The sequence below is a fragment of the Nesterenkonia sandarakina genome, from assembly GCF_003003175.1.
Classification (GTDB): domain Bacteria; phylum Actinomycetota; class Actinomycetes; order Actinomycetales; family Micrococcaceae; genus Nesterenkonia; species Nesterenkonia sandarakina_A.
Map to the genome: position 1 here is coordinate 1 of NZ_PVTY01000005.1, position 221,232 is coordinate 221,232.

At 68.6% G+C, this 221,232-nt stretch carries 199 protein-coding genes and 5 riboswitches; of the genes, 78 read left to right on the forward strand and 121 right to left on the reverse strand.

The genetic code is table 11. The annotated features are described in order from the left end of the window. From BCL67_RS04980 to BCL67_RS04985, 3 genes are all read left to right on the forward strand, one after another. Window positions 1-344 (forward strand): transposase (locus BCL67_RS04980; protein ID WP_146131083.1); only part of this gene is annotated, 344 nt, incomplete at its 5' end. 101 nt (window positions 345-445) lie between these two features. After that, window positions 446-679 (forward strand): hypothetical protein, encoded by a 234-nt coding sequence (locus tag BCL67_RS15190; protein WP_146131085.1) that lies wholly within the window; start codon window positions 446-448, stop codon window positions 677-679. Then, entirely contained in the window at window positions 676-1,248 is a 573-nt protein-coding gene (locus BCL67_RS04985; protein WP_106122365.1) for an RNA polymerase sigma factor, read from the forward strand. Before BCL67_RS15190 ends, BCL67_RS04985 begins: the two co-directional genes overlap by 4 nt. Window positions 1,249-1,290: 42 nt before the next feature. Here the strand turns inward: BCL67_RS04985 and BCL67_RS04990 are convergent, their stop codons facing one another. The 5 genes from BCL67_RS04990 to BCL67_RS05010 all read right to left on the reverse strand — a co-directional run bounded on the left by BCL67_RS04990 (window position 1,291) and on the right by BCL67_RS05010 (window position 8,235). Continuing rightward, window positions 1,291-2,604 carry a carboxylesterase family protein gene (locus tag BCL67_RS04990; protein ID WP_106122366.1) on the reverse strand — a complete coding sequence of 438 codons (1,314 nt, stop codon included), beginning with the start codon at window positions 2,602-2,604 and terminating at the stop codon, window positions 1,291-1,293. Between the two features lie 102 nt (window positions 2,605-2,706). Then, complete coding sequence (locus BCL67_RS04995; RefSeq protein WP_106122367.1) at window positions 2,707-4,293, reverse strand: LTA synthase family protein; 1,587 nt, start codon at window positions 4,291-4,293, stop codon at window positions 2,707-2,709. Between the two features lie 201 nt (window positions 4,294-4,494). Further along, window positions 4,495-6,603, reverse strand: coding sequence for a phenylacetic acid degradation bifunctional protein PaaZ (gene paaZ / locus BCL67_RS05000; RefSeq protein WP_106122368.1), 2,109 nt, complete (start codon window positions 6,601-6,603; stop codon window positions 4,495-4,497). Between the two features lie 121 nt (window positions 6,604-6,724). Beyond that, complete coding sequence (locus BCL67_RS05005; RefSeq protein WP_106122369.1) at window positions 6,725-7,741, reverse strand: MDR family oxidoreductase; 1,017 nt, start codon at window positions 7,739-7,741, stop codon at window positions 6,725-6,727. Beyond that, the gene (locus BCL67_RS05010) at window positions 7,738-8,235 is read right to left on the reverse strand and encodes an Lrp/AsnC family transcriptional regulator (RefSeq protein WP_106122370.1); all 498 of its coding nucleotides are present in this window, start codon (window positions 8,233-8,235) and stop codon (window positions 7,738-7,740) included. Before BCL67_RS05010 ends, BCL67_RS05005 begins: the two co-directional genes overlap by 4 nt. A gap of 184 nt (window positions 8,236-8,419) precedes the next feature. On the opposite strand from BCL67_RS05010, the gene pdhA reads away from it, so the two are divergent. From pdhA to BCL67_RS05030, 4 genes are all read left to right on the forward strand, one after another. Further along, a complete protein-coding gene (pdhA, locus tag BCL67_RS05015; protein WP_106122371.1) occupies window positions 8,420-9,604 on the forward strand; it encodes a pyruvate dehydrogenase (acetyl-transferring) E1 component subunit alpha in 1,185 nt (394 codons plus the stop codon). 3 nt (window positions 9,605-9,607) lie between these two features. After that, complete coding sequence (locus BCL67_RS05020; RefSeq protein WP_106122372.1) at window positions 9,608-10,681, forward strand: alpha-ketoacid dehydrogenase subunit beta; 1,074 nt, start codon at window positions 9,608-9,610, stop codon at window positions 10,679-10,681. Window position 10,682: 1 nt separating this feature from the next. After that, window positions 10,683-12,272, forward strand: a complete 1,590-nt coding sequence (locus BCL67_RS05025; protein ID WP_106122373.1) for a dihydrolipoamide acetyltransferase family protein — start codon at window positions 10,683-10,685, stop codon at window positions 12,270-12,272. Between the two features lie 128 nt (window positions 12,273-12,400). Then, entirely contained in the window at window positions 12,401-13,411 is a 1,011-nt protein-coding gene (locus BCL67_RS05030) for an urea carboxylase-associated family protein (RefSeq protein WP_258174771.1), read from the forward strand. A gap of 128 nt (window positions 13,412-13,539) precedes the next feature. On the opposite strand, the gene glpK is transcribed toward BCL67_RS05030, so the two are convergent. From glpK to BCL67_RS05045, 3 genes are all read right to left on the reverse strand, one after another. Next, window positions 13,540-15,054 carry a glycerol kinase GlpK gene (gene glpK, locus BCL67_RS05035; protein ID WP_058888302.1) on the reverse strand — a complete coding sequence of 505 codons (1,515 nt, stop codon included), beginning with the start codon at window positions 15,052-15,054 and terminating at the stop codon, window positions 13,540-13,542. Window positions 15,055-15,137: 83 nt separating this feature from the next. Next, window positions 15,138-15,881: an MIP/aquaporin family protein gene (locus BCL67_RS05040; RefSeq protein WP_058888301.1), complete on the reverse strand. Its 744-nt coding sequence runs from the start codon at window positions 15,879-15,881 to the stop codon at window positions 15,138-15,140. A gap of 127 nt (window positions 15,882-16,008) precedes the next feature. After that, entirely contained in the window at window positions 16,009-17,757 is a 1,749-nt protein-coding gene (locus tag BCL67_RS05045; RefSeq protein ID WP_106122374.1) for a glycerol-3-phosphate dehydrogenase/oxidase, read from the reverse strand. Between the two features lie 229 nt (window positions 17,758-17,986). Here BCL67_RS05045 and BCL67_RS05050 point away from each other — a divergent pair, with 229 nt between their 5' ends. Then, the gene (locus BCL67_RS05050; RefSeq protein ID WP_106122533.1) at window positions 17,987-18,904 is read left to right on the forward strand and encodes a sugar-binding transcriptional regulator; all 918 of its coding nucleotides are present in this window, start codon (window positions 17,987-17,989) and stop codon (window positions 18,902-18,904) included. Window positions 18,905-18,944: 40 nt separating this feature from the next. On the opposite strand, the gene BCL67_RS05055 is transcribed toward BCL67_RS05050, so the two are convergent. Genes BCL67_RS05055 through BCL67_RS05065 form a run of 3 tightly spaced genes read right to left on the reverse strand, consistent with a single transcriptional unit; the run spans window position 18,945 to window position 21,845 of the window. Continuing rightward, on the reverse strand, window positions 18,945-19,817 hold the full coding sequence (locus tag BCL67_RS05055; protein WP_106122375.1) for a 3-hydroxyacyl-CoA dehydrogenase family protein: 873 nt from the start codon (window positions 19,815-19,817) through the stop codon (window positions 18,945-18,947). Beyond that, window positions 19,814-20,620, reverse strand: a complete 807-nt coding sequence (locus tag BCL67_RS05060; RefSeq protein WP_106122376.1) for an enoyl-CoA hydratase/isomerase family protein — start codon at window positions 20,618-20,620, stop codon at window positions 19,814-19,816. The genes BCL67_RS05055 and BCL67_RS05060 overlap by 4 nt, the downstream gene beginning before the upstream one ends. 25 nt (window positions 20,621-20,645) lie before the next feature. Further along, window positions 20,646-21,845 (reverse strand): thiolase family protein, encoded by a 1,200-nt coding sequence (locus BCL67_RS05065; protein WP_219886421.1) that lies wholly within the window; start codon window positions 21,843-21,845, stop codon window positions 20,646-20,648. Window positions 21,846-21,962: 117 nt separating this feature from the next. On the opposite strand from BCL67_RS05065, the gene BCL67_RS05070 reads away from it, so the two are divergent. Continuing rightward, on the forward strand, window positions 21,963-22,601 hold the full coding sequence (locus tag BCL67_RS05070) for an HD domain-containing protein (protein WP_106122534.1): 639 nt from the start codon (window positions 21,963-21,965) through the stop codon (window positions 22,599-22,601). Window positions 22,602-22,632: 31 nt separating this feature from the next. Here BCL67_RS05070 and BCL67_RS05075 read toward each other — a convergent pair whose 3' ends face one another. Further along, entirely contained in the window at window positions 22,633-23,466 is an 834-nt protein-coding gene (locus BCL67_RS05075; protein ID WP_106122378.1) for a helix-turn-helix transcriptional regulator, read from the reverse strand. 95 nt (window positions 23,467-23,561) lie between these two features. Here BCL67_RS05075 and hxlB point away from each other — a divergent pair, with 95 nt between their 5' ends. Both hxlB and hxlA read left to right on the forward strand, forming a co-directional pair. Beyond that, complete coding sequence (gene hxlB, locus BCL67_RS05080; RefSeq protein ID WP_106122379.1) at window positions 23,562-24,146, forward strand: 6-phospho-3-hexuloisomerase; 585 nt, start codon at window positions 23,562-23,564, stop codon at window positions 24,144-24,146. 51 nt (window positions 24,147-24,197) lie between these two features. Then, complete coding sequence (gene hxlA, locus BCL67_RS05085; protein ID WP_106122380.1) at window positions 24,198-24,821, forward strand: 3-hexulose-6-phosphate synthase; 624 nt, start codon at window positions 24,198-24,200, stop codon at window positions 24,819-24,821. Between the two features lie 103 nt (window positions 24,822-24,924). Here the strand turns inward: hxlA and BCL67_RS05090 are convergent, their stop codons facing one another. From BCL67_RS05090 to BCL67_RS05105, 4 genes are all read right to left on the reverse strand, one after another. Then, entirely contained in the window at window positions 24,925-25,716 is a 792-nt protein-coding gene (locus tag BCL67_RS05090; protein WP_106122381.1) for an ABC transporter ATP-binding protein, read from the reverse strand. Window position 25,717: 1 nt separating this feature from the next. Next, window positions 25,718-26,668 (reverse strand): ABC transporter permease, encoded by a 951-nt coding sequence (locus BCL67_RS05095; protein WP_106122382.1) that lies wholly within the window; start codon window positions 26,666-26,668, stop codon window positions 25,718-25,720. Window positions 26,669-26,868: 200 nt separating this feature from the next. Continuing rightward, window positions 26,869-27,927, reverse strand: coding sequence for an ABC transporter substrate-binding protein (locus BCL67_RS05100; protein WP_106122383.1), 1,059 nt, complete (start codon window positions 27,925-27,927; stop codon window positions 26,869-26,871). Between the two features lie 234 nt (window positions 27,928-28,161). Beyond that, window positions 28,162-29,526 carry an MFS transporter gene (locus tag BCL67_RS05105; protein WP_106122384.1) on the reverse strand — a complete coding sequence of 455 codons (1,365 nt, stop codon included), beginning with the start codon at window positions 29,524-29,526 and terminating at the stop codon, window positions 28,162-28,164. A gap of 271 nt (window positions 29,527-29,797) precedes the next feature. On the opposite strand from BCL67_RS05105, the gene BCL67_RS05110 reads away from it, so the two are divergent. The 10 genes from BCL67_RS05110 (at window position 29,798) to BCL67_RS05155 (ending at window position 40,862) form a co-directional block, all read left to right on the forward strand. Next, window positions 29,798-30,796, forward strand: coding sequence for an acyltransferase family protein (locus tag BCL67_RS05110; protein ID WP_181255892.1), 999 nt, complete (start codon window positions 29,798-29,800; stop codon window positions 30,794-30,796). A gap of 22 nt (window positions 30,797-30,818) precedes the next feature. Then, window positions 30,819-33,725, forward strand: coding sequence for a DNA polymerase III subunit gamma and tau (locus tag BCL67_RS05115; protein ID WP_106122386.1), 2,907 nt, complete (start codon window positions 30,819-30,821; stop codon window positions 33,723-33,725). 48 nt (window positions 33,726-33,773) lie between these two features. Then, window positions 33,774-34,370, forward strand: a complete 597-nt coding sequence (recR, locus tag BCL67_RS05120; RefSeq protein ID WP_106122387.1) for a recombination mediator RecR — start codon at window positions 33,774-33,776, stop codon at window positions 34,368-34,370. Between the two features lie 330 nt (window positions 34,371-34,700). Continuing rightward, window positions 34,701-35,597, forward strand: a complete 897-nt coding sequence (locus tag BCL67_RS05125) for a transporter substrate-binding domain-containing protein (RefSeq protein ID WP_258174773.1) — start codon at window positions 34,701-34,703, stop codon at window positions 35,595-35,597. Window positions 35,598-35,695: 98 nt separating this feature from the next. Further along, the gene (locus BCL67_RS05130) at window positions 35,696-36,451 is read left to right on the forward strand and encodes an amino acid ABC transporter permease (RefSeq protein WP_106122388.1); all 756 of its coding nucleotides are present in this window, start codon (window positions 35,696-35,698) and stop codon (window positions 36,449-36,451) included. Then, a complete protein-coding gene (ehuD, locus tag BCL67_RS05135; RefSeq protein ID WP_106122389.1) occupies window positions 36,448-37,146 on the forward strand; it encodes an ectoine/hydroxyectoine ABC transporter permease subunit EhuD in 699 nt (232 codons plus the stop codon). Before BCL67_RS05130 ends, ehuD begins: the two co-directional genes overlap by 4 nt. After that, complete coding sequence (gene ehuA, locus BCL67_RS05140) at window positions 37,130-37,924, forward strand: ectoine/hydroxyectoine ABC transporter ATP-binding protein EhuA (protein ID WP_106122390.1); 795 nt, start codon at window positions 37,130-37,132, stop codon at window positions 37,922-37,924. The genes ehuD and ehuA overlap by 17 nt, the downstream gene beginning before the upstream one ends. Before the next feature lie 60 nt (window positions 37,925-37,984). Next, window positions 37,985-39,268 carry an aspartate kinase gene (locus BCL67_RS05145; RefSeq protein WP_106122391.1) on the forward strand — a complete coding sequence of 428 codons (1,284 nt, stop codon included), beginning with the start codon at window positions 37,985-37,987 and terminating at the stop codon, window positions 39,266-39,268. 8 nt (window positions 39,269-39,276) lie between these two features. Further along, complete coding sequence (locus BCL67_RS05150; protein ID WP_106122392.1) at window positions 39,277-39,873, forward strand: GNAT family N-acetyltransferase; 597 nt, start codon at window positions 39,277-39,279, stop codon at window positions 39,871-39,873. A 128-nt stretch (window positions 39,874-40,001) separates the two neighbouring features. After that, window positions 40,002-40,862: a 3-methyladenine DNA glycosylase gene (locus BCL67_RS05155; protein ID WP_106122536.1), complete on the forward strand. Its 861-nt coding sequence runs from the start codon at window positions 40,002-40,004 to the stop codon at window positions 40,860-40,862. Window positions 40,863-40,880: 18 nt separating this feature from the next. Here the strand turns inward: BCL67_RS05155 and BCL67_RS05160 are convergent, their stop codons facing one another. From BCL67_RS05160 to BCL67_RS05170, 3 genes are all read right to left on the reverse strand, one after another. After that, entirely contained in the window at window positions 40,881-41,537 is a 657-nt protein-coding gene (locus BCL67_RS05160; protein ID WP_106122393.1) for an NADPH-dependent F420 reductase, read from the reverse strand. 111 nt (window positions 41,538-41,648) lie between these two features. Next, entirely contained in the window at window positions 41,649-42,428 is a 780-nt protein-coding gene (locus tag BCL67_RS05165) for an SDR family oxidoreductase (protein ID WP_106122394.1), read from the reverse strand. 75 nt (window positions 42,429-42,503) lie between these two features. Further along, entirely contained in the window at window positions 42,504-42,992 is a 489-nt protein-coding gene (locus tag BCL67_RS05170; protein ID WP_106122395.1) for a YchJ family protein, read from the reverse strand. Between the two features lie 361 nt (window positions 42,993-43,353). Between BCL67_RS05170 and purS the strand changes: the two genes are divergently transcribed. The 4 genes from purS to BCL67_RS05190 all read left to right on the forward strand — a co-directional run bounded on the left by purS (window position 43,354) and on the right by BCL67_RS05190 (window position 47,241). Next, window positions 43,354-43,614, forward strand: coding sequence for a phosphoribosylformylglycinamidine synthase subunit PurS (gene purS, locus BCL67_RS05175; protein ID WP_106122396.1), 261 nt, complete (start codon window positions 43,354-43,356; stop codon window positions 43,612-43,614). After that, window positions 43,611-44,390: a phosphoribosylformylglycinamidine synthase subunit PurQ gene (gene purQ, locus BCL67_RS05180; RefSeq protein ID WP_106122397.1), complete on the forward strand. Its 780-nt coding sequence runs from the start codon at window positions 43,611-43,613 to the stop codon at window positions 44,388-44,390. The genes purS and purQ overlap by 4 nt, the downstream gene beginning before the upstream one ends. Before the next feature lie 11 nt (window positions 44,391-44,401). After that, entirely contained in the window at window positions 44,402-46,762 is a 2,361-nt protein-coding gene (purL, locus tag BCL67_RS05185; protein ID WP_106122537.1) for a phosphoribosylformylglycinamidine synthase subunit PurL, read from the forward strand. 104 nt (window positions 46,763-46,866) lie between these two features. After that, window positions 46,867-47,241, forward strand: a complete 375-nt coding sequence (locus BCL67_RS05190; RefSeq protein WP_181255893.1) for a response regulator transcription factor — start codon at window positions 46,867-46,869, stop codon at window positions 47,239-47,241. An 86-nt stretch (window positions 47,242-47,327) separates the two neighbouring features. Here BCL67_RS05190 and BCL67_RS05195 read toward each other — a convergent pair whose 3' ends face one another. From BCL67_RS05195 to BCL67_RS05225, 7 genes are all read right to left on the reverse strand, one after another. Next, window positions 47,328-49,181 (reverse strand): glycosyltransferase family 2 protein, encoded by a 1,854-nt coding sequence (locus BCL67_RS05195; protein ID WP_106122398.1) that lies wholly within the window; start codon window positions 49,179-49,181, stop codon window positions 47,328-47,330. Window positions 49,182-49,190: 9 nt separating this feature from the next. Further along, a complete protein-coding gene (locus BCL67_RS05200) occupies window positions 49,191-50,894 on the reverse strand; it encodes a sensor histidine kinase (RefSeq protein WP_106122399.1) in 1,704 nt (567 codons plus the stop codon). A 149-nt stretch (window positions 50,895-51,043) separates the two neighbouring features. Continuing rightward, window positions 51,044-51,997: an L-lactate dehydrogenase gene (locus BCL67_RS05205; RefSeq protein ID WP_106122400.1), complete on the reverse strand. Its 954-nt coding sequence runs from the start codon at window positions 51,995-51,997 to the stop codon at window positions 51,044-51,046. Between the two features lie 71 nt (window positions 51,998-52,068). Next, window positions 52,069-52,422 carry a VOC family protein gene (locus BCL67_RS05210; protein WP_106122401.1) on the reverse strand — a complete coding sequence of 118 codons (354 nt, stop codon included), beginning with the start codon at window positions 52,420-52,422 and terminating at the stop codon, window positions 52,069-52,071. 54 nt (window positions 52,423-52,476) lie between these two features. Beyond that, window positions 52,477-53,271 (reverse strand): amino acid ABC transporter ATP-binding protein, encoded by a 795-nt coding sequence (locus BCL67_RS05215; protein ID WP_106122402.1) that lies wholly within the window; start codon window positions 53,269-53,271, stop codon window positions 52,477-52,479. Then, a complete protein-coding gene (locus BCL67_RS05220; RefSeq protein WP_374955626.1) occupies window positions 53,258-53,932 on the reverse strand; it encodes an amino acid ABC transporter permease in 675 nt (224 codons plus the stop codon). Before BCL67_RS05220 ends, BCL67_RS05215 begins: the two co-directional genes overlap by 14 nt. An 82-nt stretch (window positions 53,933-54,014) precedes the next feature. Continuing rightward, on the reverse strand, window positions 54,015-54,842 hold the full coding sequence (locus tag BCL67_RS05225; RefSeq protein WP_106122403.1) for an amino acid ABC transporter substrate-binding protein: 828 nt from the start codon (window positions 54,840-54,842) through the stop codon (window positions 54,015-54,017). A 145-nt stretch (window positions 54,843-54,987) separates the two neighbouring features. On the opposite strand from BCL67_RS05225, the gene BCL67_RS05230 reads away from it, so the two are divergent. Beyond that, on the forward strand, window positions 54,988-55,452 hold the full coding sequence (locus tag BCL67_RS05230) for a pyrimidine dimer DNA glycosylase/endonuclease V (protein ID WP_106122404.1): 465 nt from the start codon (window positions 54,988-54,990) through the stop codon (window positions 55,450-55,452). A gap of 56 nt (window positions 55,453-55,508) precedes the next feature. Here the strand turns inward: BCL67_RS05230 and BCL67_RS05235 are convergent, their stop codons facing one another. From BCL67_RS05235 to rpmB, 12 genes are all read right to left on the reverse strand, one after another. Further along, window positions 55,509-56,348 carry a MetQ/NlpA family ABC transporter substrate-binding protein gene (locus tag BCL67_RS05235; RefSeq protein ID WP_258174775.1) on the reverse strand — a complete coding sequence of 280 codons (840 nt, stop codon included), beginning with the start codon at window positions 56,346-56,348 and terminating at the stop codon, window positions 55,509-55,511. 88 nt (window positions 56,349-56,436) lie between these two features. Continuing rightward, complete coding sequence (locus BCL67_RS05240) at window positions 56,437-57,114, reverse strand: methionine ABC transporter permease (protein ID WP_258174776.1); 678 nt, start codon at window positions 57,112-57,114, stop codon at window positions 56,437-56,439. After that, the gene (locus BCL67_RS05245; protein ID WP_106122405.1) at window positions 57,111-57,914 is read right to left on the reverse strand and encodes an ATP-binding cassette domain-containing protein; all 804 of its coding nucleotides are present in this window, start codon (window positions 57,912-57,914) and stop codon (window positions 57,111-57,113) included. Before BCL67_RS05245 ends, BCL67_RS05240 begins: the two co-directional genes overlap by 4 nt. Before the next feature lie 26 nt (window positions 57,915-57,940). After that, the gene (locus BCL67_RS05250) at window positions 57,941-58,417 is read right to left on the reverse strand and encodes a flavodoxin domain-containing protein (protein WP_106122406.1); all 477 of its coding nucleotides are present in this window, start codon (window positions 58,415-58,417) and stop codon (window positions 57,941-57,943) included. Between the two features lie 110 nt (window positions 58,418-58,527). Next, window positions 58,528-60,528 carry an NHL domain-containing thioredoxin family protein gene (locus tag BCL67_RS05255; protein WP_106122407.1) on the reverse strand — a complete coding sequence of 667 codons (2,001 nt, stop codon included), beginning with the start codon at window positions 60,526-60,528 and terminating at the stop codon, window positions 58,528-58,530. A 27-nt stretch (window positions 60,529-60,555) separates the two neighbouring features. Continuing rightward, window positions 60,556-61,449 carry a hypothetical protein gene (locus BCL67_RS05260; RefSeq protein WP_146131086.1) on the reverse strand — a complete coding sequence of 298 codons (894 nt, stop codon included), beginning with the start codon at window positions 61,447-61,449 and terminating at the stop codon, window positions 60,556-60,558. Next, window positions 61,446-63,602 carry a cytochrome c oxidase assembly protein gene (locus BCL67_RS05265; RefSeq protein WP_106122409.1) on the reverse strand — a complete coding sequence of 719 codons (2,157 nt, stop codon included), beginning with the start codon at window positions 63,600-63,602 and terminating at the stop codon, window positions 61,446-61,448. The genes BCL67_RS05260 and BCL67_RS05265 overlap by 4 nt, the downstream gene beginning before the upstream one ends. Then, complete coding sequence (locus BCL67_RS05270) at window positions 63,599-63,844, reverse strand: hypothetical protein (protein ID WP_106122410.1); 246 nt, start codon at window positions 63,842-63,844, stop codon at window positions 63,599-63,601. Before BCL67_RS05270 ends, BCL67_RS05265 begins: the two co-directional genes overlap by 4 nt. Before the next feature lie 271 nt (window positions 63,845-64,115). Continuing rightward, complete coding sequence (locus tag BCL67_RS05275; protein ID WP_036474622.1) at window positions 64,116-64,400, reverse strand: HU family DNA-binding protein; 285 nt, start codon at window positions 64,398-64,400, stop codon at window positions 64,116-64,118. A gap of 478 nt (window positions 64,401-64,878) precedes the next feature. Further along, the gene (gene rpsN / locus BCL67_RS05280) at window positions 64,879-65,184 is read right to left on the reverse strand and encodes a 30S ribosomal protein S14 (RefSeq protein ID WP_036474463.1); all 306 of its coding nucleotides are present in this window, start codon (window positions 65,182-65,184) and stop codon (window positions 64,879-64,881) included. Window positions 65,185-65,186: 2 nt separating this feature from the next. Further along, the gene (gene rpmG, locus BCL67_RS05285) at window positions 65,187-65,354 is read right to left on the reverse strand and encodes a 50S ribosomal protein L33 (RefSeq protein ID WP_022872124.1); all 168 of its coding nucleotides are present in this window, start codon (window positions 65,352-65,354) and stop codon (window positions 65,187-65,189) included. Beyond that, window positions 65,354-65,590, reverse strand: coding sequence for a 50S ribosomal protein L28 (gene rpmB / locus BCL67_RS05290; protein WP_106122411.1), 237 nt, complete (start codon window positions 65,588-65,590; stop codon window positions 65,354-65,356). The genes rpmG and rpmB overlap by 1 nt, the downstream gene beginning before the upstream one ends. 387 nt (window positions 65,591-65,977) lie before the next feature. On the opposite strand from rpmB, the gene BCL67_RS05295 reads away from it, so the two are divergent. Then, on the forward strand, window positions 65,978-66,946 hold the full coding sequence (locus BCL67_RS05295) for a DMT family transporter (protein WP_181255894.1): 969 nt from the start codon (window positions 65,978-65,980) through the stop codon (window positions 66,944-66,946). Here BCL67_RS05295 and BCL67_RS05300 read toward each other — a convergent pair. Together BCL67_RS05300 and BCL67_RS05305 are read right to left on the reverse strand one after the other, a co-directional pair. Then, on the reverse strand, window positions 66,891-68,354 hold the full coding sequence (locus BCL67_RS05300) for an amidase (RefSeq protein WP_106122413.1): 1,464 nt from the start codon (window positions 68,352-68,354) through the stop codon (window positions 66,891-66,893). The two genes, BCL67_RS05295 and BCL67_RS05300, sit on opposite strands and share 56 nt — an antisense overlap. Window positions 68,355-68,464: 110 nt before the next feature. After that, window positions 68,465-69,511: a D-2-hydroxyacid dehydrogenase gene (locus tag BCL67_RS05305; RefSeq protein WP_106122414.1), complete on the reverse strand. Its 1,047-nt coding sequence runs from the start codon at window positions 69,509-69,511 to the stop codon at window positions 68,465-68,467. 127 nt (window positions 69,512-69,638) lie between these two features. Here BCL67_RS05305 and BCL67_RS05310 point away from each other — a divergent pair, with 127 nt between their 5' ends. From BCL67_RS05310 to BCL67_RS15905, 3 genes are all read left to right on the forward strand, one after another. Beyond that, on the forward strand, window positions 69,639-70,307 hold the full coding sequence (locus BCL67_RS05310) for a GntR family transcriptional regulator (RefSeq protein WP_106122415.1): 669 nt from the start codon (window positions 69,639-69,641) through the stop codon (window positions 70,305-70,307). A gap of 52 nt (window positions 70,308-70,359) precedes the next feature. Continuing rightward, complete coding sequence (locus BCL67_RS05315; protein ID WP_106122416.1) at window positions 70,360-71,361, forward strand: aldo/keto reductase family protein; 1,002 nt, start codon at window positions 70,360-70,362, stop codon at window positions 71,359-71,361. 206 nt (window positions 71,362-71,567) lie between these two features. Beyond that, window positions 71,568-72,737 (forward strand): hypothetical protein, encoded by a 1,170-nt coding sequence (locus BCL67_RS15905; RefSeq protein ID WP_106122417.1) that lies wholly within the window; start codon window positions 71,568-71,570, stop codon window positions 72,735-72,737. Window positions 72,738-72,765: 28 nt separating this feature from the next. Here the strand turns inward: BCL67_RS15905 and BCL67_RS05325 are convergent, their stop codons facing one another. Both BCL67_RS05325 and BCL67_RS05330 read right to left on the reverse strand, forming a co-directional pair. Further along, window positions 72,766-73,320: an acyl-CoA thioesterase gene (locus BCL67_RS05325; RefSeq protein WP_106122418.1), complete on the reverse strand. Its 555-nt coding sequence runs from the start codon at window positions 73,318-73,320 to the stop codon at window positions 72,766-72,768. Between the two features lie 57 nt (window positions 73,321-73,377). Further along, on the reverse strand, window positions 73,378-74,190 hold the full coding sequence (locus tag BCL67_RS05330) for a winged helix-turn-helix transcriptional regulator (protein WP_106122419.1): 813 nt from the start codon (window positions 74,188-74,190) through the stop codon (window positions 73,378-73,380). Window positions 74,191-74,438: 248 nt separating this feature from the next. Between BCL67_RS05330 and ald the strand changes: the two genes are divergently transcribed. Next, window positions 74,439-75,551, forward strand: a complete 1,113-nt coding sequence (gene ald / locus BCL67_RS05335) for an alanine dehydrogenase (RefSeq protein ID WP_106122420.1) — start codon at window positions 74,439-74,441, stop codon at window positions 75,549-75,551. Window positions 75,552-75,603: 52 nt separating this feature from the next. On the opposite strand, the gene BCL67_RS05340 is transcribed toward ald, so the two are convergent. After that, window positions 75,604-76,719, reverse strand: a complete 1,116-nt coding sequence (locus tag BCL67_RS05340) for a 3-hydroxyisobutyryl-CoA hydrolase (protein ID WP_106122421.1) — start codon at window positions 76,717-76,719, stop codon at window positions 75,604-75,606. Between the two features lie 68 nt (window positions 76,720-76,787). Continuing rightward, window positions 76,788-77,633: an HpcH/HpaI aldolase/citrate lyase family protein gene (locus BCL67_RS05345; RefSeq protein WP_106122422.1), complete on the reverse strand. Its 846-nt coding sequence runs from the start codon at window positions 77,631-77,633 to the stop codon at window positions 76,788-76,790. 422 nt (window positions 77,634-78,055) lie between these two features. Between BCL67_RS05345 and BCL67_RS05350 the strand changes: the two genes are divergently transcribed. Next, window positions 78,056-78,766 carry a GerMN domain-containing protein gene (locus BCL67_RS05350; protein WP_106122423.1) on the forward strand — a complete coding sequence of 237 codons (711 nt, stop codon included), beginning with the start codon at window positions 78,056-78,058 and terminating at the stop codon, window positions 78,764-78,766. A 49-nt stretch (window positions 78,767-78,815) separates the two neighbouring features. Here the strand turns inward: BCL67_RS05350 and BCL67_RS05355 are convergent, their stop codons facing one another. The 4 genes from BCL67_RS05355 to hisC form a co-directional block, all read right to left on the reverse strand. Next, on the reverse strand, window positions 78,816-80,324 hold the full coding sequence (locus BCL67_RS05355) for a dihydrolipoamide acetyltransferase family protein (RefSeq protein WP_106122424.1): 1,509 nt from the start codon (window positions 80,322-80,324) through the stop codon (window positions 78,816-78,818). Between the two features lie 2 nt (window positions 80,325-80,326). Next, window positions 80,327-81,322 (reverse strand): alpha-ketoacid dehydrogenase subunit beta, encoded by a 996-nt coding sequence (locus BCL67_RS05360; RefSeq protein ID WP_181255896.1) that lies wholly within the window; start codon window positions 81,320-81,322, stop codon window positions 80,327-80,329. Further along, complete coding sequence (locus tag BCL67_RS05365; protein ID WP_258174778.1) at window positions 81,319-82,455, reverse strand: thiamine pyrophosphate-dependent dehydrogenase E1 component subunit alpha; 1,137 nt, start codon at window positions 82,453-82,455, stop codon at window positions 81,319-81,321. The genes BCL67_RS05360 and BCL67_RS05365 overlap by 4 nt, the downstream gene beginning before the upstream one ends. Before the next feature lie 78 nt (window positions 82,456-82,533). Further along, on the reverse strand, window positions 82,534-83,640 hold the full coding sequence (gene hisC, locus BCL67_RS05370; RefSeq protein WP_106122425.1) for a histidinol-phosphate transaminase: 1,107 nt from the start codon (window positions 83,638-83,640) through the stop codon (window positions 82,534-82,536). A gap of 1 nt (window position 83,641) precedes the next feature. Here hisC and BCL67_RS05375 point away from each other — a divergent pair, with 1 nt between their 5' ends. Further along, a complete protein-coding gene (locus BCL67_RS05375) occupies window positions 83,642-84,031 on the forward strand; it encodes a phage holin family protein (RefSeq protein WP_106122426.1) in 390 nt (129 codons plus the stop codon). Here BCL67_RS05375 and BCL67_RS05380 read toward each other — a convergent pair. Then, window positions 83,987-85,492, reverse strand: coding sequence for a hypothetical protein (locus BCL67_RS05380; protein ID WP_106122427.1), 1,506 nt, complete (start codon window positions 85,490-85,492; stop codon window positions 83,987-83,989). The two genes, BCL67_RS05375 and BCL67_RS05380, sit on opposite strands and share 45 nt — an antisense overlap. A gap of 6 nt (window positions 85,493-85,498) precedes the next feature. Next, window positions 85,499-86,005 (reverse strand): hypothetical protein, encoded by a 507-nt coding sequence (locus tag BCL67_RS05385; protein ID WP_106122428.1) that lies wholly within the window; start codon window positions 86,003-86,005, stop codon window positions 85,499-85,501. A 151-nt stretch (window positions 86,006-86,156) separates the two neighbouring features. On the opposite strand from BCL67_RS05385, the gene purB reads away from it, so the two are divergent. The 3 genes from purB (at window position 86,157) to BCL67_RS05400 (ending at window position 88,729) form a co-directional block, all read left to right on the forward strand. Next, window positions 86,157-87,599 (forward strand): adenylosuccinate lyase, encoded by a 1,443-nt coding sequence (gene purB, locus BCL67_RS05390; RefSeq protein WP_106122429.1) that lies wholly within the window; start codon window positions 86,157-86,159, stop codon window positions 87,597-87,599. Between the two features lie 10 nt (window positions 87,600-87,609). Beyond that, entirely contained in the window at window positions 87,610-88,212 is a 603-nt protein-coding gene (locus BCL67_RS05395; protein WP_106122430.1) for a sugar O-acetyltransferase, read from the forward strand. A 106-nt stretch (window positions 88,213-88,318) separates the two neighbouring features. Beyond that, window positions 88,319-88,729 carry a VOC family protein gene (locus tag BCL67_RS05400; RefSeq protein WP_106122431.1) on the forward strand — a complete coding sequence of 137 codons (411 nt, stop codon included), beginning with the start codon at window positions 88,319-88,321 and terminating at the stop codon, window positions 88,727-88,729. A gap of 21 nt (window positions 88,730-88,750) precedes the next feature. Here BCL67_RS05400 and BCL67_RS15740 read toward each other — a convergent pair whose 3' ends face one another. From BCL67_RS15740 to idi, 6 genes are read right to left on the reverse strand one after another with little or no spacing between them, the layout of a single operon-like run. Then, window positions 88,751-89,617, reverse strand: a complete 867-nt coding sequence (locus BCL67_RS15740; RefSeq protein ID WP_106122432.1) for a prenyltransferase — start codon at window positions 89,615-89,617, stop codon at window positions 88,751-88,753. Beyond that, complete coding sequence (locus BCL67_RS05410) at window positions 89,614-89,931, reverse strand: lycopene cyclase domain-containing protein (RefSeq protein WP_106122433.1); 318 nt, start codon at window positions 89,929-89,931, stop codon at window positions 89,614-89,616. The genes BCL67_RS15740 and BCL67_RS05410 overlap by 4 nt, the downstream gene beginning before the upstream one ends. Further along, window positions 89,932-90,288, reverse strand: coding sequence for a lycopene cyclase domain-containing protein (locus BCL67_RS05415; RefSeq protein ID WP_106122434.1), 357 nt, complete (start codon window positions 90,286-90,288; stop codon window positions 89,932-89,934). A 6-nt stretch (window positions 90,289-90,294) separates the two neighbouring features. Beyond that, window positions 90,295-91,935: a phytoene desaturase family protein gene (gene crtI / locus BCL67_RS05420; RefSeq protein ID WP_106122435.1), complete on the reverse strand. Its 1,641-nt coding sequence runs from the start codon at window positions 91,933-91,935 to the stop codon at window positions 90,295-90,297. Then, window positions 91,935-92,810, reverse strand: coding sequence for a phytoene/squalene synthase family protein (locus BCL67_RS05425; RefSeq protein ID WP_106122436.1), 876 nt, complete (start codon window positions 92,808-92,810; stop codon window positions 91,935-91,937). Before BCL67_RS05425 ends, crtI begins: the two co-directional genes overlap by 1 nt. After that, on the reverse strand, window positions 92,807-93,379 hold the full coding sequence (gene idi, locus BCL67_RS05430) for an isopentenyl-diphosphate Delta-isomerase (RefSeq protein WP_106122437.1): 573 nt from the start codon (window positions 93,377-93,379) through the stop codon (window positions 92,807-92,809). Before idi ends, BCL67_RS05425 begins: the two co-directional genes overlap by 4 nt. A gap of 208 nt (window positions 93,380-93,587) precedes the next feature. Here idi and BCL67_RS05435 point away from each other — a divergent pair, with 208 nt between their 5' ends. From BCL67_RS05435 to BCL67_RS05455, 5 genes are all read left to right on the forward strand, one after another. Continuing rightward, window positions 93,588-95,063 carry an SDR family oxidoreductase gene (locus BCL67_RS05435; RefSeq protein ID WP_106122544.1) on the forward strand — a complete coding sequence of 492 codons (1,476 nt, stop codon included), beginning with the start codon at window positions 93,588-93,590 and terminating at the stop codon, window positions 95,061-95,063. Between the two features lie 154 nt (window positions 95,064-95,217). Next, complete coding sequence (locus BCL67_RS05440) at window positions 95,218-95,937, forward strand: fasciclin domain-containing protein (RefSeq protein ID WP_106122438.1); 720 nt, start codon at window positions 95,218-95,220, stop codon at window positions 95,935-95,937. A 203-nt stretch (window positions 95,938-96,140) separates the two neighbouring features. Beyond that, window positions 96,141-96,749, forward strand: a complete 609-nt coding sequence (locus BCL67_RS05445) for a sigma-70 family RNA polymerase sigma factor (protein WP_106122439.1) — start codon at window positions 96,141-96,143, stop codon at window positions 96,747-96,749. Beyond that, on the forward strand, window positions 96,746-97,534 hold the full coding sequence (locus BCL67_RS05450; RefSeq protein ID WP_106122440.1) for an anti-sigma factor: 789 nt from the start codon (window positions 96,746-96,748) through the stop codon (window positions 97,532-97,534). Before BCL67_RS05445 ends, BCL67_RS05450 begins: the two co-directional genes overlap by 4 nt. A gap of 54 nt (window positions 97,535-97,588) precedes the next feature. After that, the gene (locus tag BCL67_RS05455) at window positions 97,589-99,268 is read left to right on the forward strand and encodes a molybdopterin-dependent oxidoreductase (protein ID WP_106122441.1); all 1,680 of its coding nucleotides are present in this window, start codon (window positions 97,589-97,591) and stop codon (window positions 99,266-99,268) included. A gap of 6 nt (window positions 99,269-99,274) precedes the next feature. Here BCL67_RS05455 and BCL67_RS05460 read toward each other — a convergent pair whose 3' ends face one another. From BCL67_RS05460 to BCL67_RS05485, 5 genes are all read right to left on the reverse strand, one after another. Beyond that, window positions 99,275-100,453, reverse strand: coding sequence for a pyridoxal phosphate-dependent aminotransferase (locus BCL67_RS05460; protein WP_106122442.1), 1,179 nt, complete (start codon window positions 100,451-100,453; stop codon window positions 99,275-99,277). A gap of 50 nt (window positions 100,454-100,503) precedes the next feature. Next, a complete protein-coding gene (locus BCL67_RS05465; RefSeq protein WP_106122443.1) occupies window positions 100,504-102,894 on the reverse strand; it encodes an ATP-binding cassette domain-containing protein in 2,391 nt (796 codons plus the stop codon). 44 nt (window positions 102,895-102,938) lie between these two features. After that, window positions 102,939-104,366 (reverse strand): 23S rRNA (adenine(2503)-C(2))-methyltransferase RlmN, encoded by a 1,428-nt coding sequence (rlmN, locus tag BCL67_RS05470; RefSeq protein ID WP_219886410.1) that lies wholly within the window; start codon window positions 104,364-104,366, stop codon window positions 102,939-102,941. A gap of 71 nt (window positions 104,367-104,437) precedes the next feature. Further along, window positions 104,438-105,436, reverse strand: a complete 999-nt coding sequence (locus BCL67_RS05480; protein ID WP_106122446.1) for a siderophore-interacting protein — start codon at window positions 105,434-105,436, stop codon at window positions 104,438-104,440. Continuing rightward, window positions 105,433-106,455, reverse strand: coding sequence for an iron-siderophore ABC transporter substrate-binding protein (locus BCL67_RS05485; RefSeq protein WP_106122447.1), 1,023 nt, complete (start codon window positions 106,453-106,455; stop codon window positions 105,433-105,435). Before BCL67_RS05485 ends, BCL67_RS05480 begins: the two co-directional genes overlap by 4 nt. A 118-nt stretch (window positions 106,456-106,573) precedes the next feature. On the opposite strand from BCL67_RS05485, the gene BCL67_RS05490 reads away from it, so the two are divergent. Continuing rightward, complete coding sequence (locus BCL67_RS05490; protein WP_106122448.1) at window positions 106,574-107,644, forward strand: FecCD family ABC transporter permease; 1,071 nt, start codon at window positions 106,574-106,576, stop codon at window positions 107,642-107,644. Next, the gene (locus BCL67_RS05495) at window positions 107,641-108,714 is read left to right on the forward strand and encodes a FecCD family ABC transporter permease (protein ID WP_181255897.1); all 1,074 of its coding nucleotides are present in this window, start codon (window positions 107,641-107,643) and stop codon (window positions 108,712-108,714) included. The genes BCL67_RS05490 and BCL67_RS05495 overlap by 4 nt, the downstream gene beginning before the upstream one ends. Window positions 108,715-108,764: 50 nt before the next feature. On the opposite strand, the gene BCL67_RS05500 is transcribed toward BCL67_RS05495, so the two are convergent. Together BCL67_RS05500 and BCL67_RS05505 are read right to left on the reverse strand one after the other, a co-directional pair. Beyond that, window positions 108,765-110,360 (reverse strand): amidohydrolase, encoded by a 1,596-nt coding sequence (locus BCL67_RS05500; RefSeq protein WP_106122449.1) that lies wholly within the window; start codon window positions 110,358-110,360, stop codon window positions 108,765-108,767. Beyond that, on the reverse strand, window positions 110,357-111,073 hold the full coding sequence (locus BCL67_RS05505) for an FMN-binding negative transcriptional regulator (RefSeq protein ID WP_106122450.1): 717 nt from the start codon (window positions 111,071-111,073) through the stop codon (window positions 110,357-110,359). The genes BCL67_RS05500 and BCL67_RS05505 overlap by 4 nt, the downstream gene beginning before the upstream one ends. Before the next feature lie 49 nt (window positions 111,074-111,122). Here BCL67_RS05505 and BCL67_RS05510 point away from each other — a divergent pair, with 49 nt between their 5' ends. Next, complete coding sequence (locus tag BCL67_RS05510) at window positions 111,123-112,565, forward strand: M14 family zinc carboxypeptidase (RefSeq protein WP_106122451.1); 1,443 nt, start codon at window positions 111,123-111,125, stop codon at window positions 112,563-112,565. Between the two features lie 25 nt (window positions 112,566-112,590). Here the strand turns inward: BCL67_RS05510 and BCL67_RS05515 are convergent, their stop codons facing one another. Then, window positions 112,591-116,220, reverse strand: coding sequence for a bifunctional proline dehydrogenase/L-glutamate gamma-semialdehyde dehydrogenase (locus BCL67_RS05515; RefSeq protein WP_106122452.1), 3,630 nt, complete (start codon window positions 116,218-116,220; stop codon window positions 112,591-112,593). A 207-nt stretch (window positions 116,221-116,427) separates the two neighbouring features. On the opposite strand from BCL67_RS05515, the gene BCL67_RS05520 reads away from it, so the two are divergent. Continuing rightward, a complete protein-coding gene (locus BCL67_RS05520; protein WP_106122453.1) occupies window positions 116,428-117,849 on the forward strand; it encodes a GntR family transcriptional regulator in 1,422 nt (473 codons plus the stop codon). Window positions 117,850-117,870: 21 nt separating this feature from the next. Here the strand turns inward: BCL67_RS05520 and BCL67_RS05525 are convergent, their stop codons facing one another. From BCL67_RS05525 to BCL67_RS05560, 8 genes are all read right to left on the reverse strand, one after another. Continuing rightward, the gene (locus BCL67_RS05525) at window positions 117,871-118,428 is read right to left on the reverse strand and encodes a dihydrofolate reductase family protein (RefSeq protein WP_106122454.1); all 558 of its coding nucleotides are present in this window, start codon (window positions 118,426-118,428) and stop codon (window positions 117,871-117,873) included. Between the two features lie 81 nt (window positions 118,429-118,509). Next, window positions 118,510-119,301: an ABC transporter ATP-binding protein gene (locus tag BCL67_RS05530; protein WP_106122455.1), complete on the reverse strand. Its 792-nt coding sequence runs from the start codon at window positions 119,299-119,301 to the stop codon at window positions 118,510-118,512. Window positions 119,302-119,365: 64 nt separating this feature from the next. After that, the gene (locus BCL67_RS05535; protein WP_106122456.1) at window positions 119,366-120,823 is read right to left on the reverse strand and encodes an HNH endonuclease signature motif containing protein; all 1,458 of its coding nucleotides are present in this window, start codon (window positions 120,821-120,823) and stop codon (window positions 119,366-119,368) included. Between the two features lie 97 nt (window positions 120,824-120,920). Continuing rightward, complete coding sequence (locus BCL67_RS05540; RefSeq protein ID WP_106122457.1) at window positions 120,921-121,517, reverse strand: GNAT family N-acetyltransferase; 597 nt, start codon at window positions 121,515-121,517, stop codon at window positions 120,921-120,923. Beyond that, window positions 121,510-122,046 (reverse strand): DUF1648 domain-containing protein, encoded by a 537-nt coding sequence (locus BCL67_RS05545; protein WP_106122458.1) that lies wholly within the window; start codon window positions 122,044-122,046, stop codon window positions 121,510-121,512. Before BCL67_RS05545 ends, BCL67_RS05540 begins: the two co-directional genes overlap by 8 nt. After that, window positions 122,043-122,912, reverse strand: coding sequence for a PhzF family phenazine biosynthesis protein (locus tag BCL67_RS05550; protein ID WP_106122459.1), 870 nt, complete (start codon window positions 122,910-122,912; stop codon window positions 122,043-122,045). Before BCL67_RS05550 ends, BCL67_RS05545 begins: the two co-directional genes overlap by 4 nt. Window positions 122,913-122,971: 59 nt before the next feature. Continuing rightward, on the reverse strand, window positions 122,972-125,269 hold the full coding sequence (locus BCL67_RS05555) for a heavy metal translocating P-type ATPase (protein WP_106122546.1): 2,298 nt from the start codon (window positions 125,267-125,269) through the stop codon (window positions 122,972-122,974). A gap of 38 nt (window positions 125,270-125,307) precedes the next feature. Further along, entirely contained in the window at window positions 125,308-125,529 is a 222-nt protein-coding gene (locus BCL67_RS05560) for a heavy-metal-associated domain-containing protein (protein ID WP_106122460.1), read from the reverse strand. Window positions 125,530-125,647: 118 nt separating this feature from the next. Here BCL67_RS05560 and BCL67_RS05565 point away from each other — a divergent pair, with 118 nt between their 5' ends. Continuing rightward, window positions 125,648-125,980 carry a metal-sensitive transcriptional regulator gene (locus BCL67_RS05565; RefSeq protein WP_106122461.1) on the forward strand — a complete coding sequence of 111 codons (333 nt, stop codon included), beginning with the start codon at window positions 125,648-125,650 and terminating at the stop codon, window positions 125,978-125,980. A gap of 11 nt (window positions 125,981-125,991) precedes the next feature. Next, on the forward strand, window positions 125,992-126,951 hold the full coding sequence (locus BCL67_RS05570) for a DMT family transporter (protein WP_106122462.1): 960 nt from the start codon (window positions 125,992-125,994) through the stop codon (window positions 126,949-126,951). A gap of 33 nt (window positions 126,952-126,984) precedes the next feature. Here the strand turns inward: BCL67_RS05570 and BCL67_RS05575 are convergent, their stop codons facing one another. After that, a complete protein-coding gene (locus BCL67_RS05575; protein WP_106122463.1) occupies window positions 126,985-128,409 on the reverse strand; it encodes a hypothetical protein in 1,425 nt (474 codons plus the stop codon). A 172-nt stretch (window positions 128,410-128,581) separates the two neighbouring features. Here BCL67_RS05575 and BCL67_RS05580 point away from each other — a divergent pair, with 172 nt between their 5' ends. The 3 genes from BCL67_RS05580 to BCL67_RS05590 all read left to right on the forward strand — a co-directional run bounded on the left by BCL67_RS05580 (window position 128,582) and on the right by BCL67_RS05590 (window position 130,901). Beyond that, window positions 128,582-129,370 (forward strand): methyltransferase domain-containing protein, encoded by a 789-nt coding sequence (locus tag BCL67_RS05580; RefSeq protein ID WP_106122464.1) that lies wholly within the window; start codon window positions 128,582-128,584, stop codon window positions 129,368-129,370. 31 nt (window positions 129,371-129,401) lie between these two features. Then, on the forward strand, window positions 129,402-130,451 hold the full coding sequence (locus tag BCL67_RS05585; RefSeq protein ID WP_106122465.1) for a CPBP family intramembrane glutamic endopeptidase: 1,050 nt from the start codon (window positions 129,402-129,404) through the stop codon (window positions 130,449-130,451). A 120-nt stretch (window positions 130,452-130,571) separates the two neighbouring features. Continuing rightward, a complete protein-coding gene (locus BCL67_RS05590; RefSeq protein ID WP_106122466.1) occupies window positions 130,572-130,901 on the forward strand; it encodes a winged helix-turn-helix domain-containing protein in 330 nt (109 codons plus the stop codon). Here BCL67_RS05590 and BCL67_RS05595 read toward each other — a convergent pair. The 8 genes from BCL67_RS05595 to BCL67_RS05630 form a co-directional block, all read right to left on the reverse strand. After that, the gene (locus tag BCL67_RS05595; RefSeq protein WP_106122467.1) at window positions 130,883-132,877 is read right to left on the reverse strand and encodes a BCCT family transporter; all 1,995 of its coding nucleotides are present in this window, start codon (window positions 132,875-132,877) and stop codon (window positions 130,883-130,885) included. The genes BCL67_RS05590 and BCL67_RS05595 overlap by 19 nt on opposite strands. 114 nt (window positions 132,878-132,991) lie before the next feature. Continuing rightward, window positions 132,992-133,891: a tRNA (guanosine(46)-N7)-methyltransferase TrmB gene (gene trmB / locus BCL67_RS05600; RefSeq protein WP_258174779.1), complete on the reverse strand. Its 900-nt coding sequence runs from the start codon at window positions 133,889-133,891 to the stop codon at window positions 132,992-132,994. Between the two features lie 2 nt (window positions 133,892-133,893). Further along, window positions 133,894-135,837 (reverse strand): penicillin-binding transpeptidase domain-containing protein, encoded by a 1,944-nt coding sequence (locus BCL67_RS05605; RefSeq protein WP_106122468.1) that lies wholly within the window; start codon window positions 135,835-135,837, stop codon window positions 133,894-133,896. 81 nt (window positions 135,838-135,918) lie between these two features. Next, the gene (locus BCL67_RS05610; RefSeq protein WP_106122548.1) at window positions 135,919-136,353 is read right to left on the reverse strand and encodes a heat shock protein transcriptional repressor HspR; all 435 of its coding nucleotides are present in this window, start codon (window positions 136,351-136,353) and stop codon (window positions 135,919-135,921) included. A gap of 14 nt (window positions 136,354-136,367) precedes the next feature. Then, window positions 136,368-137,363, reverse strand: a complete 996-nt coding sequence (locus BCL67_RS05615; protein WP_106122469.1) for a DnaJ C-terminal domain-containing protein — start codon at window positions 137,361-137,363, stop codon at window positions 136,368-136,370. 30 nt (window positions 137,364-137,393) lie between these two features. Next, the gene (locus BCL67_RS15745) at window positions 137,394-138,260 is read right to left on the reverse strand and encodes a nucleotide exchange factor GrpE (RefSeq protein WP_258174781.1); all 867 of its coding nucleotides are present in this window, start codon (window positions 138,258-138,260) and stop codon (window positions 137,394-137,396) included. Between the two features lie 12 nt (window positions 138,261-138,272). Beyond that, window positions 138,273-140,132 carry a molecular chaperone DnaK gene (dnaK, locus tag BCL67_RS05625; protein ID WP_106122470.1) on the reverse strand — a complete coding sequence of 620 codons (1,860 nt, stop codon included), beginning with the start codon at window positions 140,130-140,132 and terminating at the stop codon, window positions 138,273-138,275. 178 nt (window positions 140,133-140,310) lie between these two features. Beyond that, window positions 140,311-141,789, reverse strand: a complete 1,479-nt coding sequence (locus tag BCL67_RS05630; RefSeq protein ID WP_106122471.1) for an NAD-dependent succinate-semialdehyde dehydrogenase — start codon at window positions 141,787-141,789, stop codon at window positions 140,311-140,313. A 180-nt stretch (window positions 141,790-141,969) separates the two neighbouring features. Here BCL67_RS05630 and BCL67_RS05635 point away from each other — a divergent pair, with 180 nt between their 5' ends. Next, the gene (locus BCL67_RS05635) at window positions 141,970-143,265 is read left to right on the forward strand and encodes an aspartate aminotransferase family protein (protein ID WP_106122472.1); all 1,296 of its coding nucleotides are present in this window, start codon (window positions 141,970-141,972) and stop codon (window positions 143,263-143,265) included. A gap of 55 nt (window positions 143,266-143,320) precedes the next feature. Here BCL67_RS05635 and BCL67_RS05640 read toward each other — a convergent pair whose 3' ends face one another. From BCL67_RS05640 to otnK, 7 genes are all read right to left on the reverse strand, one after another. After that, window positions 143,321-144,112, reverse strand: coding sequence for an SGNH/GDSL hydrolase family protein (locus tag BCL67_RS05640; RefSeq protein WP_106122473.1), 792 nt, complete (start codon window positions 144,110-144,112; stop codon window positions 143,321-143,323). Window positions 144,113-144,208: 96 nt separating this feature from the next. Beyond that, entirely contained in the window at window positions 144,209-144,838 is a 630-nt protein-coding gene (gene otnC, locus BCL67_RS05645) for a 3-oxo-tetronate 4-phosphate decarboxylase (RefSeq protein ID WP_106122474.1), read from the reverse strand. A 99-nt stretch (window positions 144,839-144,937) separates the two neighbouring features. Beyond that, window positions 144,938-146,338, reverse strand: coding sequence for a GntP family permease (locus tag BCL67_RS05650; RefSeq protein ID WP_258174782.1), 1,401 nt, complete (start codon window positions 146,336-146,338; stop codon window positions 144,938-144,940). 43 nt (window positions 146,339-146,381) lie between these two features. Continuing rightward, on the reverse strand, window positions 146,382-147,341 hold the full coding sequence (gene denD, locus BCL67_RS05655) for a D-erythronate dehydrogenase (RefSeq protein ID WP_106122476.1): 960 nt from the start codon (window positions 147,339-147,341) through the stop codon (window positions 146,382-146,384). Further along, complete coding sequence (locus BCL67_RS05660; protein ID WP_106122477.1) at window positions 147,338-148,138, reverse strand: DeoR/GlpR family DNA-binding transcription regulator; 801 nt, start codon at window positions 148,136-148,138, stop codon at window positions 147,338-147,340. Before BCL67_RS05660 ends, denD begins: the two co-directional genes overlap by 4 nt. Beyond that, the gene (gene otnI, locus BCL67_RS05665; protein WP_106122478.1) at window positions 148,135-148,980 is read right to left on the reverse strand and encodes a 2-oxo-tetronate isomerase; all 846 of its coding nucleotides are present in this window, start codon (window positions 148,978-148,980) and stop codon (window positions 148,135-148,137) included. The genes BCL67_RS05660 and otnI overlap by 4 nt, the downstream gene beginning before the upstream one ends. Further along, window positions 148,980-150,305 carry a 3-oxo-tetronate kinase gene (gene otnK / locus BCL67_RS05670; RefSeq protein ID WP_106122479.1) on the reverse strand — a complete coding sequence of 442 codons (1,326 nt, stop codon included), beginning with the start codon at window positions 150,303-150,305 and terminating at the stop codon, window positions 148,980-148,982. Before otnK ends, otnI begins: the two co-directional genes overlap by 1 nt. 134 nt (window positions 150,306-150,439) lie before the next feature. On the opposite strand from otnK, the gene BCL67_RS05675 reads away from it, so the two are divergent. Then, on the forward strand, window positions 150,440-151,369 hold the full coding sequence (locus BCL67_RS05675; RefSeq protein WP_106122480.1) for an NAD(P)-dependent oxidoreductase: 930 nt from the start codon (window positions 150,440-150,442) through the stop codon (window positions 151,367-151,369). On the opposite strand, the gene BCL67_RS05680 is transcribed toward BCL67_RS05675, so the two are convergent. Beyond that, window positions 151,360-152,493 (reverse strand): glutathione S-transferase family protein, encoded by a 1,134-nt coding sequence (locus BCL67_RS05680; RefSeq protein WP_106122481.1) that lies wholly within the window; start codon window positions 152,491-152,493, stop codon window positions 151,360-151,362. The two genes, BCL67_RS05675 and BCL67_RS05680, sit on opposite strands and share 10 nt — an antisense overlap. 38 nt (window positions 152,494-152,531) lie before the next feature. On the opposite strand from BCL67_RS05680, the gene BCL67_RS05685 reads away from it, so the two are divergent. After that, window positions 152,532-153,416, forward strand: coding sequence for an MBL fold metallo-hydrolase (locus BCL67_RS05685; protein WP_106122482.1), 885 nt, complete (start codon window positions 152,532-152,534; stop codon window positions 153,414-153,416). Window positions 153,417-153,418: 2 nt separating this feature from the next. Here BCL67_RS05685 and BCL67_RS05690 read toward each other — a convergent pair whose 3' ends face one another. Further along, window positions 153,419-153,826, reverse strand: a complete 408-nt coding sequence (locus BCL67_RS05690; RefSeq protein WP_181255898.1) for a hypothetical protein — start codon at window positions 153,824-153,826, stop codon at window positions 153,419-153,421. A 93-nt stretch (window positions 153,827-153,919) separates the two neighbouring features. On the opposite strand from BCL67_RS05690, the gene BCL67_RS05695 reads away from it, so the two are divergent. Then, window positions 153,920-154,870, forward strand: coding sequence for an SDR family NAD(P)-dependent oxidoreductase (locus BCL67_RS05695; RefSeq protein ID WP_258174783.1), 951 nt, complete (start codon window positions 153,920-153,922; stop codon window positions 154,868-154,870). Window positions 154,871-154,910: 40 nt separating this feature from the next. Here BCL67_RS05695 and BCL67_RS05700 read toward each other — a convergent pair whose 3' ends face one another. After that, a complete protein-coding gene (locus BCL67_RS05700) occupies window positions 154,911-156,584 on the reverse strand; it encodes a mechanosensitive ion channel family protein (protein WP_181255899.1) in 1,674 nt (557 codons plus the stop codon). 185 nt (window positions 156,585-156,769) lie between these two features. Between BCL67_RS05700 and hisD the strand changes: the two genes are divergently transcribed. Next, a complete protein-coding gene (gene hisD, locus BCL67_RS05705) occupies window positions 156,770-158,077 on the forward strand; it encodes a histidinol dehydrogenase (RefSeq protein WP_106122485.1) in 1,308 nt (435 codons plus the stop codon). 304 nt (window positions 158,078-158,381) lie between these two features. Here the strand turns inward: hisD and BCL67_RS15755 are convergent, their stop codons facing one another. Next, window positions 158,382-163,217, reverse strand: a complete 4,836-nt coding sequence (locus tag BCL67_RS15755) for an SH3 domain-containing protein (protein WP_106122486.1) — start codon at window positions 163,215-163,217, stop codon at window positions 158,382-158,384. A gap of 661 nt (window positions 163,218-163,878) precedes the next feature. Here BCL67_RS15755 and BCL67_RS05715 point away from each other — a divergent pair. The 3 genes from BCL67_RS05715 to BCL67_RS05725 all read left to right on the forward strand — a co-directional run bounded on the left by BCL67_RS05715 (window position 163,879) and on the right by BCL67_RS05725 (window position 165,569). Further along, entirely contained in the window at window positions 163,879-164,541 is a 663-nt protein-coding gene (locus BCL67_RS05715; RefSeq protein WP_106122487.1) for a hypothetical protein, read from the forward strand. Window positions 164,542-164,747: 206 nt separating this feature from the next. Continuing rightward, window positions 164,748-165,143 carry an RNA-binding S4 domain-containing protein gene (locus BCL67_RS05720; RefSeq protein ID WP_106122488.1) on the forward strand — a complete coding sequence of 132 codons (396 nt, stop codon included), beginning with the start codon at window positions 164,748-164,750 and terminating at the stop codon, window positions 165,141-165,143. Between the two features lie 54 nt (window positions 165,144-165,197). Next, window positions 165,198-165,569, forward strand: a complete 372-nt coding sequence (locus BCL67_RS05725) for a non-heme iron oxygenase ferredoxin subunit (RefSeq protein ID WP_106122489.1) — start codon at window positions 165,198-165,200, stop codon at window positions 165,567-165,569. A gap of 371 nt (window positions 165,570-165,940) precedes the next feature. On the opposite strand, the gene BCL67_RS05730 is transcribed toward BCL67_RS05725, so the two are convergent. The 3 genes from BCL67_RS05730 to BCL67_RS05740 are packed head-to-tail and all read right to left on the reverse strand — an operon-like array spanning window position 165,941 to window position 168,017. Continuing rightward, complete coding sequence (locus BCL67_RS05730) at window positions 165,941-166,717, reverse strand: hypothetical protein (protein ID WP_106122490.1); 777 nt, start codon at window positions 166,715-166,717, stop codon at window positions 165,941-165,943. Continuing rightward, the gene (locus BCL67_RS05735; protein ID WP_106122491.1) at window positions 166,714-167,631 is read right to left on the reverse strand and encodes an ATP-binding cassette domain-containing protein; all 918 of its coding nucleotides are present in this window, start codon (window positions 167,629-167,631) and stop codon (window positions 166,714-166,716) included. The genes BCL67_RS05730 and BCL67_RS05735 overlap by 4 nt, the downstream gene beginning before the upstream one ends. A gap of 35 nt (window positions 167,632-167,666) precedes the next feature. After that, complete coding sequence (locus BCL67_RS05740; RefSeq protein ID WP_106122492.1) at window positions 167,667-168,017, reverse strand: GntR family transcriptional regulator; 351 nt, start codon at window positions 168,015-168,017, stop codon at window positions 167,667-167,669. Between the two features lie 260 nt (window positions 168,018-168,277). On the opposite strand from BCL67_RS05740, the gene BCL67_RS05745 reads away from it, so the two are divergent. Then, window positions 168,278-169,093: an HAD-IIA family hydrolase gene (locus BCL67_RS05745; protein ID WP_106122493.1), complete on the forward strand. Its 816-nt coding sequence runs from the start codon at window positions 168,278-168,280 to the stop codon at window positions 169,091-169,093. Between the two features lie 114 nt (window positions 169,094-169,207). On the opposite strand, the gene BCL67_RS05750 is transcribed toward BCL67_RS05745, so the two are convergent. Then, window positions 169,208-171,811 carry an MMPL family transporter gene (locus tag BCL67_RS05750; protein ID WP_106122494.1) on the reverse strand — a complete coding sequence of 868 codons (2,604 nt, stop codon included), beginning with the start codon at window positions 171,809-171,811 and terminating at the stop codon, window positions 169,208-169,210. Between the two features lie 81 nt (window positions 171,812-171,892). Then, window positions 171,893-172,528 (reverse strand): TetR/AcrR family transcriptional regulator, encoded by a 636-nt coding sequence (locus tag BCL67_RS05755; RefSeq protein ID WP_181255900.1) that lies wholly within the window; start codon window positions 172,526-172,528, stop codon window positions 171,893-171,895. Between the two features lie 76 nt (window positions 172,529-172,604). On the opposite strand from BCL67_RS05755, the gene BCL67_RS05760 reads away from it, so the two are divergent. Continuing rightward, window positions 172,605-174,245 (forward strand): anthranilate synthase component I family protein, encoded by a 1,641-nt coding sequence (locus BCL67_RS05760; protein ID WP_106122496.1) that lies wholly within the window; start codon window positions 172,605-172,607, stop codon window positions 174,243-174,245. Here BCL67_RS05760 and BCL67_RS05765 read toward each other — a convergent pair. Together BCL67_RS05765 and cls are read right to left on the reverse strand one after the other, a co-directional pair. Further along, window positions 174,235-174,981, reverse strand: coding sequence for a hypothetical protein (locus tag BCL67_RS05765; protein ID WP_146131087.1), 747 nt, complete (start codon window positions 174,979-174,981; stop codon window positions 174,235-174,237). The genes BCL67_RS05760 and BCL67_RS05765 overlap by 11 nt on opposite strands. Window positions 174,982-175,223: 242 nt before the next feature. Beyond that, the gene (cls, locus tag BCL67_RS05770; RefSeq protein ID WP_106122498.1) at window positions 175,224-176,714 is read right to left on the reverse strand and encodes a cardiolipin synthase; all 1,491 of its coding nucleotides are present in this window, start codon (window positions 176,712-176,714) and stop codon (window positions 175,224-175,226) included. A 90-nt stretch (window positions 176,715-176,804) separates the two neighbouring features. Between cls and BCL67_RS05775 the strand changes: the two genes are divergently transcribed. Continuing rightward, window positions 176,805-177,761, forward strand: coding sequence for an aminodeoxychorismate lyase (locus tag BCL67_RS05775; protein WP_106122499.1), 957 nt, complete (start codon window positions 176,805-176,807; stop codon window positions 177,759-177,761). A 49-nt stretch (window positions 177,762-177,810) separates the two neighbouring features. Here the strand turns inward: BCL67_RS05775 and BCL67_RS05780 are convergent, their stop codons facing one another. After that, window positions 177,811-178,635, reverse strand: coding sequence for a carbon-nitrogen hydrolase family protein (locus BCL67_RS05780; protein WP_106122500.1), 825 nt, complete (start codon window positions 178,633-178,635; stop codon window positions 177,811-177,813). A gap of 3 nt (window positions 178,636-178,638) precedes the next feature. Beyond that, window positions 178,639-178,908: a DUF4235 domain-containing protein gene (locus BCL67_RS05785; protein WP_106122501.1), complete on the reverse strand. Its 270-nt coding sequence runs from the start codon at window positions 178,906-178,908 to the stop codon at window positions 178,639-178,641. 57 nt (window positions 178,909-178,965) lie between these two features. Then, window positions 178,966-179,112, forward strand: a riboswitch (TPP riboswitch). A 71-nt stretch (window positions 179,113-179,183) separates the two neighbouring features. Here BCL67_RS05785 and BCL67_RS05790 point away from each other — a divergent pair. After that, entirely contained in the window at window positions 179,184-179,849 is a 666-nt protein-coding gene (locus tag BCL67_RS05790) for an ECF transporter S component (RefSeq protein WP_106122502.1), read from the forward strand. Next, window positions 179,842-182,328 (forward strand): ATP-binding cassette domain-containing protein, encoded by a 2,487-nt coding sequence (locus BCL67_RS05795; RefSeq protein WP_258174784.1) that lies wholly within the window; start codon window positions 179,842-179,844, stop codon window positions 182,326-182,328. The genes BCL67_RS05790 and BCL67_RS05795 overlap by 8 nt, the downstream gene beginning before the upstream one ends. 51 nt (window positions 182,329-182,379) lie before the next feature. Here BCL67_RS05795 and mnhG read toward each other — a convergent pair whose 3' ends face one another. Genes mnhG through BCL67_RS05825 form a run of 6 tightly spaced genes read right to left on the reverse strand, consistent with a single transcriptional unit; the run spans window position 182,380 to window position 189,711 of the window. Next, window positions 182,380-182,766: a monovalent cation/H(+) antiporter subunit G gene (gene mnhG / locus BCL67_RS05800; RefSeq protein ID WP_106122503.1), complete on the reverse strand. Its 387-nt coding sequence runs from the start codon at window positions 182,764-182,766 to the stop codon at window positions 182,380-182,382. Further along, on the reverse strand, window positions 182,759-183,433 hold the full coding sequence (locus BCL67_RS05805; protein WP_106122504.1) for a monovalent cation/H+ antiporter complex subunit F: 675 nt from the start codon (window positions 183,431-183,433) through the stop codon (window positions 182,759-182,761). Before BCL67_RS05805 ends, mnhG begins: the two co-directional genes overlap by 8 nt. After that, window positions 183,433-184,155, reverse strand: coding sequence for a Na+/H+ antiporter subunit E (locus BCL67_RS05810; RefSeq protein ID WP_106122505.1), 723 nt, complete (start codon window positions 184,153-184,155; stop codon window positions 183,433-183,435). Before BCL67_RS05810 ends, BCL67_RS05805 begins: the two co-directional genes overlap by 1 nt. Continuing rightward, window positions 184,155-185,885 carry a Na+/H+ antiporter subunit D gene (locus tag BCL67_RS05815; RefSeq protein WP_106122506.1) on the reverse strand — a complete coding sequence of 577 codons (1,731 nt, stop codon included), beginning with the start codon at window positions 185,883-185,885 and terminating at the stop codon, window positions 184,155-184,157. The genes BCL67_RS05810 and BCL67_RS05815 overlap by 1 nt, the downstream gene beginning before the upstream one ends. Then, window positions 185,885-186,640 carry a Na(+)/H(+) antiporter subunit C gene (locus BCL67_RS05820; RefSeq protein ID WP_106122507.1) on the reverse strand — a complete coding sequence of 252 codons (756 nt, stop codon included), beginning with the start codon at window positions 186,638-186,640 and terminating at the stop codon, window positions 185,885-185,887. Before BCL67_RS05820 ends, BCL67_RS05815 begins: the two co-directional genes overlap by 1 nt. After that, window positions 186,637-189,711, reverse strand: coding sequence for a Na+/H+ antiporter subunit A (locus tag BCL67_RS05825; RefSeq protein WP_258174786.1), 3,075 nt, complete (start codon window positions 189,709-189,711; stop codon window positions 186,637-186,639). Before BCL67_RS05825 ends, BCL67_RS05820 begins: the two co-directional genes overlap by 4 nt. Window positions 189,712-189,827: 116 nt before the next feature. Here BCL67_RS05825 and BCL67_RS05830 point away from each other — a divergent pair, with 116 nt between their 5' ends. Beyond that, on the forward strand, window positions 189,828-191,201 hold the full coding sequence (locus BCL67_RS05830; protein WP_219886414.1) for an MFS transporter: 1,374 nt from the start codon (window positions 189,828-189,830) through the stop codon (window positions 191,199-191,201). Between the two features lie 37 nt (window positions 191,202-191,238). Here BCL67_RS05830 and dcd read toward each other — a convergent pair whose 3' ends face one another. Beyond that, window positions 191,239-191,817, reverse strand: a complete 579-nt coding sequence (gene dcd, locus BCL67_RS05835) for a dCTP deaminase (protein ID WP_106122509.1) — start codon at window positions 191,815-191,817, stop codon at window positions 191,239-191,241. Between the two features lie 89 nt (window positions 191,818-191,906). On the opposite strand from dcd, the gene BCL67_RS05840 reads away from it, so the two are divergent. The 7 genes from BCL67_RS05840 to BCL67_RS05870 all read left to right on the forward strand — a co-directional run bounded on the left by BCL67_RS05840 (window position 191,907) and on the right by BCL67_RS05870 (window position 199,465). After that, the gene (locus BCL67_RS05840; protein ID WP_106122510.1) at window positions 191,907-192,374 is read left to right on the forward strand and encodes an SseB family protein; all 468 of its coding nucleotides are present in this window, start codon (window positions 191,907-191,909) and stop codon (window positions 192,372-192,374) included. A gap of 89 nt (window positions 192,375-192,463) precedes the next feature. Continuing rightward, window positions 192,464-193,426 carry an AEC family transporter gene (locus BCL67_RS05845; protein ID WP_106122511.1) on the forward strand — a complete coding sequence of 321 codons (963 nt, stop codon included), beginning with the start codon at window positions 192,464-192,466 and terminating at the stop codon, window positions 193,424-193,426. 98 nt (window positions 193,427-193,524) lie between these two features. After that, on the forward strand, window positions 193,525-194,595 hold the full coding sequence (locus tag BCL67_RS05850; protein WP_106122512.1) for a hypothetical protein: 1,071 nt from the start codon (window positions 193,525-193,527) through the stop codon (window positions 194,593-194,595). Between the two features lie 23 nt (window positions 194,596-194,618). Next, window positions 194,619-197,156: an HAD-IC family P-type ATPase gene (locus tag BCL67_RS05855; RefSeq protein ID WP_106122513.1), complete on the forward strand. Its 2,538-nt coding sequence runs from the start codon at window positions 194,619-194,621 to the stop codon at window positions 197,154-197,156. A gap of 136 nt (window positions 197,157-197,292) precedes the next feature. Further along, window positions 197,293-197,715, forward strand: a complete 423-nt coding sequence (gene panD / locus BCL67_RS05860) for an aspartate 1-decarboxylase (RefSeq protein ID WP_106122514.1) — start codon at window positions 197,293-197,295, stop codon at window positions 197,713-197,715. Between the two features lie 163 nt (window positions 197,716-197,878). Next, complete coding sequence (locus BCL67_RS05865; protein WP_106122515.1) at window positions 197,879-198,367, forward strand: hypothetical protein; 489 nt, start codon at window positions 197,879-197,881, stop codon at window positions 198,365-198,367. Window positions 198,368-198,496: 129 nt separating this feature from the next. Further along, on the forward strand, window positions 198,497-199,465 hold the full coding sequence (locus tag BCL67_RS05870) for a hypothetical protein (protein WP_106122516.1): 969 nt from the start codon (window positions 198,497-198,499) through the stop codon (window positions 199,463-199,465). On the opposite strand, the gene BCL67_RS05875 is transcribed toward BCL67_RS05870, so the two are convergent. From BCL67_RS05875 to BCL67_RS05900, 6 genes are all read right to left on the reverse strand, one after another. Continuing rightward, window positions 199,399-200,814, reverse strand: a complete 1,416-nt coding sequence (locus BCL67_RS05875; RefSeq protein ID WP_258174787.1) for an LLM class flavin-dependent oxidoreductase — start codon at window positions 200,812-200,814, stop codon at window positions 199,399-199,401. The two genes, BCL67_RS05870 and BCL67_RS05875, sit on opposite strands and share 67 nt — an antisense overlap. Then, complete coding sequence (locus tag BCL67_RS05880; RefSeq protein WP_258174788.1) at window positions 200,811-202,031, reverse strand: acyl-CoA dehydrogenase family protein; 1,221 nt, start codon at window positions 202,029-202,031, stop codon at window positions 200,811-200,813. The genes BCL67_RS05875 and BCL67_RS05880 overlap by 4 nt, the downstream gene beginning before the upstream one ends. Then, window positions 202,028-202,930, reverse strand: a complete 903-nt coding sequence (locus BCL67_RS05885) for a MetQ/NlpA family ABC transporter substrate-binding protein (RefSeq protein WP_106122518.1) — start codon at window positions 202,928-202,930, stop codon at window positions 202,028-202,030. Before BCL67_RS05885 ends, BCL67_RS05880 begins: the two co-directional genes overlap by 4 nt. After that, entirely contained in the window at window positions 202,927-203,799 is an 873-nt protein-coding gene (locus BCL67_RS05890; RefSeq protein WP_106122519.1) for a MetQ/NlpA family ABC transporter substrate-binding protein, read from the reverse strand. The genes BCL67_RS05885 and BCL67_RS05890 overlap by 4 nt, the downstream gene beginning before the upstream one ends. Before the next feature lie 149 nt (window positions 203,800-203,948). Continuing rightward, a complete protein-coding gene (locus BCL67_RS05895) occupies window positions 203,949-204,617 on the reverse strand; it encodes a methionine ABC transporter permease (protein ID WP_106122520.1) in 669 nt (222 codons plus the stop codon). Then, window positions 204,617-205,498, reverse strand: a complete 882-nt coding sequence (locus tag BCL67_RS05900) for a methionine ABC transporter ATP-binding protein (RefSeq protein WP_106122521.1) — start codon at window positions 205,496-205,498, stop codon at window positions 204,617-204,619. Before BCL67_RS05900 ends, BCL67_RS05895 begins: the two co-directional genes overlap by 1 nt. A gap of 7 nt (window positions 205,499-205,505) precedes the next feature. Next, window positions 205,506-205,605, reverse strand: a riboswitch (SAM riboswitch). A 121-nt stretch (window positions 205,606-205,726) separates the two neighbouring features. Then, window positions 205,727-205,839, forward strand: a riboswitch (SAM riboswitch). A 9-nt stretch (window positions 205,840-205,848) separates the two neighbouring features. Here BCL67_RS05900 and BCL67_RS05905 point away from each other — a divergent pair. The 3 genes from BCL67_RS05905 to BCL67_RS05915 all read left to right on the forward strand — a co-directional run bounded on the left by BCL67_RS05905 (window position 205,849) and on the right by BCL67_RS05915 (window position 208,879). Continuing rightward, window positions 205,849-206,736, forward strand: coding sequence for an ABC transporter ATP-binding protein (locus BCL67_RS05905; RefSeq protein WP_106122522.1), 888 nt, complete (start codon window positions 205,849-205,851; stop codon window positions 206,734-206,736). Window positions 206,737-206,966: 230 nt separating this feature from the next. Beyond that, on the forward strand, window positions 206,967-208,046 hold the full coding sequence (locus BCL67_RS05910; RefSeq protein WP_106122523.1) for an aliphatic sulfonate ABC transporter substrate-binding protein: 1,080 nt from the start codon (window positions 206,967-206,969) through the stop codon (window positions 208,044-208,046). After that, window positions 208,043-208,879, forward strand: coding sequence for an ABC transporter permease (locus tag BCL67_RS05915; protein WP_106122524.1), 837 nt, complete (start codon window positions 208,043-208,045; stop codon window positions 208,877-208,879). The genes BCL67_RS05910 and BCL67_RS05915 overlap by 4 nt, the downstream gene beginning before the upstream one ends. Before the next feature lie 105 nt (window positions 208,880-208,984). Here the strand turns inward: BCL67_RS05915 and BCL67_RS05920 are convergent, their stop codons facing one another. Further along, window positions 208,985-210,388 carry an LLM class flavin-dependent oxidoreductase gene (locus BCL67_RS05920; RefSeq protein WP_106122525.1) on the reverse strand — a complete coding sequence of 468 codons (1,404 nt, stop codon included), beginning with the start codon at window positions 210,386-210,388 and terminating at the stop codon, window positions 208,985-208,987. A 128-nt stretch (window positions 210,389-210,516) separates the two neighbouring features. Beyond that, window positions 210,517-211,806 (reverse strand): acyl-CoA dehydrogenase family protein, encoded by a 1,290-nt coding sequence (locus tag BCL67_RS05925; protein ID WP_106122526.1) that lies wholly within the window; start codon window positions 211,804-211,806, stop codon window positions 210,517-210,519. A gap of 5 nt (window positions 211,807-211,811) precedes the next feature. After that, window positions 211,812-211,898: riboswitch (SAM riboswitch) on the reverse strand. A gap of 260 nt (window positions 211,899-212,158) precedes the next feature. Continuing rightward, window positions 212,159-212,245: riboswitch (SAM riboswitch) on the forward strand. Window positions 212,246-212,253: 8 nt separating this feature from the next. Between BCL67_RS05925 and BCL67_RS05930 the strand changes: the two genes are divergently transcribed. From BCL67_RS05930 to BCL67_RS05945, 4 genes are read left to right on the forward strand one after another with little or no spacing between them, the layout of a single operon-like run. Next, window positions 212,254-212,784 carry a flavin reductase family protein gene (locus BCL67_RS05930; RefSeq protein WP_106122553.1) on the forward strand — a complete coding sequence of 177 codons (531 nt, stop codon included), beginning with the start codon at window positions 212,254-212,256 and terminating at the stop codon, window positions 212,782-212,784. A 39-nt stretch (window positions 212,785-212,823) separates the two neighbouring features. After that, window positions 212,824-214,863 carry an acetate--CoA ligase gene (acs, locus tag BCL67_RS05935; RefSeq protein WP_258174792.1) on the forward strand — a complete coding sequence of 680 codons (2,040 nt, stop codon included), beginning with the start codon at window positions 212,824-212,826 and terminating at the stop codon, window positions 214,861-214,863. After that, window positions 214,860-216,158: an O-acetylhomoserine aminocarboxypropyltransferase/cysteine synthase family protein gene (locus BCL67_RS05940; protein ID WP_106122527.1), complete on the forward strand. Its 1,299-nt coding sequence runs from the start codon at window positions 214,860-214,862 to the stop codon at window positions 216,156-216,158. The genes acs and BCL67_RS05940 overlap by 4 nt, the downstream gene beginning before the upstream one ends. After that, entirely contained in the window at window positions 216,155-216,691 is a 537-nt protein-coding gene (locus BCL67_RS05945; RefSeq protein ID WP_106122528.1) for a CoA-binding protein, read from the forward strand. The genes BCL67_RS05940 and BCL67_RS05945 overlap by 4 nt, the downstream gene beginning before the upstream one ends. On the opposite strand, the gene BCL67_RS05950 is transcribed toward BCL67_RS05945, so the two are convergent. The 5 genes from BCL67_RS05950 to BCL67_RS05970 all read right to left on the reverse strand — a co-directional run. Next, a complete protein-coding gene (locus BCL67_RS05950; protein WP_106122529.1) occupies window positions 216,657-217,952 on the reverse strand; it encodes an O-antigen ligase family protein in 1,296 nt (431 codons plus the stop codon). The two genes, BCL67_RS05945 and BCL67_RS05950, sit on opposite strands and share 35 nt — an antisense overlap. After that, window positions 217,949-218,602 (reverse strand): arsenate reductase/protein-tyrosine-phosphatase family protein, encoded by a 654-nt coding sequence (locus BCL67_RS05955; protein ID WP_106122530.1) that lies wholly within the window; start codon window positions 218,600-218,602, stop codon window positions 217,949-217,951. The genes BCL67_RS05950 and BCL67_RS05955 overlap by 4 nt, the downstream gene beginning before the upstream one ends. Then, window positions 218,599-219,957 carry a polysaccharide biosynthesis tyrosine autokinase gene (locus tag BCL67_RS05960; RefSeq protein WP_106122531.1) on the reverse strand — a complete coding sequence of 453 codons (1,359 nt, stop codon included), beginning with the start codon at window positions 219,955-219,957 and terminating at the stop codon, window positions 218,599-218,601. Before BCL67_RS05960 ends, BCL67_RS05955 begins: the two co-directional genes overlap by 4 nt. Window positions 219,958-220,075: 118 nt before the next feature. After that, on the reverse strand, window positions 220,076-220,876 hold the full coding sequence (locus BCL67_RS05965) for a class C sortase (RefSeq protein WP_308737969.1): 801 nt from the start codon (window positions 220,874-220,876) through the stop codon (window positions 220,076-220,078). Between the two features lie 101 nt (window positions 220,877-220,977). Beyond that, window positions 220,978-221,232: transposase (locus BCL67_RS05970; RefSeq protein WP_146131089.1), on the reverse strand; the 255-nt coding region annotated here is incomplete at its 5' end.

A 221,232-nucleotide genomic window follows, 5' to 3' on the forward strand; every position in this document is an offset into this window, starting at 1 on the left:
CAGTCACCGCCGCCGTCGCGCTGACCGCGTGGTCACACCTGGGCCGCATTCGATCCGAGTCCGCGTTCGCCAGCCTCGCTGGAACCAGCCCCATCCCCGCGTCATCGGGCAACACCGTCCGGCACCGGATCAACCGGGGTGGCGACCGGCGCCTCAACCGAGCACTCCACATGGCCGTCGTCACCCGCATGCGAATGGACCCGCGAACCCGCGCCTACGTCGAGCGCCGTACCGCCGAAGGGCGCACCCTCCGGGAGATCCGTCGCTGCCTCAAGCGCTACCTCGCCCGCGACATCTACCGCCGCCTCAACACCGCCGCTCAGAATGAGCTCACCGGGGCTTGACAGACATAGGAGATTCAATGGCCGGTTGGAGCACCTCCGCGGATCGGCTTTGGGATTCCGGAACCTGACCAACTACATCGCCCGGTCACTGCTGGAATCCGGTGGATTCAGACCCCGTCTACACCCTGGATTGTGAAGAGCCGTACTTCTCTGCCGTAGATTCCGCGCTTTCCCTCCAGCTCCAGGACGAGTACGGCGCGGACATGATGCAGGTCGGCGTGGGTGGCTATTCCTTTGGACATTCCTGCCCCGGCGCTGATTTCGAGGGCAGCTGGATGGCCGAACTCGAGGACATGGACACGGACGAGACCCAGGGAGAGGGGTCAGAAGGATGACCAACTCCTACAGCTCCCCTCTCGAATCAGCGCTCACGGCCAATTCGGCGGATCTGCTGCACTACTTCCAACGACGCACCGACTCCGCGACGGCCGCAGATCTCCTGGAGGAGACGATGCTCACCGCCTGGCAGCGGGAGAAGGATCATCCCGCCGAGGCCGAGGATGGACGCCGGTGGCTCTTCGGCATCGCCAACAACGTGCTGAAGAATGCAGATCGGAGCCAGCGCCGGCGGTATCGACTGGCCAGCAGACTCAAGGTCATGCTCGGCGCCTCCGCTCACGCCCAGTCCGCTGATGACGGTGTGGAGGTCCGCGACGCAGTCCAACGGCTCGATCCTGAGCTGCGTGAACTGATCCGGCTCGTGCACTGGGACGGCTTCAGCATCACCGATGCTGGCCAGATCCTCGGGATCCCGGCCTCGACGGCCTGTGGCAGATACCAGCGAGCGAAGGAACAGCTGCGCCAGGCTCTGGAGGACCAGGATTCCCCCACTCAACAACGCTGCTCCGCGACGCTTCCTGAGGTGGATCCTCGATTTCTGCCCGTGGACGGAGACCTCCGTTGAGGCGATATGAGCCCCAGCGGGCCCAGGACGGTGGCGGCGTGATCAGGAAGCGGTCACACCCGGGATCCGGCCCTTGGCGGGCAGCTCCGCGCCACGGGCGAACCCGGCCCAGAGCGACCGAACGGACCTCCCGGCCTGATTCAGCTCCTCCCAGGACGCCCCCTTCAGCAGCTCCAGCCCCGCCGTGTTCGATCGGGTGCCGAAGAGCAGCGCTACGTCGATCCCGTGGGCTGAGCGGAAGAAGTTTCCCGGGGCGGCCCAGTCGACGATGAAATAGTGTCCCCGGCCGCCGGCTCGGCGGTGCCGCCGGAGGAAGGTGCGGATGCCGGTGACGTAGATGAGCCGGGTCCCCAGCCGGCTCAGCACCGTCATCGCCGGCGGTCCGATCACGGGCAGCTCGCGGAGTCGCTTCACCGGGTGCGCCACCGGAATGAACAGCCGCGCCTCCTCTGCGGTGTGGGTGATCATGATATTGATCCGCGGCGCGACGGCCGTCCAGGCCTCGTCGACCTGAGATTCCTCTGGCAGGGGCGAGGCCCCGTACTGGGTCCCGAAGGGCATGAGCCCCGGCATCCCGAACGGAGCAGCGGCAGCGCGGGCAGCCTCCTGGAGACGCAGCACCTGCTTGACCGAGGCATCTGCGGGAAGCTCTGGGCCCGCGGCGGCCATGGCTGCCGTCATCTTCGCTCGACCCCGGGAGATGCCCAAGGGTGGACTCTGCATGATGGCCCGGCGGAACAGCCGCGGAGCATCCGAGGTGGCCATCAGATGGGCGATGGCGTCACCTCCGGCGGACTGCCCAAAGAGGGTGACCGTGTCCGGATCGCCACCGAAGGCCGCGATGTTGCGCTGCACCCATTCCAGGGCGCAGAGCTGATCCATCAGGCCGAGGTTGGCAGAGCGTCCTCGACCACCGAGAAACCCGAAGGCGCCGAGGCGGTAGGTGACCGAGACCACGACGACGCGCTGTTCCTCCACCAGGGCGGTGGGATCGTAGATCGGTGCGTCCCCGGCACCGGAGATGTAGGACCCGCCGTGGATCCACACCATCACCGGCAGGAGCTCTCCCTCCCGCCCGCTCTCCGGCATGGTGACGGTGAGATTCTGACAGTCCTCGCTCTGCGGAAGCCCTCCGGTGTGACTCCCGACCACCGCCTCCAGCTCTCGGATGCGCCACTGCGGGCATGCAGGTGCCGGTTCAAAGGCGCGGTACGGCTCAGAGAAGTCATCCACGGGGCGCGGCGGGTGGAATCGCGGCGCCCGCGCGTAGGGGATGCCGGAGGCCCTGACCACGGACCCGAGCGCGCGGCCGATGATGGGTCCGCACGGAGGGGTGAATCGGTGCTCAGCGCTCATGCTCTGCCCATCTGCTCGAGGATGTGTCTTCTCGGTGAACCGCAATTGGCCGACCCGTGGGGCGGTCCGGATCTCGACCGCCCGCGAGGTCGACGCGGAGCTTTAGCCAGTCGAGGGCTGTGAGCTCCACGCCTCGGAGTAGAACTCCGGGGAACGGGATCTCAGCAGCTCGGAGTAGGCCTCCGGGGACAGCGACTGCGCCGAGTCAACGGGCACCGCCGGAGAGAACCCGGACACGCCAAGCCCTGCCTCACGATCCGCCAGCGTCAGCCCGGCGGCCTCCACCAGCGTCGGGTACATGCTCAGCTGGTCCATGTCGGCGCGCAGCGTGCGGTCCTGGTCCTCGCCCGGGACCCAGATCCGGTTGAAGATGGTGCGGTTCGGGTGCTCTTCGAGCTGCTCCTGGAAGGCGTCACCGGCATTGACCGGCTTGAGATGGTCGCCCATGATCACGACGGCGGTGTCCTCGAGGTATCCCTGGTCCTCCAGGTGTTCCACGAACCCTGCCACCTGGACCATCGAGCAGGCGAACACCGATGTCGCCTCCTCCTGGGTGTCCACGTCGCAGTAGTCGAAGACGTGGACCGGTTCATGAGTATCCAGGGTCAGCAGGGAGAGGTTGAACGGCTCGCCGGTCCGCTGAGACTCGGCGTGCAGCTTGTCGACCTCATCCTTGGCCTGGGACATCAGCCTCTGGTCGCTCAACCCCCAGTCGCTGCGGAAGCTGCTTTCGGGTTCTCCGGCGGCGCGCCAGTCGTCGAGGCCCTTCACAGAGGAGTAGCCGTGGCTGCCCAGGAAGATGTCTTTCTCCGCGAAGGTGGAGCTGGCTCCACCGAGGAACACGTTCGTGTAGCCGTGGTCCTCCAGGAGATCACCCAGGCACGTCGTCCCGTCCAGGTAGGTGTCGTCCCCCTCCCGGAGTTCCTCGAGGACGCCGCTGCTGGCCGCCGAGGTGACCCCGGCGAGCGGTATCCCGCACTGGGTCGCGGTGAGTCCCGACATGGTCCAGCCCCCGCCCTCATACTGCTGGAGGTTCTCCACGCTCTCCCACCCCTGGGCAGGTTCGGTGACCGCTTTGAGCGGGGCGAACGCGTCCTTCTCGAATCGTGTCTCATCCTCGAAGGCGGCCTCGCCGGACTCCAGGTAGATCAGGACCAGGTTGCGCTTCTGCTCCTCGTCGGTGATGCGCGGCTGCACGTAGTAGTCCGCGAGGTCGTACTCGGAGTTGCCGGCGTCGATATAGTCGGCGAGGCCCACCGCCGTGGCGAAGGAGGCGGTGCCGAGCACCACCACCGAGGCGGCCAGCGCGGACGAGACGGCCCGCATCAGCCACGGTGAGCGCCAGCCCTGGTCCCGAGGCTGGTTCGGGCGTGGTCTGCGCCTGCGCAGCCGCATGAACAAGGTGACTCCGGCGGTCATCAACAGCGGCAGCACGCCGATGCCTAGGATGCAGATCCAGACGAGCGCACCGCCGCCGCCGTCGGTCTCCACCGAGACCAGGTTCAGCAGCATCTGCCCCACCGTGATCTCGCCCCAGAAGAAGCGGATCAGGCCTGCGGCGATGAGCAGCGCCAGCCCCACCCAGACCAGGAGAAAGACCAGGAGGCCGCCGATGGCGGCTCCCGAACGGCGGGCCAGCCGAGGGATCCGGACACCGGGGGCGCCGGTGCGCAGGCCGACTGGCACCATGTTTCCTCCCCGATGTTGAGCCCGAACACAGGCGATCAAAAACTTAGCCCCTTACATTACTCCCTGCTCCCCGCCAGCTCATGGAGGCCGCTCACAGCAAAGGGGCGGGACCGGGCAGCTCGCCCGGTCCCGCCCCTTTGCTCGCCTCCGCACCTGGATACCTAGATACCTGCGCTCAGCCTGCCGCGTCCGACGACGGCGTCACACCCACTCGGGCTTGTTCTCCTTCGCCACGCGGGTCAGGACATCGTAGGTCGCGACGATCTCATCGTGCTGGTTGTGCAGCACGGTGTCCCAGCGGACCTCGCCGTAGTCATCGGTCTCGCGCGGGATGATCTGCTTCGCGGTCAGGGTCACTCGGATCGAGTCGTCGTAGGTCACCGGGGTCTGGAAGGAGAGGTTCTCCAGACCGGTGTTCGCCAGCACGGGCCCCGGAGCAGGCTCCACGAAGAGACCGGCCGCCCAGGCCACGAGCAGGTACCCGTGGGCGACCCGCCGCGGGAAGAACGGGTTCGCCGTCGCCGCCTCCTCGTTGGTGTGGGCGTAGAAGGTGTCACCGGTGGACTCCGCGAAGGAGGTGATGTCCTCCAGCGCCACGGTGCGAAGCCCTGAGGCGAACTGGTCGCCGATGCGCAGCTCCGCCAGGGATTTGCGGAACGGGTGCACGGCGGTGCCGTCGGCCACGGTTTCCGGGGTTGCCGTGACGGCCTTGGCGCCGCGGTGCCAGACGCCGGTGACCCCGGTGAGCAGGTCCGGGGAGCCCTGGACGGCGGTGCGCTGCATGTAGTGCTTCACCGCGCGGATGCCGCCGAGCTCCTCGCCGCCGCCGGCCCGTCCCGGGCCGCCGTGGACCAGGTGGGGCAGCGGAGAGCCGTGCCCGGTGGAGGTCTTGGCGTCGTCGCGGTCCAGGAAGAGCACCCGGCCGTGATGCGAGGCGATGCCGCGGGCGAACTCGGCGGCGATCTCAGGATCATGGGTGCAGACGGTGGCGACCAGGGAGCCGCCGCCGAGAGCGGCGAGGTCCACGGCGTCGTCGATGTCCGCGTAGCCGAGCACCGAGGTGACCGGCCCGAAGGCCTCCACCGAGTGCACCGCGGGGGTGCGGGCTTCGGCGAAGGAGAGCACGGTGGCCGGGAAGAACGCACCCAGCCCGGCATCTGCGGCACCGGTGCCGGACTCGGGTCCGCCCACCCGGACGGCCCCGCCGGCGCTGACCAGGGTGTCCACCGCGCGGGCGACCTCGTCGCGCTGATCCGTCGAGGCCAGCGGGCCCATGGTGGTCGCAGCATCACGCGGATCACCGAGCACCACACGGGCGTCCAGCCGGGTGCGCAGCGCCTCCACCACCGGGTCCACCTGGGCCGAGGGCACGATGACGCGGCGGATCGCGGTGCACTTCTGTCCGGTCTTCGCGGTCATCTCCAGGGTCACCGACTTGATGAATGCATCGAACTCCACGGTGTCCGGGCCGGCGTCGGGGCCGAGGATCGCGGCGTTGAGCGAGTCGGTCTCCGCGGTGAAGCGCACGCCCTGGTTCGCGACGTTGTCATGGGAGCGCAGCAGCTGCGCGGTGTTGGCCGAGCCGGTGAAGGCGACGTGGTCGCGGTGGTCCAGGTGGTCCAGCAGGTCCCGGGCGGAGCCGGAGATCAGCTGCAGCGCACCGGCGGGGATCAGTCCGGAGTCGATCATCAGCCGCACGCAGGCCTGGGTGACGTAGGCGGTCTGCGAGGCGGGCTTCACGATGGTCGGCACGCCGGCGATGAAGCTGGGCGCGAACTTCTCCAGCATTCCCCAGACCGGGAAGTTGAAGGCGTTGATCTGGACCGCGACTCCGGTGAGCCGGGTGTAGATGTGCTCGCCGAGGAAGGACCCGTCGCGGGAGAGCTGCTCCACCGCTCCGTCGACGATGACGTTGGCGTTGGGCAGCTCCTTGCGTCCCTTGGAGGAGAAGGTCCGGATGGTGCCGATGCCGCCGTCGACGTCGATCAGGTGGTCGCGGCGGGTGGAACCGGTGCGGTCGGAGAGCTCGTAGAGCTCCTCACGGTGCTCATGGAGATAGGCGGCCAGGTGCTTGAGCCGCAGCGCGCGCTGGTGGATGGTCAGCTGCCCCAGGCTCTGCTGGCCCACAGAGCGGGCGTGCGCGACGGCGGCACCGGTGTCCAGCCCCTCGGTGGAGACCAGGCAGACCGGCTCGGAGGTGGAGGCGTCAAGGATCTCGCTGACCTTGCCCGGGGACTCCGGGGTCCACCAGGAGTCCTGGATGTAGCTGGGCAGGAGACGGGGAGCCGCAGATGTGTCAGTGGCAGCCATGGGGTCCTCTCAACGACAGGTAGAACTGACCGAACGGTCGGTAATTAACCCCATCCTAGCCCGGGAGGCGAGAATGTGACACCCGGCACAGCGATCGGCGGGCAGCCTCGCGCCGAAAGCGTCACCGCGTCACGTTCACGACCGTCCGACCGCGGACCTGGCCGGCCAGGATCTGTTCGGCCTGGTCGAACACCCCGTCCAGAGGAATCTCCTGGGTCATCTCATCGAGCAGCTCCAGGGGCAGGTCGCTGGCCAGCCGGGCCCAGGCCTGCGCACGCAGCTCAGGCGTCGCGGTGACCGAGTTGATCCCGGCGAGGGTGACCCCGCGCAGGATGAAGGGCATCACCGTGGTGGGCAGGTCGTGGCCCTGGGCGAGCCCGCAGCTGGCGACGGTGCCGCCGTCGTCGGTCTGGGACAGGATGTTCGCCAGGGTCGCCGAGCCGGCGGAGTCGATCCCGCCCGCCCAGCGCCGCTTCTGCAGCGCCGGACCGACCTCGGCGAAGTCCTTCCGGTCCAGCAGCTCAGCGGCACCGAGATGGCGCAGGTACTCGCCCTGCTCCTGAACCCGGCCGGTCACCGCGGTGACCTGGTATCCGAGCTGGTTCAGCACCGCGATCGCCACCGAGCCGACGCCGCCGGCCGCCCCGCTGACGACGACGTCGCCAGCCTCGGGCCGCACTCCGCCATGTTCCAGCGCGAGCACCGCGAGCATCGCGGTGAACCCGGCGGTGCCGATCGCGGCGGCCCGCCGAGGACTGAGCTCCTCAGGGAGCTTGACCAGGTATTTCGCGGAGACCCGGGCGCGCTCGGCCAGCCCGCCGTGGGCAGCCTCGCCGATTCCGCCGCCGGTGAGCACCACGACATCACCTGGGGCGAAGCTCGGATCAGCCGAGGCGGTGACCTCGCCCACCAGGTCGATGCCGGGGATCAGCGGCGAGGTGCGCGCCACCCCGGGCTTCCCGGCCAGGGCGAGCCCATCCTTGTAGTTGATCCCCGAGTAGTGCACGGCGATGTCCACCGGGGCGTCTCCCCCGGCGCCGTCGAGGAAGTCCTGGGTCAGGTCCTTCAGCGTCGCCTCATGGTCCTGGACGCGTCCGCGCTCGAGGGTCTGTTCGATCAGGGCTGCTCGGAAAGTCATGAAGGTCTCCTTGGCATCGGGTGCTCGTATTGGGTGTGGTCGTCGAAGATCAGGGCGGTCTGGGAGGACTGCACGCAGGACAACGATTGGATCCGCTCGAAGACCACGCGGCGCAGCTCCTCCACGGTACGGGTGCGCACCAGCAGCACCGCGTCGTACTGTCCGCCGACCAGCGCGAGGTGTCGCACCGCGGGCTCATCGGCGAGCGCCCCGCGCAGCACCTCCCAGTCATCCTGCTTCAACGTCAGGAAGACGTAGGCGGCGGTGGACATGCCGGCGGCCCGCGGGTCGATCACCGCGGTGTAGCCCTGCAGCACTCCGGCGGCGCGCAGCCGGGAGATCCGCTCGTAGGCGTTGGCACGGGACAGGTGCAGCCCGGAGGCCAGTGCGCTCACCGACTGACGGGCGTCCTGGCTCAGCGCGTGCAGTATCCGGTGGTCCACTGAGTCCAGCGAGATCTCACCTCGCGCCGCCTCGTCTCGCTCATCGCCCATAGTTCTGGACGATACCAGCCGTGGCGCACCTCACACGAGCAGTTCGTCCAGCCCGCGGCGACCCCCGGCGGACCCCGTCTTGGATGTGCCGGCGCAGTGGTCGATAGGTGGTGAGCTGAGCCACACTCATAACACGAGTGTGATGCACGACACCTGCAGCAGAGACTTTCAAGGAGGACTCGCGATGACCAGCGAGACGCGGGACGGGACCCCGATTCAGGGTTCCCACATCAAGGAGACGAGCAGCAGCTTCGGGATCACCCCCGAGCAGTACATGCTCCCGGCAGCCCAGCAGATCCGGATGCTCGACCCCGAGGGCAAGCTGATCCCCGAAGCTGCCCAGGGCACCAGCCCGGGGCACGAGTACCCGATCCCCGAAGACGACGCGCTGCTGGCCGCCTACGAGGCGCTGGTGGTAGGCCGTCGGGTCAACGACCAGAACTATGCGCTGGTCCGCCAGGGCCGGCTCGCCGTCTACCCCTCCTCCCACGGTCAGGAGGCCTGCCAGGTCGGTGCCGCCCTTGCACTGGGCACCGGAGACTGGATGTTCCCGACCTACCGCGACACCGTCGCCACGATCACCCGCGGAGTGGACCCGCTGGAGGTCATGGTCTCCTTCCGCGGGGACTGGCACTGCGGCTACGACCCGCTGCAGTACAAGATCGCCGCACTCTCCACCCCGCTGACCACCCAGCTGCTCCACGCGGTGGGCGTCGCCCACGCGGCGAAGCTGCGCGGCGAGGACACCGTGGTGCTGGCGATGTGCGGCGACGGAGCGACCAGTGAGGGCGACTTCCACGAGGCGCTGAACTTCGCCGCGGTCTTCGAGGTCCCGGTGGTCTTCTTCGTGCAGAACAACGGATACGCCATCTCGGTGCCGCTCTCGGCGCAGACCGCCGCGCCGTCGCTGGCGCACAAGGCCATCGGCTACGGCATGGCTGGCGAGCAGGTGGACGGCAACGACATGGTGGCCGTCCTGGCCACGCTGCGCCGCGCCGTCGACCTGGCCCGGAAGAACTCCATGCCGCTGCTGCTCGAGGCCATCACCTACCGGATGCAGGCGCACACCAACGCCGACGACGACTCCCGCTACCGCGAGTCCGCCGAGGTCGAGCAGTGGAAGCAGCGCGACCCGCTGCTGCGCATGCGCACCTTCCTCACCGAGCGCGGGGTCCTGGACGCCGAGGCCGAGACCCGGATCAGCGGCAAGGCCGAGGACGTCGCGGCCGCGCTGCGTCTGGCGATGACCACCGAGCCCGAGATGAACCCGCTGGAGATCTTCGACCACGTCTATGCCGCCCCCACCGCCCAGCTGCGCGAACAGCGCGCCAAGCTGGCCGATGAGCTCGAGCGAAGCCAGGAGGGCTGACCCATGGCCAACACCACCACTGCCACGACCACGGCACCTGCCGTCACCACCAAGCCCACCACCTTCGCGGCGGCGCTGAACACCGCGATGTCCGACGCCATGGAGGGTGACCGCTCGGTCTGCGTCTTCGGCGAGGATGTCGGCACCCTGGGCGGCGTCTTCCGGATCACCGACGGGCTGACCCAGCGCTTCGGCGCCGACCGCTGCTTCGACACCCCGCTGGCCGAGTCCGGCATCGCCGGCATGGCCACCGGCATGGCGATCAACGGCATGCGCCCGGTGATCGAGATGCAGTTCGATGCCTTCGCCTACCCGGCGCTGGAACAGATCTTCAGCCACATCGCCAAGACCGCCAACCGTTCCCGCGGACGGGTCCGCCTGCCGCTGGTCATCCGGATCCCCTACGGCGGCGGAGTCGGCGGCGTGGAGCACCACTGCGACTCCTCCGAGGCCTACTACGCGCACACCCCGGGCCTGAAGATCTACACCCCGGCCACGGTCAGCGACGCCTATCTGATGCTGCGCGAGGCCATCGACTCCCCGGACCCGGTGATCTTCTTCGAGCCGAAGAAGCTCTACTGGACCAAGGAGGCTGTGGACCTGAGTGCGCTGCGCACCCAGTACGAGGACGCGGCGCAGGACGAGTCCGCACCCTCGGCCGGCGTCGGGGCTGAAGGCCGCGCCGTCGTCGTCCGAGAGGGCACCGACGTCTCGCTGATCAGCTACGGCCCCAGCGTCTCGACCGCGCTGAAGGCCGCCGAGGCCGCCGCGGAGGACGGGATCTCCGCAGAGGTCCTGGACCTGCGCAGCATCGTGCCCTTCGACGACGCCGCTCTGGAGGCCACCGTGACCAAGACCGGCCGCGCCGTGGTGATCGCCGAGGCGCAGGGCTTCGTCTCGGTGGCCGCGGAGATCGTGGCGCGGATCCAGGAGCGCAGCTTCCACTCGCTGTCCTCCCCGGTCAAGCGGGTCACCGGCTTCGACATTCCCTATCCGTCGCCGAAGCTCGAGGAGCACCACCTGCCCAGCGTGGACCGCATCCTGGACGCGCTCGACGAGCTGCAGTGGGAGGACTGAGATGACCACCTTCAACCTGCCCGACCTGGGTGAGGGCCTCACCGAGGCCACCCTGCTGAGCTGGCTCGTGGCCGAGGGCGACGTGATCGTGGTGGATCAGCCGATCGCCGAGGTCGAGACCGCCAAGTCAGCCATCGAGGTGCCCACCCCCTACGCCGGGGTGGTCACCAAGCTCCACGGCGCCGTGGGCGAGACCCTTATCGTGGACGAGCCGCTGATCACCGTGGGCGCCGAGGGCGACGCCGGATCCCCCGACTCGGGAGCCTCCGACGCCGGCAGCTCCACTGGTGCCAACGGCGTCTCCGCCGCGGGTGCGCTGAGCTACCGCGAGGAGGAGCGCGCCGGCACGGTGCCCGCCACCGGATCGGTCACCGACCCCGACGCCGGGGCTGACTCGGCTGAGGAGGAGGGCTCGGGCAACGTCCTGATCGGCTACGGCACCTCCACCTCCAAGAGCGGCGGACGACGACGACGCCGCAACGGCGCCTCCCGCGCGGTCGCTACCGGCGCCACCGGCGGTGCAGCCGCCGGTGCAGCTGCCGGCGCAGGTGCATCCTCGGCTCCGGCCGGGATCTCCTCCGCGGATTCCCCCGCCGCCGGCTCAGCCCGGATGGCCCCTCGGGTGTCCTCCCCGCTGGTGCGCCGGCTGGCTCGCGAGCACGCGCTCACCCTGACAGAGCTCACCGGCTCCGGTCAGGACGGGATGATCCTGCGCGCTGATGTGCTCGCCGCGATCGACTCCTCCACCCGACCGGCTGTCGCTCCGGGCGCCACCACCTCGGCGGCAGGCGCTGCACAGAGCTCCGCGCAGTCCTCCGTGCAGACCTCCGCGGGCTCGACCGCGACCGGTGCGAAGGCACCCGCCCCGGGCGGCCTCGAGGTCCGCGAGCGCGTCCCGATGTCCGGGATGCGCAAGGCGGTGGCCACCACGCTGACCCGGTCGCGCCGGGAGATCCCGGAGGCCACGGTCTGGCAGGACGTCGACATGACCGAGGTCCTGGCGCTGCGCGCCCGGCTCAAGGTCCAGGCCGAGAAGGACGGGACCTCCGCACCGTCGCTGCTGGCGCTGCTCAGCCGGTTCGTGCTGGCCGGACTCTCCCGCTATCCGGATCTTGCCACCCGGCTCGAGGACACGGCGGCCGGCACCCAGGAGATCGTCCACTACGACGGCGTGAACCTCGGCTTCGCGGCCCAGACGCCGGCAGGTCTGGTGGTTCCGGTGATCCGGCACGCCGAGCGGCTCTCCGCACGGGCGCTGCACGGGGAGATCTCTCGACTTCTCGGCGAGGCCCGCGAGGGCAAGATCTCGGGGAAGGAGCTCACCGGCGGCACCTTCACGGTGAACAACTACGGGGTCTTCGGCTCTGACGGGGCCACGCCGATCATCAACCACCCGGAGGTGGGGATCCTCGGCATCGGCCGGATCCTCGACCGTGCCTGGGCGGTGAACGGTGAGCTGGCAGTGCGCAAGATCGCCACGCTGACCATCGCCTTCGACCACCGGGTGTGCGACGGCGGGATCGCCGGCGGGTTCCTGAACTTCGTGGCCACCTGCCTGGAGGATCCGTCCTCTGCGCTGGCGGACCTCTGAGGGCGGGGCTCAGAGCATCAACAGGCTGCACCATTGAGGGATGAGCAGAACCGGCCGGGGCCGACAGTGATCTGTCGGCCCCGGCCTCTTGCCTAGACTGGGCACTTTCCCGTGCGAAGGAGACTTCCATGACCTCAGATCACACCGGTGGAGATCCCACCGACACAGACCCGGCCGACACAGATCCCACCGACACAGACCCGGCGGGCGCAGACCCCCTTGGCACAGGCCCGGCCGCTCCGACGGCCGAGCGCACACCGCCCGCGGTCCGACGCAGCTACGATCAGCCCGCGGCCTATCAGTCGATGCCCGGGGGTCCGCTGGAGGTGGATCGCAGCTTCTACGACGCTGTGGCAGCGGCAGAGCGGACCCTGATCCGGGAGTTCGAGATCCCGGTCCGCTCCGGCCACGCCTGGGAGGTCCGGGCCGGGTCGATCGTGCGGATCAATGCCGTGGAGGGACCCCAGGTCGGTGACCTGAACCTGTGGAACCTGCACAACCCGCGGGAACGGTTCTGGGCCGCGCGCACCCGGCAGCTGCAGCGAGCCTCGATGACCACCTACGACAGGTTCTGGTCCGCGCTCCCCTACCTGCGACCCATGGCCACCGTGATCGGGGACTCCCTCGCAGACCACCCCGACGCCGACGTCATCCACGACCTGCTGGGCACACGCTGCGACCCGTACGTGAATCGGATGCTCAGCGAAGAAGACTTCGACTACCACTGCCATTCCAACCTCACCCGAGCGGTCCAGGGGCACGGGCTCACCGAGTCCGACATCCACGATGTGCTCAACGTCTTCCAGTTCGCCGGGCTGAATGAGAACCGGGAGTACTTCATGGACGCCTGCCCTACCCAGCCCGGGGACTATTTCGAGTTCTTCGCGGAGACGGATCTGCTCTGCGCACTCTCCACCTGCCCCGGCGGGGACCTCTCGGTGCACATGTGGGGACCCCATGCGGCGAGCACCGAGGAACAGCTCGAACACTGCCACCCACTCGGCGTCGAGGTGTTCTCCCTGCCGGAGCGGACGCTTCAGGACTGGCAGCCGCCGCAGATCGCGAAGTATCGCGGCAGGCGGGGTCTTCATGGCCTGATGGCGGCTCCGCACCCCAGCCTCGGGCCACGTCGCCCCTGAGACACGCAGCCCTGAGCCGCACCGCAACCTAGACACACAGCGGGCCCGCACCGGTGATCGTTCACCGATGCGGGCCCGCTTGTCTGAGGAAGGGCTGCCGCTGCGCGACATCCCCGCTCAGGAGTGCTCTACTTGACGTCCTCGTCCACCCAGTCGAAGGTCCGAGTCACGGCCTTCTTCCAGAGGCGCATCTGACGGTCACGCTCCGCCGCATCCATCGACGGCAGCCAGCGCTTGTCCTCGGACCAGTTCGCCGCCAGCTCGTCGGTGTCGCTCCAGAAGCCGACGGCGAGCCCGGCCGCGTAGGCCGCGCCGAGCGCCGTGGTCTCGGTGACCTTGGGACGCACCACGGGAATCCCGAGGATGTCGGCCTGGAACTGCATCAGGGCGTCGTTGGCGACCATGCCGCCGTCGACCCGCAGGTCCTCCATGTCGACTCCCGCGTCTGCGTTGGCCGCGTCGAGCACCTCGCGGGTCTGGAAGGCGGTGGCCTCCAGGGCGGCGCGCGCGATGTGACCCTTGTTCACGAAGCGGGTCAGACCGACGATGGCTCCACGCGCCTCGCCCCGCCAGTAAGGGGCGAAGAGCCCGGAGAACGCCGGCACCACGTAGACCCCGCCGTTGTCCTCCACGGACTTGGCCAGCTGCTCCACCTCGGGAGCGGTCTTGATGAAGCCCAGGTTGTCCCGCAGCCACTGGATCAGCGATCCGGTCACAGCGATGGAGCCTTCCAGGGCGTAGACCGGCTTGGCGTCTCCCAGCTTGTAGCAGACCGTGGTGAGCAGCCCGTTCTCGGAGCGCACGATCTCCTCACCGGTGTTCACGATCAGGAAGTTGCCGGTGCCGTAGGTGTTCTTGGCCCCGCCCTTCTCGAACGCGGCCTGGCCGAAGGTCGCGGCCTGCTGGTCGCCCAGGATTCCGGCCACCGGCGTCTCGCGCAGCAGCTGTGCTCCGTGGACCTTGCCGTAGACCTCGGAGGAGGACTTGATCTCGGGAAGCATCGAGCGGGGCACCCCGAAGGCCTTCAGGATCTCGTCGTCCCAGCTGAGAGTCTCGAGGTCCATGAACATGGTCCGAGAGGCGTTGGTGACATCGGTGATGTGCACGCCGCCCTCGGTGCCTCCGGTGAGGTGCCAGGTGATCCAGGAATCGGTGTTGCCGAAGAGCAGGTCACCGGCCTCCGCCTTGGCGCGGGCGCCCTCGACGTTGTCCAGGATCCATTTCACCTTGGTGCCGGAGAAATAGGTGGCCAGCGGCAGTCCGACCTTGGACTTGAAGCGTTCCACCCCGCCGTCGGCGGCGAGCTCGTCGACGATCGGCTGGGTGCGAGTGTCCTGCCAGACGATCGCGTTGTAGACGGGCTCTCCGGTGTTCTTGTCCCAGACCACAGTGGTCTCGCGCTGGTTGGTGATGCCCACTGCGGCGATGTCGTGCCGGGTGAGGTTCACCTTGGAGAGCGCGTTGCCGATGACCTCACGGGTGTTGTTCCAGATCTCCATGGGGTCGTGCTCGACCCATCCCGCCTTCGGGAAGATCTGCTCGTGCTCCTTCTGACCCGAGGACACGATGTTCCCGCTGTGGTCAAAGATGATCGCGCGACTTGACGTGGTGCCCTGGTCGATCGCAATGACGTATTTCGACATGTTGTTCTCCTCGTTGAGTGTTCTCTGCCTTGATGCTGCTGCCGTGGGCGGCTGCGAGAAGCCGCCGGGACGTGCTGCGGTGATCAGGCGACGGCGGGGAAGCTGACCACCATGGCCAGCAGACCTCCCAGAGCGCCACCGATCAGGGGACCGACCACCGGCACCCATGCGTAGGACCAGTCGCTGCTGCCCTTGCCCTTGATCGGCAGCAGTGCATGCACCAGTCGGGGGCCCAGGTCACGTGCCGGGTTGATGGCGTAGCCGGTGGGTCCACCCAGGGAGGCGCCGATGCCGACGACCAGCAGCGCCACGGCCAGCGGACCGAGGCCCGATGGTGTGCTGCCCTGCGCGATGATCACGAACACCAGGACGAAGGTGCCCACGATCTCGGTCACCAGGTTCCATCCGTTGGAGCGGATGGAAGGTCCGGTGGAGAAGACCCCGAGCTTGGTGGCGGCATCGGGTTCGGCGTCGAAGTGCTGCTTATAGGCCAGGTAGCACAGCACGGCACCGATCATCGCGCCGAGCATCTGCGCTGCGAAGTAGAGCAGCACGTTGAGCAGCGACTTCTCGATGTCCGGGCCCAGCGTCGCGGTCTCGGAATTGACCAGCAGGCCGATGGTGACCGCGGGGTTCAGGTGCGCCCCGGAGAGGGCGGCCACATAGACGCCGGCGAAGACGCCGAGCCCCCAGCCGAAGTTGACCATGAGGAATCCGCCATTGTTGCCCTTCGTGCCTCGCAGCGCGACGTTGGCGACAACGCCACCGCCGAGCAGCAAGAGCAACATGGTGCCGAAGGTCTCGGCGACGAATGCTTCTAGAGACATCTTTGGCTCCTTTCTGTATTCATTTCTGTGGGGGCCCCAGCCGGATGCTGTGACTCCTCCGACCCCAGCGGTGACGGTGGGGAGTTCTGAGGCCGCACGGGGCAGGAGCCCCGTGCGGCGCGAGAGCCTAGGCCACCCGGGCCTTGAGCTCGACGTTGTGCCAGTCGCGCAGCACCCGCTCGGCATGCTCGATCTCGTTCTGGGTCTGCGCACCGTCCCAGTCCAGCAGCGGGGCCAGGATCTCACCGAGTTCGCGCAGCAGCTCCGCAGTGACCAGGCCGCGGAAGGCCAGGGAGGTGCGTCGGATCAGGACGTCGATCAGGTGACCGATCTGTTCGTGCTCGACCATGTAGGCGAGCTCGCGGTGGCTCAGCTCCGAGGTGGAGTCGAGGTCCTGGTCGGAGCCTGCGCGCAGGTGAGCGATGACCTCCTCTGCGCGGGTCCCGTAGCGGGTCAGCAGACCTTCCACCCGCTCCGCGGAGAGGCCGTCGCCGGTGTGCGCCATGACCCAGGCCTTCTGGCCGGAGACCGTCTTGGGGAAGTCCGCGCCGCCGCCGATGGCAAGTCCTGCGGTGCTCACCGTGCGGCGCTTGCCCAGGATCTCGAGCACATCGTTGGTCATGTGCTCGGAGAGCGCCCGGAAGGTGGTCCACTTTCCGCCGACCAGGCTGAGCATGGTCACCGGCTGGTCTGCGGTGTGCACAGCGCGGTGTTCGATCCGGTAGTCCCGGGAGACGAATCCGGGCTGGGTGGCGTCGTGTCGGGGCAGCGGGCGCACCCCGGAGAAGCTGTAGACCACATGTCCCGGCTCCACCTCGATCTTGGGGAACACCTGGCCGATCAGGTCGATGAAGTAGTCGACCTCCTCGGGGGTGCAGACTGCCGGTTCATTGACATCGACGTCGATGTCGGTGGTGCCGACCAGGACGCGGTCCTCGATGGGGTAGATCAGCACGATCCGGCCGTCGGTGTTCTCGAAGAACATCTCACGGCCTGCGCAGGCGGCAAGCAGCTCGGGGTGGTCGAGCACGATGTGGGAGCCCTTGGTGCCGCCCATGAAGGCGCTGGGTTCGCCGAGGGACTCGTTGGTCCCATCGACCCAGGCTCCGGTGGCGTTGACGACGACGTCGGCGGTGAACGGGAACTCTTCTCCGGTGAGCTCGTCGCGCAGCGTCACGGTCTCACCGCTGCGGCCCACCGCGCTGACATAGTTCGTGGCGCGGACCTCTGGGTTGGCGTGGAGCCCGTCGCGCAGCACATCCAGGGTCATCCGCTCCGGGTTGTGCACCGAGGCGTCGAAGTAGGTGGCGGTGTAGCGGACGTCGGGACGCAGATCGGGCAGCTGCGCGAGGGAGGCGCGGCGTCCGGCGAAGCGGTGGCGCGGGACGGCGCCGCCGTCGCGGGAGAACCAGTCGTACATGGTGAGTCCGGCCTTGATCAGGAAGGCTCCGCGCTCCTTCGGCTGACCCTGCTGGCGGTGCGTGATGAACCGCAGCGGCGCGGCGAGGATCCCGGAGAAGGTGCTGAAGATCGGGATGGTGGTCTGCAGCGGCTTCACGTAGTGCGGGGCGGTCTTGAGCAGACCGTTGCGCTCGACCACGGATTCGCGGACCAGTCGGAACTCGCCGTTCTCCAGGTAGCGGATGCCGCCGTGGATCATGTGCGAGGAGGCCCCGGAGGCGCCCTGGCAGTAGTCGCCGCGCTCCACGAGCGCCACGTCCACCCCTTGGAGCGCGAGGTCGCGGAAGGTCCCCACGCCGTTGATGCCGCCGCCGATGATCAACACCGAAGCCCGGGGGTTCTCGCGAAGCTGCCGCACCTCTCGTCGTTCCCCAGCGGTGCGGGTGTTTCCATGGGTCCCAGTTGTGTCGGCCATCACATTCTCCTCAAGGTGTCAGGGGGTGCATCGGCGTCTGCGGTGCGTATGAGACCACTCTTGAAAGAATGCAAAGATTAGTCAATGCTGATGCACAGACGTGCACGAATGAGGGAGTGAGTAACCGGTGAACCTGTCATCTGTGGGCGAAGGAGAGGACTCCGGTGCACGTTATTCCACCGAGGGCGGGCAGCGATCGCGGAGCTCAGATGCGCTGCGCGCCGCACAGATGTACTACCTGCAGGACCTGACCATGAACGCCATCGCGCGCGAGCTTCGCACGTCTCGCTCCACGGTGTCCCGACTGCTCTCGATGGCGCGAGACACGGGTCTGGTCGAGATCCAGGTCAACAACCCTCGACACCGGGCACCGTCGCTGGAGAATGAGATCCGACGCCGGTTCGGCGTGGAGGCCCACGTGGTGCCGGTCTCCGAGATGGTCTCCGATTCAGAGGTCCTGGACCGGGTGGCGATCCAGGCCGCGCGGACCATCGGGCCGCTCGTGGACTCCGACGCCATCGTCGGCGTCGCCTGGGGCTCCACGCTGAGCGCGGTCAGCCAGCACCTGTCCAAGAAGGTCACCCATGACAGCACGATCGTGCAGCTCAACGGCGCCGGCAACACCCAGACCACCGGCATCGCCTATGCCAGTGAGATCCTGCGTCGCTTCGGTCAGGCCTACGGCGCCAGGGTGGAGCAGTTTCCGGTGCCGGCCTTCTTCGACCACGCCGAGACCAAGACCGCGATGTGGGCCGAACGCAGCGTGATCCGGATCCTCGAGCTGCAGCAGCGCATGACGATGGCGATCTTCGGCGTCGGGTCCACCAATTCCGGGATCCCCAGCCATGTGTATTCCGGCGGGTATCTCGACGACGCGGACCTGCGCGCGCTCACGGCGGAACGGGTGGTCGGGGACGTGGCCACGATGTTCTTCCGGGCCGACGGAAGCCATCGTGATCTGCGGATCAATCAGCGCAGCACGGGTCCCGATCTCGATCTGCTGAGACAGGTGCCGCGGCGCATCTGTGTGGTCTCGGGCGAGTCGAAGATCAGCGGGCTGTGCGGGGCCCTGGCTGCCGGTCTGCCCACCGACCTCATCCTCGATGAGGCCTCGGCCCGCTGGCTGGTCCAGAGCGAGGGCCTCTGACCGGGGCCGGCCCGATGCCGGATCGGGCCCACCCCGGGGCTCACCGCTCCGGGTAGTCGTAGAAGCCCTTGCCGGACTTCTTCCCCAGCTCGCCGCGGGCGACCATGTCGCGCATCAGCTGCGGCGGGGCGAAGCGCTCCCCCAGCTGGGACTGAAGGTACTCCGCGATCCCCAGCCGCACATCCAGGCCGACGATGTCGGTCAGCGCCAGCGGACCTATCGGGAACTTGTAGCCGAGCACCATCGCGTTGTCGATGTCGGCCGGGGCGGCCACGCCCTCCTCGACCATCCGGATCGCCTCCAGCCCGATCGCCACGCCCAGCCGGGAGGAGGCGAAGCCGGGCGCATCCTTGACCACGACCGGGGTCTTGCCCAGGGCCTCGACCCAGCGCGGGCTCAGCGCGGCGAGCTCCTCGCCGGTGCGCTCGGCCAGGACGACCTCCACCAGCTTCGAGGCCGGCACCGGGTTGAAGAAGTGCAGTCCGCAGAACCGCTCCGGTCGCTCGAGATGCTCGGCGAGCGAGGTGATCGACAGCGAGGAAGTGTTCGTGGCCAGCCAGGCCTCCGGGCCGAGCTGGGCCTCGGCCCGGCGCAGCGAATCCACCTTGAGCGTCATGTCCTCGGGCACCGCCTCCACAACCAGGCCGCAGCGGCAGAACGCCGTGACATCGGAGGTGACGGTGAGCCGGTCGCTCCAGCTCGCCAGCTCGCCGGTGATCTTTCCGCGGGTCAGCGAGGCTTCGAGGTCCTTGGTGATCCGGGCGGCGGCGGTCTGCGCCGCTTCCTCCGAGACGTCGACGACGACGACCTCTGCGGCCCCGGCGACGAGGAAGGCGTGGGCGATCCCGGCGCCCATCCGGCCGCCGCCGAGCACTCCGACGGTCGCGGGGAAGGGCTGCGTCGTGTGGCTCATCGGTCGTCTCCTGAGGTCGGTTCTGGCGCGGCGGCGGCCTTGGCGTCGCGGCGGTCCAGGAAGGCCTGCATCCGATCGAACTTCGCCTCGGATTCGAACAGGATCGCCTGGGCGAGGTTGTCGATCTGCGGGTGGGCCTCGCGCGGCATGGAGAAGACCTGCTTGCTGATCCGCACGGCGAGCGGGTCCTGCTTGGCGATCCGGTCCGCGAGCGCGTGGGCGGCGTCGAGCAGCTCGTGCGCGGGGTGCACCGCATTGAGCAGTCCGTGCTGCAGGGACTCCTGGGCGTCGAGGATCCGACCGGTCAGCAGGATCTCCTTGGCGATCCCCTCCCCGGCAAGTTCGCGCAGCCGCCAGAGGGCTCCGGCGGCGGGGATGATGCCCAGACCCGTCTCAGGCTGGCCGATCTTGACCTCGGGGGTGCCGAGGCGGAAGTCGGCGGCCCAGGCCAGTTCGGCGCCGCCGCCCAGGGCGTAGCCGTCCAGCGCGGCGATCACCGGCATGGGCAGCTTGGCCAGGCGGTCGAAGGCGGTGGAGTTGACCCCGCGCAGGGCGTCGGCGCGACGTCGTTCCCGGAGCTGCCCGATATCTGCACCGGAGGCGAAGATCCCCTTCCCGCCGGACTCGGTGCCGGAGAGGATCAACACCTTCGGGTGCTGCTCCAGGTACGCACAGACCGCGTGCAGCTCGGTGATCATGGTCGCGTCGATGGCGTTGCGGACCTCGGGGCGGTCCAGCTGGGCGTGCAGCCGATCGACGGACTCGGTGATCCTCAGCGTCGTGAAGTGCCCGGCGTCGAGCATCGTGGGCTCTGATGCGCTCATGGCCTCAGACCTTCTCCAGCAGCAGGGCAGAGCCTTGGCCGACGCCCACGCACATGGTCGCGAGGCCGCGGGCCACGCCTTCGTCCTCCATGCGGCGTGCCAGGGTCAGCACGATCCGGCAGCCGGAGGAGCCCAGCGGGTGGCCCAGGGCGATCGCGCCGCCGTCGGCGTTGACGATGGCCGGGTCCAGGCCGAGCCGGCGCATGCTGGCCAGTGACTGGGTCGCGAAAGCCTCATTGAGCTCCACGGCGCCGAGGTCCTCGATGCTCCAGCCCGCGCGGTCGAGCGCCTTGCCCGTGGCCGGGACCGGGCCCATGCCCATGATCTCCGGGGCGAGGCCGGCGCTGGCTCCGCCGGCGATGCGCGCCCGCGGGGTCAAGCCATACTTCTCCACCGCCGCCTCAGAGGCGACGATCACCGCGGAGGCGCCGTCGTTGAGCGAGGATGCGTTGCCGGCGGTGACCACGGAGCCGCCGGCGACGACGGGGCGCAGCCCGGCGAGGGACTCGACGGTCACCCCGCGACGCGGACCCTCGTCGGTGTCCACCACGGTGATCGCGCCCTTGCGGCCGTGGACCTGGACCGGGGTGATCTCGCGGGCCAGCCGGCCGGCGTCGATGGCGGCGAGCGCGCGGCGCTGGGACTCCGCGGCGAAGGCGTCGGCGTCTTCCCGGGTGACTCCTTCGACCCGGGCGACCTCCTCGGCGGTCTCGGGCATGGAGAAGGTGCGCTTCTCGATGGCCTGGAACTTCGGGTTGGTGAACCGCCAGCCGATCGAGGTGTCGACCACCTCTCCGGGCTTGCCGAAGGCAGTCGTGGGCTTCGCCATCACCCAGGGAGCCCGGGACATGGACTCGACTCCCCCGGCGACGACGATGTCTGCGGCGCCGGCGGCGATCATGTGCTGCGCCTGGGAGATCGCGCTCATCCCGGAGGCGCAGAGCCGGTTCACGGTGATGCCGGGGACGCTGTCCGGGAAGCCGGCGAGCAGCCAGGCCATCCGGGCGACGTTGCGGTTCTCCTCCCCGGCGCCGTTGGCGTTGCCGAGGATGACCTCGTCCACGACGGCCGGGTCGAGGCCGGACTCCTGCACCACCTGGCGCACCACGAGGGCGGCGAGATCGTCGGGACGGACCATCGAGAGCGCGCCGCCGTAGCGGCCGACGGGGGTACGGGTGCCGGAGACAAGATATACAGGGCTGATCGCCACGTCATGCGCCTTTCACAGGAATAACTGACCGATCGTTCACCTGCACTCTTCCACGAGTGCACTGTGGGGTCAATCACAGCATGGTCAGCCAGGTGGTCCACAATGGGGAGCATGAGCGAAATCATTGCAGGCGTCACGATCCCCGACTCCCCGATGGCGCGCGAGGCCACGGAGCTGGTCCGCGACGTGGCCCCGCCGCTGGTCTTCCATCACTCCAGACGGGTCTACCTCTTCGGTGCGCTGCGCGGCGAGGCGCTGGGCGCCAGCGCGGATCCTGAGCTGCTCTATATCGGCGCCATGTTCCATGACCTCGGGCTCACCGAGACCTACCGGCGCACCGATCAGCGCTTCGAGATCGACGGCGCCGACGAGGCCCGTCGCTTTCTGCTGCGCCACGGGATCCCTGCTGCAGACGCCCAGACGGTGTGGAACGGCATCGCGCTGCACACCACCTCGGAGATCCCGCTGCACATGGAGCCGGAGGTCGCGCTGGTGACCCGCGGGGTCGAGCTCGACGTGCTGGGTCTGGGCTACGAGGCGATCACCGATGAGCAGCGCGCCGCCGTCGTCGAGGCCCACCCCCGGCCGGACTTCAAGACTCAGATCCTCACGGCGTTCACCGAGGGACTCAAGGACCGCCCGGAGACCACCTTCGGCAACGTGAAGGCGGACGTGCTCGCGCACTTCCTGCCCGGCTTCGAGCGCGAGGACTTCGTCGAGGTCATCCGCCGCTCACCCTGGCCCGAATAGCCCCCGCGGCTCGGCGCCGCACCCCCGCGGCTCAGCGAGGCAGCGCGAGCGCCGCCAGCTCTCCCCTGTTGCGCGAGCTGGTCTTGCGCAGCAGGTTCGAGACGTGGAACTTGACCGTGTTCTCACTGATGCCCAGCTGATCGGCGATATGGCGATTGCGCGACCCGGCCACCACGAACTGGAGCACCTCCTGCTCGCGCGCTGAGAGCAGGACCGAGTCGACGGTCAGGTCCGGGCCTGCCGGCGGGTCGAGCGGGAGACGAATGTCGATCGCGGATCCCCAGCCGGGGGTGGAGGACACGAAGAAGCTCCCGTCCAGGGCGGTGACCGTCTCGACCAGGGGCCTGAGCGCGTCGTCGTGCGCGTTGAGCTCACCCGATCCGTCGTCGCGCACGTTGATGAGCAGGTTCAGGCCGTCGCAGTCCCACTGCACGCGGACACGCCGGGTCGAGCCCTTGTCCACCGACGCCAGGACCGCGCTGCGGACGATCGCGCGGGCCGCGTGCGCGACCTCCCCGGGAAGAGCCCGTCCCGAGGCAGGCGGCTCGACGAACTGCAGGTCGAGCTCCCCGAAGCGCACCAGCGGACGCAGATCGCTGCGCAGTCGGGCGAAGGCCCCCACCACCGGTTCCAGTGCGCTGCTGCGTCGCTGGTCGGTGAGGGTGCGAAGCCCGACGAGCGCCTCGGCGGCGGTGTCGGTCGCCGTCAGCCGGGCTGCGCGATCATCCAGACGGGTGGAGCGCAGGCTCGCCAGGATCGACTCCAGCGTGACGGCGTGGCGATCCGCCTGTTCGACCATCGCCCGCGCGTGCTCGGCTGCGAGTCGACGCAGATTGGCGGACGGCAGCTGCTGGTCATCGGTCATGCCGCTGAGCCTACCCGGAACACCTCACCTATCCCTTCGAGTAGTCCCCCTGCACGCTCAGGGCGGAGACAGCCCGGCCGCGTCGGCGCAGACTGATGAGTGTGAATGCCACAGACACCGAAGCTGACCACCCGCTGCGCACCATTGCAGATGAACTGGACTCGCTCACCTCGAGACTCGTCCACGACGAGGCGCCGACCTTCGACCGCCTGGCCGATGCCCTCGCGGAGGCCCCACGTGTCTTCGTGCTGGCCTCCGGACGGTCCGGACTTGCGCTGCAGATGACCGCCATGCGCCTGATGCACCTCGGTCTGGACGTACACGTCGTCGGCGACGCGACGACGCCTGCCATCACCTCCGGAGACCTGCTGCTGACCGCCAGCGGATCCGGCACGACGAGCAGCGTCGTCAGTGCCGCCGAGAAGGCGCTCTCCGTCGGCGCCCAGGTGGCGACCATCACCACGGCAGCAGACTCCCGGCTCGCCGAACTCGCCTCGGTATCGATCACAGTGCCCGCCGCAGGCAAGCAGGATCGTTCCGGCGACGCGTCGGCGCAATACGCGGGGGGCTTGTTCGAGCAGTCCGTGGTCCTGCTCGGCGACGCGCTCTTCCATGCGCTCTGGCACCGCTCAGGGGTCAGCGCCGACGAGCTCTGGCCCCGCCACGCAAACCTTGAATAGACCCGCGCTGCATTCCCGACAGCACGTCACACACAACCCCGAAGGATCACGATGAAACTGCAATTCGCTATGGATACCCTCACCACTGAAGCGGCACTCGAGCTGGCGGCCGCCGCGGCCCCGCATGTCGACATCCTCGAGCTCGGCACTCCCTTGATCAAGAGCGCGGGCCTCTCGGCGGTCACCGCGATCAAGGACGCCCACCCGGACAAGATCGTGTTCGCGGACATGAAGACCATGGATGCCGGCGAGCTGGAGGCAGACATCGCCTTCGCCGCGGGCGCCGACCTCGTGACGGTTCTCGGATCCGCCGGCGACAGCACCATCGCGGGTGCGGTCGCTGCCGCGAAGAAGCATGGCAAGGGTGTCGTGGTGGACCTGATCGGCGTCTCGGACAAGCCTGCGCGTGCCCGTGAGGTCGTCGCCCTCGGCGCCGAGTTCGTCGAGATGCACGCAGGCCTCGACGAGCAGGCGGAGGAAGGCTTCACCTTCTCCACGCTGCTGCGCGACGGCGAGGCCTCCGGCGTCCCGTTCTCGGTGGCCGGCGGAATCAACACCTCCACGATCGAATCGGTGCAGAGCTCCGGCGCCGAAGTCGCTGTCGCCGGCGGCGCCATCTATGGCGCCCCTGATGTGGGGACCGCCGCGCAGCAGCTGCGCGCAGCCATCGTCTGATCCAGACAGCGGGAGAGCGACCTGGGGCTCCCAGGTCGCTCTCCCGCTCTGGTCGCTCCCCCGCTCTGGTCGCTCCCCCGCCCCGGCGGGGCTCCGAGCGGTGCTACTGCAGCAGCGTCTTGTCGTCGACCACGGCGCCCTTGAGCTTGCCGAACTCGGCGAGCAGGTCCTGCGGGGTCATCTGCGCCTTCTGCTCGGCGCCGACGTCGAGGATGATCCGACCCTCGTGCATCATGATCAATCGGTTGCCGACCTCCAGGGCCTGGACCATGTTGTGCGTGACCATCAGCGTGGTCAGGCCCTTGTCCTCGACCACGCTGCGGGTCAGCCGGGTGACCAGCTCGGCGCGCTGCGGATCCAGGGCCGCGGTGTGCTCATCGAGCAGCAGCACCCGAGGGTCCGAGTAGGTGGCCATGAGCAGGCTCAGCGCCTGCCGCTGACCACCGGATAGCAGCCCGACCTTGGTCTTCAGCCGCCCCTCCAGGCCCAGCTCGAGCTGCTTCAGCGCCTCGGCGAACCGCTCGCGCTTGGCCTTCGTCACCCCGCGGGAAAGCCCGCGCGGACGCCCGCGGCGGTCGGCCAGGGAGAGGTTCTCCTCGATGCTCAGGTTCGGAGCGGTGCCTGCCATCGGGTCCTGGAACACCCGACCGACCTGCGCCGCCCGCTGGTGCTCCTTGAGCCTGCTGACGTCGCTGCCGTCGAGGGAGACCACGCCGGTGTCCTGGTGGATCCGACCCGCCACGGTGTTGAGCAGGGTGGACTTGCCCGCCCCGTTGGAGCCGATGACGGTGACGAAGTCACCCTCCGTCAGCTCCAGGTTCACGTCCACCAGCGCGCGGCGCTCGTTGACGGTGTGTGGGAAGAACGTCTTGGAGACTGAGTCGATGGTCAACATGTCAGGCTCCCTTCTCGGCCGAGGCTTTGGGCAGGTGGGCGTCGGGGGTGGTCAGCGGTGCGGCGGCGTCCGCCAGCGGCGAGGAGCTCCTGCGTCGCAGGCTCAGCTTCGAGAAGCCCTTCCACTGAGGCAGCAGCAGCGCCGCGACGACCAGGATCGCTGACATCAGCTTCATGTCGTTGGGGTTGAGCCCGACGTTGAGCGCGAGCTGGATCGCCAGGCGGTAGACCACCGCGCCGAGGATCACGGCGAGCGTGGCCTGCATGACGCTGCGGCTGCCGAAGATGGCCTGGCCCACGATCACCGAGGCCAGTCCGACCAGGATCAGGCCGATCCCCATCCCGATGTCGGCGAATCCCTGGTGCTGGGCGACGACGGCGCCGGCGATGCCGACGAGTCCGTTGGAGAGCATCAGGCCGATGATCTTCTGCCGGTCGGTGCTGACCGCGAAGGAGCTGATCATCTGCTCGTTGTCACCGGTGGCGCGCAGCGCCAGTCCGTTGTCCGTCTGCAGGTACCAGTCCATGATCAGCTTGAAGATCAGCGCGACGGCGGCCAGCACGGCCACCGAGGTCCAGCCCACGCCGGTGAAGCCGCGCATCATTGAGATGACGGTGTCCTGGCCGAGCAGGGGCACGTTGGCCCCGTCCATGATGCGCAGGTTGATGGAGTAGAGCCCGATCATCGTCAGGATGCCGGCCAGCAGCCCGTTGATGTTGCCCTTGGTGTGCAGCAGGCCGGTGATCATCCCGGCGAGGCTGCCGACCACGAAGGCCGCGGCGGTGGCCAGGAACGGGTCCACCTCGTTGGTGATCAGGATGGCCGCCGTCGCCGCACCGGAGGTGAAGGACCCGTCGACGGTCAGGTCGGGGAAGTTCAGGATCCTGAAGGTCAGGTACACGCCCAGGGCCATGATCGCGTAGATCAGCCCGAGCTCGAATGCTGTGATCATGTGTCCTCATTTGTCGTCGCGGCCGGATCATCGGCCGTCGCCGGGTCCACGTCCACTCAGGCGGCGGGCGCCGGTGCAGCCTGGTGCGGCTGTCCCGGCGCCCGGCCTGGTGGTCATCTGTCAGTCATAGCCGCGTTCAGCGGCCGTGTGCCAGCCGCGTGAAGCGGCCGGAGGGGTCGAGTCGAGTCACCCGCGGTGGGTCACTCTTCCTCTTCAGCGGCCTCGTCAGCCTCGGCGGGGTCCTCGGCCTCGACGTCCTCACCGACGACCGTGTCGGCGCGGTCCAGCAGCTCCTGGTCCAGCTCGACGCCCATGGCCTCGGCGGCCTCCGGGTTGACGATGAGCTCCAGGGTCTCCTGGGTCTCGACCGGCATGGTCGCCGGGTCCTCACCGTCCTCGAGGATCCGCAGCGCCATCTCGCCGGCCTGGCGGCCGAGGTCGCCGTAGTTGATGCCGTAGGTGGCCACCGAGCCGCGGATGACCGAGTCACCCTCGGAGGCGATCACCGGGATGGAGTTCTGCTGGCCGTACTGCAGCACGGACTCCAGGGCCGAGACGACAGCGTTGTCGGTCGGGACCCAGATCGCATCGACGTCGAGGGACTCCACGCCCTGCTGGACCTCGGAGGAGTTCGAGATGGTCGCCTCCTGGATCTCCAGGCCGAGCTCGTCGGCGGCCTCCTGGGCGAGCTCCACCTGGACGGCGGAGTTCGTCTCGCCGGAGGAGTAGACGATGCCCACCGTCTCGGCGTCGGGAGCGATCTCCTGGAGCAGCTCGAACTGCTCCATCACCGGGTTCAGGTCGGAGGCACCGGTGATGTTGGCGCCGGGCTCCTCCCAGGAGTCCACCAGGCCGGCTTCCTCAGGGTCGGTGACCGCGGAGAACACGATCGGCTTGTCGGTGACGGCCTGTGCCGCGGCCTGGGCGGTGGGGGTGGCGATGGCATGGACCAGGTCCATGTCAGAGGTGGCGAAGGTCCCGGCGATGTTGCTCGCCGTGGCCTGCTCGCCCTGGGCGTTCTGCTCGTCCCATTCCACCTCGACGCCGGCGTCCTCGAAGGCCGCCTTGAAGCCGTCGCGCGCCTCGTCCAGCGACGGGTGGGAGACGATCTGGGTGATGCCGATCGAGTAGCTGCCGCCTTCTTCGCCGGCCGCGCCCTCGGTGTCTTCGCCTTCGGTGTCGCCGCCGCAGGCGGTGAGCATCATGGCGGTGGCGGCCAGCGCCGCCGAGAGCCTCATGGTTGTGCTGCGTGATCGCATAGGTGCTCCTCATCTAGGTGCATCATCCGTCGGTGGGTCTCGCCGGCGTGATGCTGTGCGTGATTCTTCTGGTGCGGGTGATTCAGCTGCGGTGTTGCTGGTGCTGCAGCGTCTGTGGTCCTGCGGTGCCGCTGGTCCTGCTGGTCCTGCGGTGCTTCTGCTGCTGCGAGTGGTCCCTGCATTTCCGCGATGTTGAACAGAGGTTATCCTGCTCCACGTCCGTTGGTCAGCAGGTCAGCGCGCGCCCGGGGTCACCGAGAGTTCTTCGCGCTCGCTGTCGTCGTTGAGATTGATGCCCTGAAGCTTCTTCGGCACCATCGAGACGGCGATGAAGGAGATGATCGCCAGGATCGCGATGTAGAGCCCGATCAGCCAGGACTGTCCGGTGGTGTTCAGGATGGTCTGGGCGATGGTGGCCGCGAAGGCGCCGCCGATGATCGAGCCCAGCGCGTAGCCGATCGAGACGCCGGAGAAGCGGATGTTGACCGGGAACATCTCGGCGTAGAGCGCCGACTGCGGGCCGTAGGACGGGCCCAGACCGATGGTGAGGATGAAGATCGCCAGCGCGAAGAGCGGCAGCGAGGCGGTGTCGAGCAGGAACCACATCGGGATCGCCCAGACGATGATGATGCCGTAGCCGATCTGGAAGGTCTTCACCCGTCCGATCCGGTCGGAGATGTATCCGCCGAAGAGCGTGAAGATGAACCAGCCGACGCCGCCGATCAGCGAGGCGATCAGGGTGTCATTGCGATCCATGCCCAGCGTGTTCACGCCGTAGGCGGCGAAGAAGGCGATCACCAGATAGCCCGCGGCATTGTTCGCGGCGAAGATCAGCGCCGCCAGGAAGGTGTACTTCTTGTGCGTGGTCACCAGCTCCTTGAGCGGAGCCGAGGACTCCTTCTTGCGCTCCTTCATCTCCAGGAAGACCGGGGACTCGTCGACCTTGAGTCGGATCAGGAAGCCCACGATGATCAGCACGAAGGAGAAGAGGAACGGCACCCGCCAGCCCCAGGAGAGGAACTGCTCCTCGGTGGTCATGGCGTTGAGCGCGAACATGAATCCGGTGGCGAGCAGCATGCCCAGCGGCACACCGATCTGCGGGTAGGCCCCGAAGAGTCCGCGCTTGTGGCGGGGAGCGTGTTCGACGGCGAGCAGCGCCGCCCCGCCCCATTCGCCGCCGGCCGAGAGACCCTGCAGCACGCGGAGCACGATGAGCAGGATCGGCGCCAGGACTCCCCAGGTCGCATAGGTGGGAAGCAGGCCGATGAGCACCGTGGCTCCACCCATGCCCATCAGCGTGATCACCAGGACCACCTTGCGGCCGTAGCGGTCACCGATCATGCCGGCGAGGATCGCGCCCAGCGGGCGGAAGAGGAAGGAGATGCCGACCGAGGCCCAGGCGACGATCTGCGCCAGCGCGGCGTTGTCCTCGCCGAGCGGCTCGAAGTACAGCACCGCCAGCACGAAGCCGGCTGCCTGCGCGTAGATGAAGAAGTCGTACCACTCGATGGTGGTGCCGACGAGGGTTCCCGCGAGGACCTTCGTCTCCTCGCGAGTCAGGTCATGCCCCTCGCTGCTGAGATAGGTGGTCTGGCTCATATCTGCTCCAAAGGCTGGACACGTCACGGTGACGTACGAGTGTTTCTTGGGTTGTGCCTGTGACTCAGGTCACTGACATGAGCGCCAATGTACCAGAATTAATGACCGAACGGTTGGTCAGTCCGATGATCAGTGGGAACACCGTCGGCTACAGTGAATTCACCGTCCCTTCGCGCCGCTGCGCGGAATTCTGCGCCCCATCCCCCACGAGAGAACCGCTGCAAGGACCATGCCCCAGCCATCGACTGACTCCGCCCCCCGCATGCGGTGGATGGATCTGCTCCGCGGCGTCGCGGTGCTGCTGGTGGTGGTGCTCCACGGCTCCGACATCCCGCGGGCCAACGGGCTCGGCGTGGAGCGGTGGACCGAGCTGAACCTCTATCTCGAGCCGTTCCGGATGCCGCTGCTGATGTTCCTCTCCGGAACCCTGCTGCCCCGCTCGCTCACGAAATCCGCGGGAGCCTACCTGTGGGGGAAGTTCGCCAGCATCGTCTGGCCGCTGATGATCTGGCTCGTCGGGTTCGGGGTGCTGATCTATCACAGCGGACCGGGCCAGCTGGAGTACTGGCTGAGCGGGGACTACCTGTGGTTCCTGATGGCGCTGACGCTCTGCTACCTCGGCGGGATGCTGCTCAAGCCGCTGGTCTCGCGGCCGCAGCTGCTGAGCGGGCTCGCCGTCGTCGTGTTCGTGGTCATGATCCTCGCCCGGCACTACACCGAGGTCGAGAACTCACTCGTCACCCGCACCCTCTACTACGGGGCCTTCTTCTTCCTCGGCGCCGCCTGCGCGAGGATCCTGCAGCGCTGGGCGACGGCGCCCTGGCTGCTGATCGCGGCGCTGGGAGTGGTCGTGGCGTGGCTGGCACATCACGGCTTGGAAGGCAGCGAGTTCCGCGCCGGGACCATCTATGCCGCACCCACCGCAGTGGCCGGCATCGCCCTGATCCTCTGGGTGGCGCCGCGGATCCCCGCGGGTCGGGTCAACAGCTTCCTGCAGTGGGCCGGACGCAGTTCGATCGTGGTCTATGTCAGCCACTTCCCGATCATCATCCTGATCCACCGCGGGCTGAGCGAGATCGGCGTGGACCCGGTGCTCCACGTGGCGGCCTGCACCCTCGGCGGACTGCTGCTGAGCCTGCTCGTGGTGTGGCTGCGACCGTGGACCCGCTGGCTCTACGTCGTGCCCGGCAATCGGCGCGTGGCGGCCCGCCTTGCCGCCCGGGTCGGTGCGGATTCCACTCAGGGCTCTGACCGCATGCGCATGTCCTAGCAAGCAGATAAGGTTTCACACTGTGAGCACCGCCCTGTACCGCCGCTATCGACCCGACTCTTTCGCCGACGTGATCGGGCAGGAGCACGTCACCGCGCCCTTGATGACGGCCCTGGGCAAGGACGCGGTCTCCCACGCCTACCTCTTCTCCGGCCCGCGCGGCTGCGGCAAGACCACCTCCGCCCGGATCCTGGCCCGCTGCCTCAACTGTGCCCAAGGTCCCACCGGCACCCCCTGCGGGACCTGCGACTCCTGCGTGGACCTTGCCACCGGCGGGTCCGGCTCGCTCGACGTGATCGAGATCGACGCCGCCAGCCACGGCGGCGTCGATGATGCCCGCGACCTGCGCGAGCGTGCGACCTTCGCCCCGGTGCGCGACCGCTACAAGATCTTCATCATCGATGAGGCTCATATGGTCACCGCCGCGGGCTTCAACGCGCTGCTGAAGATCGTCGAGGAGCCGCCGGAGCACATCAAGTTCATCTTCGCGACCACCGAGCCGGACAAGGTCATCGGGACCATCCGCTCACGCACCCACCACTACCCGTTCCGGCTGGTCCCACCCGAGCCGCTGATGGACTACCTGCACCGGCTCTGCGAGCAGGAGGGCGTCACCGTGGCTCCGGGCGTGCTGCCCCTGGTGATCCGCGCCGGCGGCGGCTCGGTGCGTGACACGCTCTCGGTACTCGACCAGCTGATCGCCGGATCCTCCGACAGCACCTTGGACTATGACCGGGCGACGGCGCTGCTCGGCTTCACCCACGCCACCATGCTCGACGAGGTCGTGTCCTCCGTGGCGGCGCTCGACGGCGCCACCGCCTTCTCCGTGGTCGATCGCGTGGTCCAGTCCGGGCAGGACCCCCGACGGTTCGTCGAGGACCTGCTGGAGCGGCTGCGCGACCTGATCGTGGTGAAGTCCGTCCCGGAGATCCCGGGGGCGATTCTGCGCGGGGTCCCCGAGGACCAGATCCGCTCGATGCAGACCCAGGCCGGGCAGCTCGGCTCCGCGGAGCTCTCCCGTGCGGCCGACATCTCCGCCCAGGCGCTCACCGACATGGTCGGCGCCACCTCGCCGCGGCTGCACCTGGAGCTGCTGATGGCCCGGCTGCTGCTGCCCCATGCCGAGCAGGGGCATGCCTCCGTGGCGGCCCGGCTCGAGCGGGTGGAACGCCGCCTGGACTTCGCCGCCGGAGCCGGCGTGACCCCCAGCGCCGAGAGCGACTCCGCAGCACGGACCGCAGACTCGACCGCGGCCGGCTCAGCACCTGACCCAGGCTCAGCACCCGAGGCCCGCGCCGAGCAGCACACCTCAGAGGCGCAGGTTTCAGCGACACAGGGCCCAGCCACGCAGGCTCCAGAGGAACAGACCGCGGCGGACCCCAAGTGGGCAGCCCCGAGCTCGCGGCCGGCCGCGGCACCCGAGTCGCAGAGCGGCTCGCCCTCCTCCGACTCTTCCGGGCGCGAGACCACGACGGCGGACGCAGGCCGACCGGAGTCAGCTCCGCCGCAGGAGCACCAGCCTGCCGCGGCGGCGAGCCGCTCCTCCCCCGGGGCCCAGAACCCGGCGGCCCCGGCGGCACCGACCGCGGCCGCCCAGCCCGCATCCCCCGCCGCGACCCCGGCCGCACCTGCCGCCGGAGGGTCCACAGACGAGATGATGCGCCGGGCCTGGCCCGACATCGTGGACTCGCTGAAGTCCCAGTCGCGGATGCTCTGGATGCTGGTCAAGGGCAATGTGAGCGTGGACAGCTTCGACGGGCAGTCACTGAGCCTCGACTTCACCAATGAGGGAGCGCGGACCACGTTCGCCAACCGCAACGGTGAGCAGGCGATGAACGCCGCGATCGAGGACGTCCTGGGCATGAAGGTCCGCTTCAAGCTCGTCACCGGAGGCTCGTCCTCGGCAGGCGGTGGTGGCGGCCCAAAAGCTGACCGCCGGCTGAGCCCGGCGGCCGCTCCAGCAGAGGCCCAGTCCGGGGACGACACCCCAGCCTGGGTCCTGCAGGAACCGCCCGAGCCCTACGATCCGGGATTCGCCGAGGCTCCGCCGGAACAGCCGACGGATCAGCCCTCCGAGCACCCCGCTGAGACCCGCCCGGGGGCCGACCTCGACACCAGGGCCGGGTCCAGCGAGCCGGATGCCACCGACCTCGATCCCGCCGACCCGGATTCCACCGACCCGGAGGAGTCTGCCGCTGCGGACACCCGAGCCGCGGCACCCTCCGCGGTCTCCCCCGAGGCCGCGGCACACCTGAGCCGTGACGCGCCGGCGCTGAACCCCGACCACGACGCCACCACCGGCAATCACATCGATGCCGGCACAGGCACAGGCACTGGCACTGGCACTGGCACTGGCACTGGCACTGGCACTGGCACAGTGACTCACACCAGCACGGACACCCAGGACGCATACAAGCCGCTGGCCGAGAAGTCTCCAGTGCCGGCCTTCGCCCGTCGTGCCGGCACCGCCCCGCGGTGGAGCAGCCCCAACGATCCCCAGACAACCGGTGGAGGCTCTCCCGCCGCGGCCCCGGCGCAGGGCGTCGCTCCGAACGGCGGTGCGCCGCAGACCACCGCCGGGGGCACCGGCACCCCGGCAGGCCCGCCCGGAGGGGGTGCTCCGAGTCGTGCGGCAGAGATTCGCCGTCGTCTTGCCCAGCGCAACGGGGGCGGATCCTCCTCGGCTCCCCCTGCAGAGCCGCCCGCCGACCACCCCTCGCATCCGGCTCCACCGCCGGACCCGGCCTGGGACTCGGGGCCGCCGAGCGACTATGACCAGAGCGAGCCGCCGGCATGGGCCCAGAGCGAGCCCGAGGACGTCGCCAGCGAGGACGATGTCCCGCTCGAGCACTCCGGGGTGTTCGGCCGCAAGGCCTTCGAGAAGCACCTCGGAGCCACCCTGCTGGAGGAACGCCGGCTCAACGAGTGAGCCCGGTTAGACTGAATCTCCACCCCGGAAGGAAGGCTCGTCCACACCGTGTATGAAGGCGCAGTCCAAGACCTGATCGACGAGCTCGGGCGACTCCCGGGCATCGGTCCCAAGTCGGCACAGCGCGTGGCCTTCCACATCCTCGAAGCCGACGGTGAGGACATGAAACGCCTTGCCGACGCGATCACCACGGTCAAGGAGAAGGTCAAGTTCTGCGCGATCTGCTTCAACGTCTCCGAGGAGAACACCTGCCGGATCTGCCAGGACAGTCGGCGCGATCCCAGCCTGCTCTGCGTGGTCGAAGAGTCCAAGGACGTCATGGCGATCGAACGCACCCGCTCCTTCCGCGGGAAGTATCACGTGCTCGGCGGCTCGATCAATCCGATCGCCGGGATCGGCCCCGATCAGCTGCACATCCGAGAGCTGCTCAGCCGACTCTCCGACGACACCATCACCGAGGTCATCGTGGCCACCGACCCGAACCTCGAAGGTGAGGCCACGGCCACCTACCTCTACCGGATGCTCGGCTCCATCGGCATCAAGCTGACCCGCCTGGCCTCCGGGCTCCCCGTCGGCGGAGACCTCGAATACGCCGATGACGTCACCCTCGGGCGGGCCTTCGAAGGCCGCACCGTGATGTCCTGACCTGGCCGGCGGCACGTCGCATCCAGATAGTTATGCAAGCGTGATCAGGTAATACTCAGGTTTCTTCGCTGTCGTATTTCCGTTGGTTTTCGTCCACCCTGTTGCACTAGTCACGTCTGGGAAGCGCGGACGCCAGGCCGTTCACGGTCGGAATTCTTTCTCCCTTTCCCAGATCTCCCGGATGTCGCCGAACCTTGTCGTTCGACGAGAAAACAGTTTCCAAATCCTTTTTATCGGTCTAGCGTGATGAGTCAGGCAGTCCTGCGCCGTTTTCCGGCGCAGCTCCGCTGACTCGCACCAGACGCACACCAGAGGATGAGGTAAGCACTGATGATGAAGAAGACTTCCATGGCAGTCCGCGCAGGCGCCGTGAGCGCCGCCGCACTGCTCGCACTGACCGCCTGCGGCGGCGACGAGGGCGAGAACGGTGAAGCCGAGGGTGGCGGCGAAGACGTCATCACGGTGGCCATCGCAGGAGAGGTTCCCTACTCCTACCTGAACGACGACGGGGAACCCGAGGGTGCCACGATAGCCCTGGCCGAGGAGATCTTCGGCCAGATGGGTTACTCGATCGAAGCTGAGGTCACCGACTGGGACAGTCTGATCCCCGGTCTCAATGCAGATCGTTACGAGGCCGTCTCGGCAGGCATGTCAATTCTTCCCGAACGCTGTGAAGAAGCTGCCTTCGCTGAGCCCGAGATCATGTACACCACCGCACTCCTGGTGGAAGAGGGCAACCCCTACGGCGTGGAGGACCTCAACGACGTCGCAGAGGCCGTCGAGTCCGGCGAGGACCTCACCCTCGCCACCCTGTCCTCAGGCGTCGAAGCCACCTACGTGGACGAACTGGGCATCGACGCCGAGGGCGTCGCCACGGCCGATGATGGAGTGGACATGGTCACCGGTGGCCGTGCCGATGTGTTCGCCCTGACCGCGATCTCGCTGTCCGAGATGGCAGGCGATATGGACGGCTTCGAGGTCACCGAAGGGTTCGTCCACGACATGGATGGCGTCATGCAGTACGGCGCAGGTTCGACGGTCTTCCCACAGGGCTCGGAGATGCTCGAGGAGTACAACGAGCACCTTGCCGAGCTCAAGGAGAGCGGCGAGCTGCTGGACATCATCAGCGAATACGGCTTCACCGAGGCCGAGGTGCCACCGGCGGACCTGACCGCCGAGGCGCTCTGTGCAGGCGACCTGGAATCGCTCCAGGACATCGAAGACTGAGCTGAGAACATTCAGCACCTCCCGGTGGCCGGCCCGACAATAGGGTCGGCCACCGCTTCGGTGACACGACCTCCAGCAGAGAGGAACCACCTCCTACCGTGGACTGGCTAGATCAACAGCAGCAGAACTTCGAGTCACTGCAGAACTTCGGACCCAGACTCTGGGACGGGTTCCTGCTCACCGTGCAGCTCACCCTGGTCGGCGCGGCACTTGCGTTCGTCATCGCCGTGATTTTGGGGCTCATGGGTGGCAGTCCGAAGTGGTGGCTGCGCACCCCGGCCCGCATCATCATTGAATTCTTCCGCGGCACCTCGCTGCTGGTGCAGCTGTTCTGGGTGTACTACGTCCTTCCGCTCTTCGGGCTGACCCTGGAGAGCGCCTTCACCGTCGGAGTGATCGCGCTGGGTCTCAACTACGGCGCATACGGCGCCGAGGCGGTCCGCGCCTCGCTGACCTCCGTCGCAAGCGGACAGTGGGAGGCCACTGTGGCGCTGTCCATGTCCTGGCAGCACAAGATCCGCCGGGTCATCTTCCCGCAGGCCTGGGCGTTGATGATCCCCTCCCTGGCGAACCTGCTGGTGCACCTGATGAAGGGCTCGGCCATCGTCTACATCGTCGGCCTCAACGACTTCAACTTCGAGCTTGACCAGTTGCGCCGTGTCACCGACGCCTGGTTCGCCTACGCCTTCGTCGGACTCATCGGCTACTTCACCTTCGCCCTGGTGCTCACCCAGATCATGCGGCTGCTGGAAGTCCGGGCCAGGCACCGACTCGGCCAGGGCCTCAGCATGCGAGAGATCCTCTCCCCTGCGCCCAAGCTTCCCACCGGAATCCAGCCTGGAGGTGCCTCATGATTCCCGTCGCGCCATTCACCGCTGATCCGGTCCCCGAACCCACGGGCAACATCTGGAACTGGGATTTCGCCATCGAGATCTTCCCGGAGATCCTGCGCGCATTCCTGGAGGTCACCCTGCTGGTGACCGTCGTGGGCACGGTGATCGCCGCCCTGCTGGGCCTTGTCATCGCCATTATGATCCGCGTGCTCCCCCGCCCGCTCGCCTTCGTGCTGCGCTGGGCGGCGAACTTCATCCGGATGACCCCGCTGGTGGTCCAGCTGCTGGTCCTCTACTACGGCTTCACCTGGATGGATCCGTTGACCATCGGCTTCATCGTGTTCGGCGTCCACTACGCGACCTACATGTCCGAGGTCTACCGCGCGGGCATCGATTCCGTGCCGAAGGGCCAGTGGGAGGCCACCAAGGCGCTCTCGATGAGCGCGGGACGGACCTGGCGGCGCGTGGTCATTCCGCAGGCCCTGCGCTCGACCATCCCCTCGCTGGGCAACTACGCGATCTCGATGTTCAAGGACACTCCGTTCCTCTTCGTCATCTCGGTGGCCGAGATGGTCAGGGTCGCGCAGACCATCGGCGCCCAGACCTTCCGCTACACCGAGGCGATCACCATCGCCGGCCTGATCTTCCTCGCCGCCAGCTATCCCACTGCACTGCTGATCAACCGTCTGGAGAAGCGACTTGCCTACGCCAACTGAGCCCGAAGCCCCGGTCATCGAGTTCGTCGATGTCGAGAAGCGCTTCGGGGACAACATCGTGCTCAAAGACCTGAACTTCTCGGTGCGCCGGGGCGAGCGGGTGACCCTGATCGGGCCCTCCGGCTCCGGCAAGACCACCATCCTGCGCCTGGTGATGACTCTGGAGGAGCTCACCGGCGGGTACATCTTCGTCGACGGCGAGCCGCTGACCCACCGCGAGAAGGACGGCAAGCGCGTCGCCGTCTCTCCCAAGGAGCAGAAGCGGCTGCGCACCCGGATCGGGATGGTCTTTCAGCAGTTCAACCTGTTCCCCAACATGACCGTGCTGGAGAACATCATCGAGGCCCCGATCCATGTGCTCGGCCAGTCCAAGGCCGAGGCCACCGCGAAGGCGCATTCGCTGCTGGAACAGGTGGGCCTGCCGGACAAGGCTGACCAGCACCCGCTGAGCCTCTCCGGCGGCCAGCAGCAGCGCGTGGCGATCGCCCGCGCGCTGGCCATGGATCCGGAGATCCTGCTGCTCGACGAGGTCACCTCGGCGCTGGACCCCGAGGTCGTCGGGGACGTGCTCAACATCCTGCGCAACGTCGCCGACACCACGAACGTGACCATGCTGATCGTCACCCATGAGATGAGCTTCGCCCGCGACGTCTCGCACAAGGTGATGATGTTCGACGGCGGCCGCGTGGTCGAGGAGGGCGCCCCGGAGAAGATCTTCTCCGACCCCAGCCACGCGCGCACCAAGCAGTTCCTCAGCGCCGTGCTGCGCGACGCCTGACCCGCTTTAGACTTGACCTGAGTTCCCCCGTTCAAAACCCCAGGAGTGAGACAACCTGTCATGAGCCTGATCGTTCAGAAGTACGGCGGATCATCCGTTGCAGACGCCGAGAGCATCAAACGAGTGGCGAAGCGGATCGTCGAGACCAAGCGTGCCGGTCACCAGGTCGTGGTGGTCGTGTCCGCCATGGGTGACACCACCGATGACCTGCTCGACCTCGCAGGCCAGATCACCTCCGCACCACCGTCCCGCGAGATGGACATCCTGCTCTCCTCCGGGGAGCGCATGTCCATGGCGCTGCTGGCGATGGCGATCCATGAGCTGGGCGAGTCCGCCCAGTCCTTCACCGGCTCCCAGGCCGGCATGATCACCGACGCCATCCACGGCAAGGCCCGCATCATCGAGGTCTCCCCGCTGCGCGTGCAGGAATCCCTCGACGCCGGCCACGTCGGCATCGTCGCAGGGTTCCAGGGCATGAGCCGGCAATCCCGCGACATCACCACGATGGGCCGCGGCGGCTCCGACACCACCGCCGTCGCCCTCGCCGCCGCGCTGCACGCCGACGCCTGCGAGATCTACACCGACGTCGACGGCGTCTTCACCGCCGATCCGCGCGTGGTCAAGACCGCCCGCAAGATCGACGAGATCTCCAGCGACGAGATGCTCGAGATGGCGGCCGCCGGCACGAAGGTGCTGCACCTGCGCTCGGTGGAGTACGCGCGCCGATTCGGCGTGAAGCTCCACGTCCGCTCCTCGTTCAGCCAGCTCGAAGGCACCTGGGTCATCCCCGACCCCAAAGACACCGTCAAGATTCAGGAAGGCGAACCCTTGGAACAGCCGATCATCTCCGGCGTCTCCCACGACGCATCCGAAGGAAAACTCACCATCACCGGCGTCCCCGACGTCCCGGGCAAGGCGGCGGAGATCTTCAACCTCATCGCCGAGGGCGCGGTCAACATCGACATGATCGTCCAGGACGTCTCGATGGCGACCAAGACCACCAACATCTCCTTCACCCTCCCCGGCGAGGACGGCGAACGCGCCCAGGAGATGCTCAATGCGCACAAGGACACCATCGGCTTCGAGTCCCTGGACTTCGTGCCCCAGGTCGGCAAGGTCTCACTGATCGGCGGCGGGATGCGCAACCACCCCGGCGTCTCGGCCCGGTTCTTCACCGCCCTGCGCGACGCCGGCATCAACATCGGCCTGATCTCAACCTCTGAGATCCGCGTCTCGGTGATCACCGACGTCGAGCTGCTGGACCGCGCGGTCGCCGCGATCCACACGGCCTTCGGCCTGGACTCCGACGAAGAGGCCACGGTCTACGCCGGCACCGGCCGCTAGCATCCGCCATGGGCACCACCATCCGCCCCGCCGTCGGGCGCTTCGATGACTTCTACGAGGTCATCGGGGTGAAGAAGCCCGGCGGTCTGGGGTGCTGGTGCATGTCCTACCGCGATTCCCGGGTCTCCGGCCCGGATCGGCCGGCCTTCATGGAGGAGCTCTGCCGCACCGAGCCAGGCCCGGGTGTGATCGCGTTCGTCGATGACACTCCGGCGGGCTGGTGCTCGGTGGCTCCGCGCAGCACCTACCGGCGGCTGATGAACTCCCGGACCATCCCGTTCCTCGATGACCGAGACCCCTGGTCGGTGGTCTGCTTCGTGGTCCGTGCGGGATTCCGACGGCGCGGACTGATGCATGATCTGCTCGACGGTGCCGTCGCGCATGCCGCCGCGCACGGCGCGGCGGTCCTCGAGGGATATCCGATGGAGCTCGAGGACGGCAAGCGGGTCGACGTGATCAGCGGCTACGTCGGCACCACCGAGCTCTTCGCGGGCCACGGGTTCGAGGTCGCCGGACCCACCACCGCGCACAGCGGACATCGGCCGCGCTGGATCATGCGCCGGGAGCTGACAGAGCCTCAGGAACCGGACGCCAGCGCGGAATAGGCCGCTCAAGCACACAGGCGGCAGGTGTACCCTTTACGGGTTCCCTACCGCCTGCGCACTTGGTACGAGTGATATACCCGATGGTAACCCAGACACCAGCTCCTCTTGAGGCAATACATGGTTTGACGGTGATTCCTGAACAGGAGCATCGCGAGCGGGCCGCCGCGCATCAGTCCGCGGTGGACCTGCTCACCGAAGACTTCCTGGCGCGCCGTCATGCCGGCGCCAAGCACCCGGTGGAGGACTTCCTCTTCACCTACTACTCCCACTCCCCCGGCAAGCTCTCGCGCTGGCACCCCGGGGTGGGGTTCCTGCTCGAAGGCGCACAGCGCACCGAGCGGGCCCAGTGGAAGCACTACCGCAGCACCGACTCCGGGGTGACCCTCGACGTCGAGGGCTTCCGCGAGGACCGGGCCTCCATGATCGGATTCGCCCGGCGACTCTTGAGCACGACGGCGGCGGCTCCGGCTCAGCTGGGCTGCTTCGGGCTGCACGAGTGGGCCATGGTCTACAAGTCGGTGGAGCACGGCCAGCGCCACGACCAGGTGCCGCTGCGCCTGGGCGCCGCGGGCACCGATGAGGTGGTGGAGGCGGCGAACATCCGGTGCACCCATTTCGACGCCTACCGCTTCTACACGCCCTCGGCCCGGCCGCTCAACGCGCTGGAGCCGACCCGCGAGGCGCAGACCCAGATGGAGCAGCCGGGCTGCCTGCACGCCAATATGGACCTCTATAAGTGGGCCTATAAGCTCACCCCCGCGGTCAGCAGCGACCTGCTGCTCGAGTGCTTCGACCTCGCCTCACGGATCCGCCGGCTCGACATGCGTGCCTCGCCGTATGACTTGAGCGACTGGGGCTACGAACCGGTCGCGATCGAGACCCCTGCCGGACGGGCGGCCTACGCCCGGGCGCAGAAGGGCTTCGCCGAGGAGTCCCAGGTGCTGCGCGGGAAGCTGCTCGCGGTGCTCGACCGGCTCGAGGCTTCGTGATCGCCGCGCTGTGCCTGCTCAGGCGTTGGCGAGCACCCGGCTGCATTCGCTGAGCAGCTCCTGCATCCGCGTGGCGTCATGTCGGCCGTTGAAGATCTCGGTGCCGTTCTCGAACGCCCGCCCGGCCGCGAGCGGCCCAGCGTCCACGGCGTCGTAGCCGAGGGAGTCCACGAAGTCCTGGACCAGCGCCTTCGCGGCGGCGTCATCTCCAGCGACCGCGAGCGCCCGGCGCTGTGGGTCTCCGGCGGGGTAGGAATCGATCTCCAGATCCCCGTAGCCGATGTGGTTCAGGGTCTTCACGACCCGGGCGCCGCCGAGGAACTCCGCGATGACCTCGCTGGTGCTGGTGCCGGTCTCGAACTCGTCCATGAATCCGTCCACCGGCGCCCAGTAGTTCATGGTGTCGATGACCACCCGGTCGCGCAGCACTGCGGTGTCGATGCTGCGGTACTTGTGCAGCGGCACGGCCAGCACGATGAGGTCGGCGCCGCGCAGATCTTCGCGGTCCACCGCGGTCGCGCCGGGGACGATCACCTCGGTGAGCAGGGCGATGTCCGCTGCCGGTTTGGCGGTCGCGATCTTCACGGTATGACCGGCCCGCACGGCCTGACGGGCGACGGCGGTGCCGACCCGGCCAGCACCGAGCACTCCGATGGTCAGTGGCGTCTGCGTCATGGTGATCCCGTCCCTCGGCCAACGATCGACCGATTCTTCAAAAACTGAAAGATTTCGCCTGGCATAACGTGAGGGCCCGGAGATTTGTTCCACCTTCGGGTGCCTGCTCCGTCACAGCGGAGCCGACGACGGCGGCCGCGGCGTCCTCCGCGCGAGCCACTGCTGCGGCGTCGTCGTGGTGATCACGGTCGGTGACCGTGGGATCAGGGCGCCGCTGCCTAGCGCGGTCATTCCCAGCGGGATCCGCACCACTCGAGGAACCAGGTGATCCTGGGCGTTGACCTGCTGTGCCAGCCGCGCGAGATCGACCTGTTCGGGACCGCAGATCTCGGTGACCTCGGCGGCCTCCGGCGCCAGGGCCTGCTCCACCAGATGTTCCGCCGCCTCCGCCACAGCAAGGGGACGCGAGAGGATGCCGGGGACGAAGGCCGTGCCACCCACTCGGGTCTGGCGCAGCAGCGCTTCGGGGAGCTCGAACCACTGGGTGGTGCGCACCATGCTCAGTGGCAGCCCGCTCCTCCGGTAGACATCTTCCTGGGCCGCCTTTCCACGGTAGTAGCCGAGCCAGCGGTGCACCCGGGGATTGGCGGCGTTGATGATGCTGAGGCAGACCACGCGCGGCTGCGAGCCCTCGACCGCGGCCACCACCTGGGAGGCGGCGGACTCGAAGAACCTGACCGCGGCCCGCGCGGACAGCGTCTGGTGATTCAGAGCGTCCACGACGACGTCGGCGCCGGCGAGCGCGCGAGACAGCGCCTCGAGGTCACCGACATCGACGCCGAGACTCCGGCTGATGGCCACGGCCTCCACATCACGGCCCCTCAGTCCCTCAAGGACCAGCGACTCGGCCAGTCCGGAGGCTCCCAGCACTGCCACGCGCGTCGCTGCCATGCCACGGTCCTTCGCCCGAGAGATCTGTTGAAGCTGCGCCCACTGTAGACCCGGCGAGGCGTGGTCGTCAGGAGTTCAGCTCACGTCCCCGTCGACGTAGAGCCACTGACCGGACTCCCGGCGGAAACGGCTGAGCTCGTGCAGTCGACCCCTCGTGCGGGGCTGATCCGACGACGTGCCACCGTCGGGAGCGTCCTGATAGGCGGCCACGAACTCGACGGTCCCGGTGTCGTGGAACGGGCCGCCCGCCGTCGTGCCCAGGATGTTCAGGCGCCTCCAGTGCGGGCCGGGTGCGGTGAGATCGCTCAGCGCGGGGCGGGTCTCGGCGGCCCAGGTGCGGTGGAGGTAGCCCGCGAAGAATGCCGGATCCCGGCTGAGCAGGGCATTCGCGCTGTATCGGGACCGCATCAGCGCCTCCGCGGTGGGCGCCGGGGCACCGAGGAGGAAGCGCGCGCAGCAGGCGGCATAGGTGTCACCCGATCCGCAGGGGCAGCGCTGTTCGGCGTCAGGGTGCTTGTGGCCGGGACGAGCGGCGGCAGGCTGGGATCGCGGGTTCTGCGTCATCGCACCAGCATCTCATCGGTCCCGAGACGCTCCACGGCGTGGCAGCCCGCGCCGAAGCCGTTCGCAACGAAGCAGCTCACATCGTTTGGGCACTTTGCGTCGCTTTGACGCACCTCGGGACGGGTTATTCCGCCGCAAAGTGCCCAATCGACGCGACCGGACCCGCGGATGATGCGGGCGAACGCTCGAATCGCACCGCGCGCGCCGCTCCCGCGGGCACCCGGTAGACTGGTCCGGCAAGCTCGCGGAGCGTGCCGCCGTCGTTCTCAGCCGTGCTGATCTGGACTCGCGCGGTGCGTGAGACGGCACCTCGTAGCGGTCCCGCGGGCTCATCCACCCGCACCATCGCACAGGAGACCCTATGCCGCGCATCATCGTCGAGGTCATGCCCAAGCCAGAGATTCTCGACCCCCAGGGCAAGGCCATCGCCTCCGCGCTGCCCCACCTGGGCTTCACCGATTTCTCCGCAGTCCGCCAGGGCAAGCGCTTCGAGCTCACCGTCGAGGGTGAGGTCACCGAGCAGGTCCTGGCCAGCGCCCGCACCGCGGCGGCCGAGATGCTCTCGAATCCGGTGATCGAAGACGTCATCAGCGTGCGCGTCGATGATGAGGGCGCTGCATGAGCACTGAGACTCCCCTGATCGGGGACTTCCGCGCGGCTCCCGCCGCGAACCCGCTCGGCGGCGCCCGCATCGGCGTCGTCACCTTCCCGGGCACCCTGGATGACCGCGACGCCGCGCGCGCCGTCCGCCTCGGCGGCGGCACCGCCGTGCCGCTCTGGCACGCCGATGAGTCGCTGCAGAACGTCGACGCCATCGTGCTCCCCGGCGGCTTCTCCTATGGGGACTACCTGCGCGCCGGAGCGATCGCCCGCTTCGCCCCGATGATGAACAAGATCATCGACGCCGCCACCGCCAGCTCCGGCACCCGGCTCCCGGTGCTGGGCATCTGCAACGGATTCCAGATGCTCACCGAATCCCACCTGCTGCCCGGCTCGATGGTGAAGAACGATCACCTGAAGTTCCTCTGCCGCGACCAGGTGCTGCGCGTGGAGAACACCTCCACCGCATGGACCTCCCAGTTCACCGCGGACGAGCTCATCGCCGTCCCGCTGAAGAACCAGGACGGCCAGTACCTGGCTGACCCGGCGACTCTCGAGGCCCTGGAGGCCGAGGGCCGCGTGGTGTTCCGCTACGTGGGCGAGAACCCGAACGGCTCACGCAACGGCATCGCCGGCGTGACCAACGAGACGGGCAACGTGGTGGGCCTGATGCCGCACCCCGAGCACGCCGTGGAAGCCGGCTACGGTCCCGATGACGCCACCGGGATGCGCAGCGGCACCGACGGACTGACCATCTTCACCTCCGTGATCGCATCTCTTGCCGGAGGTGCCCAGTGAGCGAGCCGACTGTGACTGACAAAGAATTCAACATCGACACCGTGGAGCACGCCTCCACCACCCCGGACACCGACCTTCCCTGGGCGGCGCTCGGGCTGAAGTCCGATGAATATGACCGGATCGTCACGATCCTGGGTCGACGGCCCACCGCTGCCGAGCTGGCCATGTACTCCGTGATGTGGTCCGAGCACTGCTCGTACAAGTCCTCCAAGGTCCACCTGCGCCAGTTCGGCGAGAAGGTCACCGAGGAGATGAAGAAGGACCTGATGGTCGGCATCGGCGAGAACGCCGGCGTCACCAACCTCGGCGACGGCTGGGCCGTCACGTTCAAGATCGAGTCCCACAACCACCCCAGCTTCGTGGAGCCCTACCAGGGCGCCGCCACCGGCGTCGGCGGGATCGTGCGCGACATCATCTCCATGGGCGCCCGCCCGGTGGCGGTGATGGACCCGCTGCGCTTCGGCGACATCGACCACCCTGACACGTTGCGGGTGCTGCCCGGCGTGGTCTCCGGCATCGGCGGCTACGGCAACTCCCTGGGCCTGCCGAACATCGGCGGCGAGGTCGTCTTCGACTCCGTCTACCAGGACAACCCGCTGGTCAACGCGCTGGCAGTCGGCGTGATGCGCCACGAGGACATCCGCCTGGCCAACGCCTCCGGCGTGGGCAACAAGGTGGTGCTCTTCGGCGCGCGCACCGGCGGCGACGGGATCGGCGGCGCCTCGGTGCTGGCCTCGGAGTCCTTCGACGACTCCAAGCCCTCCAAGCGTCCCGCCGTGCAGGTCGGTGACCCCTTCGCCGAGAAGGTGCTCATCGAGTGCTGCCTCGAGCTCTTCCATGCCGAGCTCGTCGAGGGCATCCAGGACCTCGGTGCCGCCGGCATCTCCTGCGCCACCTCGGAGCTGGCCTCCAACGGCGAGGGCGGCATGCACGTGGAGCTGACCAACGTGCTGCTGCGCGACCCCTCGCTGACCCCGGGCGAGATCCTGATGTCGGAGTCCCAGGAACGCATGATGGCCGTGGTCACCCCCGCCAACGCCGCGGAGTTCGAACGGGTCATGGCCAAGTGGGAGGTCGAATACTCCTGGCTCGGCGAGGTCACCGACACCGGCCGGCTGATCATCGAGTGGGACGGCGAGACCATCGTCGACGTCGACCCGCGCACCGTCGCCCATGACGGCCCGGTCTACGAGCGCCCCTACCACCGTCCCTCCTGGCAGGACTCGCTGCAGGCCGACACCTTCCGCTCCTCGAGCGCGGGGCAGGACCTGCCGCAGACCGCGCAGGAGCTCGGCGGCGCCGTGGTGGACCTGATGACCAGCCCGAACATGGCCGACGTCTCCTGGATCACCGACCAGTTCGACCGTTTCGTCGGCGGCAACACCGCCCTGTCCCAGCCCGACGACGCCGGCGTGATCCGGGTCGATGAGGAGACCGGGCTCGGCGTCGCGCTCTCCACCGACGCCAACGCCCGCTACGCCTATCTGGACCCCTACACCGGGGCGCAGCTGGCACTGGCCGAGTCCTACCGCAACGTGGCCACCTCCGGCGCGATCCCGATGGCAGTCTCGGACTGCCTGAACTTCGGCTCCCCGGAGGACCCGGAGGTCATGTGGCAGTTCGCCGAGGCCGTCCGCGGTCTCGCCGACGGCTGCCAGGAGCTTGGCGTCCCGGTCACCGGCGGCAACGTCTCGCTGTACAACCAGACCGCAGGCCGGGCCATCCACCCCACCCCGGTGGTGGGCGTGCTCGGCAAGTTCGACGACGTCGGACGCCGCACCCCCTCGGGCTTCGAGCGCTGGGCCGACGGCCAGGCGATCTACCTGCTGGGCACCACAGCTGATGAGCTCGACGGCTCCGAGTTCGCCCGCGGCCGGGACCACCTGGGCGGACTGCCGCCGAAGGTGGACCTGCAGGCTGAGAAGATGCTCGGTGAGATCCTGATCAACGCCTCCCGCGACGGCATGATCGACGCCGCCCACGACCTCTCCGAGGGCGGGCTCGCCGCCGGACTGGCCGAGATGGGGCTGCGCTTCGGCGTGGGTGCCCGAGTCGCCGTGGACGGGATCTGCGAGCGCGACGGCGTGGATCCGTTCACCGCGCTGTTCAGCGAATCCCAGGCCCGCGCCCTGGTCGCGCTGCCCCGGTCCGAGGAGCTGCGCTTCACCGACATGACCTCGGCGCGAGGCTTCGCGGCGCTGCGCATCGGCGTCGTCGATGCCAGCTCCGGCGATCTCGAGGTGGCCGGCCCCTACGAGGGCGGCAGCTTCACGCTGGGCCTCGATGAGCTGCGCGAGGCCTGGAGCGCGGTCATCCCCTCGCGCTTCGGAACCCTGGGCGAGGCCACCGAAGCGGTCCGGCAGGAGAAGTAGCTCCAGCTCCGCGCTGCTCAGCCCCGGGGTGACTTTCGGCACCCCGGGGCTGACCTGGAGCGACCTCGCCTAGGATGGCTTGCAGATCCAAGGAGAGGAACACCATGCAGGACATCCCGCGCGCACTGATCATCGAGGACGACGACGACATCCGTCGGCTCCTGGAGATGGTGCTGACCCAGGCCGGATTCGCCGTGGACGCCGTGCCCAACGGCGAGGAGGGCGTCGCCCGGGCCGCCGCGTCGCCCTACGCGCTGCTCAGCGTGGACGTCGGCCTGCCCGACATCGACGGGCTCGAGGTCGTCCGCCGCGTGCGTCCAAGCTTCACCGGGCGCATCGTGATGGTCAGTGCCCGCTCAGCCGAGTCGGATCAGTCCTCCGGGCATGCGGCCGGGGCCGATCTGTACATCACCAAGCCGTTCCGGCCTCGCGAGCTGAAGCAGAAGTTCCTCGACCTGGTCGCCGCCGACGCCTCCTGACCGGGCTCGAGACCGACGGCGCTGGCCTGCACCGGCCTTCACCGACCTGCACTGGCCTCCAGACACTTACACCGGCCCACCCAGACCTACACAGTGACGAACCGGCCCCGGATCTCTTCCACGGTCTGCTCCCCCACCGCGGAGATCATCGGCAGATCCCGACGCAGCGCCGAGTAGTCCACGGCGTCCAGGTGCACCCCGAGGTCGCGTGCCGTCTGGGCCAGCCGTTCGGCACCGAGCATCTCGGAGGCGACCCGGATGCTGGCCAGCGCGTCGACGGTGGCCGTGTGATCCTCGGCGGCCGCGGCCAGCCGCAGGTTCGCCCAGCGTCGGGGCCAGATGAGACCGAAGGTGTTGACCAGCTCCCGGGCGAAGTCCTCCGCCCCGTCGAGCTCCTCGGCGAGACTGGTGATGATCTCGGCGTCGAGCAGCGGCAGGGCCAGCAGCTCCTCGCGCAGAGCCGACAGAGGAAGCAGCCTCGTGCCGTCGGCGTTTCGCGCCGTCTTGGCCCAGGCGGTCCGTCCTGAGACGATTCGTGCCATCGCTCGCGGGTAGTAGATGTAGGTCAGGTAGACGTAGAAGAGGTAGCTCAGCCCGTAGAAGATGCTGCTGAGCAGACTGATGTCCTCCCGGCACAGGTACTTATAGAGGATCCCCCAGAGGAAGTACGGGAGGATGAGGAACACCGCGGCCAGCAGGGCGATCCACTGCACCGAGCTCCCGGACGCGAATCCCACACGGCCCTCGGTGAGCGCCAGGACGAACAGAATCGGTCCGAGCAGCAGATTCGCCATGAGCAGCCAGGGCTGGCCCATGAAGTAATGGATCTCCGCCCAGCCGGATCCGCGCAGATGGCCGCTGCGCCGCAAGGACGGAAGCAGCTCGGCGCATTCCATGTTCCCCTGCGCCCACCGGGTGCGCTGGGTGAGCAGACGCCGGGTGAAGGGCAGGGCCTCCTGGGAGACATGCGCCTCGGGGATGTAGTGCGTGCGGTGCCCGCGCGTCATGATGTTCAGTCCAAGCTCATAGTCCTCGCTGAGCTTCTTGCCCCAGGGCTGGCCATAGTCGGCGTCCAGGTCGTCGAGCACCGAGAGCCTGGTGAACTGACCGTTCCCACCCATGCCCACCGTGCCGGTCTTCACCCGGAGCATCTGCATCGCAGAATTCGAGGTCCGAAACTCGATGTCTTGCATGCGGATCAGCGTCCGCCCCAGGAGGTTCTTGAATCCGCCCGACAGCGGCCGGGGAAGCCGGTCCCCCCGGTTCTTCATCCACACCTCGAGCTGCACGGCACCGACGGTGTCCTCGCCGAAGGCGTCGGGGCCGGCCAGGAGATCGAGTGCGTTTCCGGACAGGAAGCCATCTGCATCGAGGACTCCGATCACGGTCCGGTGACGCTGCCTCGGGTCCTCACTCGTCGCCTCTGCGATGACCCGGTAGGCGGCGTTGAGCGCGTGGCCCTTTCCAGTCCTGGCGTTTGGGCGCCGTCGGGAGATGAGGTGGACCTTGTCGTCGAAGTCCTGCAGGTTCCGCACGATCGAGGCGGTGGCGTCCTCACTGTCGTCGTCGATGACCCACACATGCAGTCCGGGAAACGTGGTGCGTGCGGCCGAGACGGTCTCCGCGATCACACTCTCCTCATCGCGGCAGGGGATCATCACATGCCAGCTCAGCGTTTCGGAGTTGCCCGAGCGATTCGCGCGGCGGGCCAGATAGGTGTGCACGAGCAGACTGATGTAGGTCAGCGCCAGAGAGGAGATCAGGGTCACGACGACGAGACCGGCGTCGCGCAGCGGATGCTCCCCGAAGTCACCGAACGCCCCCGAGAAGCAGAAGACGAGGGCGGCCAACGCTCCGTAGAGCGCACTGAAGACGAAGATCAGCGGTGAGACTCGAAGGCGGCGCGGTCGGGTAGAGACGTTTCTGGGCCCGGTGTTCATGGTCTTCCTTCAGATCCGAGCCTGCAGCGCACGCCTGGTGGACTCGTCATGCAGGGTGAAGGTGAAGCGAGTGCCCTTCCCCGGGACTGAGCGTACGGTGATGGTTCCGCCATGGGCCTCGATGATCGACTGCGACAGCGCGAGGCCCAGCCCGGCTCCGGCGGTGGCGGAGACCCGCGCAGAGGGTGCGCGGTAGAAGGGGGTGAACACCTGGCTCGCCTCGTACTGCGTCATTCCTGGACCGTCGTCGGTGACATGCACCGTGAGACCCTGGCCGCAGGCGGGCGCGGCCGCGCTGACGGTGACGCTGCCGCCGGGCTGGGTGTACTTCAAGGCGTTGCCGACCAGGTTGTCCAGCACCTGGGAGATCCGCAGATGATCCGTGAGGATTTCAGCGCCGGGCTCCAGCTGCAGCGCCAGGGTGATCTCTCGGCGCTCCGCCATCGGCTGGAACCCGGTGACGCAGTGGGTGATGAGCTCTTGGACGCTGACCGGCTCGAGGGTGAGCGTCAGTCTCCCGACGGCGGCCTGCTGCTCGAGCAGCAGGTCCTCCACGAGTTTGCTCAGCTTGTCAGCGTTGCGCCGGATCACTCCGAGGTGCTCCAGGGCATCCTCGCGAGCGTCCATGGCGGGCAGCTCCTGGAGGGAATCCTCGGCGAAGTCGGTGAAGCCTACGATCGAGGTCAGCGGCGTGCGCATCTCATGGGAGACGGTGGCGATGATCTCGTGCTGGGCGCGCAGCAGGTTGTACTCCTCGGTGACGTCCCGGAAGATCAGGAAGGCGGCGTCCCGGCTGCCGTCCTCCGCCATCACCGATCGCGCGGTCACCGAGATGACGCGCTGTTCCGGTCCGGGATGTCCCACCAGGACCTGGACGTTGTCGAACTCCTCCCCCCGGTTCGCGCGCGCCGCCGGACGGTTCTGCGCCGGGATGGAGGTGCCGTCGGTGTGGAAGGCGAGGTGACCGGCCTCGGTGCGGTCCGTGTTGGTCTCCGGGGAAGCCAGGGCATGGATCTCACGCTGGGCCCGATTCGTCATCAGATCATTGCCGTGGGCATCCATCACCAGCACCCCGACGTTGAGGTTCTCCAAGACCCCGCGCAGCAGCCGATCGGTGCGTTCGAGCTGGGTCCGTGCGCTGCGCTCGCTCTCCAGGGCACGCTCGGCCTGGGTGGTGCTGGCCTCGAGATGCTGCAGGATGCCGATCACGGCGAAGGACATCAGCGCCAGGGCCACCGGCAGCACGGTGTAGCGGGAGAAGGAGGCCACGCTCATCGACTCCGGCAGCAGGACCAACGACGGAATCGTGATGGTCAGGATCACCATGAGCACCGCGACGCCGGCACCCTTGTTGCGAAAGCGCACCACCAGCCACAGTGAGGGCACCAGGCTCAGCGTGGAGATGACCGCGCCGTCGGGGTAGGTGGCGAGCCGGCAGATGCCGCACGCCACCAGGCTGGTGACCGGCACCAGCCACTCGAGGCCTCGGGACAGGCCCTGCCGTGGGGAGAGGACTACCGCCGTCGTCGTGGCGAGCATCAGACCGAGCCCCAGCGCGACTCCTGGAATCGACGCATTCTCCGGGTCGTCGATGGTCAGCGCCACCACCGGAGCGGCCAGGACCGCCAAGAAGGTGAGCTGCTGGACGAGGGCAAAAGACTTGCCGCTGGAGTGGTAGAGCAGCGCCCCCACAAAGGTCCCGATACGCGTCATAATCTCACCACCTTAGCGGTGGTCAGGTCGTCGATGACGCGTGGACCTGGAGCGACACGAATAAACTCGGCACTTCGCCGGACAGTTCGCGTCGAGAGCTCCCTCGCACAGCACGAGGGGAGGTTCCGCACCCAGCGGTGCGCCGCGGCTCAGATCCCCAGCGAGGACTGCACCTTGGCCAGCGCTCGTGCGGAGTCGCGCAGCGCCTGGGCCTCGTTCTCCGCGAACGGCGTGGTCGTCACCGGCTGCACGCCGCCGGCGGAGACGACCGTCGGGATGGACAGCGCCACCCCGTGGATGTCGAGGAATCCGTCGAGCACGCTGCTCACCGGGAGGATGGCATGTTCGTCACCCAGCACCGCCTCCACGATCCTCGCCGCCGAGAGACCGATCGCGTAGTTCGTCGCTCCCTTGCCGGCGATGACCTTGTACGCCGCGTTGCGCACGTCCTCGGAGAGGGTCTCCAGCTCCTCGGCGTCGAAGACGCGCAGTCCGTTGCGCTGCCACTCCAGCAGCGGGGTCACCCCGATGCTGGCGGCGGACCAGAGCGGGAACTCGGTGTCCCCGTGCTCCCCCACGATGTGGGCGTGCACACTCGACTGCGCCACCCCGGCCCGCTGAGCCAGCTTCCAACGCAGCCGCGCGGTGTCCAGCACGGTGCCGGAGGAGAACACCCGGCTGCTGGGCAGCCCGGTGATCTGCTGCGCGGCCACGGTCAGCACGTCGCAGGGATTGGTCACCAGCACGAAGACCGCATCCGGGGCGCGTTCGAGCAGCTTGGGGAGCATGCTGCGCAGGATGTCCACGTTGGTGCCGGCCAGGTCGAGTCGGGTCTGTCCGGGGTGCTGCTTGGCACCGGCGGTGATGACGACGACGTCGGCGCCCTCCACGTGTTTCAGGTCCGCGCCGCCGTCGATGTCGGAGGCGCCGGTGAACTGGCTGCCGTGGGCGAGGTCCAGGACCTCGGCCTCAACCCTGGCGGCATCGATGTCGTAGAGGCGCACATGCCGGGCGGAGCCGCGGATCATCGCCGCGTACGCGGTGGCCGTGCCGACGCTGCCGGCTCCGACGATGGCCAGGGTGGAGTTCTCGATGGCGCTCATGCGTTCAGCCTGTCACAGCTCGCCGAACTGGAACAGGGGTTCTTCGAAGAACCCCGGGCGACCTTCGGGGGTCAGTGCCAGCAGAGGCAGAACGGGTGTCCTGCGGGGTCGGCGTAGACGTTGAACCGCTGCTCGCCGGTGGCCATCTGCAGCACCTCAGCGCCCAGCTCCACGGCCTCGGTGTGCGCGGACGCGATGTCCTCGACGTCGAGGTCGAGGTGGGTCTGCTGCGGGCGGCCCTCCGGCCACTGCGGCGGCTGGTGCTCCGGGGCCAGCTGCACGGCGATCGGCGCCGAGCCGTCGACGACGACCGTGTGCCAGTCCTCCCGGGCGCTCACCTCCCCGCCCAGCATCTTGGCCCAGAAGCCGCTCTCAGCATCGATGTCTGCGGCGTCAAAGACGACGGTCTGCGCTGTGATCTTCATGCGCCCAAGTCTGCGCCGGGCCGGATGCCCGGTCAAGGGCGGGTCCGGACCGGGTCAGAACGGGTTGAGCAGCCGGTGCACGAAGGCTCGGGTGCGCTCCTGCTTCGGTGCGCGCAGCACCTCCTGCGCGGGGCCCTGCTCCACGACCACTCCGCCGTCCATGAAGACGACCGTGTCGGCGACCTCTCGGGCGAAGGCGAGCTCGTGGGTCACCAGGACCATGGTCCAGCCTTCCTCGGCGAGCTCCTTGATCACGGTGAGCACGTCACCGACCAGCTCCGGATCCAGGGCGGAGGTGGGCTCGTCGAAGAGCAGCAGCGAGGGCTGCTGCGCCAGCGCACGGACGATCCCCACCCGCTGCTGCTGGCCGCCGGAGAGCTGGTGCGGGTAGTCGTCGCGCTTCTCGGCGAGACCGACCCGCTCGAGCAGCCGTTCGGCCTCGGCGATGGCCTCGGCCTTGGGGCGCTTCTGGACCTGGATCGGGCCCTCGGTGACGTTCTGCAGCACGGTCTTGTGCGGAAAGAGGTTGTAGCCCTGGAAGACCATCGCCGAGCGGGTGCGCAGCGACTCCTTCTGCCGGCGCGTGGTCTTCTCGGAGAAGGTCACGGCCGGGCCGGCGGAGAAGTCCACGGTGCCGGCGTCGGGGCGTTCCAGTCCGTTGAGGCAGCGCAGCACGGTGGTCTTGCCGGAGCCGGAGGGTCCCACCAGTGCGAGCACCTGACCGGCCTGCACGTTCAGGTCGATGGAGCGCAGCACCTCGTTGTCTCCGAAGGACTTGTTCAGTCCGGAGACGCGCAGCAGCGGGTCATTCTGGGCGGGGTCGGTGCGTGTGGGGTCAGTGGGCGACATAGCGATCCAATCTGCGCTCCAGCCGGTCCTGCACGGTGGAGAGCACGAGGCAGAAGACCCAGTAGATCACGGCGGCCTCCACATAGATCAGCATGAACTCCTGGCTGAAGGCGGCGATCTGCTGGGCCTCGCGGAACATCTCGGTGACCAGGATGGTCGAGGCCAGCGAGGTGTCCTTGACCAGAGAGATGAAGGTGTTCGACAGCGGCGGCACCGAGACCCGGGCGGCCTGCGGCAGGATCAGCCGGCGCAGCGCCTGGTTCCGGGACATCCCGATGGTGTAGCCGGCCTCCCACTGGCCCTTGGGCACGGAGAGGATGGCGGCGCGGATGACCTCGGCGGCGTAGCCGCCGACGTTCATCGAGAAGGCGATGATCGCGCTGGGCCAGGGGTCGATGGTGAGACCCATGGAGGGCAGTCCGTAGAAGATCACGAAGAGCTGCACCAGCAGCGGCGTGCCGCGGATCGCGGAGATATACGCCCGCGCGATGCCGGAGAGCACCCGGCTGCCGCCGATCCGCATCAGCGCCAGCACCAGGGCGAGCGCGAGCCCGAGCGTGAAGCTGGCCAGGGTCAGCGGGATGGTCCCGGTCAGGCCGCCGCGGAGCAGCGGCCAGAACGAGTCGATCGCCAGCTGCCAGTCGATGTCCGGCATCTCCATCAGAACCGACCCGCTCCCGCGCCCACCGAGTCAGACGTCATCACGCCGGGCATCATCTCGTCGGGCATCATCGCGTCGCTGCTCATCCGGTGACGTCGGCGCCGAAGTACTTCTCGGAGATCTCGGTGAGCGTGCCGTCCTCGGCCAGGGTGGCCAGCGCCTCATCCACGGCCTCGACCAGGGACTCGCTGCCCTGCCGGAAGGTCAGCGCCGACTGGGACTGCTCCTCGGTCTCGGCGGCGATCTTGATGTTCTCGTTGCCCACGGTCTCCTGGTAGTCCAGGTAGGTGAGCTTGTCGTTGATGGTGGCGTCCACCCGGCCCTGCTCGAGCAGGGCGACCGCCTGGGCCCAGCCCTCCACGGCTTCGACCTCGGCACCGGACTCCCGGGCCAGCTCGTTCCAGTTCGAGGTCAGCGACTGTGCGGTGGTGGCGCCCTCGAGGTCTTCGAAGCTGGAGATCTCGTCGTTCTCGGCCAGAGTCACGATCACGCCGTTGGACACGGTGTAGGGCGCCGAGAACAGGTAGCTCTGCTCACGTTCCTCGGTGATGGAGACCTGGTTGGCGATCACGTCGAAGCGCGCTGAGTCGAGACCGGCGAACATCGCGTCCCACTGGGTCTCCTCGAACTCCGGCTCCACGCCGAGCTCCTCGGCCACCGCGGTGACGATCTCCACGTCGTAGCCGGTCAGCTCGCCGGCGCCGCCCTCGTGGAAGCTGAACGGACGGTAGGTGCCCTCGGTGCCGATGGTGAGCACCCCGGCCTCCTGGACCTCTTCCAGGGTCAGGCCCGAGGTCGACTCCTCTGCGGGGGCGTCCTCGCCCTGCGTCTCGTCGCCTCCGCCGCAGGAGGCCAGCGTCAGGGCCGCGACGGTGGAGATGGCGAGAGTGGAGAGCAGGCGAGCGGTCATAGGTGATGCCCCTAGGGTGGAGCGCCGGGAGATGCCGGCGCGTAATGGTCAAGTCATGGACAGGCACAGAACGGTACCATTCGCCCAGCGCGAGTCAGAGCGCTCTGTTACGCCGGACGTCGCGAGTCCCGGTTAGCCTGGAAAGATGCGTATCTGGAGCCTGGACCCTGTCTATCTTGACCGGCAAGGGCTCCTCGCCTGCTGGCGGGAGACCCTTCTGGCCCAGGCGGTGCTGCTGGGGCGGACCAAGGGCTATACCAACCACCCGCAGCTGGTGCGATTCCGCGCCGAGCCCGACCCGCTCATGGCCCTCGGCGCCTACCTTCAGGGCGTGCTGGCCGAGGCGACCGAGCGCGGCTACCGCTTCGATGCGAGCAAGATCTCCCGCACCGGGGAGCCGGACCTGATGCCGGTGACCACGTCTCAGCTGCTCCTGGAATGGGAACATCTGACCGCCAAGCTGATCCTGCGCTCCCCCGAGCAGGCGCAGCAGAACCAGCAGACCCTGCGGGAGTCGGCCGAGATCCCCGCCGCGCACACGATGATGCGGGTGGTGCCGGGCGATGTCGAACCCTGGGAGCGCGCTGAACCGGTCCGACCCCGAGCCTGAGCCCGGTGCTGGACCGGCCCAGCGGTTCAGCTGTCCAGCGGTTCTGCCGCTGAGCCTCAGAACGCCGGCATCAGCGTCTCGTCGTGCTCCTCGATGAGGAACTCGCGGACCTCGTCGCTGGTCATCGCGCGTTCCAGGGCCTCGATCTTCTCGGAGTCGAGGTCGCCCTCGCGAGCCACCAGCGAGATCGCGAAGCGCTCATCGATGTTCTCCTCCACGGCGATCGCGTCCTCCGGCGTCAGTCCCAGGCTGGAGATGTAGGTGGGGTAGTTGAAGACCGCCGCGATGCCGTCCTCCTCGTAGGCCGAGGTCAGGTTCAGCAGGTCGACCTGGACCCACTCGAGGTCCTTCGGGTTCTCCTCGACGTCATCGAGGGTGCCTTCGAAGCCGACGCCCTCGGCGAGGGTGATCAGACCCTGATCAGCCAGGATCGCCAGCGCGCGGCCCTCATTGGACTCGTCGTTGGGCAGCGCGATCGCAGCGCCGTCGGGGATCTCCTCCAGCGAGTCGTAGTCCCGGGAGTAGAAGCCGACCCGGGCGTTGTAGATCGGATGCACGACGGCGAGCTCGGCGTCGTGCTCAGCGTTGTAGGCCTGCATATAGGGCTCGTGCTGGGCGAAGTTCGCGTCCACCTCCTCGTCGGCGAGCAGGCGGTTGTACTGGACGTTGTCGCTGACTTCGACGAGCTCGATGGTGTAGCCATCCTCCTCGGCGACCTCGGCGGCGGCTTCGACCACGTCGGTCATCGGCGTGGTGTGCGAGGCGACCTGGATCAGCGTGTCGTCACCTTCGGCGCCTCCCTGCTCCGAGGAGCAGGCGGCGGTGGCGAAGAGGGCGAGGACGACGGCGGCCCCGCTGAGTGCGCGGACGGGACGGTTCTGCAGTTCGGCAGTCAAGATGCTCCTCGTTCAGGGTGGACGGACCCGTCTCGGGCCCGTATATGTCAACGGCGTCGGCGCACAGGTTATGCCTGGGCGTGACCCCTCAGCGGGACCGGTGGTCGATCGCCATCGAGAGGCGGGTCCCGAAGGTCTGGATCAGCATCACCAGCACCACGATCACCGCAATGGTCACGTACATGATGTCGTACTCATAGCGCTGGTAGCCGTAGCGGATGGCGAAGTCACCGACTCCGCCGCCGCCCACGACGCCCATGATGGTGGAGTAGGAGATCATCGAGATCGTCACCGTGGTCATGGAGAGCACGAGCCCGGAGCGAGCCTCCGGATAGAGGAACCGGGTGACCAGCTGGAACGTGTTGGCGCCCAGGGAGTCGGCGAGCTCCACGGTGTCCCGGGGGACGTCGACCAGGGTCTGCTCCACCCAGCGGGCGTAGAGCGCGACGGCCACGAAGGACAGCGGCACCGCGGCCGCGGTGGTCCCGAAGGAGGTGCCCACCGCCCAGCGGGTGAAGGGGATCAGCGCCACCACGAAGAGCAGGAACGGCACCGAGCGGACCACGTTGACGAAGCCGTTGAGCCCGGCGTAGAGCCAGCCCCGCTCCTGCGGCCCGCCGCGGCGGGCCAGGTACATCCCGGTGCCCATGGGCAGCCCGACCAGCACCGCCGCGAGCAGGGACCAGCCGAGCATCGCCCCGGTCTCCACGATCGAGGTGATGATCTCACCGCGGTATTCGCCCAGGCGCTGGGCCAGCTCGTTCACTCCTGGCCCCCCTCGAGGTACTTGCGGGCCCGCTCGGAGTAGCTGTCGAACTTCTCGCGCGCCTGAAGCTGCGCGATCTCAGCGATCCCGGTGAGCCGGCCGGACTCCAGGATCGCGGCGCGGTCGCAGGCGCCGCGGATGACCTCGAGCTCGTGGCTGACCAGCAGGATGGAGGTCCCCATCTCTTCGCGCACGCGCAGCAGGGTGGCCATCACCTCGTCGGTGTGCTGGCTGTCCAGCGAGGAGGTGGGCTCGTCGCAGAGCAGGATGTCGGGTTCGTTGACCAGCGCACGGGCGATCGCCACCCGCTGCTTCTCCCCGCCGCTGAGCTGGGCGGGGTGCTTGGAGGCGTGGGCGCCCATGTTCACGAAGTCGAGCATCTCGCGGGCTCGGTCCGCGGTGCCCGAGGCCGGCGCGTCGGAGCCCCCGACCCGGGTGCAGAAGCCGCCGCGGCGCTGGTGCAGGCTCAGCGGCAGTCCGACGTTCGCCACGACCGTCTTGTTCGCGAGCAGGTTGAACTGCTGGAAGACCATCCCGATGCGGCGCCGCTGGGCCCGCCGGGCAGCCGGGCGCAGCGACGCCAGGTTGACCCCGTTGACCGTGACGGCGCCGTAGCTGGGCATCTCCAGGGCGTTGACCATCCGCAGCAGGGTGGACTTGCCCGACCCGGACTCCCCCACCACGCCGAAGATCTCAGACTCCCCGATGCTGAGGCTGACCTCCTGCAGGGCGTCCACGGAGCCGGCGCGACCCGCGCCGCGCCGGGTGTAGCTCTTGGTGACCCGATCGAACTCGATCATCGGTGACGCAGGACCAATGGCACCGATCAGCTCAGGCCGTAGGCGATGAGCGACTGGGACCAGTCCTCGATGCCGGGCCAGTCACGGTAGTCGGCGTTCTCGGGCGCCTTGGCCACCTTGAGCTGCAGCTTCTCGAAGAAGCTGAGCTTCTCGGCGTCGATGGCGCCGCGGAAATAGGCGACCTCGCGGTGCGGGTAGCTGCGCAGCGTCTCTGCCAGCTCAGGCGCCAGGCTGGGGCCGCCTCCGGAGGCGAAGAGGAACAGCGGCTTGCCGCCGAGCTCGGTGCGGTGCGCATCGAGGAACATCATGGCCGGTCCCCACAGCTTCTGCCGGTAGACCGGGATGCCGAGCACCACGTTGTCGGTCTCGTAGAGCCACTTGCCGGCCTCGGAGACCTCTTTGACATGCGCGGAGACGCCGCGGCTCTTCAGCGTGGCGGCGATATGCTCACCGATCTCCGCGGTGGACCCGTGCTTGCTCGCAACAACGACCATCGTGGTCATGGTTCATCCGCCCTCTCGCAGAAACTGTGATTCTCCCCTGAGCCTATCAACGCAGGTCGCGGCGCGGGAGCGCCCCTGTCATCGGACTGCAGGATCATCGGACTGCGGGATCAGCGGACTCCGCGCAGGTCCAGGGTCAGTTCGCTCTGCGCCCCGGCCTCCAGGGTGATCGGGATGCCCCAGTCCTGCTGGTAGAGATGGCAGGCGGCATGCATCGGGATCTCTTCTCCCGGGGCGCCGTCGCAGGCCGCGGCCCGGGCCGTGATGTGCAGGACCCCCTCGGTGACCTCTGGGTTGAGCTGCAGCGTCCGGGAGAGTCCCTCGGAGTTCCCGGAGCCCTCGAGCAGCAGGTTCTCCGGGGAGGAGGAGACCTTCAGCTGGGTCGGGTCGCCCCAGCGGTCATCCAGCTTCTGCCCGGAGGGGGCGGAGAAGCCGATGGCCAGCGAGAACTCTCCCGGAGCCACGGCGGTGGCCGGGCGCTGGCTCTGCGTGGCGCCCTCATCGACGGTGAGGTACTCCTTGGGCACCGCGATGCGCACCAGCTCGTGGGCGTTGGTCTCCACCACCAGCAGGTTCGTGCCGTCGGCGTCGAGGAGCACGTCGGAGGGCTCCTTGAGCCCGCGCGCCACGGTTGAGACGCTGGCCGCCACCGTGGTGCCGTCTGCGGCGAGGTGCTCGCCGCGGTAGCGGCGGATCGCGCCGTTGTAGGTGTCGGCCATCAGCACGGAGCCGTCGGGCAGCGCGGTCACGCCCAGAGGGTGCTGCAGCCGGGCCTGCTCGGGAGCGCCGTCGCGGAAGCCGAAGTCGAAGAGACCCTCACCGATCAGGGTCTCCACGGCGGGGGCTGCGGCGGCGCCACCTGTCTCGGCGCCCTCGGCTCCGTTGGCGGTGCCGGTGCGGATCACGCGCAGCGAGGAGGTCTCGGAGTCGGCGATCCAGATGTCTCCCGCCGCGTCCTCGGTGAGCCCCGAGGTCTGCGCGAACCAGGCGGTCTCGGCGGAGCCGTCGAGCAGCCCCTCGAGTCCGGTGCCGGCGAAGATCGAGAGCTCACCGGTGACCGGGTCGAAGGTGAAGATCTGGTGGGTGCCGGCCATCGCGATGACCACCAGGCCCAGCGCCTTGGACCACAGCACGTCCCAGGGAGAGGACAGGGAGACGTTGAGCGGGTCGGTGCCGAGGCTGCCGGACTCCACCGCGCCGGTGCGGGCCCGCTCGGCGTCGAGCAGCCGCTGGACGCCGTTGCCGGCCAGGGTGGTGACCACTCCGGTCTCGGCGTTGATGCCGCGGAGCCGGTGGTTGACGGTATCGGCGACGACGATGTCATAGCCGACCTGCTGGGCCAGCTCGGCGGGGAGCACGGTCAGGCCCTGGGGCTCGTTGAACCGGGCGGAGTCGGGGTCGCCGTCGTGATGACCCTTCTGCTGCTCCTCTCCCCCGCCCCAGGAGCGGACCACGGTCTGCAGATCGGCGTCGAGCTCCACGATCCGGTGGTGGCCGGTGTCCGAGACCAGGAAATGTCCGTGGGAGGCGTCGGATCCACCGAGTGCGCGGGTGACGGGCACGGCCTTGCCCGGGAACCGCAGGGTGCGCGAGACCGGCTCGGGCGGGACGTAGGGTCCGTCTCCGCGGTGCAGCGTGCCCTTGGCCTCGTGCTCGGCGACCAGCTCCTCGACCAGCGAGGTCAGTCCGGCCACATGGCCTTCTCCGGCGAGGTTCGCGGCGATGTAGCCCTGCGGGTCGATGACCACCAGGGTCGGCCAGGCGCGGGCCGAGTAGGCCTGCCAGGTGATCAGGTTCGGGTCGTCCAGGACCGGGTGGGCGATCTCGTAGCGCTCGACGGCGGCGGCGAGCGCGTCGGGGTCGGCCTCGTGTTCGAACTTCGGCGAGTGCACGCCGACGGTGACCAGGACGTCGCTGAAGCGCTGCTCCAGCGGGCGCAGCTCGTCGAGCACGTGCAGGCAGTTGATGCAGCAGAAGGTCCAGAAGTCCAGGATGACGATCTTCCCGCGCAGGTCCTCCAGCGAGACGTCCTTGCCGCCGGTGTTCAGCCACCCTCGTCCGAGCAGCTCGGATGCGCGCACTCGCTCGGCGCGGCGAATCGTCTCAGTCATGCTGGGTCTCCCTTAGATCGTGCCTGCTCAGTCTGCGGTCTCCAGCGCGGCGGTCGCTTCGGCGGCGATGGCCTCGGCGATGGAGGTGAACTCCACCGAGCCTGCCGCCTCACCACCGGTGAAGGAGACCATGATGATGTCATCATCCACCTGCGTGAACAGGATCTGGGCGTAAGTTGTTCCATCCGTGCCGGAGCGCTCCCAGGAATAGGCCGCGGTGTTCTCGGCCTGCTCGGCCGAGACCCCGTCCTGGTCCTGCAGCGTGGGCTCCTCGATGCGCAGCTCGTAGTCGATCCCGTCCAGGGTGAACTCGGTGTCCTGGCAGGAGGCCAGCAGCTCCGCGACGTTGTCCAGGTGCTCGCTGACCCGCTGCTGGTCGGCCTCGCTGTCCACGGTGGCCAGCTCGATGGACCCGGCCCCGGAGAAGCTCTCGGCGAAGTAGTCGGCCCGCACGGCCTCCTCGCCGAGCAGCAGCGGAGAGAAGTCGACGGCGGCCAGCGGCTGCGCACACGCCTCCGGACTCACCTGCGCCTCGGGGTCCTCCCCGGCGAGGGAGTTCTCCTCGAGCAGCTCGCGGTAGGAGGCGGCGACCTCGTCGGAGACGAAGCCCATCTCGTTGAAGCCGAAGCTCGCCGCGCGTCCGGCGCCCTCCTGGGCGGCGATGATCAGCCGCTCGGGGGCGCTCAGGCCCGCGGCCTCCGCCCCGTCGTCCGCCTGGGCCTCACCCTCGGCTTCACCGGCTGCCGTGCCGGCACCCCCGCTCTCGCCGTCGCCCTGACCCTCGGGAACAGCCGCGCCCTGGTCCACCCCGGCGTGGTCGGCGTCATCGGGGGCTGCCTCCTCCTGGTCTGCCCCGCAGGCGCTGAGCAGCAGCAGTCCGGCGAGCGCGGAGGCGCACACCGGAATGGATCTAGGCGTCATCGTGGTCCATCCCGTTCGGCCATCTCGGCGAACATGTCGTTGTAGTCGTTGAGCTCGGCGTCCCCGGTGCGGTCGGCCTCCCGGTCGAGCCGCTTGGTCTCGCGCTTGTCGTCGCGGGACCAGATGACTCCGGCCACGAAGGACATCAGGATCGCCGGGATCTCGCCCAGGGCCCACATCAGCTCGCCTCCGCTGCGCTGATCCTCCAGCGCGGTGAAGCCCCAGTCATAGCCCATGTTGCCGAACCAGGATGCCTGGATGAGCTGCTCCGAGCTGGTCATCGCCACGGCCAGGAAGGCGTGGAAGACCATGGTGGCCAGCAGGATGATCAGCCGCATCGGGTGTGCGGGACGTTGGGGCAGCGGGTCCGCTCCGATCAGCACCAGCGCGAAGATGTAGCCGGTGGCCAGGAAGTGGAAGATCATCAGCTCGTGGCCCACGTGATACTCCAGCACCAGCCCGAAGATCGGGGTGTAGTAGAAGATCAGCAGCGAGCCGGCGAAGTTCACCGCCGCGACGATCGGGTGGGTGATGACTTTCGAGAAGCGCGAGTGGACCAGCCAGAGGATCCATTCGCGCGGGCCGCGGGTGCCGTCGCTGCGCACCGGCAGCGCGCGCAGCGCCAGGGTCACCGGGGAGCCCATCACCATGAAGATCGGGGCGACCATGGTCAGCGTCATGTGCTGGATCATGTGTCCGGAGAACAGCACCATCCCGTAGACCGCGGGTCCGCCGGAGGTGACCCAGAGCAGCACCAGCAGGCCGAAGAGCCAGCTGGCGGCGCGCAGCAGCGGCCAGGAGTCCCCGCGCCGGCGCACCCGCACCATCGCCAGGACGTACCAGGCGGCGAGGAAGACCACGATGGCGACCCACAGCCAGTCCGGGCGCCACAGGGTCAGCCAGAGGCTCCCGCTGGGCTCGGGGGGCAGGTCGTAGCCGGTGAGCGTCCGGGCCGGGCTGGCATCCGGCGGCAGGTCCTCGGGCACCGGAGGGGCGGTGCGTCCCAGGATCGTGCTGACCCCGATCACCGCGGCCATGATCGCGACCTCGACGAGGATCAGCTGGAAGAGCAGGCCGGCCGGGCCGGCCCCGGTGCCCAGCCGCGGGATGATCCACGACCGGTGCATCCACCCGATGACGGCCAGGGCCAGGGTGGCGATCAGCTTCGCCGAGAGCATCAGGCCATAGCTGGTGGCGGTGAGCTGCTCGAGCCTCTCGATGCGCAGGCTGGCGTTGATGATCCCGGAGGCCGCCACGGTCAGCAGCGCCAGCCCGGCCAGGGTCGAGTAGCGCCGGAGCAGCGTCTCGGTCATCCCGGGCGCCGGCGTCTCGGCGGCCGGCTGGGCGCCGGAGCCCGCGGAGGAGCCGGAGCCTGCGGCGGAGCGCTCGCGGGCCTGTGCGGCCTCGCGGCCCAGCGCGGGGCCCAGCAGCGCCAGAACCACCAGTCCCCCGACCCAGATCACGACGCCGAGCAGGTGCAGTCCCAGCGAGTTCACCGCGGCGTAGTGGTCATCGCCGGAGGCCGAGTGGCCGACCAGCGCCATCGGGACGATGGCGGTGAGGCCGAGCACCGCGATGAAGAACAGTCCGGCCGGGGCGCGTACGGCGGTGACCAGGGTGGCGAAGACCGCAGCGATCAGCACGACGGCGGTCCAGGCCTGCCCGGTCGGGATCGACTGCACGTAGCCGAAGAAGCCGGAGGCGAAGGAGTCTGAGGCGGAGAGCGCAAGCCCGGAGAGCGAGGAGAAGGTCAGCACCAGCACCGCCACCGCGGCCACGGTCCAGACCACCCCGGCGAGGCCGGCGATCTGCATGGTCCGGGTGAAGAGCGGGTGCTCGGCGGCGGGGCTGCCGCTGCGCAGCTTCTTGCGCTGACGCGGACCCGCCTGAGGAGGCACCGCCACCGCTGCCAGGATCACCGCGGCGATCGCCGTGGCCATGGCGAGATGATGGATGAACCGAGCGACCGGCAGGCCCCACCGGGTCAGCGCGCCGGGATCAGAGAGCTCGCTGGGGTCATCGACGCCGCTGAGCAGACCGGTGATGATCAGTGCCACCAGCCCGGCGCACAGCGCGGCGGCGGTCAGCGGCAGCGGTGCGGTCCAGAGCCGGGTGGGAGCCTCGCGGCTCGCCGTCCTCACGGGATTGCTCACGCGTCGTCGTTCCGCGGCGGGTTCTCCTGCGGGCCCTTCCGGGGACCCCGCTGGGGATCATCCGGGTCGACGTCCTCCTGGGAGCGCTGCCGCCACTGCGCGGACTCGTTCATCTTGCGCCGGGCGAGGACGATCACCAGGACCAGCACGAGCAGGCTGGCGATCCCGAAGACCAGCGGCGCCCAGTCGGGCGTGTCGGGCGCGGCAGGTGCTGCGGCGGTGAATGCGAGCGGGGCTGTCATGGCGGGGCTGCGCCTTCCTGCGAAGTCTTCCTGCGTCGGTCGGCAGGGGTTGAGCGTCACACGATTCTACGCCGCGTAGAAGTTCCGGGGTTGAGAAGTCCCGGTGTTGAGAAGTCGCGGAGTCGAGAAGTCGGTGCGGTGATGCCGGTGCCGTGATGCCGGTGAACCTGGGGAGACGACGTCGGCCCCTCACCCGTTCTCAGGGCGAGGGGCCGACGTCATCAGCTGGGCCGCGGCGCCTCCGTCTCAGGAGTGCCGTGGCTCATCAGGCTCATTTGCCGGTGGCAGCGGCCTTCAGCTTGGAACCGGCGGAGAGCTTCACGGAGTAGCCCTCCGGGATCTGGATGGTCTCGCCGGTCTGCGGGTTGCGTCCGGTGCGGGCGGCGCGCTTGGTGCGCTCCACTGCCAGCCAACCGGGAATGGTGACCTTCTCGCCCTTGGAAACCTGCTCGGTGAAGACCTCGAAGACTGAGTCCAGAACGCCGTTGACGGCGGCCTGGGAGTTTCCGGACTTCTCTGCGACTGCTGCGACGAGCTCGCTGCGGTTCAGTGCCATGTGTTTGTCCTCCTGGACGTATTCGGTGGCAGTCCCCGGCATGACCTGCGAGATGCGTGCCGCTGACGCGTATTTCCGCGTCGGCGGTCGGGTCATGCCGCGTGGGGCTTTCAGAACGGCAACTTACCACGCAGGCCCGGACGAACCAGCATGGAACCGCATGATCCTGGGCCAGAACGACGCATTTTCCGCTCCGCGAACACCCCCGAACGAACCCGCCGAAGGTGATATGAACAAAAAATTTGGACACAAAAAACCACCCGCGGGAGGTCTGATGCTGTTCCTCCAGGGGGTGAGGAACAGCAGCCTCCGCGCGGGTGGCGGTCTTTGGGAGCTCGTTCATCGTGCGAACAGGCTCTGCGTCCAATCTACAGCAGAATGCACATCAGACAACCACTGGCGGCACAACCACTGAAGGGGCGGGCCGCCCGGAGGCGACCCACCCCTTCAGAGATGGTCTTGCGTCAGCGGCGGCTGATCACCAGGAGGACTTGGTGATGCCGGGCAGCTCACCCTTGTGAGCCATGTCGCGGAAGCGGATGCGCGAGATGCCGAACTTCTGGAAGGTGCCGCGGGGGCGACCATCGATGGAGTCGCGGTTGCGCACGCGGATCGGGGAAGCATCGCGGGGAAGCTTCTGCAGACCCACGCGAGCTGCCTCGCGGTCCTCGTCCGAGGCGTTGGGATCAACGAGGGTCTTCTTGAGCTGCAGACGCTTCTCGGCGTAGCGCTCAACGATGACCTTGCGCTGTTCGTTCTTTGCGATCTTGGATTTCTTAGCCATGATCAGCGCTCCTCTCGGAAGTCGACGTGCTTGCGAACGACCGGATCGTACTTCTTGAGCACGATGCGGTCGGGGTTGTTGCGGCGGTTCTTACGGGTCACGTAGGTGAACCCGGTGCCTGCCGTCGACTTCAGCTTGATGATGGGACGTACGTCCTTGTCCTTGGCCATTAGAGCTTCTCACCCTTCTTGATCAGCTCGGCAACGACAACGTCGATGCCGCGGACGTCGATGGTCTTGATGCCCTTGACGGACAAGGTCAGCGTCACATTGCGTCCCAATGAAGGAACCCAGTAGCGCTTCTTCTGGATGTTCGGGTCGAACCGGCGCTTGGTGCGCCGATGCGAGTGGGAGATTGAGTTGCCGAACTGCGGCCCCACTCCGGTCACCTGGCAACGTGCTGCCATGATCACTCCTCTTGCGTAAGTACGTGAATGTATACGGGCGGTACCCGGTTCTGGGTCCCGCCACCAGCTATGACACCGTTACTTGCGAGGACGGACCAGGCTGGGTGAGATCCAACCGAAGTGTCTTCTCATTCGCCCGGCGTTTCGCCGGACGGACGGTGGTGCTTGATGTGGTGCTCTGGAATCCAGGCTTCACAATCGACCGCGCTGCTTTCCGGCGCTGATACCCAGGAATGCCCCCGCTCCAAGAGGACACGCATGTGCACAGCGCAGCACGGCTTGCGACTGTCTATGGTAGCCCGGGCGCGTCCATTCGGCAAAGCGGGTGGGTGGCGGCTGGAAGCGCCGCGGCTGAAGACTTCCGCGCTGCCCCGGTACAGTCATGCCGTGACTCAGAACGACGGCATCACCCAGGACCACGGCGTCTCCCCCGACGTCACCCAGCACGCGCCGCGCGCCCGCACGGCACTGCCGGTGGCGGCGATCATCGCCACCGTGCTGATGTGGGCGTCCTCCTTCGTGCTCATCCGCTGGTCGGCCGGCGAGCTCTCCCCCGGACCACTGGCCCTGCTGCGGCTGCTCGCCGGAGCGGTGACGCTGAGCGCGCTGCTGCTCCGGGTGCGCCGCGGGAAGCTGCAGCTGCCCACCCGGTCCGCGCTCGTGCTCACGGCGCTCTACGGCGTCCTCTGGTTCGCCCTCTATACCGTGGTCTTCAACCTCGCCGGGCACTACATCGACGCCGGGACGATCGCAATGGTGGTCAACCTCGCCCCGCTGTTGGTCGGAGTCGGTGCGGTGGTCTTCTTCAAGGAGTCCTTCTCCACCCGACTGTTCGTGGGCATGGTGGTCTCGCTGTGCGGGATCGGACTGATCACCGTGGCCGGGTCCAGCGGCCAGCTCGCCCTGGCCGGCCTGGGCATCGCGCTGGTCGCGGCGTTCCTCTACGCCGGCGGCATGCTCATCCAGAAGCTGGCGCTGCGGCACACCGACCCGCTGACCGCGACCTGGCTGGCCTGCGCCGCCGGCACGATCGCGCTGCTGCCGTTCCTGAGCGCCACATTCCAGGAGCTGCAGACCACCTCGACCGCGGTGATCATCGGCGCGGTCTATATGGGGATCGGGCCCACCGCGCTGGGCTTCTGGTTCTGGGGCTACGCGATGAACCACTTCCCCACCGGCAAGGTGGCTGCCAGCACGCTGGCGGTGCCCGCCGTCGTCGTGGTGATGTCCTGGCTCACGCTCGGCGAGATTCCGCCGCTGCTGGGGATCATCGGCGGCGTCGTGACCCTGACCGGGGTGGCTATCGCGCAGCTTCGTCGGCCGGCACGGTCCGCGCGGCCCGTGCAACAGGCGTGACCGGCGCACTGAACTTCTCTCCGCTGGCCAGCTCGTAGGCCCGGGCTGCGCGCAGCACCGAGCGGTCACGGGTCCGGGCGGCGACGATCTGCAGCCCCACCGGCAGCCCTGCACCGGTCAGTCCGCAGGGCACCGAGACGGCGGGCTGCTGGGTCATGTTGAACGGAATCGTGTACGGGGTCCAGCTGGTCCACAGCTCTGAGGGCCAGCCCGCCGGCGCCTGCCGACTCGCATCGAAGGCCGGGATCGGCATGGTCGGGGTGACCAGCAGGTCGTACTTCCCATGGAATGCTCCCATCCGGACACCCATGTCCATCCGCACGCCGGTGGCGCTGAGATAGTCCAGCGCCGAGGCGTCGGCGTACTGCTCGATCCCGGCACGCAGCCCCGGATCCACCTGCTCCAGCGCCCCGGGGCCATAGGCCTCCAGCACCTTGGCGGCACCGGTGAACCAGAGCACGTGGAAGGCCTCCACCGGATCTGCGATATCGGGATCCACCCGCTCCACCTGGGCGCCGAGGGAGGCCAGCACCTCGACCGCCTCGTCCACCCGCGCCTCGACCTCCGGGTCGTTGCTCCCGAAGCCGAGCGTGGGCGAATAGCCGATCCGCACACCGGCCAGCGAACCGCCGTCGACCTCGAGCTCGGCGAGGTCTGCCGAGAACGGACGCGACTGGGAGGGCAGCGCGGACCAGTCGCGGGCGTCGAAGCCGGCGATGACATCGAGCAGCAGCGCGGTGTCGGTGACGGTGCGCGCCATCGGTCCGGCATGGGCGAGCGTCCCGAAGGGGCTCGCCGGATACATCGGCACGGTGCCATAGGTGGCCTTGATGGCCACCGTCCCGGTGAACGCCGCCGGGATCCTGACCGAGCCGCCGCCGTCGGTGCCCACCGCCCAGGGGCCCATCCCGGCCCCGACCGCTGAGGCCGCACCGCCGGAGGAGCCGCCGCTGGTCAGCGCCGGGTCCCAGGGGTTGGTGGTGACGCCGAAGCGTCCCGAGTCGGTGGTGCCCTTCCAGGCGAACTCGGGCGTGGTGGTCTTGCCCAGCAGCACCGCGCCGGTCTCGCGCAGCCGCGCCACGCAGGGGGCGTCGAAGTCCCAGGGCCCGGCCGCATCGATCAGCTTGCTGCCGCGCAGGGTCGGCCAGCCCACGGTGGGGAAGATGTCCTTGATCGAGGTCGGCACCCCGTCTCCGGGCCCGAGCGTCTCCCCGGCGGCCCAGCGCTGCGCCGAGCCCCGAGCGGATTCCAGGGCAGACTCCCGGTCCACCAGCACGAAGGCGTTCAGTGCGCCGTCGTGCTGCTCGATCCGTTCCAGGGCGGCCTCGGTGGCGTCCACCGGGGTGAAGTCGCCCGCGCGGTATCCGGCGAGAAGTTCGACGGCGGTCAGTTCAGCAAGGTGCGACATGCGCCCCTCCTCAAGCTCTGGAGTCCGAAGACTCGTCGGGTGCAGCGGATCGGGTGGGTGGTGGATCGAATGGATGCCGAGTAGTCGGGCGAGGGCTGGTCAGTGCTGTTTCAGTGCCGCGGGACGTATCCCTTGGCGGTGTCCACGATGTTCTCCCGCTCCTGGCCGTCGAGCCAGCGCTGGGCGTTGTCCACGAACTGCTCCGCCAGTGCGGTGCGCCAGCCGAGCACGTCTCCGGACATGTGGGCGGAGATCGTCACCGAGTCCATCGTCCAGAGCGGGGAGTCGGGCGGAAGCGGCTCCTGGGCGAAGACGTCAAGGGTCGCGCGGGCCAGGGTGCCGGCTTTCAGAGCCTGGATGAGCGCCTGTTCGTCCACAGATTCACCGCGGCCGATGTTGATCAGGTGCGCGCCCGGCCGGACCGCCGCCAGGGACTCGGCGCCGATGAGCCCGGTGGTCTGCGCGGTGAGCGGAGCGGCGTTGATGATGTGGTCGAACTCGCCGATGTGCTGGGGCAGATCCGCGCTGTCCACCACGGTGCCGAAGTCGGGGTCATGTTCCCGGGCGGTGCGTCCGGCTCCGGTGACCTCGATGCCGACCGCGTGCAGCAGCCGGGCCGTCTCGCGCCCGATCGCCCCGGTGCCGATGATCAGCGCGGAGGTCCCCTGGACCCTGAGCGTCTCGCGGTGGACCCACTGCCGGGCCTGCTGGTGACGCTGGCTGGCCGCGAAGTCCTTGGCATGGGCGAAGATCGCGGCCAGGACGTACTCCGCGATCGGCCGATCGAAGATCCCCTGCGCGTTGGTCACCACGACCTCGGAGCTGCGCAGCTCATCGAACATCAGCGCGTCCACTCCGGCGGCCGCGACGTGGATCCATTCGAGTGCGCCGGCCTGCGGCCATGCCTGTCGCACCGCCGGGGAGAAGAAGTCCCACAGGAACAAGGCCTGTGCACCCTCCAATGCCTCGCCGAGGCCGGCGGCATCGGTGTACCTGACCTCGGCCTGGCGCTCGATCGGCTCCAGCCCCTCGGGGCGCTCGATCGCGGTCTGCCAGTCCTCGAGCGACTGGTCCTCGCCCGCTCGCGCTGCCGCCGGCTCGGATGCTGCCTGCGTCGTGGGACACAGCACCGTGATGATCGGTCTCGCTGACGTCATGCTCACCTGCCCATATCTTGCCCGTCATGGCGGCCCGTCCGGGCCTGTTCTGGTCTGCTGACCTTTCATCCTCAGGTGCGGCTATGCTATGAATACCCGTGAAGATTGTCAACAATCCGGAGATGCCATGAGTGCCGCGTCAGGCTTCCAGCCCGTCCCCCGCGAGTCCACGTCCTCGCTGATCACCCGCCAGCTGCGCGAAGGGATCATGTACGGCACCCTGCCCGCGGGCGCCCAGCTCTCCGAGGCAGCGCTGGCGGCGGAGTTCGGCGTGAGTCGGGGCCCGCTGCGCGAGGCCATGCAGCGCCTGGTCCAGGAGGGGCTGGTGCGCAGCGAGCTCAACCGCGGGCTCTTCGTCAAGGAGCTGGACGAGGCCGAGATCCGCGACATCTACCTCACCCGCACCGCGATCGAGACCGCCGCGGCCCGCGCCGTGGCCCACGGCGACTCAGCGGCGCAGGGCGCCGAGCGTCTGCGGACACGTGCGGCGGTGATGGCCGAGGCCGCGGCGGCCGGGGACCTGCACCGGCTCGCGGACGCGGATTTCGCCTTCCACGAGGAGCTGGTGAACCTGGCCGGAAGCCCGCGCCTGCATCGGGTCCACGAGACCCTGATGGTGGAGACCAGGATGTGCATGACGGCGCTGCAGGGGACCTACTTCGACCCGGACGATCAGGTCGCGGAGCATTCCCGCATCGTGGAGGCCATCGCCTCCGGCGATGACGCCGAGCTGGTCGCTCAGATCGAGGAGCATATGCAGGAGGCGCTGGATCGCCTGGTCAGGGCCTCTCGATGAACTCTTGAGCAACCCTATGGTCCGGCGCGACAGACAGCGCTAAGGTCGAAGAATGGAATTCAGATATCTCGGACATTCAGGCCTGAAAATCTCAGAGATCACCTATGGAAACTGGTTGACCCACGGTTCTCAGATCGAGAACGACGTCGCGACCGATTGCGTCCATGCCGCGCTCGACGCCGGCATCACGACCTTCGACACGGCGGACGTCTACGCCAACACCGTGGCGGAGCAGGTGCTGGGCGACGCCCTGGCCGGACAGCGCCGTGAGTCCCTGGAGATCTTCACCAAGGTCTACTTCCCCACCGGCCCCAAGGGCCACAATGACACCGGGCTCTCCCGCAAGCACATCATGGAGTCGATCAACGGCTCGCTGACCCGGCTGGGCACGGACTACGTCGATCTCTACCAGGCGCACCGCTATGACTACGAGACTCCGCTCGAGGAGACCATGCAGGCCTTCGCCGACGTGGTCCGTTCCGGCAAGGCGCTCTATATCGGCGTCTCCGAGTGGACCGCTCCCCAGCTGCGCGCAGGTCACGCGCTGGCCAAGGATCTCGGCGTGCAGCTGATCAGCAACCAGCCGCAGTACAACATGCTGTGGCGGGTCATCGAACCCGAGGTCGTGCCGGCCTCCGAAGATCTCGGGATCTCCCAGATCGTCTGGTCACCCATCGCCCAGGGCGTGCTGACCGGAAAATACCTGCCGGGCCAGCCTGCGCCGGAGGGCTCCCGCGCCTCCGACAAGGAGGCCGGAAAGTTCATCGAGCGGTACATGAACGAGGACATCCTCACTGCGGTGCAGAACCTCAAGCCGATCGCTGCCGACCATGGGCTGGATCTCGCGCAGCTCGCCGTGGCCTGGGTGCTGCAGAACCCGAACGTCGCCTCGGCCCTGGTCGGCGCGTCCCGCCCGGAGCAGATCGCAGGAAACGTCGCCGCCGCCGGGGTCACCCTCGATGACGCCGCGATGCACGCCATCGACGCCGTGATCGGCGATCTGGCCGAGCAGGATGCGAGCCTGACGAAGTCGCCCGAGACTCGGGTGAGCTGACGCTCAGCCCCTGCTGACCCATCTCCCGAGGCAGAACGCACCCGGCGCCGCGGAGCACCGGGTGCGTTCTGTCTCCGTCTCAGAATCCGGGCACCTTTACCGTTTCGTTATGAAAATGTTGACCCGGACCGTACACTGGCGGCTGGACTGAAGACATGGACAGCCGCCTGAACAAGGGCACGGCCAGATGCAGAGGGCGGGACCGGATGAAGCGAGCAGCGCAGCGCGTCGCCCCACTCGGCGGCGCAGCCCTGGTGAGCATCGCGCTCCTCGTGGGCACGGCTCCGACCGCCGCCGTCGCGGCCCCCGTCCAGGTTGCCGCACAGGCCTCCGAGCCGGCCGAGACAGTGGACCCCCAGGGCGACGCCGTCGACGTCGACTCCTCCCAGGATGCGACTCCCACACCGTCGGCCGAGTCCGTTCCGGAATCCACAGCGCCCGCCGAGGACCCCAGCGACCCGGCCGAGACCCCGACGGATCCCGCCGAGCCTGCGGAGACCCCCGACCCCGAGCCGACCCCGCCGGGCCCCATCGACCCGGGCCCCACCGAGCCGGCGCCCACGGACCCCGAACCCACAGGCCCGCAACCCACAGACCCTGGGACCACTGATCCGGGGACCCCCGCGCCTGAGCCCTCGGAGGGCGAGTCCCCGCCGAGCGTGCCCACCGATCCAGGCGACGAGTCCTCGGCGCCGGCGCAGGGCGAGCACTACCTCCGCTGCGGCTCTGCCTTCGCGGCCCCCGGACAGACGCAGACGCTGCGCCTGCAGATGAGCAGCAACCTCAGCGAGCTCACCGTCGGTTCAAGCCTCACCGGCGCGACCATCTGGATCGAAGCCGGGGTCGTCTACTACCAGGCGCCCACCCCGCTGCCGCCAGGTGCCGCGCAGGATGACTTCGCCGTCCGCGGCGTCGCCCCGAACGGGGACCCCGTGTCCGACCGCTGCAACATCGGACTGCAGGCGACGTCAGAGAACCTCGACGACGCCGCCCAGCCGTCCCCGCCTGAGGACATCGGCGCTCCCGGCGGCATCGCCGCCCCGGGAACACCCGAGCTGCCAGGCACGCCCGAGGCGAGCCCGAGCAGCGCGAGCACCTCCACAGACACCGACGCGCCGCCACTCTCCGGCCCGCCGATTCCAGGGATGCCCGGGTATTCCCTGCCCGAGCAGGGCGCGTCGAGCGTCAGCCCCACGGCCTCAGCCTCTGCGCCGGATCAGCCGGCAGAGGATCCGGGATCAGGCGACGCGGAGCTGGCGGTGACCGGGCCGAGCGGTCTGCAGACCTTCACCGCCGTCGTGCTGGCCCTGCTGGCGCTCCTCGCGGGCGGCGCCGCGATCGTGCTGGCCGCTCGCCGGTCGGACTCGCTGCGCTGAGCAGCCGCTCCTGATCTCCTGAGCCGGCTCACCAGGTGTTCGGTGCCGGCTTCCGCGCCGCCGGAAGCGCCGAATCCCGCCGCCAGGCCTGAAGCTCTTCGCTGACCGTGAGGTCTTCGGGGACCTCATGACCGAGGTCGCGGATCGCACCGAGGATCTCGGCGTTGGGCACAGGGCCGGCGCTGGAGAGGAGCCGTCCGGCGATGTGGGCCCGGACATAGATCTCGCCGTCGACCACCGCACGCTGCTCGAAGTAGAAGCACTTCTCGTCGAAGCCGATCATCCGGGTGTGGATCTGGAACCGGGTCATGAAGGTGACCGAGCGCCGGAAGGTGATCTGCTCGGACTGCACCACCGGAGACCAGCCGCGCTTGCGCATCTGGGCCCAGAGCCCGGAGCGGGCCATCAGGTCGAAGCGGCCGAGGTCGAAGAGTGAGAAGTACTGGCCGTTGTTGATGTGCCGGGCGATGTCGACGTCGGTGGGCAGCGCTCGCAGCGTGACCACCGAGGACTCCCAGGGAGTCATGGTGGGTCGACGACGGGCGCGGAGCAGCACCAGCAGGGTGCGGAAGATCACATGCATGGGCTCAGTGTGCCACAAGCTACCGGTCAGTAATGAGTTGGCGTGCTGGTCAGCCGCTCAGGCGGACCCGGCCGAGGCGGCGGACGTCGGGCTGGAAGACCCGCGCTCGGCGGGGCGCAGCACGTAGCCGGCGCCCCGGACGGTATGGATCATCCGGGGCATGTCGGCTTCGATCTTCTTGCGCACATAGGAGATGTAGAGCTCCACGATGTTGGCCTGTCCGGCGAACTCGTACTCCCAGACCTGCTGCAGGATCTCGGACTTCGGCAGCACCGTCCTGGCGTGGCGCATGAGCAGCCGGAGGAGTCGGAACTCGGTGTCGGACAGGTCGATGTCCCGCCCGCCCCGACGCACCGTGCGAGCGGCCGTGTCCAGCTCCAGATCACCGACGAGCAGCCGCTCGCCCTCGGTCCGCGCGGGGAGCCGTGCTGTGATGAAGTGCAGCCGGCGCAGCGCCTCCTCGACGCTGACGCTGCCGGTGATGTGGTCATCCTGCGGATGCACGGTCTCGAGCAGCCGCGCCAGCTCGACGTCGGCATCGAACCAGTGCAGCACCGCGGAGGGGTCGATGCTCGAGCGGAGATCCTCCAGCACCGCCTCCATGTCTGAGACCCGCCGACTGGCGCGCGCGTCGACGACGAAGAGCTCGGGGGCATCCACCTGCAGCGCCTGCCGCGCCGTCTCCGCGCTGGAGGCCAGCAGCACCTTCACATCGATCCCGCGCAGCCGCTGGCTCAGCTCAGAGGCCGCCGGGGAGGGGCCGCCGAGGATCAGCACCGGCGAGGAGATCGTCAACGCGGCGGGACGGACGGAGCGCAGAGAGGCCGTCAGCAGCTCAGACCGGGGCCCGTCGGCATCATCACCCGTCATCGCACCTCCCCCGCATATCTCCTGAACTGCCTCCTCAGGACGTGGCAGATGTCCCAGAACTCTACAGACTCCCAAGGCCTGAGCCTAGGGTGAAGGCCCAGGCTCAACAACAGCCTGACCCCTTCTGCGCGCCTCGAAGCCGACTGCCGTTTCGTGACAGACTGGTCGCAGTGACCGACATCACCCGTTGTCGGTCACCGGTTCACCCCTGCTGACCCGCCCTACCTGGCACCTACTGAGGAGAACATATGATCATCGGAGTCCCCGCCGAAGTGAAGAACAACGAGTACCGCGTGGCCCTGACCCCGGCCGGAGCGGTGGACCTCACCGCCCGCGGACACCGGGTGCTGCTCCAGAGCGGCGCCGGCACCGGTTCGGGCTTCGCCGACCACGACTACGTCGCGGCCGGTGCCGAGATCCTCGGTGGCGCCGATGAGGTCTGGGCGCAGGCCGAGATGATCCTGAAGGTCAAGGAGCCCCAGGCCGAGGAGTTTCCCCGGATGCGCGACGGTCAGATCCTCTTCACCTATCTTCACCTCGCCGCCGAGCCCGACTGCGCCCGTGCGCTGCAGGAGCGCGGCGTCACCGCGATCGCCTATGAGACCGTCACGGGCACCCATGGCCTGCCGCTGCTGGCCCCGATGAGTGAGGTCGCCGGACGGTTGGCGCCCCAGGTGGGCGCGTATCACCTGATGCATTCCCAGGGCGGACCGGGCATCCTCATCGGCGGCGTCCCCGGGGCCCGCCCCGCGAAGGTCGTGGTCATCGGCGGCGGCAAGGCCGGCGAGCAGGCGGCCCTCACCGCTCTGGGCATGGGTGCCGACGTCACCGTGCTGGACCTGAACATCGAGCGCCTCCGGGAGCTCTCCGCGCTCTCCGGGCGCGGCCTGACCACTTTGGCCTCGAACACGCTGACCCTCAGCGAAGAGGTCGCCGCCGCGGACCTGGTCATCGGGTCGGTGCTGGTCCCCGGAGCGACCGCACCGAAGCTGGTGACGCGTGAGATGGCTGCCGCGATGCGTCCTGGGTCGGTGCTGGTGGACATCGCCATCGACCAGGGCGGCTGCTTCGAAGGTTCACGTCCGACCACCCACGCCGATCCGACCTTCACCATCGGGGAACAGATCTACTACTGCGTGGCGAACATGCCGGGCGCCGTTCCGCACACCTCCACCGCCGCGCTGACGAACTCCACGCTGCGCTACATCTTTGCCCTGGCGGACAAGGGGTGGAAGCAGGCGATGCGCGAGGACCCGCATCTGGCCAACGGACTCAACGTCCACGCCGGCGACCTCACCAACGCCCCGGTGGCCCAGGCGCTGGGGGCGCAGTACCGCGCCACGGCTGACGTGCTGGCCTGAGAAGCAGCCGGATGGGCCGCACGCCTGCGGCTCCTCGCCGGCCGTCCTGAGCTCACAGGCTCTGGCGGTCGGCGAGCCGGCGCCCCGGCACCGGGGTGAAGTAGGTCTGCACCAGCGCAGAGTCGACGGCTTCGAGCGTTCCGGGGTTCCAGCGCGGGGATCGGTCCTTGTCGATGATCTGCGCCCTGATGCCTTCGCGGAAGTCCGCTGAGCGCAGCATGTGCACCGCGATGGTGAACTCCGCCTCCAGCGCCGCAGCCAGCGTGAGCTCCCCGGCGGCGAGGATCGCCCGGTGCGCGACCTTCAGCGACGCCGGGGACTTGCCGCGCAGCGACTCCGCCGTCGCTGCCGCCGCCTCCTCGCTGGGCGCCAGCTCGTCCAGTCGCTGGAGCAGCTCCTCCACCGAGGCCGCGGCATAGGCCCGGTCGATCCAGCTCCGCGATTCGGCAAGCGCGGAGGCCCCCGGGGTCCGGGTGAATCGGGGCAGCACCTCGGCCACGGGCTGGATGCTCAGGGCCTGGGTCAGCTCGCCCAGGACCTCGGCGGGGACTTCGACGTCGGCCAGGCCGAGCGCGATGGTGTCGGCCGCGTCGAGGTGGGCACCGGTGAGTCCGGCATGGAGACCCATCCGTCCCGGCGACTGACCGAGCAGCCAGGTGCCTCCGACGTCGGGAGAGAAGCCGATGGTGGTCTCCGGCATGCCCGCCCGGGTGCGCTCGGTGACGATCCGATGGGAGCCATGGGCCGAGACCCCGATGCCGCCGCCGAGCACCAGGCCGTCCATCAGGGCGATGTACGGCTTGGGGTATTCAGCGATCGTGCGGTTCAACGCGTACTCGTTCGCCAGAAACGCCTCGCTGGTGAAGTCCGCCGCGTATCCGGGCACACCGTCGGGGAGGATCCCGCCGCCGTCGTGCTCCTGGAGCGCGGCCATCTCCTGGAAGAGGCTGGAGACGTCACCGCCGGCACAGAGCCCGCGGTCTCCGGCGCCGCGGATGAGCACCTGGCTCACCCGGTCGTCCTCGGCCCAGTCCTGCAGCTGGACCAGGATGCACTCACACATCAGCTGGGTCAGCGCATTGACCGCGTGGGGTCGATTCAGCGTGATGATGCCGAGGTGTCCGCGCAGCTCGAAGGCCACATCGCCGGTGTACGTCTCCCTGCCCATGTGACAGAGGTTACACGCGGGTCTGCACGTGACTCAAACGTTTCGGTGAGGAAGTCCTCCGCGCGGAGTCAGGCGTTCCAGAGCCCGTAGGAGTCCGCCAGCGAGGCGATCTTCTGGGCGCGGGCCAGGCGCGGGAGGTACGAGCCGTCACCGATGGAGCCGCCGGCCTCATGGGCCTCGATCAGCTCCCGGGCCCAGTTCAGCTCATCGGCCGAGGGGGCCAGCCCGGTGTTGATGTGCTCGACCTGTGCCCGGTTCAGCGAGAGCTTGCCGGTCATGCCCATGCTGGCGGTGACCTGGCACGCTTCAGCCGTCTCCTGCGGATCGGCGTCGGCCGCCGTCGGGCCGTCGATGGCGCCGGGGAGCCCACCGACGCGGGACGCGATGACCAGCCGGGCCCGGGCGTAGGCCAGCGCCATCGGGTCGGCGGAGACGCCCACGTCCTTGCGGAAGTCATTGGTGCCGAAGGCCAGCCGGAAGGTTCCCGGGGCCGAGGCGATCTGGGTGGCGTTCTCCACGCCGAGGGCGGACTCGATCAGGGCGATGACCGGGGTTCCGGCGCGCAGCCGCATCGCGGTGTAGGTGACCTGTTCCGGATGCTCGGTCTCGGCCAGCATCACCCCGCGCAGACCCTCTGCGCGAGAGAGTGCCGCGAGATCCTTCTCCCAGTGCTCGGAGGTCGAGGGGCTGACCCGGACCCAGGCGGTCATGCCGCCGTTGAGCGCGCGCAGCACCGCCTCGCGGGCAGCCACCTTGCCGTCATCGGGGACCGACGCTTCCAGATCGAAGATCACAGAATCGGCCTCGCTGGCCAGTCCGGGAGCGAAGTCCTGCTCCTTGGCAGCGTTGATCAGCAGCCAGGAGCGGGAGAGTTTGGCGGGAAGCGCGGCCGCGCGACGGTTCCGGATGGGCATGGCGCAAGCCTACCGGAGAAGCCCGCCCCGACCTGCGGCTGGTGTGCTGAGTCACCGCTGACCCAGTGGCGCCAGGTGTTGACATCCCCCGGCCCCGGCTTCAAAATTGATCATGATTGAACTTCAAGTTTGAAATACATCGCTTGGAGTTCCATCCCGGACGCGGTTTCAGGATCCCCCGATCGCCTGGCCGACGTCGCCCTGTGGGGAGGAACTGCTGGCTGGGTGCATGACTACCGCCCCCGAGTGCACCCGGTTTCCTCATCCCATTCCGCGGGCGGAGGGCCGCCCCCGTCATAGCGCCCTCCGCCCGCCAGGGCCCCGGGCACCTCGACCGTGTCCACGAGAGCCGCACAGCGTCGAAGGGCCCCGAGCGGTGCCGAGGATTCGGTGTGCGCGGGCGCAGCTCCTATTCTGGACCCATGACTCTGACCCCCCGCCCCCGCGCTCGCATGCTTGTCAGCGCGGGCGGCCTCGGGCTCGCACTGCTGCTCGCCGGCTGCGGCCCCTCGGATCCGGAGCCGACGGAGCAGGAGGAGCCCAGCAACACGATGCCTCAGCCGGAGGTCGAGGACGACGACTCGGTGCGGCTCCCGCTGGCGATGGTCACCCCCGATGGCCAGTCCGAGGCGGCACCTCTGGATGGCGAGGGCACCCTGGAGGGTGAGCAGGCTCCGGGCAGTCCAGTGGAGGAGACCGGTGCGGGTCAGCAGACCCAGCAGATCGAGATCGCCCGCACCGCCCCCTTCGGCTGCGGCGACACGGTCTCGGTCGTCCGGTCCGTGCCGATGGTGACCGAGGACCCCGCGGTGGCAGCGCTGGAGTTCCTCATCGATGACCGGCTGTCCTCCCATGGCTCGCCGGCGTTCTACAACGCGCTGGCCGCCTCCGAGGAGCTCAGCGTGGACTCGGTCGAGGTCGAGGACGACACGGTGCTCGTCGCCCTGAGCGGCGAGCCGGTGACCACCGGGGAATGTGAGTCCTGGCAGATCCTGGCCCAGATCGAGACCACCGCCCGCGTCGCGACCGGCGCCGGCGAGAGCGAGGTGACCGTGGACGGTCAGCCGCTGGCCGAGGTCCTGGGACTCCCCGCAGACCGCGAGGGGCTGCAGATCAGCCAGATCCAGCACTGAGCCGGGCCTGGTCCTCGGGCTCCGGCGCGGCCGACCCCGGCCCGCCTCGCTAGTCGATCAGCAGGCCCGGCTGCTCCATCACGGCCGCGATGTCGGAGATGAACCGTCCGGCGAGATCGCCGTCGATCAGGCGGTGGTCGAAGGATCCGCCGATGACCATGACGTCGCGCGGGACGATCTGTCCCTCCACGACCCAGGGCTTCTTGCGCACCGCGCCCAGCGCCACGATCGAGGCCTGACCCGGGGGCAGGATCGGGGTTCCGCTGTCCAGCCCGAGCGAGCCGATGTTGGTGATCGAGACCGTGCCGCCCTGCATCTCCCCCGGAGTGGTCCGACCCTCCCGCGCGTCGACGGTCAGCTGGGTCAGCGCCGCGGCCAGGCCGCGGGTGTTGAACGCATGAGCCTCGTGGATCACCGGCACCACCAGGCCGCGCGGGGTCGCCGCCGCGACGCCGAGGTTCAGGTAGTTCTTCAACGTGTAGTGCGTGTCATGCCAGGTGGCGTTGACCTGCGGATTGCGCCGCACCGCCCAGATGATCGCCTTGGCGGCGAAGAGCATCGGTGAGACGCTCAGCCCCTCGTAGCTGGGATCCTGCTTCAGCACCTGGCGCAGCTCCATGGTGCGCGTGACGTCGACCTCTTTGAACACCGAGACATGCGGCACGGTGGTCGCCGAGGCGGTCACGTTGCGTGCGGTGGCCTTGCGCACGCCGCGGACCTGGATGTTCTCCTCGCGCGGTCCTTCGTAGAGCAGGCCCTCCTCGGCAGGGGTGCTCTTGCGGCGACCCGGGGACGGGGCCCCGGGGGCGGGCATCTGACCGGAGGCGCGCTGCTCACGCTTCTGCCTGGCCTGCCGTTCGACGTCGTCCCGGGTGATCTGCCCGTTGCGGCCGGAGCCGACGAGCTCCCAGACGGCCACACCGAGGCGCTTGGCCAGGGCCCGCACCGGAGGGCTGGCCCGCGCGACGATGTCGGCGATGTCGGTGTAGGCACCGGCGGCAGGTGCGGGGGCGGCGATCTCGAGTCCCTCGAGGTCGACCAGGTCCGGCGCGGTGGAACGGGTCCGTGACCGTCGCGAGGCGGAGTCCGCCTTCGGGCCGGAGCCGACCAGCGCCTCGTTCTGCGCCGAATCCTGCTGTGCGGCGCCCTTCTGCTCGGACTCTGCCCGCTCGGCGTCCTCGCGCTTCTGCGCCGCCGCCTTCTTCCCGCGGCTCGAGCGTGAGCGGCCCGGCTTGTCCTCGCCGGCGGGCGGCTCGGCGGCCTCCTGGACATCCGTCGCCGCAGCGGCGTCGGCCCCTGGAGCCGCGGACGGGTCTTCGCCCTCGGCGGCGATGCGGATCAGCGGGGCGCCGACCTCGATGGTCTCGCCCTCGGCGGCGAGCAGCTCGGTGACGACTCCGGCGAAGGGCACCGGCAGCTCGACGAGGGATTTGGCGGTCTCGATCTCGACCACGATGTCGTTGACCTCGACGGTCGCGCCCACCGTGGTGCGCCAGGTGACGACCTCGGCTTCGGTCAGGCCTTCGCCGACGTCGGGAAGGTTGAAGGTCTCAGCCATGCTCACGCACTCCTCTGGTAGCTGAAGCTGCGGTCCACGGCTTCCAGCATCCGATCGATGTCCGGAAGGTACCGGTGCTCCTGGGACGACGGCGGGTAGGGCATATGGAATCCGCCCACGCGCAGCACCGGGGCCAGCAGCCGGTGGTGGGCGCGTTCTGCCACGCGCGCGGCGATCTCTCCGCCGATGCCGCCGAAGGTCGGCGCCTCGTGCGCGACGATCAGCCGCTGGGTCTTGGCGGCGGAGCGGGCGATGGTCTCGTCGTCGAGCGGGCTGATCGAGCGGATGTCGACGACTTCGATGCTGCGCCCCTCGGCCCGGGCGGCCTCGGCGGCGGCCAGCGCCACCGGCACCAAGGGCCCGTAGGTGGCGATGGTCGCGTCGGTGCCCGTGCGGAGCACCTGGGCGCGGAACGCATCCGGCGCCGGGTTCTCCATGTCGACCTTGCCCTTGAGCCAGTAGCGGCGCTTGGGCTCGAGGATGATCACCGGGTCGTCGCTGACGATGGCCTGGCGGGTCATCCAGTACGCGTCCTGCGGGCTCGACGGCGCGACGATGCGCAGGCCGGCGGTGTGCGCGAAGAGCGCCTCGGGAGATTCGGAGTGGTGCTCGATGGAGCCGATGTGTCCGCCGTAGGGCAGCCGGATGGTGACCGGGACCTTGACGTTGCCGTCGGTGCGGCTGTGCATCTTGGCCAGCTGCGTGGTGATCTGGTTGAACGCCGGGAAGACGAAGCCGTCGAACTGGATCTCGACGACCGGGCGGTAGCCGCGCATGGCCATGCCGATGCTGGTGCCGACGATGCCGGACTCGGCCAGCGGGGAATCGATCACCCGGTGGGTGCCGAACTCCGCCTGCAGCCCCTCGGTGACCCGGAAGACCCCGCCGAGCGCGCCGATGTCCTCGCCGATCAGCAGCGTCTTCGGGTCTGCGGCGAGCTCGTCGCGCAGGGCCGCGGTGATCGCCTTGGCCATGACCATCTCTTTGATCCCGCTCATCGTGCGGTGCCCGCCTCCGTCTGCTCTTCCGCGAATCCTGCTTCGTAGTCCTTCAGCCAGGCCTTCTCGGTCTCCACCTGGCGGTGCGGCTCCGAGTACACGGTGTCGAAGACGCGTTCCAGGTCGATGGACTCCAGGGCCAGCACGGACTTGCGCATGTCCGCGGCGAGGTCCTTGAACTCGGCGTCCACATCGGTGAAGAAGCTCTCGTCGGCGTGGCCCTCGGAGCTCAGCCAGGTGCGGAAGCGCCGGATCGGATCACGGCCCTCCCAGAGCTGCTCCTCCGCGGAGCTGCGGTACTTGGTGGGGTCGTCGGCGGTGGTGTGGGCGCCCATCCGGTAGGTGACCGACTCGATGAGCTTCGGCCCCCTGCCGGCGCGGATGTCCCCGGAGAGCCGGCTCGCGACCGCGTAGCTGGCCAGGACGTCGTTGCCGTCGACCCGGACGCCCTCGATCCCGTAGCCCTTGGCGCGGTTGACCAGCGGTCCGCGGGACTGGGTCCGGGTGGGCACCGAGATCGCCCAGTGGTTGTTCTGGATGAAGTAGAGCAGCGGCAGCTCATAGGAGGCGGCGAAGACCATCGATTCGTGCATGTCGCCCTGGCTGGTGGCCCCGTCACCGATGCAGGCCACGACGATCTCGTCCTCGGCGCGGTCCCGCGGAATGCTGCCCGTGCGCCGGTCCTGGTTGATCCCCATCGCCCAGCCGGCGGCGTGCAGGGTCTGCGCGGCGAGCACCAGGGTGTAGACGTGGAAGTTGTGCTCGCTGGGGTCCCATCCGGTGTGCCGGGTGGCCCGGAACAGGGTCAGCAGCTGCTCGGGGGAGATCCCGCGGTAGAGCGCCATGGCGTGCTCGCGATAGGTGGGGAAGACCATGTCGGAGGACTTGATCGCCGCGATGGTGCCCACCTGGGCGGCCTCCTGGCCCAGTGCCGGCGCCCAGAGTGCGAGCTGTCCCTGGCGCTGCAGCGAGGTGGCCTCGGCGTCGAGCCGCCGCTCCATCGCCATATAGCGGTAGAGCTCACGGAGCTGCTCGGCGCTCAGCCCGGCGATGAACGGGCTGTAGACCTCGTTCTCAGTGAGCTTCCCCTCGGGGGTGAGCAGCTGGACGGGCTGCACCTCTTCTGGCTGCACAGTGTGATCCTCTCCGATGGCACCGCTGATGGACGCCCCGCAGGTGAGGACGACCACCGTTCATTGTGTCAGCTCGACTCAGGCTTCGAATCTGTAGGTCCGGCACAACTCGATGAATCGATCATTGGCTTCGACCTCACCGATGGTGACCCGCACACCCTCACCGGGGAAGCCGCGCACCGCCAGGGCCTGGAGCCCGGCCGCCTCGGCGAAGTCTGCGGTCTGCTCGCCCAGCGGGAGCCAGACGAAGTTGCCCTGCGCCTCGGGGATCGTCCAGCCGGCCTCGGCCAGGGCCGCGCTGACCCGGTCACGCTCGGCGACCAGCGAGTCGACCCGCTCGTGAACCTCGGAGAGGTGTTCCAGCGAGGCCAGCGCCGCGACCTCGGCCAGGGTGGAGACGCTGAAGGGGGCTGCGACCACGCGCAGGTGGCGGGTGATCTCCTGCCCGGCGATGGAGTAGCCCACGCGCAGCGCTGCCAGGCCGTGTGCCTTGGAGAAGGTCCGCAGCACCGCGACGTTGGGGTGCTTCCGGTAGAGCGCCAGCGCGTCCAGCGGATCCTCGGTGCGGACGAACTCCTGATACGCCTCATCGATGACGACGACGACGTCGCTGGGCACCTTGGCCAGGAAGGTTTCGACCTCGCTGTGCCGCAGCGCCGGGCCGGTGGGATTGTTCGGGGTGCACAGCAGCAGCACCTTGGTCTGTTCGGTGATCGCGGCGAGCATCGCCTCGAGGTCGTGGCGTCCGTCCTGGAGCACCGGGACCGTGACGTCCTTGGCTCCGGCGGTGCGGACCACGATCGGGTAGGCCTCGAAGGACCGCCAGGCGTAGATGACCTCGTCCTGGCTGCCGTCGCTGTTGGATCCGGCGAAGGCGTTGATGATCTGGGTCAGCGCGCCGAGGCTGCCGGTGCCGGCGACGATGTCTTCGACCGAGACGTCGAGGACCTGGGCGAGCCCGGCGCGCAGGTTCTCGGCGTTGGGGTGGGGGTAGCGGTGCAGCGTGTCCACTGCGGCCATCGCCTGGACCACCGCGGGGACCGGGCCCAGCGGGTTCTCGTTCGAGGAGAGCTTGTAGGGCGTGAGTCCCTCGGCCGCCTTCGGCGGCTTGCCTGCGGCATAGGCGGGCAGAAGGCTGACGCTTTCCCGTGGGGTGATCGACCCGGCGCGTGAGAACATAGTCATCGTGAGAATCCTACTGGCAATTATTTTGAATGCCCTGGCCCTCGCCGCAGCGGCCTTCCTCGTACCGGGCATCTACGTGGACGGCGCCGAACAGGGCACCGGGGCGACGATCCTCGCCTTCCTCTTCGTGGGGGCCGTCTTCGGTCTGGTCAATGTGGTCATCAAGCCGATCATCTCGCTGCTGTCGCTGCCGATCACCTGCCTGACGCTGGGGCTGTTCGCCGTGGTCATCAACGCGGGCATGCTGGTGCTCACCGCCTGGCTGACCTCCTGGACCCCGGTGCACTTCGTGGTGGAGGACTTCTTCTGGAGCGCGGTCTTCGGCTCCATCGTGGTGGCCCTGGTCTCAGCGCTGCTCAACCGCTTCATCCTGCGCCCGCTCGACGCCTGAGCCGCCCACGGCGGGCAGATCCTCCAGGCGCCCGGCCAGTTCTGCAATGGTCTGCTGCAGCCGCTCCACCCCGGCGGAGTCCCAGTCGGTGGAGTAGACCGTGGTCTCGTGATCGCCGCGCAGGGACTCGGTGAGCTCCGCGAGCTGGGCCCGCTGGCCCTGGTCCAGGTGCTCCGGCGCCTGCGCCTCGAGCAGCCGGATGGCCTCGATGTTGTGTGCGAGGCTGTGGCTGGCCCCGAAGACTCCCCCGGGCCGGGCCCGCGGGTCCTGGCGCTCGTAGGTCACCTGGACCCGCTCCGCCGAGAGCTCGCCGGGCCCGCCGAGCAGGCGCGGCACCGGGTCGTTGGCGTCCTGGAAGCTCGTGGTCCTGACCCCGCGCGGCGCGGGACCCTCCCGGCCCGGAGCAGCGACCGTGGCCACCTGAGAGATCCGGTACTTGCTCGCCAGGGTTCCCCCGGCGGCGATGTTGAGCGCATGCAGCCCGCCCAGCGAGTACCCGGTGACCACCAGCTCATCCCCGGGCAGCGCGCCTGAGTCCTGCAGCGCCTGGTCGATCACGCCCTGCAGATGCGCGGAGTCATTCGTCCCGGCGTCCAGGAGACTGTTGAGTCCGCGCCCCGCGCTGAGATCGAGCTCTCCGGCGGCGAGTCCGTCCAGGTCGAGCTCCTCCAGTCCTTCGGGCAGCTCCAGCCCCGGGATGTGGATGACGTGCCGGGCACGCTCTCCCGGCCGGGGTCTTGAGGAGATGCTGAAGTCACCGAGCTCCGCGACCTCTGAGTGGGCCTGGAGGTGCTCGCTGAGCCGTTCCACCGGTGTGGCGGGCAGCCGATGGGTCTGCGGCGCGAGCGTCTGGGTGCTCTCGCGGGAGATCCGGCGGGCCTTCTCCAGCAGCGACTGGGTCACCAGCCCGGCACCGTCCTCGGTGGCACGCAGCACCGGGTGCTTCCTGGCGAGCAGGCTCAGCAGCAGCTGGGACCCCTGACCAAGGCTGACCAGGGCGGTGCGCCCCCAGGCGTCGGCGAGCGCCTTGTCTCCCTGCGGGTCCACCAGGTGCGGATAGATCTGCGGGAACTGCGCGAGGTGCCGCACGGTGCCGAACGAGGACATCAGCAGCGACTCGGTGTCCCGGTAGCGCTCCTGTGCGATGCGCACGGCGCGCGCGGTCTCCCCCATGGTCCAGGCTCCCACGGAGGCCTCCGCGAGGCTGATCCCCAGCTGGGCCGCGAGCAGCGGGATCCTCGGATGCAGCGCGAGTCCGGCCGCCGAACCGAAGAGCTCGACGCTGAGGCCGCCCAGCGTGCTGCGCTGCTCCTCGACGATGGCCTCGGCCGCAGTCAGCCCCTGCGCCGCGAGCAGCAGGCTCTCCAGGACCAGGTTCAGCTCGGTGGGTCCCCCGTGGGCCTGCACGGAGAATCCGCGCGGCGCCGGATCGCCGTAGTGGTCCTCGGTGATGACGTACATCGTCGCTCACCGGGGCCCGTCGGCGAGGCGCCCCAGCGGCAGACCGCCCTGGGACTGGATGAACCGCAGGAAGCCCTCGGCGCTGTCTGTGGCCTCTCGGGCACGCTGCACCAGCGCCTGCCCGCTGGCAGCGGCCGATCCCTCGATCACGCCGTCCACCGCGGCGCCCACTCCCCCGGCTCCACCTGCTCCCGCGGCCAGCGCCACCTCGAGCGCGGCGGCGAGCACCTGCGCGAGGTGCGCCTGTTCGCGCAGGTCATCAGCGATCGACCGGGCGCTCGCGGACATCTCGGAGACCCGCGACTGGCGTCTGCGGGCTTCCTGCACCTGGTGGAAGGTCACCGCGGTGAACGCCTGCCCGGCAGGAGACTGCCACGCCACCTGCTCCCGGGCCGCGAAGACCGCCCGCACGCAGTCCTCGCCGCGTTCGGCCACGGCGTCGAGCCGGATCGCCGCCTGGTCATAGTGCTGCGCAGCCTCCTCGAGCTGGTGGGCGGCCCGCGAGAAGATCACGAGTGATCCCTCCTTGGTATCGGTGTGCTGGTGATCGCCAATCTAGGCCCCCTCCCGGGTCGGCGCTCCACCGCAGCGGCGCCCGTGGATCACCCGGTCAGGCGGCGTCGTCCTCGCCGGTGCTGGGGAAAACTCATGAAAGAATCGGGCCATGGCCAACTCCACTGATTCCGCTGCGCCCACCGTCTCTCCGACCCGCGTCCGGCTCGCCGATGCCCAGCCGCAGATCGCCCTGGGCGCGCTGGACGGCCGCTACCGCAGCGCGGTGGCCCCGCTGGTGGATCACCTCTCCGAGGCGGCGCTGAATCGGCACCGCCTGCACGTGGAGGTCGAGTGGTTCATCCACCTCTGCGCCGAGCAGGTGCTCTCCGGGCTGCCCACGCTCAGCGAAGAGCAGGTCAGCGGGCTGCGCAGCATCGTCACCGAGTTCGGCACGGCACAGCTGGAGGAGCTCGGCGCCATCGAGGCGCAGACCCACCATGATGTGAAGGCCGTGGAGTACTTCATCGCGCGCCGGCTCGAGGGGCTGGGGCTGAGCGAGCTCACCCCGCTGGTGCACTTCGCCTGTACCAGCGAGGACATCAACAACCTCTCCTACGCGCTGGGGATCCGCGATGCCGTGGCCGAGGTCTGGCTGCCCGCCGCGCGCACCGCCCTGGACGGACTGGCGGAGCTGGCCCAGGACGCCGCCGAGGTGCCGATGCTCTCGCGCACCCACGGACAGCCGGCCACCCCGACCACGCTGGGCAAGGAGATCGCGGTCTTCGTCCACCGGCTGCGTCGCCAGCTGCGCCGGATCGAGGCCCAGGAGTTCCTGGGCAAGATCAACGGCGCCACCGGCACCTACGCGGCGCACCTCGCCGCCGCCCCGGAGGCCGACTGGCCTTCCCTGGCGCAGCGGTTCGTGGAGAAGCTGGGCCTGACCTTCAACCCGCTCACCACCCAGATCGAATCCCACGACTACCAGGCCGAGCTCTACGCCGACATGGCCCGGTTCAACCGGATCCTGCACGGGCTCTGCGTGGACGTGTGGAGCTACATCTCCATCGGGTTCTTCCGGCAGATCCCGGTCGCCGGCGCCACCGGCTCCTCGACCATGCCGCACAAGGTCAACCCGATCCGCTTCGAGAACGCCGAGGCCAACCTCGAGATCTCCAACGCCCTGCTCGACGCGCTGGGCTCCACCCTGGTGGAGTCCCGCTGGCAGCGCGACCTCACCGACTCCTCGGGCCAGCGCAACATCGGCACCGCGATGGGACACTCGGTGCTCGCGCTGACCAACATGAGCAAGGGGCTCAAGCAGCTCGACGTCGCCGAAGAGGTGATCGCGGCGGATCTCGATGCGAACTGGGAGGTGCTCGGCGAGGCGATCCAGACCGTGATGCGCGCCGAGGCCATCGCCGGCGTGGAATCCATGGAGAACCCCTACGAACGGCTCAAGGAGCTCACCCGCGGCCGCCGGGTGGACGCCGAGAAGCTCAAGGAGTTCGTCACCGGACTCGGACTCAGCAAGGACGCCGAGTCCCGACTGGCCCAGCTGACCCCCGGCACGTACACCGGTCTGGCCGCCCAGCTGGCCAGGCAGTTCGGCTGAGCGGCACCCTGTGGACCACGGAGCACATGACCACGGGGCCTTCGCCGACGACCACCGGACCCAGTACCAGCGTCTGCGCGACGGGCACTGGTACCGGGCCGATGAGGAGATCCTTCAGCGGGCCTTCGCCGCGCACCAGCTGGCCCACCGCTACAGCCAGGCCGCAGCCGAAGGCGACGACGCCGCCGCTGCCGCGCTCCTGCCGCAGCTGATCGGCGAGCTCGGCGACGACGTGGCGATCCGTCCCCCGCTCTCGGTGGACTACGGGGTGCACATGGCCATCGGTGACCGCGTCTTCATCAACACCGGGCTGGTGGCGCTGGACGTCGCCCCCATCCGGATCGGAGCCGACTGCCTGCTCGGCCCCAACGTGCAGCTGCTGACCCCGATCCACCCGTTGGATCCGGAGCCGCGGCGGCAGAAGTGGGAATCCGCGGAGCCGATCACGCTGGAGGAGAACGTATGGCTCGGCGGCGGCGTCATCGTCTGCCCCGGAGTCACCATCGGTCGCAACTCTGTGATCGGAGCAGGCTCTGTGGTCACCCGCGACATCCCGGCGAACTGCGTGGCCGTGGGCAACCCGTCGCGGGTCATCCGGCAGCTGGAGGGCTGACGCCGGCGAGCCGCAGCGGCACCGCCGGGTCTGCAGGTCTTCCCCCGCGCTCGATCCCAGGTCAGAATGGCGAGGTCCCCCTGAGATCGACCACGGAAGGCTCGTCATGACCATCGGACTGACCCCCTACCTGCAGTTTCCCGGAACAGCCCGCCAGGCTCTGGAGTTCTACCACTCGGCGCTCGGCGGAGAGCTGGAGATGATGACCTTCGCCCAGGGCATGGGCGCCGAGGATGAGACCAAGGACCTGATCATGCATGGGTCGCTGTTCATCGACCGCGGGGTCCACCTGATGGCCGCCGATGCGCCTCCCGGGATGACCAGCGTGCTGGGCACGGTGTCGCTGAGCAACAGCGCCCCCGACGACGCCGAGCACTCCACGCTCGAGCAGTGGTGGGCCAAGCTCTCCGAGGGGGCAGAGATCACCGAGCCGCTGGCCAAGTCGCCCTGGGGCGACACCTTCGGGATGCTCACCGACAAGTTCGGGGTCCCCTGGATGGTCAACGCCTCGCGCTGAACACCCTCACCAGATCGCGCCTCACCAGATCCAGATCAGCATCATCGTGGCGAGGAATCCGCAGCCGTAGTTGAGCCAGATGAACTTTCGCCAGCCGGAGTTCACCCCAGCGCTGGTCTCGTCCGTCACGTTCCACCAGGGCAGCGAGATCGCCACGTAGGGGATCACCAGCAGCGCGGCCAGCGGGGTGGGCCAGGGTGCCAGCAGCAGCAGCACCCCGGCTCCGGCCCAGAGCAGCACCGCCACCCGCACGGTGGACCGTGCGCCGATCGCGGTGGCGACCGAGGAGATGCCGCCTTCACGGTCGGGCACCACGTCCTGGACCGCGCCGAACGCGTGGGCGGCCATCCCCCAGAGGAAGAACGCGCCCAGAATGATCAGCACCGTGGGCCCCGGGGTGAAGCCGACCCGGTCATGGGCGAGCGCGAACCCGACCACTGCGGGGCTCACGAAATGGGTGCTGGAGGTCACCGAGTCGAGGAACGGCCGCTCCTTGAACCGCAGACCCTTGACCGAATAGGCGGCGACCGCGAACAGGCTCACCAGCATCGCGGCCCAGCTGGCGGGGCCGCCGCCGAGCATCAGCAGCAGCGCCGGCGGCACGGTGCTCAGCGCGGAGATCCACAGCACGGTCGCGTGCAGGTCCGGGTGCAGCAGCGCACCCTCGATGCCGCCCTTGCGGGGATTGCGCAGGTCGGACTCGTAGTCGAAGACGTCATTGATCCCGTACATCGCCACGTTATAAGGGACCAGGAAGAACAGCGCCCCGAGCACCAGCACCCAGTCGATCTCCCGCGCCGCGAAGAGATACGCGGCCGCGAACGGAAAAGCAGTGTTGATCCAGCTGAACGGACGTGAAGAGAGCAGCAGCTGGCGGATCAGGCTCATTGCGCCGCCCGCTCAGCGCCGCGTTCGACGCTTCGCCGGCGCAGCAGGTGCCAGGCGGCCGGAAGCAGCAGCACCGCGGCCAGCGAGTAGCTGAAGTCCTCGAGCGGGGCGATCCCCAGGTAGAGACCCATCAGGTGCTCGTGGCCGTAGCGCACGATGTCGAGCGCGATGATCACGTTGTCGAAGACCGCGGTGAGGCTCAGCAGCACCGCAGTGGTCAGTGCCACCGCACCCCAGTGGATGCTGCGGCGCATCAGCACCGCGGCGAGAACCGCAGGGACCATGAAGGCCAGGCTCAGCCAGAGATACGCCATCTAGGAACCTCCCGGGATGCGCGCGCTCGATCGGCTCTGCTCGGTCCTATGCCGCAGGAGCTTCGCGGCACCGGTGTAGATGATCATGGTGCACAGGCTCAGGAACATCAGGAACACCGGCTCCTCCAGCGGCATCTCGGGCCCGAGCACGACGCCGGTGAGGTACTGGCTCTGACCCATCAGGAAGATCCCCAGCCCGATGCCGGCGAAGTCCCAGACCAGGAAGAAGACGACGCCGAGCAGGGTCACCACCGCGGCCACCCGTGGGTCGGCGAAGAAGAACAGCCGGAAGCGCCGATCGATGAGCAGCATGCAGAGGGTCGCGGCCAGCAGCCCGGCGAGGTACAGGAACGACACGCTGGTTCAGCCCGCCTTCCTGACGGTGCCTGCGCCCAGGGACTCCGGGCGCAGCGGTCCGGCGCTGTAGTCCCGGCGCATGTGTTTGAGCACCAGCTCCGCGCTGATCAGGCACATCGGCACACCGATCCCCGGGGCCACGGTCCCTCCGGCGTAGTAGAGCCCGCCCACAGTGGGCGAGACGTTCTGCGGTCGGAACATCGCTGACTGGCGCAGCGTGTGCGCCTGGCCCAGCACCGAGCCGCGCCAGGAGTTGTAGTCTGCGGCGAAGTCGGCAGGACCGATGGTCTCGCGCAGCACGATCCGCTCTTCGAAGTCCTCGATTCCGGCCCAGCCGCCGATCTGCTCGATCGCCGCCTGCGCGATCTGCTCCACGGCGGGGTCGCCGGCGCCGTCGCGGCCGCCCGCGCCCAGGGTCACGTCGGCCGGGACCGGGATCAGCACGAAGAGGTTCTCGTGATCATCCGGGGCCAGACCTGGCTCGCTCGCGCTGGCCCGGCAGACGTAGGAGGAGGCCGGAGTCGGGATGGAGGGGTCGGCACCGAAGATGGACTCGAAGTTCGCCGTCCAGTCCCGGGTGAAGAACAGCGAGTGGTGGGCGAGCTCCGGGAGCTTCCCGCGCACCCCGAGCATCACCAGCACCGCGCCGGGGCCGGACGTGACCTTGTCCCACCAGTCCTCGGGGTAGCTGCGGTCCTGCTCGGAGAGCAGCCTGGTCTCGGTGTGGTGCAGATCCGCGGCCGAGACCACATGATCTGCATGTTCGGCATGCACGGTGCCGTGCTCGTCGCGCCAGCGCACTCCCGTGGCCACCCGCCGCCGGCCGGGCGTGAGTCGGGAACGCACCCGGGAGCGGCGCGGACCTGCCTCGGTGAGGATCTCGATGACCTCCGCGCCGGTGGTGATCGTGGCTCCCGCACCTTCTGCCAGACGCCGGAAGCTCGCGGTCACCTCCCAGAAGCCGCCCACCGGGTAGCGCACGCCGTCGTCGAGGTCCAGGGCGCTCATCAGGTGGTACATGGCCGGCGCGTCCTGCGGACGGGTGCCCAGGAAGACGGCCGGGTAGCCGAGGATCTGGCGCAGCACGGGGTGCTTGAAGCGGCGCTGCACGAAGCGTTCCAGCGAGGTCAGCAGCAGCTGCGCGAGCTCCGGGGCGGACTTGAGCACCTCGGGCACCGCAAGGTTGTTCAGCCGTTTGAACGGGTTGTAGAGGAAGCGTCGCTCGGCGATCTCGGTGGTGCGCTTGGCCGAGGCGATGTACTTGTCCAGGGCCGGCCCGCTGCCGGGCTCGAGCTCCTCGAAGAGCGCCCGCACCCGGTCCGCGCCCTTGGGCAGATCCACCGGGGCCGGCGGGGCCTGGCCTGGTTCGGGCTCGGAGTAGACCCGGTAGGCCGGGTCCAGGTCCACCAGCGTGAGCTGCTCGGCCGCCGTCGTGCCCATCAGGTTGTAGAAGTGCTCGAACACTGAGGGCATCAGATACCAGGAGGGGCCGGTGTCGAACTGGAAGCCGTCGGTGGCCAGCATCCCGGCGCGCCCGCCGGTGCGATCACCCTTCTCCAGGACCAGCACGTCATGGCCCTCGCGGGCCAGCAGCGCGGCGCTGGCCAGTCCGGCGACTCCGGCGCCGATCACAATGGTGCGTGGCATCAGTGGGTCTCCAGTCGTGTGGTCAGGGCGGCCCGGGCGGCCAGTCCCGCTTTGCAGGCGTTGGAGACCCGGACTCGTGAGTGGTAGAGCTCCTCCACCGGGGTCGCTGCGATCTTCTCGAGCAGCGCCTCGAAGAGCGCGCAGGCGCTGCGCACCGCGGTGCGGGCGTCGCGCGGGAGCAGCGGCATCGCGGCACGGGCCTCGGCGAGCTGTCCACGGACCGTGTCCACCCACTCCTGACGCTGTTCCTCGGTGAGGCCCTCGCCGCCGCCCAGGTAGTCGCGTCCAAGCTCGTCGGTATCCTCGGCGAGATCGCGCAGGAAGTTGATGTTCTGGAAGGCGGCTCCCAGTGCACGTGCCCCGCTGACCAGGGTCTCGCGTTCGGCCTCGGTGCGGTGCTCTTCACGCAGGAACACCTGCAGGCACATCAGCCCGATCACCTCGGCGGAGCCGTAGACGTAGCTCGCGTGCTCGGCGACGCCGAATGCGGCGGGCTCCAGGTCCGCGCGCATCGAGTCGAAGAAGGGATCGATCAGCTCCAGCCCGATCTGCGCCTCGATGGCGGTGCGGGCGAAGGCGTGGACCACCAGGTCGGTGCTGTACCCGCGGGTCAGCGCCCGGCGGGTCTCCTCGGCGTAGTGCGCGAGCGCCTCGGCCTTCTCCGCAGGATCCAGTCCGGCGGCGCTGGCCGCGCCGTCGACGACCTCGTCGGCGACCCGGACCAGGGCATAGATGCTGCGCACATGGCTGCGGTGCCGCGGTCCCAGCAGCCGGGTGGCCAGGCCGAAGGAGGTGGAGTAGGAGGAGATCACCCGATCGGCCGCGGCGCGGGCGGCCCATGTGAAGTGTTCTGCGGGATCAGCGGGTGCGCTCACGCGGGGGCACCTGCACCGGACTGGCGCGGACTCTCGAGCCGGTCCATCTCGGCAAGCTGCTCGACCATCCAGGGGCTGAACGCGAAGGGGACATCGGTGACGGCGCGCTGCAGCGCCGGCGCATCCGCCCACATGAATTCACTGACCTCGGCATGCACCGGGTCCAGCTCAGAGGTCAGGACCGCGGTGAAGACCGGGCAGATCTCGTTCTCCACGACGCCGCTGGCGTCGACCGCGCGGTATCTGAAGTCCGGCAGCACCGCCCGGATCTCGGTCAGCTCCGCTCCGAGCTCCTCGCGGGCCCGCCGGCGCACGGCGTCGGGGAGCTCCTCGTCCAGACCGGGATGTCCGCAGAAGCTGTTGGTCCAGACCCCCGGCCAGGTCTGCTTCGTCAGCGCCCGGCGGGTGAGCAGCAGCTGCCCCGCGGGGTCGAAGAGATAGCAGGAGAACCCGAGGTGCAGCGGGGTGTCTGCGGTGTGCACCGTCGCCTTCGGGGCGGAGCCCACGGGCACTCCGGCCTCCGAAAGGAGAACTACGTGTTCCTCTGTCGAGGACGAGCCTGAGGTCATGGATCGAGCATAGCTACAGAAGGCGCCTGCGTGCGGGACTCGTCACACTCGCAGCGTGGATAAGACGTGACCGAGACGGGGAGCTGACTCGCGGCTGACTTACTCAGAGCCCGCGCAGACGACGGTGTTAGATTGACGGCTACGTGCCGCGGCACGGCCTCAGACGCCGATGAAGCCGCGGTGATCCCCGAGCGAGGATGTGGGCAAGATGGCAACAGCAGCGGTGACCGGAGCGACTGGATATATCGGAGGACGGCTGGTGCCCCAGCTGCTCCGCGCAGGACACGAGGTGCGGGTGCTCACCCGCCGCGCCGAGGCGCTGCGCGACGTGCCCTGGGTCAACGAGGTCACCGTCGTCGAAGGCGATCTGACCGACCCCGAAGCCGCCCGGGAGCTCTGCGAAGGCGCCGACACCGCCTACTTCCTGGTCCACTCGATGACCTCGGACCGCAGCTTCGAAGAGCTCGACGAGCGGTGCGCCGAGGTCCTGGGCGCCGCGGCGAAGGCGGCCGGCGTCGACCACATCGTCTACCTGGCCGGCCTCCACCCGGACACGGCCGAGGGCGAGCTCAGCGCCCACCTGCGCTCCCGGGTCCATGTCGGAGAGGTCCTGGAGTCCAGCGGCGTGCCCACGCTGACCCTGCAGGCCGGACTGGTGATCGGTTCGGGCTCCGCCAGCTTCGAGATGATCCGCCACCTCACCGACGTGCTCCCGGTCATGCCGGCCCCGAAGTGGGTGCTCAACCAGATCCAGCCCATCGCGGTGCGCGATGCGCTGCACTACCTGACCCGCGCGATGGACATCACGCTGGAGTCCAGCGTCCGGGCCGACATCGGCGGACCCGATGTGCACACCTATGCCCAGCTGATGAAGATCTACGCCCGGACCGCCGGGCTCAACGAGCCCCGGGTGATCGCGCTGCCGGTGCTCACCCCCTGGCTCGCGGCCCAATGGGTCAACCTGGTCACCCCGATCCCGCGCACGCTGGCGATCCCGCTGGTGGAGTCGCTGCAGCACGACTGTGTGGTCAAGGACCAGATCATCGACGACATCATCCCCGCCCCCGAAGAGGGGCTCACCGACTACGAGACCTCGGTGCGGCTCGCCCTGGACAAGATCTCCGCAGACCGGGTGGAGACCACCTGGGCCGCGGCCCACCCGCTGGACGTGCCCTCGGAATCGCTGCCCTCGGACCCGGACTGGACCGGACGCTCGGTGCTGGTCGATGAGCGTGAACGGCTCTCCACCGCATCCCCCGAGGCGGTCTTCGCCGTGATCGAAGGCATCGGCGGCGAGACCGGCTACTTCTCGCTCTCCCGGGCCTGGGCGCTGCGCGGACTGGCCGACAAGCTGGTCGGCGGGGTCGGCATGGGACGTGGACGGCGCAGTCGCGGTCAGCTGGCGCTGGGCGACACCCTGGACTGGTGGCGGGTCGAGGACCTCGACCGCGGCCGGCTGCTGCGCCTCCGGGCCGAGATGAAGGTCCCCGGGCAGGCATGGCTGGAGTTCATGGTGGAGCCCGAGGGCACCGGCTCCCGCTACCGTCAGCGCGCGATCTTCTTCCCGCGCGGTCTGGCCGGGCGCGCCTACTGGCTGGGAGTGACCCCCTTCCACGCCATCATCTTCAAGAAGATGGCGGCCCGGATCCTCGCCGACGCGGAACAGGCGAGCGCCAAGGCCTGACCTGTCGGCGCAGCGGCGCAGCGGCGCAGAAAAGTTTTTCAGATCTCCACCATCCGATCCTGCTCTGGCTCCGAACTCTGCGTACATGGCCTGGTCGACACCACGATCAGTGGCTGTGAATCAGACCAACGTGCGACCAACAGGAGATTCAGTCATGAAGACCGAGATGCGCAAAACCACTTCCCTGCTCGGAATCGGCATGGTGGCCCTGCTGGGCCTCAGCGCCTGCGGCGGCGACGCGGAGGAGCCGGCTGCAGAGTCCGACCAGGAGATGGCCGAGACCACTGAGTCAGAGGCCCCCATGGACGAAGAGTCGATGGAGGAAGAGGAGCCCATGGACGAGGAGTCCATGGACGAATCCGATCCCGCGGCGAACCTGGTCGGCGCCTCCTGTGAGGCATACGCCGAAGAGGTCCCCGAGGGTGACGGCTCCGTCGGCGGCATGGCCGAGGATCCGGTGGCCACCGCCGCCTCGAACAACCCGATGCTGACCACGCTGACCGCGGCAGTCTCCGGCGAGCTGAACCCCGATGTCGACCTGGTCGACACGCTCAACGGTGACGAGTTCACCGTGATCGCTCCCACCGATGACGCCTTCGAAGCCATCCCCGAGGAAGACCTCAACGCAGTGGTCGAGGATGCCGACATGCTGACCGACGTGCTGACCTACCACGTCATCCCCGGCCAGCTGTCTCCTGACGAGATCGCCGGCGAGCACGAGACCGTCAACGGCGCGACCGTGACCATCGAGGGCGAGGGCGATGACCTCACCTTCGACGACGCCGGCCTCGTCTGCGGCGGCGTGATGACCGCCAACGCCACCGTCTACATGGTGGACGCCGTCCTGATGCCGGCAGCAGCCGAAGAGGAGTGATCCTCGGCGGGCTCGGTCGCTGACGACCGTTCCCGCGGCAGTTGGACCATGACGACGGCGGCGCTCGGCACCCACCCACCTGTTGGGACGCGGAGCGCCGCCGTCGTCGGTTCCGGCCGACTGGTCCAGCGACAAAGACGCTGGGGGTCGCCAGGACCCGACTCGTGCAGAGATCACCCCCTCGGGTGTGGCATCCTGTTGGGATGCACGAGACGGGAAGTCCAGGGTCAGCCGCCGACGGCGCGCAGCTCCCCCTGCGTGCCCCCGCCGATCCATGCGGGGCCCTGCTGCTGAAGATCCAGCAGGGCGACGAGCAGGCCTTCGAGCAGCTCTACCGCGACCAGAGCTCGATCCTGCTGGCCACCGCGCTGCGGGTGCTGCGGAATAGATCGCTCGCCGAGGAAGTTCTTCAGGAGATCTTCACCGAAGTCTGGGTCAACTGCCACAGCTACCGGGCTCAGGCCGGAAGCGGACGCGCATGGCTGACCACCATGTGTCGACGCCGAGCGATCGACCGGGTCCGAGCGGTACAGGCCCAGCAGAACCGAGACTTCACCCAAGGGGTGAAAGAGGCTCATGTTCTTGAGCCCGACGTCCAGGACACAGTCCTCACTCAGGTGGAGGCGGCTCGCGCGCAGACCGCGCTGCAGACGCTTCCCGAAGAGCAGGCCACCGCCATCGCGATGGCCTACTACCAAGAACTTTCCCATTCCGAGATCGCACGACGACTTGATGTGCCGCTCGGAACCGTGAAATCTAGAATACGAGACGGCATGCGACGACTCAGGGCCCAGCTAGGAGGTGCCGGATGAACGCCGATCGCGAATACCTGGCAGCCGGCCTTGCCCTGGGGACCCTCGCCGACGCCGAGATGCTCGAGGCGCTCGACCTCGAGGCCTCCGACCCCGACTTCGCCGAAGAGGTCGCCTCCTTCAGCGAGACGCTGGGACTGCTGGCCGAGACCGACGACGCCATCGCTCCCAGCGCCGAGACCGAAGCGGCGATCCTCAGCATCCCCCGCCTGCACCAGCAGGCTGAAGCCGACACGGCGGCACCTGCCGCCACAACGGAGTCTGTGACCCCGCAGGCCACCACCCCGCCGGCCACCACCCCCGCACGCACCCGGCGCCCGAGCACCGCGCTCTTCGCCCTGGCCGCCTCCACGCTGCTGCTGCTCTCCGCTGTGCTGGCGGGCGCGCTGATCAACCAGCAGCAGGACACCAGCCAGATCGAAGAGTCGCTCACCGTCGCCGAGGCAGAGCGTGAGCGCACCCAGCGGCTGCTCAGCGCCTCTGATCTTGCCTTCACCGAGGCCGAGGCCACCGTGGGCGGGCGCCTCACCCTGGCCTACTCGGTCTCCGAGCAGATGCTGCACCTGACCCCGCACGACATGCCGGAGCTTCCCGAGGATCAGACCATGCAGCTGTGGCTGATCGATGAGGAGGGCGCGCACAGCGCCGGCCTGATGACCGGCACCAGCACCGAGCTGCTCACCGACCTCGCGATGGACGAGGACATGACCTTCGGAGTCACGGTGGAGCCGGCGGGCGGATCCGAGGCGCCCACCACCGACCCGGTGGTCCTCGCGGATCTCTGATCCGTGATCGCAGCCTGACCCATCCGATGACCCCCTCCGCTCCGAACCCCAGACATGACTCAGACAGCGCATGAGACCCCCGGGACCACAGGTCCGGACGCCGGCCGGAACGGGCGACGTCGGCGCCACCTGATTCCGCATCTGCTCGCCGGCATCCTCGCCGCCGCGATCTTCCTGGGTGTGGCCGATCTCATCGCGCAGCTCTTCGGCCCCGCCTCCTCGCCGCTGGTCTCGCTGGGCTCCACGATCATCACGCTCTCGCCCAGCTGGCTGCAGGACTTCGCGATCTCCTTCTTCGGCAGCAACAACAAGCTGGTGCTCTACCTGAGCATGGGCATCGTCGGCATGATCCTGGCGGCCCTGATCGGCGCCGTGGCCCGACGCAGCCTGCGCCTCGGCGTGGCACTGGTCGCGGTGGTCGCCGCAATCCTGCTCATGGTGGTGCTGCTGCGCCCCGAGAGCTCCCCGCTGGACGCGCTGCCGACCATCATCGGCGCCGGACTGGGCATCTTCAGCCTGCTGCTGCTCAGCGGAGCCGCCACCGGCCTCACCCGCGCGGCCGAGGCCGATCGCTCAGGCTCGCCGCTCACTGATTCCCGGCCAGCGGAGACCCGCCGCTCCGCCGCGACCCGCCCCAGCACCGAGGATGAGCACGCGCACTCGCGGCGTCGCTTCCTCGGGCTGGCCGCCGCCGGCACCGCCATCGCCGCCGGCTCGATCACCTTCGGACGCTCGGTCAACGCCTTCGGCGTCGGAGCTGGCGAGGCCGCCGCACGGCTGGTCCTGCCCACCCCCGCGGTGCCCGCCGCAGCGATCCCGGCCGGCGCCAGCGTCGGCGTGGACGGGGTGGCCCCGTTCATCACGCCGAACAACGACTTCTACCGCATCGACACGGCCCTGGTGGTCCCAGAGCTCGCCCCGGACGACTGGACGCTGCGGATCCACGGCCTGGTCGAGGAGGAGATCACCATCGACATGGCGGAGCTGCTCGACCTGCCGCTGGAGGAGCACCACATCACCCTGGCCTGCGTCTCCAACCCGGTGGGCGGAGACCTGCTCGGCAACGCCACCTGGCTCGGCTACCCGATCCGCGAGCTGCTCGCGCGGGCCCGCCCGCTGGGCGAGGCCGACATGGTGCTCTCCCGGTCCGTGGACGGCTGGACGGCGTCGACTCCGCTGGAGGTGCTCACCGACGAGGACCGCGCCTGCCTGCTCGCCGTGGGCATGAACGGCGAGCCCCTGCCGGCACAGCACGGCTATCCGGCCCGGCTCGTGGTGCCCGGCCTCTACGGCTATGTCTCGGCCACCAAATGGGTCACCGAGCTGGAGGTCACCCGCTTCGACGCGGAGACCGCCTACTGGACCGACCGCGGCTGGGACGCCGAGGGCCCGATCCTGGTCGCCTCCCGCATCGATGTCCCCCGGCCGCTGGCTCGGGTCTCCAGCGGCGAGGAGGTCGTCGTCGCCGGCAGCGCCTGGGCCCAGCACGAGGGCGTCTCCGAGGTCGAGGTCCGCCTGGACGACGGCGACTGGGAGTCCGTGGAGCTGGCCGACGAGGTCAACATCGACACCTGGCGCCAGTGGAGGCACACCTTCGCAGACGTCGACTCGGGTCGCCACTCGGTGACCGTGCGCGCGATCAACGCAGCCGGGGAGACCCAGACCGACGAGCGCCGAGATCCGATCCCGAACGCGGCCACCGGTCAGCACCGGATCGAGTTCAGCGTGGAGTGATGGCGTTCAGCCTGAGCGCTGCTGGAACTCCAGGATCCGGCGCAGCCCCTCCGCGACCGCCTGCTCCCCCGGAGCCAGGCTGAGCCGGATCCAGTGATGCCCCGCCACCGGGTCGAAGTCGGTGCCCGGGACGACGGCGACGCCCGCGCCCTCCAGCAGTGCGGCACAGTAGCTCGGTGAGTCACCGAAGCGCTCGAGCTGCTCGCCGAGATGGGCGTAGACGTAGAAGGCGCCGTCGGCCGGAGCGACCTCGCCCCAGCCGAGCTGCGGGATGAGTCCCAGCACCCGCTCCCGGGCCGCGGCGTACCCGCTGACCTGGGAGGCGGCGAAGTCCAGCGACTCAGGGCTGAACGCCTGCACCGCCGCGAGCTGAGTGGCGTGCGGCGGACACAGCGCCACGTTCCCCGCGAGTCGCGAGACCGGGTCCACCAGGTGATCGGGCAGCACCATCCAGCCGAGCCTCCAGCCGGGCATCCCCCAGTACTTGGAGAAGGACGAGATGACCACGGCCTCCTCCCCCATCTCGGTGGCGCTCACGTTCTCGGCCCCGTAGCTGATCCCGTGGTAGATCTCATCGCTGATCAGCTGGACGCCGTGGTCGGCGCACCATTCGGCCAGCTCGCTCAGCTGGGCTCGTTCGATCATGGTGCCGGTCGGGTTCGCCGGGGAGGCCAGGATCAGTCCGGCGAGGCTGTGGCCGGCGTCGAGCTGTTCCTTCAGCTGGGCGATCGTGGGCTGGAACCGTTCCTTCGGTCCGCAGTCCAGGTCCACCACCTCGATCCCGAGCGCGGTGAGGATGTTGCGGTAGGCGGGGTACCCGGGGCGGGCCAGCGCGACCCGGTCACCGGGATCGAACGCCGCCAGGAAGCTCAGCATGAAGGCGCCGGATGATCCGGTGGTGATCGCGATCCGCTCTGCCGGCACCGTGACCCCGTACCAGCTTCGGTAGTGCTCGGCGATCGCCTCGCGCAGCGGAGCGATCCCCATCGCGGCGGTGTAGTTGAGCACCGTGTTGCTGGCGTGGATCTCCGCCGCGGCCTGATTGACCGCCGCCGGGGCGCCGGAGCCCGGCTCCCCCGCGGTCAGCGAGACGACATCCCGTCCAGCTGCGCGCATCGCATCGATGCGCGCCAGGATGCTCATCACCTCGAATCCGGGCACCTGAGATCTCTGTGAAGGCATCATCGCTCCAGCCTATCGAGTCGCGCCCGGCCAGGATTCTCACCCGCCAGGTCTCACCCGGCGACGTAGCGCGCGAGATGCTCGGCGGTGAGCGTCCTCGCCTCGGCGACCAGCTGCGCGGGTGTGCCGGTGAAGACCACCTGGCCGCCGTCGGTGCCGGCTCCCGGGCCCAGGTCGATGATCCAGTCCGCGTGGGCCATCACCGCCTGGTGGTGCTCGATCACCACCACGGAGGTTCCGGAGTCCACCAGCCGGTCGAGCAGGCCCAGCAGGTTCTCCACGTCGGCAAGATGCAGCCCGGTGGTGGGCTCGTCCAGCACGTAGACCCCGCCGGGATCGGCCATCTTGGTGGCCAGCTTGATCCGCTGCCGCTCGCCCCCGGAGAGGGTGTTCAGCGGCTGCCCCAGTCGCAGGTAGCCCAGCCCGACGTCGGAGAGTCGAGTGAGGATCTTGGTCGCGGCGGGCAGCCGGGCAGCCCCGGCAGAGAAGAACTCCTGCGCCTGGTCCACCGAGAGGTCGAGCACCTCGCTGATGTTCAGCGCCCCGCGGCCCCCGTCACCACCCCCGTCGCCGGGATTCCCGAGCGTGTATTCCAGCACCTCGCGGCGGAAGCGGCGACCCTCGCAGTCCTCGCAGGGGCTCGCCACGGTCTCCATGACGCCCAGCTCGGTGTAGATGACCCCGGCGCCGCCGCAGGTGGGGCAGGCGCCTTCGGAGTTCGCGCTGAACAGCGCCGGCTTGACCCCGTTGGCCTTTGCGAAGGCCTTGCGGATCGGCTCCAGCAGGCCCGTGTAGGTGGCAGGGTTCGAGCGGGAGGATCCCTTGATCCCGGTCTGGTCGATGAAGGCCACACCGTCTCGGCCGGCGAGGCTGCCTTCGATCAACGTGGACTTGCCTGATCCGGCCACTCCGGTGATCACGGTGAGGACTCCGGTGGGGATGTCCACGTCGACGTCGCGCAGATTGTTCGTCCGGGCGCCGCGGATCTCGAGCGCACCGCTCGGCTCCCGCACCGCGTCCTTGACCTGCGCCCGGTAGTCCAGGTGCCGCCCGGTCAGCGTCTGAGCGCTGCGCAGGTCCGCGACGGTGCCCTCGAAGCACAGCTCGCCTCCGGCCTCCCCGGCGCGGGGGCCCAGGTCCACCACGTGGTCGGCGATCTCGATGGTCTCGGGCTTGTGCTCGACCACCAGGACGGTGTTGCCCTTGTCGCGCAGCCGCAGCAGCATCGTGTTCATCCGGGCGATGTCATGCGGGTGCAGGCCGATGGTGGGCTCGTCGAAGACGTAGGTGATGTCGGTCAGCGCGGAACCCAGGTGGCGGATCATCTTCACCCGCTGAGCCTCGCCGCCGGAGAGCGTGCCGGCCGGCCGATCCAGGCTGAGATAGCCCAGCCCGATCTCGATGAAGTGCTCCACGGTCTCGAGCAGCGAGGCGCGCAGCGGGGCGATGGCCGGCACCTCGAGCTCGCGCAGCCACTCGGCGAGGTCGCTGAGCTGCATGGCGCAGACCTCGGCGATGTTGCGGCCCTGGACCGTCACCGAACGGGTGAGCTCGCTCAGCCGGGTCCCGTCGCACTCCGGGCAGGTCACGAAGGTGACGGCGCGGTCCACGAAGCTGCGGATATGGGACTGCATGGCGTCGCGGTCCTTGCCCAGCATGGACTTGCGCACCTGCGGCACCAGCCCCTGATAGGTCATGTTGATCCCGCTCATCTTGACCTTCTCCGGCTCGCGGTACAGCAGGTCGTGGCGCTCCTGCTCGGTGTAGTCGCGCACCGGCTTGTCCGGGTCGAAGAAGCCGGATTCCGAGTAGTACCGCACCGACCAGCCGCCGGCCTTGTAGCCGGGCACCGTGATGGCGCCCGCGTTGAGCGAGAGCGACTCGTCGAGGAGCTGGCCGACGTCGATGTCGTTGATCTGTCCGCGGCCGTCGCAGCGCGGACACATCCCGCCGGTGACGCTGAACTCGCGACGCTCCTTGGTCTTCTCTCCCCCGCGCTCGAAGCTCACCGCGCCGGCCCCGCTGGCGCTGGCCACGTTGAAGGAGAAGGCCTGCGGGCCGCCGATGTGCGGCTCCCCGATCCGGCTGAACAGGATCCGCAGCAGCGTGTTGACGTCGGTCACGGTGCCCACGGTGGAGCGGATGTTCGCGCCGAGGCGCTCCTGGTTGACCACGATCGCCGCGGTCAGGCCCTGGAGATCCTCGACGTCCGGGCGGTTCAGGCTGGGCATGAACCCCTGCAGGAACGCGCTGTAGGTCTCGTTGATCATCCGCTGGGACTCTGCGGCGATCGTGCCGAAGACCAGCGAGGACTTTCCCGACCCGGAGACCCCGGTGAAGACCGTGAGCGCCCGCTTCGGGATCTGCAGGCTGAACCCCTTGAGGTTGTTCTCCCGCGCTCCGGTGACCTCGATGACGTCATGGCGGCGTGCGAGATCAGTCATCGGGGCAGTCCTTAGCTAGCAGTGTTCCGGGATGTTCGTGCGGGTCACTCTTCCGCCGCGGCGAGCTGGCCGCAGGCGCCGTCGATCTCTTTGCCGCGGGTGTCGCGCAGCGTGGTGGGCACCCCGAGGGACTCGAGCCGGTTCACGAAGGCGCGCATCACCTCGGGCTCCGAGGAGGTCCAGATCGAGCCCGGGGTGGGGTTCAGCGGGATCGGGTTCACGTGCACCCAGCCACGGCCGCGGGCGTTGAGCTTCTCGGCCAGCAGCTCGGCGCGCCACTGGTGATCGTTCATGTCCTTGATCAGCGCATATTCGATCGAGACGCGACGCCCGGTGGTCTTGTAGTAGTGGTACGCGGCGTCGATGGCCTCATCGGCCTTCCAGCGCGAGTTCACCGGGATCAGCTCGTCGCGCAGCTCGTCGTCGGGGGCGTGCAGGCTCAGCGCGAAGGTGATCGGCAGGTTCTCGTCGGCGAGCTTGCGGATGGCCGGGACCAGTCCCACGGTGGAGATGGTGATGCCGCGGGCGCTCATCCCGAGGCCCTCCGGCGCGGGGTCCACCATCCGGCGCACGGCGTTCATCACGCGCTTATAGTTCGCCAGCGGCTCGCCCATCCCCATGAAGACGATGTTGGAGACCCGCTGCGGGCCCACTCCCGAGGACGACGACGCGCCCTTGCCCGCCGCTGCCGATTCCTCGGATTCGGCGAAGTCGGTCTCCTCACCGAGGGCCGCATGGTCGGCCTCCTCGGCGATCTCGGCGGCGTTCGGGGCGTCGAGCTCACCGGCGGCGATCGCCCGATTGACCTGGACGATCTGGTCCACGATCTCGGCGCTGGACATGTTGCGGGTCAGCCCGTTCTGGCCGGTGGCGCAGAAGGGGCAGTTCATCCCGCAGCCGCACTGCGAGGAGATGCACAGGGTGATCCGGCTGCGATAGCGCATCAGCACCGACTCGACCATGGCGCCGTCGAAGAGCCGCCAGAGGAACTTGATCGTGGCGCCGTCGTAGGTCTTGAGCCGGCGGACCTCGGTGAGCAGCGGCGGCAGGAACTCCTCGACCAGCTGCTCGCGGGTCTCGGCCGGCAGATCGGTCATCTGATCCGGGTCCGAGGTGTAGTGCCGGAAGTAGTGCACGGAGAGCTGCTTGGCGCGGAAGCCGGAGATGCCCAGCTCTTTGGCGCGAGTGATCCGCTCGTCCAGGGTCATGTCCGCCAGATGCTTCGGCGGCTGCTTGACCTTGGGCTGCGCGAACTGCAGCTTCGGGCGGCCCTCGGCGTCCATGGGCTGCTGCCAGCCCTCGGCCTTGGGCCGGATCTGCGGACGCGACGCGTCCACCGGCGGGGCGGCGGCCCCGGCGTTCTTGGGAGCGGAAGCGGCTGTGGTTCTGGGCGCCCCGGCGGCGCTGCGGGCCGAGCCCTGCTTGGGCACGGAGCTGGACGGTGCGGGGCGCGAGTTCTTCGAAGATGACATCGCATTGATTGTCCCACGGGCGCCGGTGTTCTGGTATGCCCATTGCTGAGCCTGCCCTGCGCAGGCCGGACTCAGCTGGCGCGGCCCTGTCTCCAGTAGCCCATGAAGGAGACCTGCTTGCGGCTGAGTCCGACATCTTTGACCAGGTGGCGGCGCAGCCCGGTGATCACTCCGGCCTCACCGGCCAGCCAGGCGTACTCACGGAAGCCGTCGGCGTCGCCGACCTCCCAGAGCAGATCGCCTTCGCCTAGCTCGGCGAGGTCCTCGGCACCCGAGGGCGCACCCACCGGCTCTCCGCGGGCAGGCTGCCAGGAGGATCGCCGCTGCGCGAAGATCTCGCCGCGGCGTCGACCCCAGTTCTGCACCGCGCTGGTCAGCGGCGCGCCGCGGGGCGCACCCTCGCGGGGCAGCCAGTAGATCTCGACGCCGGAGCGGTTGACCACGTCCAGGGCGTCGGCGCGGGTGGGGATCTCCAGATAAGCCTCACCGTGGATCCGTTCGGGCAGCATCTCCAGGATCGCGCAGATGGCGGGCACCGCGGTCTCATCCCCGGCGAGCAGGATGTCGCGGGCGGTGTGCGGGTTGAACTCGATCCCGCCGCCGGCGCGGGCCGAGCGGCCGTCGGGACCGATGATGACCAGCTCGTCGCCGATCTCCGCGCGCATCGCCCAGGCCGACGCCGGGCCTTCGGTGCCGTGGACCACGAAGTCGACGTCGATCTGGTGCTCCCAGGGCCGGATGGAGCGCACCGTGTAGGTCCGGATCGGGTTCTGCTCCGCCTCCGGGAGCTGGCGCCAGGCGTTGTACCAGTGCGCCATCTCCGGCTGGGGCTCCTGGAAGAGCCCCAGCTCGGGAAGCGTGCCGTCGGCCCGGGGCAGCAGCAGCTTGATCCGCTGGTCCAGTCCGCCGGTGTGGAAGTGCTGCAGCTCCTCGGCCTGGAGCGTGAAGCGCAGGTAGTTCGGGCTCAGCCGCTGCACCCGGGAGACCACGGTGGAGTAGGCGCGCTGCGGGTTCAGCGTGGCGGGGTCGTTGACCACGGGAGCCGCAGCGAGGCTTGAGCGCAGGCTCATTGACCCAGCGTCTCCTCGAGCTCGGCGCTGAGCTCATCGAGCGCGTAGATCTGCGCCTCCGGGGTGCCCAGCGAGAAGGCGTTGGCGAGGTCTCCGGTGACCACCAGCTCGCGGCCGTCCTCAACCGCGGGAATGCTCATCCAGCCGGCGTCCTCGGTGATCTCGGTCTCCTCGATGAAGATCGGGAACCCGACGAGCAGGTCGGCGTCGAGCAGCTCGAGCTGCTCATCGGAGATGCTCACGCTGAAGTCGTCCTCACCGCCGAGCTCGGCGATCTCGGGGTTCTGCACGAAGCCGAGGTCCTCCATGAAGGCGACCCGGCCGTCGGCCGCGGTGTAGGCGCCCCATCCCTCGGCCGTGCGGGAGGCCACCGTGGCGGTCTGGCCCTCCCATTCGGGATTCTCCTCGACCGCGGCCGCGAAGGCCTCCTCCTGCTCGGCGAGCATCTCCTCGCCCGCCTCCGGCTGGCCCAGTGCCGCGGCGATCATGCGCACCTGGTCCTCGGACTCGGTCAGGTAGTTCGCTGCGCCGGGGGCCACGCCGACCGTCGGCGCGATCGAGCTCAGCCGGTCATACCGTTCCTGGTCCCCGGAGCTGCGCACATCCAGGATCAGGTCCGGCTCGAGGGCCGCCACCGCCTCATAGGAGAGCTCCAGCGTGCCCAGCATCTCGGGGGATTCGGTGTAGGTGTTCTCCACCCAGGGTCCGATCCCGTCGGGGGCCTCGAAACCGAGCCAGTCCGACGCTCCGACCGGCTCGACACCCAGGTCCAGCGCGACCTCCGCGTCCCCCCAGCCCAGAGCGACGACGCGCTCGGGAGCCTCCTCGATGGTGACCTCGCCGAACTCGGTCTCCACGCTCGCCGGGTAGGTGCCGGATGAGTCCTGGGTCGCTTCCTCGGCTCCGGCGCTGTCCTCCGTGCTGCCGGTGTCCTCCTCGGAGGAGTCGGCACAGCTCGAGAGGAGAAGGACGGCGGCGGTGCCGAGGGCGAGGCCGGCGAGACGGCGAGATCCGTGCAAGAGGATGCTCCTAGTGATGAAAGGATGTGAGGGTGGCCTGTTGACCACCCATCAAGAATAGATCAAATTAGAGCACGAGACAGTATCCATTTCCCACTAAGGCGAGACTCATCCCTGTATGACGGCAGAATCAGGCACGCTCAGACGCCCAGGGCGCCCGGGGATCCACCCGCATGCCCTGGGGCGCAGCTCCACGCCGCGCACCACCCTGGCCCTGGTGCTCGGCCTGGTCGTCCTGGGCCTCCTGTGCCTGGCAAGCATCAGCATCGGCAGCCGCGGCATCGGGCTGGACACGATCTTCTCCGCCATCAGCGGCGGGGAGGTCAGCGCCGCTGATCGGCACGCCGTGCTCGGGCTGCGCGTGCCGCGCACGCTGGCCGCCGTCGTCGTGGGAGCCGCCCTGGCGGTGGCCGGGGCGCTGATGCAGTCGCTGACCCGGAACCCGCTGGCCGAACCGGGTCTGCTCGGAGTCTCCGCGGGTTCTGCCTTCGCAGTGGCGATCGCGATCGTCGGCTTCGGCATCACCTCCCCGCTGGGCTATATCTGGTTCGCCCTGGCCGGTGCGTTCTTCGCCACGGTCGCGGTGGCGCTGATCGGCGGCATGTCCTCGGGCAAGGTGGACCCGATGCGGATGGTGCTCGCCGGCGTCGCACTCTCCGCGGTGCTCTCCGGGATCATCGGGGCGCTGCGCATCGCGGACCCCCGCACCTTCGGCGCGCTGCAGGTCTGGGAAGCTGGAATCCTCGCCGGCCGCGGACTCGACGTCACGCTCACCGTGGCGCCGCTGGTGCTCCTCGCGCTGATCGTGGCGCTGCCGCTGGGCAAAGGCCTGAACACCCTGGCGCTGGGCGATGAGCTGGCCGCCGCACTCGGGGTCTCGCTCTGGAAGACCCGGGTGCTCAGCATCCTGGCCATCACGATCCTGGCCGGCGGCGCGGCAGCGATCGCCGGACCGATCGCGTTCATCGGGCTGATGGTCCCTCATGCGGCGCGATTCTTCGCCGGGGCCGATCAGCGCTGGGTGCTGCTGATCTCGATGATCTTCGGCCCGATCCTGATGCTCACCGCCGACATCCTCGCCCGACTCATCGTCTGGCCGGGAGAGATGCCGGTCGGGCTGGTCAGCGCGCTGATCGGCGCCCCGGTGCTGGTGCTGCTGATCCGCCGACGCAAGGCTCTGAAGCTGTGACCGCGACGCTGAGACCTGAGCCTCGGAGCTCCGCCGCCCCAGCACCCCGCGCCCGCCGGCGCTTCCGGCGCACCCGCCGTCCGGTCAGGTCCTGGCTGGTCGGACTCGGGCTGTGCCTGGGGATCGCGGTGCTGGGCATCATCGCGCTCGGCCTGGGCGACTATCCGCTGAACCCGGCCGAGGTGCTCACCGCGCTGGCCGGGGGCGGCGGCTTCGACTCCACCGTGGTGCTCGAATGGCGGCTGCCCCGGATCACCGCCGCGCTGGTCTTCGGCACCGCACTCGCGCTCTCCGGCGCGCTGTTCCAGACCCTGACCCGCAACCCGCTGGGCTCCCCCGACATCATCGGCTTCTCCACCGGCGCCTACACCGGGGTGCTGCTCGCCACGGTCGGGATCGGCGGGGTCACCGTGGCCGACGGGCTGATCGGAACCTCGGTGGGCGCGCTGATCGGCGGGCTGGGCACCGCCCTGCTGGTCTATTTCCTGGCCTACCGTGACGGCGTGCAGGGGTTCCGGCTGATCGTGGTCGGCATCGGCGTCACCGCGGCGCTGCACGCTGTGAACTCCTGGATCCTGCTGCGCGCACAGACCGAGACGGCGATGGGGGCGGCGATCTGGGGCGCCGGCTCGCTGGGGCTGACCAGCTGGTCCGCCGTGCTTCCGGCCATCGCGATCGTGATCGCGGTGCTGCCGCTGCTGCTGATCTCGGTGCGGCCGCTGCGCCAGCTGGAGCTCGGCGACGACGTCGCGGCCTCGCACGGCGTGCGCGTGGAGCCGACCCGGCTGGCGATCCTCGGAATCGGGGTGCTGCTCACGGCGCTGGTCACCGCCGCCACCGGGCCCATCGCCTTCGTCGCGCTGGCCGCCCCGCAGATCGCCCGGCTGCTGGCCCGTTCACCGGGGATCCCGCTGGTGAACTCGGCGCTGATGGGCGCACTGGTGCTGCTCGGCTCGGACATCATCGCGCAGCAGGCGCTCGCCCAGCCGATACCGGTCGGGATGGTCACCGTGGTGCTCGGCGGCGGCTACCTGGCGGCGCTGCTGGCCTACCAGGCGCGCAAGGGCTGACCTGCTGCAGTGCTGACCCGTTGCAGTGCTGAACCGCTGCAGGCAGCCGCTCAGCTGATCCCGTCATGGGTCAGCCGGCCGCCGAGCAGCGTCGCGGAGACGCCCATCTCCCGCAGGCCTGAGCCGGAGGGGTCAGCGCCGGCGAGCGGATCGCTCTCCACCAGCGCCAGATCCGCCACGGCGCCCTCGCTGACCTGGTGACTCACCCCGCCGGTCCCCCCGCGGGTGGCTGCCGCGAGCGCGGTCGCCGGGTCCAGGCGCTGCTCCGGATGCCACGGCTCGCGGCCGTCGCGGCTTCGGCTGACCGCCGCGGCGATGGCGACCCAGGGGTCCAGTGCGGAGACCGGTGCATCGGATCCCAGCCGCAGCGGCACCCCGGCGCGGGTGAGCGCGTCCAGCGGGAAGGCCCGGTCGGTGCGACCGGCCCAGTAGGCGTCTGCCACGTCGCGGTCATCCATGGCGTGTTCGGGCTGCACGCTGGCGGTGAGTCCGAGCCGAGCGAACCGCGGGATGTCCGCCCAGCTCAGCAGCTGGGCGTGTTCGATCACCCCCGGCATGGCCAGGGCTTCGAAGGCGTCGAGCACGGCGCTGTTGGCCCGGTCCCCGATCGCGTGGATGGCAGCGGAGATCCCGCCGTCGCGGGCCTGGCGCATGACCTCGCGCAGCTCATCCATCGGCACGGTCTGCATGCCGCAGCTGTGCGGGTGCATCAGGTCCAGCTCGGGGTAGGGGTCCCAGCACCAGGCCGTCCGGGTGTTCAGCGACCCGTCGGAGATGACCTTCAGCGGTCCCATGGTCACCAGACCCTGCTCGTCGAGCACGTCGCCGGTGGAGATCCCAGAGAGCAGCGCCGACTGCAGGCGATCGGGCCACACCGAGACCTCCACGCGCAGCGAATCCACCCCGGCGGCGGTGCGCATCGGCCACTGCGAGATGTTGTCGGCGTTCTCGAAGTCCACGATCCCCACCACCCCGCGGCGCGCAGCCGCCTCGGCGGTCTGCCGGTAGATCTCCGGGGTCAGCGCGGCTGGGTCCTGGAGCTGATCCATCACCGCGAAGGAGTCCGCCTCGCGCAGCAGCCCGCTGGCGTCGGTGGAGACCCCCAGCCGGGACTGCAGCGCCGAATTCAGCCACATGCAGTGCAGATCCCCGCTGATCAGCCCCACCGGCACCGAACCGGTGGCCTCATCCAGGCTGCTCAACGAGGGCAGGTCAGGCCAGAGTCCGTCCCGGAACCCGTAGCCGACGACGCCTGAGCCCGCGCCCTCCGCGCTTCCCTGCCCGAGCGACGGATCGGCGGCCAGCGCCCCGCGCACCAGCTGAAGCACCTCTGCGGCACTGGTGGTCGCGGCGAGGTCGAGCCGTCGCTGGGCGATCACCCACTGGGTGAAGTGGACATGATGGTCCCACAGCCCGGGGATCAGGAAGCGGCCGGCGGCGTCCAGGGAATCGGCGCGCAGTGAATCGGCGCCGCCCAGCCGCGCACCCTGACCCGCTGGTGTGATCGCAGAGATGCGACCATCGCGCAGCTGCACATCGTGCAGCGCCTGGCCGGATGCGTCGAGCGATCCGGCAGCGGAGCCGCCGGCGGAGCCGCCACCGCCGGGGAAGCGGACATTGCGCAGGACCAGGGCTTCAGCGCTCATCGCGCAGCCTCCTTCGGGGAGGAGTTCTTCAGAGCAGGGTCCTTCAGCGCCAAATCGTCCAGCCCTGCCGCGTTCACGCGGGCCATCCGGTCCGCCAGTGCCGGATCAGCATAGGGGCCGTCGCCGCGAAGCTCCTCGATGATCTGGCGCACTGATTCCATGGGCTTGTCCTGGCTCATCTTCTCCTTGGCCTCGAAGCGGGTGACGCGCAGCCGGAACCCCACGGTTCCGCGCACGATCCGCCGGGCGTAGTCGCTGTTCTCGTCGGTGGCGTCGAGCAGGTGCGGGTCCGGCAGCGGGATCTCGAAGTGCGCCACCAGACGGTGCAGCACCTCCAGGTTCTCGGCATCGGAGAGCACCTCGGGCACGCCGTAGAGGTGCGCGGCGGCGAAGTTCCAGGTGGGCACGTTGGGGCGGTAGCCGTACCAGCTCGGCGAGATGTAGCCGTGCGGCCCCTGGATGATGGCGAGAAGCTCACTCGGCTCGGACCCGCCCGCGCCACCCAGCCCGAGCTTGGCCTCATCGGGCCGACCCACGTGGCTGAGCAGGACGAGCGCGTCGTCGTCGTCGGCCTGCTCTTCCAGGATCACCGGGTAGTGCGAGGCGACCAGGCCCGCCGGGGTGTGCCCCACGAAGGTGCACCAGGGGTGCGCGGTGATCAGGTCCTTGATGGCCTCGAGGTCCTCGAGGGCGTAATCCGGGTTGTGGCGCATCCAACTAGGATAGGGAGCTGCCTCGAACGCACCAAGTGGAAGGACCGCCTTGACTCACACCAGCGGACTCACCGCCCTGGAGCCGCTGACCAGCGCGGAGATCATCGACCGGGCGGCAGGACTGCCCGCAGCGCAGCACTACCCCGGAGTGGATGAGCTGCACGGGGCCTTCGCCGCGCTGGCCGCGCAGCACCCGGAGCAGGTGAGCGTGACGGAGCTCGGGCATTCCCGGGCCGGGGAGCCGATCCTGCTGTACTCGATCGGCGGTCTCGACGCTGACGCTCCGGCGACGCTCTCCGGGCTGCTCGCCGGCGGGGTGCACCCGAATGAGCCGATCGGGTCCTGGACCATGCTGCACCTGGCCGCCCAGCTGCTCGCCGACGGCGGGCTGCATCGGTCCCTGGCCAGCAGCTGGCACTTCCTGCCCTGCGCGGATCCGGATTCGATGCGGCTCAACGAGGGTTGGTTCCACGCGCCGGAGGACCGTGAGCTGTACTTCCAGAACTTCTACCGCCCGGCCGGCCCGGAGCAGGTGGAGTGGACCTTCCCGTTCCGCTACAAGCGGGCGCACTTCGACGCGATGCTGCCCGAGACCCGCGCGCTGCAGCGCGCCATCGATCTGACCCGGCCCGACTTCTACATGCCGCTGCACAACGCAGAGTCGGGCGGGGCCTACTACTACCTCTCCGACTCGCTCGCTACCGGCCTCTCTCCCCAGGTCGACCCGCTGCTCGGTCTGCTCAGCGAGCTGCCCGCCGCGATGGGCATCCCGCTGCACCGCGGGGAGCCCGAGGCGGCACACTTCAGGGTCCTCTCCCCCGGGATCTTCGCCATGGGCACCCTGGAGGAGGCCTACGACTGGGTGGAGGCCCTGGGACTGGACCCGTTCCCCGAGGGGTCCACCGGGGAGTCCTCCACCGGCTACGCGCGCAGCCACGGCACGCTCTCGATGGTGGCTGAGATGCCGCAGTGGAAGCATCTGCTCGCCGACGACATCAGCCCTTCCGGGCAGCACTACGCGGCCGCGCTGAAGGACCAGGCGGCCGCGCTGAGCGCCTCCGGCGAGCTGCTGATGGCGCTGCTGGGTCGCCTGGCCCCGGCCACGGAGACGGCGCAGGCAGCCGAGCCGCCGCTGCTGCGGGCCAGCCGGGCGTTCCTGCCGCTGCTGGGCCAGGCCGCAGAGTCCCAACGTGCCCGGGCCGAGGATCCGGCCTGTCAGCGGGAGGCGACGGTGGCCGAGCTCCACGGGCTGCAGGGCATCCTGCACATGCTGCGGCTGCGCTTCGGCGGCATGTTTCTGCGCGCGCTGAGTGAACTCGGGGCCGCCAGCCTGGCCGAGGAGCTCTCCCCGATCTATGCCGAGTGGATGGCTGAGGCATCCGCGCAGGAGCAGGACCTCGAGCCCATCCCGATCAAGGACGCAGCCGGGCTGCAGTTCGGCGCGGTCCTCGCCCTGGCGGCGCATACATTGCGCATCCGCCAGGGCGGGTGACCCGCACCAGTCCCGGCCGCCGGCGTCAGCCCACCGGCTGCCTGAGCTCCCCGGCCAGCCGGTGGAAGTCCCGCGCCGGGTTCCCGAAGCGGTGCAGGGTCATCGACACGGCCTGTTCCTTGAGCCAGTAGCGCAGCTCGACGCGGCCGGAGGCGGTGACCTCATCAGCGATCAGCGCCACCTCGGGGCGGTCCGCGAGCCGCGTGCGCAGCTCGGCGTCCACAGTGCCCAGCATGCGGACCCGCACCCCGACGCCGCGGTCATGCTCACCGGCGGCCAGGGCAGCGGAGAACTGTCCCGTGGTCTCCTGAGTGACCGTGAGCCTGCATGTCTTGCGTCCCAGTTCCAACGCCTTCGCGGTGGCAGGCGGCAGCTTCGGGTACGCGGAGATGCTCACCTGGGCCCCGGCGCGCTGCGCGGCGATCAGCGCGCGCAGCACCTGAGCCGCGGTGGCGTCGACGCCGACGCGCAGCAGCACGTCTTCGCCGAGGTAGCGGAAGATGTTGGCTTCGCTGCCCAGACCGGTGCGATCCGTGGGCCGACCGAACTCGGTCTCCCACCAGCGCTGGTCGTCCGCGGCTGCGGCGGAGAGCCAGGCGCGATCCGCCCCGGAGACGATCCCCGAGCCGATGGCTGACTCCATCAGCTTGGCCACGGTCTCCTCGAGCCCTGCTCCGGCGACACCTGTGGCCTGGGCGGCGGTGCCCACCAAGTCATCTTCCCAGCGGCCGAAGAGCATGACGTAGTTGGGGCCACCGGCCTTGGACCCCAGACCCACTGAGGACTGCTTCCAGCCGCCGAAGGACTGGCGCTGGACGATGGCCCCGGTGATGCCGCGATTGACATAGGCGTTTCCTACTTGAACCCTGTCGAGCCAGGTCTGGACCTCGGCGGTCTCGAGTGAGTGGATGCCGCCGGTGAGGCCGAAGTCGACCTGGTTCTGGGCGGTGATCGCCTCATCCAGGTCGCTGGCGGACATCAGCCCCAGCACCGGACCGAAGACCTCGGTGAGGTGGAAGAAGGACCCTGGCTTCACGCCGTCCTTGATCCCGGGGGACCACAGCAGGCCCGTGTCGTCGAGCTGCTTCGGCTCCAGAAGCCAGGATTCCCCTGGCTCGAGGGTCGTGAGCGCACGGTGCAGCTTCTCGCTGGGCTCCTCGGTCAGCGGGCCGACCGTGGCGGCCAGGCTGCTCGGCCAGTCCACGATCATCGAGGAGGCGGCGTCGACCAGCTGGCGGCGGAACCGCTCGGAGTCATAGACGCTGCCGACCAGGATGCCCAGCGAGGCGGCGGAGCACTTCTGCCCGGCGTGGCCGAAGGCCGAGGTGACCAGGTCGGCCACGGCGAGGTCGCGGTCGGCCGAAGGCGTGATGACCAGGGCGTTCTTGCCGGAGGTCTCCGCATTGATGGCCAGCGAGGGCTTCCAGGAGCGGAACATCGCGGCGGTCTCCGAGGCGCCGGTGAGGATCACCCGGTCGATCCCGTCGTGGGAGACCAGGCGCCTGCCGTCCTCTCCCTCGAAGGGGTAGACCCCGTGCAGCACCTCGCGCGGCACTCCGGCGTCCCAGAGCGCGTCCAGGATCGCCATCGAACAGTGCGGGGTGTGGTTCGACGGCTTGTGGATCACCGCGGCACCCGCGGCGAGCGCCGCGAAGGTGCCGCCGGCCGGGATGGCGAGCGGGAAGTTCCACGGCGGGGTGATCAGCACCAGGCGGTCCGGGATGAATCGGGCGTGTTCGACCTGCTCGATCTCCAGCGCGCTGTGCGCGTAGTACCGGGCGAAGTCGATCGCCTCGGAGATCTCCGGATCCGTCTGCGCCACCGACTTGCCGACCTCGGCGGCGGCTATCGAGACCAGGCGTCCACGACGCGCGGCGAGGATGTCCGCCGCCCGGTAGAGGATGCGGGCGCGTTCGACGGCGGGGCGCGCCGCCCACGGCTCGGCCGCCGCGCGGGCCTGGGCGACCAGCTCGTCGATGCGGTCGCCGCCGATCTTCTCCGGCAGCGACTGACCCTCGAGCCAGCCCGGCTGGGAGGCGCGAGCTATCGCATCCGCGGCCCAGCGCTGGTTCGCCGGCAGCGCTGGATCGGTGTCGGGCTCGTTCACGAAGGGCGGGAGGGCTGGTCCGTCGAACACAGCTGCATCAGTGCCTTCTTGTGCTCCGGAGGCTTCTTCGGCCGCGCGGTCCTGGGTGTGCTGCGGGCTGGGCGCGGTGTGTCCGTGCTTGGCGAGGATCTCCTCCAGCAGCGCGAGCGAGCCGCGGAAGCGCTGCGCCTCGCGCTCGAAGACCTCGCTGCCGCGGCCGGATTCGTCGACCTCCAGCTCGAAGATGCCAGACATGAAGTTCTCGCTGGCCGCGTTCTCCTCGAGTCGACGGACCAGGTAGGAGATCGCCACGTCGAACTCGGCGGGGCGAACGGCCGGCACGTAGAGCAGCAGCTGGCCGACGTCGGCGCTGACCGCCTCGGCCTGCTCGGTGGCCATGCCCTGGAGCATCTCGAACTCGAGCCGGTGACTGACGCCGCGCTGGACCCCGAGCAGATGGGCGAACGCGATGTCGAAGAGGTTGTGTCCGGCCACGCCGATGCGCACCCCTGCCATGTTCTCGGCGGTGAGCAGCCAGTGCAGGACCAGCTTGTAGTTCGCGTCGGTGGCCTCCTTGGACTCACAGGTGACCTGCGGCCAGCCGGCGATCTCGCCGTGGACCTTCTCCACGGCCAGGTTCGCGCCCTTGACCAGGCGGATCTTGATTCCGGCTCCGCCGGCGGCGACGCGCGCGTTGGCGAACTCAGCGAGCTCCTGGGTCGCGCCGAGCGCGTCCGGCAGGTAGGCCTGCAGCACGATGCCGCCCTCGTAGTGCTTCAGCTCCGGGCGGGAGAGCAGGGTCTTGAACACCGCGATGGTCAGGTTGAGGTCGCGGTATTCCTCCATGTCCAGGTTGATGAACTTCGAGCCGGCTGGAGCCTTGGCGGCCTCCTGGTACATCGGGACCAGTCGGGCGACCACGTAGTCGACGGTCTGCTCGAAGCCCCACATGGAGATCTGCGAGGCGATCGAGGAGACCTTGATCGAGACGTAGTCCACGTCGTCGCGACGCAGCAGCTCGAGCGTGTCCTGCAGATGCTTGTCCGCCTCGGCCTCGCCGAGCACCGCCTCGCCGAGGAGATTGATGTTCAGCCGGTGGCCGTCCTGCTTGATGGCAGCCACTGCCTTGCCGAAGGGCTTGTCCCGGGCGTCGACGACCATGTGCCCGACCATGGAGCGCATCCGCGCCCGAGCTGCCGGGACGACGACGTCGGGCAGCGTCTTGGCCAGCGTGCTTCCGGCGCGGATCTGGGCCCGGTCCAACGCGGAGAGCGTGTCGGGGGCGAGTCCGCCCAGCTCTGCGAGTGCGGAGGCGGCGGCCTTGGTGTCCTCGGTGCGGATGACCCGGTCCACGAATCCGACGGTGAAGTCCAGACCGTTGGGGTGGGAGAGCACGGCGGAGAGGCGCTGCGCCGATTTCTCCGCGGCGGCGTGGTTCTTGCTGGGCTTCCTGCTCGAGCCCGTGCCACTCGCGCCCGAGGCGTGGGTGCCGCGCTGCAGCCAGCGGGTGACCTTGGAGACCGCGGCCTCGGAGAGGTCGGTGAGCTCGGCGGTGTTCAGAGTGGACATCGGGGCCTCATTTCACACGGCGATATTTCACGCAGAGATGTTTCCCGCGGGGGTGTTCACGCGGGGGTATGTCCCGCAGGATGCGGGTTCAGCTGGCCGGGTGCTCGGACTGCTGATTCCCAGTGTGTGGCGACACACACCTGTTGGGCATCGTATGACCGGCCACCTCGATACCATCTGAGTCATAAATCGAGGATACTGACGGGTATGGAGACCACCGGCCGAGGCCGCCCGCGCATCCAGGACGCGGCAGACGACATCGTCGCGGCGGTCCTGGCCACCGCCGGGGCGCGGGTCAGCACTCCGGACTTCTCCACCCGGCGCATCGCCGAACTCACCGGACTGAGTCAGACCCTGGTCAGCCGCGCCTGCCGGCGCATCCGACGAGCACGTCCGGACGCGGCGGGCGCAGGTGACGACGTGCCTGCCGGCGACGATGTGGCTGCCGGCGATCCGGGCGCGCTGGTCCTGGCCGAGGTCCACGTCCGGTTCCCACAGATCTGGCTGCACTTCACCCCGGTGGCCGCGCCACCCGGCACCCAGGCCGCAGCCACGTCGCAGAGCACCGCAGCTCGCCGTCGAGCCACCGCTCTGATGGCGTCGCTCCACGCCTCGGAGGCGGCTCGGTGGCGGATCCGCGATGCCGGCGACGCGGCGTCTGCGGAGGCCGAGCCCTTCGTCCCCGGCCCGCTGAGCGCCTGCTGGGACGCCCATGACCCGGACTGGGAGCAGTTCCTGGACCGGACCGCCGGACTTCTGAGCCGCTGCGCACCCACTGTCGACGCCATCCCCGGGGATCTGCTCGACCTGCTGGCCCGACGTGCTGGACGAGGCCTTCATGGCACGCAGTGGCGGCGCGGCCTCCCGAAAAGCGCCCACATTTCTGACTCATCCAGTGAAGATGTTGCACCGCCCGCCGACCTGGAACGCTCGCCACGAAACCGCTGGTTCTCCCAGGTCGAGCTCTCGGTGACCGAGCAGATCGCGATCGCGCTGCGCCGGGAGATCACCAATTCAGGCTTCCGCGCGGGAGACCGCCTCTCCCCCAACGTGCTCGGTGACCGCCTGGGCCTCAGTCGCAGCACTGTGCGCTCTGCGATGAGCCGATTGGTCGATGACGGCCTGCTGGACTCCGATCAGGGCAGCTTCAGGGTCCCCGCGGTCACCGTGGCCGACGTCGTCGATCTCTATGCCGCCCGACTGCACCTCGGCATGGTGCTGCTGCGAGCCTGCGCGGTGCAGCCTCGGCACCAGATGCTCCCGGTCAGACTTGCGCTGGGCGCCGTGGAGGCCGCGGCGACTCAGGGCACCCGGTCCGACGCCGGACTGGCGGATCTGCAGTTTCAGCAGGAGCTGGCGGAGGCCTCGGGGCTGAGCCAGTCCGCCCGCGCGTTCCACGCACTGACGCTGCGGGTGCGGATGTTCATCGCCGTGCTGCGCCTCGACTACAGCCCCGCAGTGGAGCGCATCGTGAGCGACGATCGACGCATCCTCACCGCGGTGCTCGCCGGAGACGCCGAGGCGGCGGTGCGCTCCTGGCGGCTGAAGCTCGACAACGCGGTGCGGCACATGTCGGCGCTGGCTCCGGAGTCCTTCGACGCCGAGCTGTGGTCACGGCTGAGTCGCTGACTCGCTGACAGATCCTGGCCTTCAGCGCCTCACGTCGTAGCTCAGCTGCACCATTCCATTGCAGAATCGGTGTTCGTCGCGCAGAGTCAGCTCGATCCTCAGCTCCGGCAGCATGGACAGGCCGCCACCGAGCACCAGGGGGCAGACCAGCATGTGGATCTCGTCGACGAGTCCGTGGCGCAGCGCATGGGCGGCGAGGGTGGGACCCTCGATCGTGAGATCCGCGGCGCTGGCGTCCTTGATCCGCTGAACCTCGGCAGGGTCGAATTCCTGCTCGATCCTGGTGCGCGTGGTGGTGGCCTCGGTGAGCGTCGTGGAGTAGACGATCTTCTCGGCGGCGGTCCAGATCTTGGCGAACTCAGCCGACTGCACGGACCCCTCGGCCAGCGAGGGATCCGTCTCCCAGACGCTCATCAGCTCATAGATCTTCCGCCCGTAGAGGTACGTGCCGATCTCGCGGGTCTGATCATTGATGGCTTCCATGACTTCCTCATCGGGCTCACCCCACTGGAAGTCGCCCGACTGGTCGGCGACGTAGCCATCGGCTGAGACCAGCATGAAATAGATGAGATTCCCCACTGCGCCCTCCTGAGGCTTGCTCCCGCGCGTCCATCTCCGCTGCGCAGCAGTGTCACACGCCCGCAATGCGGGACGGAAGGCTCAGTGCACCGGGGCCTTGGGGATCATCAGCGGCTTGCCGGTCTCGGGGTCTTCGATGACGAGGGAGTCGACGCCGAAGACGCTGCGGATCGTGGCCTCGGTGCCGACCTGCTCGGCGGTTCCCTCGGCGGCAATCCGGCCGTCCTTCATCGCCACGATGTGGGTGGCGTAGCGCAGCACCTGGTTGATGTCATGGAGCACGGCGACCAGGGTGCGACCCTCCCGCTGGAGGCGAGAGCAGAGTTCGAGGATCTCGATCTGATGCGCGATGTCGAGGTAGGTGGTCGGCTCATCGAGCAGCAGCAGCGGGGTCTCCTGGGCGAGCGCCATCGCGATCCACGCTCGCTGACGCTGGCCCCCGGAGAGGGCATCGACCTCACGGCTGGCGAGCTGGGTCATCCCAGTGTTCTCCAGCGCAGAGCGCACGGCGGCCTCGTCGTCGTGGCCCCAGCGTTTGAACATGTGCTGGTGCGGATGACGTCCCCGGGAGACCAGGTCGAAGACGGTGATCCCGTCCGGCGCGATCGCGGACTGCGGAAGCAGCCCCACCGTGCGGGCGAGCTCCTTGGTGGGCATGTTGAAGATGGATTCCCCGTCGAGCAGGACCTGTCCGCCGGTGGGCTTGATCAGCCGGGCCAGACTGCGCAGGAGGGTGGACTTCCCGCAGGCATTGGGGCCCATGATGACCGTGAAGGATCCGTCCGGAATCCGGATGGTCAGGTCTTCGAGCACCTGCCGCTCCTCATACCCTGAGGTCAGGCTGGCGGCGGAAAGCCGGTATTCGTCGGTCATGGGGTCCTTCGTAGCGGCGAGCTTCCCACCGGGGATGCCGGAGGGGCGGCAGTGACTGCCCAGCTTACGGGTTCGTCGGGGGCGGTCGATCATGCGGGACATCCAGAAATCCCGCGGTCTTGAGCCGATGATGTTTGCGGCACAGCGCCCACAGGTTAGCGGCCGTGGTCTCACCGTGCGGCCATGGAATCTGATGATCGATGTCGCAGTGCTCGGCGGCGACCATGCAGCCGGGAACCTGGCAGGTTCCATCACGGAACTCGATGGCCCGGCGAAGCAGCTTGGGCACGAAGCGGCTCTGGTAGACCCGATGGAGCGGGTCGAGTGCCTCGGCCGAGGGCGCGTGGGTCGCGGCGGGCGGATCGGATCTGACTTCCGGGATCGGCACCCGAGTCCAGGTGATCTGATGCTCCTCGCTGAGGATGATTCGCCGGATCATCTCGGCAGGATAGGCGTGCCGACGATTGCGACTGATGGCGGGTCGATCCGAATCGTCCAGAAGGGTCTCCGGCTCGATCAGGATTCCGACGTGCGCGTTGATCGGGGTCCTCGAATCGGTCTGCCCGTTCAGGAGCCAGTTTGCGACGAGGTCCGCCTCCCGCTGGGCCTGCGTCCTGAGGTCTCCCGCTTCTCGGTTCGTCGGCGTCGGACCGGCCCCGAGTGATGCCCCGCCGGCAGGCCCGGATACTGGCCCGGCCGGGCACGCTGCGGCGGCAACCGCTGCTCCTGAGCGGTCCGACCTCCACCCCGAACCGCCATCAGGACCGCCATCAGGACCGAGAGTTGATTCCTCACTCGGAAGGCCGAGCCAGTCGAACCCGCTCTGTGGCTCAGCCGGGGCGTCAGAGGTCTCCGCAGCAGGCCGTTCGACGCAGGGGTCGTAGGGAACATCCTGCTTCGGGCTCCGCGCGACGTCCACGAGCCGGTTCTTGATGGCCTCTGCAGTGAGGGTGGGCAGCATGGCGTGCAGGAGGCTGACTCCGTCCTCCAGGTGCTCCAGCCAGACCCGGCGTTCCGTATGGCTGCGCCGACACCGATGAAGCTGCTGATCAGGCTCGGTGCGCGCCACATGACGGTTCAGCCAGACATTCAGCCGCGCGGGGCGGTGCGTCAGCGCGTAGTCCGCAGCGGCGACGTCGAGGCGTTCGCGGTGGACCGGCGAGACGAGCCGTTCGGCGGCGGAGATGACGCGGACCAGGGAACGGACAGGAACATCTCCGGCACGCACGGCGCCCCAAACCTGTGGCAGGTGCTGCCGAGCGAAGCAGGCCTGCTGGTACTGCGTGTGGACGTGGCCCTCACTTGCCCCCAATGCCTCCGCGGCATTCATGATGGCCGCCGACTCGGCGGTCGCGCGTCCACGGGTGGTGCGCATGAGCTCAGGCTCGGTCATCTCGAGCTCCCGCAGGAAGGACTCCACGTAGCCCACCAGCAGCCTCAGCTGCTCGGCCTGGCCCCGATTCAGCTGCCGCTGGGACTCCCGCAGCGGCTCTGCATTCGGATCAGTGAGTGCAACCTGCATGATTCGAATATACCTTCGAATCGACTGGATATCAATGGTTTCATCGGTATCGATTTGATCGCATTTGGAGTCAGACCACAGTTGATGGCGCACGGCGTCAGGGCCGCACCATCCGGACGTCGGTGATGGCCGGGGCACCAGGGTCCTGCTTCTCCGCCCCGTCGCGGCGGAAGCCGTTGCGCCGATAGAAGGCCAAAGCCCGCGGATTCTGTTCTGCAACCCAGAGACTGACGGGTGCCGGTGCCGGTGCCGGTGCGGGTGGAGACCCAGGTGCCGGAGGCGCCACAGCCCCGATCGTCGCATCCAGCAACGCCTGACCTGCGCCCGTGCCGTGATGGCTGCGCAGGACATAGAGCGTGGAGAGCTCGCGCGCCGGCGGCGCCGGCGGCGCAGAGTCCACAGGGGCAGCCGGCGCAGCCGCCTCCTGGACCGGACCCGCCATCGCGAAGCCGATGATCGCGCCGTCGGACTCTGCCACGCGGATGGTCCACTCCTCCCGCGGGGCGGTGAGGATCCGCGTCCACATCTCACGGCGCATGCGCGCGTGATCCTCGGTGAAGAACCCCTCAGGAAGCAGATCCGTGTAGGTCTCCTGCCAGGTGGCCACATGGACCGCCGCGATCCGGTCGGCGTCCTCGAGACGCGGTTCCCGGATCGCCGGGTATGACGCCCCGGGCACTGGGCGGTCAGTCATGCGTCCAGCCCTCCGGAGCCCGGTACCGCTGACCGTTGAACATCACCAGCGTGACCGCCACCAACAAGGCGGCGTAGACCAGGATCGCCACGGTCAGCGTGGGATCCCCGGACCCGTCCGCGGCGCGCACCAGACCAGCTGCCACCCAGCTCACCAGCAGAAAGGTCAGTCCGAAGATCAGCTCGAGATCCGAGTTCAGCCGCCGATTCAGCTCGCCGCGTCGCTGCGGCGTCGTCCAGTACTCCTTGGCTGGAGCGGACGGAAGCGACAGCAGCTCCGGACTCGCCCGAGACGCGAGCGCGCGACAGCCGAGCACCACCGCCAGCAGCACCACCCCGATGATCGCCTGAACGCCGATGACCCAGGCCTTGGACTCCCAGCGGGTGGGTTCGCCGGCGGCGCCGAGGTGCGCGGGCAGCGGATCCGGGCCGGTGAGCGCGATCCAGACCAGCGTCGCCGCGTAGACGATCAGCCCGACGGCGAGTGCGAGCCGGCCAGCAGTCAGCGCGGTGCCGCGCTCCGGGGTCACACCGACGCCGTCGGCTCCCCCACCTCGATGGTTCCGCTGAGCACGACGTCCGTCCGGCCGCCGACCCACAGCGCCTCACCCTCGCCCTCGATGTGGATCCGGCCGCGGCGCTGCAGCACCGTGCCCTGGCTGGCCACATAGGGCGGGGTCATCTTGCCGGAGTACTCCAGCCACTGGGCGACCGAGGCGTTCAGGCTGCCGGTGACCGGGTCCTCGCGCAGCGCCCCGGTGTCATCAGGGAAGAACGCGCGCACTTCGAGATCGGTGTCGGCACCCTCGGGCTGCAGCGCCGCCACGCCCACGAACTGGTATTCCGGATCAGTGATCCGGCTCAGGTCCGGGGTCACCCCGAGCACCGTCTCGGCGCTGTCGAGCAGCAGCGCGACCCAGCCGGGTCCGTTGTCCACCCACGCGGCATCGATCACCTGCGCAGGCGCCAGGCCGAGCGCGTCGGTGAGCATCTGGCGCGCAGCCTTCGGGATCGGTCCGGAACGCACCCGCCCGGGAGCGCCGAAGGACAGCGTCTGTTCCCCGATCTGGACCGGCACCAGTCCCACCTCACACGCCTGGACGACGACGCCGGCCGATCTCGGCTCATTCCCGAGGTCCAGCCAGGCCCTTGCCGAGCCCAGGGTGGGGTGTCCGGCGAAGGGCAGCTCCTTGTCCAGGGCGAAGATCCGCACCCGGTAGTCCGCCTCCGGAGTGGTCGGCGGCAGCAGGAAGGTGCACTCGGAGAGATTCGTCCAGCGTGAGATGGTCCGCATCTGTTCGTCACTGAGACCCTCGGCCTCGGCGATCACTGCGACCGGGTTGCCCATGAATGGCGCGTCACCGAAGACGTCGACCTGGCGAAATGGCTTCAACATGGGCTCATCTTAGACAGTCCTCAGGCGGTCCGGGACCCTGATGCCGCCTGGACCCCTGCTCAGACGCCTTTGAATCCACGCAGGCGCAGGCTGTTGCCGAGGACCGAGAGCGAGGAGAAGACCATCGCGGCGCCGGCCAGCATCGGATTCAGCAGACCCAGTGCGGCCAGCGGGATGGCGGCCACGTTGTAGCCGAAGGCCCAGAACAGGTTGGACTTGATCACCCGCAGGGTCCGACGCGAGAGCGCCAGGGAGTCGGCGACCGACCGCAGGTCACCCCGCATCACGGTGATGCCGGCGGCGTTCATCGCGACATCGGTGCCCGTGCCCATGGCGATGCCGAGATCGGCCTGGGCGAGCGCGGCCGCGTCGTTGACGCCGTCGCCGACCATCGCCACGGTCCGACCCTGCTCCTGGAGCCGGATGATCGCCGCCACCTTGTCCTGTGGCAGCGCCTCGGCGATGACCTCCTCGATGCCGACCTCCGCGGCCACTCGATCGGCGGCGCCGGCGTTGTCCCCGGTCAGCAGCACCGTAGAGAGACCCATCGCGGCGAACCGGGCGACCGCCTCGGCCGAGGTGTCCTTGACCGCGTCCGAGACGATCAGCACTCCGGCGAAGTCACCGTCCACTGCGACCAGCACCGGGGTGGATCCCTGTGACTCGGCCTGGGCCAGCAGCCCGGCCACCTCGTCCGGGAGGTCGATCCCCTGCTGGCGCAGCAGCTTGCGGCGACCCACCATCACGGTCTGCCCCGAGATCACTCCTGAGACCCCGTAGCCCTGATGGTTCATGAAGTCACTCACCGCCGGGAGCTTTCCCGAGGTCGAGCCGAGGGTCTCGCGGGCCGCATTGGTCACGGCGCGCGCGATCGGGTGCTCGGAGGCCGCCTCCAGCGCCCCGGCGAGCCGGAGCAGCTCGGCGTCGTCGTCGGTGGCGTTCTGGTCGTTGCGCAGCGACCATGCCCGGGCCGAGTGCATCGCGGCCAGCTTCATCGCGCCCGTGGTCACCGTGCCGGTCTTGTCCAGGACCACGGTGTCGATGCCGCGCGAGGCCTCGAGGACCTCGGGGCCTCGGATCAGGATGCCCAGCTGCGCGCCGCGGCCGGTGCCCACCAGCAGCGCGGTGGGGGTGGCCAGCCCGAGCGCGCAGGGGCAGGCGATGATCAGCACCGCGACCGCGGCGGTGAATGCGAACTCTGCCGACGGCCCGAGGAGGAGCCAGAGCAGCAGCGTGAGCAGCGAGATGATCAGCACGATCGGCACGAAGATCCCGGAGATCCGGTCGGCCAGCCGCTGGACGTGCGCCTTGCCCGACTGCGCCTCCTCCACCAGCCGAGCCATCTGGGCCAGCTGGGTGTCGGCTCCGACCCGGGCGGCGCGGACGATCAGCCGACCGGAGGAGTTCATCGTGGCGCCGGTGACGCTGTCACCCTCGGCGACCTCCACCGGCACAGATTCACCGGTGAGCATCGACATGTCCACCGCAGATGCGCCGGTGACCACGGTGCCGTCGGTGGCGATCTTCTCGCCGGGGCGCACGATGAACTCGTCCCCCACGGCGAGCTGGCGGACCGGAATGAGCACCTCGTCGCCGTCGCGCAGCACCGCGACCTCCTTGACGCCCATGTTCAGCAGCGAGCGCAGCGCCTGGCCCGCCCGGGACTTCGAGCGCTTCTCGAAGTACCGGCCCAGCAGCAGAAAGACGGTCACCGCGGCGGCCACCTCGAAGTAGATGTTGGCGGCACCCATCTGGTGCGCAGCCCCGGCCGCCCAGGGCGGCTCGGTGAAGAACACGAACTCATGGCGCAGCTGCGGGTCGCCGGCGGCGCCGAAGATCATCGCGTAGAGCGACCAGAGCAGGGCCGCGAGCGTGCCCAGCGAGATGAGCGTGTCCATGGTGGCCGCGCCGGCGCGGGCGTTCAGCGCCGCGGCGCGGTGGAAGGGCCATCCGGCCCAGAGCACCACCGGCAGGGTCAGCGCCAGCGAGACCCAGTTCCACCAGGGGAACTGCAGCGCCGGGATCATGGCGAGGAGCACCACGGGCACGGTGAGCATGGCGGAGATCAGCAGACGACGACGCAGCCCCACCAGTTCCCGCGCCGCCGGGCCGGCGGCGGAGGGCTCCTCGGTGAGCGGCGCCGGCTCCTGCGCGCTGTATCCGGTCTTCTCCACTGCCGCGATGAGCTGCGCGACGGCGGCGTCGCGTGCAGCTGTGTCATGGGCGGCTTCGTCGAGGGCGACCGGACCCGCCAGCTGCACCGCAGCCTTCTCGGTGGCGTAGTTCACGGTGGCGGTGACCCCGTCGAGCTTGTTGAGCCGCCGTTCGATCCGCTGGGCGCAGGCGGCGCAGGTCATCCCACCGATCTCGAGGTCGATGCGGCTGCCAGCTGAGCTCACGACGCACGCACAGCGTCGTAGCCCGCCTCATCCACGGCGGCGAGCACGGCCTCATCGGTGAGCGCCGCACTGTCCGTCACCGCGATCTCCAGTCGTCCCGTCTCGGCGCTGACCTGAAGGCCCGTGACGCCGGGGAGCTGCTCCACCTCTGCCCGGACGGCGCCTTCGCAGTGGCCGCAGGACATTCCGGTGACGCTGTATCGGCGGGTCTCAGTCATGATGGGCTCCTCGAGCGATGAATCGGTGGTGCAGGAACACTCGCAAATATACCCCCTCAGGGTATATTTAGGGAAGACGGCTCATATAGTGGTTGCCCTGGCCACCTGAGGAGGATCCATGGACGACGCAGCGCTGGACACCACCGCCGAGACACAGGCTCATGAACATCACCACGGATACATGACGCAGAAGGACAAGTACCTGTCGCGGCTGCGCCGGATCGAGGGGCAGGCTCGCGGGATCCACCGGATGGTGGACGAGGACACCTATTGCATCGACATCCTCACCCAGATCAGCGCGACCACGGCTGCCCTGGAGAACGTCGCCATGGCGCTGCTGGAGGATCACCTGCGGCACTGCGTGGCCGACGCGGTGGCAGCCGGCGGGGACGAGGGCGAGGCGAAGCTCCAGGAGGCCACCGCCGCCATCCGCCGGCTCGTGAAGTCCTGAGCTTGGCAGTGATGACTCCCGCACGCGGCGTCGCCCTGATGGTCGTGGGCACCCTGGCCCTGGCCGGCTCGGCCGCGATGATCTCCGCCATCGATGGTGAACCGCTCAGCGTCGCGGCCTGGCGCTGCCTGCTGGCGGTACCGATGCTGCTGCCGCTGGCCGCCTGGGAGCTGCTGCGTCGCAGGGGCCGGGCAAGCCTCCCGCGGCGCACGCTGATCGGCGCGCTGATCGCCGGCGTCGCCCTGGGTGTGGACTACAGCTTCTACAACACCTCGATCACCATGATCGGTCCAGGGATCGCGACCGTGCTGATCAACGTGCAGGTCGTGATCCTGCCGCTTATCAGCTGGGCGATGGAGGGCGTGCGGCCGATGCGTCAGCTCGCGCTGATCATCCCACTGATGCTCGCCGGGGTCGCGCTCACCGCGGGCGCCCTGGATCTGGAGAACCTGCAGCTCGCGGGCGTGCTCGCCGGACTTGCCGCAGGCACCGGCTACGCGCTCTACCTGGCCATCATCCGGCGCACCGCACCGCCGGAGCCGCGGCGGCACAGATCAGCGCCGTTCACGATCCTCAGCCTGGTCTGCCTCTCCGCCGGGGTGACCACCGCGCTGACCGCGACGGGGCTGGGGCGGCTCGAGGTGCCGGACGGGCTTCCGGGCTGGGGTGCGATGCTCGCGCTGGCCTTCGTGGGTCAGGTGCTCACCTACCTGTGCTTCAACGTGGCGATGACTGCGATCTCCGAGACCGCCTCGAGCACCTTGATGCTGCTCTCGGCGGTCTTCGCCGTCGCGCTGGCGGCGGTGCTCTTCGCCGACATCCCCAGCGCCTGGCAGCTGGTGGGCTGCGCGATGATCATCGGTGGGGCCTGGTGGACCGCGGCGGCGGCACGCAGAAGGGCCGGAGGCACAGCGCCTCCGACCCTTCCGGCGGACTCGGCTGAACAGAGCTCGCTTAACTCGCGTCGCTGACGGGTCGGCGCCAGGCGTCACGTGCGGGAGCGATCAGTGGTCGTGATCCTCGTGGTCGTGATCCTCGTGCGCTTCATCATCGTGGTCGTGTCCCTCGTGATCCTCCTCCTCTTCGCCCCCTGCAGCACCGTCCTCCGCAGCGTGCTCATCGGCACCCTCGGCCGTGCGACCATCGACCGCGGCGATCTCATTCGGGGTGAAGTCCAGCTCGGCCGAGTTGATGATCTCCAGGGAGCCGAGGTCCACCATGTGCAGCGTCTGCGCATCGGGCTCGGTGATGTAGGCGATGTCGTCCACCACGCGGATGGCCGGGCGCGGCTCCTGCCACTCCTCGGGCTCGGTCCACTCCTCCATGATCTCCAGCTCGTCGGTGTGCTCGCCGGTCTCCGGGTCGACCACATGCAGCACTCCGTCCTCTGCCAGGACCAGGGCCTCACCCTCCGGGCCTCGTGCGAGGGAGCGGAAGTTGTAGGCAGCCCCGATGTCGACGGTCGAGATCTCGCCGCTCGCGGTGTCGACCAGCGCGACCTGGGTCATCGGCTCCTCGCCGTCCTCGTCCAGGTTGTAGTCGCCCAGGAAGATCGGAGAATCCTCGGCGGGGAAGAGGTTGCCGATGCGGGCGTACTCCTCGTCGGCCTGGATCTTGGTGAACTCGGTGCCGTCGAAGGTCAGCACGCCGTCCTCACAGCCCACGGCGAGCATCCCCTCGGGCCCGGCCGCCTCACCGTGCACGCCGGGGCATTCCTCGCTGCGTGCGATCTCCTCGCCGTCGGCGTCGAGCACCCGCGCACCGTTGCGCTCATCCTCGTTGCCCAGGGTCTCGAAGCGGCCGCCGTCGGGGAAGACCGCCGCGACCCCGTGGTGCGCCTCCTCGGTCTCGACCACCTCGGTCTCCAGCTGAGCCTCGACGTCCAGCTCGGAGAGGTCGTAGCTGTGGATCTCGCCGCTGCCGTCGAAGAAGAGCGTTCCGATGCCCTCGTAGGAGACCACGTGACCGGGAGCGGGCCCGTCCACGGTGATCTCGCTGACGTGGGGATCGGTGGTGTAGAAGTGGTCGTGCTCCCCATGCGGCTCGCCCCAGGTGCCGCCGTCGATCAGTCGGAAGCTCTCCCCCTCGGTGAGGAAGAAGTGCCGACCATCGCCGGCCGGGCTGACCCGGACGAAGCCCTCAGCCTCGTCCTGACTGAGCACCTCCAGGGTGGCGCCGTCGAGCACGGAGACGCCGCCGTCATAGGTGACCGCCAGGCGCGGGCTGGGACCGCCGGCCTCGTGGGTCTCGCGGTCGGAGGGCTCGACGGAGGGTTCCGCGGCCTGGGGCGACTCCGCCGGGGCAGCCGACGCGGCGTCGTCCTCGCCAGGGTCAGACCCAGCACCGCCGGAGGCACCATCGGCGCAGGAGCTCAGTACAAGGGCAGAGATCATCAAGAGAGATGGCAGAGCGAGATGTTTGGTGTTCATGCGAATCATTCTTAATTAACCCCCGGCCAATTGCAAATCGTTCGCATTAACACTTGGCTCGAGCGGCGAGTCACCACCAGCCGGTACACCACCCTGCGCAGACAGCGCGACCCGGTGTCGGATTGTGTCGAGACCCTGCGGGTCTCGCGCACCGGCGATTTAGACTCGGATCATGCCCAGTACCCAGTGGAATCCGGGGGCGTATCTCACCTACGCCTCCGAACGCACCCAGCCCTTCATCGACCTGCTCCAGCGCGTGCGGGCTCCCCAGGCCGACCGGATCGTCGACCTCGGCTGCGGCCCCGGCAACGGGATGCCGGTGCTGCGCGGGATGTGGCCCAAGGCCTGGATCACCGGGATCGACTCTTCTGAAGAGATGCTCCAGCGGGCCAGCGAGGCCACCGACGACGACCGCATCTCCTACGCCCGTGCCGACATCAGGGACCTGAAGCTCGAGGAGAAGGCGGACCTGATCGTCTCCAACGCCGCCCTCCAGTGGATCCCCGAACACCGCGAGCTGCTGCCGTCGATCATGGACAACGTGGCCGACGGAGGCGCGCTGGCCGTGCAGGTCCCGGGCAACTTCGGCGCCCCGAGCCACCAGCTGCTCGCCGAGTTCGCCGCGAAGCCCCGCTTCGCCGCGCACATCGACCCGGACGCGCTGCTCAAGCCCACCTCCGAGCTGAGCGACTACATGCTCGACGTGTCTCTGCCCGGCTGGGAGGTCGAGGCCTGGGAGACCCGCTACCACCACGTGCTCCAGGGGGAGGATCCGGTCTTCGAGTGGATCTCCGCGGCAGCCGCGCGTCCCGTGCTGCAGGCGCTGCCCGGGGGTGTCCGCGAGGAGTTCATCACCGAGTACAAGGCCGCGCTGCGCGAGGCGTACCCGGCGACGCGCATCGGGACCATCCTGCCGTTCCGGCGGCTCTTCTTCATCGCGCGTCGCAGCGGCCGCGGCTGAGCAGTCCAGCCGCAGCCGGTAGGGTCATCGCGTGACTGTACCCACCCCCGCCCTGACGACGACGCCGCGCACTCCCCTGGTCATCCTGAGCACCTTCGTGCTGGTGACCCTGACACTGGGCTGGCTGATCGGCCTGCCCGTGGTGCTGATGAGCCCGGAGGAGCGCAGCATCGCCTCCCTCGGCGTGTACTACAACCTGTTCATACTCACCCCCGCCCTGGCCGCGGTGATCGCCTACGTCCTGGAGCGCCGTCAGCCGCTGGAGGTGCTCTACGGCCACCATGCTGAGGCGGGCGCGGGTGATGCCGCAGCTGAAGACCTGAGTGACCGGCCCGTCCGGATGCTGAAGCCGCAGAGCGTGACCGACGCGCTGGGAATCACCCCGCTGCGTCCGGTGCGCGGCCTGCTGGGCTGGTCGGTGCTGGGTCTGCTGCTGTTCTTCGCGTTCAGCCTCGCCGCCCTCCCGCTGGGCGGAGCGCTGGGCCTGTACCCCTTCGATCCGTCGATGCCGCTCTTCGTCCAGGATCTGAGCTCCCGGCTCGGCCGGGACGCCACGGAGTTCATCGCCACCGGCGTGCTGGTGGAGGTCGGCGTGATCTTCTCCGCCTCGGTGCTGGGCGTGTTCCTGCACGCCGGGATCGAGATGGGCTGGCGCGGCTATCTGTTCCCGCGGCTGCAGCTGCGCTGGGGCCCGCGCGCCGCCGTCGTGCTCACCGGTGTGATCTCCGGACTCTGGTACGCGCCGCTGCTCGCCGCCGGATTCTTCTACGACCAGACCCCGGTGTTCCAGGCGCTGGCCCTGATGCTCGGCTACGCGACGATCATCGGCGGGGTGCTCGCCTGGCTGCGGATGCAGTCGGGCTCGATCTGGCCCGCAGCCTTTGCCCAGTCGATGATCTCGGCCGCCGCGATCCTGCACTTCTGGTTCGCCAGCGCCGGGGTGACGGTGGATCTGCGCCAGGCCACGCTGCAGGGATTCTCCGGCTGGATCCTGCCGGGACTGCTGCTGATCGGCCTGCTCATCTTCGCCCGACGCGCCTTCCCGCAGCAGACCCGACAGAAGACCCCCTCCGGCCACTGAGAAGTCCCGGACACATCAGCGTCACACCGCCGACAAAGCGGAGAAACGCCCTGCCTCTAGCCTGAGTCCAGGCAGCCCAGCAGCTGCCTCGACTGAAGGCCTCACGGGGAGGATCGGCGTATGGCGAGTCCGGCACAGCAGCCGGTGGCGGGTGACTCTGCGCTGCGTCTGCATACCCGCTCCGGGGAGATCCAGGTCAGCGGCGACACCCTGCACCTGCCTGACCCGGACGCCACCCCGGTCCAGCTGGCGCCCGGGCCGCTGGCGCTGATGCGCGCGCTGATGAAGGCCCAGGGGGCCGTGCTCTCCAGGGAGCACCTGCTGGCCGTGCTGCCGCACTGCGGCTCAGAGCACGCCCTGGAGATGTGGGTGTCACGGCTGCGTCAGGCGCTGCCCGACCCGTCGATGGTCAAGACCGTGGTCAAGCGCGGCTACCGGCTGGTGGTCTGACCGGCGCTGGGCTCGTCGGACTCCTGACCCGGCTGCGCGACGACCGTGCCGATCTCGCCGGTCTCCGGATCCCAGCCGTCGGCCCATTCTCCGGTCGCGAAGTCGTAGCCCACCGGAGTGCCGTCCTCATCGGTGCGCTGGTACCAGTCGGTGTAGTCGTCGTGCTCGGAATCCACCTCGGCGCCGGCACCCTCACCCGGGTGGGTGGGGACCACCTCGATGGCGAAGTCGTCGCCGTAGCGCTGTACGCCGTCGATGACGGCGTTGCTCACGGCGAGATCTGCATAGTGATCCCGCAGCGCGTGCGGATCGGTCGCGAGTTCACGAGACCAGGCGATCATGATCAGGATCAGCACCAGCGCGAAGGGCAGCGCGGTCACGATCACCAGGGACTGCAGACCCTCGAGCGCGGTCTCATCGCCGAGCAGCAGCATCACGGTGGCCACACCGGCCATGACGAGGCCCCAGAACACCACGACGATCTTGTTCGGGTCCTGGTCGCCGCGGGTGGTCAGGATCCCCATCACCACGGAGGCCGAGTCTGCCGAGGTGATGAAGAAGATCGCGAGGATCACGACCACGACGATCGGCATCCACTGCAGGAAGGGCAGGGCGTCGATGACGGCGAAGAGCACCTGGGGCGCACTCAGGTCCGGACTGACCTCGCCCTGGCCCTCGCGAGAGAGCCACATGGAGGTTCCACCCATGACTCCGTAGGCCACGAAGAGCAGCGAGGAGGGGACCAGGATGACGCCGAGGATGAACTGGCGGATGGTGCGGCCGCGGGAGACCCGGGCGATGAAGATGCCGACGAAGGGCGACCAGGAGATCCACCAGGCCCAGTAGTAGACCGTCCACGTCGACTGGAAGTCCAGGGTGTCCTGACCCCAGGAGGCGGAGCGGCCCATCATCTCGAACATCGTCCCGAAGTACTCCATCAGCGAGGACGGCAGCAGGTTCAGCAGGAACAGCGTGGGTCCGGCGAAGAAGAAGAGCGCGATCACGCCGATGGTGAGCACGATGTTGATGCTCGAGAGGTAGCGGATGCCGCGCGAGATCCCGGAGACCGCCGAGACCACGAAGCAGGCGCTGAGCACGGCGATGATCCCGATCATCATGGCGTTGGTCAGCTCCGAGGCGCCGGAGACGATGACCACGCCCTCGCCGATCTGCATCACCGCGATGCCCAGCGCCGCGGCGGTGCCGAAGAGGGTGGCGATGATGGCGAACATGTCGATCATCTGACCGGCGAAGCCTTCGGAGTGCTTCTTGCCGAACATCTTCTCGAAGATCGCCGACATCAGCGGCACCCGGCCGCGGCGGTAGGCGGCGTAGGCCACCGCGCCGCCGACCAGGGCATAGATGCCCCAGGCATGGAGGCCCCAGTGGAAGTAGGTCTGAGCCATCGCGCTGTGCAGCGCCTGCTCGGACTCCGGTGCGTGGTCCAGCGGCGCCGGCACATTGTGGAAGTAGGTCAGCGGTTCGGCCGGCCCCCAGAAGAGCACGCCGATGCCGATGCCTGCAGCGAAGAGCATCGCGATCCAGGCGAAGGTCGAATACTCCGGCTTCTCCCCGTCCTTGCCCAGCGGGATCTTTCCATAGCGGGTGAACGCCAGGATGAGCAGGAAGACCAGCACCACGATGGCCAGTGCGTTGAAGAGCCAGCCCGCATGGACCATGGTCCAGTCATAGGCGACCCCCGCCACCTCGCCGACGCTCGCCGGGTTCACCACGCCCCAGATCACGAAGGCCACGGTCAGCACACCGGTGATCGCGAAGATCAGCCAGTCGATGCTGTAGCGCCTGCGCTGCTCGTCGATGCCGATTCCGGGCACCAGCGCGGGGTGGATGTTGTGCGGGTAGGTCGACCGAGAGATCGGGTTCAGCTGGCCCAGCGCCTGGCCGGCCTGGCGAGAGACCCGGCGGGTCTCCTCACCCAGCCGCTGGCTGCGGGTGCGTGGCTCTTCTTCGGACATCAGTGGTGTACCTCAATCGTGGTGTCTCCCCCCGGCGCAGGTGGCGGAGGACATGTGCAGGTGCGAGTGAGTGATCGCAATAGCCGCGAGTGTGCCTGGTCCGGGCGCGAGCCGCTACGGCTCCCGGATGAAGGTCAGGTCGAAGATCTTGCGTCCGACGGCGAGCGCCTTGGTCTCGAAGTCCGTCTGGGTGCGCCCGGGGAACCGGGGGGCCCAGCCGCCGTCGTCGTCCCGGGCCTGCTCCAGCTCCAGCGGTGCCGGCTCCTTGCCCATCGAGATCGCGTCCAGGTCATGGAGCCGGACCTCGGTCAGCGGGGAGGCGTCCCCTGCACGCTCCCCTGCGTGCGGGTTCTTGAACCGGGCGGAGGCACCGATGAGGGTGCGCATCTGCACGGCATAGCCGGACCAGTCGGTGGCCAGCCGCCAGACGCCGCCGGCGGGCAGGACCCGTGCGACACGGTCGATGAAGCTCTCATCGATGAGTCGACGCTTGTTGTGCTTCTTCTTGTGCCACGGGTCCGGGAAGAAGATCCAGACCTCGGCGACCTCGCCGGGGGCGAAGAGCTGATCCAGGACCTCGGGCGCGTTGGCCACGGCGACCCGGACGTTGCTCAGCTGCTCCCGGCGGATCCGGCTGACCAGCTGGGCGGCGCCGGGCTTGTAGACCTCGATGGCCAGGAAGTCGGTGTCCGGGTTCGCGGCGGCGGCATGGGCGACAGCCTCCCCGGAGCCGGAGCCGATCTCCACGACGATCGGGGCGCTGCGGCCGAACTCGGCGGCCCAGTCGATGCGGAAGCCCTCGGCCACTGAGGTGTCGCGCTCCCCATGGGGGATCTCCAGCAGCTCCTTGCCCAGGGCCGCGTCCCAGGTCCGCTGGTAGCTGGGCTTGAGCCGGTTGCTGCGTCGGACGAAGGAGAGCGGCCGGCGCATCGGCAGCGCCCGGCGGGGGGTCTCGGCGCCGGTGGGCGCGGGTTGGGAGATGTCGGGCTGGGAGGTGTCGGGCTGGGAAGTCACCGCTACAGGATAGCGGAGGCCCCCTCGAGGAACTCCTGCAGCAGCGGCCCGTTGGTGGACCCGCCGAACTCTCCCTCCTCCAGGAAGATCGCCACGGCGAGGTCGCCCTGCATCGCGATGACCCAGGTGTGGGCGTAGGAGTCGTCGCCGTCGCCGGCCTCGGCGGTGCCGGTCTTGGCATAGATCGGCTCGCCCGGGACGTCGACGAGGGACTCCAGCGAGCCGAAGTTCACGGTGTCGGTCATCAGCGTGCGCAGGTCCTCGGCCTCGGCCTCGCTGATCCCGCTCTCCGGGGTCTCCACGTCCTCCCCCGGCACGACCAGGTGGGGGTGGACGGTGCTCCCGGCGGCGATCGAGGCGGTGACGGTGGCCATGCCCAGGGTGGAGGACTCCACCACGCCCTGGCCGAAGAGGTTGGAAGCATGCAGGTTCAGCTCGGAGTCCTGCGGCACGGAGCCCATCCGAGCCGGCACTCCGAGATTCGTCTCCTCGGTGATGCCCAGGTCGACCGCGGCCTGGTGGACCTCTTCGGAGCTCACGTCGTCGTAGGCGTCCGCGAAGACGGTGTTGCAGGAGACCGCCACGGCATCGCGGAACGGAATCTCGCCGATGTACTCCGAGGGGAATCCGCTGTAGTTGCCGAAGGACTGTCCGTGCACGGTGGTCCGGTTCGAGCAGGTCACGTCGGTGTCGGGGGTGAGCCCGTCGCGCAGCATGGCAAGCGAGGAGACCACCTTGAAGGTGGAGCCCGGCGCGTAGGTCGACTGGGTGGCGATCTCCACGAAGCCACCGTCAGGGACATGGCTGGCGGCGGCGAGGATGCCGCCGTCGGAGGGCCGGATGGCGACGATGGCGCCGGTGGTGTCCTGATCGTCGACGATCTCCTGGGCGAGGTTCTGCAGCCGCGGCACCATGGTGGTCTCGACGTCTCCGCCGTCCTCGGGGTCCACCGAGTAGAGGGTCTCGCCGTTCATCTGGATCGCCATGCCCGGGGTGCCGCGGAGAGTGTCCTCGTAGGAGGCCTGGATCCCGGAGGTCCCGATGGTGTCGCCGACGCTCAGGCTCGGGTCCTCCTCCAGGGACTCGGCGGTGACCGGTCCCACGCGGCCCAGCAGCAGCGGGGCGAAGTCTCGGGAGTCTGCCAGGGACATCTGGTCTTCGATGGCGAGGGCCCCGGAGATCGCTTCGACATCGGTGGCGGTGACGTCGCCGTCGGAGCTGCGCAGCGTGATGGCTTCGACGAAGGCCAGATCGCCGCCGCCGAGCACGCTCTCGACATAGGGATCCACCGGGATCTCGACCAGCTCGGCGAGCGCCTCGGCGGAGGCACGCAGCGTGTCCTCGTCCGCGGGCTCCCCGTCCTGCGCCAGCTGTGACTTGTCGATGCCCAGCCGCACGACGTCGCGGTTGTAGACCATGGCCTGTCCGGCGTCGTCCATGATCCGGCCGCGGTCGGCGGGAGTGGTGCCCAGGCTCACCGTCTCTCCACCGGTGTAGTCGGGCAGGATGATCTCGGGCTCGGCCTCGAGCGCCCAGACCTCGGACTCCTCGTCGTAGACGAGCTCGGCAGTGGTCTCATAGGTCCAGGCCTCGCCGTCGATGCCGACGTCCTCGAGCTCCCAGCTGTGCTCCAGCGGGACCGTGGCGGTCACCGGTCGGGGCGAGTCCTCGGGCGGCACGTCGAGCTCGATCTCCCCGGGGGTCACCTCCGGAGTGAGCTCTCCGAAGGGTGCGTGGAGGTTCTCCACGGCCGCGGCCATGGTCTCGGGATCCCCGGATGCGAAGCTCAGCGCGGAGAAGTCCCCGCTGGAGATCGCCTCGGCCAGGGCGCCGGCGGCCTCGTCCACCGAATCGGCCGGGTCGGCGCTGCAGCTGGTGAGCATCAGGACTGCTGCGACCCCCACGGCACTCGGAACCATCAGCCGGGAACGTGAGGAGACAGACATGGATCCAGTATCGCGGCCTCCCCGGCGCGTTGCAGGCAGGACTCGCTGACCAGCGGCGGGTACGGCCGGCCGGCTCATCGGTCAGCGACCTGACGGGCGGGGTTCCCAGAGGACCAGCGCCTGGGTGTTCGCCCGGCCACGACGTCCATGGGGCACCGTGACCACGTCTCCGTGCGGGCCGACGGCGAAGAAGCGCGGCTTGGTGGAGTGCCGCTCGGATTCGCGCAGCTCTTGGCGCAGCGCCTCGACGGTCTCCTCCAGGGTCTCGATCCGGTTCTGCAGGTCGAGGACCCTTCGGATGCCCTCCAGCGAGACACCCTCCTGGGAGAGCTGCTGGATCTGCTGGAGCTGCTCGATGTTGTACGGCGAGTAGCGCCGGTGGCGTCCGCCCTGGCGCCCCGGGGTGACCAGGCCGATCCGGTCATACTGGCGCAGCGTCTGCGGGTGCATGTCGACGAGCTCGGCGGCCACCGAGATCACGAACATCGGCGCGTGCCGGTGGTCATGGTCACGCATCCAGGGGTCCACCATCACAGCACCGCCTTCGCCTCGAGGTCCTTCCGGGGATCGAGCCCCTTGGTCGCCTCCGCATAGGCCTTCACGGCCTCGACCGCCTCGTCGGAGAGGTCCTTGGGCACGTGAACCTCCACCGTGACCAGCATGTCGCCGGCGACCTCGCGGCCCTTCTCCTTCCGACGCACCCCGTGGCCCTTGAGCCGCAGCACGCGTCCGGAGGACACACCAGCAGAGATCTTGATGTTGACCTTCTCGCCGTGCACCGTCGGGACCTTCACGGTGGCGCCCAGGACCGCCTCGTCGAAGGCGACGGGCAGGTGGATCCGGATGTCGTCGCCGTCACGCTCGAAGAGCCTATGTCCCGAGACGATGACCTCGACCAGGAGGTCACCGGCGCCGCCGGGGCCGGGCTGGCCCTTGCCCTTCACACGCACCTTCTGGCCGGTGCGGATCCCCGCGGGGATCCGGACGTCGATGACGCCGCCGTCCGGCTCGCGCAGGCCCACGGTGGTGCCACGGATGGCCCCGCCGAAGGAGATCGTGGTCCCCGCGGTGCGGTCGGCGCCCTTCGCCGGCGCCCCGCCTCCGCCGAACCTGCCGGAGCCGCCGAACCCGCCGGCCCCGCCGAAGAGGTCCGAGAGGTCGGGGCCGCCTGAGCCGCCGCGGCCGAAGCCGCCGCGCCCGCCGCCGGAGCCGCCGTTGAAGAGGTTGCCGAAGAGATCTTCGAAGCCGCCTCCCCCGCCGGGGCCCGGGCCGCCCGAGAATCGGGCGCCCGAGCCCATGGCGCGGACGGCGTCGTACTGTTCGCGCTGCTCTTTGTCAGCCAGCACGGAGTGGGCCTCAGCGACGTCCTTGAACTTCTGCTCGGCGGCATCATCACCGGGGTTCTTATCGGGATGGTGCTTCCGGGCGAGCTTTCGGTACGCCTTCTTGATGTCCTCCTCGGAGGCATCGCGGGAGACGCCGAGGATGGCGTAGAAATCTTTATCGATCCAGTCCTGTGAGGCCATGGCGCCTCCCTCCTTCCTGCTGCTCTAGGTTCAGCTCTGCTCGGGCCCGGAAGAGACCATCACCTGGGCCGCCCGAAGCAGGCGGTCACCGTGGCGATAGCCGGCACGCAGCACGATGGCCACGTGGTCGGCGGGGATCTCGTCGTGGGGCTGAGTCATGATGGCCTCGTGCTGGTTGGGATCGAAGGCTTCCCCGATCTCACCCACCACCTCGAGCCCCTGGCTCTGCAGCAGCGACTCCAGCCGGCTCGCGATGTGTGCGAACGGACCGTCCTGGAGATCTCCGGCCTGCCGGGCCGAGTTGATGTCATCCAGGACCGGCATCAGCTCGGTGATGAGCTGACCCTTGGTCCGGTCGCGCTCGGTCGCCCGATCGCGCTCCACCCGACGGCGATAGTTGATGTACTCCGCCTGGAGCCGCTGCAGGTCAGCCTGCAGCTCGGCCTCGCGGAGACCGTCCTGGGCAGGAGCCTCCTCGCGGATGCTGTCCTCGGCCAGGACCGCGTCCGGATCCATCGCCATGGCGGCCTCGGCGATCGCTTCTTCCTCCGTGCCACGGAGGAACTCATCGGCCGCCTGGATCCGCTCTTGAGGCTCAGTCTCGACACCACCGGTGAAGCCGTCCTCCGCAGAGACTTCCACGAGCTCGGGCTCCTCGGCCACACGGGGGTCGACATCCTCCGACGTCGTGCCGGCTGCTTCGGCCGCCGTGACCGGGTCTCCGGTCTCGCCGTAGCTCTGCTGCCGGCCCTCGCCGCCGAGGGCCTCGATGTCCTGCGGGTCCTCCTCGGGGAGGTCCTGCAGGATCTGTTCGGCCTGGGCCAACGGGTCCTGCACGGGATCCTGCTCCTCGGGCTCCTCGGCGTCGGGAACCTCAGGGTTCTTGTGATCTGCCATGTGTCAGACCCCCTACTTCTTCTTCTCGGCTTCGTCCTCTTCGTCGACGACTTCTGCGTCGACGATGTCCTCATCCTCGTTCTGCGCGGGCTCACCGGTGCCGTTGGCAGCGGCATCAGGGGCCTGCGCGTAGAGCGCCTCGCCGATCTTGACCTGGGAGGCCTGCAGCTTCTCATAGGCGGCGTTGACCTCGTCGGCGTTGTCCTCGCCCTCGAGTGCCTTCTTGAGCGCATCGACGTCGGCCTGGACCTCGGTCTTGACCTCCTCGGGCAGCTTGTCGCCGTTGTCCTTGAGCAGCTTGTCCACCGAGTAGGCGGTGGACTCCGCGGCGTTGCGCTTCTCGGCTGCCTCGCGACGGACCTTGTCCTCCTCGGCGTGAGCCTCGGCGTCGGCGACCATGCGCTCGATGTCTTCCTTCTCCAGCGAGGTGCCGCCGGTGATGGTCATCGACTGCTCGGTGCCGGTGCCCTTGTCCTTGGCGGAGACGTGGACGATGCCGTTGGCGTCGATGTCGAAGGTGACCTCGACCTGCGGGACGCCGCGGGGTGCCGGCGCGATGCCGGTCAGCTCGAAGGTGCCCAGAGCCTTGTTGTCCCGGGTGAACTCCCGCTCGCCCTGGAAGACCTGGACTGCCACGGAGGGCTGGTTGTCCTCGGCGGTGGAGAAGACCTCGGAGCGCTTCGACGGGATGGCCGTGTTGCGCTCGATCAGCTTGGTCATCACTCCGCCCTTGGTCTCGATGCCCAGGGACAGGGGGGTGACGTCGATCAGCAGCACGTCCTTGCGCTCACCGGCGAGCACGCCGGCCTGCAGGGCTGCGCCGACGGCGACGACCTCGTCCGGGTTGACGCCCTTGTTGGCGTCCTTGCCGGCGAGCTGCTTGACCAGCTCGGCCACGGCGGGCATACGGGTGGAGCCGCCGACGAGGATCACGTGGTCGATCTCAGCGATCTTGACCCCGGCCTCCTTGATGACGTCGTTGAACGGCTTCTTGGTGCGGTCCAGCAGGTCCGAGGTCATGTCCTCGAACTTCGCCCGAGACAGGGTCTCGTTGACGTGCACCGGGACGCCGTCGTTCTGGGTGGCGTAGGGGATGTTGATGTTGGCGCTGGAGGTGGAGGAGAGCTCCTTCTTGGCGCGCTCGGCCTCTTCCTTCAGACGCGGGACGGCGATCTTGTCCTTGGAGAGATCGACGCCCTCCTTGGCCTTGACCTGCGCGAAGAGCCAGTCCATGATCCGCTGGTCCCAGTCGTCGCCGCCGAGGCGGTTGTCACCGGAGGTGGAGCGGACCTGGATGGTGGAGAAGTCGTCCTCGTCCTTGCCGACCTCGAGCAGGGAGACGTCGAAGGTGCCGCCGCCCAGGTCGAAGACCAGGATGAGCTCGTCCTCCTTGCCCTTGTCCAGGCCGTAGGCCAGGGCCGCGGCAGTGGGCTCGTTGACGATGCGGGAGACCTTCAGGCCGGCGATCTCGCCGGCCTCCTTGGTGGCCTGGCGCTCGGCGTCGTTGAAGTAGGCCGGCACGGTGATGACGGCTTCGGTGACGTCCTCGCCCAGGTAGGACTCGGCGTCGTGCTTGAGCTTCATCAGGATGCGGGCGGAGATCTCCTGAGGGGTGTACTTCTTCCCGTCGATCTCCGTGGACCAGTCGGTGCCCATGTGGCGCTTGACCGATGCGATGGTGCGGTCGGGGTTCGACACTGCCTGGCGGCGTGCCACCTCGCCGACGAGGACCTCGCCGGACTTGGAGAAGCCGACGACCGAGGGGGTGGTGCGCGCACCCTCGGCGTTGGCGATGACGGTGGGCTCGCCACCTTCGAGGACTGTGACCACCGAGTTGGTGGTTCCGAGGTCGATGCCTACTGAGCGGGACATGGGGTCTCCTTTCGAGAGCGGTATTGAGCGAACTGCACTCAAGTCTTGTACTCGCGTGACGTGGTGTCAAACTGACTTGAGTGCAGTCGACTCAACTTTCTACTCCCGCTCCAACCACAGCGCGTGGGATTCCATTCCCGGCAGGCGATTCTGCGCGGTGACTGCGGCTGGAATCAGCTCACATCGCGATGCCGATGTACTTGGTCTCGAGGAACTCCTCGATGCCGGTGTCGCCGCCCTCGCGGCCCAGGCCCGACTCCTTGATGCCGCCGAAGGGGGCGGCCGGGTTGGACACGGCACCCTGGTTCAGCCCCACCATGCCGGACTCCACAGCCTCAGCGACCCGGATGCCGCGGCGCAGGTTCTCCGTGTAGACGTAGTTGACCAGCCCGTATTCGGTGTCGTTGATCCAGGAGATGACTTCGGCCTCGGTGTCGAAGGGGGTCAGCGGGGCGACCGGCCCGAAGATCTCCTCACGGCGCATCCGCGCTCCGGCGGGAATGTCGGTGAGCACCGTGGGCGGATAGAAATACCCGTCGCGGTCCACCGGCGTGCCGCCGATCAGGACCTTGGCCCCGCCCTCGACCGCATCGGTGACCAGCTCATCGACCTTGCCCAGCTGCTTGGCGTCGACCAGCGGCCCGACGCGGACTCCGTCCTCCACTCCGCGTCCGAGGGGGAGCTTCTCCATCTCGGCGGCGAGCTTGGCGGCGAACTCATCGATCACGCTGCGGTGGACGAAGATCCGGTTGGCGGCGGTGCAGGCCTCGCCGGTGTTGCGCATCTTGGCCAGCAGCGCGCCCGCCACCGCGGCGTCGATGTCGGCGTCCTCGAAGACCACGAATCCGGCGTTGCCGCCGAGCTCCATGGAGGTCCGCAGCACGCGCTCGGAGGCCTGCTCCAGCAGCTTGCGGCCGACCCCGGTGGAGCCGGTGAAGGAGAGCTTGCGGGCGATGCCGGAGCGGATCAGCGGCTCCATGACCTTGCCGGCGGTGGAGGTGACCAGGATGTTCACGGCCCCGGCGGGGAGTCCGGCCTCGTGCAGGATGTCGGCGAGCGCGAGCATCGACAGCGGGGTGAGCTCGGCGGGCTTGAGCACCGAGGTGCAGCCGGCGGCGATCGCCGGACCGAGCTTCCGGGTGCCCATGGCCAGCGGGAAGTTCCAGGGGGTGATCAGGATCGTGGGTCCCACGGGCTGTTTGGCCACCAGGAAGCGTGCACCCCCGGCGGGCGCGGTCTGGTAGCTGCCGCTGATCCGGGTGGCCTCTTCGGCGAAGTGCCGGAAGAACTCGGCGGCGTAGGCGACCTCGCCGTAGGAGTCGCTCAGCGGCTTGCCCATCTCGAGGGTCATCAGCAGGGCGAGGTCGTCCTTGCGCTCGTGCATCAGCTCGAAGGCGCGCATCAGGATGTTCGCCCGCTCGCGCGGCGCCATTGCGGCGAGACCGGACTGTGCGGCCTCGGCCGCCTTCAGCGCGTTCCACCCGTCCTGCTCCGAGGCGTCGGCCACGGTGCACAGCAGCCTGCCGGTGGAGGGATCGATGACCTCCAGGGTGGCGCCGCCCTCGGCGTCCACCCATTCGCCGTTGATGAAGAGCCGCTTGGGAACCGCCTCGATCAGGCTGGATTCACGCTCTGCGGTGATGGTCTGCTCTGCCATGTGTCCTCCTTGAGGGGGTGCGTCGGACGTGACGTGGGCCTTCCCTGGCCAGCCTACGCCGCTGGCGCCGCCGACGTCGCTGGGATCTCCTGCGGGCGTGCGCGCCAGTCTGGCCATGCGCCTCGATCACGGCTAGCCTGGAGACCAACAAGATTGTCAACAATCCGAAAGGTGTTCTCGATGGCGACGCTGTCTCCCCAGTTGAAGCAGGCGACTCCCGTGGTGGCGACCCGGGGTGAGGGCGTGTGGCTCTATGACGAGGCGGGCCAGGCGCATCTGGACTTCACCGCCGGCATCGGGGTCACCAGCACCGGACACTGCCATCCGCATGTGGTCGCCGCCGCGCAGGCGCAGGTGGGAAGCCTGATCCACGGCCAATACACCACGATCATGCACCAGCCGCTGCTCACGCTGACCGAGCGGCTCTCCGACGTGCTCCCGGCCGGCCTGGACTCGGTGTTCTTCTCCAACTCCGGCTCGGAGGCCGCCGAGGCCGCGCTGCGTCTGGCCCGCCAGGCCACCGGACGACCGAACATCGTGGTCTTCCAGGGCGGCTTCCACGGGCGCACCGTGGCGGCGGCCTCGATGACCACCTCCGGCACCAAGTTCCGCGCAGGCTTCAGCCCGTTGATGTCAGGCGTCGTCGTCGCGCCGTTCCCGAACCCGAGCCACTACCGGGAGTACGGCTGGGATGCCGAGCAGGCGACCGACTTCGCGCTCAAGGAGCTGGACCTGCTGCTGCAGACCCAGTCCAACCCGGCGGACACCGCGGCGTTCCTGGTGGAGCCGGTGCTCGGCGAGGGCGGCTATGTGCCGGGCAACGAGCGTTTCTTCGCGGGACTGCGCGAACGTGCCGATCGGCACGGGATCCTGGTGATCATCGACGAGGTCCAGACCGGCTTCGGGCGGACCGGGAAGTTCTGGGGACACGACCACTTCGTCTCCGCCGACTCCCCGCGGCTTCCCGACATCATGATGTTCGCCAAGGGAATCGCCTCGGGCTTCCCGATCTCCGGAATCGCAGCCTCGGCCGAGCTGATGGGCAAGGCCTGGCCGGGCTCCCAGGGCGGAACCTACGGCGCCAATGCGGTGGCCTGCGCCGCCGCGGTGGCGACGCTGGAGGTGATCGCCGACGAGGGGCTGGTCCAGAACAGCGCCGTGCGGGGCGAGCAGCTGCGCGCGGGCCTGCGCCAGATCGCCGTCGAGGCGAACACCCGGGCGAAGGCCGCCCGCATCGCCGAGGTCCGCGGCCTGGGCCTGATGGTGGGCAATGAGTTCCGCGACGCCGACGGCGCACCGGACCCCGCCACCGCCACGGCGGTCCAGCAGGAGGCCGCCCGTCGGGGTCTGCTGCTGCTGATCTGCGGATCCTGGGGCGAGGTTGTCCGCTTCATCCCGGCGCTGGTGGTCTCGGAGTCCGAGGTCGACCGGGCGCTGACGCTGTGGTCCGAGGCCGTGGCCGCCGTCGTCGCCTAGGAGCCGGTGCAGCCGGTGCAGCCGGTGGGGTGGCGTGATCGCGCCACCCCGCCGGCTACCAGACGCGCGAGGTCAGCTGCGGGTACTTCGGGGACATGTCGTCGCCCGAGGAGGTGCGCGTGACCCGCCGCCGGACCCAGGGGTAGAGGTAGTCCTTGGTCCAGGTCAGCTCGCCGATCAGACGCTCAGGCAGCGAGGCCACCGGTGCGGTGTCGACCTCGGGGTCCTCGATCTCGTCCTTCTCGCCGAGGACCTTGAGCACCTCCTTGGCCATGAGCATGTGCCCGGCGATGCCCAGGTGCATCCGGTCCTCGTCCCAGTAGCGCCAGTCCTGGAACTCACGCATGTGCCAGAAGTCGACCAGGTCCAGGTCAAGGTCGGCTGCGATCTTGCGCACGTGCTCGTTGTAGATGGCGGTGCGTCCGCGGGTGGCTTTGAACAGCGGCGCCTTGCCGGAGTCGAAGCCGGTGAACAGCACCACGCGCGCCCCGCTGGCCAGGAGCTTCTCCACACCCCAGCGGTAGCGCCCCATGAGCGCGTCGATGTTGACCGTGGGACGCAGGATGTCGTTGCCGCCGGCGTAGACGGTCACCAAGGTCGGGTCCAGCCCGATCGCAGGGTCCAGCTGCTCGTCGAGGACCTGCTCGAGCTTCTTGCCGCGCACCGCGAGGTTCGCGTACCCCCAGGAGGAGTCGTTGGCGATCAGCTGGCCGGCGACCCGGTCGGCCCACCCGCGCACCCCGTTGGGGCTGGACGGATCGATGTCCGCCACGCCTTCGGTGAACGAGTCCCCGAGGGCGACGAAGCGTTTCTGAAAAGGACCGTCGAGTTGATCTGATGCGGACATTGAGCCCTCCCGTTCGCATGCGGCTGGCGTACTCTAGCCACAACCCTACCGGTGGGCAGGCCAGGACTGAACCCGGTGCGGGGGCGGCGTCCCTGCTCAGCCGAGCAGGTCCTGGATCTGCTCCTCGTTGAGCGGTCGGGTGGCCCGCCCCTCGAGCAGGAAGGCCAGCTGGGCCGAGACCTCGAGCTCCTCGGCGGCATTGACCGCGTCCTCCAAGGAGCTGCCGGCCACGATCGAGCCGTGGTTCGCCAGGATCACGGCCGGACCCCGCTGTCCCGCCGCAAGGATGTCGTCCAGGACCGCGGGGGACCCAGGCTTGTAGTAGGGCACGGTGGGAACGTCTCGACCCAGCCGCATGATGAAGTACGGGGTCAGCGGCGGGATCGGCTGTTCCTCGTCGAGGCAGCTGATCGCGGTCACATAGGTGGAGTGCAGGTGCACGACGGCGGCGGCCTGGGGCCGGGCCTGATACATCGCCTGATGCATCACCACCTCTTTAGAGGGCTTGGGGCCCGCGGTGTGCACCCACTGCGCGTCGAGCTCCGAGAGGGCCTGGGGGTCGAGCCGTCCCAGCGAGGAGTTCGTGGGCGTCATGAGGAACCCGTCGCCGCTGCGGACGCTGATGTTTCCCGCGCTGCCCACGGAGAAGCCGCGCGCGAACAGGCTCGCTCCCAGGGCCACGACGCTCTCCCGCAGCGTGTTCTCGTTCCCAGCCGGTGCTGTCATCGGTGGTGTCCTCTCCTCGGCGGGTGCCGGGTCAGGCTGCGCGAGGTGCGCAGCGGATGCGTGCAGCCTCTCTTGGGGCCGGCTCTTCTCTGGGACGCCCTAGAAGATCGCGCTGGCGATCAGCAGGGTGACCAGGGTGGTGGCCCAGGCGATGGTCGTCGGGATGGACCAGACCAGCATCTGATGCTTGGCGTTCTTCACGCCCAGCATCCGGTTGACCACCCAGAAGAAGCTGTCGTTGAAGTAGCCGAAGAACAGCGAGCCCAGCGCTGCGGCCTGGGCGGCGAGCACCATGTTCACATCGGGCACCTGGGCCAGGATAGGCGCTGAGATCGAGGCGGCGGTGATGATCGCGACGGTGCCGGAGCCCTGGATGATGCGCACCACCGTGGCGATGATGAACGGGATCATGATGGTGGGAAGCGGCAGCCCTGCCACCCAGGCGCCGATGGAATCGCCGGTGCCGCTGTCGCGCAGGACCGCGCCGAGCGCGCCGCCGGCGCCGGTGACCAGCAGGATGATGCCGGCGGCCTGGACTCCCTGCTCCATGTCATCCAGGGTGCCCTGCCGGCTCTGCTTGCGGGTCAGACCGTAGATGGCGACCAGCACGCCGGCCAGCAGCGCGATCACCGGGTTCCCGATGAAGGCCGCGATCGAGACGAGCGTGGCGGGGATCTCCAGGATCCCGGCCTCGGCGATGTAGGCGGAGACGGTGTTGATGAAGATCAGCACGATCGGCAGCAGGATGGGCAGGATCGCGAGGAACAGCGAGGGCAGCTCCTTCTCGCGCTCCTCGGCGCGGGTCTGGAACTCGTCGAAGGCCTCGGTGGGGGTCAGCGCCTCGCCGGTGTCGGCCTCGATCATCGCCTCGATGCGCGGTCCCATGATCTTCGCGTAGATCACGATCAGGAACAGCGCCGGCAGGGTCAGAATGATGCCCCAGAGGATCATCTCCCCGATGCTGACCCCGAAGATCCCGGCCGCGCCGAGCGGACCGGGGGTGGGCGGCACGGCGTGGTGGGTCAGGATCAGACCGCCGGCCAGGGAGATGCCCAGCGTCAGGACGGAGCGTCCTGTGGTGCGGCTGAGCGACTTCACCAGCGGCGAGAGGATCACGTACGCGCTGTCCACGAAGATCGGGATGGAGATGATGAAGCCGGCACCCGCGAGCGCCCACTCCTCCTTCTTCTTCCCGAGCCAGCGGATCAGGGTGTACGCGAGCTTCTCTGCCGCGCCGGAGACCTCGAGGATCCGGCCCATCATCACGCCGAGGCCGATGACCAGACCGATCGTGGCCAGGGTGGAGCCGAAGCCGGTGGTGATGGAGTCGATCACCTCGTCCGGGGCCATGCCTGCCGCGAGGCCGGCGATGGATGCGGCGATGATCAGCGCCAGCACCGCGTGGATCTTCGTGCGCAGCACGAAGAAGATCAGCAGCGCCACCGCCGCCGCCAGGCCGATGATGGCCGCAAGCTCCGAAGAGCCCATCGTTTCAGTCATGGTGTCCTCCTTGACACGTCATACAGGTCTGCTGGGTTGCTGGTCAGGCCACGAACTCGGCGTGGAACTGACGCACTGCTGATTCGAAGCTGCTGTCTGGGGCGAAGCCCAGTGCGAGGGTTGCGTCCACGTCGAAGGCGCCGGGCCAGGAGCAGACGATGTCCATCACCGCCTGGTCCGGGACCTCGCTGACCAGTGCGCGCGCCTCTGCACCGCCGACGGCCTCCAGCGCCTGGAGCATCTCGCCCACGGTGACGCTGACGCCGGGGATGTCGAGCACCCGCCAGGCGGGAAGCCTCTCGGCCGGCACCAGGTAGGCGTGGACCAGGTTCGCCACGGCGGTGTTCGGCGAGGAGAGCCACATCCGGGTGTCCAGCGGCACCGGACACACTGCCGGGATGCCCTGCAGCGGCTCGCGGATGATGCCGCTGGCGAAGGAGGAGGCCGCGGAGTTGGGGCTGCCCGGGCGCACCGAGATGGTGGGCAGCCGAGCGATCCGCGCGTCCACCCATCCCTTGCGGGAGTACTCGTTGACCATCAGCTCCCCGATGGCCTTGAAGGCGCCGTAGGTGGACTCGGGCTGGGTGGCCAGGTTGGACGGGACGACGTCGGGCATGTCGCCGCCGAAGACCGCCAGCGAGCTGGTGAAGATGAAGGTGGGCGGGGAGTCGAGCCGGCGGGCGGTCTCGAGCAGCTGGTGCGTCGCATCGACGTTGACCCGGTGGGCGAGGTCGAAGTCCTCGGCCGATCCTCCGGAGAGCACCGCTGCCAGGTGGTAGATCCCGGCGGTGTCGGCGTCGATGACCCGCTCCAGCAGCGCCGGGTCGGCGAGGTCTCCGGTGTGGGAGACCACGCGTGGATCATCCAGCGTCGACGGGCTGAGATCCAGCGAGATGACCGTGGTGAGCGGGTGTGGGAGCTTCCCGGCATCAGCCGCGGCGAGCAGTTCGGTGATGACCCGGCTGCCGAGGAACCCGGCACCTCCGGTGACGACGATGTTCATGAGGCAGTGGTGTCCTTTCGGGCGTCGGCGGTTGCCGTGATCAGGTCCACGCCGAGCTCTGCCGCGCGCTCACGGGCAGGCTCGGGGAGGGCGGGGTCGGTGATGATTCCTTCGAAGGCTTCGAAGGAGATGGCCTTGAAGGCGGCGACGCGCCCGTACTTCGAGCTGTCGGTGGTCAGATAGGCGCGCACGCAGTTCTCGATGATGGCGCGCTTGACGATGGCCTTGGCCTGGCTGGGCACGGAGAGGCCGCGCAGGTCGAAGCTGGAGGCCGAGACGAAGGCCAGGTCGATGTTGAACTCGCCGAGCTCGGCGGCGGTCAGCGGACCGTCGGTGGACATGTTGCCGGAGTCCAGTCGGCCGCCCAGCACGTGGACCCGCGCCTGCGGGTGCTCCCCCGCGGCTGCGGCGACGACGAGATCGTTGGTCACGACGTCGAGGCCCTCGGTGCCGGCGCGGGCGACCAGGGTGCGGGCCAGGGAGAGCATGGTGGTGCCCGCGTCGAGGTAGACCAGATCCCCGGGTGAGACCAGGTCTGCCGCGCGGGCGGCGATGGCGTCCTTCTCGGTGGGTCGGATGCCGAGCTTCGCCTGGTGGGTCGCGTCGAGCTGGATCCGCGAGGGCATGGTGACTCCCCCGCTGACCGAGACCAGCCGTCCGGCATCCTCGAGCATCTTGATGTCCCGACGGATCGTCATGTGCGAGACGCCCAGGACCTGGGTGAGCGCGGCGATGCTCACCGCGCCCTGGTCCTCGACCATGTGGACCAGCCGACGTCGGCGCTCGTCGGGGATCATGCCCCGGCCTGCTCGGGCGTGCTCTGCCGGGTGCCGGGCTGGGTGAACCCAGGCTGCGCGATGCCGGTCTGAGCGGCCCGGTAGCGGGCGAACCAGCCCAGCCCGGCCTCTGTGCCGGCCGCGGGTCGATACTCGCAACCGATCCAGCCGGTGTAGCCGCTGGCATCGAGCAGGTCGAAGAGGTACGGGTGGTTCAGCTCGCCGGAGTCAGGTTCGTTCCGATGCGGCACCGAGGCGATCTGGATGTGGCTGGTCAGCGGAGCGACGCGGCGGATCAGTCGGGTCAGGTCTCCCTCGGTGATCTGTGCGTGATAGAGGTCGAGCTGGAGCCTGATGTTGGGGTGGTCGATCTCCTCGATCAGCTCCACGCCGGCGCGCACGCTGTCGACGAAATAGCCCGGCATGTCCACCGGGTTGATCGGCTCGATCAGCACGCGCACCCCGGCGTCCGAGGCGACCTCCGCGGCCTCCCGCAGCCGGGTGATGTAGCGGCTTCGGGCCTCCGGGTCCGCGCCGGGGACCCCGGCCATGACATGGAGCTGCCGACACTGAAGTGCGCGGGCGTATTCCATCGCGGTGACCAGGCCTGCGCTGAACTCAGCATCGCGTCCCGGAAGTGAGGCGATGCCGCGCTCACCCGCCGTCCAGTCCCCGGCCGGGGCGTTGAACAGCGCCTGGGTCAGGCCCGCGGCGTTGAGCGCCGCGGCGACGTCCTCGGCGGAGTGCTCATAGGGGAAGAGATACTCCACGGCGCGGAATCCGGCCTCGGCGGCGGCGGCGAACCGGTCCAGGAAGGGGCGCTCGGTGAACATCAGGGTGAGGTTGGCGGCGAACTGCGGCATCAGGCGGTGTCTCCGTCCCGGTCGGTGAGCTGCTGGGCCGTGCTGAAGAAGTCCTCGTCGCCGAAGTTCCCGGACTTCAGCGCGAGATCGAGCGTCCCCTGGTCCACGCCGGGCAGCGTCCGGGTCCATGGCACCCCCGGCGCGATCTGCGGTCCGACCTCGAATCCGCGCACGCCGAGCCCCTGGGTGACCGCCCCGGAGGTCTCGCCGCCGGCGACGATGAAGCGTCGGGTGCCGTGGGCGCGCAGCGCGCCCGCGAGCCGGGAGAAGAAGTCCTCGATCGCTGCGGAGAGCTCCTGGGCGCCGTGCTGCTGCTGGGCCGCGCGCACCTCATCGGGCGAGGCCGTGGCGTAGACCAGCGGCGCCAGTGCGTCGGGACCCTGCTGCCGGGTGACCCAGTCGAGGACCTCTGCGCAGTAGGCCTCCGCGTCAGCCAGCACCGAGTCGATGTCCAGGGCGAGGGCGGCGGCGCGGGTGCGGTAGGCGTGCACCTGGGCGTTGGTCATCTGGGAGCTCGAGCCGGAGAGCACCACGGCGGGCCCGGGGGCGAAGCTCCAGTCCGTGGCGGCAGAGGAGGAGTCTCCGGCCTCAGGCTCGGTGACCGCGCGGGCCCGGGTCACCGCACGGGCCAGTCCGTAGCCGATGCCGGATCCACCGGTGATCAGCGGCATCTGGGTGAGCGCCTCGCCGAGGGTCTCGAGGTGGCGCATCTCCACGGTGTCGGGCACGGCATAGCGGGCACCGGAGGCCCGGGCATCCTCCAGGGCCTGTCGCACGGCCTCCAGACCGGCCTCCACGGTGGCGTACGGGAGGACGACGGCGCGGCCGCGCGCCTGCGCCTGCATGAGTCGGACCAGGCTGGAGTCGGTCATCGGGGTGACAGGATGGTCGCGCATCCCGGATTCGTCCAGCGGCTGGTCGTGGACGAAGAGGTGTCCCTGGTACACGGTGCGGCCGTTCACCGGCAGCGCAGGGGCGAGCACGGTGAACTCCTCCCCCATCGCGTCCAGCAGCGCGTCGGTGACCGGGCCGATGTTGCCCTCGGCGGTGCTGTCGAAGGTGGAGCAGTACTTGAAGATGATCTGCTCGGCACCGTGGGAGTTCAGTGCGGCGAGCGCCTTCAGGCTCTGCGCCACGGCCTCCGCGGATGGGATGGAACGGGTCTTCAGGCTGATCACGGCGGCGTCGACCCGGTCGTCGAGGTGTTCCGGGAGGTCTTCGGGACTGGTGAACTGAACCGTGGTCATGCCCGCGGAGACCAGGAATCCGGCGATGTCGGTGGCCCCGGTGAAGTCGTCGGCCAGCACTCCTATACGCAGCGCCATGAAGTCCCTCCCTCTCGTGTGCGGCCGGAGGCATTCACCGGCATGAACCCGACTGTGAATCTTCACAGCCAAGTTCACATAAGCTAACATGGCGTGCGGAGAATGTGAAGCCGATCACGAGACGAGGACCACAGATGACCGAGAACTCTTCCACGCCGAAGGTGACCTTCGTGGGCATCGGCGCCATCGGGCTGCCGATGGCCACCCGGGTCGCCGCTGCAGGATTCGACCTGACCGCCGTCGACTTCTCGGCCGCACAGCGCGCGGCCGCTCAGGAGAAGGGACTTCGGGCCGAGGACTCTGCGGCCTCCGCGGCCGTCGCGGATGCGGTCATCGTGATGGTGGCCACCGCAGAGCAGCTGCACAGCGCCGCCCTGGGTCCGCGGGACGGGGCGGGTCCACGGGAAGGGGCGCCCGACGCTGCGCGGCCAGCGGGTCTGATCGGCGCGATGCGACCGGGGGCGAGCCTGATCGTGATGAGCACCGTGGGCCCCGAAGCCGTGCAGGCGCTCGTGGAACCCGCCCGGGAGCGCGGGATCACGCTGGTCGACGCTCCGGTCACGGGCGGGATCGCGCGGGCCGCTCTGGGCTCGCTGCGACTCTTCGTCTCCGCCGACTTCGCCGGCCTGGAGGAGAACCGCTCACTGCTGGAGTCGATGGGCACGGTCGTGGAGTGCGGCACCGCGATCGGCGACGGCCAGGCCTTCAAAGCGGTCAACCAGCTGCTGTGCTCAGTGCATATCGTCGCGGCCGCCGAGGCGCTCGCCCTGGCCGAGAAGCTCGGACTCGATCCGGCCCAGGTCCTCGAGGCTGTGGCGGAGGGAGCGGCCGGCTCCTTCATGCTCAGCGACCGGGGCCCGCGGATGCTCCAGGGACCGGAGGCCCAGGTGGCAAGCGCGGTGGGAATTTTTGTGAAGGACTCGTCCCTGGTGAGCGAGATCGCGAGCGCACACGGCTTCGAGGCGCCGATGCTCGAGGCTGCGCGAGCGAAGTACCTGGAAGCCGGCGAGGCCGGTCTGACCCGGCACGACGACTCCCAGGTGATCGCCACATATCAGCGGTAGAGCGGGTTGGCTCCGCCTGGCTGCTCGGAGGCTGCCACCGGGGCCGGCGCGGTGCCGGCGCCGAAGGGTGACCCTCCGAGCGCCTCGCGGCCGTGCTCGCTGAGCCAGTTCGCCAGGTCCGGTCCGGCCGGGACGATCTGGGTCGGATTGATGTCCTCGTGGACCTCGTAGTAGTGGCGCTTGATCTGGTCGAAGTCCACCGTGTCCCCGAAACCGGGGGTCTGGAACAGGTCCCGGGCGTAGGCCCAGAGGTTCGGCATCTCGGTGAGCTTGTTCCGGTTGCACTTGAAGTGCCCGTGGTACACCGGGTCGAAGCGGACCAGGGTGGTGAACAGCCGCACATCGGCCTCGGTGATGTGCTCCCCCATCAGATAGCGGCTGCCGGCCAGGCGGTCCTCGAGCCAGTCCATGGCGGTGAAGAGCCGGTCATAGGCATCCTGATAGGCGCCCTGGGAGCCGGCGAAGCCCGCTCGGTAGACCCCGTTGTTGACCTCGGTGAAGATCCGCTTGATCACCGGCAGCATCTCGTCGAGCTTGTCCTCCGGGAGCAGGTCGGGTGCTCCCTCGCGGTGGTGCTCGCGCCACTGGGTGGACAGGTCGAGGGTCAGCTGCGGGTAGTTGTTGGTGACCACTCCGCCGGAGGGGACGTCGACCAGCGCCGGGACGGTGATGCCGCGCGGATAGTCGGGGAAGCGGGCGAAGTAGTTCTGCTGCAGCCGCTCGGTGCCCAGCACCGGGTCCACCCCGCCCTCATCCAGGTCGAAGGTCCAGGAGCGTGCGTCGTGCGTAGGTCCGGGGGTGCCCAGTGAGATGGCGTCCTCGAGCCCCAGCAGGCGGCGGATGATGATCGAGCGGTGGGCCCAGGGGCAGGCGCGGGCAGCCACGAGCCGGTAGCGGCCGGGCTCGACCGGCCAGGCCTGTCCGCCCTCGGTGAGTCCCGCCATGCGCGGGTCTCCGATCGACGATGACTCCTCCTGCGGCGCCGACTGCGCCGCCTGCGGATCGGCGACCACGCGGTCCTCGATGTAGTTGGTGTCACGGGTGAACTCTCCCCCGGTCACGTAGGCACCCTTGGTGGAATGCTCGGTGCCGGCGGTCTTCTGCGGTTCGCTGTTCTGGGCCATGGGCTCAGCCTACGCGGCCCGATCGGTAGGCTGAGCCCATGTCTGAGCCCAGCCCGGTGCGGCGGATCACCTGCGAGAACCCTTCCCCGATGACGCTGCAGGGGACGAACACCTACGTCATCGGCGGGGATCAGGCCTCGGCGGTGGTGATCATCGATCCCGGGCCCGCGGATCACCCCGAGCATCTGGCGCAGGTGCGCGCCGTCGTCGGCCCGCGCAGGGTGTCGCAGATCCTGGTCACACATCGTCATGCTGACCACACGGGGGCGGCGGCGAGCTTCAGCGAGGCCTTCGCGGCGCCGGTGCGCGGCCACAGCCCTGCGCAGTGCATCGGAGTCGCGGGTCGGCCGGCGGAGCCGCTGCGCGACCAGGAGAGCATCGAGCTCGGCGGTCTGCGGCTGCGCGTGCTGCACACCCCCGGGCACACCTCCGACTCCGTCTGCCTCTGGCTGCACGCCGCCGGCGACCACGGCTCCACAGACCAGGGCGTCACAAACCAGGGCGTCACAAACCAGGGCGTCACAAACCAGGGCGCGCTCGCGCCGGGCGAGCAGGCCATGTTCACCGGGGACACCATCCTGGGCGAGGGCACCACGATGCTCGATCACCCGGACGGGACGCTCACCGACTATCTGGGCAGCCTCCGCAGGCTCGGCGAATATGCCCAGGCCAGGCTGCTCCCCGCCCATGGGCCGGAGCAGCCCAGCGTGGCCGCGGCCGCCGAGCGCTACCTCACCCACCGGCTGGAGCGTCTGGATCAGGTCCGCTCTCTGCTCATCGCGGCCGAGAGTGACGGAGTCACGCTGGACGCGGAGGCGCTGGGCGTACGGATCTACGGCGAGCGCAGCGCACTGCCGGCGGGGATCACCACCAAGATCGCCGCCGCCCAGCTGCAGCACCTTCAGCATCTCGGCGAGCGCTGAGCCTAGAAGGGCCGGGTGATGTGCTCCGCCTCGGTCCAGCGGACCGACTCCAGCGTGATGCCCTCGGCGTTGAGGTGGTCCAGCAGCGCCGACGCCGCGGAGTTCAGCCGCTCAAAGGCATCTGCCCCGGCTCCGCCGGTCACCCCTGCGGCGTAAAAGCTCAGCCTCAGCCCGCGCCGACCGCGCGGATCGTGGAACTCGCCCTTGGCCACCGAGAGCTGACCGTCGGTCACTCCCACCAGCGGCCCCTCCTCGATGTCGGCGCGGAAGGGGTCCATGAACCCGGTGAGCTCCTCCACCGCGTCGTCCACCGCGATCAGATCCTCGGCGAAGACCTCGGCATGGAGCACAGCCCATTCATCGGCCGCCAGGGGGCGCCGCCCCCACGCAGCGCGTCTCTTCCAGCGCAATGATCCTCCTGTGGTGTGGTGTGGAGACCCGTCTGGGCACCGCAGGCGCGAAGCTGACCGCGCCGCCCATCTCTGACCTCTAGGATAGCGAGCATGAGCAACCACACGGCCGTCATCACTGGTTCCACCGCCGGCCTCGGCGCAGCGTTCGCGCGCCAGCTGGCTGCACAGGGCTACGACCTCGTGCTGGTCGCGCGCGATGGGCAGCGTCTGCGGATGCAGGCCGAGTCCATGGCCTCGCAGTACGGGGTGAAGACCTCCGTCATCGTCGCGGATCTGGTGACCGACGACGGCGTCGCCGCGGTCCAGGAGCGGCTGGCCGATCGCACCAATCCGGTGCATCTGCTGGTGAACAACGCCGGACATGGCCTGGCCACAGACTTCATCGACTCCGACCTCGACGATGAGCGCAAGCTGCTGCGCCTGCACGTGCAGACCACCATGGAGCTCTCCCACACGGCCGCCCGGGCGATGACGCGTCGGCGCGGCGGGCGGATCATCAACGTGGCCTCGGTGGCGGGCTACACGCCCACCGGGACCTACTCCGCCGCGAAGTCCTGGGTGATCAACTTCTCCAAGGGGCTGCACTCGCAGCTGCGTTCCTCCGGGGTGACGGTCACCGCGCTCGTGCCCGGCCTGATCCGCACCGAGTTCCACCAGCGCTCCGGCATCAAGATCAAGTCCGCGAAGCGCTGGATGTGGCTGGACGCCGACGACGTCGTCCGCCAGGCGCTGACCGCCAACGCCCAGGGGGCCTCGACCTGCGTGCCGGCACGCAGCTATCAGATGCTCACCGCCGGACTGCGCTTCATGCCCGACTCGATGGTCCAGTGGGCCGTTGACAAGCGGACCGAATCCCCAGGCCGCGGCGAGAGCACCGAGGATCAGCCCGAGGGCAGCCCCTCAGCCGGTGCTGAGTACGGCGACGGCACCGCAGAGCCCACCACCGAGGCGATCAACACCGTGGATGCCTATAAGTCCGCCAAGGCCAAGATCTCGGCCAGGAGCAGCACGAAGCGGGAGTCCCAGCCCCCGACCGGGTGAATGACCGGACCGGCTCACCCGGGCCAGGAGCTGTGCGAGCTCAGCGCGGGCGGCGCGGGGAGCTTGGCCGCGGAGGCGCTTCACCGGGACGACGTGTGGCCGCGGCACCGAAGGTCTCCTCGGCATCCTGATCGGCGGAGGCTCCTCGCGCATCAGGGGCCCCTGGTCCTGCATCCCGCCGCGACCGGGCAGCGACCGGATCAGCAGCCCCCGGCACCTCGCCCTTCGGCAGAGCCACGGTCTGCGTGGCCGCGACATCCTCGGGATACGCGGTGCCGTCGGCGTCGAGCTCCGGTCCGTCCTGGCGCTCCTCCTGGCGTCCGAGCCGCTCGCGATACGCCTCGGCTCCTGGGCCGGAGAACTCCCGGTTGCGCTGCACCGCGGCGATCGACCCGGTGAACACCGAGGCACCCTCCCCCGCCTGCGTGACCGGCTGGGAATCGTCGTCGGGATCGACGACGCCGACCTGCCCGGTGCGCACCGGCGCCGGGGACTTCGCCAGGGCCTCCTCGTTGGTCATCAGCATCCGCTGGGTGAAGACCGCATACGGGTGCTCGGCGCGCAGGTAGTTCACCAGATCCTCGCGGACCAGGCAGCGCAGATCCCACAGCTCTCCGGAGTTCCGGGCGGAGACCACGACGCGGACCTTGATCATGCCGCCCACGGCGTCGGTGACCTGGAGCGAGTAGTCCCGACCGTCCCAGAGCGAGGCGGAGTCCAGCAGCCGCTTCAGCCGGGCGCGCAGCGGGTCCATCGGGACGCGCCAGTCGACATCGAGCTCCACGGTGCCCAGGATCTCGGTGCCCACCCGGGTCCAGTTCTCGAAGGGGGTGGCCACGAAGTAGCTGGAGGGGTAGATGAAGCGACGCTCGTCCCAGGACTTGATGACCACCGCGGTGAGCGTGATGTCCTCCACCGTGCCGAAGTCGCCTTCGACCACCACGACGTCTCCGGCGCGGATCGAGTCCGTGAAGGCCAGCTGGATCCCGGCGAACACGTTGGTCAGCACCGACTGCATCGCCAGGCCCACGACCACGGAGGCCACGCCGGCCGAGGCCAGCAGCCCGGCGCCGAGCGCGCGGACCTGCGGGATCATCAGCATGATCGCGGCCACCGCGAGAGTGATGATCACAGCGGTGAGAATCCGGCGGATCAGCGACACCTGGGTGGCCAGCCTGCGGCCGCGCCGGTCCTCCACGTCGAGCTCGCCGTCGGCGTATCCGATGTATTTGGAGTAGATCATCGCCTCGGCGATCCGCACGATCCGCAGCGCCCACCAGGCGATGCCGATCACCACCGCGACCAGCAGCACGAAGGAGACCGGCTGGAACCATGCCGCGGCGCTGAGCAGGATGTTCAGCGTGAACCAGGATCCGATCAGCACCAGGGTGACGAACAGCGGGGTCCGCGTCCGGTTCACCGCATGCTTGACCCCGTCGTTGTTCCGGAAGATCTGCTTGAGCAGCATCGAGGACATCACCGTGACCACCAGGGCGATCACCACGGCGATGACCAGCCCGGTGATGATGCCGAAGAACGGCCCCTGCTCGGCGATCAGCGTTTCGAGCCCCTCCGGGACGCTCCCCTCGACGATGTCACCGACCTCCTGCGTGGGCTGCCCGTCACCGGGGGCGAGATCGGCGGCGTCGTCGGGGTCGGTGACATCGGCGGCACGCGGACTGGCGAAGGCCAGTGAGCTCGGGGAGAAATCCATCCGGGAAAAGACCATGGCCAGCATCATGCCACGCCGTTCTGGACAGGTACTGGACCACCACGAGGCGTCCGGTGTGTGGGCTCTCACGTCACGAAGTGGGCGCGAGGGGTCTGCAATGGGGACAATGGAGGAGTGTGCGCCCTCGATCCAGCAGGCGAACACTGATCGCACCCACTAGGAGACCCATGCTCACCCTCAAGGATCTGCGCGGCAGCTCGATCGACGCCGCCTCCGTGCTTCCCCGCGCCTCCCAGGACATCTCGACCACCATCGAGACGGTGGCCCCGATCCTGGAGAACGTGCGGCTGCATGGTGTCTCCGCGCTGCTGGACTACTCCGAGAAGTTCGACGGCGTCCGCCCGCCTGCGCTGCGGGTCCCGGCGGAGAAGCTCCGCGAGGCGGCCGAGCAGCTCGAGCCCGAGGTCCGGGCGGCGCTGGAGGAGCTGATCCTGCGTGCCCGGCAGGTGCACAACGCCCAGCTGCCCGAGTCCTCCGAGGTCTCCCCCGGACCCGACGCCCGGGTGCTCAACCGCTGGGCACCGATCCGCCGAGTGGGCCTCTACGTGCCCGGCGGCCAGGCGGTCTACCCCTCCTCTGTGGTGATGAACGTGGTCCCCGCGCAGGTGGCAGGCGTCCGGTCGCTCGCAATCGCCTCCCCGCCCCAGGCTGACTTCGGCGGACTGCCGCACCCGACGATCCTCGGTGCCGCGCACCTGCTCGGGATCGAGGAGGTCTACGCCGTCGGCGGCGCGCAGGCGGTGGCGATGTTCGCCTACGGGGCCAAGGACGAGAGCGGCCAGCAGGTGTGCCCGCCGGTCTCGCTGATCACCGGTCCGGGGAACATCTTCGTGGCCACGGCCAAGCGCGCGGTCCAGGGGGTGGTGGGCATCGATTCCGAGGCCGGCCCCACCGAGATCATGGTGCTCGCCGATGAGACTGCTCCGGCGGAGCTGATCGCCGCGGATCTGATCTCCCAGGCGGAGCATGATGCGTTGGCCGCCGCGGTGCTGGTCACGCCGTCCATGTCACTGGCCGAGGCCGTGGGCACCCAGGTCGAGCTGCAGGCACGCAACACCCGGCATGCGGACCGGGTCAAGCAGGCGCTCAGCGGCACCCAGTCTGCGGTGCTCGTGGTCGACACCATGGAACAGGGCGTGGAGATCGCCAACGCCTACGGTGCGGAGCACCTCGAGGTGATGACCGGGGACGATGATGCGATCGTGGAGCAGATCCACAACGCCGGCGCGGTCTTCGTCGGCACCCACACCCCGGTGTCCCTGGGCGACTACTGCGCCGGATCCAACCACGTCCTGCCCACCGGAGGCGCCTCGGCGTATTCCTCCGGACTCAACGTCTCCAGCTTCCTGCGCTCCCAGCAGGTCATCCGCTACGGGCGTGAGGGGCTGCGCGCGGTGGCCGGCCACGTCTCAGCGCTGGCGCAGGCCGAGGGCCTGCCCGCTCACGGCGACGCCGTGCAGGCCCGGTTCCGCTGAGCTGATGCGGCGGGCCCGGGCAGCCCGCTGAGCTGCACGCGCAGGCCCTGCCGACGACGACGGCGGACGCGACTCTCCCGCGAATGAGAGAGTCGAGCCCGCCGTCGTCGTGCTGAAACTGCCGTGGTGGAGTGCCGTGGTGAGGCTGCCGTGCTGAGCAGCGCGCGCCTGGCAGTGTGTGCGCTCCCAGACGGGTGTTGGCGCCTGGCATGGCGGCGCAGGGAGCGGCACCGTGGGTGGCGCCGCTCCCTGAGTCGCCGTCTCTGAGCGGAACGCTCAGAGCTGAGTGCTCAGAGCTGAGTGCTCAGGCCTGCGAGATGTAGCTGGTGTTGACCCATCCGGTGTGGGTGTCCCCGCCGGCGGTGTACTGGACCTTCAGCCATGAGCCCTCACGCTGGAGCTGCTGGAGCTCCGCGCCGCGGGGGATCTGCACCAGCTTGTCGCTGGAGGTCGCGGCCTTCTCGCGCAGCGGCACGCTGTAGGTCGAGGTCCAGGTCCCTGCGGCGGAGGCCGATGATGCAGTCTTCGCGCTGGGGTGGACCTTGTAGTACTCGTCCCCGTAGCCGCCCGGGTCACCCTTCAGGCCCAGCTGGGAGGTGCAGTGTGGCCAGGCCTTCCAGCCCTGCTTCTTCCAGAGCATGTGGGCCCGCTTGATCTGCTCCGCCTTCGTGGCCTGGTGCGGGAAGCCGGAGCCACCCACCTCTTTCCAGGACTCTGGGCTGAACTGGATGCCGCCGTAGAAGCCGTTGCCGGTGTTGATCTTCCAGTTTCCACCGGATTCACACTGGGCCAGCTTGTCCCAGGCCGAGCTGTACGGTCCGTTGGCGCTCTTCTTGTGCATGGCCGAGGTCGACGGCGCCGTGGAGGAGCCGCTGCCGGAGGATCCGGTGTTCGAACCGGTGTTGTTGGAACCGGAGCCCGAGGTCGCCGGAGCTGAGGTGCTCAGGAACTGCGCAGACATCCAGCCGGTGGCGCCGTTGACCTTGATCTCCTGCCAGCCGTTCGACTTCTTCTCGAGCAGCTGGACCTTCGTCCCGGTCCGCACGGAGAACATGGGGCTGTTCTCGGTGCTCGGGCCCATGCGGACGTTCACCTGGGCCGTGGCGTAGGCGGTTCCGACAACCTTGCTCGTGCTGTTCGTCGAGTTGGCCAGCGTGGGAGTGGAGCTGCTGGAGCCTGTGTTGCTCGAGCTGCTCGCCGGACCGGAGTTGATGTAGGTGGAGTCGACCCAGACGGTCTTGCCGCTATAGACGAAGCTGACCCAGCTGCCGTTGCGCCCGGTGATCTCGAACTGGCGCAGCGGGTTAAGGTTCAGCACGATCGGGTGTGACGTGCCTGGTCCTCCGCGAGCATTCAGGTAGATGCCGGGCTTGACGTGATGCGTCCCGGTGGCAGGCTTAGTCGAGCTCGACGTCGACCCGGTGTTCGCGGAGGAACCCGTGCTGGAACCGGTAGAGGGGGTCGAGCCCGAGGAGCCGGCCGTCACCAGATTCACGTAGTTGGCATGCACCCAGAGGGTGCGGGAGCCGTCGACGAACCGGAGCCAGGAACCCTGCCGGCCGTTGACCGTGACCGTGGTGCCAGGCGCCAGGGTCTTCGCGATCGAACTGGTGCTGCTGGGACCGGTGCGCACATTCAGCGGACCGCCGGGCTGGACCCGGTAGGTGCCGCTTGCTGCGGTGACTCCGGTGTTCGAGGCCGGCGCCGGAGCAGAGGTGGTCGCCTTCGTCAGGTAGCCCGAGTGGACCCACAGTGTGCGGGAGCCGTCCTGGAAACTGACCCAGTCACCCCTCTTTCCGGTGATCGAGATCCTGGTTCCCGCCGGAAGCATCTTCGCACTGGAGCTCGTCGCCGAGGCGCCGGTCCGAGCGTGGAGGCTCACGCCGCTCTGGACCTGGAAGGTCCCGCTGGCCGCGATGGTCGTGGGGGTGTTCGACGTCGAGGACTCTGGTCCACCGGGGATGGTCTCGGAGCCGGAGCCGGACCCCGTGCTGACATTCACCCTGTTGACGTAGTTTGCGTGCACCCAGAGGTTCCGTGAGCCGTCCACGAAACGGAGCCAGGAGCCCTGCCGCCCGTTGACCGTGACCGTGGTCCCGGCCGCAAGGGTCTTGGCGACCGCGCTGGTGCTGCTGGGACCGGTGCGCACGTTCAGTCGCCCGCCCGGCTGCACCTGATAGGTGCCGCTGGCCGCGGTGACCCCGGCGTTCGATGCCGGAGACGGTGCCGGAGTGGTGACCTGGGTGACGTAGTTCGCATGCACCCAGAGCGTGCGGGAGCCGTCGACGAACCGGAGCCAGGAGCCCTGCCGGCCGTTGACCGTGACCGTGGTCCCGGGAGCAAGGGTCTTCGCGATCGAGCTGGTGCTGCTGGGACCGGTGCGGGCGTTCAGGTTCACGCCGGGCTGGACCCGGTAGCTGCCGCTGGCCGCAGTGACCCCGGAGCCCGTCGAGGGAGCCGGCGTGGTGACCAGGTTGACGTAGTTCGCATGCACCCAGAGCGTGCTGGATCCATCCCCGAACCGCAGCCAGGAGCCCTGGCGCCCGTTGACCGTGACCGTGGTCCCGGCCGCAAGGGTCTTGGCGACCGCGCTGGTGCTGCTGGGACCGGTGCGCACATTCAGTCGCCCACCCGGCTGCACCTGATAGGTGCCGCTGGCCGCGGTGACCCCGGAGCCCGCCGAGGGAGCCGGCGTGGTGACCAGGTTGACGTAGTTCGCATGCACCCAGAGCGTGCCGGATCCATCCACGAACCGCAGCCATGAGCCCTGGCGCCCGTTGACCGTGACCGTGGTCCCGGCCGCCAGAGTCTTGGCGACCGAGCTGGTGCTGCTGGGACCGGTGCGCACATTCAGTCGCCCGCCCGGCTGGACCTGATACGTGCCGCTGGCCGCAGTGACCCCGGAGCCCGCCGAGGGGGCTGGCGTGGTGACCTGGTTGACGTAGTTCGCATGAACCCAGAGCGTGCCGGATCCATCCACGAAACGCAGCCAGGAGCCCTGCCTGCCGTTGACCGTGACCGTGGTCCCGGCCGCCAGAGTCTTGGCGACCGAGCTGGTGCTGCTGGGACCGGTGCGCACGTTCAGTCGCCCGCCCGGCTGCACCTGATAGGTGCCGCTGGCCGCAGTGACCCCGGAACCCGTCGAAGGCGTCGGCGTGGTGACGAGGTTGACGTAGTTCGCATGCACCCAAAGGGTGGCTGAACCATCCACGAACCGCAGCCAGGAGCCCTGCCGGCCGTTGACCGTGACCGTGGTCCCGGCCGCCAAGGTCTTCGCGATCGCACTGGTGCTGCTGGGACCGGTGCGCACGTTCAGCCGCCCGCCCGGCTGCACCTGATAGGTGCCGCTGGCCGCGGTGACCCCGGTGTCCGGTGCAGGCTCGGGTGTGGTGACCCGGTTGACGTAGTTGGCGTGCACCCAGAGCGTGCGGGAGCCGTCGACGAACCGGAGCCAGGAGCCCTGGCGCCCGTTGACCGTGACCGTGGTCCCGGGAGCAAGGGTCTTCGCGATCGCACTGGTGCTGCTGGGACCGGTGCGCACGTTCAGCCGCCCGCCCGGCTGCACCTGATAGCTGCCGCTGGCGGCAGAGATGGTCTCGGATCCCGACCCCGAGCCGGTGCTGATGTCGACCTTGTTGACGTAGTTCGCATGCACCCAGAGGTTCCGTGAGCCGTCGACGAACCGGAGCCAGGAGCCCTGCCGGCCGTTGACCGTGACCGTGGTCCCGGGGGCAAGGGTCTTCGCGATCGCACTGGTGCTGCTGGGACCGGTGCGCACGTTCAGCCGCCCGCCGGGCTGGACCTGATAGGTCCCGCTGGCGGCGGTCACGCCGGTGCTCGGTGTAGGAGCCGGCGCCGGAGTGGTGACCCGGTTGACGTAGTTCGCATGCACCCAGAGCGTGCGGGAGCCGTCGACGAACCGGAGCCAGGAACCCTGCCGGCCGTTGACCGTGACCGTGGTCCCGGGGGCAAGGGTCTTCGCGATCGCACTGGTGCTGCTGGGACCGGTGCGCACATTCAGCGGACCACCCGGCTGGACCGTGTAGCTGCCGCTGGCCGGGGTCACATTGGTCGGTGCAGGCGCAGGCGCGGCGACCTCAGACATGAAGTCGCTGTGGGACCAGACTGTCTGGCCGTTTCGGCTGAACTTCAACCAGCTGCCGTGCGTGGCGGTGACGGTGACCTCGGTGCCCGACGCCAGTCCCTGGAGGACCGCATAGTTCGTGCCAGGTCCGCTGCGGGCGTTGAGCGACGTGGTGGTGCGGTACTGGGTCGGCGTGATCGAAGTGCCCTCAGGCACCGAGGCCGCGGGCACGGTGGTGCCGCCTCCGGCGGGGCGAGAGGGGGTGAGCGAAGAGTGTGCCACCCAGCCGGTCCGGCCGTTGGCGTTAACTCGCATCATGGAGTTGCTCATGTCACCGGGAGATGCCGTCAGCGTGGCACCCGCGCCGAGCTGCATGATGACGGCGCCTGCGCTGCTCGCAGTGGCGCGCAGCGGGGTGGAGTTCAGGGTCCAGTAGTTGCAGGAGGACGGGGTGGTGATGTTGAGCACCGTCGTGGCACCCGAGCGCAGGTTGACCCCGCGCTGGGAGAGCCAGGTGGTCGGATTGTGAGAGGTGCCGTTGATCCACGCGCCCTCCCAGATCTCCAGGTGCAGGTGCGGGCCGGTGGAGGGTCCCGAGCTGCCGACCAGGCCGATGGTCTGGCCGGCCTTCACGTTCTGGCCGATCCGGACGTGGGTATTCGCATTCCACATGTGGTAGTACGCGCTGTGGAAGGTCTTGCCGCCAACCCGGTGCTGCACGACGACGTAGCTGGCGTTGTACCGGTTGCCGGTGAAGGTGCGCACCACGGTGCCATCGGCCACCGAGGCGATCGGAGTGCCGTCGGCGGCTCCGAGGTCCTGGCCCAGGTGCCAGGTCGAGGCACCGACGGCCGGCATGCAGCGTGGGCCATAGGGGGAGGTGTAGCTGTAGGCGCGCTGGGCAATGGGGGATCTGAACTGCGTGGCGTTCTGAGCTGCGGAGATGTCCACGGCGCCCAGCCCGGCGAGGCTCGTCGCTGGGGCATCCACCCCCACCACGGGCAGCGGCGCCACGTTCATCGGTGCGGTGTCCGCAGCAGCGGCATTCGCAGTCATCGGCAAAGTCAGACCTACGGCGAGACCGCCGACGACGGCAGACGAGAGTTTTTTCGGCACGGGTGCTTCCTCACTAGTCGTTCACATCAGAACGGCTCCGTGAATACACCGGACAACACCCGCGGCAGGCGACTGGGAGCCTCGCACTCAGCGGCTGGGAGACCGGAGAGCCCCCTACGGGTACGTGAGGACCAGCACGCAATGGCGCGTGCATACGGGGTATTCATAAGCAGATATGGCGACTGGGGAAGCAGCGAACCGTACTAGGAGATGGGAAACCTGCGCGTACAGCAAGCCGAGTCGTGACTACTGTAACCCATGATTTGTTCTCCGCGACAAGAGTTTTTAGGAAAGCTTCCAGTTCGACTTTAACCAGCTCGTAATCGTGGAAACGAACAGAACACGGCCGGTTGATGAACCTGGCGGATGAGACGAGGCGGGCGGATGCGTTCACGCCGAAGAGTTCCCCGGATCGAGGCTATGACTGGAGGGCAGCGCAACTGGCGAACATCACTACCGCAGGACATCCGCGTGGCGCTGCACTGCCCTCGCTCGAAAAGTATCCCATTTCCCAGGTCAAGGAACGGCCGGCTGCCCCAAGGCTGAGACCATTGTGATGAGAACGTGACCCACTGCGCTGGGCACGTGCCACACTGGACGCATGACACCGAACTTCTCTCCGACGCGCCCGCAGTCTCTGGGCTTCGGCACCACCGGGGCGCGCCTCAGAAGCACGCTCGCCCTCGTCGCGATCGCCCCCCTGGTCCTCCTGGGATGCGCGGCCGAGGAGGAGTCCGGCGAGAGCCCTGAGACCACCGCATCAGAGGCGCCCGCATCTGCAGAGCCCAGCGCCTCGCCGGAGCCCAGTGCCTCGCCGGAGCCCACCGAGGAAGACGTCGAGAGCGAGGGGGAAGCCGGCGACGACGCCGGGGAGATCCCCTCCGGCGAGGGCCGGGGTGGCGAGCTTCCCGATCCCGACGAGCTCGACCTCGAAAGGACCGAGGAGCTGGGTGCTTATTTCTCTGAAGCAGAAGCTTGCATGTCTGTCGGATCAATGATCGATGGCTTGCAGACGGATATGAATTCTGGGGTGGAAGAACAAGGCGTCGTGGACGAGATCTATCTCGCCGTCGAACAGAACTACATTCTGGCCCCTGATGAACTTCGTGAACCTCTGGAAAACATTCTTTCCCTGCTCGACACCGAAGTGGACTCCCTTGACGAGGAAGCAGTCCTGGTGGCCGCGGAGCCGGTGGCCGGATGGCTGACCGTGGGATTCTGCGACGGCGAATACCACAACCAGGTCTTCGGAGACGACGCGTAGGCACTGTGGGTCCCAGGCAGTTCACAGCCCTTGACCACCGTGCACCCAAGAAGCGCTCCTAGTGTGGGAAGTGCCTCTTGAAGGTGCGAGTGATTCAGCAGACCCCGCGTCTCGGAACAGTGTCCCCTCACACTCCGGGCGCGGGGTCTGCGCATTCACCGGTCATTCCGGGCACGTCGACCGCCCGGATTCCCTAGACTGAGCCCATGACAGAGATCGCCCCCTCGGGGCCGACCGGACCGGTCCGCATCGACGCGTGGCTCTGGTCAGTCCGTCTCTTCAAGACCCGCTCCGCAGCCACGACCGCCTGCCGGGCCGGGCACATCACCATCGACGGCAATCCTGCCAAGGCCTCCCTGCGGATCACTCCTGGAACTCGGATCCACGTCCGCCGCCCGGGACACGAGCTAATCCTCGACGTCGTCCACACCTTGTCAAAGCGAGTAGGGCCACCCGTTGCACAGAAGGCCTATCGGGACCACTCCCCCGAAAGGATCAGGCCCCGCGACGTCGGACTGCCGGTGCGGGAACGGGGATCGGGTCGACCGACCAAACGTGAACGCCGGAAGCTCGAAGAGCTCCGTGGCCAGCTGCCCGGATGAGCGGTTCTGGAAGACTGCAGCTCACACCTATCCACCACCAGAGAGGCACTACAGATGTCCACCAGCGATGCACTCCCTCCGATCGACCTCGGCCCCGCGGCCCAGTATCCGGAAGGGGAGGTCTTCCGAGTCTCAGCAGATGACTCTGGCTGGAACGACGACATCGCGGTGGTCCACGCCGAGGACGGCGGATTCTATGCGCTGGACGACACCTGCTCCCATGAGGCGGTGTCCCTCTCCGACGGCTACGTCGAGGAGGACACCCTGGAGTGCCCGATGCACGCCTCGGCCTTCTGCCTGCGCACCGGGGTCCCGGAGACCCTGCCGGCGCTGCGCCCCGTGAAGACGCACCGGGTCACGATGGACGGAGACCGACTGGTTCTCCATCCCGGAACGCCCCGCCCGGACGGAGACTCAGCCCCTTAGCCTCGACCGCCAAGATGCCCGACGCACAAAGACTCAGGAAGCTCCCAGGAACTGCACGGGAAAACGTCAAGAATGGCACCTAGAGTCTTTATTACCTCATCAAGGTGCGAGTGATTCAGAGCCCCGAGTCAGCCATTTAAAGCGTCCCCTCACGCTGGCCGACTCGGGGCTCTTCTCATGCCCGAGACGCCGACCCGGATTCACAGTGACTTACCAGCCAACAACAAGTGCCCGTCCAAGGAGCCGTCCTAGAGTAGGGACTACCTCATCAAGGTGCGAGTGATTCGGGAGCCCCGGATCGGCCGATACAGCGTCCCCCTCACGCTGGCCGATCTGGGGCTCCCTCCTTCTGTGACTCAGATGTTCGACGCTCAGGCCGTCGGCACAGCTCGCCGGATCACGAGGTAGTTCAACGCCGTCAGGGCCAGCGTGAGCAGCAGCACCCACCCGGCGAAGGAGTACGAGCTCTGCACCGCCAGCCAGTCCCAGACGTGGGGCCACCAGTCGTTCTGCGTGAGAACCATGACGGTCACCGCCATCAGCGCCACCAGCGCCAGTACGATGACCCACAGGACGACCAGGCTGACCCGGCGGTAGAGGATCGACCAGAAGAAGCCGAACATCATCGCTGCGAGGCACACGGCCCCGGCCAGGATCCCCGCGCCGAGAACGCCCGCATTCTGCGTCACGAAGGGAAGGTCGAAGGCGTAGCTCTCGGCCCAGAACCCGTCGGTGGCACGTTCGACGAGGATGGCGATGGAGAACAGCGCGCCGAATCCCGCCGAGACGGTGGCAAAGGCGAGGAACGCTCCGAGCACGAAGACCCTCCTGCTGTAGCTCAGCGCCATGGAGAAGGGGAAGGTGTGGGAGGCCGAGTAGGCCGCGATGAACGCCAGACACCAGATCGTGGCCTGCGAGGCACCCGTGTTGATGATGTCCCCGTCGCCGGCGACGTGCCGGATCCACGCTCCGATACCGATGGCTATGCCCCAGGCCCCGAAGAACACCACCAGCGGCACCCAGATCATCTGTGAAGGAACCGTGAACTGCAGCTTGAAGGCCGCCGGGATACGGGACAGGCTCGAACGTGTGGCGGCCTGTTCCTGTGCTGCCGGAGCCGCCATGGATTCAACTGCGACGTTGCTCATCGGGCCACCTCCTGAGATGGGTTCAGCGTGGTCTGGTTGGATGCGTCTTCACGTGCAGTGAGCCGCACGATGAGCTGCTGGAGCGAGACCGGGACGATCTCCACGTCTCGCTCGATGAGTGCCTGGCGTTCCGAGTCATCCAGTGCGCCCAGCATCGTGGTCCGTACGATCCGCCCCATCGCCTCGTGGTGGAGGACTTCGCGGGTGCCCGCAATCTCAGCCACGGCATCTGCGCGTCCGACCAGCGTCACTGCGCGATCGCGGAGCTGCTCCACCGGCTCCTGGAGCAGGATCTGGCCCTGGTCGATGACCACCACGTTCTCGATCAGGTGCGCGATCTCGTCGATCAGGTGGGAGGAGATGACCACGGTGCGCGGATGAGAAGCGTAGTCCTCCAGCAACCGGTCGTAGAAGAGCTGGCGAGCCACGGCGTCGAGGCCCATATAGGGCTCGTCGAAGAACGTCACCTCAGCCCGAGAGGCGATCCCGATGATGACTCCGACGGCGGAGCGCTGACCCCGGGACATCTTCTTGATCCGGGTCTTCTCCGGGACCCGGAACTCACGGGCGAGCTGGGCTGCGAGCTCGGCGTCCCAGCGCGGGAACGCCTGGGCCGCCGCGCTGAACGCGTGCTTGGCGAGCGCGTCGTCGACATAGCGCTGCTCTTCGCGGACGAAGCAGATCTTCGGGAGCACCTGTTCGTTCTCGTGCGGACGCTGGCCGAGGATCCTCACCTCGCCGGAGGAGGGCCAGTCCTGTGCTGTGGCGATGGACATCAGCGTGGTCTTGCCGGCGCCGTTGCGTCCCAGCAGCCCATGGATGGCGTCCTTCTCCAGCCTCAGCGAGACATCCTGCAGCGCGGTGGCGCTGCGGTACCTGCGCGAGACCCTTTTCAGTTCAATGGCGGTGCTCATGACCGCCTCCTTCCTTCAGCGCTTGGGCGCGCCGTTCACGCCCTGGAGCGGAGCATCTCGATGATGGTGTCCACCGAGAGCCCGACCGCTCGGGCCTCGATGATGATCGGATCGAGGTAGTGCGTGGCGAACTGCTGCCTGCGCTGAGCGGTGAGGATCTCCCGGGCGCCGGGCGCCACGAACATGCCCAGACCCCGGCGCTTGAGAAGGATCCCCCGGTCCACCAACAGGTTGAGACCCTTGGCGGCCGTGGCGGGATTGATCCGATGGAAGGTGGCGAGCTCATTGGTCGATGGGGCACGCTCACCTTCAGCCAGGGAGCCGTCCAGGACGGAGGCCTCCAGCTGTTCGGCGATCTGCACAAAGAGTGCACGGCCCTCTTCCACGAACCAGCCACCTTTCTTCGGAGACTCATCAGCATACCGAGTCCACTACCTCTATGGTTAATTACTCTACTAATGAACCATAGAGGTTTGGTTGCGTCAAGGGCCGATGATCAGGGGCCTGTCGGGCCGGGGCGTCTGGCCTGTCGGGCTGGGGCGTCTGGTCTGTGGTCTGTGATCCAGAGGTGGATGCATCGCCCTGTGCGCGATGTCCCAGAGCCGAGTTCTGGTAGGGCCGCAGCCGAAGGACATAGGATCAGGTCATGAACGGTGAGAACATCGAATGCTGGCTGACCGATATGGACGGCGTGCTCGTCCGTGAGCAGGAGGCGCTTCCCGGCGCCGCGGAGCTGCTGGAGCAGTGGCGGCGCAAGGACCTCCCCTATCTGGTTCTGACGAACAACTCGATCTTCACCGCCCGCGATCTCAGCGCCCGGCTGCGCAACTCCGGGCTGGTCGTGCCCGAGGAGCGGATCTGGACCTCGGCCCTTGCCACCGCGACCTTCCTGGCGAACCAGGTCGATCCGGAGTCCAACGCGCAGGGCAGCTGCTACGTCATCGGTGAAGCAGGCCTCACCACCGCGATCCACGCCGCGGGCTTCATCATGACGGAGACCAACCCGGACTACGTGGTCGTCGGCGAGACGCGGAACTACAGCTTCGAGGCGATCACCAAGGCGCTTCGGCTGATCAACAACGGTGCACGCTTCATCCTCACCAACCCCGACGCGACCGGCCCGAGTCCCGAGGGTGTGCTCCCCGCCACCGGCGCGATCGCCTCCCTGATCACCAAGGCCACCGGCCGGGTGCCCTATGTGGTCGGCAAGCCCAACCCGATGATGTTCCGCTCTGCCCTGAACCATCTCGGCGCCCACTCCATGGAGACCGCGATGATCGGTGACCGGATGGACACCGACATCGTGGCCGGCATGGAGGCCGGGATGCACACCATCCTGGTGATGACCGGACTCTCCAGCCGTGCCAGCATCGCGGACTTCCCATTCCGTCCCAACCAGATCATCGACGGCGTCTACGAGCTGCTCGACGACCCGGTCGACCAGGACGACGACACCCAGTAGGACCAGCGTCAAGCCGCGCGACCGGCACGCAGCAGGATCACCACGCACGATGACCACACGAGAACGCCCGGCACCTGCAGGCAGGTGCCGGGCGTTCTCGTGTGTGCGGGTCGATCAGCGCGTGTGCACCGGCTCCGACCGGGGAGCCAGCGGCTCGATCCCGTCTGAGGAGCTCGGCGAGTCGCTGACGACCTCGCGCTCCAGCTGAGAACCCTCGACGTCGACGTCCGGGATGAGGCGATCCATCCATTTCGGCAGCCACCAGGCGGCCGGGCCGGCGAGGTGCAGCAGCGCGGGGACCAGCATCAGCCGGACCACGAAGGCGTCCAGCAGCACGCCCACGGAGAGACCCAGCCCGATGGACGCGATCATCGGGTCGTCGGTGAAGACGAAGCCGGCGAAGACCGAGGCCATGATCAGCGCCGCGGCGGTGACCACTGAGCGCCCGGCGTGGAGACCCTGGCGCACGGCGAGCCGTGGCGCGGAGCCGTGCGCGTAGGCCTCCCGCATCCCGGAGGCGGTGAAGAGCTGATAGTCCATGGCCAGCCCGAAGAGGATGCCGACCATCAGCACCGGAAGGAAGGTCAAGACCGGGCCAGGTGTCGTGACACCGAAGATGTCGGAGAACCAGCCCCACTGGAACACCGCGACGACGATGCCCACGGCGGCTGCGAAGGACCCGACGAAGCCGAGGGTCGCGATCACCGGGAGCAGGATCGAGCGGAACACCATGATCATCAGCAGCAGCGAGAGCCCGATGACCAGCGCCAGGTATAGCGGCAGCGCATCCGAGATCACATCCGACATGTCGATCTGCGCCGCCGTCATGCCCGCCACGGAGAGCTCGACGTCGGCCGCGTCGGTGCCGGAGAGCGGGTTGCCCTGGCGGAACTCGTGCACCAGGTTCTCGGTGGACTCAGCTGCGGGCCCCTCCTCGGGAATGACCTGGAAGACTCCGAGCGTGTTGTCGTCGTTGAGCGCGGCGGGCACTGCTGCGGCGATGTTCTCGTTCTCCAGAAGCGCGGTGCCGATCTCGATCTGGTAGTCCTGCGCCTGGGTGTCGTCCAGCCCGGAGGGCAGGTCGGCGAGGACCAGGAGCGGTCCGTTGACGCCCTGGCCGAAGGCGTCCTCGGTGGCTGCATAGGCCTGGTAGGACGCGGAGTCCTCGGCGTTGGAGCTCGCGTCGGGCAGTCCGAGGCGCAGGTCGAAGGTCGGAATGGAGAGCACCCCAAGTCCGATCAGCGCGACCGCGGCGATGCCGATCGCCTTGCCGTGACCCATCGGGGTGGTGATCTCCTTGGTGCGCCGCTCGCCGATGTGGCGACGTTCCTCGCGGGCAAGGATCCTGCGGTCCACGAGGGAGAGCATCGCCGGGGTCATGGTGACCGCTATGAGCACCGAGATGGCCACGCAGGCTGCGGCGACGGTTCCCATCAGCGCAAGGAACGGCAGACCGGTGACGTTGAGCGCCAGCAGCGCGATCACCACGGTGGCACCGGCGAAGACCACGGCGTTGCCCGCTGTGCCTGTGGCCAGGGCGATCGATTTGTGGACCGCCATGCCGTCCTTGAGCTGTCGGCGGTGCCGGTGGATGATGAACAGCGAGTAGTCGATGCCGACTGCGAGTCCCAGCATGAGACCCAGGATCGGGGTCATGGACATCATCTCGACGACGCCGGAGAATGCCATCGCACCGGCGACGCCGACTCCGACGCCGATCAGGGCGTTGAGCAGCGGCAGTCCTGCGCCGATGAGCGTGCCGAGCATGATCAGCAGCACGGCGGCGGCGATCATCAGACCGATCAGCTCGGCCACGGAGAAGAGGTGCGGAAGCTCGAAGTCGAGGTCGCCGCCGGGAAGGGCCTCGACCCCGTCGATCTCTGCGTCGGTGATGGCCGCCGAGACCGTGGCCAGGTCCTCCGTGCCGATGCTCTCCATCGGGTCGGTGAAGTTGATCATCAGCACAGCGACGTCGCCGTCGTCGGAGACGACCTGAGCGCCGGATGAGAGCTCCAGGAGAGCCTCACCGCGCTCCAGCTCCTCAGCAGCCTCGGTGAGCTCGTCCTCGCCGGAGTTCAGCTCCTCCTCGCCTGCCTCGAGCTCCTGCTGCGCGGCCTCGAGCTCGGCGCGGCCGGCGTCGAGCTCGGCCTGCTGGGCCTCGAACTGGGGCAGAGCGGCATCATAGATGCCCTGCTCCTGAGCGTCGGCGATGGCGGCATCGAGCTGCTCCTGGCCTTCGTCGACCTGTTCGAATCCTTCCTCGATGTCCTCGCGGCCGGACTCCAGCTCCTCGCGGTTGGTGTCGATCTCCTCGCGGCCGGACTCCAGCTCCTCCTCGCCGGTGGAGATGTCGCTGCGCGCGTCAGCGATCTGGTCCTCGGTGGCGAAGGGATCGGTGACGCTGCTGACGATGTCATCGGCCTCGAGCTCTTCGATGAACTCGGCGACCTGGTCCTCCTGCTCCTGGGTGAACGGCTCGCCGTCGTCGGTGCGGATGATCGCCGAGGCGTTGCCGCCGCCGGAGTCCGGCATCTCTTCGGCCAGACGATCGGCGACCGCGGTGGTCTCCAGGTCAGGCAGGGTGATCTGATCCGTCAGCTGTCCGCCGAAGGCGAGGAAGGAGCTGACGGCGAGGGCGAGCATGGCGAACCAGGCTGCGACGACGGTCTTGGCTCGGCGCGCGGAGAGGAGGCCGAGGCGATAAAGGAGCTTTGCCATGACACGATCATAAACGGAACGCCGCGTCTCGAAATTCACCGATGACTCTATGACGCCTCGATGTGACCAAGGTCATGGCTCTCAGTTGCGGAACGCGCCGATCTCCGGGCGCACGAGTCCGGTGACGACGACGTCGACCAGGCTCTCCGACCAGCTCAGGCTCGGCGCGGATCCGATGAGCATGCGGAAGATCAACGGATCCCCGATCGCGGAGGCGGCGGCGGCGATGTCGACTCCGTCGCGGAGCTCACCGGCCCGCTCGGCCTCGCGAAGCCGCTCGGCCAGCAGGCCGTGATCCCACATGCTCGCCTGCTGCAGCAGCCGCTCGGTCCCGGGGTCACCCTGGAGTCCCGCCACCACGAGGCTGCGCGCCATCCCGACGTGGGTGTCGCGGAAGGCCTCGACGAGCATGCCGCGGATCCAGGTCAGGCAGTCTGCGCGCAGGTCACCGGTGGACGGCATGGGCACCAGCTCGATCTCGGCGTCGCCGGTGAGCATCACCTCCAGCACCACGGCGGCCTTGGACCTCCACCAGCGATAGATGGTCTGCTTGCTCACACCCGCCTCGGAGGCGATGGCCTCCACCGTGAGCTCCTCATAGGAGCTCACCCGTAGCAGCCGGGTCGTGGCATCCAGGACCGCCTGGTGGGAGACTTCGCTGCGCGGACGCCCCCGTCGCGGTTCTGCGGTGTCGGACCGCCGTGCCTCAGATGCCATGGGCGATATCGTAGCGCGCCGAGACGATCCCCGGCCTGTGCCATCCTTGATCCATGACCGCTGCACCAGGGACTCCATGAGGACTGCTTCGACCGGCCGCCTGCTGGCTCTGGACGAGCTGTTCGCGGACCACCTGCGGAGCCCCGGAGAGCAGCGCCGCGACACCGAGGACCTCGCCGCACAGCTCTTCACGGTTCTCGGCGATCAGCTGGCCGGGGTCCCGGCCGCGCTGCTGGAGAGCAGCGACCACGCCCGGACCGATCAGCCAGCGCGCAGCGCCCAGAGCATCCTGGCGTTCTCCTTCGGAGTCCAGGCGGCCACGGTCACCCACCTCAAGGGCTGGACCAGCGTGACCACGCCAGCGGGGACCACCGAGCGCCGGCTCCCGTTCTTCAGCTGGCTGGCCGAGAACTGGACCCGGCCCGCGGATCAGAACTCCGGCGAGCACGGCACGGAGCAGCCCCCGCGCGACACCCCGCGGTTCGCGCTCGGCTGGGTCGGATGGCTGGGCTATGAGCTCAAGCGGGAGGCCGGCGCGGCGGACCCGGACGGCGCGGCGGACCTGGCAGACACGCCGGCGAAGCCGAGCGGCCTGCCCGCCCAGGAGGCCGGTCTGTTCCGTGCCACACATGCTGTGGTCATCCACCATCACACGGGTGAGCTGGAGCTGCAGTGCCTGGACCCGGCAGCCGAGGCGGACTGGGAGCAGCAGGTGATCTGTGCACTGGGCCGGGTCGTGCCGGAGGGGACCCCCGAGCGCCAGCCCGGCGCCGCGGGCGCAACAGGCACTGCCGGTGGCGCTGCGACTGACACTCCAGCCCCGCGCGACGCGTCGGTCCTGCGCGACGTGGTGCTCCGGGATGCCCGCAGCGCCTATCTCGCGGCGATCGAGGAGGCCAAGCGCGAGATCACCGCGGGCAACAGCTACGAGATCTGCCTGACCACTGCGGTCACCGGGACGCTGGCACCCGGTCACGCACGCGGCGTCGAGCTCTTCGCGGTGCTTCGCGCCCGCAACCGGGCGCCCTTCACCGCGTACCTGAGCATCGGCGAGACCGAGATCCTCTCCACCTCGCCCGAACGGTTCCTCAGCGTCAGCGCGGGCGGCACTGTGCGGTCGGAGCCGATCAAGGGCACCCGGCCTCGGGGGGCCACCGCCGCCGCGGACCGCGCCCTGATCGAGGATCTGCGCACCCATCCGAAGGATCGGGCCGAGAACGTGATGATCGCGGACCTGACCCGCAATGACCTCTCGATCCACGCCGTCCCGGGCAGCCTGCGCACGGAACGGCTCTGCGCGGTGGAGACCTACCCCAGCGTGCACCAGCTGGTCTCCACGGTCAGCGCCCGGATCCCCGACGAGGTCCCACGAGCTCGGGTCGTCGCCGACGCCTTCCCGCCCGGGTCGATGACCGGGGCGCCGAAGATCTCCACGATGGACATCTTGGAGCGCCTGGAGACCGGGGCGCGCGGGCCCTATTCGGGCGTGGCGGGGTACTTCAGCCTGAACGGCGCCGCGGACCTCGCCGTGCTGATCCGCACCGCGGTGCTCAGCGGAGGCAGCGACGCCCGCCGCTTCCACCTGGGTCTGGGCGGCGCGATCACCGCGGATTCCGACCCTGCCGAGGAATGGGAGGAGATCCGCACCAAGTCGCGCGGGGTGCTGGAGGCGCTCGGTGCGCAGTTCCCGGACGCTGCGGACGACGCTAGTCGGTGAGCTGGTGATCGAAGGTGGCGAGCTTGTCCGCCTGCCGCTCCACGATCACATCGAACGTCTCGGCGTCCATGTTCGCGGCGCTGACCATCAGCAGGTGCCTGCCGTAGTCCACGCTCGCTGAGAAGCCGAGGACCTCCACCATGGACTCTCCGTCGTAGACCTCCATGTTCAGCTCGAGTCCACGGAAGTCGTGGGCCTCGAAGGGCTCGAAGTCCACCGAATCGGTCTCCCCCTCGAGCGGCGCCGCGGCGCAGGCCTCGGTGACCCGATCCCAGACGGCGCCTGAGTTCGGCGGCTCCTGAAGTCCGAGCATCCAGACATAGAGGCTCTCGGTGCGATCGGTGAGCTCACGCTGGTACTCCTGGACCACGCCGCGCTCCGGGCTCTCCCCGACGAGGTCCGCGTTGATCCGGTCCATCGCCGCAGCACATTCACCCTCGCCGAAGCTCTCGGTGTACACCTCTGCGGCCGCACCCAGCTGATCCTCGAAGAAGTCCAGCCCGGTCAGCGTGGAGTGGCTGTCCGGGGTGAAGGGGAGCTCCGACTCGGTGAGCAGGATCTGCGCGATCTCACGCTCGGTGAGCAGCTCCTCGGACGCAGGCGCGGGCGACGCCTCGGCGCCGTCGTCATCCTGGCTGCTCCCGTCCTCAGCGGAGGGGTCCTGGGCGGAGCCGTCCTCAGCGGAGGCGTCCTGGGGCGCCCCGGCCTCCGCACTCTGCGAAGGGAGGCCGCTCACGGATGCCGTGTTCTGCTCGGGACCCGAGTCCTGAGGGTCCGCAGAACAGGCCGTGGCGGCAAGCGTCACCGCGGCGGCGATTCCGAGCAGAGCCGATGCCCGGTTTGCGGAGGGCGCGCTTCGGCGAGCCGTCGAACGCAGTCCGCTCATGTTTCCTCAGGTCTCATCGGCGCAGGGTGGACAGGTGCCAGCAGGGCTCCGGCGTCCTCGGCAGAGAGTATATATGCTCGTCAAACGGGGCTCTACTGCAGCCCGGAGGTGAGCCGGAAGGTGTTGTCCAGGTAGCGCACGTGCCACGGCCTGCGTGCCCACTCCTGGAGGTCAAGCTCGGTGGAGAGCAGCAGGTAGTCGACGAAGACGGCTTCGATCTCGGCGACCTTGTCCACATCGACGATCATCAGCGTGACCTCGAGGTTCAGCGAGAATGACCGCATATCCATGTTCGAGGAGCCCAGGACCGCGACGTGGTCATCGATGATCATGAACTTCGCGTGCAGCACATCAGGATCCGGGTAGCGGAAGATCCGCACCCCGGCCTCGAGCAGGATCTGATAATACGACTGCTGGGCATGCTGGACGGTGAACTGATCGGCCTTCTTCGAGACCAGCACCAGGACCTCGACGTCGCGGTGCGCGGCATTGGTCAGGGCGTAGAGCAGCGAATCGTCGGGGACCAGGTACGGGGTGGAGATGATGATCCGGTCGGTGGCCTGGTAGATCAGGTCGTTGAAGAGCCTGAGGTTGTTCTCGTCCGGGAAGCCCGGGCCGGAGGGGACGACCTGGACCAGCGACCCTCCGGAGGAGGCTTCATCGGCCTCGAGGTCCACCAGCAGCTTCTCCCCGAGGTTCTCATTGGTCTCGGCGTACCAGTCCGAGGCGAAGACGATGTCGAGCCCGGTCACGGCGGGGCCGGTGAGCACCACGTTGAGCTCCACCCAGCGTCGGCCCATCCGCACCGCCGCGGGGCGCTGGTAGTGCGGCTCGATCAGGTTCGTGGATCCGGTCAGGGCCGTGATGCCGTCGATCACCACGATCTTGCGGTGGTTGCGCAGGTCGAGGCGGGAGAAGCGGCGGCGCAGCGGACGGATCGGCAGCACGCGGTGCCACTCGATCTTAGAGCTGCGCAGCCGCCGCTTCAGGCGGCGGTAGCCCTTGACCCGGGCGGTGCCGAGGTGGTCGAAGAGGAAGCGCACCTTGACCCCGCGCTCGGCCGCGCGCTCCATGGCGTCGAGGACCGGACCGGTGTATTCGGGGTCATCGCCGACGATGTAGAAGAGCACGTGGACGTACTCCCGCGCCTCATCGATCTGATCGACCAGCCAGGTGAAGGAGGCCTTGTAGTCGGTGATCAGGGTGAGCTGGTTGCCCTCCTGGATGGGGAACGCGCCGAGGTTGCGGTTGAGCACCGCGGTGGCGCTGAGCTGCTCATGCTCGCGCAGCTGGTCCGAGAGCTCCATCTGGCTGGTGGCCTCCAGCAGCGCCGCGTTCATCCGCCGCTGACGCTCCTGCCGTCGGGCGGAGAGCTTGCTGCGACCCAGGAGCAGGAACAGAGGAAGCCCGATCGCAGGGATGAAGAAGATCGCCAGCAGCCAGGCCATCGCGGTGTTGGGACGGCGGTTCGACGGGATGATGCCGATCACGGCCACCCGGACACCGATCTCGAACACGAGGATGCTCAGGAAGATCCCCTGCGGCAGGTCTTCCAGTCCCAACCCGCTGAATGGCCACAGCAATTCGTCCCCTCCCGATCCTTCCAGCACAGCCTACTGGGTCGACCGCAGTCGATCGCCCCTGGCGGGCCGCGCAGGGGCTAGGCTGTAGCCATGGCTGAGCACTTTCGTGATGACTCTGTGGCCGCCGTCGCCGTACGGATCGACGCCGAACACCCCAATGGAGCGGTCTTTGACCCGCACCAGCCCCAGCTGCGGATCACCGACCTCGGTGCCATCCGCGGAGACGGGATCTTCGAGACGATGTACGCCGTCAACGGGACGCCGAGGAAGCTCGACGCGCACCTTGCCCGGCTCCGTCGCTCCGCGGGCATCCTGGACATCGGCATCCCCCCGGCTGACTCCTGGGAGGCCGCCGTCGGGCTGGGCCTCGAGGAGTACCGCGCCCGGGGCGGGGTGCCCGAGGAGCTGGCGGTCAAGCTGGTGGCGACCCGCGGGGTCGAGAACGAGCCCGCCTCCGAGGATCCGGCCTTCGCCGGCACCTACTGGCTGATGCTGACCCCGGTCGCGGAGAGCATGCGGACCAACCGCGGCAAGCCGCTGGCCGTGACGCTTCTGGACCGCGGCTACGACTCCACCGCCGCTGAGCGCGCTCCCTGGCTGGTCCTCGGGGCGAAGACGCTGAGCTACGCGGTGAACATGGCGGCGCTGCGCCACGCCGATGCCAACGGGTTCGACGACGTCATCTTCACCACCTCCGACGGCCAGGTGCTCGAGGGCCCCACCTCCACGGTGCTGATCGCCAAGGCGGGCGCCGAGGGCGAGCCGCCGACGCTGATCACCCCGGTGCTGGAGACCGGCATCCTGCCGGGGACCACACAGGGCGCGATCTTCACCGCTGCGGAGCGGGCGGGGTGGAAGCTCGGATACGGTCCGCTCACCCCGGAGGACCTCTACGCCGCAGACCACGTGTGGCTGCTGTCCTCGGTGCGGCTGGCCGCTCCGGTGAACCGGATCGATGAGCACGAGCTCGCCGTGAACCCGGAGCTCACCGGTCAGCTGAACAGCTTCCTGGACCAGGACCTTCCGGTAAACCACCCGGTCGACTGAGCGCGCGAGGCCGACTCGGCTCGCCGGCGAGCGCCTGCGCCCGTCGGCTCTAGAGCTGACGGGCGTTCTGCAGCACCGGAACCAGCGCTCGGGTCTGGCTGACCACGTCTGGATCCACGTCGGCGACCAGCAGCTCAGGTGCGCTCCCGGCCTCCTGCAGCGGGACTCCCAGCGGGGAGACGATCATCGAATGACCGATCCCGGTGGGCGCTCCCTGCACCGAATCGACGCCGGCTGCGGCGGGGTCCGCCTGCCCGCAGGCAAGGATGTACTGGGTGGAGTCCAGCGCCCGGGCCTGGGCCAGCAGCCGCCACTGCTCCAGCTTGCCCTCCCCGGCGCCCCATGAGGCCGGCACCAGGGTCACCTGGGCGCCCGAACGGGCGTGGGCCGTGAAGAGGTTGGGGAAGCGGATGTCGTAGCAGGTGGCCAGACCGAAGGTCACCCCGTCGAGGACGAACTGCGCCGGGCTCCGGCCGGGCTGGACGCCGTCGGACTCTTTGAAGCCGAAGGCGTCATAGAGGTGGATCTTGTCGTAGGCGACGTCGATCTCCTCCTCGGGGCCGGCCGGGCCCACCGCGAGCAGGGTGTTGACCACGCGCGGGCGGCCGTCGCTGCTGGGCACCCCGGGGGTGAACATCCCGGCGACGATCACGATCTGCAGCTCCCGCGCCAGGGCGCGGACCGCCTCCGCCCAGGGCCCGGTGACCGGTTCCGCCACCGGGGGCAGCGGATGGCCGAAGGCGCGCTGGGCCGCCTCGGGGAAGACGACGACGCGCGCACCGGCCTGTGCGGCGCGGGCGGCGTAGTCGCGGATCAGCTCGAGGTTTGCTTCGGGATCCGGGCCGGTGGTGATCTGAGCGGCAGCGATGCGCATGGATCAGACCTCCGTGCGATCTCCGACCCGGCTGCGGAACTTCTTCACCGTGGAGCTGGCGCCGCGCTGGGAGAGCACCTGCACGGTGGCGGAGACGGCCGCGGAGCCGATGGAGAAGGCGAGCGCACGCTTGAGCGTCATCTCGTCATTCGCCACGCGGGGCGCATCATCACCGGTGGTCTTCTTCCACACGAAGTCGAAGATGCGAGTGGCGACGAAGCCGCCGGCCAGTGAGATGCCAAGGGCCATGCCCTTGTCCAGAAGCTTGTCCACAGTGTTCTCCTCAGGGGGTGGGTCGGTGTCCTGGTGTTACTCTAGTGCACGTCATTTAAGACACGACAGGGGAGCGCCCCTCGACGGAGGAACCCGGCTGAGAAGCCACGATTCCGTCGGCAGGGCGCTGAGAGTGGGCTGAAGGCCCAGACCCTCGCACCTGATCAGGTTAGGACCTGCGAAGGAAGTCGAGAATCTTCACTCGGATGCTCGGGCTGCGGCTCGAGTCTCACTCCTGCGTGCTTTTGGTCCACCCTCACTCAGGGAGAAGCATCATGAGCAGCAGAGAACGCGCGGTCAGCGCAGGCCGCGGCACCACCGAACACTCCCCCGCCCGATCCTGGCGCTGGTCGGTCTCCGACATCGTGGTCGCCTCGGTGCTCGCCGTCGCCTCCGGGGTCATCTTCTGGGGATGGAACCTCAGCTACCACCTGATCGGCAACCTCTTCGTCTTCTACCCGCCCGTGGAGACCCTGGTGCATGGAATGTGGCTCTTCCCAGCCGTCCTGGGCGCCCTGGTCATCCGCAAGCCCGGCGCCGCGATCTACTGCGAGATGGTCGCCGCCGCGGTCTCGGCCCTGCTCGGCTCCCAGTGGGGGCTGACCGTGCTCTCCTCCGGCTTCATGCAGGGGCTCGGCGCCGAGCTGATCTTCCTGGCAGTGGCCTATCGCCGGTTCTCCCTGGAGTTCGCGATGCTCGCCGGCGCAGCCTCCGGACTCACCGGGGGGATCACCTATCACTGGATCGTGCCGATGTACGCCTATGCGCCGGCGGAGACGATCATCCACATCGCCTCCTTCGCGCTCTCCGGGGCGATCATCGCCGGACTGCTCCCCTGGTTCGCCACCCGCGGACTCGCGGCGGCCTCGGTGCTGGGACCGCTCGCCTCTCGGCGCGCGCACCGGGAGCCGCGGCTGAGCCTCGGCCGTTCCCGTGGATGACCGCTCGGGCCCCGAGGAGAGCGGCGCCGACCTCGACGAGCCGAGGCTGACCCGCCGCGGACGGGGAGTCGCCGTCACCGCGCAGGGCTGGTCCTGGACCCATGCCGAGCGCGAGCGTCCCGCCGTGCAGGGACTGGACCTGCAGATCATCCCCGGTGAGAAGGTGCTCCTCGCGGGTCCATCGGGGGCCGGGAAGTCCACCCTGCTCCATGCGCTGGCCGCGGTGCTCCACGACGACGAGGCCGAGGTCCACGGCCAGCTGCTGCTCGACGGGGTCGCACCCGATCACGCCCGGGGCAGGGCAGGACTGATGCAGCAGGACCCGGAGTCGCAGGTGGTGCTCTCCCGGATCGGCGACGACGTGGCCTTCGCCGCGGAGAACCTCTCGGTCCCGCGGGAGCAGATCTGGACGCGGGTCAGTGCCGCACTCACCGACGTCGGCCTCGAGGGATTCTCGCTGGATCATCCCAGCGCGCAGCTCTCCGGGGGCCAGAAGCAGCGGCTGGCCCTGGCCGGGATCCTCGCCATGCGCCCAGGCCTGCTCCTGCTGGATGAACCCACCGCGAACCTGGACCCCGAGGGCCTGTGGCAGGTCCGTGACGCGGTGCTCGCCGCCGCCGAGGCCACCGGCGCCACGGTCATCGTGGTGGAGCATCGGCTCGAGGTCTGGGCCGAGCACATGGACACCCTGCTCGTGCTCGAGACCGGAGGCGGAATCCGGCGACGCAGCCCCGCCACAGACGTCTTCACCGATGCCGGGCTGCGCGCGGAGCTGGGCGGGATGGGACTCTGGGTGCCCGGCCGCGACCCGTTGCAGGAGCTGCCGCCGTGGCGGCCGGGATCACCGGGATCACCGGGGGATGATGCGACGGCGGGCGCCGAGGGTGGCAGCGATGCTGCGCCTCAGGCCGAGCCGCTGCTGCTCGCGGAGGGTCTCGCGGTCGGGCGCCACTCCCCCAAGGCCGGATGGCGCCGCGCTGCACCCGCCCCGCCGACCCTCACCGACCTTCATCTGATGATCCGCCGGGGACAGACCCTGGGCATCACCGGCGCGAACGGCGCAGGCAAGTCCACGCTGCTGCTGACCCTCGCCGGGCTGCTGCCCGCCCACGCCGGCGGCGTCTCCGCGACTGCCGCGCTCACCGGCGGTGGCGGTGGCGGTGAGCGACTGTCCCGGGACCCGCATGAGTGGCGCTCAGCGGACCTGGTCGCCAGGATCGGGATGGTCTTCCAGGAGCCGGAGCACCAGTTCGTGCGCAGCACCGTGCGTGAGGAGCTTGCACTGGGCGCCGAACAGGCCAGGATCCCTGGCAGCGCGGACCCGCTGTTCTCCGAGCAGCAGGTCGAAGCACGTGTGTCCCGGCTGCTGGACCGGCTGGGGCTCGCAGAGCTCGCCGAGGCGAATCCGTTCACGCTTTCGGGCGGGGAGAAGCGTCGGCTCTCGGTGGGCACGGTGCTCTCGGCGGGGCCCGAGGTGCTGATGCTCGATGAGCCCACCTTCGGCCAGGACGCGCGCACCTTCGCCGAGCTCATCTCGCTGCTGCGCGAGCACCTGGACTCCGGGGGCACGGTGCTCGCGGTCACCCACGACGCGGGCTTTCTGCGCGCGCTCGATGCGCAGGAGCTCCAGATCCAGGCCGCGGAACGGCCTGCACCGGACACCGCGGACGAATCCCAGGCTCCGGGCGGGCCGCTCTTCGGCGCTGCGCGCTCCCCGTCCTGGCTGGGACGGCGCAACGCGCTGGCCAAGCTCATCGCGGTGTTCCTGATCACCGCGGCGCTGGTGATGACCATCGACGCGGTGAGCTCCGGCGTCGTCATCCTCGCCAGCTTTGCGCTGCTGCCGCTGGCCGGGATCCGGCCGGCGGGGTTCCTGCGGCGGATCTGGCCCTTCGCTGCGGGCGCGGTGGTGGCCGCCTGGGGCACCGCGATCGCCGCCGAGGAGTCCGGCCGGGTGGTCGCCGACCTGGGGTTCACCACGATCAGCGAGGGGTCGATCGCGCTGGGCCTCGCGCTGGGCGCGCGCGCCTTCGCGATCGTGCTGCCCTCGGTGATCGTCTTCTCCACCACGGACCCGACCGACCTGGCAGACTCCCTGGCGCAGCAGCTCCGGCTGCCGGCGCGGTTCGTGCTCGGTGCGCTGGCGGCGATGCGCCTGCTCGGCCTGCTGGCCGAGCACTGGACGACGATCGGTCACGCCCGCCGGGCCCGCGGGGTGGGCGCGCACGGCGGGTTCGCGGCCCGGATGCGCAGCACCGCCTCGCAGGCCTTCGGGCTGCTGGTCCAGGCCATCCGGATGGCGACCCGGCTCGCGGTGACCATGGAGTCTCGCGGCTTCGGCGCGGGTCCGCGCAGCTGGGCCCGTCCGTCCCGGTTCAGCCCGGCAGACCTGCCGGTGATCCTGGGCGGCGCCGCGATCGGCGCGCTGGCAGTCAGCGCGGCGATCCTGAGCGGAGCCTGGAACCTCGTCTGGACCTGAGTCGGTCGGTTCGCGGCGGCGGACTGCACCGGACCGGCGCCGGCGGGCTGGTCAGCCGCGGGAGGGCGGGATGTCGCGGCTGATCCGCTCCACGGCGCTGGCGAGCTCGTCGTGGGTGAGCAGGTCCCTGCGCATGTGCTTGGTGCGGTAGCCGGAGCGGCCCACCACATGCGCGCTGACCGGGGCGGTGAGCAGCTGCAGACCCCAGGCGAGCAGCACGATGGCCACCCATTCCCAGGACCGCCAGGTGATCGCCGCGGCGAGCAGCAGCGAGAGCAGGCCGAGCACCTGGGGCTTGGTCGCGGCGTGCATCCGGGAGTGCAGGTCGGGCAGCCGGACCAGGCCGACGCCGGCGGCCAGGGACATCAGCCCGCCGAGCACCAGCAGCACCGAGGCCACCGCGTCGAGGATCAGGTCCGCGTCGAGCGAGTCAAACATCGCGATCCTCCTGTCGCTCCTGCTGCGTCTGCTTCTGGGCAGCTGCGCTGGCGTCCGGGCGGGCGTCTGGGCGGGCTGCCGTGTCGGCGTCCTGCGTGTGCTCCGACTCAGGATCTGCGGCGGCGTCTGTGCCCGCGTCTTTGCTGGTGGCGGCGCTCGGGCCAATGCCCGCGCCTGCGTCGGCGCTCTGGGCGTCGTGGCGGCGCGGAGTGAAGCCCGAGCGGGCCAGGGCCGAGAACCAGGAGGTGGACTCATCCTCCTCAGGCTCGAGCCCGGGCATCCGCGGGGTGCTCACGGGGTCGTGCGGCGCCTCCGGTTCGTTCTCCGCGGCGGCACCGGGGATCGCCGGGGCCACCGGCGGGGACGGGTAGGGGTCCTGCTCCGAGGTCTCGGCGGCGACCTCCTCGGGAGAGCGCACGACCACATAGCGTGCGATCGCCACGGCACCGAGGAAACCGATCACCGCGGTGATCACGACGAACAGGATGAAGTCCTGATGGTCGTTGACCACCATGTCCACGATCATCATCGAGGCCACGATGATGAGCATGACGTCGAGGCTGATCACCCGGTCCAGCACGGACGGGCCCTTGTAGATGCGGTAGACGCTGCCGAGAGCGCCGAGCGCGAGCAGGAGCTGGGTGATGTGCACAGCGATGTCGAGCATCAGTGCTCCACCTCCTCGATCGTGGTGCGCTCGGGAGAATCTGCGCTGGCCGCGATGTCGGTGCGCTCAGGGGTGCGTCCGGCAGCCCGTTCGGCGTCCCGATCGGCTTCACTGGGACCGCCGCCGCGGTGGATGAAGGGAGCGTCGCGCTCGGTCTTGGAGAAGCCAGACATCCGTCCCAGCCGCTTCTCCGCCTTGACCACTGCCACATCGGAGCGGTTGCCGCAGGTCATGATGATCAGCGCCTCGGTCCTCAGCGCATCCTGCCGAATCCTCTCGGCGTCTTCGTCCGAGTCGACGTCCAGGGCGTGGAGATACAGCGTGGCCGTGGTCCTGTCGACGTCGAGGACCAGGGAGCCGGGGACGAGGGCCAGCGCGTGACCGGTGAGGGTGACGATCAGGTCGTCATGGCTGCGCAGCTGCACCGAGATGATCGAGTTCTTCACCTTGGGACCGACGGCGACGGCGATCCAGGAGACCTGGAAGGAGGCCGCGATCATCTTCACCAGGAAGCGCAGCGTGAAGACCAGCCCCCACCAGAGGTTCAGCCGTCCGCTGCCGCGCAGCGGCGGCAGGTAGAACACCCGGACGATGATCGTGGCGTAGATGGCCCCGATGAGGAACGTGCCGAGGGTGAAGTCCTGCCATATCGCCATCCAGAAGAAGCCGAGGAAGCAGATCAGCGGCAGCTCCAGCTTCAGCGGAGTCTTGGGTCGCTTCATCACTGATCATCCCCGTCCGGGATCTCCGGGACGACGACGGCGTCCTCGTCGTCGGGCTGCAGCGAGGTCTCCACCGGAGCATGATCGGCCGCGCCGTCGTCGTCGAGCTCGTAGTCGATCAGGAAGGTGGCCGCGAACTCCTCGAGCTCCTCGCGGACGCCCTCGGTGCGCTCGGGCCCGAAGACCGCCTCCAGGTAGGGGGTGCGCTCATACATGTCTTGGGCCGCGGCGCGGGAGAAGTCCATCAGCGGGCCGGCGAAGACGCTGAACGCCAACGACATCGCCACCAGGGTCGCGGTCGGGGCGACCATGGACATCGGCAGGTAGCGCTTGTTCGCCGCCCGGGAGTGGGCCAGCGTCTTGGACATCAGCTGGCGCTCCGGGGTCTCGTCGGCGTCCTCGGGCTTGCGCCAGAAGCCGCGGGTCCAGATCCTCGCCACCGCCATCAGGGTCAGCAGGGAGGTCAGCACGGAGGCGATCACCAGGGTCCAGGTGATCCAGGTGTTCTCCGCGATGCCGCCCTGCATCATCCCCAGCTTGCCGACGAAGCCGGAGAACGGCGGGATCCCGGCGAGGTTCATCGCCGGGATGAAGAACAGCAGTCCCAGCACCGGGGAGATCTTCGCCAGCCCGCCCAGGCGCAGCACGTTCGAGGTCCCGGACCGACGCTCGATCAGGCCGGTGACCAGGAACAGGGTGGTCTGGATGGTGATGTGGTGGGCCACGTAGTAGATCGTGGCGGCCATGCCGATGATGGAGCTCAGCGCGAGGCCGAAGACCAGATAGCCGATATGGCTGATCAGGGTGAAGGAGAGCATCCGCTTGATGTCCGCCTGGGCCAGCGCACCCAGGATGCCCACGATCATGGTCAGCGCCGCCACGATCATCAGTGCGGTGTTGATCCGCTCTCCCGGGAAGAGCAGCGTCTCGGTGCGGATCATCGCATAGATCCCGACCTTGGTGAGCAGGCCCGCGAACACTGCGGTGACCGGGGCAGGTGCCGTGGGATAGGAGTCCGGGAGCCAGAAGGCGAGCGGGAAGACCGCGGCCTTGATGCCGAAGGCCACCAGCAGCATCACGTGGAGCGTCAGCTGGGTGCTCGGGTCGAGGTCGCCGAGCTTCAGCGCGAGATCGGCCAGGTTCACCGTGCCGGTGGCGGCGTAGATCATCCCGATCGTGATCAGGAACAGCATCGAGGAGACGATCGAGACCACCACATAGGTCACGCCCGCCCGGATCCGGGATTCGCCGCCGCCCAGGGTCAGCAGCACATAGGAGGCGGTCAGGAAGATCTCGAAGCCGACGTAGAGGTTGAACAGGTCTCCGGCGAGGAAGGCGTTGGAGACGCCGGCGACCAGGATCAGGTAGGTGGGGTAGAAGATCGAGACCGGTCCGGAGTCGTCCTTCTCCTCCGCAGCACCCTGACCCACCGCGTAGAGCAGCACGCACAGGGTGATGATCGAGGAGACCACGAGCATCAGCGCCGCGAACCGGTCGATCACCATCACGATGCCGAAGGGCGCCGGCCAGCCCGCCAGGTGGATGGCGTGCGCACCGCCGTTCCAGACCTGGCTCAGCATCGTGACCTCGAGGATCACGGTGAGCACCAGCGCACCGACGGTGATCGCGCGCTGGGCTGACTTGTTGCGGTAGAAGGCGAAGGCGAATCCGGCGCCGAAGAATGGGATCAGCACGGCCAGCGGGGTGAAGTTGAGCAGCTCGGTGTTCATCAGCGCTGGCCTCCTTCGGTCGGGTCGGGGCCGTCACGCGGATCTGGGTCCGTCGCGGCGCCTGGGTCGGCACTCACGTCTGGGTCGGCGGTGGGATCAGCGTCGGGGTCCACCGGCGGCTTCCGGCGCGGCCCGTCGGCGCGACCGGCACCGATGGTGACGTCGAGCTGATCCGGATGCACGCCGGCGCGGGCGTCGGTCTGCGTCCACGCCTCGTCGCTGCCCTGTACGTCGCCGGTGCCGCGCACGGCATCGGTCTCGTCGACGGCAGCCGCGGCGTCCACCGTGTCGGTGCCACGGCGCGGATTCAGCAGCTGAGCACCCGAGGAGTCCGTGTCGTCGGCGAACTCGGTGGTCTCGGTGGCGAGCTCCGCATCCTCCTCCGTGTCATGGACATTGGCGTAGGAGGCGATCCGGCGGTCTTCCTCGTCGTCGGCGAGCTCATCCTGGCGGGCCAGCACCCAGGAGCGGTAGATCAGCGCCAGCATGAAGCTGACCAGGGCGAAGGCGATCACGATGGCGGTGAGCAGCAGCGCCTGCGGCAGCGGGTCGAGATACTCCTCCGCCCCGATCTCCGGATCGTAGATCGGGGCGAGTCCCGCGCGGCCACCGGTGTGCAGCAGAAGCAGGTTCACCCCGTTGGAGATCAGGATGATGCCCAGCAGCACTCGGGTCAGTGAACGTTCCAGCAGCAGGTAGATGCCGATGGCGAAGAGCACGCCCATCAGCACCAGCAGGGTCAGGTTGACGGTCATCGGGCCACCCCCGCGGAGGTCTCGCCATGGATGCCGTGTGCCGTGATGCTGGCGCGCTGGCCCTCACGCTCGCTGCGGACGTCGATCTCGGAGCCGAGGCTGCGCAGGATGTCCACGATCAGGCCGATGACCACCAGGTAGACGCCGACGTCGAAGAGGATCGCCGAGACGAAGTGGTGCTCGCCGAAGATCGGGAGGGTGAGGTAGAAGTCGAAGGACTGGAAGGCCTGTCCGCCGGCGATCAGCGGGGCCAGTCCGGTGAAGCAGGCGATCGCCAGGCCCCAGCCCATCAGGGCGCCGGCGGAGAACGGGATCGCGGCCTCGAGCTCGTAGCGTCCGCCGGCCAGATAGCGCAGCACGAAGGCGAGTCCGGCGAGGAGGCCGCCGGCGAAGCCGCCGCCGGGCAGGTTGTGTCCGGCCAGCAGCAGGTAGAGCGAGATCATGATGATGCCGTGGAACATCAGCCGAGTCACCACCTCGAAGACGATGCTGCGATGCTCCGGCGCCACGGTGCGTCCGGCCACCAGCCAGGCCTCGCGGGCCACGGTGGCGAAGGAGCGGGCGACCTTGATCTCGCGGACCTGGCGCGGGGAGAGCGCCTTGTCCGAGAGCACCCGGCCCACGGTGCCGCTGGGCACCTCGTGGAGCTCGCGGCGCTGCACGTCGCGGCGCTTGACGAAGATCAGCGAGGCGACGCCGGTCGCGGCGGCGGCGAGCACGGTGATCTCCCCGAAGGTGTCCCAGACCCGGATGTCCACCAGCGTGACGTTGACGATGTTGGCGCCCTGGCCGACCTCGTAGGCCATCCAGGGGTATTCCATGGAGATCGACTCGGCGGTGCGGGAGTTCATCGCCATGACCGCGACCGCCATCATCACGGCCCCGAAGCCGACCCCGAGGGCCGCCCGGCCGAACTTGAACCGGGTGGGGCTCTGGGTCCAGATGCCGGCCGGCAGGCTGCGCAGCGCGAGCACGAAGACCACCAGGACGATCGATTCGACCAGCAGCAGGGTCAGCGCGAGGTCCGGGGCGCCCTGCAGCGCGAAGATCCCGGCGATCCCCCAGCCGCAGAGCGAGACCATCAGCACCGCCATGAAGCGTTTCGGGGCCCAGATCGCGCCGGAGGCTCCGGCCAGGATGACCAGGGCGAGCACCACCTGCAGCGGCTGCTCGGCGATGATGAAGGAGTCCACCATCCAGCGGTCGGAGATCCCGGCACCTCCGGGGGCGCCGAAGATCACCACGCTGAGCGGGACCAGGGTCGCCACGGCGAGGATGATGAACAGGTACCAGCCCAGGGCGCCGCGCTGGGTGCGGGCGGTGACCCAGGAGGAGAGCATGTCGACCCCGCGCACCGTGGCGCGGTAGCCGCGCTCGGCGTCGAACACCGGGGGGATCCTGGTCTGGACCCGGGCAAACGGCTCCCGGGCGCGGAAGAGCGCGTAGCCGAGCACCCAGGTCAGCACGGAGAGACCCAGCACCGGAGTCAGTCCGTGCCAGAGCGCGAGGTAGGTCGGCTCCACGCCGGGCTCAACCGGGGCGAAGAGCGAGGAGAAGGGCTCCACCAGCGCCTGCACCGGCTGCGGGAACAGCGCCAGCGCCACGGTGGCCACGGCGAGGATCATCGGCGCAGCGAGGAACGCGCGCGGCACCGGACCCTTGAACACGATCGGCGACAGCGCAGCGCCCGAGGACCCGCGCTTGGTCGCGAAGGCGCCCCAGAGGAATCGGGCGGAGTAGGCCACGGTCAGCGCCGAGCCCAGCACGACGCCGGCCAGCACCAGCCAGCCCCAGGGCAGCGGCGAACCGCTGCCGTTGGCCTCGGCGTAGCCGAAGAAGGACTCGAAGACCACCTCCTTGCCCACGAAGCCGAAGAGCGGCGGCAGCCCGGCCATGGAGGCGGTGCTGATCAGCGCCACGATGAACAGCGGACGCTGGGTACGGGCGAGCCCGGAGAGCCGGCGCAGGTCCCGGGTGCCGGACTGGTGGTCGATGATCCCGACGACCATGAACAGCGCCGCCTTGAACAGCCCGTGGGCCAGCAGCATCGCCAGTCCGGCGAGCGCGGCGTCCTCGGTGCCCAGCCCGTTGACCATGATCAGGAAGCCGAGCTGGGAGACCGTGCCGTAGGCGAGCACCAGTTTGATGTCGGTCTGGCGCAGCGCCCGCCAGGCGCCGACCAGCATGGTCAGCAGGCCGAGTCCCAGCACCAGCGGCAGCCAGAAGGTGGATTCATGGAAGCCCGGGGCGAAGCGGGCCACCAGGTAGACGCCGGCCTTGACCATCGCGGCGGCGTGCAGGTACGCCGAGACCGGGGTGGGTGCGGCCATCGCGGCGGGGAGCCAGAAATGGAACGGGACCAGCGCCGACTTCGAGAGCGCCCCGAGCAGGACCAGCGCCACCGCGATGTCCACGGCGGTGGCTGTGGCCGGGTCGGAGACCAGCTGCGGGGCGGCCGCGAGGATCTCGGAGAGCCGGTAGCTGCCGGTCAGCTCCCCCAGCCAGAGCAGCCCCACCAGCATCGCCAGGCCGCCGAAGGTGGTGACCAGCAGCGCCTGGATGGCGGAGCGGCGGGCGTAGATGCGGTGCGCGGAGAAGCCGATCAGCAGGAAAGACAGGATCGTGGTGAGCTCCCAGAACACGAAGAGCATGACCAGATCGTCGGCGAGCACCAGGCCCAGCATCGAGGCTGCGAAGGCGAATAGCTCCGCGGCGAAGGGTCCCGCGGCCCGCTCGGAGGAGGAGAAGTACCGGGCGCAGTAGAGCATCACCAGGGCGCCGACGCCGAGGATCAGCACCGACATGGCCAGCGCCAGCGCGTCGATGCGGAACGCCAGCTCCACGCCGAACTGCGGGATCCACTCGATCACCTCGGCCGGCGGGGCGTTGGGCTCGCCGATCCCGGCCGCCTGGTCGGCCTCGAGCACCGCCGGAACATAGCTGAGGATCGCGACCAGGGCGACGGCCAGGACCGCGGCGAGGAAGAAGAAGGTGCGCCGACCGAACCGGTGGAACAGGAAAGGGGTCAGGATGCTGATGGAGAACAGCACAGCCAGCATCCCAATGATCATGTACCCCGCTCCTCTCCAGTCATCAGCTCCTCGCACGCCCTGCTGCGGGTCCCTGAGGACAAGATTCTGCGGCGGCAATCATCCTAATGTTAACAAACTGGGGTTACCATGCCCAAATGCGCAGCATCCAGCCCACCGCGGCCGCCGCCCTCGCCCCGCTGAAGAAGCGACTCATCGCGGTCTGGAGCCTGTGGAGCTGGGGCAATGCCACGGTGAGCGCGGTGATGGTGACCTTCGTCTTCGGCACCTACATCGCGGACGCCGTCGGGCCGGGAGGTCAGGGCACGCAGTACCTGACCACTGCGAACACCATCGCCGGGCTGATCATCGCGCTCACCGCCCCGGTGATCGGGCAGCGCGCGGACAACGGCGGCCGACGACGACGCTGGCTCGCCGTGAACACCCTGATCGTCATCGCGCTGGTCGCCGCATGCTTCTTCGTGAAGCCGGACCAGGCCTATCTGGTCCTGGGCGTGACCCTGATGGCCACGATGACGCTCTTCGACGAGTTCGCGAACCTGAACTACAACTCGATGATCACCGACATCGCGGACTCCCCACGGATGGGCCGGGTCTCGGGCATCGGCTGGGGCTCCGGCTACCTGGGCGGCATCGTGATCCTTGCCATCGTCTACTTCGGCCTGGTCGCCGGTGAGCCGCCGCACCTGTTCGGGCTCGGCGAGGACGAGATGGTCAACGTCCGGGCCGTGGCGCTGGTCGCCGCCGCCTGGTTCCTGATCTTCTCGCTGCCGCTGCTGCTGACCCCGCTGAAGACCGCGGACCAGGACGTGGTCCAGGAACGGGTCAGCATCCTGGAGTCCTACCGCCGGCTCATCGGACTGATCATCGGGCTCTGGCGCGAGGACCGGAACACCTTCTGGTTCCTGGTCTCCTCGGCGATCTACCGCGACGGACTCTCCGCGGTGTTCACCTACGGCGCGATCCTCGGCGTGACGGTGTTCGGGTTCAGCACCTCAGACATCCTGCTCTTCGGCATCGCCGGCAACGTGGCCGCGGCCCTGGGAGCGTTCATCGGGGGCTGGTTCGATGACCGGGTCGGTCCGCGACGGGTGATCGCGACCTGTGTGACCGCCCTGATCCTGACCGCCGGGATCCTGTACTTCCTCGACGTGGAGCGCAGCTTCGGGGCCTTCGTGATCACCCCGACCGGCGCGTTCTGGGTCTTCGGCCTGATGCTCTGCGTGTTCGTAGGGCCGGCGCAGTCCTCCTCGCGGGCGTTCCTGGCTCGGCTGGCGCCGCCGAGCCGCGCCGGGGAGCTCTTCGGGCTCTACGCCACGGCCGGACGCAGCGTGTCCTTCCTGACCCCCGGGCTGATCGCGCTGCTGCTCTTCAGCGCCGGCGGCAGCGACAAGGCGATCATCCTGGGGGTAGTGGTGATCCTGAGCCTCGGGCTGGCCACCCTGACGCTGGTGCACAACCCCACCGGACCGGCGAAGATGCGCGAGCACCGGGTGCCCGCGCGGGGCTGACCTCAGGGGGTGAGTCAACGGGGAACGCCGGATCGGCCTACCTGATGATGGTGCGGTGGAAGTTCACGTGGCTGCGCGAGGCCGTGGGCCCGCGCTGACCCTGGTAGCGGGACTGGTGCGCCCCGGCGCCGTAGCTGTACTCGGCGGGCGAGGTGAGCCGGAAGAAGCAGAGCTGACCGATCTTCGAGCCGGGCCACAGCTTGATCGGCAGCGTGGCCATGTTGGAGAGCTCCAGGGTCACCTGTCCCGAGAACCCCGGGTCGATGAACCCTGCGGTGGAGTGGGTGAGCAGCCCCAGCCGGCCCAGCGAACTTTTCCCCTCCAGGCGCGCCGCGACGTCGTCGGGCAGGGTGACCGACTCGTAGGTGGCGCCGAGCACGAACTCCCCAGGATGGAGGATGAAGGGCTCCTCCGGGTCCACCTCCACCAGTCGGGTCAGCTCCGGCTGGTCCGCGGCGGGGTCGATGTGGGCGTACTTATGGTTGTCGAAGAGCCGGAACATCCGTTCCAGTCGCACGTCGACGCTTGAGGGTTGGATCATCGAGGTGTCCAGCGGGTCCAGCTTGATCCGCTCGGCGTCGATCTCGGCTCGGATGTCTCGATCAGATAGCAGCACCCGCCCAAAATACCCCAGCCCGCCTCTGCTCGGGGCGAGATGGGCCCGCTCGCATTGCATTCTGTGCGCGTCCGTGATCGCGTAGAGGCATGACTGAGACTCCCAACACCCAGCCAGAGCAGACCCCCGCCACCGATGCAGCCGCCGAGCAGGCCGGGACCGCCGCCACGCTCGAGCAGGTCCTGATCCAGGGCAAGGACGGCAACGCGCAGGCCGGAGAGATCATCCGGACCTTCCTGACCAGCAGCGTCTACTTCCTCAGCCCTGAGGAGGTCAACGACGAGACCGGGTCGGTGAACCCGCTGACCCTGCAGGACAACGAGGGCAACCCGCTGATCGCGCTGTTCAGCACCAGCGGGAACATCCCCGATGACTACAAGGAGCACGCTCCGCACGCCGTGGAGGCCCCCGGGGTCGCCATCGTGCAGTCCATCACCGGCGCCGGCATCATGATCGACGCAGGCCAGGAGCACGGCTTCCAGATCTCGGCCGAGGGTGTGGAGCGGATCCGCACCGACTTCATCAGCCCCGCCGAGGAGGCCGAAGCCCAGCAATGAGCTGAGCTCCGCTGAGCGGCTGGCTCGCTCCGCCCCGACCGGGGCTAGAGTGATGAGCTGAATCTGCTGCTCGAGCCGGGAGGAATGTCATGGGTGCCGTCCTCTCCGGCTTCACCATCATCTGGCTGATCATCGGCGTCGGCTGGATCATCGGCAGGTTCGGGGTCCTGGGCCCGGATGCGCGCGTGACCATGAGCCGCGTGGCGTTCTTCGTGGCCTCACCCTGCCTGCTCTTCGTCACCATCTCCGAGTCCTCGTTGCGTCAGGTGCTGGGTCCGCAGTTCGTGATCGCGGCACTCGGCGCGCTGAGCACCCTGGTGGTGTTCATCCTGATCGGCCGATTCCTTCTGTTGAAGGGCCGGGCCGGATCCGACCTGATGATCGGCGGCATGAGCGCCTCGCTGGTCAACGGCGCGAACCTCGGCTTCCCGATCGCGGCCTACGTCCTGGGCGACGTCGCGCTGGCCGCGCCGATCATCATGTTCCAGCTGGCGATCTACACCCCGATCTACGTCACCGCACTGGATCTGCTCACCCGCAACCAGGGCACGACGACGAAGGTGCGGCCCCGGCCGCGGATCTCGGCCCTGCGCAGCATCGGGCAGTCCGCGGTGAACCCGATGATCATCGGCGCCTCGCTGGGTCTGCTCTTCTCCTGGCAGGGGCTCAGCTTCCCCACTCCGGTGCAGGAGGCCATCGAGCTCCTCGCCGGCGCCTCGATCCCGCTGATGCTGCTGGCCTTCGGGCTCTCGCTGGTCGGCAGCCGACCGCTGGACAAGGCCGCCGGGCGGCGGCGTGACGCGTTCCTCGCTGCCGGGCTCAAGCTGATCCTGCATCCGCTGCTGGCCTGGCTGCTGGCCGGCGTCATCTTCGGGCTCGAGGACCATCAGGTGCTGGTCGCCGTGGTCATGGCGGCCCTGCCCACCGCACAGAACGTGCTGGTCACAGCCGTGCGCTATCAGGCCGGTGAGGTGATCGCCCGCGACACCGTGCTGCTGACCACCATCTTGGCGATCCCGACGGTGGTGCTCGCCGCGGTGCTGCTGGGCTGAGAGGCCGGGCTGGTCTGAGTCGCCGGGCTGATCTGGGCTGATCTGCGGCCGGGTCGATCCTCCCGGGACGCGGGCCGGTCATTGCTACCCTGAACCCTATGTCGCAGGCCCATCACTCCGCTCCGCCGCCCCCACCGGAGGCGTCCGGGCGCCCTGATCGCCGCCGCGGGCTGCTGGTGGCGTGGGCGGCCGCGCTGGTCATGGGGATCGCCGCCGGCGGCGTCGCGATCTGGCAGGTCAGCGACGAGATCTACACTCCCCGGCACACCGCACAGGAGTACTGGGAGACGATCAGCCAGGGCAGCGGCTCCGAGACGCTGGGGTTCTTCGACCCCGCCTCGCTGGAGGCCGCCGAGGGCGACCCGGTGGACAGCCTGCTGCTCGACGGTGAGCCGCTGGCGCGCAGCACCGAGGGCGTGGAGAACCTGCGGTTCGGGGAGGACCCCGAGCGGCGGGGCGGCGCGGTGATGCAGTTCGACGTCGAGGACGAGAGCTTCCAGACCCAGCTGCCCATGGAATCCCACGAGAACACGCTGGCCTTCTTCCCGGACTGGGAGCTCACCGCGGCGTCGATGAGCCAGCTGGAGATCGACGTGCCCGGCGCGGCAGCCGGTGGGATCGCTCAGATCAGCGTCAACGGAGAGCCGGTGAACCTCCAAGACGACTCCGCGACGCTGCGCACCTACGTCCCGGCCGTGGTGGAGATCGCGGTGGACAGCCAATGGCTGGTCGGCGCCTCCCGCTATGTGGTGGTCCAGGACGTCGGCGAGGACGACGACGCCCAGGCGCACCAGATCACGCTGGAGCTCGAGGCCTCCGACGCCGCCCAGGACGTGCTTCACGAAGAGGTCCAGGCGTATCTGGACTCCTGCGCCGAGCAGCAGGTGCTGATGCCCGCGGGATGTCCGATGGGGATCAACACCCCCAACCAGGTCGCCACCGAATCGATCAACTGGCAGATGCCCGACCCGCAGGAGCTCACGCTCGGCTTCGACGAGGACGGCTGGGAGATCGCCGACACCGCTCTGCAGGCCACGATCGCCTTCGACTCCCGGCACTTCCACGACGGCGCCAGCCTCGAAGAGAGCCACCTGGTGGACTTCGACCTGGACATCGAGGTCGGCGCCAGCGGCGAAGAGCTGATCATTGCGGTCTCCGGATCCGACTGACCCGTTCTGTAGACTCTGGCCCTGTGGCTGCCCAGAAGACTGCGATCCGCGACACCGCGGAGACTCGGTCTGCCGTCGACCCCAAGGCGCTTGAAGCCGTCGGGCTCAGCTCGGTCCAGGTCCTGGAGCGCAACCGGCTGGGGCTGGCCAATGTCCAGCCGCGCACCACCTCCCGCTCGATCACCGACATCCTGCGCACCCACCTGATGACGCTGTTCAACCTCATCATCGGGATCTGCGCGCTGGCGATCATCCTGCTGGGACGCTGGCTGGACCTGCTCTTCGCCGTCGCCGCCGTCGCCAATGTCATCATCGGGCTCTTCCAGGAGTACAGCGCCAAGCGCAAGCTCGACGCGATCGCGCTGCTGCACCAGGACGAGGTGCGGGTGCTGCGCGACGGGATGCTCCTGCAGATCCACCGGGAGCAGATCGTGCTGGACGATGTGGTCGAGCTGCGCCGCGGCGATGAGATCCCTGCCGACGGCGAGGTGCTGCGCTCCGAGGGCCTCGACGTGGACGAATCCATGCTCACCGGGGAGTCCGATGCCGTGGCCAAGCGCCGCGATGACCGGCTCCTCTCCGGGACCGCCGTGGTCGCCGGCTCCGGCAGGTTCCGCGTGACCGCCGTCGGGGAACGGGCACACGCAGTGCGGCTGGCCACCGAGGCCAAGCAGTATCAGAAGATCAACTCCGAGCTGCGTCGGGCGATGGAGAAGATCGCCCTGTGGCTCTCGCTGGTGCTGGTGCCGATCGTGGCGGTGGTGCTCAACGGGCAGATGCAGGCCTTCGGCGGCTGGAACGCCGCCTGGGAGTCGGGGCAGTGGCGGGACGCGCTGGTCACCTCGGTGTCCTCGGTGACCGCGATGATCCCGCAGGGGCTGGCCCTGATGACCACCATCGCGTTCGCCGTCGCCGCCGTGAAGCTCTCCAAGGAGAACGTGCTGCTCCAGGAGCAGCCGGCCGTGGAGATCCTGGCCCGGGTGGACGTGGTCTGCCTGGACAAGACCGGCACGCTGACCGACGGCACCATCGCCTTCCACCGCGCCACAGCGCTGGACCCGCAGGGCTTCGACTCCACGCGGCGCCGCCACCCGGAGTCCACCGCGCTGGAGGGCACCGAGGAGTGGGAGCAGGTGCTCGCCTTCTTCGGCGCCGACGAGCGCGCCAACGCCACCGCGGCCGCACTGCGCGCGCCCTACACCGCCCTGCCCCGGCATCGCGTGGCCAGCCAGGTCCAGTTCTCCTCCGCCCGGCGCTTCTCCACCGTGAGCTTCGCCGAGGACGCCGGCGGCCTGGCCGGTCACTGGGTGCTGGGAGCCCCGGAGATCCTCCGCGGGGACTCCACCGATCCGCAGGTGCACACGGAGCAGCTGCTGCGCCGCACCGATGAGCTCTCCAGCCGCGGGCTGCGAACGATGCTGCTCACCCATGCGCCCCTGGACGGTCCGCTCCTCGCCGGCGGCACCGGCCCGCTCGGACGCGGGCAGCGGCTGCCATCCGGCATGGTCCCCGTGGCCCTGCTGGCCTTCAAGGAGAACGTCCGCCCCGAGGTCCACGCCACGCTGGAGTATTTCCGCGAGCAGAACATCGCGCTGAAGGTGATCTCCGGGGACTCCCCCAAGACGGCGGCGGCGGTGGCGCGCGAGGTGGGCATGGTCATCGAGGGCGACGCCATGGACGCCTCGGCGCTGCCCGAGGACCCGGCGGAGCTGCGCGAGGTCCTGGAGCACCACTCGGTGTTCGGCCGGGTCTCGCCCGAGCAGAAGCGCACCATGGTCGAGGCGCTGAAGGCGGCCGGACATGTGGTGGCGATGACCGGCGACGGGGTCAACGACGCCCTGGCGATGAAGAAGGCCGATCTGGGGATCGCCATGGGCGACGGTGCCCCGGCCACCAAGGCGGTGTCCCGGATGGTGCTGCTCGACGGTCGCTTCGACCGGCTGCCCTCGGTGCTCGAGCAGGGACGCAAGGTCATCGCCAACACCGAACGGGTGGCGCACCTGTTCCTGTCCAAGACCGCCTACGCGATCCTGCTCGGACTGATCTACGGGCTGCTGTTCTGGGAGTTCCCGTTCCTTCCGCGCCAGTTCTCCACGGTGGACTTCCTGATGATCGGCTTCCCGGCGTTCTTCCTGGCGCTGATGCCCAATCCGCGGCTCTACCGACCGGGATTCCTGCGCCGCTCGATGCTCTTCTCGATCCCGACGGCGATCGCGATCGTGCTCGCGGTGATCACGGTCAGCGCCTTCGGCCGCTACCTCCAGGAGCCCGCGGCCGCGATCCAGACCGCGGCCACACTGTGCCTGACCGCGGTGGGCCTCTGGGTGCTCAATGTGGCGCTGCGTCCGCTGACCTTCCCGCGCGTGGCGCTGATCGGGACCATGTACCTGCTGCTGGCCGCGGTGCTGCTGGTCCCGATCTCCCAGCAGTACCACCTCTTCGTCATGCCCTCGGCCGAGCTGCTGGCCGCCGCGTTCGTGGCCAGCATCCTGGGCTGCGGACTGGTCGAGGTCGGCAGCCGAGCCGTGACCGCGCTGACCGAACGCCGATCAGCCGCGTGAGCCGGGTTCGGGGCCCGGGCAGGGGCCGGGGCAGGGGCGGGGGCTCGGTCCGGACCCGGGAATTTCCGGTCCGCCGCGGACGCTGGATAATGAACCACGTGATCATCAACCCTTCTTCATCGAGAGTGAGCCGAGCATGCTGAGGACCGTCATGGGCGGCAAGATCCACCGCGCCACCGTGACCCACGCGGACCTGCACTACGTCGGGTCCATCACGGTGGACGCCGACCTGCTCGACGCCGCAGGGATCGTCGAGGGCGAGAAGGTCCAGGTGGTCGACATCACCAACGGGGCCCGCCTGGAGACCTATACCATCGCCGGTCCACGCGGCTCGCAGGTGATCGGCATCAACGGCGCGGCCGCCCACCTGGTGAACCCCGGGGACCTGGTCATCCTGATCACCTACGTGATGCTGGATGCGAAGGAGCTCGCCGATCACCGGCCCCGTGTAGTCCACGTGGACTCCGAGAACCGCATCGTGGCCCTGGGCCAGGACCCGGCGGAGCCGGTGCCGGGCGCGGTGGACCAGCTGGACCCGCGCACCGCCGTGCTCAGCTGACCGACACGAGTGGTCGGGCCCGGCGGAGGACTCGGGGTGTGACCAGGCTTGAATCAGGGTCCATCAGGGGTCATGGCCGTGACATCGGCGTGCAAAGCAGACTAGGTTCTAGAGGGACTCGTAAGACACGAGAGAGACATTCACCAACGGAACGGAGTTGACCATGCGACTGTTCACACTGGGCGCCGGCGTAGCCATCGGCTACATCATCGGCAGCAAGCGCGGCAAGGCAGAATTCGAGCGGAGTCTCAACGCCGTGAAGAAGAGCGCCGCGGAGACCTGGAAGGATCCCAAGGTCCAGGAGACCGTCACAAAGGCCGGAGAGACCGCCAAGCAGTATGTCTCCACCGTGGCTGACTCGGTCAAGAAGCAGGCCAACGACGCCGCTTCCCCGGTCACCGACAAGGTCGTCGACGCCGCGGCGCTGGCCGAAGACGCAGTCAAGAAGGCCGGCAGCAACGCCGAGAAGCTGGTCGATCAGGCCGCCGACAAGGTCCAGAAGCAGGCCGAGGAAGCTGAGAAGAAGTCCGGCGGAGCCTCCAGCGGCAACGGTTCGAACACGTCGTCCAGCTCGTCCTCCACCGGAGGATCCTCGAGCAGTGGCAGCACCGGCGGGGCCTCCAACAAGCCGTCCGGCAACAACGGACGCTGACCTCAGGTCTTGAGCCGCGGGCTCTGAGCCTCGGGCCTCAGATCCCGGGCACTTTCGAACAGCGACGGCCGTGGGTCTCGTCCCCTGAGAAGGGGGCCGTGCCCACGGCCGACCTATATCCTGAGACCTATGCCGTCTGAGACCTTCGCCGCCCGACTCATCGCCGAGACCCTCGGCTCCCGAAAGCTGAACGACTACCCAGAGGCTCCGCGCCACGACCAGCTGCTGCGCAGGGCCCTGCGCCGGCGTCGGGTGACGCTGAAGGCCGTGGGCGAGCACAGCCAGGTCTTCGTCTTCGGCGGCGTCGTCGTCGGGGGGATGGATGCGGCGGTGACCACACTGGTGAGCGCCCATGCTCGCCGGATCGCCGCGGATCCGAACCTCCTGCGCCGGCACCTGCAGATCCAGGAGGTGCCGTTGGCCGCTGCGAGGACCCCCGCCGGCCCGGCCGAGGTCAGCAGAGGCACCGGCCAACACACCGATCAAGAAGACGGGCAGGAGCCCGCGCAGGAGCTCACCGGGGACTCGTCCCCGACCGAGCCCGCGGCTCCCAGCACGATCCGCGCCTTCGTCGTCGGGGAGCGGGTCTGCGCCTCGCTGCTCCGGCTGCCCGCGGCGGTCCTCGGCGACGGCAGCTCCACGCTGGACCAGCTGATGCAGGCCGACGTCGAGGCGCGCACCCGACACGCGCTGCTCGCCGGCACCGCAGTGCCCGTCACCCCTGACCGGGGCACTCCAACGGTGCAGGAGCAGCTGAGCCGGCGCGGACTCACCACGGACCAGGTGCCCGCTCTGCATGAGCTGGTGCAGCTGCAGGACTCCGCCGAGATCGCCGCCGGCGGGCTGACCATCGACGTGACCGCTGTGTTGGCGGACGCTCTGCATGAGCTCGCCGTGGAGGCTGTCATGGCGGTGCCGGGACTCTTCGCCGCCGCCGTGGACCTCGAGGTGCCGGACCTGGAGTCCGCCGAGGGCGCCGTCGTCCGCTCAGTCCTTCCCGACGCCGACATCAGCCCGGCGCATCTGCCCGCCTACGGAGAGCCCAGGGACGTCGCCGGCGCGATCGCCGATGAGATCCTGCTGCGCGCCTCGCGCTGAGCGGCGCGCCGCGCGGGGTGGTCTGATCGCAGATGGGGGCCCTCCCCCAGCAGCGTCTCGCGCAGGGTCACCGGTGTCTCGGGGCGCTCGGGCAGCAGTCCTCGTCTGCGCAGCTCCGGAGTCACGAACGCCTCGAAGCGTTCGAAGTCTGCCGGACGGACCGCGGCTGAGATGTTGAATCCGTCCACGCCTGAGAGCTCCTTGAAGCGGACCAGCTCATCGACCACCTGGACCGGGTCTCCGACGACCAGCGGCCCGCGCCCGCCGATGGAGATGAACTCGGCGACATCGCGGACGGTCCAGCGCTTCGTCGGGTCCTTGGTGAACATCGCCAGTGCGGACTGATTGGCCTCCGTCTGGACATCGGCGACCACGTCGTCATCGCGCAGGTTCGACAGATCGACCCCGGTCCACCCGCCGAAGAGGGTCAGTGCGGAGGCGGTGTCCACGTACTCCCGGTATTCGGCCAGCCGCGCCTGCGCGAGCTCCTCCGTCTCGGCCACGATGATCGTGGCCATGGCGAAGAACCGCACCGACTCAGGATCACGCCCGGCTTCACTCAGCGCCTCCCGGGTGTCGGAGACCTGGGTTCCCAGCCGCTCCGGGGAGGAGCTGATCACGAAGATCGCCTCCCCGTGGTCCACGGCGAACTTCTGCCCCCGGGCGGAGGACCCGGCCTGGAAGAGCAGCGGTGTGCGCTGCGGGCCTGGGTGGGTGAGCATCTCGCCCGGCACGGTGAACCACTGCCCCTGATGCTCGATCGGATGGACCTTCTCCGGGTCCACGAAGACTCCGGTGGACTTGTCCGCCAGCACCGCGCCCTCTTCGAAGGACTGCTCGAAGAGCTTGTACATCACCTCGAGGTACTCGTCGGCCCGGTCATAGCGGACATCGTGCGGGATCTGCTGGGAGAGACCGAGATTGCGCGCGGCCGAGTCCTGATAGCTGGTGACGATGTTCCAGGCGATCCTGCCCCGGGTCAGGTGGTCCAGCGTGGCGAACCGTCGAGCCAGGGAGTAGGGAGCCTCATAGGTGACCGAGGCGGTCAGTCCGAAGCCGAGATGCGTGGTGGCTGCTGCCAGGGCGGGCACGATGACCTGCGGGTCCAGCAGCGGGAACTGCACTCCCCCTCGTGCCGCAGAGTCGGCGGTGCCGCCGTAGACGTCGTAGACCCCGGGGATGTCGGCGAGGAACAGTGAGGAGAATCCGGCCCGCTCCACCGTCCGAGCGAGCTCGGTCCAGTAGTCGAGCGTGTCGAACTCCTCGATCCGCGATTCCGGGTGGCGCCACAGACCCGGGGACTGATGCACCGGGACCAGCATGTCGAAGGCGTTGAAGTGGATGGTCACAGCTTCTCCTTGGCCTCGCCGATGGCATTGAGCCCCTGGGGCAGGGTGCCGTTGATCTCGTGGTCTCCGAGCGACCGGGCGCGGAAGACGATCGGGTTGTGGGTGGCGATGGTCTGCGCGTTGCGCCAGTGCCGGTCAAGCGCCTTGGTGCGCAGCGTGGCGGAGGCACCGACGGTCTGGAACAGCTCGGAGGTTACCGCCAGGACCAGGTCGGGCACGGTGATCTGGGCCTTCTCCACCGCGATCTCGGCGTCGTGGACCTCCCTCGGTGGTCCGCCCTGAAAGTCGGGCTCGCCGGTGCCGGCCTGCAGGCCCGCGACCAGCGCCTTGTCCAGCGTGCGGGCCGCCTGGAGCACCGCGGCCTCCGCCACAAAGGCCTTCGAGGACATCCTGCCCACCACCTGTTGGATCAACGGATCGTGGCTGAACGCCTGCCCGGCGGTGGAGGTGTTGAAGGTGCGGGTTCGGCGCGCCAGCGTGGACGTGGCATCTGCCAGTGCGGCCTTGGCGATCCCGGCTTGGACGGCGAGCAGGTAGAGCTGGAAGAAGGCCGCCTCGTGGACGGACTCGTGATCACCTGGGCTGCGCCCGAGCACCGCGAGATCCTCCACGGCGACCGAATCCAGCAGGGTGGTCCCGGTGCCGGTGAGCTTCTGTCCGAAGCCGTCCCAGTCATCGAGCAGCGTCACTCCGGCGGCATCGGTGGGCACCACCGCGAAACGCCGTCCCTCGCCTTCAAGCGCCTGGGCGGCGGAGACCCTGGTGTAGGTCGAGAAGATGGTGCCGGTGGAGTAGTACTTCTCTCCGGTGAGCTGTGCAGCGCCGTCCTCGCCGCGGTCGAGCCGGGTGTTCAGGCTGCCCAGCGCATTGCCGCCCTTCTCGGTGGAGGCGTTGCCCACCGTGCTGCCCTTCAGCACCCGGGCGTACCAGAGCTCGCGCACAGCAGCCGGCTGGAAGCGCAGCGACTCGACGAACCCGAAGTGGCCGCGATAGAGGTGGGCGACGTTGGAGTCGGCCTCGGCGAGCGCGATCACCTCGGTGATCAGCTCCTCGACGCTGACCTCCTCGCCGCCGAACGCGGCAGGCACGCGCAGCGCGCCGAAGCCGACGTCGTCGAGCCAGCTGACCTGCTCGAAGGGCAGGATCCGTTCCAGCTCCCGCGTGACCGCGCCGTCCCGGATGCGGGTCAGAAGTTCGTGGGGGATCGTGCGGGTCATGCGGCGTTCACCTGTTCCCATGCGGCGTCGATGTCTCGGTCAAAGGCGGGGTTGAGCAGCCCGTCGAGGTATTCGCCGTACCACTCGCGCACCTCGGCGGAATGGTAGGCGGCCTTCAGCGCCTCGTACCGCTCGGGCTGCTCCTCGCGGAAGCCCGGGCGAGCGCAGACTGCCAGGGCGAAGGGCAGCGCCTCCTCGGCCGATTCCATGATCAGCACCTCGTCGGGGAGGACATCGATCTCCGCAAGCAGCCGGGCGAAGCCGAAGACGGCGTCCACGTCCGAGTAGATCTGGCCGACCGACTGCTGGTCCACCTCGATGAATTGCAGGTCCTTGGGATTGGCCGTGATGTCTTGGACGCTGAGCGCGGCGACATGCTTGGACTCGTCGATCTCGATCAGGCCCCCGCGGGCGAGCAGGCGGATCCCGCGCCCGTTGTTCGCGGTGTCCACCGGCAGGGCGATCTGGGCGCCGTCCGGGATCTCGTGGAGCGAGTCGTACTGCTGCGAGTAGATCCCCGAGGGCTGTTCGAACATGAAGAAGATCGGCTCGATGTCTAGGTCGTTGTCCTCGTTGAACTGACGCAGGTAGCTGATGTTCTGGAAGAAGTTGACGTCGTATTCGCCGTTGTTCACCGCGTGGTTCGGCTGGATGATGTCGGTGACGTAGGTGGCGTCGAACTCCCACCCGTCGGCCTCCAGGATGCGCTGGGCGATCCGGGTCGGTTCCTGGAAGGGAGCATTCTCGGTGACCACCAGGCGCAGCGTGCGATCACCTCCGATCCGATCGACCAGGCCGCAGCCTGAGGTCAGGCTCCCGACGCCGAGCAGAGCAGCCATGCCCAGTGAACCGCTCAATACTCGACGTCGGGAGAGTGTGGGGGCGCTGGAGGAGCTCATGCGCTGAAGTCCGCCCAGATCTCTTCGGCGTTCTCGGTGGTCATGAAGTCCTCGAAGTCGATGACCCCGCCCTGGTACTCCTCGAACCACTGCTCGACCTCTTCGGACTGGAAGGCGTCCTGCAGCGCCTGGGCCTGTTCGTCGGTGACCCCGTCGGGTCCGACGGCGACCACGCAGGTGAACGGGGTGCGCACCTCTTCGCGGCCGTCTTCGATGCTCAGCGTGGTCTCCTCGAGATCGAGGTCCGCCTCGGCGATCAGCCGGACGAACGCGAACCCGGCGTCGACGTCGGGGAGCACCTGCGCCGCGGACTGCTGGTCGGTCTCCACGAACTGGAAGTCTCGGGGATTGTCGGTGATGTCGTTCTGGGTGAGCTCGATCACGGAGACCGACTCGTCGACCTCGATCAGGCCCTCGTCGGCGAGCAGCCGCAGCGCCCGGCCGTTGTTCGAGGGATCCACCGGCAGGTTGATCTCGGCCCCATCGGGCAGCTTCTCCAGGGAGTCATACGTCAGCGAGAAGAGCCCCGCCGGGGCGTAGTACACCGAGAACAGCGGCTCGACCTCGGTGTCGTTGGACTGGTTGAAGTTGTTCAGATAGGCGAGGTGCTGGAAGTAGTTGGCATCGAACTCGCCCTGGTTGACCACCTGGTTGGGCTGGACGATGTCGGTCATATAGGTGATGTCGAGTTCGTAGCCCTGCTCTGCGAGCAGCTCCGCGGCGATCTCGGCGGGCTCCTGGAAGGGTGCGGACTCGGTGACGACGATGCTGATCGTCTCGTCGTCCTCCACCAGTCCGCAGCTGGTCAGGCCAAGGGCCGCGGTGGAGAGGACTGCGCCGGTGAGGATCGCGGGGCGTCGAGCGTTCATGAGGGTGAGCTGCTTTCTCTTGCTGGGCGACAAGGCGCCCTGAGGGTGTGCGGAGGTGACCAGGGCGCGACGTCGCGCGCCGGGGCCGGGGTGTGGTGATGGAGCGTGGTGAGCGTGACAGGCGGAGAACCTGCCTGCGGGGGATCTGGTCAGGCGGTGATGCGCCGGTCTGAGGCTCGGGCGACCCGGGTGCCGGTGAACTGCACCAGCGAGACCAGCAGCACCATCAGCACGATGGCCGCGATCATGGTGGGGGTCTCATACCGGTAATAGCCGTAGCGGATGGCCAGGTCCCCGATCCCGCCGCCTCCGACCAGCCCTGACATCGCCGAATAGGAGATGAAGCTGACCGTCGTGATGGTGATGGACCCGATCAGGCCGGGCTTGGCGTCGACCAGGAGCACATTGCGGATGATCTGCCCGCGGGTCGCTCCCATGGCCCGGGAGGCCTCGACCGCGCCGGAGCCCAGCTGGGTGATGTTCTGCTCGACGAGACGCGCGAAATACGGGATCGCATTGATCGTGAGCGGGACGATCACCGCGGCGGTGCCCACCGAGGTGCCCACCACGAACCGGGTGAACGGGATGATGGCGATGAGCAGGATCAGGAAGGGGAAGGACCGGATCATGTTGACCAGTCCGGAGACGATCGCGTGGGAGCGCGGTCGCGGCGCCAGCCCGTCGGGGGCGTGGACGAAGAGCCAGATCCCCAGCGGGGTGCCGAGCAGGACCGCCACCGGGATGGCGACCGCGATCATCGCGAAGGTCTCCAGCATGGCCTGGTTGATCTCGGGGAGTCGTTCGATGACGAGGTTCATCAGCGCACACCCCCTGCCGAACCGGCGAGCGCGGTGTGCTGGGACCGGTGCGTGCCACCCGGCTGCGCGGCGTCCGGGTCCTGCGGAGCAGACGTGGACTCGTGGGGCCTCTCCCCGCTGCGGTCCAGCCGGATCCCGTCGCTGAGCAGGTACTTCCCGATCGAGGTGCGCGGGTTGAAGCCTTCCCGGCGAAGCTCCGAGGCGGGGAACTCCTCCACCACGCGTCCGTCCTCCATCACCGCGACGTTGTCGGCGAGGGCCTTGATGACTTCCATCTCGTGGGTCACGATCACCACGGTGATGCCGAATTCGCGGTTCACGTCCGCGAGGTACTGCAGCACCGTGGCCGTGGTGAAGGGATCCAGCGCGGAGGTCGGCTCATCGCAGAGCAGCACCTCGGGCTTGGTGGCCAACGCCCGGGCGATCGCCACCCGCTGCTTCTGGCCGCCCGAGAGCTGGGCCGGATAGACCGAGGTCTTATCGGTGATGTCCACGATCTCCAGCGCCTCGGCGGCCCGACGGAGGCGTTCCCGCCGGTCCTTGACCCCGGCGAACTTCAGTGAAAGCTCGACGTTCTGGGCGACGGTGAGGTTGTTGACCAGGTTGAAACCCTGGAAGATCATGCCGATCTGGTGCCGAGCCTGACGCAGGGCCGCGTCATCCAGACTGGTCAGCTCGGTACCGGCGACGCTCACGGTGCCTGCTGTGGGACGTTCCAAGAGGTTGATGTTGCGCAGCAGCGTGGACTTGCCGGCGCCGGAGAACCCGATGATGCCCTGGATGCTGCCTCGCGGCACCTCAAGGCTGACATCATCGACTGCGGTCAGCGGCTCCCTGCCGCGGGCGGCGAAGGTCGTCGAGACATGGGTAAGCGAAATCATGGGGCATGCTCCATCGGTCCTGGCGTTAGCACCCGGCCGAGGCTGTGAGGCCCTCCGGGTTGCTGCGACGTCTTCGAGCCAGATCTCTCAGTCGCTCTGGATGGTTGAGTGCCCTCACTCTAAGGGTGAACCTGGGCGAAAAGTCAAGTCTGGATATGTGTTGCGTTTTGTCTCATTGAGTGAGCCTGACATTGATCGGATTCCCCGGCTGGGCGTAGTCTGACTGGCGTACCATCCCGAGCGGCCGAGAGATCTGGCTCGTCGACGCCGCAGCAACCCAGGGAGGGGCTCCTCAATCGAGGTGTCTTTTCGCCGGGTGCTACCGCCAGGATCGATGGGAGTATCCTCTGATGATTTCGCCTGCCTCCACCCTGAACGGCGCCGCCGCAGCGACCGCTGCGTCCACTGCCGACGCCTCCAACATCTCTGCCGTGGCTGCCCCAGAGCGGGGCGGCCGAGCGCAGTACACCTCGCTCGACGTCAAGCTCTCCGGCGTCGGCCGGGCCTTCGGCTCCCGCACCGTGCTGCGTGACGTCAGCCTGCAGATCGCCCCCGGCGAGGTGCTGGCGATCCTGGGCTCCTCCGGCTGCGGCAAGTCCACACTGCTGCGCGCCGTCGGCGGTCTCGACACCGGCAACACCGGAGAGATACTGATCAACGGCTCCCCGGTGCAGCGCTATGACGAGCGCACGGCGGTCGGATTCCAGGAGCCGCGACTGCTGCCCTGGCGCTCGATCCATAAGAACGTCAGCCTGGGCCTGCCGCGCACCCTCTCGAAGTCCGAGGGCCGGGAACGGGTCGACGAGCTCCTGGAGCTGGTCGGGCTGCATGACCGCGCCTCGCTGCGGCCCCGGGAGATCTCCGGCGGCATGGCACAGCGCGCCTCACTGGCCCGCGCCCTGGCTCGCCGCCCCGGTGTGCTGCTGCTCGATGAGCCCTTCGGCGCCCTGGATGCACTCACCCGGCTCAAGATGCAGGACCTGCTCCTGGACCTCCACGCGCAGACCGGCACCACGGTGCTGCTGGTCACGCACGACGTGGACGAGGCGCTGCAGCTCGCAGACCGCGTGCTGCTTCTGGGTCAGGATCCGGAAGATCCCGACCCGGCCGAGGGCGCCACGATCGCTCGACTGCTGAGCGTGCCCGGTGAGCGTCCCCGGGATCGCGCCTCGGCCGAGCTGGCCGCACTGCGCGGTGAGCTCTTCTCCGGGCTCGGCGTCGACTCGCACAGCCACTGACCCCGCCACCGACCCCACGGGGAGCGCTCCGGGCGAAGCCCTGACCTCCCGCCCACCCGTAGCGCATCGGCCAGCTGTCCGATGCACTCTTCCCGCACCACTTCGATCAGATCCCGGTCATCACCGGGCAGCCGATCCGCTCAGATGCATCCACCCGCTTGCCGCTGACATGCATGACTCAGAACATCTCGCAGACTGTCCATCGTTGAAGTATTGAAAGGCCCTCCCCCATGCCCAGCACCACCGCTTCCCGCTCCTCACGCACCCGCCGCACCTCCGTCAAGGCGGTCTCCATGGCTGCCGCCGTGGCGCTGCTCGCCACCGCCTGCGGCGACGGCGGCGGCGAGGATGAGCAGCTCGAGACGCTGAACATCGACTTCGCCACGTACAACCCGCTGAGCCTGATCATCCTTGAGAACGGCTGGCTGGAGGAGGAGCTCGAGGAGCTCGACGTCGACGTGCAGTGGGTGCAGTCCCAGGGCTCGAACCGCGCGAACGAGAACCTGCGCGCAGGAAACATCCACGTGGGCTCCACCGCCGGATCCGCTGCGCTGCTCAACCGCGCCGTGGGTGCCGACACCCACACGATCATGATCGAGAACCAGCCCGAGTGGTCCGCCCTGGTGACCCAGGAGGGATCCGACATCGAGTCCGTGGAGGACCTCGAAGGAGCCTCGATCGCCGCCACCCTCGCCACCGACCCCTACTTCTTCATGGCGCGCGCGCTGCAGGAGGCCGGGCTCAGCGTGGACGACGTCGAGGTCCAGGCGCTGCAGCACGCCGACGGCCGCCAGGCCCTGGAGAACGGCGACGTCGACGCCTGGGCCGGCCTTGATCCGATCATGGCCGGTGCCGAGGCTGAAGGCGCCGAGCTGCTCTACCGCAACGTGGAGTTCAACACCTACTCGGTGGTCAACGCCACCGGCGATTTCGTGGAGAACCACCCCGACGTCGCCCAGATCGTGGTCAACGTCTACGAGCAGGCCCGCGAATGGGCCATCGAGAACCCGGAGGGCACCGCCGAGATCCTCGCCGAGTACGCCGGGATCGAGCCGGAGATCGCCGAGGCGGTCATCACCGAGCGCACCAACTTCGAGGTGGACCCGGTGCCCGGCGATGACGTCTACGCCGCCATGGAGGCCGCCGGACCGTTCTTCGTGGAGAACGGGGACGTGGACAGCCAGGAGGCGGTGGATGAGGCGCTGGATTCACTCTTCTACACCGAGTTCGCCGAGAACCGCGAGGCAACCGACGCCGAGGGCACCGAGAACGCCGCCGACGAGGCAGACATCGAGGAGGACGACGAGTGACAGACACCCTAGATTCCCCCACGGCGGCACAGCCCGCCGATGGGGCCGCGCGCCCGACTGAGCGGCGCACCCGACGCGGGGTTCCCGGTGGTGGTCTGCTGATCGGCGCCATCGTCCCGGTGCTGCTGCTGGGACTGTGGTGGCTGGTCACCGAGGTCACCGGCACCTTCACCGCGATCCAGCTGCCTGCCCCACAGGCGGTCCTCACCGCGGGAATCGGACTCTTCGAGTCCGGCGACCTCTTCGAACACGTGGGGATCTCGCTGCAGCGGGTGCTGATCGGATTCGGGATCGGTGCTGCACTGGGCCTGGCGCTCGGTTCGCTGCTGGGCCTGTCCTCGATCGCGGACAAGCTGCTGAACCCCACGGTGGGAGCCTTCCGGGCCGTGCCGTCGCTGGCCTGGGTCCCGCTGCTGCTGCTCTGGGTCGGGATCGGTGAGGACTCGAAGGTCATCCTGATCGCGATCGGCGCGTTCTTCCCGGTGTTCACCGCGATCCACTCCGCGCTGCGGCATGTGGACGCTCAGCTGGTCGAGGCCGGCCGCGCCTTCGGGTTCCACGGAATCCGGCTGCTCGGCACCGTCCAGCTGCCCGCCGTGGTGCCCAGCGTGTTCTCCGGACTGCGCCTGGGCCTCGCCCAGGCCTGGCTCTTCCTGGTCGCCGCCGAGCTGCTCGCGGCCGCCGAGGGCCTGGGCTTCCTGCTCACCGAGTCGCAGAACAACGGGCGCACCGACCGGCTGCTGCTGGCCATCGTGCTGCTGGCGCTGCTGGGCAAGCTTACCGACACCCTGCTCGGGGTGCTCGAGCGCAAGGCGCTCAAGACCTGGGCCTAGCCTCTCGCCCAGCCGGCCCTGACCGGGGCCTGGCGTGTTCCACCAGCCGCATCTTCGGCGGGATGGCACACGCCGGGCCACGGTCTTCTGCGTCGAGGCGCCGGCTCAGCCCTTGCGACGCAGCTGGAACTGCGCGGCGTGGTGCTCCGCGGGCAGGTGGTCACCGGCGCCGAAGAGCTTGTTGCGCAGCGTGCCGGGTGCGTATTCGGTCTTGTAGCGCCCGCGCTTCTGCAGCTCCGGCACCACGTGCTCGACCACATCGATGAAGGTGCCAGGAGTGATGTGATAGGCGAGGTTGAACCCGTCCACGTCGGTCTCCTCCTGCCAGTCGATGAGCTGCTGCGCGGCGGTCGGACCGTCACCGATGATCACCGGGCCGAAGCCGCCGACGCCGACCCACTCGGCCAGCTGCCGGACGGTCCAGACCTCGTCCTCGCGACCCGAGGCCTTCTGGAAGGTCTCGACCGTGGACTGGATGGCGTTGGACTTCACGTCTCCGATGGGCTGGTCGAGGTCGAACTGGCTCAGGTCGATGCCCATCCAGCCCGACATCAGCACCAGTCCGCCCTCGGCGTCGATGTACTGGGTCAGATCGTCGTACTTGGCCTGGGCGGCGTCGTTGTCCGGGCCGGTGACGATGGTCTGCATCGCGAAGATCCGCACCGAATAGGGATCACGCCCGGCATCGGCCACCGACTGGCGGATCTTGGCCACGGAGGCCTTGGCCAGCTCCTTGGTGGGTGGATTGATGAACACGGCCTCGGCATGTTTGCCCGCGAAGGCGCGGCCGCGGGAGGAGGCGCCGGCCTGATAGATCACCGGGGTGCGCTGCGGGGAGGGCTCCACCACGCCGATGCCGGGGGTCTTGAAGAACTCGCCGTGGTGCTCGATCCGGTGCACCTTCGACGGGTCGGTGAAGACGCCCGAGGCCTTGTCGGCGAGGACGGCGTCGTCCTCCCAGGAGCCTTCGAGCAGCTTATAGATGACGTCGAGGTACTCATCGGCGTGGTCGTAGCGGCGATCGTGCTCCATCTGGTCGTCCTGGCCCATGTTCTGCGCGGCAGAAGGCAGGTAGCCGGTGACCACGTTCCAGCCCACACGTCCGCCGGTGAGGTGATCCAGGGTGCCCAGCCGCCGGGAGAACGGGTAGGGGTGTTCATAGGCGGTGCCGGCGGTGATGCCGAAGCCGAGGTTCTTGGTGACCGCGGCCATCGCCGAGACCAGCAGGAACGGATCCTGCAGCGGGATCTGCGCCCCGGAGCGCAGCGCGGCCTCCGGGTTCGAGCCGAAGACGTCATAGGGGCCCAGCACGTCGGCGATGAAGAGGCCGTCGAAGAGCCCGCGCTCAAGGATCTGCGCCACCTCGGTCCAGTAGCCGATCGTGTTGTACTCCCGCGCGCGGTCCTGCGGGTGCCGCCACAGCCCCGGGGACTGATGCACCACGCAGTTCATGTCGAAGGCGTTGAAGAGGATCTCGCGATTGCCGGACTCGGTGGTCGGGAAGGTCATGCGTTGGTCTCCTTGGGGTTCGGATCAATGACAGGCGATCAATGACAGATGATCAGTGACAGATATCGGCGCTCAGGCCCGGACCGGGCCCTGTCGCGCGGGCCGGGGGTGCGGGCCGCAGGTGCGACTCAGGCGCTCGGCGCTGCGCTGACCGGGGTGTCCGCCGGGGTATCTGCCGGGGTGGCCGCGGCAGACTCCTCCGCGAGGGCCGGCTCGCCGACGCTCCACAGCCGGACCGGCGCGGTGCCGTTGACCCGGTGGTCCCCGGCGATCCGGGCCTTATAGACCCAGGGGTTGTGGCTGGTGACGGTGCGGGCATTGCGCCAGTGCCGATCCAGGCTGCGCGACTGGCTCACCCCGGAGGCGCCGAGGACGTCGAAGATCCGGGTGACCGCCTCCAGCACCGGGCGGTGCAGCGCCACCTGGGCGCGGCCGGTGGCAAGTTCCACGATGTTGGCCGCCTCGATCTGCGCATCCTGGGTGCGGCTTCGGGCGGCGAAGGCGGCATCCAGGCTAGCCGCGGTCGCGAGGACCTGGGCCCGGGCCAGCGCCGCCACCGCATCCACTTCCCCGACGGCCTGGAGCAGCTGCGGATCCGTGCGCGGAGTGCGTGTGTTGGCGTGGGAGAAGGTCCGCGAGCGCTCATGCAGCAGGCTGGCGGCGTCCCGGGCCGCGGCCTCGGCGACACCGGCGAGCACGATCAGCAGGAAGTGCTGGTAGAGCGCCGTCTGGTACGGGAACCGATCGGTCAGCCCGCGCAGCTCGGCCTCCTCCACCACGGCGTCGGTCAGCCTCGCGGTGCCGGAGCCGGTGGTGCGCTGGCCGAAGCCGTCCCAGTCGTCATCGATCTCCACCCCGGGCTGGTCCCGGCGGACCAGCACCGCAAGCTCCTGGCCTGCTGCGTCCCGAGCCGTGACATCGAGCCAGTCCGCGAAGATCGCACCCGTGGTGTAGTACTTCACCCCGGTGACCACGTGTCCGTCGTCGGTCTCGCGGACCACGGTGCCGGACTGGTGGAAGCCTCCCTTGCCCGGCTCGGTCCAGGCGTTGCCGACCAGCTCTCCCGCCGCCAGCCGCGCCAGCCAGCGCTGCACGAGGGGCCCTGGATCGGACGCGGCGTCGGTCTCCGCGGCTGCGCGCCAGAGCAGATCCTCCTGCACCGCGAAGTGCCCGCGCAGCACCTGGGGGATGTTGCTGTCCTGGGCCGCGAGCTCCAGGAGGACCTCGGTGGTCTGCACCCAGTCCAGGCCGAAGCCGCCCGCCGATTCGGGCACGCGGAGCCGCCCGATGCCGGCTGCGACGAGGTCCTTGACCTCCTCCCGGGCCAGTTCACGGCTGCGCTCCCGGTCGAGCGCGGAGAGGCCGACACGCTCAATGGCGTCGTGCAGGATTTGGGGCACCGGCAGTTGAATGTTCATTCTTTCCTCCATCGATTCTGGCGGTAGCACCCGGCGTATCCGGGTTGCTGCGACGTCTTCGGGCCAGATCCCTCAGTCGCTCTGGATGGTGATGACGCTCAATATAGAGGGTGCGGGGGTTCATCCGTCAAGTTCGAATGACGCTCGATGTCTGAAGTCTGGCTCCGCGACGTGGGGAGACCGCCGATAGATATTCCTGAACGCTTCCCTGCTGGCCGTCAGTGCGCTGCAGTGTGTTCATCGGACGAATCATGAGGCCAGGTGGCGCCGGCCTGCCTCCGGAATGTCACACGGCGTCTCACAGTGCGAACAATTCTTGCTGGTCGGCGGGACCGGGCGTAGCGTTGAGGAGTCACCATCCCGAGCGGCTGAGAGATCTGGCTCAGAGACGCCGCAGCAACCCGGATACGCCGGGTGCTAACGCCAGGACCGATGGAGTTGATCTGCATGTCTGTTCCTGCTCGCACCCTTGAGAACCCCACTGCCGCATCCCGGGTGGACTCCTTTGCGCTGCGCCATGCCCTGGCCCAGTTCCCGCAGGGCGTCGTGGCCGTGGGCGCGGAGGTCGACGGCGCGCCTGAGGCGATCATCGCGTCGACCTTCACGGTGGGCGTCTCGCTGGAGCCGCCCCTGGTCACCCTGGCGGTCCAGCACAATTCCTCGACCTGGCCGAAGCTGGAGCGCAGCGGCGGCGAACTGGGCATCTCGGTGCTCGGCCGCGACCAGAACGGGCTGTGCCGGCAGATCGCGTCCAAGGATCGCGCCAACCGCTTCACTGGGGTGGACTACCAGCTGCACGGCTCGGCGCTGCTGCTCGACGGGGTCCCGATGTGGCTGCGCACCCGGATCTATGACCAGGTCCGCGCCGGAGACCACGACATCATCGTGCTCGAGATCCTGGACCTCGGCTTCACCGAGGGCGCTCCCGGGCTGGTGTTCCACCAGCACGAGTTCAAGACCCTGACCACCCTGAGCTGACCCGAAGGACCCTTCTTGACCACCCACCCCCGTTTCACCGTGCCCGCGGATCCGCTCGGCGCGGACGTCCACCAGTGGACGGATCCCCAGGATGAGGACCAGCGCATGGCGTTCTGGTCCACCGCGGCGACCCTCTTGGACTGGGCGACCCCCTGGGAACGCACCCATTCCTGGACGCCGCCGAACCCGGTGACCCGGCGCGGCCCGACGATCGGCTGGTATGAGGGCGGAACGCTGAACGCCGCGGTGAACTGCGTCGACCGGCACGTCGCTGCGGGACGCGGGGAGAAGATCGCGCTGCACTTCGAGGGCGAGCCCGGAGACCGCGAGGACGTCAGCTATGCCGAGCTGGGCCGCCGGGTCAACCAGGCGGCCAACGCGCTGACCTCGATGGGCATCACCCGCGGGGACCGCGTGGTGGTCTATCTTCCGGTGCTGGTCGAGACCATCGTGATCACCCTGGCCTGCGCCCGGATCGGCGCGGTGCACTCGCTGGTCTTCGGCGGGTTCTCCGCCGAGGCGCTGAAGTTCCGCGTCGAGGACACCGCGGCGAAGCTGCTGGTCACCACCGATGGCCAGTTCCGCCGCGGCAAGGCGGTGCCGGTGAAGGCCAACGCCGATGCCGCCGTGGCTGAGGCCACCGCCCTGCACGGCGGCAACCTCGAGCATGTCCTGGTGATCAACCGCACCGACTCGGACGTGGAATGGACTCCGGGGCGGGACCTCTGGTGGCACGAGGTGGTCGAGACCGCCTCCACCGAGCACACGCCGGAGTTCTTCGACGCCGAGACCGAGCTGTTCATCATGTACACCTCCGGGACCACCGGCAGGCCCAAGGGCCTGGTGCACACCACCGGCGGGTACCTCACCGGCGCGCTGTACACCTACCTGCGGCTCTTCGCGCACCCGGATCCGGCCCGGCGCTCCAAGGACGTCCACTGGTGCACCGCCGACCTGGCCTGGGTCACCGCGCACACCTACGAGATCTACGGTCCGCTGGCGGCCGGCGCCACCCAGGTGATCTTCGAGGGCACCCCCAACACCCCGCACGAGGGCCGGCACTTCGAGATCATCGAGCGCCACAACGTCACCACCTACTACACGGCCCCCACTCTGGTCCGCTCGCTGATGGGCTGGTTCCCCGAGGGCATCCCGGCGCAGTACGACCTCTCCTCGGTCCGGCTCGCCGGCACGGTGGGCGAGGCGGTCAACCCCGAGGCCTGGCATTGGATCCGCCGGGAGATCGGCCGTGACACCACCGACGACGCCGGCCAGCCTGCGCTTCCCATGGTGGACACCTGGTGGCAGTCCGAATCCGGGTCCACGGTGCTCTCCCCCCGGCCCGAGGATGCTGGATTCAAGCCCGGAGCCGCCACCCGTGCGCTGCCAGGCTGGGCCGCCGCCGTCGTCGATGAGGCCGGTGACCCGGTGCCCGCCGCGACACAGGGCAACATCGTGCTCACCCACACCGGGCCCTCGATGGCCAGGACCGTCTGGGGAGACCCGGAACGCTATTTCACCTCGTACTGGGAGAAGTACGCCGATCAGGGCTGGTTCCTCGCCGGTGACGGTGCACGGAAGGACCAGGACGGAGACATCTGGATCCTGGGCCGGATCGATGACGTCATCAATATCTCCGGACACCGGCTCTCCACGATCGAGATCGAATCCGCGCTGATCTCCCACCCCGATGTGGTCGAGGCCGGGGTCTGCCCGGTGTTCGATCCGATGACCGGGCACGCCGCCGTCGCCTTCACCGTGCTGACCACCGCCGCCCGTGAGCGTCTCGAAGCCGCCGGCGGGACGGGCAGCGCGGCCGAGGCGGAGCTGGTCGGCGCCCTGCGCAGCCATGTGGGCGAGGTGATCGGTCCGGTGGCGAAGCCGCGCACGGTGATCCCCGTCCCGGAGGTGCCGAAGACCCGCTCCGGGAAGATCATGCGCCGGCTGCTGACCCAGCTCCATGACGGGGAGACCCTGGGAGACACCACAAGCCTGCAGAATGAACCCTGTGTACCGAGGATCGAAGAGATCTGCCAACGGCGCGGGACCGCGCCGAGAAAAGAAGAGGTAGCTACATGAGCGATCGCCAGTTCGGCTTCCGCACCCGCGCCCTGCATGCCGGGGCCGTCCCCGATGCCGTCTACGGATCGCGTGCTGTGCCCATCCACCAGTCCACCTCCTTCGTGTTCAAGGACACCGACGACGCCGCGAACCTGTTCGCGCTGCAGAAGTACGGGAACATCTACTCCCGGATCGGCAATCCCACGGTCTCGGCGCTGGAAGAGCGCGTCGCCTCCCTGGAGGGCGGCATCGGGGCCGTGGCCACCGCCTCCGGGATGAGCGCCGAGTTCCTGGTCTTCGCCGCACTGTGCGGGTCCGGGGACCACATCGTGGCCAGCTCGAAGCTCTACGGCGGCACGATCACCCAGCTCGACGTCACGCTGCGCCGCTTCGGGATCGAGACCACCTTCGTGGACTCGCTCGAGCCGGCGGACTACGAGGCCGCGATGCAGGAGAACACCAAGGTGGTCTACACCGAGGTCGTCGCGAACCCCAGCTCAGACATCGCTGACCTGCGCGGACTCTCGGAGGTTGCGCATAGGCACGGGGTGCCGCTCGTGGTGGACTCCACGCTGACCACCCCGTACCTGATCCGGCCCTTCGAGCACGGCGCGGACATCGTGATCCACTCGGTCACCAAGTTCATGGGCGGTCACGGCACCACCCTGGGCGGCGTGATCGTGGAATCCGGCGAGTTCCCCTGGGACAACGGCAACTTCCCCGCGATGACCGAACCGGTGGCGTCCTACGGCGGGCTCTCCTGGTGGGGCAACTTCGGCGAGTACGGATTCCTGACCAAGCTGCGCGCCGAGCAGCTGCGCGACATCGGACCCTCGCTGGGCCCGCAGGCCGCGTTCAACCTGATCCAGGGCATCGAGACCCTGCCGCAGCGGATCGACGAGCACGTGGCGAACGCCCAGAAGGTCGCCGAATGGCTCGAGGCCGATGACCGGGTGGACTACGTCAACTACGCCGGGCTGGCCTCGCATGCGGATCACGAGCGCGCCAAGGAGATGCTGCCCAAGGGCGTGGGCTCGGTGTTCAGCTTCGGCATCCGTGGCGGCCGAGCCACCGGCGCCCGGTTCATCGAATCCCTGCAGCTGGCCAGCCACCTGGCCAATGTGGGAGATGTGCGCACCCTGATCCTGCACCCAGGATCGACCACCCACCAGCAGCTCTCCCCGGAGCAGATGGCAGCGGCCGGGATCCCGGAGGACCTGATCCGCATCTCGGTCGGCATCGAAGACGTCGACGACATCATCTGGGACCTGGACCAGGCGCTGAGCACCGCAGTCGAAGGAGACAAGTCATGAGCGAGCAGACGCTGAAGCACGACGACGAGGCCACGGCCGAACATCCCCATGGCCGCTGGGAGGCGCCGTCGCCCTCTCGCCGGCTGCAGCTGCTGCGCAGCGCGAAGTCCGTGGCGATCGTGGGCATGTCGGACAAGCCCGCGCGGGCCAGCTACTTCGTGGCGACCTACCTGCTGAGCTCCTCGAGCTACACGGTCTACTTCGTGAATCCGCGGCTCAAGGAGGTGCTGGGCCAGCCGGTCTACGCCTCGCTCAAGGACCTCCCCGAGGTCCCAGACATCGTGGACATCTTCCGCCGCCCCGACGATGTCCCGGGGATCGCCCGGGAGGCTGCCGAGATCGGCGCGAAGACCATCTGGGCCCAGCTCGGGATCCATTCCGATGAGGCCATGCAGGTGGCCCAGGACGCCGGGCTCAATGCGGTGCAGAACCGGTGCATCAAGATCGAGCACGGCCGCTTCCACGGCAACCTTCACCTCGCCGGATTCAACACCGGGGTCATCTCTGCGAAACGGCAGATTCTCGACCGCTGAGTGGGACCGGCTTCGAGGGCGCGGCACCGGGAGATTCGCTCTCCTGGGGCCGCGCCCTCATCCGTCGGTGCTGGAACAGGCCGAAGAACAGGGTGAACAGCGCGAAGCTGCCGAAATGGTTGTAGTTGATGAAGAGGAACTCGGTGGGCGAGGCGATCAGGAAGATCACCATCACCATCAGCAGTCCCACACCGGTGCGGGTGTCCGTGGAACGGGCGTAGAGATACGCAGCCCCGGTCGTGAAACCGAGCACCAGGATCAGCACCAGAAGCCCCAGCAGTCCCAGATCGACGGCGGTCTGGATGTAGGAGTTGTGGAAGTGCGCGATCACGTAGTCGTCGAACTCGGGCACGTACAGGCTGGGGATCGCGCCCTGTGGTGAGTTGAAATAACCGGTGAAGCCCCAGCCGACGACTGGGCGCTCCGCGATGGCCCGGAGGCCCCACTCCCAGAGCACGGTGCGCCCGGTCAGGGTCGGATCACGCCCGACGGCCTCCAACAGCGGCACCCACACCTGGTTCAGCACAGCCCCCGCCGTCGCGCCCAGCGGCACCAGGACTGCGAGCAGCCCGCCCAGCGGGATGCGCGGCACCAGCAGCTGGGCCAGCGGCACGATGATCACCGCGGCGCCTGCCAGCAGCAGGCCGGTGGCTGAACCGGCCCAGACGACGAAGACGATGAAGGCGGTGAGCACCAGCACCCGGCGGATCCCGCGCAGCAGCGTCATCGCCAGGACCGCGCCGGTGGCCGCGTAGAAGCCGGCCATGATGTTGTGCTGGAAGAACCCGCGGATCTTCTCTCCGCCGAGGAGGTTGGACCGGGCATGCGGGTCGAAGTCCATGACCTGTTCCAGCCCGATGAGGGCGAAGGCCATGCCGGCCAGCACCAGCACGGTCAGCACCTTCAGGAACATCCGGGCGATCTGATTCAGCGAGTACTCCGCAGCCATCATGCAGGCGACGAGGATGTTGCCGGCGGCCATGGCGCCGTAGATCAGCGAATCCATGGGTGAGACGGACCAGGCCGCGCTGAGGACCACGAGTCCCCCGATGCCCAGTGCGATCGTGACCGGCACCGGGCTCAGCACTCGGGAGGTCAGCAGGACCAGCACGGAGAGCAGATGCAGCAGGATCCAGCTTGCCGAGAAGATCGAGTTGTCTGCGACGCCGCCGGAGGGGTCGTAGGAGATGAGGATGACGGCGTTGACCCCGAGCGTGCAGGCGATATAGACGTAGAAGAACCAGGTCCGCAGCGACCTCACCAGGGCACGCCCTGCGCGAGCTTCCGCACGGATCCGTGGATCCGCGCCAGCGACAGCCGGACCTGTTCGGCAGACTCCCGATAGACCTTCGGGCTGCGCTGATAGGGATCCAGCACGTCCATGGCGTCCGGGTCCCGGGGCGGGATCAGCCCGCGCTGCGCCGCAGCACGCTCGACTCCCTGGCGCAGCTGGGCCGGCAGGGTCGGCGAGGTGACTCCCAGCCCCGGCGGGGGAAGCGGTTCGAACTGACGCGAGGCGGCCTGCTCGACACCTTCGAGCAGGTCGGCGAACTCGGTGAGCAGAAAGGCCTTGCGGGAGGATCGCGGTGCCGCGCGCACCACCCCGCTCCGGTGTTCGCGTGCCATGCAGAGCACCAGGTCAGCCTGCTCGACCATCGCCGGGGTGAGCTGCCTGGCCTTGTGCTCCGTGCGAGCCACACCGAGCTTCGCGGCGATCGCCGCCGAGTGCTCATCCATGGGAGATCCCTCCAAGGCCCGAGTCCCCGCGCTGGCGACCACCACCGAGGATCTCCAGGGCTCGCCTGCCTCCTCGAGCTTGGCCTGGAGCAGCTGCGCGGTCTGGGGCGAGCGGCAGACGTTTCCGGTGCAGACGACCAGGACGTTGAACGGATCGTCATTGGCCGGCATCATCGCGCCTCCACCCCCACCGACTGGCGATATGCGGAGCTGTAGCCGACGATCGCCTTGGGAGGCAGCATCGTCGGGACCAGTCCGAGAAGCTTCACGTCGACGAGGCGGAGCGCCTCGATGGCCTTCTTCAGCTGCGGCTTCTGCACCTTGCCGACCGCGACCACCAGAAGGACTCCGGAGCAGAGGGCACCCAGCACCCGGGCGTCGCTGACGGGCAGCAGCGGCGGGGCGTCGAAGATGATGATCTCGTACTCGCGCTGCAGCGCGGCGACCAGCTCCGCCATGGCCTCGGAGCCCAGGAGCTCGATGGGATTCGGCGGCACCGTGCCGGCGGGGAGCACCTCCAACTCATCGGGCCCCCACAGCTGGACGACGTCGGGCAGGTCCACGCGTCCGCTGAGCACATCGGTCAGACCCACAGCACCTTCGAGACCGAGCATCGGCGCGACCCTGGGCCGGCGCAGATCCGCGTCGACCAGCAGGACCCGATAGCCGGCGTCGCGCAGGCTGATCGCCAGGTTGACCGCTATCGAGGACTTCCCCTCCCCTTCGATCGCGGAGGAGATGACGAAGCTTCGCGCACACTGTCCCACGGCGAGGAACTGCAGGTTGGTGCCGAGCGTGCTGAAGGATTCGGTCAGCGGGCTGCCGACGTCGGTGTGCGCGATCAGTTGACCCTTCTGGAGCCCACGGTCGTACTGCACGCCTCCGAGCACCGCCTGATCGGTGAGCTCCGCGATGTCCTCCTCGCTGCGCACCTTGGTGTCCAGGACCTCGCGCAGCGCCAGCAGCACGATCCCGATGGCGAGCCCGGCGAGCAGTCCAAGCCCCAGGATGTTCACCGGCTGGGGGAAGCTGGGACCCTCAGGGGTGAAGGGCTCCTCCACGGTGGTCAGTGTGACGTTTCCGCTGCCCGCTGTGGAGGTCGTGAGGCCCTGGACCACATCATCAAGCGCAGCCGTCATCGATGTCGCGATGGCGGCGGCCTGTTCTGGGTCGTCGTCGGCGACGGTGACTTCCAGGATCACCGTGCCGGTCTGTGCGGCCACGCTGATCCGATCGGCGAGCTCTCGCGGGGTCTCTTCAAGGTCCAGGTCCTCCACCACCGGCCCCAGCACCGCTGAGCTCTGGGCGAGCTCGACGAAGCTCCGCACGAGTTCCTGGCTGTAGATCGACCGTTGGCTCAGGTCGTAGGACTCAGCATCATCGACCGAGACATAGATGCGCGTCTCGGCCTCGTAGGTCACCGGCAACAATGCCACCAAGGCTGCGGCGGCAGCCAGGGCGACCAGCACAGAAAGGACTAGCGTGAGCCAGCCTCGCTTGAGGACTCGGACGTACTGGTGAAGCTCCATAGGGGCCCGCTCTTTTCAGGAAACGACAGCGTCAGCATCAGATTACGGTGCAAAAGGCAAATCGAACAGGGCTTCCTTTCGGTTGAAGCCTGACGTCAGCGACAGATGACGCTTGGTGTCAGCGTCGCGTGCCCGCGATCTTCACCGTTCCTCCGGCCTGTTTTGCCTTGGTTCTGCGGAGGTAAATGATCTGCAGAAGAAGCGCCAGGGAAAGGATGAGCGCCCACCAGGGCATCGGCAGATCAAAAGGTTCCCAGGGGGAGAACTCCGGCGCCTCAGATTCCTCAAAGGTCCGTTCGGCGGTAACCAGAATTCGGTGGGTGTTTAACCCCAGCGGTGTGCAGGTGACCAGCGTGACGAGGTCGCGGCCCGCTTCCGGGTACAGCGATTCGGTCTCGTCGGGCTCCACCACCTGGGTTCGGGTCACTTCATAGGTCAGGTTCTCGCCGAAGACCTCGATGGAGAAGATGTCCCCCTCCCCCAGCTCGTCGAGGTGAGTGAACAGCTCGGCCGAGTGGAGTCCGCGATGCCCGGTGAGCACCGAATGAGTGCCCTCGCCGCCGACCGGGAGAGCGGTCCCCTCAAGATGGCCGACGCCGCGTCCGAGAGTCTCTTCGCTGGTGCCGTGGAAGACCGGCAGGTCGACGTCGATGCTGGGGATGTTCAGCCGGGCCATCACCTCACCCGGAGCCCCGGACAACAGATCCTGATAAAGGCTGTCCTGACCGACGCCGAAGCCGTTCTGCTGCGCGACATCGACCGAGAACGGGTCGATGATCCCCACCCCAGAGGCGAGATCTCGGTTGTGCTGCTGGGCGCGCTCCACTTCGGCGGCGAGCTCCTCGGGAGGCGCCTCGTTGATGGCATCTGAATAATCCTGCTCATCGCAGATGAGGGTGTAGTAGCGGTCTGAAGCCACCAGTGTCTAGCAATGATCTGGTGATGTAGTGAGCGAGGTTCCGGAACCCCAGAGCCGTGCCACGCAGGTGCTCGAGCCGTCCGTTGAATCTCCTATGTCTGTCAAGCCCCGGTGAGCTCATTCTGAGCGGCGGTGTTGAGGCGGCGGTAGATGTCGCGGGCGAGGTAGCGCTTGAGGCAGCGACGGATCTCCCGGAGGGTGCGCCCTTCGGCGGTACGGCGCTCGACGTAGGCGCGGGTTCGCGGGTCCATTCGCATGCGGGTGACGACGGCCATGTGGAGTGCTCGGTTGAGGCGCCGGTCGCCACCCCGGTTGATCCGGTGCCGGACGGTGTTGCCCGATGACGCGGGGATGGG

Coding starts and splice junctions, on each gene's coding strand:
- BCL67_RS04985 (WP_106122365.1), top strand. CDS start 676: ATGACCAACTCCTACAGCTCCCCTCTCGAATCAGCGCTCACGGCCAAT.
- BCL67_RS04990 (WP_106122366.1), bottom strand. CDS start 2,604: ATGAGCGCTGAGCACCGATTCACCCCTCCGTGCGGACCCATCATCGGC.
- BCL67_RS04995 (WP_106122367.1), bottom strand. CDS start 4,293: ATGGTGCCAGTCGGCCTGCGCACCGGCGCCCCCGGTGTCCGGATCCCT.
- paaZ (WP_106122368.1), bottom strand. CDS start 6,603: ATGGCTGCCACTGACACATCTGCGGCTCCCCGTCTCCTGCCCAGCTAC.
- BCL67_RS05005 (WP_106122369.1), bottom strand. CDS start 7,741: ATGACTTTCCGAGCAGCCCTGATCGAACAGACCCTCGAGCGCGGACGC.
- BCL67_RS05010 (WP_106122370.1), bottom strand. CDS start 8,235: ATGGGCGATGAGCGAGACGAGGCGGCGCGAGGTGAGATCTCGCTGGAC.
- pdhA (WP_106122371.1), top strand. CDS start 8,420: ATGACCAGCGAGACGCGGGACGGGACCCCGATTCAGGGTTCCCACATC.
- BCL67_RS05020 (WP_106122372.1), top strand. CDS start 9,608: ATGGCCAACACCACCACTGCCACGACCACGGCACCTGCCGTCACCACC.
- BCL67_RS05025 (WP_106122373.1), top strand. CDS start 10,683: ATGACCACCTTCAACCTGCCCGACCTGGGTGAGGGCCTCACCGAGGCC.
- BCL67_RS05030 (WP_258174771.1), top strand. CDS start 12,401: ATGACCTCAGATCACACCGGTGGAGATCCCACCGACACAGACCCGGCC.
- glpK (WP_058888302.1), bottom strand. CDS start 15,054: ATGTCGAAATACGTCATTGCGATCGACCAGGGCACCACGTCAAGTCGC.
- BCL67_RS05040 (WP_058888301.1), bottom strand. CDS start 15,881: ATGTCTCTAGAAGCATTCGTCGCCGAGACCTTCGGCACCATGTTGCTC.
- BCL67_RS05045 (WP_106122374.1), bottom strand. CDS start 17,757: ATGGCCGACACAACTGGGACCCATGGAAACACCCGCACCGCTGGGGAA.
- BCL67_RS05050 (WP_106122533.1), top strand. CDS start 17,987: ATGTACTACCTGCAGGACCTGACCATGAACGCCATCGCGCGCGAGCTT.
- BCL67_RS05055 (WP_106122375.1), bottom strand. CDS start 19,817: ATGAGCCACACGACGCAGCCCTTCCCCGCGACCGTCGGAGTGCTCGGC.
- BCL67_RS05060 (WP_106122376.1), bottom strand. CDS start 20,620: ATGCTCGACGCCGGGCACTTCACGACGCTGAGGATCACCGAGTCCGTC.
- BCL67_RS05070 (WP_106122534.1), top strand. CDS start 21,963: ATGAGCGAAATCATTGCAGGCGTCACGATCCCCGACTCCCCGATGGCG.
- BCL67_RS05075 (WP_106122378.1), bottom strand. CDS start 23,466: ATGACCGATGACCAGCAGCTGCCGTCCGCCAATCTGCGTCGACTCGCA.
- hxlB (WP_106122379.1), top strand. CDS start 23,562: ATGAGTGTGAATGCCACAGACACCGAAGCTGACCACCCGCTGCGCACC.
- hxlA (WP_106122380.1), top strand. CDS start 24,198: ATGAAACTGCAATTCGCTATGGATACCCTCACCACTGAAGCGGCACTC.
- BCL67_RS05090 (WP_106122381.1), bottom strand. CDS start 25,716: ATGTTGACCATCGACTCAGTCTCCAAGACGTTCTTCCCACACACCGTC.
- BCL67_RS05095 (WP_106122382.1), bottom strand. CDS start 26,668: ATGATCACAGCATTCGAGCTCGGGCTGATCTACGCGATCATGGCCCTG.
- BCL67_RS05100 (WP_106122383.1), bottom strand. CDS start 27,927: ATGCGATCACGCAGCACAACCATGAGGCTCTCGGCGGCGCTGGCCGCC.
- BCL67_RS05105 (WP_106122384.1), bottom strand. CDS start 29,526: ATGAGCCAGACCACCTATCTCAGCAGCGAGGGGCATGACCTGACTCGC.
- BCL67_RS05110 (WP_181255892.1), top strand. CDS start 29,798: ATGGATCTGCTCCGCGGCGTCGCGGTGCTGCTGGTGGTGGTGCTCCAC.
- BCL67_RS05125 (WP_258174773.1), top strand. CDS start 34,701: ATGATGAAGAAGACTTCCATGGCAGTCCGCGCAGGCGCCGTGAGCGCC.
- ehuD (WP_106122389.1), top strand. CDS start 36,448: ATGATTCCCGTCGCGCCATTCACCGCTGATCCGGTCCCCGAACCCACG.
- BCL67_RS05145 (WP_106122391.1), top strand. CDS start 37,985: ATGAGCCTGATCGTTCAGAAGTACGGCGGATCATCCGTTGCAGACGCC.
- BCL67_RS05150 (WP_106122392.1), top strand. CDS start 39,277: ATGGGCACCACCATCCGCCCCGCCGTCGGGCGCTTCGATGACTTCTAC.
- BCL67_RS05160 (WP_106122393.1), bottom strand. CDS start 41,537: ATGACGCAGACGCCACTGACCATCGGAGTGCTCGGTGCTGGCCGGGTC.
- BCL67_RS05165 (WP_106122394.1), bottom strand. CDS start 42,428: ATGGCAGCGACGCGCGTGGCAGTGCTGGGAGCCTCCGGACTGGCCGAG.
- BCL67_RS05170 (WP_106122395.1), bottom strand. CDS start 42,992: ATGACGCAGAACCCGCGATCCCAGCCTGCCGCCGCTCGTCCCGGCCAC.
- purS (WP_106122396.1), top strand. CDS start 43,354: ATGCCGCGCATCATCGTCGAGGTCATGCCCAAGCCAGAGATTCTCGAC.
- purQ (WP_106122397.1), top strand. CDS start 43,611: ATGAGCACTGAGACTCCCCTGATCGGGGACTTCCGCGCGGCTCCCGCC.
- BCL67_RS05190 (WP_181255893.1), top strand. CDS start 46,867: ATGCAGGACATCCCGCGCGCACTGATCATCGAGGACGACGACGACATC.
- BCL67_RS05195 (WP_106122398.1), bottom strand. CDS start 49,181: ATGAACACCGGGCCCAGAAACGTCTCTACCCGACCGCGCCGCCTTCGA.
- BCL67_RS05200 (WP_106122399.1), bottom strand. CDS start 50,894: ATGACGCGTATCGGGACCTTTGTGGGGGCGCTGCTCTACCACTCCAGC.
- BCL67_RS05205 (WP_106122400.1), bottom strand. CDS start 51,997: ATGAGCGCCATCGAGAACTCCACCCTGGCCATCGTCGGAGCCGGCAGC.
- BCL67_RS05210 (WP_106122401.1), bottom strand. CDS start 52,422: ATGAAGATCACAGCGCAGACCGTCGTCTTTGACGCCGCAGACATCGAT.
- BCL67_RS05215 (WP_106122402.1), bottom strand. CDS start 53,271: ATGTCGCCCACTGACCCCACACGCACCGACCCCGCCCAGAATGACCCG.
- BCL67_RS05220 (WP_374955626.1), bottom strand. CDS start 53,932: ATGGAGATGCCGGACATCGACTGGCAGCTGGCGATCGACTCGTTCTGG.
- BCL67_RS05225 (WP_106122403.1), bottom strand. CDS start 54,842: ATGACCGCTCGCCTGCTCTCCACTCTCGCCATCTCCACCGTCGCGGCC.
- BCL67_RS05230 (WP_106122404.1), top strand. CDS start 54,988: ATGCGTATCTGGAGCCTGGACCCTGTCTATCTTGACCGGCAAGGGCTC.
- BCL67_RS05245 (WP_106122405.1), bottom strand. CDS start 57,914: ATGATCGAGTTCGATCGGGTCACCAAGAGCTACACCCGGCGCGGCGCG.
- BCL67_RS05250 (WP_106122406.1), bottom strand. CDS start 58,417: ATGACCACGATGGTCGTTGTTGCGAGCAAGCACGGGTCCACCGCGGAG.
- BCL67_RS05255 (WP_106122407.1), bottom strand. CDS start 60,528: ATGACTGAGACGATTCGCCGCGCCGAGCGAGTGCGCGCATCCGAGCTG.
- BCL67_RS05260 (WP_146131086.1), bottom strand. CDS start 61,449: ATGACGCCTAGATCCATTCCGGTGTGCGCCTCCGCGCTCGCCGGACTG.
- BCL67_RS05270 (WP_106122410.1), bottom strand. CDS start 63,844: ATGACAGCCCCGCTCGCATTCACCGCCGCAGCACCTGCCGCGCCCGAC.
- BCL67_RS05275 (WP_036474622.1), bottom strand. CDS start 64,400: ATGGCACTGAACCGCAGCGAGCTCGTCGCAGCAGTCGCAGAGAAGTCC.
- rpsN (WP_036474463.1), bottom strand. CDS start 65,184: ATGGCTAAGAAATCCAAGATCGCAAAGAACGAACAGCGCAAGGTCATC.
- rpmG (WP_022872124.1), bottom strand. CDS start 65,354: ATGGCCAAGGACAAGGACGTACGTCCCATCATCAAGCTGAAGTCGACG.
- rpmB (WP_106122411.1), bottom strand. CDS start 65,590: ATGGCAGCACGTTGCCAGGTGACCGGAGTGGGGCCGCAGTTCGGCAAC.
- BCL67_RS05300 (WP_106122413.1), bottom strand. CDS start 68,354: ATGTCGCACCTTGCTGAACTGACCGCCGTCGAACTTCTCGCCGGATAC.
- BCL67_RS05305 (WP_106122414.1), bottom strand. CDS start 69,511: ATGACGTCAGCGAGACCGATCATCACGGTGCTGTGTCCCACGACGCAG.
- BCL67_RS05310 (WP_106122415.1), top strand. CDS start 69,639: ATGAGTGCCGCGTCAGGCTTCCAGCCCGTCCCCCGCGAGTCCACGTCC.
- BCL67_RS05315 (WP_106122416.1), top strand. CDS start 70,360: ATGGAATTCAGATATCTCGGACATTCAGGCCTGAAAATCTCAGAGATC.
- BCL67_RS15905 (WP_106122417.1), top strand. CDS start 71,568: ATGAAGCGAGCAGCGCAGCGCGTCGCCCCACTCGGCGGCGCAGCCCTG.
- BCL67_RS05325 (WP_106122418.1), bottom strand. CDS start 73,320: ATGCATGTGATCTTCCGCACCCTGCTGGTGCTGCTCCGCGCCCGTCGT.
- BCL67_RS05330 (WP_106122419.1), bottom strand. CDS start 74,190: ATGACGGGTGATGATGCCGACGGGCCCCGGTCTGAGCTGCTGACGGCC.
- ald (WP_106122420.1), top strand. CDS start 74,439: ATGATCATCGGAGTCCCCGCCGAAGTGAAGAACAACGAGTACCGCGTG.
- BCL67_RS05340 (WP_106122421.1), bottom strand. CDS start 76,719: ATGGGCAGGGAGACGTACACCGGCGATGTGGCCTTCGAGCTGCGCGGA.
- BCL67_RS05345 (WP_106122422.1), bottom strand. CDS start 77,633: ATGCCCATCCGGAACCGTCGCGCGGCCGCGCTTCCCGCCAAACTCTCC.
- BCL67_RS05350 (WP_106122423.1), top strand. CDS start 78,056: ATGACTCTGACCCCCCGCCCCCGCGCTCGCATGCTTGTCAGCGCGGGC.
- BCL67_RS05355 (WP_106122424.1), bottom strand. CDS start 80,324: ATGGCTGAGACCTTCAACCTTCCCGACGTCGGCGAAGGCCTGACCGAA.
- BCL67_RS05360 (WP_181255896.1), bottom strand. CDS start 81,322: ATGAGCGGGATCAAAGAGATGGTCATGGCCAAGGCGATCACCGCGGCC.
- hisC (WP_106122425.1), bottom strand. CDS start 83,640: ATGACTATGTTCTCACGCGCCGGGTCGATCACCCCACGGGAAAGCGTC.
- BCL67_RS05380 (WP_106122427.1), bottom strand. CDS start 85,492: ATGTACGTCATCACCGAGGACCACTACGGCGATCCGGCGCCGCGCGGA.
- purB (WP_106122429.1), top strand. CDS start 86,157: ATGGCCAACTCCACTGATTCCGCTGCGCCCACCGTCTCTCCGACCCGC.
- BCL67_RS05400 (WP_106122431.1), top strand. CDS start 88,319: ATGACCATCGGACTGACCCCCTACCTGCAGTTTCCCGGAACAGCCCGC.
- BCL67_RS15740 (WP_106122432.1), bottom strand. CDS start 89,617: ATGAGCCTGATCCGCCAGCTGCTGCTCTCTTCACGTCCGTTCAGCTGG.
- BCL67_RS05410 (WP_106122433.1), bottom strand. CDS start 89,931: ATGGCGTATCTCTGGCTGAGCCTGGCCTTCATGGTCCCTGCGGTTCTC.
- crtI (WP_106122435.1), bottom strand. CDS start 91,935: ATGCCACGCACCATTGTGATCGGCGCCGGAGTCGCCGGACTGGCCAGC.
- idi (WP_106122437.1), bottom strand. CDS start 93,379: ATGACCTCAGGCTCGTCCTCGACAGAGGAACACGTAGTTCTCCTTTCG.
- BCL67_RS05435 (WP_106122544.1), top strand. CDS start 93,588: ATGGCAACAGCAGCGGTGACCGGAGCGACTGGATATATCGGAGGACGG.
- BCL67_RS05440 (WP_106122438.1), top strand. CDS start 95,218: ATGAAGACCGAGATGCGCAAAACCACTTCCCTGCTCGGAATCGGCATG.
- BCL67_RS05445 (WP_106122439.1), top strand. CDS start 96,141: ATGCACGAGACGGGAAGTCCAGGGTCAGCCGCCGACGGCGCGCAGCTC.
- BCL67_RS05450 (WP_106122440.1), top strand. CDS start 96,746: ATGAACGCCGATCGCGAATACCTGGCAGCCGGCCTTGCCCTGGGGACC.
- BCL67_RS05455 (WP_106122441.1), top strand. CDS start 97,589: ATGACTCAGACAGCGCATGAGACCCCCGGGACCACAGGTCCGGACGCC.
- BCL67_RS05460 (WP_106122442.1), bottom strand. CDS start 100,453: ATGATGCCTTCACAGAGATCTCAGGTGCCCGGATTCGAGGTGATGAGC.
- BCL67_RS05465 (WP_106122443.1), bottom strand. CDS start 102,894: ATGACTGATCTCGCACGCCGCCATGACGTCATCGAGGTCACCGGAGCG.
- rlmN (WP_219886410.1), bottom strand. CDS start 104,366: ATGTCATCTTCGAAGAACTCGCGCCCCGCACCGTCCAGCTCCGTGCCC.
- BCL67_RS05480 (WP_106122446.1), bottom strand. CDS start 105,436: ATGAGCCTGCGCTCAAGCCTCGCTGCGGCTCCCGTGGTCAACGACCCC.
- BCL67_RS05490 (WP_106122448.1), top strand. CDS start 106,574: ATGACGGCAGAATCAGGCACGCTCAGACGCCCAGGGCGCCCGGGGATC.
- BCL67_RS05500 (WP_106122449.1), bottom strand. CDS start 110,360: ATGAGCGCTGAAGCCCTGGTCCTGCGCAATGTCCGCTTCCCCGGCGGT.
- BCL67_RS05505 (WP_106122450.1), bottom strand. CDS start 111,073: ATGCGCCACAACCCGGATTACGCCCTCGAGGACCTCGAGGCCATCAAG.
- BCL67_RS05515 (WP_106122452.1), bottom strand. CDS start 116,220: ATGTCCACTCTGAACACCGCCGAGCTCACCGACCTCTCCGAGGCCGCG.
- BCL67_RS05520 (WP_106122453.1), top strand. CDS start 116,428: ATGGAGACCACCGGCCGAGGCCGCCCGCGCATCCAGGACGCGGCAGAC.
- BCL67_RS05530 (WP_106122455.1), bottom strand. CDS start 119,301: ATGACCGACGAATACCGGCTTTCCGCCGCCAGCCTGACCTCAGGGTAT.
- BCL67_RS05535 (WP_106122456.1), bottom strand. CDS start 120,823: ATGCAGGTTGCACTCACTGATCCGAATGCAGAGCCGCTGCGGGAGTCC.
- BCL67_RS05540 (WP_106122457.1), bottom strand. CDS start 121,517: ATGACTGACCGCCCAGTGCCCGGGGCGTCATACCCGGCGATCCGGGAA.
- BCL67_RS05550 (WP_106122459.1), bottom strand. CDS start 122,912: ATGTTGAAGCCATTTCGCCAGGTCGACGTCTTCGGTGACGCGCCATTC.
- BCL67_RS05555 (WP_106122546.1), bottom strand. CDS start 125,269: ATGACCTGCGCCGCCTGCGCCCAGCGGATCGAACGGCGGCTCAACAAG.
- BCL67_RS05560 (WP_106122460.1), bottom strand. CDS start 125,529: ATGACTGAGACCCGCCGATACAGCGTCACCGGAATGTCCTGCGGCCAC.
- BCL67_RS05565 (WP_106122461.1), top strand. CDS start 125,648: ATGGACGACGCAGCGCTGGACACCACCGCCGAGACACAGGCTCATGAA.
- BCL67_RS05570 (WP_106122462.1), top strand. CDS start 125,992: ATGACTCCCGCACGCGGCGTCGCCCTGATGGTCGTGGGCACCCTGGCC.
- BCL67_RS05575 (WP_106122463.1), bottom strand. CDS start 128,409: ATGAACACCAAACATCTCGCTCTGCCATCTCTCTTGATGATCTCTGCC.
- BCL67_RS05580 (WP_106122464.1), top strand. CDS start 128,582: ATGCCCAGTACCCAGTGGAATCCGGGGGCGTATCTCACCTACGCCTCC.
- BCL67_RS05590 (WP_106122466.1), top strand. CDS start 130,572: ATGGCGAGTCCGGCACAGCAGCCGGTGGCGGGTGACTCTGCGCTGCGT.
- BCL67_RS05595 (WP_106122467.1), bottom strand. CDS start 132,877: ATGTCCGAAGAAGAGCCACGCACCCGCAGCCAGCGGCTGGGTGAGGAG.
- BCL67_RS05605 (WP_106122468.1), bottom strand. CDS start 135,837: ATGTCTGTCTCCTCACGTTCCCGGCTGATGGTTCCGAGTGCCGTGGGG.
- BCL67_RS05610 (WP_106122548.1), bottom strand. CDS start 136,353: ATGCGTGACCATGACCACCGGCACGCGCCGATGTTCGTGATCTCGGTG.
- BCL67_RS05615 (WP_106122469.1), bottom strand. CDS start 137,363: ATGGCCTCACAGGACTGGATCGATAAAGATTTCTACGCCATCCTCGGC.
- BCL67_RS15745 (WP_258174781.1), bottom strand. CDS start 138,260: ATGGCAGATCACAAGAACCCTGAGGTTCCCGACGCCGAGGAGCCCGAG.
- dnaK (WP_106122470.1), bottom strand. CDS start 140,132: ATGTCCCGCTCAGTAGGCATCGACCTCGGAACCACCAACTCGGTGGTC.
- BCL67_RS05630 (WP_106122471.1), bottom strand. CDS start 141,789: ATGGCAGAGCAGACCATCACCGCAGAGCGTGAATCCAGCCTGATCGAG.
- BCL67_RS05635 (WP_106122472.1), top strand. CDS start 141,970: ATGGCGACGCTGTCTCCCCAGTTGAAGCAGGCGACTCCCGTGGTGGCG.
- BCL67_RS05640 (WP_106122473.1), bottom strand. CDS start 144,112: ATGTCCGCATCAGATCAACTCGACGGTCCTTTTCAGAAACGCTTCGTC.
- otnC (WP_106122474.1), bottom strand. CDS start 144,838: ATGACAGCACCGGCTGGGAACGAGAACACGCTGCGGGAGAGCGTCGTG.
- BCL67_RS05650 (WP_258174782.1), bottom strand. CDS start 146,338: ATGACTGAAACGATGGGCTCTTCGGAGCTTGCGGCCATCATCGGCCTG.
- denD (WP_106122476.1), bottom strand. CDS start 147,341: ATGAACATCGTCGTCACCGGAGGTGCCGGGTTCCTCGGCAGCCGGGTC.
- BCL67_RS05660 (WP_106122477.1), bottom strand. CDS start 148,138: ATGATCCCCGACGAGCGCCGACGTCGGCTGGTCCACATGGTCGAGGAC.
- otnI (WP_106122478.1), bottom strand. CDS start 148,980: ATGCCGCAGTTCGCCGCCAACCTCACCCTGATGTTCACCGAGCGCCCC.
- otnK (WP_106122479.1), bottom strand. CDS start 150,305: ATGGCGCTGCGTATAGGAGTGCTGGCCGACGACTTCACCGGGGCCACC.
- BCL67_RS05675 (WP_106122480.1), top strand. CDS start 150,440: ATGACCGAGAACTCTTCCACGCCGAAGGTGACCTTCGTGGGCATCGGC.
- BCL67_RS05680 (WP_106122481.1), bottom strand. CDS start 152,493: ATGGCCCAGAACAGCGAACCGCAGAAGACCGCCGGCACCGAGCATTCC.
- BCL67_RS05685 (WP_106122482.1), top strand. CDS start 152,532: ATGTCTGAGCCCAGCCCGGTGCGGCGGATCACCTGCGAGAACCCTTCC.
- BCL67_RS05695 (WP_258174783.1), top strand. CDS start 153,920: ATGAGCAACCACACGGCCGTCATCACTGGTTCCACCGCCGGCCTCGGC.
- BCL67_RS05700 (WP_181255899.1), bottom strand. CDS start 156,584: ATGGATTTCTCCCCGAGCTCACTGGCCTTCGCCAGTCCGCGTGCCGCC.
- hisD (WP_106122485.1), top strand. CDS start 156,770: ATGCTCACCCTCAAGGATCTGCGCGGCAGCTCGATCGACGCCGCCTCC.
- BCL67_RS15755 (WP_106122486.1), bottom strand. CDS start 163,217: ATGACTGCGAATGCCGCTGCTGCGGACACCGCACCGATGAACGTGGCG.
- BCL67_RS05715 (WP_106122487.1), top strand. CDS start 163,879: ATGACACCGAACTTCTCTCCGACGCGCCCGCAGTCTCTGGGCTTCGGC.
- BCL67_RS05720 (WP_106122488.1), top strand. CDS start 164,748: ATGACAGAGATCGCCCCCTCGGGGCCGACCGGACCGGTCCGCATCGAC.
- BCL67_RS05725 (WP_106122489.1), top strand. CDS start 165,198: ATGTCCACCAGCGATGCACTCCCTCCGATCGACCTCGGCCCCGCGGCC.
- BCL67_RS05730 (WP_106122490.1), bottom strand. CDS start 166,717: ATGAGCAACGTCGCAGTTGAATCCATGGCGGCTCCGGCAGCACAGGAA.
- BCL67_RS05735 (WP_106122491.1), bottom strand. CDS start 167,631: ATGAGCACCGCCATTGAACTGAAAAGGGTCTCGCGCAGGTACCGCAGC.
- BCL67_RS05745 (WP_106122493.1), top strand. CDS start 168,278: ATGAACGGTGAGAACATCGAATGCTGGCTGACCGATATGGACGGCGTG.
- BCL67_RS05750 (WP_106122494.1), bottom strand. CDS start 171,811: ATGGCAAAGCTCCTTTATCGCCTCGGCCTCCTCTCCGCGCGCCGAGCC.
- BCL67_RS05755 (WP_181255900.1), bottom strand. CDS start 172,528: ATGGCATCTGAGGCACGGCGGTCCGACACCGCAGAACCGCGACGGGGG.
- BCL67_RS05760 (WP_106122496.1), top strand. CDS start 172,605: ATGAGGACTGCTTCGACCGGCCGCCTGCTGGCTCTGGACGAGCTGTTC.
- BCL67_RS05775 (WP_106122499.1), top strand. CDS start 176,805: ATGGCTGAGCACTTTCGTGATGACTCTGTGGCCGCCGTCGCCGTACGG.
- BCL67_RS05780 (WP_106122500.1), bottom strand. CDS start 178,635: ATGCGCATCGCTGCCGCTCAGATCACCACCGGCCCGGATCCCGAAGCA.
- BCL67_RS05790 (WP_106122502.1), top strand. CDS start 179,184: ATGAGCAGCAGAGAACGCGCGGTCAGCGCAGGCCGCGGCACCACCGAA.
- mnhG (WP_106122503.1), bottom strand. CDS start 182,766: ATGTTTGACTCGCTCGACGCGGACCTGATCCTCGACGCGGTGGCCTCG.
- BCL67_RS05805 (WP_106122504.1), bottom strand. CDS start 183,433: ATGCTCGACATCGCTGTGCACATCACCCAGCTCCTGCTCGCGCTCGGC.
- BCL67_RS05810 (WP_106122505.1), bottom strand. CDS start 184,155: ATGAAGCGACCCAAGACTCCGCTGAAGCTGGAGCTGCCGCTGATCTGC.
- BCL67_RS05815 (WP_106122506.1), bottom strand. CDS start 185,885: ATGAACACCGAGCTGCTCAACTTCACCCCGCTGGCCGTGCTGATCCCA.
- BCL67_RS05820 (WP_106122507.1), bottom strand. CDS start 186,640: ATGACCGTCAACCTGACCCTGCTGGTGCTGATGGGCGTGCTCTTCGCC.
- BCL67_RS05825 (WP_258174786.1), bottom strand. CDS start 189,711: ATGATCATTGGGATGCTGGCTGTGCTGTTCTCCATCAGCATCCTGACC.
- BCL67_RS05830 (WP_219886414.1), top strand. CDS start 189,828: ATGCGCAGCATCCAGCCCACCGCGGCCGCCGCCCTCGCCCCGCTGAAG.
- BCL67_RS05840 (WP_106122510.1), top strand. CDS start 191,907: ATGACTGAGACTCCCAACACCCAGCCAGAGCAGACCCCCGCCACCGAT.
- BCL67_RS05845 (WP_106122511.1), top strand. CDS start 192,464: ATGGGTGCCGTCCTCTCCGGCTTCACCATCATCTGGCTGATCATCGGC.
- BCL67_RS05850 (WP_106122512.1), top strand. CDS start 193,525: ATGTCGCAGGCCCATCACTCCGCTCCGCCGCCCCCACCGGAGGCGTCC.
- panD (WP_106122514.1), top strand. CDS start 197,293: ATGCTGAGGACCGTCATGGGCGGCAAGATCCACCGCGCCACCGTGACC.
- BCL67_RS05865 (WP_106122515.1), top strand. CDS start 197,879: ATGCGACTGTTCACACTGGGCGCCGGCGTAGCCATCGGCTACATCATC.
- BCL67_RS05870 (WP_106122516.1), top strand. CDS start 198,497: ATGCCGTCTGAGACCTTCGCCGCCCGACTCATCGCCGAGACCCTCGGC.
- BCL67_RS05880 (WP_258174788.1), bottom strand. CDS start 202,031: ATGACCCGCACGATCCCCCACGAACTTCTGACCCGCATCCGGGACGGC.
- BCL67_RS05885 (WP_106122518.1), bottom strand. CDS start 202,930: ATGAGCTCCTCCAGCGCCCCCACACTCTCCCGACGTCGAGTATTGAGC.
- BCL67_RS05890 (WP_106122519.1), bottom strand. CDS start 203,799: ATGAACGCTCGACGCCCCGCGATCCTCACCGGCGCAGTCCTCTCCACC.
- BCL67_RS05895 (WP_106122520.1), bottom strand. CDS start 204,617: ATGAACCTCGTCATCGAACGACTCCCCGAGATCAACCAGGCCATGCTG.
- BCL67_RS05900 (WP_106122521.1), bottom strand. CDS start 205,498: ATGATTTCGCTTACCCATGTCTCGACGACCTTCGCCGCCCGCGGCAGG.
- BCL67_RS05905 (WP_106122522.1), top strand. CDS start 205,849: ATGATTTCGCCTGCCTCCACCCTGAACGGCGCCGCCGCAGCGACCGCT.
- BCL67_RS05910 (WP_106122523.1), top strand. CDS start 206,967: ATGCCCAGCACCACCGCTTCCCGCTCCTCACGCACCCGCCGCACCTCC.
- BCL67_RS05920 (WP_106122525.1), bottom strand. CDS start 210,388: ATGACCTTCCCGACCACCGAGTCCGGCAATCGCGAGATCCTCTTCAAC.
- BCL67_RS05925 (WP_106122526.1), bottom strand. CDS start 211,806: ATGAACATTCAACTGCCGGTGCCCCAAATCCTGCACGACGCCATTGAG.
- BCL67_RS05930 (WP_106122553.1), top strand. CDS start 212,254: ATGTCTGTTCCTGCTCGCACCCTTGAGAACCCCACTGCCGCATCCCGG.
- BCL67_RS05940 (WP_106122527.1), top strand. CDS start 214,860: ATGAGCGATCGCCAGTTCGGCTTCCGCACCCGCGCCCTGCATGCCGGG.
- BCL67_RS05945 (WP_106122528.1), top strand. CDS start 216,155: ATGAGCGAGCAGACGCTGAAGCACGACGACGAGGCCACGGCCGAACAT.
- BCL67_RS05955 (WP_106122530.1), bottom strand. CDS start 218,602: ATGATGCCGGCCAATGACGATCCGTTCAACGTCCTGGTCGTCTGCACC.
- BCL67_RS05960 (WP_106122531.1), bottom strand. CDS start 219,957: ATGGAGCTTCACCAGTACGTCCGAGTCCTCAAGCGAGGCTGGCTCACG.